At 63.6% G+C, this 225,538-nt stretch carries 215 protein-coding genes, 2 tRNA genes, 1 other RNA gene and 2 pseudogenes (2 of these 220 only partly in view); 97 read left to right on the top strand and 123 right to left on the bottom strand.

All coding sequences use genetic code 11. The annotated features are described in order from the left end of the window. From CAP2UW1_RS03695 to CAP2UW1_RS03650, 10 genes are all read right to left on the bottom strand, one after another. Window positions 1-782: the 5' portion of an NADH-quinone oxidoreductase subunit B family protein gene (locus CAP2UW1_RS03695; protein WP_015765332.1), read on the bottom strand. It extends 217 nt beyond the left edge of the window; the window shows 782 of its 999 coding nt (coding positions 1-782); the start codon lies at window positions 780-782; its stop codon lies off the left edge, out of view. After that, complete coding sequence (locus CAP2UW1_RS03690) at window positions 779-2,239, bottom strand: sigma-54-dependent transcriptional regulator (RefSeq protein WP_015765331.1); 1,461 nt, start codon at window positions 2,237-2,239, stop codon at window positions 779-781. Before CAP2UW1_RS03690 ends, CAP2UW1_RS03695 begins: the two co-directional genes overlap by 4 nt. Then, on the bottom strand, window positions 2,236-3,954 hold the full coding sequence (locus tag CAP2UW1_RS03685; RefSeq protein WP_015765330.1) for a hydrogenase maturation protein: 1,719 nt from the start codon (window positions 3,952-3,954) through the stop codon (window positions 2,236-2,238). The genes CAP2UW1_RS03690 and CAP2UW1_RS03685 overlap by 4 nt, the downstream gene beginning before the upstream one ends. Window positions 3,955-3,965: 11 nt before the next feature. Beyond that, the gene (gene hypE, locus CAP2UW1_RS03680; RefSeq protein ID WP_081444270.1) at window positions 3,966-4,955 is read right to left on the bottom strand and encodes a hydrogenase expression/formation protein HypE; all 990 of its coding nucleotides are present in this window, start codon (window positions 4,953-4,955) and stop codon (window positions 3,966-3,968) included. A 56-nt stretch (window positions 4,956-5,011) separates the two neighbouring features. Further along, the gene (hypD, locus tag CAP2UW1_RS03675; protein WP_015765328.1) at window positions 5,012-6,166 is read right to left on the bottom strand and encodes a hydrogenase formation protein HypD; all 1,155 of its coding nucleotides are present in this window, start codon (window positions 6,164-6,166) and stop codon (window positions 5,012-5,014) included. A 132-nt stretch (window positions 6,167-6,298) separates the two neighbouring features. Next, a complete protein-coding gene (locus CAP2UW1_RS03670) occupies window positions 6,299-6,541 on the bottom strand; it encodes a HypC/HybG/HupF family hydrogenase formation chaperone (RefSeq protein WP_015765327.1) in 243 nt (80 codons plus the stop codon). Next, the gene (gene hypF / locus CAP2UW1_RS03665; RefSeq protein WP_015765326.1) at window positions 6,532-8,856 is read right to left on the bottom strand and encodes a carbamoyltransferase HypF; all 2,325 of its coding nucleotides are present in this window, start codon (window positions 8,854-8,856) and stop codon (window positions 6,532-6,534) included. Before hypF ends, CAP2UW1_RS03670 begins: the two co-directional genes overlap by 10 nt. A 1-nt stretch (window position 8,857) precedes the next feature. Next, a complete protein-coding gene (gene hypB, locus CAP2UW1_RS03660; protein WP_015765325.1) occupies window positions 8,858-9,937 on the bottom strand; it encodes a hydrogenase nickel incorporation protein HypB in 1,080 nt (359 codons plus the stop codon). A gap of 17 nt (window positions 9,938-9,954) precedes the next feature. After that, a complete protein-coding gene (gene hypA, locus CAP2UW1_RS03655; protein ID WP_015765324.1) occupies window positions 9,955-10,296 on the bottom strand; it encodes a hydrogenase maturation nickel metallochaperone HypA in 342 nt (113 codons plus the stop codon). After that, on the bottom strand, window positions 10,289-11,290 hold the full coding sequence (locus CAP2UW1_RS03650) for a nickel-dependent hydrogenase large subunit (RefSeq protein WP_015765323.1): 1,002 nt from the start codon (window positions 11,288-11,290) through the stop codon (window positions 10,289-10,291). The genes hypA and CAP2UW1_RS03650 overlap by 8 nt, the downstream gene beginning before the upstream one ends. A gap of 137 nt (window positions 11,291-11,427) precedes the next feature. Here CAP2UW1_RS03650 and ccmA point away from each other — a divergent pair, with 137 nt between their 5' ends. The 17 genes from ccmA to CAP2UW1_RS03555 all read left to right on the top strand — a co-directional run bounded on the left by ccmA (window position 11,428) and on the right by CAP2UW1_RS03555 (window position 25,792). Beyond that, window positions 11,428-12,084: a cytochrome c biogenesis heme-transporting ATPase CcmA gene (gene ccmA, locus CAP2UW1_RS03645; protein ID WP_015765322.1), complete on the top strand. Its 657-nt coding sequence runs from the start codon at window positions 11,428-11,430 to the stop codon at window positions 12,082-12,084. Continuing rightward, window positions 12,078-12,746 (top strand): heme exporter protein CcmB, encoded by a 669-nt coding sequence (ccmB, locus tag CAP2UW1_RS03640; protein WP_015765321.1) that lies wholly within the window; start codon window positions 12,078-12,080, stop codon window positions 12,744-12,746. The genes ccmA and ccmB overlap by 7 nt, the downstream gene beginning before the upstream one ends. A gap of 16 nt (window positions 12,747-12,762) precedes the next feature. Next, a complete protein-coding gene (gene ccmC, locus CAP2UW1_RS03635; RefSeq protein WP_015765320.1) occupies window positions 12,763-13,512 on the top strand; it encodes a heme ABC transporter permease CcmC in 750 nt (249 codons plus the stop codon). 4 nt (window positions 13,513-13,516) lie between these two features. Further along, window positions 13,517-13,741 carry a heme exporter protein CcmD gene (ccmD, locus tag CAP2UW1_RS03630; RefSeq protein ID WP_015765319.1) on the top strand — a complete coding sequence of 75 codons (225 nt, stop codon included), beginning with the start codon at window positions 13,517-13,519 and terminating at the stop codon, window positions 13,739-13,741. Next, window positions 13,738-14,217, top strand: coding sequence for a cytochrome c maturation protein CcmE (gene ccmE, locus CAP2UW1_RS03625; RefSeq protein WP_015765318.1), 480 nt, complete (start codon window positions 13,738-13,740; stop codon window positions 14,215-14,217). The genes ccmD and ccmE overlap by 4 nt, the downstream gene beginning before the upstream one ends. Before the next feature lie 16 nt (window positions 14,218-14,233). Next, on the top strand, window positions 14,234-16,228 hold the full coding sequence (locus tag CAP2UW1_RS03620) for a heme lyase CcmF/NrfE family subunit (protein ID WP_015765317.1): 1,995 nt from the start codon (window positions 14,234-14,236) through the stop codon (window positions 16,226-16,228). Window positions 16,229-16,238: 10 nt separating this feature from the next. Beyond that, window positions 16,239-16,823 carry a DsbE family thiol:disulfide interchange protein gene (locus CAP2UW1_RS03615; RefSeq protein WP_015765316.1) on the top strand — a complete coding sequence of 195 codons (585 nt, stop codon included), beginning with the start codon at window positions 16,239-16,241 and terminating at the stop codon, window positions 16,821-16,823. After that, window positions 16,820-17,305, top strand: a complete 486-nt coding sequence (locus CAP2UW1_RS03610; RefSeq protein WP_015765315.1) for a cytochrome c-type biogenesis protein — start codon at window positions 16,820-16,822, stop codon at window positions 17,303-17,305. The genes CAP2UW1_RS03615 and CAP2UW1_RS03610 overlap by 4 nt, the downstream gene beginning before the upstream one ends. Further along, on the top strand, window positions 17,302-18,519 hold the full coding sequence (gene ccmI, locus CAP2UW1_RS03605) for a c-type cytochrome biogenesis protein CcmI (RefSeq protein WP_015765314.1): 1,218 nt from the start codon (window positions 17,302-17,304) through the stop codon (window positions 18,517-18,519). The genes CAP2UW1_RS03610 and ccmI overlap by 4 nt, the downstream gene beginning before the upstream one ends. A 34-nt stretch (window positions 18,520-18,553) precedes the next feature. Continuing rightward, window positions 18,554-18,844, top strand: a complete 291-nt coding sequence (locus tag CAP2UW1_RS03600) for a nucleotidyltransferase family protein (protein WP_015765313.1) — start codon at window positions 18,554-18,556, stop codon at window positions 18,842-18,844. After that, complete coding sequence (locus CAP2UW1_RS03595; RefSeq protein ID WP_015765312.1) at window positions 18,837-19,190, top strand: HepT-like ribonuclease domain-containing protein; 354 nt, start codon at window positions 18,837-18,839, stop codon at window positions 19,188-19,190. Before CAP2UW1_RS03600 ends, CAP2UW1_RS03595 begins: the two co-directional genes overlap by 8 nt. Window positions 19,191-19,879: 689 nt before the next feature. Beyond that, window positions 19,880-20,461, top strand: a complete 582-nt coding sequence (locus CAP2UW1_RS03585; protein WP_015765311.1) for a NapC/NirT family cytochrome c — start codon at window positions 19,880-19,882, stop codon at window positions 20,459-20,461. A gap of 115 nt (window positions 20,462-20,576) precedes the next feature. Then, complete coding sequence (locus CAP2UW1_RS03580) at window positions 20,577-21,416, top strand: ethylbenzene dehydrogenase-related protein (RefSeq protein WP_015765310.1); 840 nt, start codon at window positions 20,577-20,579, stop codon at window positions 21,414-21,416. A gap of 203 nt (window positions 21,417-21,619) precedes the next feature. Then, on the top strand, window positions 21,620-24,049 hold the full coding sequence (locus CAP2UW1_RS23515; protein WP_049778512.1) for a sensor histidine kinase: 2,430 nt from the start codon (window positions 21,620-21,622) through the stop codon (window positions 24,047-24,049). Between the two features lie 6 nt (window positions 24,050-24,055). Beyond that, window positions 24,056-24,697, top strand: a complete 642-nt coding sequence (locus CAP2UW1_RS03565; RefSeq protein WP_015765308.1) for a response regulator — start codon at window positions 24,056-24,058, stop codon at window positions 24,695-24,697. Between the two features lie 275 nt (window positions 24,698-24,972). Beyond that, window positions 24,973-25,407: a response regulator gene (locus CAP2UW1_RS25295; protein ID WP_015765307.1), complete on the top strand. Its 435-nt coding sequence runs from the start codon at window positions 24,973-24,975 to the stop codon at window positions 25,405-25,407. Continuing rightward, on the top strand, window positions 25,385-25,792 hold the full coding sequence (locus CAP2UW1_RS03555) for a response regulator (RefSeq protein WP_015765306.1): 408 nt from the start codon (window positions 25,385-25,387) through the stop codon (window positions 25,790-25,792). Before CAP2UW1_RS25295 ends, CAP2UW1_RS03555 begins: the two co-directional genes overlap by 23 nt. Here CAP2UW1_RS03555 and pssA read toward each other — a convergent pair. The 6 genes from pssA to CAP2UW1_RS03525 all read right to left on the bottom strand — a co-directional run bounded on the left by pssA (window position 25,740) and on the right by CAP2UW1_RS03525 (window position 31,813). Further along, complete coding sequence (gene pssA, locus CAP2UW1_RS03550) at window positions 25,740-27,098, bottom strand: CDP-diacylglycerol--serine O-phosphatidyltransferase (protein WP_015765305.1); 1,359 nt, start codon at window positions 27,096-27,098, stop codon at window positions 25,740-25,742. The two genes, CAP2UW1_RS03555 and pssA, sit on opposite strands and share 53 nt — an antisense overlap. Window positions 27,099-27,235: 137 nt before the next feature. Further along, complete coding sequence (locus CAP2UW1_RS03545; RefSeq protein ID WP_015765304.1) at window positions 27,236-27,421, bottom strand: LiaI-LiaF-like domain-containing protein; 186 nt, start codon at window positions 27,419-27,421, stop codon at window positions 27,236-27,238. A gap of 60 nt (window positions 27,422-27,481) precedes the next feature. Beyond that, window positions 27,482-28,945, bottom strand: coding sequence for a bifunctional 2-methylcitrate dehydratase/aconitate hydratase (locus CAP2UW1_RS03540; RefSeq protein ID WP_015765303.1), 1,464 nt, complete (start codon window positions 28,943-28,945; stop codon window positions 27,482-27,484). Window positions 28,946-28,951: 6 nt separating this feature from the next. After that, a complete protein-coding gene (gene prpC / locus CAP2UW1_RS03535) occupies window positions 28,952-30,109 on the bottom strand; it encodes a bifunctional 2-methylcitrate synthase/citrate synthase (protein ID WP_015765302.1) in 1,158 nt (385 codons plus the stop codon). A 342-nt stretch (window positions 30,110-30,451) separates the two neighbouring features. Then, window positions 30,452-30,913, bottom strand: coding sequence for a septal ring lytic transglycosylase RlpA family protein (locus CAP2UW1_RS24325; protein ID WP_015765301.1), 462 nt, complete (start codon window positions 30,911-30,913; stop codon window positions 30,452-30,454). A 207-nt stretch (window positions 30,914-31,120) separates the two neighbouring features. Further along, window positions 31,121-31,813, bottom strand: coding sequence for a DUF4197 domain-containing protein (locus CAP2UW1_RS03525; RefSeq protein WP_015765300.1), 693 nt, complete (start codon window positions 31,811-31,813; stop codon window positions 31,121-31,123). Window positions 31,814-31,984: 171 nt separating this feature from the next. Between CAP2UW1_RS03525 and CAP2UW1_RS03520 the strand changes: the two genes are divergently transcribed. Further along, a complete protein-coding gene (locus tag CAP2UW1_RS03520) occupies window positions 31,985-32,503 on the top strand; it encodes a YqaA family protein (protein WP_015765299.1) in 519 nt (172 codons plus the stop codon). A gap of 17 nt (window positions 32,504-32,520) precedes the next feature. On the opposite strand, the gene lipA is transcribed toward CAP2UW1_RS03520, so the two are convergent. The 4 genes from lipA to CAP2UW1_RS03500 are packed head-to-tail and all read right to left on the bottom strand — an operon-like array spanning window position 32,521 to window position 35,627. After that, window positions 32,521-33,513: a lipoyl synthase gene (lipA, locus tag CAP2UW1_RS03515; protein ID WP_015765298.1), complete on the bottom strand. Its 993-nt coding sequence runs from the start codon at window positions 33,511-33,513 to the stop codon at window positions 32,521-32,523. Next, entirely contained in the window at window positions 33,513-34,214 is a 702-nt protein-coding gene (lipB, locus tag CAP2UW1_RS03510) for a lipoyl(octanoyl) transferase LipB (protein WP_015765297.1), read from the bottom strand. The genes lipA and lipB overlap by 1 nt, the downstream gene beginning before the upstream one ends. After that, window positions 34,211-34,480: an HP0495 family protein gene (locus CAP2UW1_RS03505; protein WP_015765296.1), complete on the bottom strand. Its 270-nt coding sequence runs from the start codon at window positions 34,478-34,480 to the stop codon at window positions 34,211-34,213. Before CAP2UW1_RS03505 ends, lipB begins: the two co-directional genes overlap by 4 nt. 10 nt (window positions 34,481-34,490) lie before the next feature. Further along, on the bottom strand, window positions 34,491-35,627 hold the full coding sequence (locus CAP2UW1_RS03500; RefSeq protein ID WP_015765295.1) for a D-alanyl-D-alanine carboxypeptidase family protein: 1,137 nt from the start codon (window positions 35,625-35,627) through the stop codon (window positions 34,491-34,493). Between the two features lie 92 nt (window positions 35,628-35,719). Between CAP2UW1_RS03500 and CAP2UW1_RS03495 the strand changes: the two genes are divergently transcribed. From CAP2UW1_RS03495 to CAP2UW1_RS03485, 3 genes are all read left to right on the top strand, one after another. Next, on the top strand, window positions 35,720-36,361 hold the full coding sequence (locus CAP2UW1_RS03495) for a GAF domain-containing protein (RefSeq protein ID WP_199931565.1): 642 nt from the start codon (window positions 35,720-35,722) through the stop codon (window positions 36,359-36,361). Between the two features lie 59 nt (window positions 36,362-36,420). Then, complete coding sequence (locus CAP2UW1_RS03490) at window positions 36,421-38,037, top strand: IS1634 family transposase (protein WP_012806955.1); 1,617 nt, start codon at window positions 36,421-36,423, stop codon at window positions 38,035-38,037. A 92-nt stretch (window positions 38,038-38,129) separates the two neighbouring features. Continuing rightward, window positions 38,130-38,588: a PAS domain S-box protein gene (locus CAP2UW1_RS03485; RefSeq protein WP_015765292.1), complete on the top strand. Its 459-nt coding sequence runs from the start codon at window positions 38,130-38,132 to the stop codon at window positions 38,586-38,588. On the opposite strand, the gene CAP2UW1_RS03480 is transcribed toward CAP2UW1_RS03485, so the two are convergent. The 6 genes from CAP2UW1_RS03480 to CAP2UW1_RS03455 all read right to left on the bottom strand — a co-directional run bounded on the left by CAP2UW1_RS03480 (window position 38,589) and on the right by CAP2UW1_RS03455 (window position 45,317). After that, window positions 38,589-39,494, bottom strand: a complete 906-nt coding sequence (locus CAP2UW1_RS03480; RefSeq protein WP_412566853.1) for a septal ring lytic transglycosylase RlpA family protein — start codon at window positions 39,492-39,494, stop codon at window positions 38,589-38,591. It abuts the gene before it with no gap. Window positions 39,495-39,658: 164 nt separating this feature from the next. After that, window positions 39,659-40,765, bottom strand: a complete 1,107-nt coding sequence (gene rodA / locus CAP2UW1_RS03475; protein WP_015765290.1) for a rod shape-determining protein RodA — start codon at window positions 40,763-40,765, stop codon at window positions 39,659-39,661. Window positions 40,766-40,768: 3 nt separating this feature from the next. After that, window positions 40,769-42,664, bottom strand: a complete 1,896-nt coding sequence (gene mrdA / locus CAP2UW1_RS03470) for a penicillin-binding protein 2 (protein ID WP_015765289.1) — start codon at window positions 42,662-42,664, stop codon at window positions 40,769-40,771. 101 nt (window positions 42,665-42,765) lie between these two features. Further along, window positions 42,766-43,287, bottom strand: coding sequence for a rod shape-determining protein MreD (gene mreD, locus CAP2UW1_RS03465; RefSeq protein WP_015765288.1), 522 nt, complete (start codon window positions 43,285-43,287; stop codon window positions 42,766-42,768). A 5-nt stretch (window positions 43,288-43,292) separates the two neighbouring features. After that, the gene (mreC, locus tag CAP2UW1_RS03460) at window positions 43,293-44,225 is read right to left on the bottom strand and encodes a rod shape-determining protein MreC (RefSeq protein ID WP_015765287.1); all 933 of its coding nucleotides are present in this window, start codon (window positions 44,223-44,225) and stop codon (window positions 43,293-43,295) included. Window positions 44,226-44,273: 48 nt separating this feature from the next. Then, a complete protein-coding gene (locus CAP2UW1_RS03455; protein ID WP_015765286.1) occupies window positions 44,274-45,317 on the bottom strand; it encodes a rod shape-determining protein in 1,044 nt (347 codons plus the stop codon). 103 nt (window positions 45,318-45,420) lie between these two features. Between CAP2UW1_RS03455 and gatC the strand changes: the two genes are divergently transcribed. The 3 genes from gatC (at window position 45,421) to gatB (ending at window position 48,745) form a co-directional block, all read left to right on the top strand. Further along, window positions 45,421-45,717 (top strand): Asp-tRNA(Asn)/Glu-tRNA(Gln) amidotransferase subunit GatC, encoded by a 297-nt coding sequence (gene gatC, locus CAP2UW1_RS03450; RefSeq protein WP_015765285.1) that lies wholly within the window; start codon window positions 45,421-45,423, stop codon window positions 45,715-45,717. Beyond that, a complete protein-coding gene (gene gatA / locus CAP2UW1_RS03445) occupies window positions 45,714-47,186 on the top strand; it encodes an Asp-tRNA(Asn)/Glu-tRNA(Gln) amidotransferase subunit GatA (protein ID WP_015765284.1) in 1,473 nt (490 codons plus the stop codon). The genes gatC and gatA overlap by 4 nt, the downstream gene beginning before the upstream one ends. A 107-nt stretch (window positions 47,187-47,293) precedes the next feature. Further along, on the top strand, window positions 47,294-48,745 hold the full coding sequence (gene gatB / locus CAP2UW1_RS03440; protein WP_015765283.1) for an Asp-tRNA(Asn)/Glu-tRNA(Gln) amidotransferase subunit GatB: 1,452 nt from the start codon (window positions 47,294-47,296) through the stop codon (window positions 48,743-48,745). Between the two features lie 72 nt (window positions 48,746-48,817). On the opposite strand, the gene CAP2UW1_RS03435 is transcribed toward gatB, so the two are convergent. Both CAP2UW1_RS03435 and pyrE read right to left on the bottom strand, forming a co-directional pair. Further along, the gene (locus tag CAP2UW1_RS03435; RefSeq protein WP_291933676.1) at window positions 48,818-49,444 is read right to left on the bottom strand and encodes a hypothetical protein; all 627 of its coding nucleotides are present in this window, start codon (window positions 49,442-49,444) and stop codon (window positions 48,818-48,820) included. Continuing rightward, window positions 49,428-50,078 carry an orotate phosphoribosyltransferase gene (gene pyrE, locus CAP2UW1_RS03430; RefSeq protein WP_015765281.1) on the bottom strand — a complete coding sequence of 217 codons (651 nt, stop codon included), beginning with the start codon at window positions 50,076-50,078 and terminating at the stop codon, window positions 49,428-49,430. Before pyrE ends, CAP2UW1_RS03435 begins: the two co-directional genes overlap by 17 nt. Before the next feature lie 44 nt (window positions 50,079-50,122). On the opposite strand from pyrE, the gene CAP2UW1_RS03425 reads away from it, so the two are divergent. From CAP2UW1_RS03425 to CAP2UW1_RS03410, 4 genes are all read left to right on the top strand, one after another. Next, window positions 50,123-50,923 (top strand): exodeoxyribonuclease III, encoded by an 801-nt coding sequence (locus tag CAP2UW1_RS03425; protein ID WP_015765280.1) that lies wholly within the window; start codon window positions 50,123-50,125, stop codon window positions 50,921-50,923. A gap of 139 nt (window positions 50,924-51,062) precedes the next feature. Beyond that, entirely contained in the window at window positions 51,063-51,383 is a 321-nt protein-coding gene (locus tag CAP2UW1_RS03420; RefSeq protein WP_015765279.1) for a DUF883 family protein, read from the top strand. A gap of 15 nt (window positions 51,384-51,398) precedes the next feature. Then, entirely contained in the window at window positions 51,399-51,806 is a 408-nt protein-coding gene (locus tag CAP2UW1_RS03415; RefSeq protein WP_015765278.1) for a phage holin family protein, read from the top strand. Continuing rightward, on the top strand, window positions 51,787-52,107 hold the full coding sequence (locus CAP2UW1_RS03410; protein ID WP_015765277.1) for a YqjK-like family protein: 321 nt from the start codon (window positions 51,787-51,789) through the stop codon (window positions 52,105-52,107). Before CAP2UW1_RS03415 ends, CAP2UW1_RS03410 begins: the two co-directional genes overlap by 20 nt. A 54-nt stretch (window positions 52,108-52,161) precedes the next feature. On the opposite strand, the gene CAP2UW1_RS03405 is transcribed toward CAP2UW1_RS03410, so the two are convergent. From CAP2UW1_RS03405 to CAP2UW1_RS03330, 16 genes are all read right to left on the bottom strand, one after another. Further along, window positions 52,162-52,899 carry a uracil-DNA glycosylase family protein gene (locus CAP2UW1_RS03405; RefSeq protein ID WP_015765276.1) on the bottom strand — a complete coding sequence of 246 codons (738 nt, stop codon included), beginning with the start codon at window positions 52,897-52,899 and terminating at the stop codon, window positions 52,162-52,164. Then, window positions 52,883-54,442: an AmpG family muropeptide MFS transporter gene (locus tag CAP2UW1_RS03400; protein WP_015765275.1), complete on the bottom strand. Its 1,560-nt coding sequence runs from the start codon at window positions 54,440-54,442 to the stop codon at window positions 52,883-52,885. The genes CAP2UW1_RS03405 and CAP2UW1_RS03400 overlap by 17 nt, the downstream gene beginning before the upstream one ends. After that, the gene (metW, locus tag CAP2UW1_RS03395; protein WP_015765274.1) at window positions 54,405-55,025 is read right to left on the bottom strand and encodes a methionine biosynthesis protein MetW; all 621 of its coding nucleotides are present in this window, start codon (window positions 55,023-55,025) and stop codon (window positions 54,405-54,407) included. The genes CAP2UW1_RS03400 and metW overlap by 38 nt, the downstream gene beginning before the upstream one ends. Further along, complete coding sequence (gene metX / locus CAP2UW1_RS03390; protein ID WP_015765273.1) at window positions 55,022-56,149, bottom strand: homoserine O-succinyltransferase MetX; 1,128 nt, start codon at window positions 56,147-56,149, stop codon at window positions 55,022-55,024. The genes metW and metX overlap by 4 nt, the downstream gene beginning before the upstream one ends. Next, window positions 56,149-57,891 carry a phosphoenolpyruvate--protein phosphotransferase gene (ptsP, locus tag CAP2UW1_RS03385; protein WP_015765272.1) on the bottom strand — a complete coding sequence of 581 codons (1,743 nt, stop codon included), beginning with the start codon at window positions 57,889-57,891 and terminating at the stop codon, window positions 56,149-56,151. Before ptsP ends, metX begins: the two co-directional genes overlap by 1 nt. A gap of 10 nt (window positions 57,892-57,901) precedes the next feature. After that, window positions 57,902-58,171 carry an HPr family phosphocarrier protein gene (locus CAP2UW1_RS03380; protein ID WP_015765271.1) on the bottom strand — a complete coding sequence of 90 codons (270 nt, stop codon included), beginning with the start codon at window positions 58,169-58,171 and terminating at the stop codon, window positions 57,902-57,904. A 22-nt stretch (window positions 58,172-58,193) separates the two neighbouring features. After that, entirely contained in the window at window positions 58,194-58,586 is a 393-nt protein-coding gene (locus CAP2UW1_RS03375) for a PTS sugar transporter subunit IIA (protein ID WP_015765270.1), read from the bottom strand. 70 nt (window positions 58,587-58,656) lie between these two features. Further along, entirely contained in the window at window positions 58,657-59,697 is a 1,041-nt protein-coding gene (locus CAP2UW1_RS03370) for an FAD:protein FMN transferase (protein WP_015765269.1), read from the bottom strand. After that, complete coding sequence (gshB, locus tag CAP2UW1_RS03365) at window positions 59,676-60,632, bottom strand: glutathione synthase (RefSeq protein WP_015765268.1); 957 nt, start codon at window positions 60,630-60,632, stop codon at window positions 59,676-59,678. Before gshB ends, CAP2UW1_RS03370 begins: the two co-directional genes overlap by 22 nt. Beyond that, the gene (gshA, locus tag CAP2UW1_RS03360) at window positions 60,623-61,933 is read right to left on the bottom strand and encodes a glutamate--cysteine ligase (protein ID WP_015765267.1); all 1,311 of its coding nucleotides are present in this window, start codon (window positions 61,931-61,933) and stop codon (window positions 60,623-60,625) included. The genes gshB and gshA overlap by 10 nt, the downstream gene beginning before the upstream one ends. 98 nt (window positions 61,934-62,031) lie before the next feature. Beyond that, complete coding sequence (locus CAP2UW1_RS03355; RefSeq protein ID WP_015765266.1) at window positions 62,032-63,294, bottom strand: Eco57I restriction-modification methylase domain-containing protein; 1,263 nt, start codon at window positions 63,292-63,294, stop codon at window positions 62,032-62,034. Between the two features lie 2 nt (window positions 63,295-63,296). Further along, complete coding sequence (locus CAP2UW1_RS03350; protein WP_015765265.1) at window positions 63,297-63,758, bottom strand: CreA family protein; 462 nt, start codon at window positions 63,756-63,758, stop codon at window positions 63,297-63,299. Between the two features lie 105 nt (window positions 63,759-63,863). Continuing rightward, on the bottom strand, window positions 63,864-66,209 hold the full coding sequence (parC, locus tag CAP2UW1_RS03345; protein WP_015765264.1) for a DNA topoisomerase IV subunit A: 2,346 nt from the start codon (window positions 66,207-66,209) through the stop codon (window positions 63,864-63,866). Between the two features lie 2 nt (window positions 66,210-66,211). Beyond that, a complete protein-coding gene (locus CAP2UW1_RS03340) occupies window positions 66,212-68,161 on the bottom strand; it encodes a DNA topoisomerase IV subunit B (protein WP_015765263.1) in 1,950 nt (649 codons plus the stop codon). Window positions 68,162-68,713: 552 nt separating this feature from the next. Continuing rightward, complete coding sequence (locus tag CAP2UW1_RS03335; protein ID WP_015765262.1) at window positions 68,714-69,271, bottom strand: hypothetical protein; 558 nt, start codon at window positions 69,269-69,271, stop codon at window positions 68,714-68,716. A gap of 42 nt (window positions 69,272-69,313) precedes the next feature. Continuing rightward, entirely contained in the window at window positions 69,314-69,874 is a 561-nt protein-coding gene (locus CAP2UW1_RS03330; RefSeq protein ID WP_015765261.1) for a cob(I)yrinic acid a,c-diamide adenosyltransferase, read from the bottom strand. Between the two features lie 49 nt (window positions 69,875-69,923). On the opposite strand from CAP2UW1_RS03330, the gene hyi reads away from it, so the two are divergent. Continuing rightward, entirely contained in the window at window positions 69,924-70,730 is an 807-nt protein-coding gene (gene hyi / locus CAP2UW1_RS03325; RefSeq protein WP_015765260.1) for a hydroxypyruvate isomerase, read from the top strand. Window positions 70,731-70,775: 45 nt separating this feature from the next. Here the strand turns inward: hyi and CAP2UW1_RS03320 are convergent, their stop codons facing one another. Further along, window positions 70,776-71,648, bottom strand: coding sequence for an SdiA-regulated domain-containing protein (locus CAP2UW1_RS03320; RefSeq protein ID WP_291910840.1), 873 nt, complete (start codon window positions 71,646-71,648; stop codon window positions 70,776-70,778). A 50-nt stretch (window positions 71,649-71,698) separates the two neighbouring features. Beyond that, on the bottom strand, window positions 71,699-73,471 hold the full coding sequence (gene aceK / locus CAP2UW1_RS03315) for a bifunctional isocitrate dehydrogenase kinase/phosphatase (RefSeq protein WP_015765258.1): 1,773 nt from the start codon (window positions 73,469-73,471) through the stop codon (window positions 71,699-71,701). 358 nt (window positions 73,472-73,829) lie between these two features. Between aceK and icd the strand changes: the two genes are divergently transcribed. Beyond that, complete coding sequence (icd, locus tag CAP2UW1_RS03310; RefSeq protein WP_015765257.1) at window positions 73,830-75,059, top strand: NADP-dependent isocitrate dehydrogenase; 1,230 nt, start codon at window positions 73,830-73,832, stop codon at window positions 75,057-75,059. 59 nt (window positions 75,060-75,118) lie between these two features. Here icd and CAP2UW1_RS03305 read toward each other — a convergent pair whose 3' ends face one another. From CAP2UW1_RS03305 to CAP2UW1_RS03270, 8 genes are all read right to left on the bottom strand, one after another. Then, window positions 75,119-77,488 (bottom strand): GspE/PulE family protein, encoded by a 2,370-nt coding sequence (locus tag CAP2UW1_RS03305; protein ID WP_015765256.1) that lies wholly within the window; start codon window positions 77,486-77,488, stop codon window positions 75,119-75,121. Between the two features lie 14 nt (window positions 77,489-77,502). Further along, window positions 77,503-78,270: a 3',5'-cyclic-nucleotide phosphodiesterase gene (locus CAP2UW1_RS03300; RefSeq protein WP_015765255.1), complete on the bottom strand. Its 768-nt coding sequence runs from the start codon at window positions 78,268-78,270 to the stop codon at window positions 77,503-77,505. A 94-nt stretch (window positions 78,271-78,364) separates the two neighbouring features. Continuing rightward, window positions 78,365-79,045, bottom strand: coding sequence for an FHA domain-containing protein (locus CAP2UW1_RS03295; protein ID WP_015765254.1), 681 nt, complete (start codon window positions 79,043-79,045; stop codon window positions 78,365-78,367). A gap of 13 nt (window positions 79,046-79,058) precedes the next feature. Continuing rightward, window positions 79,059-79,889: a Stp1/IreP family PP2C-type Ser/Thr phosphatase gene (locus CAP2UW1_RS03290; RefSeq protein WP_015765253.1), complete on the bottom strand. Its 831-nt coding sequence runs from the start codon at window positions 79,887-79,889 to the stop codon at window positions 79,059-79,061. A gap of 100 nt (window positions 79,890-79,989) precedes the next feature. After that, the gene (locus CAP2UW1_RS03285; RefSeq protein WP_015765252.1) at window positions 79,990-80,949 is read right to left on the bottom strand and encodes an ornithine cyclodeaminase family protein; all 960 of its coding nucleotides are present in this window, start codon (window positions 80,947-80,949) and stop codon (window positions 79,990-79,992) included. Window positions 80,950-81,133: 184 nt separating this feature from the next. Then, window positions 81,134-82,027: a succinate--CoA ligase subunit alpha gene (gene sucD, locus CAP2UW1_RS03280; protein ID WP_015765251.1), complete on the bottom strand. Its 894-nt coding sequence runs from the start codon at window positions 82,025-82,027 to the stop codon at window positions 81,134-81,136. A gap of 9 nt (window positions 82,028-82,036) precedes the next feature. Continuing rightward, entirely contained in the window at window positions 82,037-83,197 is a 1,161-nt protein-coding gene (sucC, locus tag CAP2UW1_RS03275) for an ADP-forming succinate--CoA ligase subunit beta (protein ID WP_015765250.1), read from the bottom strand. 57 nt (window positions 83,198-83,254) lie between these two features. Further along, complete coding sequence (locus tag CAP2UW1_RS03270) at window positions 83,255-83,806, bottom strand: DUF2889 domain-containing protein (RefSeq protein ID WP_015765249.1); 552 nt, start codon at window positions 83,804-83,806, stop codon at window positions 83,255-83,257. A 289-nt stretch (window positions 83,807-84,095) separates the two neighbouring features. Here CAP2UW1_RS03270 and CAP2UW1_RS03265 point away from each other — a divergent pair. Next, window positions 84,096-85,078: pseudogene (locus tag CAP2UW1_RS03265) on the top strand (IS91 family transposase); the annotation flags it as partial. A gap of 669 nt (window positions 85,079-85,747) precedes the next feature. Here CAP2UW1_RS03265 and CAP2UW1_RS24320 read toward each other — a convergent pair. The 7 genes from CAP2UW1_RS24320 to CAP2UW1_RS03250 form a co-directional block, all read right to left on the bottom strand. Next, window positions 85,748-86,158, bottom strand: a complete 411-nt coding sequence (locus CAP2UW1_RS24320; protein ID WP_015765247.1) for a GFA family protein — start codon at window positions 86,156-86,158, stop codon at window positions 85,748-85,750. A gap of 89 nt (window positions 86,159-86,247) precedes the next feature. Next, on the bottom strand, window positions 86,248-86,829 hold the full coding sequence (locus CAP2UW1_RS03260) for a hypothetical protein (RefSeq protein ID WP_015765246.1): 582 nt from the start codon (window positions 86,827-86,829) through the stop codon (window positions 86,248-86,250). A gap of 422 nt (window positions 86,830-87,251) precedes the next feature. Then, on the bottom strand, window positions 87,252-88,073 hold the full coding sequence (locus CAP2UW1_RS24315) for an Lcl domain-containing protein (RefSeq protein ID WP_363319291.1): 822 nt from the start codon (window positions 88,071-88,073) through the stop codon (window positions 87,252-87,254). A gap of 580 nt (window positions 88,074-88,653) precedes the next feature. After that, entirely contained in the window at window positions 88,654-89,130 is a 477-nt protein-coding gene (locus CAP2UW1_RS25290) for a hypothetical protein (RefSeq protein ID WP_199931562.1), read from the bottom strand. Window positions 89,131-89,422: 292 nt separating this feature from the next. Next, entirely contained in the window at window positions 89,423-90,184 is a 762-nt protein-coding gene (locus CAP2UW1_RS03255; RefSeq protein ID WP_015765244.1) for a hypothetical protein, read from the bottom strand. Between the two features lie 315 nt (window positions 90,185-90,499). Then, complete coding sequence (locus CAP2UW1_RS25285; protein WP_199931561.1) at window positions 90,500-90,964, bottom strand: hypothetical protein; 465 nt, start codon at window positions 90,962-90,964, stop codon at window positions 90,500-90,502. A 544-nt stretch (window positions 90,965-91,508) separates the two neighbouring features. Then, the gene (locus CAP2UW1_RS03250) at window positions 91,509-92,438 is read right to left on the bottom strand and encodes a hypothetical protein (protein ID WP_015765243.1); all 930 of its coding nucleotides are present in this window, start codon (window positions 92,436-92,438) and stop codon (window positions 91,509-91,511) included. Between the two features lie 420 nt (window positions 92,439-92,858). Between CAP2UW1_RS03250 and CAP2UW1_RS03245 the strand changes: the two are divergent. The 4 genes and pseudogenes from CAP2UW1_RS03245 (at window position 92,859) to CAP2UW1_RS03230 (ending at window position 99,557) form a co-directional block, all read left to right on the top strand. Further along, window positions 92,859-93,853 (top strand): annotated as a pseudogene (locus CAP2UW1_RS03245) (integron integrase). A 219-nt stretch (window positions 93,854-94,072) separates the two neighbouring features. Beyond that, window positions 94,073-98,026, top strand: coding sequence for an ATP-dependent RNA helicase HrpA (gene hrpA / locus CAP2UW1_RS03240; RefSeq protein WP_081444095.1), 3,954 nt, complete (start codon window positions 94,073-94,075; stop codon window positions 98,024-98,026). A 26-nt stretch (window positions 98,027-98,052) separates the two neighbouring features. Beyond that, on the top strand, window positions 98,053-98,805 hold the full coding sequence (locus CAP2UW1_RS03235; protein WP_015765240.1) for an EI24 domain-containing protein: 753 nt from the start codon (window positions 98,053-98,055) through the stop codon (window positions 98,803-98,805). Beyond that, window positions 98,802-99,557: a competence/damage-inducible protein A gene (locus CAP2UW1_RS03230; RefSeq protein ID WP_015765239.1), complete on the top strand. Its 756-nt coding sequence runs from the start codon at window positions 98,802-98,804 to the stop codon at window positions 99,555-99,557. Before CAP2UW1_RS03235 ends, CAP2UW1_RS03230 begins: the two co-directional genes overlap by 4 nt. Before the next feature lie 106 nt (window positions 99,558-99,663). Here CAP2UW1_RS03230 and CAP2UW1_RS03225 read toward each other — a convergent pair whose 3' ends face one another. The 6 genes from CAP2UW1_RS03225 to CAP2UW1_RS03195 all read right to left on the bottom strand — a co-directional run bounded on the left by CAP2UW1_RS03225 (window position 99,664) and on the right by CAP2UW1_RS03195 (window position 104,132). Then, window positions 99,664-100,212, bottom strand: a complete 549-nt coding sequence (locus CAP2UW1_RS03225; protein WP_015765238.1) for a phasin family protein — start codon at window positions 100,210-100,212, stop codon at window positions 99,664-99,666. 228 nt (window positions 100,213-100,440) lie between these two features. Beyond that, entirely contained in the window at window positions 100,441-100,992 is a 552-nt protein-coding gene (locus CAP2UW1_RS03220; RefSeq protein ID WP_015765237.1) for a phasin family protein, read from the bottom strand. 398 nt (window positions 100,993-101,390) lie between these two features. Then, the gene (gene lptA, locus CAP2UW1_RS03210) at window positions 101,391-102,014 is read right to left on the bottom strand and encodes a lipopolysaccharide transport periplasmic protein LptA (RefSeq protein ID WP_015765235.1); all 624 of its coding nucleotides are present in this window, start codon (window positions 102,012-102,014) and stop codon (window positions 101,391-101,393) included. Between the two features lie 2 nt (window positions 102,015-102,016). Next, window positions 102,017-102,604: an LPS export ABC transporter periplasmic protein LptC gene (gene lptC, locus CAP2UW1_RS03205; protein ID WP_015765234.1), complete on the bottom strand. Its 588-nt coding sequence runs from the start codon at window positions 102,602-102,604 to the stop codon at window positions 102,017-102,019. Next, entirely contained in the window at window positions 102,601-103,149 is a 549-nt protein-coding gene (locus CAP2UW1_RS03200) for a KdsC family phosphatase (protein ID WP_015765233.1), read from the bottom strand. Before CAP2UW1_RS03200 ends, lptC begins: the two co-directional genes overlap by 4 nt. Beyond that, a complete protein-coding gene (locus CAP2UW1_RS03195; RefSeq protein ID WP_015765232.1) occupies window positions 103,149-104,132 on the bottom strand; it encodes a KpsF/GutQ family sugar-phosphate isomerase in 984 nt (327 codons plus the stop codon). The genes CAP2UW1_RS03200 and CAP2UW1_RS03195 overlap by 1 nt, the downstream gene beginning before the upstream one ends. A 94-nt stretch (window positions 104,133-104,226) precedes the next feature. On the opposite strand from CAP2UW1_RS03195, the gene CAP2UW1_RS03190 reads away from it, so the two are divergent. Then, the gene (locus CAP2UW1_RS03190; protein ID WP_015765231.1) at window positions 104,227-106,194 is read left to right on the top strand and encodes a monovalent cation:proton antiporter family protein; all 1,968 of its coding nucleotides are present in this window, start codon (window positions 104,227-104,229) and stop codon (window positions 106,192-106,194) included. Between the two features lie 63 nt (window positions 106,195-106,257). Here the strand turns inward: CAP2UW1_RS03190 and CAP2UW1_RS03185 are convergent, their stop codons facing one another. Continuing rightward, a complete protein-coding gene (locus CAP2UW1_RS03185; protein WP_041567677.1) occupies window positions 106,258-106,980 on the bottom strand; it encodes a prepilin-type N-terminal cleavage/methylation domain-containing protein in 723 nt (240 codons plus the stop codon). Window positions 106,981-107,162: 182 nt separating this feature from the next. Here CAP2UW1_RS03185 and CAP2UW1_RS03180 point away from each other — a divergent pair, with 182 nt between their 5' ends. Then, a complete protein-coding gene (locus CAP2UW1_RS03180; protein ID WP_015765229.1) occupies window positions 107,163-108,881 on the top strand; it encodes an ATP-binding protein in 1,719 nt (572 codons plus the stop codon). Here CAP2UW1_RS03180 and CAP2UW1_RS03175 read toward each other — a convergent pair. The 12 genes from CAP2UW1_RS03175 to CAP2UW1_RS03120 all read right to left on the bottom strand — a co-directional run bounded on the left by CAP2UW1_RS03175 (window position 108,878) and on the right by CAP2UW1_RS03120 (window position 123,925). Then, window positions 108,878-110,164, bottom strand: a complete 1,287-nt coding sequence (locus CAP2UW1_RS03175) for an adenylate/guanylate cyclase domain-containing protein (RefSeq protein WP_015765228.1) — start codon at window positions 110,162-110,164, stop codon at window positions 108,878-108,880. The genes CAP2UW1_RS03180 and CAP2UW1_RS03175 overlap by 4 nt on opposite strands. Further along, on the bottom strand, window positions 110,165-110,908 hold the full coding sequence (locus CAP2UW1_RS03170) for a type II secretion system protein (protein ID WP_015765227.1): 744 nt from the start codon (window positions 110,906-110,908) through the stop codon (window positions 110,165-110,167). Beyond that, window positions 110,905-112,146 (bottom strand): hypothetical protein, encoded by a 1,242-nt coding sequence (locus CAP2UW1_RS03165; RefSeq protein ID WP_015765226.1) that lies wholly within the window; start codon window positions 112,144-112,146, stop codon window positions 110,905-110,907. Before CAP2UW1_RS03165 ends, CAP2UW1_RS03170 begins: the two co-directional genes overlap by 4 nt. 64 nt (window positions 112,147-112,210) lie before the next feature. Beyond that, window positions 112,211-112,672, bottom strand: coding sequence for a hypothetical protein (locus CAP2UW1_RS23510; RefSeq protein ID WP_015765225.1), 462 nt, complete (start codon window positions 112,670-112,672; stop codon window positions 112,211-112,213). 33 nt (window positions 112,673-112,705) lie between these two features. After that, complete coding sequence (locus CAP2UW1_RS03155; protein WP_015765224.1) at window positions 112,706-113,308, bottom strand: hypothetical protein; 603 nt, start codon at window positions 113,306-113,308, stop codon at window positions 112,706-112,708. After that, the gene (locus tag CAP2UW1_RS03150) at window positions 113,305-114,846 is read right to left on the bottom strand and encodes a hypothetical protein (protein ID WP_015765223.1); all 1,542 of its coding nucleotides are present in this window, start codon (window positions 114,844-114,846) and stop codon (window positions 113,305-113,307) included. The genes CAP2UW1_RS03155 and CAP2UW1_RS03150 overlap by 4 nt, the downstream gene beginning before the upstream one ends. A gap of 4 nt (window positions 114,847-114,850) precedes the next feature. Then, window positions 114,851-116,053, bottom strand: a complete 1,203-nt coding sequence (locus CAP2UW1_RS03145) for a type II secretion system F family protein (protein WP_015765222.1) — start codon at window positions 116,051-116,053, stop codon at window positions 114,851-114,853. A 5-nt stretch (window positions 116,054-116,058) separates the two neighbouring features. Further along, window positions 116,059-117,771 carry a GspE/PulE family protein gene (locus tag CAP2UW1_RS03140; protein WP_041568085.1) on the bottom strand — a complete coding sequence of 571 codons (1,713 nt, stop codon included), beginning with the start codon at window positions 117,769-117,771 and terminating at the stop codon, window positions 116,059-116,061. A 51-nt stretch (window positions 117,772-117,822) separates the two neighbouring features. Continuing rightward, entirely contained in the window at window positions 117,823-119,073 is a 1,251-nt protein-coding gene (locus tag CAP2UW1_RS23505; RefSeq protein WP_049778511.1) for a tetratricopeptide repeat protein, read from the bottom strand. Continuing rightward, window positions 119,070-120,944, bottom strand: coding sequence for a type II secretion system protein GspD (locus CAP2UW1_RS03130; protein WP_015765219.1), 1,875 nt, complete (start codon window positions 120,942-120,944; stop codon window positions 119,070-119,072). The genes CAP2UW1_RS23505 and CAP2UW1_RS03130 overlap by 4 nt, the downstream gene beginning before the upstream one ends. 71 nt (window positions 120,945-121,015) lie before the next feature. Next, window positions 121,016-122,455 (bottom strand): AAA family ATPase, encoded by a 1,440-nt coding sequence (locus tag CAP2UW1_RS03125; protein WP_015765218.1) that lies wholly within the window; start codon window positions 122,453-122,455, stop codon window positions 121,016-121,018. A gap of 12 nt (window positions 122,456-122,467) precedes the next feature. Next, window positions 122,468-123,925 (bottom strand): sigma-54-dependent transcriptional regulator, encoded by a 1,458-nt coding sequence (locus CAP2UW1_RS03120; RefSeq protein WP_015765217.1) that lies wholly within the window; start codon window positions 123,923-123,925, stop codon window positions 122,468-122,470. A gap of 133 nt (window positions 123,926-124,058) precedes the next feature. On the opposite strand from CAP2UW1_RS03120, the gene CAP2UW1_RS03115 reads away from it, so the two are divergent. The 10 genes from CAP2UW1_RS03115 (at window position 124,059) to murA (ending at window position 131,092) form a co-directional block, all read left to right on the top strand. Continuing rightward, entirely contained in the window at window positions 124,059-124,871 is an 813-nt protein-coding gene (locus CAP2UW1_RS03115) for an ABC transporter ATP-binding protein (RefSeq protein ID WP_015765216.1), read from the top strand. After that, complete coding sequence (gene mlaE / locus CAP2UW1_RS03110; protein WP_015765215.1) at window positions 124,868-125,683, top strand: lipid asymmetry maintenance ABC transporter permease subunit MlaE; 816 nt, start codon at window positions 124,868-124,870, stop codon at window positions 125,681-125,683. The genes CAP2UW1_RS03115 and mlaE overlap by 4 nt, the downstream gene beginning before the upstream one ends. Then, the gene (gene mlaD / locus CAP2UW1_RS03105; protein ID WP_015765214.1) at window positions 125,680-126,153 is read left to right on the top strand and encodes an outer membrane lipid asymmetry maintenance protein MlaD; all 474 of its coding nucleotides are present in this window, start codon (window positions 125,680-125,682) and stop codon (window positions 126,151-126,153) included. Before mlaE ends, mlaD begins: the two co-directional genes overlap by 4 nt. A 15-nt stretch (window positions 126,154-126,168) precedes the next feature. Continuing rightward, the gene (locus CAP2UW1_RS03100) at window positions 126,169-126,879 is read left to right on the top strand and encodes an MlaA family lipoprotein (protein ID WP_015765213.1); all 711 of its coding nucleotides are present in this window, start codon (window positions 126,169-126,171) and stop codon (window positions 126,877-126,879) included. Between the two features lie 88 nt (window positions 126,880-126,967). Next, window positions 126,968-127,582 carry an MlaC/ttg2D family ABC transporter substrate-binding protein gene (locus CAP2UW1_RS03095; RefSeq protein WP_041567674.1) on the top strand — a complete coding sequence of 205 codons (615 nt, stop codon included), beginning with the start codon at window positions 126,968-126,970 and terminating at the stop codon, window positions 127,580-127,582. Further along, window positions 127,579-127,878, top strand: a complete 300-nt coding sequence (locus CAP2UW1_RS03090) for an STAS domain-containing protein (RefSeq protein ID WP_015765211.1) — start codon at window positions 127,579-127,581, stop codon at window positions 127,876-127,878. Before CAP2UW1_RS03095 ends, CAP2UW1_RS03090 begins: the two co-directional genes overlap by 4 nt. A gap of 34 nt (window positions 127,879-127,912) precedes the next feature. After that, on the top strand, window positions 127,913-128,833 hold the full coding sequence (locus tag CAP2UW1_RS03085; protein WP_015765210.1) for an ABC transporter ATP-binding protein: 921 nt from the start codon (window positions 127,913-127,915) through the stop codon (window positions 128,831-128,833). Beyond that, window positions 128,833-129,585 (top strand): ABC transporter permease, encoded by a 753-nt coding sequence (locus tag CAP2UW1_RS03080; RefSeq protein ID WP_015765209.1) that lies wholly within the window; start codon window positions 128,833-128,835, stop codon window positions 129,583-129,585. Before CAP2UW1_RS03085 ends, CAP2UW1_RS03080 begins: the two co-directional genes overlap by 1 nt. 3 nt (window positions 129,586-129,588) lie before the next feature. Next, window positions 129,589-129,834, top strand: a complete 246-nt coding sequence (locus tag CAP2UW1_RS03075) for a BolA family protein (RefSeq protein ID WP_015765208.1) — start codon at window positions 129,589-129,591, stop codon at window positions 129,832-129,834. Beyond that, complete coding sequence (gene murA / locus CAP2UW1_RS03070) at window positions 129,827-131,092, top strand: UDP-N-acetylglucosamine 1-carboxyvinyltransferase (protein ID WP_015765207.1); 1,266 nt, start codon at window positions 129,827-129,829, stop codon at window positions 131,090-131,092. Before CAP2UW1_RS03075 ends, murA begins: the two co-directional genes overlap by 8 nt. 91 nt (window positions 131,093-131,183) lie before the next feature. Here the strand turns inward: murA and CAP2UW1_RS03065 are convergent, their stop codons facing one another. The 10 genes from CAP2UW1_RS03065 to CAP2UW1_RS03025 all read right to left on the bottom strand — a co-directional run bounded on the left by CAP2UW1_RS03065 (window position 131,184) and on the right by CAP2UW1_RS03025 (window position 140,758). Continuing rightward, complete coding sequence (locus CAP2UW1_RS03065) at window positions 131,184-131,504, bottom strand: DUF3579 domain-containing protein (protein WP_015765206.1); 321 nt, start codon at window positions 131,502-131,504, stop codon at window positions 131,184-131,186. Window positions 131,505-131,706: 202 nt separating this feature from the next. Next, a tRNA-Val gene (locus CAP2UW1_RS03060) sits at window positions 131,707-131,781 on the bottom strand. A 272-nt stretch (window positions 131,782-132,053) separates the two neighbouring features. Beyond that, a complete protein-coding gene (locus tag CAP2UW1_RS03055) occupies window positions 132,054-132,788 on the bottom strand; it encodes a proteasome-type protease (RefSeq protein ID WP_041567671.1) in 735 nt (244 codons plus the stop codon). A 78-nt stretch (window positions 132,789-132,866) separates the two neighbouring features. After that, window positions 132,867-133,799: an alpha-E domain-containing protein gene (locus tag CAP2UW1_RS03050; protein WP_015765204.1), complete on the bottom strand. Its 933-nt coding sequence runs from the start codon at window positions 133,797-133,799 to the stop codon at window positions 132,867-132,869. An 18-nt stretch (window positions 133,800-133,817) separates the two neighbouring features. Further along, window positions 133,818-135,233, bottom strand: coding sequence for a circularly permuted type 2 ATP-grasp protein (locus CAP2UW1_RS03045; protein ID WP_015765203.1), 1,416 nt, complete (start codon window positions 135,231-135,233; stop codon window positions 133,818-133,820). A gap of 239 nt (window positions 135,234-135,472) precedes the next feature. Beyond that, on the bottom strand, window positions 135,473-138,565 hold the full coding sequence (locus CAP2UW1_RS03040) for an efflux RND transporter permease subunit (RefSeq protein ID WP_015765202.1): 3,093 nt from the start codon (window positions 138,563-138,565) through the stop codon (window positions 135,473-135,475). 9 nt (window positions 138,566-138,574) lie between these two features. Then, window positions 138,575-139,741: an efflux RND transporter periplasmic adaptor subunit gene (locus CAP2UW1_RS03035; protein ID WP_015765201.1), complete on the bottom strand. Its 1,167-nt coding sequence runs from the start codon at window positions 139,739-139,741 to the stop codon at window positions 138,575-138,577. Window positions 139,742-139,757: 16 nt separating this feature from the next. Further along, entirely contained in the window at window positions 139,758-140,090 is a 333-nt protein-coding gene (locus tag CAP2UW1_RS03030) for a thioredoxin family protein (RefSeq protein ID WP_015765200.1), read from the bottom strand. Between the two features lie 52 nt (window positions 140,091-140,142). Continuing rightward, window positions 140,143-140,277: a hypothetical protein gene (locus CAP2UW1_RS25950; RefSeq protein WP_015765199.1), complete on the bottom strand. Its 135-nt coding sequence runs from the start codon at window positions 140,275-140,277 to the stop codon at window positions 140,143-140,145. A gap of 7 nt (window positions 140,278-140,284) precedes the next feature. After that, window positions 140,285-140,758: a VOC family protein gene (locus tag CAP2UW1_RS03025; RefSeq protein WP_015765198.1), complete on the bottom strand. Its 474-nt coding sequence runs from the start codon at window positions 140,756-140,758 to the stop codon at window positions 140,285-140,287. Between the two features lie 185 nt (window positions 140,759-140,943). On the opposite strand from CAP2UW1_RS03025, the gene CAP2UW1_RS03020 reads away from it, so the two are divergent. From CAP2UW1_RS03020 to CAP2UW1_RS02990, 7 genes are all read left to right on the top strand, one after another. Further along, window positions 140,944-141,447, top strand: coding sequence for an inorganic diphosphatase (locus CAP2UW1_RS03020; RefSeq protein ID WP_015765197.1), 504 nt, complete (start codon window positions 140,944-140,946; stop codon window positions 141,445-141,447). Window positions 141,448-141,608: 161 nt separating this feature from the next. Continuing rightward, the gene (locus CAP2UW1_RS03015) at window positions 141,609-141,968 is read left to right on the top strand and encodes a CidA/LrgA family protein (RefSeq protein ID WP_015765196.1); all 360 of its coding nucleotides are present in this window, start codon (window positions 141,609-141,611) and stop codon (window positions 141,966-141,968) included. Beyond that, window positions 141,965-142,690, top strand: coding sequence for an LrgB family protein (locus CAP2UW1_RS03010; protein ID WP_015765195.1), 726 nt, complete (start codon window positions 141,965-141,967; stop codon window positions 142,688-142,690). The genes CAP2UW1_RS03015 and CAP2UW1_RS03010 overlap by 4 nt, the downstream gene beginning before the upstream one ends. Window positions 142,691-142,966: 276 nt before the next feature. After that, a complete protein-coding gene (locus CAP2UW1_RS03005; protein ID WP_199931559.1) occupies window positions 142,967-143,599 on the top strand; it encodes a bacteriohemerythrin in 633 nt (210 codons plus the stop codon). Between the two features lie 210 nt (window positions 143,600-143,809). After that, window positions 143,810-144,532: a hypothetical protein gene (locus CAP2UW1_RS25945; protein ID WP_041567670.1), complete on the top strand. Its 723-nt coding sequence runs from the start codon at window positions 143,810-143,812 to the stop codon at window positions 144,530-144,532. Further along, the gene (gene tnpC, locus CAP2UW1_RS25940) at window positions 144,453-145,505 is read left to right on the top strand and encodes an IS66 family transposase (protein WP_412566852.1); all 1,053 of its coding nucleotides are present in this window, start codon (window positions 144,453-144,455) and stop codon (window positions 145,503-145,505) included. The genes CAP2UW1_RS25945 and tnpC overlap by 80 nt, the downstream gene beginning before the upstream one ends. Next, on the top strand, window positions 145,502-146,359 hold the full coding sequence (locus CAP2UW1_RS02990) for a Druantia anti-phage system protein DruA (RefSeq protein ID WP_012806919.1): 858 nt from the start codon (window positions 145,502-145,504) through the stop codon (window positions 146,357-146,359). The genes tnpC and CAP2UW1_RS02990 overlap by 4 nt, the downstream gene beginning before the upstream one ends. A 64-nt stretch (window positions 146,360-146,423) precedes the next feature. On the opposite strand, the gene CAP2UW1_RS02985 is transcribed toward CAP2UW1_RS02990, so the two are convergent. The 3 genes from CAP2UW1_RS02985 to CAP2UW1_RS25275 form a co-directional block, all read right to left on the bottom strand. Further along, window positions 146,424-148,502, bottom strand: a complete 2,079-nt coding sequence (locus tag CAP2UW1_RS02985) for a molybdopterin-containing oxidoreductase family protein (RefSeq protein ID WP_015765193.1) — start codon at window positions 148,500-148,502, stop codon at window positions 146,424-146,426. 175 nt (window positions 148,503-148,677) lie between these two features. After that, on the bottom strand, window positions 148,678-149,388 hold the full coding sequence (locus CAP2UW1_RS25935; RefSeq protein ID WP_049778510.1) for an energy transducer TonB: 711 nt from the start codon (window positions 149,386-149,388) through the stop codon (window positions 148,678-148,680). A gap of 84 nt (window positions 149,389-149,472) precedes the next feature. Then, window positions 149,473-149,610 (bottom strand): hypothetical protein, encoded by a 138-nt coding sequence (locus CAP2UW1_RS25275; RefSeq protein WP_199931558.1) that lies wholly within the window; start codon window positions 149,608-149,610, stop codon window positions 149,473-149,475. A 63-nt stretch (window positions 149,611-149,673) separates the two neighbouring features. On the opposite strand from CAP2UW1_RS25275, the gene CAP2UW1_RS02975 reads away from it, so the two are divergent. The 4 genes from CAP2UW1_RS02975 (at window position 149,674) to CAP2UW1_RS02960 (ending at window position 154,532) form a co-directional block, all read left to right on the top strand. Beyond that, on the top strand, window positions 149,674-151,965 hold the full coding sequence (locus tag CAP2UW1_RS02975; RefSeq protein WP_015765192.1) for a TonB-dependent receptor: 2,292 nt from the start codon (window positions 149,674-149,676) through the stop codon (window positions 151,963-151,965). A 73-nt stretch (window positions 151,966-152,038) separates the two neighbouring features. Beyond that, window positions 152,039-152,686, top strand: a complete 648-nt coding sequence (locus CAP2UW1_RS02970) for a Crp/Fnr family transcriptional regulator (protein ID WP_015765191.1) — start codon at window positions 152,039-152,041, stop codon at window positions 152,684-152,686. A gap of 35 nt (window positions 152,687-152,721) precedes the next feature. Continuing rightward, the gene (gene tsaD, locus CAP2UW1_RS02965; RefSeq protein ID WP_015765190.1) at window positions 152,722-153,741 is read left to right on the top strand and encodes a tRNA (adenosine(37)-N6)-threonylcarbamoyltransferase complex transferase subunit TsaD; all 1,020 of its coding nucleotides are present in this window, start codon (window positions 152,722-152,724) and stop codon (window positions 153,739-153,741) included. Between the two features lie 284 nt (window positions 153,742-154,025). After that, on the top strand, window positions 154,026-154,532 hold the full coding sequence (locus tag CAP2UW1_RS02960) for a lysozyme (protein WP_015765189.1): 507 nt from the start codon (window positions 154,026-154,028) through the stop codon (window positions 154,530-154,532). A gap of 13 nt (window positions 154,533-154,545) precedes the next feature. Here the strand turns inward: CAP2UW1_RS02960 and plsY are convergent, their stop codons facing one another. Continuing rightward, on the bottom strand, window positions 154,546-155,163 hold the full coding sequence (plsY, locus tag CAP2UW1_RS02955; protein ID WP_015765188.1) for a glycerol-3-phosphate 1-O-acyltransferase PlsY: 618 nt from the start codon (window positions 155,161-155,163) through the stop codon (window positions 154,546-154,548). A gap of 109 nt (window positions 155,164-155,272) precedes the next feature. On the opposite strand from plsY, the gene CAP2UW1_RS02950 reads away from it, so the two are divergent. Beyond that, window positions 155,273-155,629, top strand: coding sequence for a dihydroneopterin aldolase (locus CAP2UW1_RS02950; RefSeq protein ID WP_015765187.1), 357 nt, complete (start codon window positions 155,273-155,275; stop codon window positions 155,627-155,629). 141 nt (window positions 155,630-155,770) lie between these two features. Here the strand turns inward: CAP2UW1_RS02950 and CAP2UW1_RS02945 are convergent, their stop codons facing one another. The 4 genes from CAP2UW1_RS02945 to CAP2UW1_RS02930 are packed head-to-tail and all read right to left on the bottom strand — an operon-like array spanning window position 155,771 to window position 157,820. After that, window positions 155,771-156,424: a BON domain-containing protein gene (locus CAP2UW1_RS02945; RefSeq protein WP_015765186.1), complete on the bottom strand. Its 654-nt coding sequence runs from the start codon at window positions 156,422-156,424 to the stop codon at window positions 155,771-155,773. Beyond that, window positions 156,421-157,014: a phosphoheptose isomerase gene (locus CAP2UW1_RS02940; protein ID WP_015765185.1), complete on the bottom strand. Its 594-nt coding sequence runs from the start codon at window positions 157,012-157,014 to the stop codon at window positions 156,421-156,423. The genes CAP2UW1_RS02945 and CAP2UW1_RS02940 overlap by 4 nt, the downstream gene beginning before the upstream one ends. Before the next feature lie 40 nt (window positions 157,015-157,054). Then, window positions 157,055-157,432, bottom strand: coding sequence for an HIRAN domain-containing protein (locus CAP2UW1_RS02935; protein WP_015765184.1), 378 nt, complete (start codon window positions 157,430-157,432; stop codon window positions 157,055-157,057). Continuing rightward, window positions 157,419-157,820 carry a YraN family protein gene (locus CAP2UW1_RS02930; RefSeq protein WP_015765183.1) on the bottom strand — a complete coding sequence of 134 codons (402 nt, stop codon included), beginning with the start codon at window positions 157,818-157,820 and terminating at the stop codon, window positions 157,419-157,421. Before CAP2UW1_RS02930 ends, CAP2UW1_RS02935 begins: the two co-directional genes overlap by 14 nt. Here CAP2UW1_RS02930 and rsmI point away from each other — a divergent pair. From rsmI to CAP2UW1_RS02825, 22 genes are all read left to right on the top strand, one after another. Next, complete coding sequence (rsmI, locus tag CAP2UW1_RS02925) at window positions 157,819-158,688, top strand: 16S rRNA (cytidine(1402)-2'-O)-methyltransferase (RefSeq protein ID WP_049778509.1); 870 nt, start codon at window positions 157,819-157,821, stop codon at window positions 158,686-158,688. The genes CAP2UW1_RS02930 and rsmI overlap by 2 nt on opposite strands. A gap of 162 nt (window positions 158,689-158,850) precedes the next feature. Continuing rightward, a complete protein-coding gene (pyrC, locus tag CAP2UW1_RS02920; protein WP_015765181.1) occupies window positions 158,851-159,885 on the top strand; it encodes a dihydroorotase in 1,035 nt (344 codons plus the stop codon). A gap of 35 nt (window positions 159,886-159,920) precedes the next feature. Beyond that, entirely contained in the window at window positions 159,921-160,379 is a 459-nt protein-coding gene (locus CAP2UW1_RS02915; protein ID WP_015765180.1) for a hypothetical protein, read from the top strand. Next, complete coding sequence (locus tag CAP2UW1_RS02910; protein ID WP_015765179.1) at window positions 160,376-161,170, top strand: DUF3025 domain-containing protein; 795 nt, start codon at window positions 160,376-160,378, stop codon at window positions 161,168-161,170. Before CAP2UW1_RS02915 ends, CAP2UW1_RS02910 begins: the two co-directional genes overlap by 4 nt. 9 nt (window positions 161,171-161,179) lie before the next feature. Further along, window positions 161,180-161,552, top strand: an RNA gene (gene rnpB, locus CAP2UW1_RS24225) — RNase P RNA component class A. A 352-nt stretch (window positions 161,553-161,904) separates the two neighbouring features. Continuing rightward, on the top strand, window positions 161,905-162,351 hold the full coding sequence (gene mraZ, locus CAP2UW1_RS02905) for a division/cell wall cluster transcriptional repressor MraZ (protein WP_015765178.1): 447 nt from the start codon (window positions 161,905-161,907) through the stop codon (window positions 162,349-162,351). Further along, window positions 162,348-163,298: a 16S rRNA (cytosine(1402)-N(4))-methyltransferase RsmH gene (gene rsmH / locus CAP2UW1_RS02900; protein ID WP_015765177.1), complete on the top strand. Its 951-nt coding sequence runs from the start codon at window positions 162,348-162,350 to the stop codon at window positions 163,296-163,298. Before mraZ ends, rsmH begins: the two co-directional genes overlap by 4 nt. Window position 163,299: 1 nt before the next feature. Beyond that, entirely contained in the window at window positions 163,300-163,578 is a 279-nt protein-coding gene (gene ftsL, locus CAP2UW1_RS02895; RefSeq protein WP_015765176.1) for a cell division protein FtsL, read from the top strand. Beyond that, window positions 163,575-165,326 carry a peptidoglycan D,D-transpeptidase FtsI family protein gene (locus tag CAP2UW1_RS02890; protein WP_015765175.1) on the top strand — a complete coding sequence of 584 codons (1,752 nt, stop codon included), beginning with the start codon at window positions 163,575-163,577 and terminating at the stop codon, window positions 165,324-165,326. Before ftsL ends, CAP2UW1_RS02890 begins: the two co-directional genes overlap by 4 nt. After that, window positions 165,323-166,831, top strand: coding sequence for a UDP-N-acetylmuramoyl-L-alanyl-D-glutamate--2,6-diaminopimelate ligase (locus CAP2UW1_RS02885; protein ID WP_015765174.1), 1,509 nt, complete (start codon window positions 165,323-165,325; stop codon window positions 166,829-166,831). The genes CAP2UW1_RS02890 and CAP2UW1_RS02885 overlap by 4 nt, the downstream gene beginning before the upstream one ends. Before the next feature lie 5 nt (window positions 166,832-166,836). Continuing rightward, the gene (locus CAP2UW1_RS02880) at window positions 166,837-168,210 is read left to right on the top strand and encodes a UDP-N-acetylmuramoyl-tripeptide--D-alanyl-D-alanine ligase (protein WP_041568077.1); all 1,374 of its coding nucleotides are present in this window, start codon (window positions 166,837-166,839) and stop codon (window positions 168,208-168,210) included. Then, window positions 168,210-169,298: a phospho-N-acetylmuramoyl-pentapeptide-transferase gene (mraY, locus tag CAP2UW1_RS02875; RefSeq protein WP_015765172.1), complete on the top strand. Its 1,089-nt coding sequence runs from the start codon at window positions 168,210-168,212 to the stop codon at window positions 169,296-169,298. Before CAP2UW1_RS02880 ends, mraY begins: the two co-directional genes overlap by 1 nt. A 1-nt stretch (window position 169,299) precedes the next feature. Then, a complete protein-coding gene (gene murD / locus CAP2UW1_RS02870; protein WP_015765171.1) occupies window positions 169,300-170,667 on the top strand; it encodes a UDP-N-acetylmuramoyl-L-alanine--D-glutamate ligase in 1,368 nt (455 codons plus the stop codon). Beyond that, complete coding sequence (gene ftsW, locus CAP2UW1_RS02865; RefSeq protein ID WP_015765170.1) at window positions 170,667-171,827, top strand: putative lipid II flippase FtsW; 1,161 nt, start codon at window positions 170,667-170,669, stop codon at window positions 171,825-171,827. Before murD ends, ftsW begins: the two co-directional genes overlap by 1 nt. 52 nt (window positions 171,828-171,879) lie before the next feature. Next, window positions 171,880-172,938, top strand: coding sequence for an undecaprenyldiphospho-muramoylpentapeptide beta-N-acetylglucosaminyltransferase (murG, locus tag CAP2UW1_RS02860; RefSeq protein ID WP_015765169.1), 1,059 nt, complete (start codon window positions 171,880-171,882; stop codon window positions 172,936-172,938). Continuing rightward, window positions 172,935-174,323, top strand: a complete 1,389-nt coding sequence (gene murC, locus CAP2UW1_RS02855; RefSeq protein WP_015765168.1) for a UDP-N-acetylmuramate--L-alanine ligase — start codon at window positions 172,935-172,937, stop codon at window positions 174,321-174,323. Before murG ends, murC begins: the two co-directional genes overlap by 4 nt. Before the next feature lie 9 nt (window positions 174,324-174,332). After that, window positions 174,333-175,259, top strand: a complete 927-nt coding sequence (locus CAP2UW1_RS02850) for a D-alanine--D-alanine ligase (RefSeq protein ID WP_015765167.1) — start codon at window positions 174,333-174,335, stop codon at window positions 175,257-175,259. 3 nt (window positions 175,260-175,262) lie between these two features. Continuing rightward, entirely contained in the window at window positions 175,263-176,015 is a 753-nt protein-coding gene (locus CAP2UW1_RS02845) for a cell division protein FtsQ/DivIB (RefSeq protein ID WP_015765166.1), read from the top strand. Continuing rightward, window positions 176,012-177,241: a cell division protein FtsA gene (gene ftsA, locus CAP2UW1_RS02840; RefSeq protein ID WP_015765165.1), complete on the top strand. Its 1,230-nt coding sequence runs from the start codon at window positions 176,012-176,014 to the stop codon at window positions 177,239-177,241. Before CAP2UW1_RS02845 ends, ftsA begins: the two co-directional genes overlap by 4 nt. Window positions 177,242-177,309: 68 nt before the next feature. Continuing rightward, window positions 177,310-178,485, top strand: coding sequence for a cell division protein FtsZ (ftsZ, locus tag CAP2UW1_RS02835; RefSeq protein ID WP_015765164.1), 1,176 nt, complete (start codon window positions 177,310-177,312; stop codon window positions 178,483-178,485). Window positions 178,486-178,580: 95 nt separating this feature from the next. Next, the gene (gene lpxC, locus CAP2UW1_RS02830) at window positions 178,581-179,510 is read left to right on the top strand and encodes a UDP-3-O-acyl-N-acetylglucosamine deacetylase (protein WP_015765163.1); all 930 of its coding nucleotides are present in this window, start codon (window positions 178,581-178,583) and stop codon (window positions 179,508-179,510) included. A 4-nt stretch (window positions 179,511-179,514) separates the two neighbouring features. Beyond that, on the top strand, window positions 179,515-179,703 hold the full coding sequence (locus CAP2UW1_RS02825) for a hypothetical protein (RefSeq protein ID WP_015765162.1): 189 nt from the start codon (window positions 179,515-179,517) through the stop codon (window positions 179,701-179,703). Here the strand turns inward: CAP2UW1_RS02825 and CAP2UW1_RS02820 are convergent. From CAP2UW1_RS02820 to CAP2UW1_RS02810, 3 genes are all read right to left on the bottom strand, one after another. Continuing rightward, on the bottom strand, window positions 179,690-180,124 hold the full coding sequence (locus CAP2UW1_RS02820) for a DUF721 domain-containing protein (protein WP_015765161.1): 435 nt from the start codon (window positions 180,122-180,124) through the stop codon (window positions 179,690-179,692). The two genes, CAP2UW1_RS02825 and CAP2UW1_RS02820, sit on opposite strands and share 14 nt — an antisense overlap. A gap of 95 nt (window positions 180,125-180,219) precedes the next feature. Then, a complete protein-coding gene (locus tag CAP2UW1_RS02815) occupies window positions 180,220-180,729 on the bottom strand; it encodes a dihydrofolate reductase (RefSeq protein WP_015765160.1) in 510 nt (169 codons plus the stop codon). 48 nt (window positions 180,730-180,777) lie between these two features. Next, window positions 180,778-181,599, bottom strand: a complete 822-nt coding sequence (locus CAP2UW1_RS02810) for a thymidylate synthase (RefSeq protein WP_015765159.1) — start codon at window positions 181,597-181,599, stop codon at window positions 180,778-180,780. A 170-nt stretch (window positions 181,600-181,769) separates the two neighbouring features. Between CAP2UW1_RS02810 and CAP2UW1_RS02805 the strand changes: the two genes are divergently transcribed. Next, window positions 181,770-183,302 (top strand): hypothetical protein, encoded by a 1,533-nt coding sequence (locus tag CAP2UW1_RS02805; protein ID WP_015765158.1) that lies wholly within the window; start codon window positions 181,770-181,772, stop codon window positions 183,300-183,302. 12 nt (window positions 183,303-183,314) lie between these two features. Here the strand turns inward: CAP2UW1_RS02805 and mog are convergent, their stop codons facing one another. Both mog and yjgA read right to left on the bottom strand, forming a co-directional pair. Beyond that, the gene (mog, locus tag CAP2UW1_RS02800; protein WP_015765157.1) at window positions 183,315-183,914 is read right to left on the bottom strand and encodes a molybdopterin adenylyltransferase; all 600 of its coding nucleotides are present in this window, start codon (window positions 183,912-183,914) and stop codon (window positions 183,315-183,317) included. After that, the gene (gene yjgA, locus CAP2UW1_RS02795) at window positions 183,901-184,440 is read right to left on the bottom strand and encodes a ribosome biogenesis factor YjgA (protein WP_015765156.1); all 540 of its coding nucleotides are present in this window, start codon (window positions 184,438-184,440) and stop codon (window positions 183,901-183,903) included. The genes mog and yjgA overlap by 14 nt, the downstream gene beginning before the upstream one ends. 117 nt (window positions 184,441-184,557) lie before the next feature. Between yjgA and pmbA the strand changes: the two genes are divergently transcribed. Next, window positions 184,558-185,937 (top strand): metalloprotease PmbA, encoded by a 1,380-nt coding sequence (pmbA, locus tag CAP2UW1_RS02790; protein ID WP_015765155.1) that lies wholly within the window; start codon window positions 184,558-184,560, stop codon window positions 185,935-185,937. A 104-nt stretch (window positions 185,938-186,041) separates the two neighbouring features. Continuing rightward, window positions 186,042-187,121: a TRAP transporter substrate-binding protein gene (locus CAP2UW1_RS02785; protein ID WP_015765154.1), complete on the top strand. Its 1,080-nt coding sequence runs from the start codon at window positions 186,042-186,044 to the stop codon at window positions 187,119-187,121. 148 nt (window positions 187,122-187,269) lie between these two features. On the opposite strand, the gene CAP2UW1_RS02780 is transcribed toward CAP2UW1_RS02785, so the two are convergent. Beyond that, entirely contained in the window at window positions 187,270-188,769 is a 1,500-nt protein-coding gene (locus CAP2UW1_RS02780) for a TRAP transporter large permease (RefSeq protein ID WP_015765153.1), read from the bottom strand. After that, window positions 188,769-189,356 carry a TRAP transporter small permease subunit gene (locus CAP2UW1_RS02775; protein ID WP_015765152.1) on the bottom strand — a complete coding sequence of 196 codons (588 nt, stop codon included), beginning with the start codon at window positions 189,354-189,356 and terminating at the stop codon, window positions 188,769-188,771. The genes CAP2UW1_RS02780 and CAP2UW1_RS02775 overlap by 1 nt, the downstream gene beginning before the upstream one ends. A gap of 412 nt (window positions 189,357-189,768) precedes the next feature. Here CAP2UW1_RS02775 and CAP2UW1_RS02770 point away from each other — a divergent pair, with 412 nt between their 5' ends. Both CAP2UW1_RS02770 and CAP2UW1_RS02765 read left to right on the top strand, forming a co-directional pair. Then, window positions 189,769-191,184: a citrate transporter gene (locus CAP2UW1_RS02770; protein WP_015765151.1), complete on the top strand. Its 1,416-nt coding sequence runs from the start codon at window positions 189,769-189,771 to the stop codon at window positions 191,182-191,184. A 30-nt stretch (window positions 191,185-191,214) separates the two neighbouring features. After that, complete coding sequence (locus CAP2UW1_RS02765; protein WP_015765150.1) at window positions 191,215-191,640, top strand: universal stress protein; 426 nt, start codon at window positions 191,215-191,217, stop codon at window positions 191,638-191,640. A 126-nt stretch (window positions 191,641-191,766) separates the two neighbouring features. Here CAP2UW1_RS02765 and CAP2UW1_RS02760 read toward each other — a convergent pair whose 3' ends face one another. The 3 genes from CAP2UW1_RS02760 to CAP2UW1_RS02750 are packed head-to-tail and all read right to left on the bottom strand — an operon-like array spanning window position 191,767 to window position 196,651. Further along, entirely contained in the window at window positions 191,767-194,850 is a 3,084-nt protein-coding gene (locus tag CAP2UW1_RS02760; RefSeq protein WP_015765149.1) for an efflux RND transporter permease subunit, read from the bottom strand. Further along, window positions 194,847-195,950 (bottom strand): efflux RND transporter periplasmic adaptor subunit, encoded by a 1,104-nt coding sequence (locus tag CAP2UW1_RS02755; RefSeq protein ID WP_015765148.1) that lies wholly within the window; start codon window positions 195,948-195,950, stop codon window positions 194,847-194,849. The genes CAP2UW1_RS02760 and CAP2UW1_RS02755 overlap by 4 nt, the downstream gene beginning before the upstream one ends. Beyond that, window positions 195,947-196,651 (bottom strand): TetR/AcrR family transcriptional regulator, encoded by a 705-nt coding sequence (locus CAP2UW1_RS02750; RefSeq protein WP_015765147.1) that lies wholly within the window; start codon window positions 196,649-196,651, stop codon window positions 195,947-195,949. Before CAP2UW1_RS02750 ends, CAP2UW1_RS02755 begins: the two co-directional genes overlap by 4 nt. Before the next feature lie 238 nt (window positions 196,652-196,889). On the opposite strand from CAP2UW1_RS02750, the gene CAP2UW1_RS02745 reads away from it, so the two are divergent. From CAP2UW1_RS02745 to CAP2UW1_RS02735, 3 genes are all read left to right on the top strand, one after another. Further along, window positions 196,890-198,506 carry an IS1634 family transposase gene (locus tag CAP2UW1_RS02745; RefSeq protein WP_081444266.1) on the top strand — a complete coding sequence of 539 codons (1,617 nt, stop codon included), beginning with the start codon at window positions 196,890-196,892 and terminating at the stop codon, window positions 198,504-198,506. A gap of 238 nt (window positions 198,507-198,744) precedes the next feature. After that, window positions 198,745-199,371, top strand: coding sequence for a class I SAM-dependent DNA methyltransferase (locus CAP2UW1_RS02740; RefSeq protein WP_015765145.1), 627 nt, complete (start codon window positions 198,745-198,747; stop codon window positions 199,369-199,371). 34 nt (window positions 199,372-199,405) lie between these two features. Continuing rightward, a complete protein-coding gene (locus tag CAP2UW1_RS02735; protein ID WP_015765144.1) occupies window positions 199,406-200,296 on the top strand; it encodes an alpha/beta fold hydrolase in 891 nt (296 codons plus the stop codon). A 101-nt stretch (window positions 200,297-200,397) separates the two neighbouring features. Here the strand turns inward: CAP2UW1_RS02735 and CAP2UW1_RS02730 are convergent, their stop codons facing one another. The 4 genes from CAP2UW1_RS02730 to CAP2UW1_RS02715 form a co-directional block, all read right to left on the bottom strand. Continuing rightward, complete coding sequence (locus CAP2UW1_RS02730; RefSeq protein WP_015765143.1) at window positions 200,398-200,811, bottom strand: type II toxin-antitoxin system VapC family toxin; 414 nt, start codon at window positions 200,809-200,811, stop codon at window positions 200,398-200,400. Further along, entirely contained in the window at window positions 200,808-201,059 is a 252-nt protein-coding gene (locus tag CAP2UW1_RS02725) for a type II toxin-antitoxin system Phd/YefM family antitoxin (RefSeq protein ID WP_015765142.1), read from the bottom strand. The genes CAP2UW1_RS02730 and CAP2UW1_RS02725 overlap by 4 nt, the downstream gene beginning before the upstream one ends. Before the next feature lie 347 nt (window positions 201,060-201,406). Continuing rightward, window positions 201,407-203,062, bottom strand: coding sequence for an NAD(P)-binding protein (locus CAP2UW1_RS02720; protein WP_015765141.1), 1,656 nt, complete (start codon window positions 203,060-203,062; stop codon window positions 201,407-201,409). A gap of 4 nt (window positions 203,063-203,066) precedes the next feature. Beyond that, window positions 203,067-204,566, bottom strand: coding sequence for a polyamine aminopropyltransferase (locus CAP2UW1_RS02715; protein WP_015765140.1), 1,500 nt, complete (start codon window positions 204,564-204,566; stop codon window positions 203,067-203,069). Window positions 204,567-204,917: 351 nt separating this feature from the next. Here CAP2UW1_RS02715 and ydiK point away from each other — a divergent pair, with 351 nt between their 5' ends. Beyond that, on the top strand, window positions 204,918-206,036 hold the full coding sequence (gene ydiK / locus CAP2UW1_RS02710) for an AI-2E family transporter YdiK (protein ID WP_015765139.1): 1,119 nt from the start codon (window positions 204,918-204,920) through the stop codon (window positions 206,034-206,036). Between the two features lie 59 nt (window positions 206,037-206,095). Beyond that, complete coding sequence (locus CAP2UW1_RS02705; RefSeq protein WP_015765138.1) at window positions 206,096-206,728, top strand: riboflavin synthase; 633 nt, start codon at window positions 206,096-206,098, stop codon at window positions 206,726-206,728. On the opposite strand, the gene CAP2UW1_RS02700 is transcribed toward CAP2UW1_RS02705, so the two are convergent. Further along, window positions 206,725-207,816, bottom strand: coding sequence for a glycosyltransferase family protein (locus CAP2UW1_RS02700; RefSeq protein WP_015765137.1), 1,092 nt, complete (start codon window positions 207,814-207,816; stop codon window positions 206,725-206,727). The genes CAP2UW1_RS02705 and CAP2UW1_RS02700 overlap by 4 nt on opposite strands. Before the next feature lie 15 nt (window positions 207,817-207,831). Then, the gene (gene trhP / locus CAP2UW1_RS02695) at window positions 207,832-209,145 is read right to left on the bottom strand and encodes a prephenate-dependent tRNA uridine(34) hydroxylase TrhP (protein ID WP_015765136.1); all 1,314 of its coding nucleotides are present in this window, start codon (window positions 209,143-209,145) and stop codon (window positions 207,832-207,834) included. Window positions 209,146-209,241: 96 nt separating this feature from the next. On the opposite strand from trhP, the gene rng reads away from it, so the two are divergent. Both rng and CAP2UW1_RS02685 read left to right on the top strand, forming a co-directional pair. Further along, window positions 209,242-210,696 (top strand): ribonuclease G, encoded by a 1,455-nt coding sequence (rng, locus tag CAP2UW1_RS02690; protein ID WP_015765135.1) that lies wholly within the window; start codon window positions 209,242-209,244, stop codon window positions 210,694-210,696. Between the two features lie 141 nt (window positions 210,697-210,837). Continuing rightward, a tRNA-Met gene (locus CAP2UW1_RS02685) sits at window positions 210,838-210,914 on the top strand. Between the two features lie 152 nt (window positions 210,915-211,066). Here the strand turns inward: CAP2UW1_RS02685 and CAP2UW1_RS02680 are convergent. From CAP2UW1_RS02680 to CAP2UW1_RS02660, 5 genes are all read right to left on the bottom strand, one after another. Further along, on the bottom strand, window positions 211,067-211,261 hold the full coding sequence (locus tag CAP2UW1_RS02680; protein ID WP_041567668.1) for a hypothetical protein: 195 nt from the start codon (window positions 211,259-211,261) through the stop codon (window positions 211,067-211,069). Window positions 211,262-211,763: 502 nt separating this feature from the next. After that, a complete protein-coding gene (locus CAP2UW1_RS02675; protein ID WP_015765134.1) occupies window positions 211,764-212,204 on the bottom strand; it encodes a DUF29 domain-containing protein in 441 nt (146 codons plus the stop codon). Between the two features lie 23 nt (window positions 212,205-212,227). Beyond that, entirely contained in the window at window positions 212,228-212,488 is a 261-nt protein-coding gene (locus tag CAP2UW1_RS02670; protein ID WP_015765133.1) for a DUF2442 domain-containing protein, read from the bottom strand. After that, the gene (locus CAP2UW1_RS02665) at window positions 212,485-212,715 is read right to left on the bottom strand and encodes a type II toxin-antitoxin system MqsA family antitoxin (RefSeq protein ID WP_015765132.1); all 231 of its coding nucleotides are present in this window, start codon (window positions 212,713-212,715) and stop codon (window positions 212,485-212,487) included. The genes CAP2UW1_RS02670 and CAP2UW1_RS02665 overlap by 4 nt, the downstream gene beginning before the upstream one ends. Beyond that, entirely contained in the window at window positions 212,712-213,545 is an 834-nt protein-coding gene (locus tag CAP2UW1_RS02660) for a tyrosine-type recombinase/integrase (protein ID WP_291913883.1), read from the bottom strand. The genes CAP2UW1_RS02665 and CAP2UW1_RS02660 overlap by 4 nt, the downstream gene beginning before the upstream one ends. A 138-nt stretch (window positions 213,546-213,683) precedes the next feature. Here CAP2UW1_RS02660 and CAP2UW1_RS02655 point away from each other — a divergent pair, with 138 nt between their 5' ends. Together CAP2UW1_RS02655 and CAP2UW1_RS24305 are read left to right on the top strand one after the other, a co-directional pair. Then, window positions 213,684-214,937, top strand: a complete 1,254-nt coding sequence (locus CAP2UW1_RS02655; protein ID WP_041568072.1) for an ISL3 family transposase — start codon at window positions 213,684-213,686, stop codon at window positions 214,935-214,937. Between the two features lie 269 nt (window positions 214,938-215,206). Continuing rightward, window positions 215,207-216,922 carry a retron Ec67 family RNA-directed DNA polymerase/endonuclease gene (locus CAP2UW1_RS24305; RefSeq protein ID WP_015765129.1) on the top strand — a complete coding sequence of 572 codons (1,716 nt, stop codon included), beginning with the start codon at window positions 215,207-215,209 and terminating at the stop codon, window positions 216,920-216,922. 622 nt (window positions 216,923-217,544) lie between these two features. On the opposite strand, the gene CAP2UW1_RS02645 is transcribed toward CAP2UW1_RS24305, so the two are convergent. Further along, window positions 217,545-217,967 (bottom strand): DUF6398 domain-containing protein, encoded by a 423-nt coding sequence (locus tag CAP2UW1_RS02645; RefSeq protein WP_412566851.1) that lies wholly within the window; start codon window positions 217,965-217,967, stop codon window positions 217,545-217,547. On the opposite strand from CAP2UW1_RS02645, the gene istA reads away from it, so the two are divergent. Together istA and istB are read left to right on the top strand one after the other, a co-directional pair. Continuing rightward, window positions 217,920-219,008: an IS21 family transposase gene (gene istA, locus CAP2UW1_RS02640; RefSeq protein ID WP_012806910.1), complete on the top strand. Its 1,089-nt coding sequence runs from the start codon at window positions 217,920-217,922 to the stop codon at window positions 219,006-219,008. The genes CAP2UW1_RS02645 and istA overlap by 48 nt on opposite strands. After that, window positions 219,005-219,790: an IS21-like element helper ATPase IstB gene (gene istB, locus CAP2UW1_RS02635; RefSeq protein WP_012806911.1), complete on the top strand. Its 786-nt coding sequence runs from the start codon at window positions 219,005-219,007 to the stop codon at window positions 219,788-219,790. The genes istA and istB overlap by 4 nt, the downstream gene beginning before the upstream one ends. A 135-nt stretch (window positions 219,791-219,925) precedes the next feature. Here istB and CAP2UW1_RS02630 read toward each other — a convergent pair whose 3' ends face one another. The 3 genes from CAP2UW1_RS02630 to rarD all read right to left on the bottom strand — a co-directional run. Next, the gene (locus tag CAP2UW1_RS02630; RefSeq protein ID WP_015765128.1) at window positions 219,926-220,174 is read right to left on the bottom strand and encodes a DUF6398 domain-containing protein; all 249 of its coding nucleotides are present in this window, start codon (window positions 220,172-220,174) and stop codon (window positions 219,926-219,928) included. A gap of 266 nt (window positions 220,175-220,440) precedes the next feature. After that, window positions 220,441-225,153: a TIR domain-containing protein gene (locus tag CAP2UW1_RS23490; RefSeq protein ID WP_015765127.1), complete on the bottom strand. Its 4,713-nt coding sequence runs from the start codon at window positions 225,151-225,153 to the stop codon at window positions 220,441-220,443. A gap of 41 nt (window positions 225,154-225,194) precedes the next feature. Then, window positions 225,195-225,538 carry the end of an EamA family transporter RarD gene (rarD, locus tag CAP2UW1_RS02620; RefSeq protein WP_015765126.1) on the bottom strand. The gene runs 544 nt beyond the window's last position, so the window shows 344 of its 888 coding nt (coding positions 545-888); its start codon lies off the right edge, out of view — the gene reads right to left on this strand; it ends in the stop codon at window positions 225,195-225,197.

Raw genomic sequence — 225,538 nt, 5'->3', positions numbered from 1 at the left:
GAAATGCAGGCGAAGCCGCCGCGCACGCACGAGCCGACGCCATGCCACGGCCGCAGGTTGCAATCAGCGTTGGCCTGCGTGCCCTTGCAGCCCATGTTCTCCATCAGGCAGCCGAGGTCGGAGAGTTTCTGCGCGCTCGCCTTGAATTCGTAGAACTCGTTCCTCGGGCAGCCGTGATGGACCAGTTGTTCGGTGTAGAAACGCGGTCGCTGCCAGGCGTCGAGGTCGGCCGCGTTCAGGGCGCCGAGGGCCAGCGAGAGCAGCGTGTCGACGATCCAGCCGGGATGCGTCGGGCAGCCGGCGACGTTGATCACCGGCAGGCCCGCGCCGGAACGAAAATCGGTGCCGAGCAGGCCGCCTTCCTGATCGCCGTCGAACTGCAGTCCGCAGGCGTCGGTGACGTTCTCGCCGCCGGAAACGATTCCGCCATAGGCGCTGCACGTGCCGATGGCGAGCACGTAGGCGGCGCGTGCCGCCAGTTCGCGGACCCACGCGATCAACGGCCGGCCACTGCCCGACAGCATCTGAAAACGCCCGCTTCCGTTCGGCCCGCGCAGCAGCGCGCCTTCGACGCAGAGGATGTCGAAGGACAGGCGTCCGTCGGCCGCCGCGCGCAGGAGATCCAGCGTCTCGTCGCCGGTGCTTTCCGACATGCCGGGATGCAGGACGAGTTCGATGCCGCCGTCGGCGAACTGCGCGAGAACGCCGGCCCGGCTCTCGGCGCCGAGCAGCGATTGCGTGCAGCCGCCGCAACCCGCCGCCTGCAGCCAGATGAGTTTCATGCCCGCTCCAGCCCGTAACGCAACAGCTTGTTGCGCAGGCCGACGCGCGACAAGCCCAGTTCGGTAGCTGCCCGCGACTTGTTCCAGCGATGGCGGATCATCGTCTCCTTGAGCACACGCGCTTCGAGCGCTTCCATGCGCTCCTTGAGCCCGCCATCGACGGCAATGCAGTCGAGGAGGTCGTCCGGCTGTTGATCGACCGCCGGGGTGCGCAGGATGCGCGGCGCCAGCAGCTCGGCACCGAGGCGCGGCGAATCGGCAAGCGCCAGCATGCGCAGGATCTCGTTTTGCAACTCGCGCACGTTGCCCGGCCAGGGGTAGGCGGCGAGGCAGGCGAGCGCTTCGGTGCTGAAGCCGTCGACTGCCTTGCCGAGGACTTTCTGGCTGGCCTCGAGCAGGCGGCCGGCGAGCAGCGGGATGTCCATCGCCCGCTCGCGCAGCGCCGGCACGTGCAGGGTCACGGTGGCCAGCCGGTAGTAGAGATCCTCGCGAAAGGTGCCGGCGCGCACCTCGGCCTCGAGGTCGTGATGCGTCGCCGCGACGACCCGCACATCGACCGACTGCGGCCGCGTCGCGCCGAGCGGCCGGAACTCGCCTTCCTGCAGCACACGCAGGAGCTTGACCTGGAATACCGAGCTGGTGTCGCCGATTTCGTCGAGAAAGATCGTTCCGCCGTCGGCCTGCTGGAAGCGGCCGCTGCGGTCTTCATAGGCGCCGGTGAAGGCGCCGCGCTTGTAGCCGAACAACTCGGCTTCGAGCAACTGGTCGGGCAGCGCGCCGCAGTGCTCGATGACGAAGGCCTTGTCGGCACGCCGGCTGCGGTAATGAATGGCGCGCGCGACCATTTCTTTGCCGGTTCCCGATTCGCCGCTGATCAGCACCGACAGGTCGAAGGGCGCGATCTTCTCGACCAGCCCGCAAACGGCATTGAGCGGGCTAACCGGCGTGCGCACCATGCCGTCGAGTGCGAACTCGCGTTTGACGCGCTCGCTTTTCAGTTCGACGCGCCGGGCGAGAACCGGTTCGGCGGTGCGCAGCTCGAGCGACAGGCGCTGGTTCTCCTGCTGCAGGCGGTAGACCCTGGCCGCGGTCTGCAGCGTCAGCAGCAACTGCTCGGGCTGCCAGGGCTTCATCAGATACTGGTAGATGCCGGCTTCGTTCACGCCGGCGATGATGTCTTCGGCATCGGTATAGCCGGACAGGATGATGCGCAGTGTATCCGGCCACTGACTGCGCACCGTCTTGAGGAACTCGACGCCGGTCATTCCCGGCATGCGCTGGTCGCAGACGACGATCTGCACCCACTCGGTCTCCATGATCCGCTGCGCCTCTTCGCCGGTCGACGCGGTGAATACGTCGAAGTCGTCTTCGAGCGTCCGCCGCAGGGCTTCCTGCGAACGAATCTCGTCGTCGATGACGAGCACCGTCGGCAGTCTGGGCTTCGGGCTGGCGCTCATTGCGGCACCGTCCAGCCGAGATCACGGTGGATCGCCAGATGACGCGGCGTCCACGACGCCGGCGTCTTGTACACGAAATGGTGACGGGCAACGTGATAGCTCGGGTCGAAACCATAGAAATTTCGCTGCAGTTCGACGAGCTCGGCGTGGCGATAGCTCGCCAGCGGCTTCGCCGCTTCATCGGCAAGACGCCCGGCGCGCTTGACCTGCAGCCGGACGGCGAGGTCGGGAGCAGCGGCCAGTTCGGCGGCGCGGCGGGCGACGTCGATGCGGAAAGCGTCGGCGTCGGCGGCCAGGCAGGCGTCGAGAAAACCCGCCGCGACGCCGGCAGCGACGTTCATCGGCAAACGGTTGCGCATGATCGCCTGCGCTGCCGCGGCACCGACCCGCTTCGGCAACAGGTAGGTCCAGTACTCGGAGCCATAGAGGTTGCCCATGTTGCGGTAATGCGGATTGAGCAGCACGCCGGCACGCGCCCAGACGAAATCGGCCGCGCGTGCCAGGAAGCAGCCACCGGCACCGCAATTGCCCTGCAAGGCGGCGATGGTGAGCTGACTGTCGCTGCTGATGATCGCTTCGGCGAGATCGTCGATGGCGTTGATGTTCGCCCACGACTCGTCGGCCGGCGAGTCGGCGGCTTCGATCTGCTGCAGGTGGATGCCGTTCGACCAGAAGTCGCGCCCACCCATCAGGACGATGACGCTGACCGGCCGCTGGCGCGCCCTGTCGTAGGCCGCTTGCAGGCGCCGACACTGACGCGTGCTCATCGCGCCGTTGTAGAAGTCGAAATGCAGGAAACCCACCCCGCCGGCCTCTGCGTAGCGGATGTCCTGCCAGGTCTGACCGGCAGGCGCGAACGCGTCGCCAAGCGGCGCCTCCGGGATCGTCGCCAACGGCGCCGCAAAAACCTGCGCCGCCGGCAGCTTGAGCGAAGGAGTCGAATCGAGACGCCGCACGTGCCCGATCCACACAGCACCGTCGACCGTCGCCCGCAGGATCGCCGTCTCTCGCCAGGCGATCACCTGGCCGGGAACGCCGCCGCGCAGCGTGTCTTCCGGGCAAACGTCATAGAGGTGGCAGGGCTCGCCGAACAGTTCATCGGCGACACCGGGGAAGCCGTCAGCGGCGTTGATCCTGGCAAGAACGTGCGCGGTATCGTCGCGCTGCCAGTCGATGGCGCGCTCGGCCTGTTTGAGCAAAGGCCGCTGGCGGCCGCGCAGCGACGGATCGCCGGCAACGAGCGGCGTCGGCACGAAGCCGCCCACCGCGAAACGCTCGACGGCCTTCAGTACGGCACGCGTCGCGGCTTCGCTCACCTCGTGGCGGTAGAGACTCGATTTCTTCGCCTGACGCATGGGGAAAGTCTCGCTTGCCCAGATCGGCCCGCCATCCATCTCGCCGGTCGCCTGCAGCACAGTGACTCCCCAGGTCGGCTCGCCTTCCTGAATCGCCCAGTCGAGCGCCGACGGACCGCGATCGCCGACGATCCCCGGATGCACGATCAGGCAGGTGTGCTGCTGCCAGATCGCAGCGGGAATCGCCCGCCGCAGATAGGGCGCGATGATCAACTCGGGCCGGAACAAGGCAACGGCTTCTTCGCTCACCGCGTCGGCAATGTCGAACTCGATGGACAGCAGGTGCCCGCGCGCACCGAGTTCGCTGTACAGGCGCTGACTCAAGCTGTTGAAGGCGTGGCACAGGAAGAGAATGCGCATCGTGCCGCGGCTCAGCAGATACGCGGCAACTGCTCGCCGGTCAGCCAGTCGACGATGCGCCGGCCGCCAAAGGCGGTGGTCATCTGCACGAAATGCTGCGCGTCCCGATGGACGGTGCCGATCAGGGCCGCTCGTTGGCCGAGCGGATGCGCGTGCATCGCCGCGAGCAGCGAATCGGCGTCTTCCAGCGCGACGATCGCCAGCAGCTTGCCCTCGTTGGCGACGTACAGTGGGTCGAGGCCAAGGAACTCGCAGGCCGCCGCAACCTCGGCCTGCACCGGCAGTGCGCTTTCCTGCAGCATCATGCCGACGCCCGATTGGCGGGCAATTTCGTTGAGCGTCGTGGCGACGCCGCCGCGCGTCGGGTCGCGCAATGCACGAATCGCCGCTCCGCTCGCGCGCATGGCGGCAATCAGGCCGTGCAGGGCCGCGGTATCGGAGACGATGGGCGCCGCAAAGCCGATACTCTCGCGTTGCGCCATGATCGCCATGCCATGCTCGCCGATGCTGCCGGAGACGATGATGCGGTCACCCGGTCGGGCGCGGTCGCCGGACAGCTCCTGGCCCTCGGCGACGACGCCGACGCCGGTGGTCGTGATGTAGACCCCGTCGCCCATTCCCTTCTGGACGACCTTGGTGTCGCCGGTGACCACCGGCACCGCCGCGTCGCCGGCGGCGGCGGCCATCGACTCGACGATACGCGCCAGATCGCCGAGCGGAAAGCCCTCCTCGAGAATGAAGCTGGCCGCCAGATAGAGCGGCGTCGCGCCCATCACCGCGACATCGTTGATCGTGCCGTGCACGGACAGACAGCCGATGTCGCCGCCGGGAAAGAACAACGGCGAGACGACGTGCGCGTCGGTTGACATCACCAGTCGACCCGGCGGGATCGGTAACACCGCCGCATCGTTGCCCTGCCCCAGATAGGCATTGCCGAGCCGACTGGTAAACAGCTCTTCGATCAGTTGCGCCATGGCCCGACCACCACTGCCATGTGTCATGTCGACACGACCCTGCCGGAGGTCCAGCGGCCGCACATAGCCCTTGCGCACGCCGTTCACGGCGCCTCCGCCAGATCGGTAAAACGGCCGAACGAGTAGTGCGCCGCGCAGGCTCCCTCGGATGACACCATGCACGAGCCGATGGGGTTTTCCGGCGTGCAGACGCTGCCGAAGATGCGGCATTCCTGCGGTCGCTTGACGCCGCGCAGAATCGCGCCGCACTCACAGGCGGGATGATCGGCCACCGCCTCGTAGCCGACGGCGAAGCGGCGCTCGGCGTCGAAGTCGGCAAATTCCCGGCGGATCCGCAAGGCGCTGTAGGGCAGTTCGCCAAGTCCTCGCCAGGCAAACGAGCGGCGCAGTTCGAAGACTTCGGCGACCAGATCCTGCGCCTTGCGGTTGCCGTCGCGCGTCACGGCGCGCGAAAACTCGTTCTCGACGACCGCCCGACCGCTGTTGACCTGCTCTATCAGCATCAGGATGGCCTGCATCACGTCGAGCGGTTCGAAGCCGGCGATGACGACCGGCTTGCGGTATTCCTCGGCGAAGAACTCGTAAGGGCGCGTGCCGATGATCGTCGACACGTGCGCCGGACCGATGAAGCCGTCGAGGGGAACGGTGCCCCATTGACGGACTTCCGGCGATTCGAGGATGCTGGCGATCGCCGATGGCGTCAGCACGTGGCAGCAGAGGACCGAGAAGTTGCCGAGGCCGAGCGCCCGCGCCTGCTTGATGAGCACCGCCGTCGGTGGCGTCGTGGTTTCGAAGCCGATGGCGAAAAAGACTACCTGACGCTGCGGGTTCCGCTGCGCAAGGGTCAGTGCATCAGCGCCCGAGTAGACCATCCGGATGTCGCCGCCAACGCCGGCGCGGCCCAGCGCCGCTTTCGCCTTGAGCAGCGACAAGCCGCCCGACGCCGGTACGCGCATCGGGTCACCGTAACTGCACAAGGTAACGCCGGCTTCGCGAACGAGGCGAATCGCCATGTCTATGCGGCCGATTGGCAGCACGCAAACCGGACAGCCGGGACCGTGAATCATGCGCACGTGACCTGGCAGAAGATCCGTAACGCCGTAGCGCGAGATGGCGTGCGTGTGCCCGCCGCAGAACTCCATGAAATGATAGTCGCGATCGCCGCGCGCGTGCTGCCGAATGGCCGCCGCCAGACCTCTGGCCAATTCGCCGTCCCGGAACTCGTCGATGAACCTCATCTGCCGGCGTGCTCGCTTCTGGGCAATCGCATTTCCTGAGACCCCTCCAATCCCCTGATGCGCGTGGCGCGGTGCCGTGGCCAATCTGAACGTGTCGGTGGTGAGGAACGAACCCCAACCTACGCCACCGCGTCAACCGGCTGTGGTCTCCTGCAGGGCCGCTTCGCCGAGTTCGGCGAAGAGCGCCAGCGTCTTGTCGGCCTCATCGGGATCGAGCCGGGTCAGCGCGTAGCCGACGTGCACGATCACATAGTCTCCGACCACGACATCGTCCACCAGTGCCAGCGAGATCTCCTTGCCGACACCGGCCATGTCGATCACGGCCATGTCGTCAGGCCGCAGTTCGACGACTCGGCAGGGAAGCGCTAGGCACATTCGCCCGCGCTCCCCTGGCGACCTACCAGATGCTGTAGAGCCACCCAGGCCTGCCCGACAGCTAGGCCACCGTCGTTGGGCGGCACCTGGCGGGCTTCGATGAGTTGAATTCCCTGCGCACCCAGCCGGCTGCGCAGGGCACGCACGAGGACTTCGTTGAGGAAACAGCCGCCACTGCCGGCAACCGCTCGCTCACCAGGAGCAACGACCCGCAACCAGTCGACGAGTGCCGCGGCCAGCGTCGCGTGAAAGAGCGCGGCGCCACGTTCGGCATTCCTTTCATCGGCGAGAACCGCGAACAGGGGCAGGAGATCGAGGCGGCCGTCTTCGATTCGCCAGCCCTGATCGAGCGGCAGGATGTCGCCGTAGCTCTGTGCCAGGCCCTCCATCAGCATCGCCGCCTGTCCTTCATAAGCCATCACGGCCTTCACGCCGAGCAGCCCGGCAGCGGCATCGAACATCCGGCCCATGCTGGTCGTCGGCGGGCAGTGGATGTTGCCGATCAGCATTTGCGCGACTGCCGGCGCAGCTTGCTGCCCGGAAAAGCGCTCCGTGATCTCCTGGGTACGGCCAAGTCTGTGCAAGGCCGCCGCTGCCATTCGCCACGGTTCGTTGGCAGCACGGTCGCCACCGGGCAGAGCCAGCGGCACGAGATGGCCGAGACGTTCGAATGCCGCGCCATCGACGCGCAACAGTTCGCCGCCCCAGGCCGCACCGTCGGTGCCCAGCCCGACACCGTCGAGCGACAGCGCCAATGTACTGCCTTCGATGCCGTGCTCGGCCAGCACTGCGGCGGCGTGCGCATGGTGGTGCTGGACACCCAGCAGCGGCAAGCGACGCTGCTGGGCGAAATCAGCGGCAAAGCGTGTCGAGTGAAAGTCCGGGTGCAGGTCGTGGGCGACGATCGCCGGCTCGACGCCAAGAAATTTGACCAGTTGCTCGACACATTCCTCGAGGAAATTGCACACCGAGGCATTGTCGAGATCGCCAACGTGCTGCGAAACGAAAGCCTCGTCGCCGCGAGTGACGCAGATCGTGTTCTTGAACCAGGCACCGACAGCCAGCACCGAGGGACCGGAGACCGGCATCTTGATCGCCCGCGGCGTATACCCACGGGCACGACGGATGAACTGCAGACCGCCGGTGGTGATTCGTGCGACGCTGTCGTCGCAGCGGGTGACGATGTCGCGGTCATGCATCAGGAAAGCGTCGGCGATTCCGTACAGGCGCAGCAAGGCTTCGCTGTTGCCGATCACCAGCGGCTCGCCACCGGGATTGGCGCTGGTCATCACCAGCGCCAAATCCTGCGACCGTTCCAGCCAGCCGAGACCGGCCGGGCGCTTCGCCGCTTCGTGAAAGAGCAGGAACTGCAACGGCGTGTATGGCAGCATGACACCGAGCCAGGCCAGTCCCGGCGCCACCCCGGGCAACGCCTCGTCGCAACTGCCGCGCTTGCGCAGCAGGATCGCCGGGCGCGTCGGCAGCGTCATCAATCCCGGTTCGCCGATTCCCATCTGCACCAGCCGAGCGGCCGATGGAGCGTTGGCCAGCATCACGACAAAAGGCTTCTCGTCGCGCTGCTTGCGCTCGCGCAGGACGGCAACCGCCACCGCGTTGCGTGCGTCGCAAGCCAGATGGAAGCCTCCCAGCCCCTTGATGGCGACGATCTTGCCCTGCTGCAGCAGGGCCAGTGCGCCGGCGATCGGGTCGTCGGCGAGCCGGTGCCCTTCGGCATCGAGAAGGAAAAGCTGCGGGCCGCATTTCGGACAGCAATTGGCCTCGGCGTGGAAGCGCCGGTCTTCGGGTCGCCGATACTCGCACTGACACTTGGGGCACAAGGCGAAGGGCTTGAGGCTGGTACGCACCCGGTCGTAGGGCAGGCCACGGCTGATCGTGTAGCGTGGTCCGCAGTTGGTGCAATTGGTGAAGGCATAGCGCCAGCGCCGGTTGCCCGGGTCGAACATTTCCGTCAGGCAGTCGCGGCAGACGGCCGTGTCGTGCCCGATCATCGTCGCCGCCCGACCACTGCGGCTGTCGATGATCACGAAATCGTCGCCAGGGTAGGCCGGGGCCGTCTCACGGGAGACTACCGAATTGATGCGGGCCAGCGGCGGCGCCTCCTGTTCCAGCCGTTCGGTGAGACTTCTCACCTTGGCGGCCGCGCCGCGCACCTCGATCTCGACCCCGCGCGAGTCGTTGCGAACCCAGCCGGCGAGGCCCAGTTCCCTGGCCAGCCGCCAGACGAAGGGGCGAAAGCCGACTCCCTGAACCACTCCGCTGACGCGGATGTTCTGACAGACGATGGCGTTCGACATGTCAGCCTCGCGCAGCAGCAGGGAGCATGGCTTCGAGTTCGGCGATTCGTCGCCGCAACGAAGCCATGGTCGCTTGTTTTTTCTCCTGTCGGGCGGCGCAACCGGCCATCAGCCACGCCAGCCACTCGGCAAGACCCTCGCCGGTAGTCGCGGACACCTGAATCACCTGTAGCGCCGGGTTGACCTGCCGCGCGTAGCTGATCGCCAGATCGCCGTCGAAGCTCACGTACGGCAGCAGATCGATCTTGTTGACCAGCATCAGCGAGGCGGCATGGAACATGTTCGGGTACTTGAGCGGTTTATCCTCTCCTTCGGTGACCGAAAGGATCACTACCTTGTGCGCCTCACCAAGATCGAAAGCCGCCGGGCAGACGAGATTGCCGACGTTCTCGATCATCAGCAGCGAATCGTCCACCGGCGACAACTGGTGCAGCGCGTGACCCAGCATGTGCGCGTCGAGATGACACCCCTTGCCGGTATTGATCTGAATCGCGGGGACGCCGGTCGCGCGGATTCGCTCGGCGTCGCGGCTGGTCTGTTGATCTCCTTCGACGACGGCGATGGGCACCCTCGCCTTCAGCATTTCGATGGTCCGGCAAAGCAAGGTCGTCTTGCCCGAACCGGGACTCGACACCAGATTGAGGGCGAAGATCCCCTGCTCGTCGAAACGATGACGGTTCTCTGCCGCGTAGGAGTCGTTCTTGGCGAGAATGTCGCGCTCGATCTGCACCATCCGCGACTCTCGCCTCCCCGACACGTCCGTGCCCGCCGGGCCCTGACCGTCGGCAAACGCGGCAAGGTGATCGTGTTCATGGTCGTGGTCGTGGCCGTGCGTATGCTCGTGGACAGCCGTGTGGTGAGCGTGCCTGTGCGGCTTGCCGCCCGCGTGCGGGTGGGAATGGCCAGTGCCGCCATCGACGGCGCTATAGCGCATTGCCGCCGCAGCGACCCCTGCTTCCCCCCCGGCCGGGCCCTCGGGCGGCGCGTGGACCGTACCCTCAGCACGCGTCTCTTCCTTCTCGGACAAAGCCTTGCCGGCGACGCGTGCTTCCCCGGCACCACAACCGCATGTCGTACACATCGTACTGTCTCCTGTTGTTATTCGACCTCCAGCTCCTTGACCCGCATCTCGGTTCCCCCGGTCGGCTGAACCGGGTGACCGCCGCAGGCTGGGCAGGGGTCGTACAATGCCGCGAGCGGCACCGTCTTGTTACAATTAAAGCATAAACCTTGGCCCGCCACAGTTATTACATCCAGTTCGGCGCCGTCGGCCAGCGTGCCGCGGCTGACGGCGTCGAAACAGAAGCGCATCGCCTCGGGTTCGACCGCCGAGAGTTCGCCGATTTCCAGCACAATTGACCGTACGCGCTGGAAACGCTGCGCCCGCGCCGCCTCTTCGACAATCTGCAGGATGCCGACAGCCAGTGACATTTCATGCATCGTCGATGCTCCACGCGTAGGGAACGCAAGGATCGAGCGACAGGGCCAGGCGGCCCGCCGCGAGCAGGGCGTCGGCGTGCGTCGCCACCGGACAGCCGGTGATCTCGCGGACAAAAGCGCCTTGCGGATGAAAGTTCCATTCGGTCGGCGCGACGATCAGATAGCGCCCGACGCGGTCGCCGGCGAGTTCGATCCAGTGCAGCAAGGTTCCACGCGCCGTTTCGACGCGCGCCAGCCCGCAGCCTTCGCCCACCGTCGCCGCGTCCACGAGAGTGCCGACGCGGGTCAGGTCAGCCAGGCCTTGCGCCAGCCAGCGCAGCTCGGCATGGCGCGCCAGCAGCCGCGCGCGTACCCGCCGACCCTTGGCGAGAAAGGCAGCCACCCCGGCCTGGCCAGCGTGCCGGGCAAGCACGCCGGTTTCGGCCGGCTGACCGGCAAAGGTCGGCAAATCGGCAAAGGCCTCACTGTCGACTTGTGGCGCCCACCCGGCGGCCGAGAGCGAAGGCAACAAAGCCACCGCATCAGCGCTGGCGAGGTCATCGAACTGCGGCGAGTGCAGTTCGTCCAGCCAGGTCGTGAGTTCACCTGCCAGGGCCGCGGCGGTCGTCGCGTCGACGGCGCCGTGCAGGCGCCTGCGCCAGAACGCGAGTTCCCGGCCGGGGTTGGACCGGCAAGGCACACCGATCATCTGTGGCCAGGAGATCAGGAGATGGTGGAGGTGCTCGGCAATCGCTTCGAGCGCAACGTTCAGCCCCAGATCCAGCCTGGCGTCGAGTCGCGCTGGTTCAGCACGCGCCGCCTGCAGGGACAGCCGTGCGGCCGCTCCCTGCGCGTGGCGACAGAGGCTGAACAGGCGGGGAACCACTTCCAGAACCCGCGCCGCCGGCAGTCCGCGCAAGGCACGTGCCACCGGCGGCCGGGTCGAAGCGACGCGGGCCGCAACAATCTGCGTCCCGTCCCACGTCAGCGATAGCTGCAGAGACCCCGCTTCCACGCCACACTCCCCGAAAATATCTCAAGAGACTACTAAAAGCCTTTGAATCGATTTTGATTTCGATCAATCCGGGGCTAAACTCCCGCCTTCACAATACGCCCTCGCCGGCCTCGGTCACTTGCGCGATCTACCCCTGCATGCTTGAAGCTTCGAAACTGGAATGCGTACGCGGCGAGCGCCGCCTGTTTGCCGGCGTCAGCTTCCGCCTGGATGGCGGCGAAATGCTTTATCTGCAGGGCAGGAACGGCTCGGGCAAGACAAGCCTGTTGCGCATGCTGTGCGGCATGACGCCAGCAGCGAGCGGCGAGATCCGCTGGCGCGGCAAGCCGATCCGCAAGCTTGGCGAGGAGTTTCGCAGCGAACTGTGCTACCTCGGTCACCAGAACGCGATCAAGGAGGAACTGACGCCACTCGAAAACCTTCTGTCTGCGGCCAGACTGGCGCAGGAGGCGCTCGACGAGGACTCGGCACTCGATGCTCTCGAACAGGTCGGACTGCATGGCCGCGAGGACCTCGCCTGCCGCTATCTGTCGCAGGGGCAGAAACGCCGCGCGGCGCTGGCCCGCCTGGTGCATGAGAAGCGCGCGCTGTGGGTGCTCGATGAACCCTATGTCGCACTCGACACGGCGGCCGTCGACCTCGTCGCCCGACTGATCGGCGCCCATCTGCAGCGCGGCGGACTGACGGTCCTCACCACCCACCAGTCGGTAGCGGTGCCGGCGGGAGCCGTACGCGAGCTCTGGCTTGGCACCGAGGAAGCCGGCGACGCTCGCCACGCGCTGACAGAATGCTAGTATTGATCCGCGCCGTCATCGGCCGCGACTTGCGACTGGCGATGCGGCGACAGGCCGACATCGTCGCGGCGACGTTCTTTTTCATCATCGTCGTCAGTCTCTTCCCGCTCGGCGTCGGGCCGGATGCGGACCAATTGCGCAAGCTGGCGCCGGGAGTCCTGTGGGTCGCTGCACTGCTGGCGACGATGTTGTCGCTGCCGCGGCTGTTTGCCGACGACCATCGCGACGGCACGCTCGAACAACTGGCGCTGGCGCCGCAGCCCCTGGGTCTGATCGTGTTCGGCAAGGTCATCGCGCACTGGCTGGTCGCCGGCCTGCCGCTGGTGCTGCTGGCACCGGTGCTGGGAATCCAGTTCGATCTGGCCAACGACGCGCTGGCGGTACTGACGCTGTCGCTGCTGATCGGCACGCCGGCGCTTTCCGGGATCGGCGCGATAGGCGCAGCACTGACGCTGGGGGTGCGCGGTGGCGGCGTGCTGCTGTCGCTGCTGGTCCTGCCGCTCTACGTTCCGGTGCTGATCTTCGGTGCCGGCGCGGTCGACGCGACGGTCAGCGGGCTTGGCCCGCAGGCCCATTTGTCGCTGCTCGGCGCCCTGGCGCTCGGCGGCGTGTTTTTTGCGCCGTGGCCGACTGCCGCGGCCCTGAGGATCGCCCTGGAATGATTCCCGGCAGCCAACGATGAGTAACCGAGTGATCAACTGGTTCAGATACGCCAGCCCGCAGACCTTCTACCCGCTTGCCGGCAAGCTGATCCCGTGGTTCTGGGCGCTGGCCGCGATTTTCGGCGTCGCCGGACTGAGCATCGGCTTCCTGCTCGCGCCGACCGACGCGCAGCAGGGCGAGGGCTATCGAATCATCTTCCTGCATGTGCCCGCGTCCTGGATGTCGATGTTCATCTACCTGGTGATGGCCTTTTGGGCTGGCACCGGTCTGGCTTTCAACACGCGCCTGTCGGGAATGATGGCCTCCGCGCTGGCGCCGACCGGCGCCCTTTTCGCCTTCCTGTCGCTGTGGACCGGCGCGCTGTGGGGCAAGCCGATGTGGGGCGCCTGGTGGGTCTGGGACGCACGCCTGACATCCGAGCTGATCCTGCTCTTCCTGTATATCGGCTTCATCGCCTTGCAGGCGGCGATAGACGACCCGCGCCGGGCCGACAAGGCCGGCGCGATCCTCGCGCTGGTCGGTGTGGTGAACATTCCGATCATCTATTTTTCGGTCAAGTGGTGGAACACGCTGCACCAGGGGGCTTCGGTCAGCCTGACGAAAGCGCCGAGCATGGCGGCGATGATGCTCTGGGGAATGCTGCTCTGCGCACTCGCCTGCTGGATGTACAGCATCGCGGTCGCCCTGATGCGCGTGCGCACGATCATGCTCGAGCGCGAGCGGCACACCGACTGGGTGCGCGCCCTGCTCGGCGAAAGGGAGTAGGCCCATGCACTGGAACAGCCTTGGCGATTTTCTGGCGATGGGCAACCATGGTCTGTACGTCTGGGGATCGGTCGCGGTCATGGCGCTGCTCATGGTGGCGGAACCGATGCTGCTGCGGCGGGGTCGGAAGAAACTGGTCGCGCGCCTCAAGCGACAACTCCGCGCCGAGAGATCGGAAGCCCGCGCCGCCAGCGAACCCCTCACCACAACGCGCAGGAGTCACGGTTGAAACCTCGTCACAAGCGCCTCGCCCTGATCGCTGGTGGTCTGGCGATTCTGGGCATCGTCGCCACGCTGGTGCTCAATGCCTTCCAGAGCAATCTGGTGTTCTTTTTCTCGCCAACCCAGGTGGCCGCCGGCGAAGCCCCCAGGGGCAAGAACTTCCGCATCGGCGGCATGGTCAAGGAAGGCTCCCTGCAGCGCGAGGCCGACGGAGTGACGCTGCGCTTCGTCGTCACCGACACCGACAAGGACATGACGGTAGCCTACAAGGGGATCCTGCCCGATCTCTTCCGCGAGGGCAAAGGGGTCGTCGCGCAAGGCAGGCTGGGCGAAGATGGCGTCTTCGCCGCCAGCGAGGTCCTGGCCAAACACGACGAGAACTACATGCCGCCGGAGGCCGCCAAGGCCGTCGGCGACGCGCACCAGCGGGCAGCAGCCAACAAGGCGGCTAGCGAAGCCGCCGCCAAGACCATCAAGCAGTAATGCGGACGACACGCTCATGATCCCGGAACTCGGCAACTTTGCGCTCATTCTCGCGCTCTGCGTGGCCCTCGTGCAGGGTACGCTGCCACTGATCGGCGCCCACACCAATCGCCAACCATGGATGGCGCTGGCCCGCCCGGCGGCGGCGGCGCAGGGACTGCTGCTGGCGTTCGCCTTCGGCTGCCTGACCACCGCCTTCATCCAGAACGATTTCTCGGTGGTCTATGTCGCCCAGCATTCGAACACGCTGCTGCCGCTCGAGTACCGCGTTGCCGCCGTCTGGGGCGGCCACGAAGGCTCGCTGCTACTGTGGGTGGTGATGCTGGTGCTGTGGACGCTGGCCGTTGCCGGACTGTCGAGAGCGCTGCCCGCGCCCATGGTCGCGCGCGTGCTCGGCGTTCTCGCGCTGCTTACCGCCGGCTTCCTGCTCTTCATCCTGCTCACCTCGAACCCCTTCGAGCGCGTTCTGCCGGCCGTCGAAGAGGGGCGCGACCTCAACCCGCTGCTGCAGGACCCGGGGCTGATCTTTCACCCACCGATGCTCTACATGGGCTATGTCGGTTTCTCGGTCGCCTTTGCTTTCGCCATCGCCGCACTGCTTTCAGGCCAGCTCGACGCCGCCTGGGCGCGTTGGTCGCGACCGTGGACGACGGCGGCATGGGTTTTCCTGACCCTCGGCATCGCGCTGGGCTCGTGGTGGGCGTACTACGAACTCGGCTGGGGCGGCTGGTGGTTCTGGGATCCGGTCGAGAACGCATCGTTCATGCCCTGGCTGGTCGGCACGGCGCTGGTGCACTCGCTGGCGGTGACCGAGAAGCGCGGCAGTTTCAAGAACTGGACCGTGTTGCTGGCGATCTCGGCGTTCTCGCTTTCCTTGCTCGGCACCTTCCTGGTCCGTTCCGGCGTGTTGACTTCGGTACATGCCTTTGCCACCGACCCGCGCCGCGGCATCTTCATTCTCGTCTTCCTGGTGGCCGTCATCGGCAGCTCGCTGGCGCTGTTTGCCTGGCGTGCGCCGAAGGTGGGGCTGGGTGGCCGCTTCGCGCTGCTCTCGCGCGAGTCGCTGCTGCTCACCAACAACGTGCTGCTGGTCGTCGCCTGCGCATCGGTGCTCCTCGGCACCCTCTATCCGCTGTTGATCGACGCACTCGGCGCCGGCAAGCTGTCGGTCGGCCCACCCTACTTCGACGCCGTCTTCGTACCGCTTATGCTGCCGGCAGCGTTCCTGATCGGCGTCGCGCCCTTTGCCCGCTGGAAACAGGCCAGCGTCGGCGAACTGGCGCGTACCCTGCGCTGGGCTTTCCTGGCGGCGGCGCTGGTCGGCGTCGGTGCACCCTTTGTGTTTGGCGAGTGGAAACCGCTGGTGGCGCTGAGCCTCCTGCTGGCGGCGTGGATCGTTCTCAGCGCGCTGCTCAATTTCGTCGACCGGGTGCGCTCGACACGCGCCGGCCAGTCGTTCTTCACCGCGGCACGCCGGCAGCCGCGCAGTTTCTTCGGCATGCATCTGGCGCACCTTGGTATCGCCGTGTTCATCGTCGGCGTGACGATGGTCGGCGCCTATCAGGCCGAGAAGGACGTCAAGATGGAAATCGGCGATACGGTCAGCGTCGGCGGCTACACCTTCCGCTTCAACGGCGTACGTCCGGCGCAGGGGCCGAACTACCGGGCGCTGGTCGGCGACATCGACCTCGTCAGCGAGGGCCGGACGATCCGCAAGATGTTCCCGGAAAAACGCTTCTACGTCGCTTCGTCGATGCCGATGACCGAAGCAGCGATCGATACCGGCTTACTGCGCGACGTCTATGTCTCGCTTGGCGAACCGATCGACAAGGCCAGGCCGGATGCCGCCTGGGCCGTTCGCGTCTATTACAAACCCTTTGTCGACTGGATCTGGGGCGGCTGCGTACTGATGGCGCTTGGTGGCCTGGTCGCCATGACCGACCGCCGCTACCGGGTCAAGGCAGCCGCCCACTCGCCCGCGCCACCGGTTTCGCTGGCCCAGAACGCCTGAGAAAACACCCATGAACCGCTTCCTCTGGCCACTTATCGGCTTTGTCGTTCTCGTCGCCCTGCTCGCCGTCGGGCTCAACCTCAATCCGCGCGACGTACCCTCGCCGCTGGTCGGCAAACCGGCGCCCGACTTCGCGCTGCCCCAACTGGCAGCGCCGGAGCAGACTTTTTCGCCGAAAGACATGCTCGGCAAGGTCTGGCTGCTCAATGTCTGGGCATCGTGGTGCGTTTCGTGCCGGCAGGAACATCCGGTGCTCGTCGAACTGGCGAAACGCCAGACTGTTCCGCTGATCGGCCTGAACTACAAGGAGGTGCGTGGTGATGGCGCGATCGACATCGACAAGGTCGCCGCCGGAGCGGAAAAACCGTTGGTGATCGAGCGTGCCGCCGCCTGGCTCGCCAAACACGGCAATCCGTATGCGCTGTCGGCACTCGACATCGACGGTCGCGTCGGCATCGACTACGGGGTCTATGGCGTGCCGGAGACCTACGTCATCGACCGGGCCGGCATCATCCGCATGAAGCACACCGGCCCGATCACCCCCGAGGTCTACTCCGGCAAGATCCTGCCGCTGCTGGCGGAGCTGTCGAAATGAGGCGCTGGCTGATCGTTCTGCTGGTCGCCCTGGGAAGCTTCGGCGCGGGCGGCCTGCACGCCGGGGAAGCCCAGCCCCTCGCCGAGGATGAGGTGACCGAGAAGCGGCTGGTCGCCATCTCCACCGAACTGCGCTGCCTCGTCTGCCAGAATGAATCGCTGTCCGGTTCACACGCGGAACTGGCCAACGACCTGCGGCGCGAGATCCGCACGCTGATCAAGGACGGGCGAAGCGACGCCGAGATCATGGAATTCATGGTCAGCCGCTACGGCGACTTCGTCCGTTATCGGCCGCCACTCAAGGGAACGACTCTGCTGCTGTGGTTCGGGCCTGGCGTTCTGTTCGTCGGCGGCCTCGCCGCGCTGGTGCTTTACCTGCGCCGCCGTGACCGGGCCATCAGCGACACGCCGCTGACCGCCGACGAACAGCGTCAGGCAGACACGCTGCTGCAGGACACGGATTCTCGTCAAGGACTCTCATGACCGGCTTCATCATCGTCGCGGCGCTGCTCGTCGTCGCCGTCATCGCACTTCTGTTGCCGCCGCTCTGGCGTGCGCCGCGAGCATCAGGCACCGCCGACCGTCGCGAAGCCAATCTGGCGGTTTTCCGCGACCAGATCAGCGAACTGGAGCGCGAGCGCAACGACGGCCTGCTCGCCGAGGCCGACTTCGTTTCGGCCAGAAACGAGTTGCAGCGCCGCTTGCTCGACGAGGTCCAGCCAGCGACCACAACCCCGGCAGGGAACGACTCGGGTGGCCGCAAGACTGCCCTCGCGCTGCTCGTCATCATCCCGCTGGCCGCCGCTGCCGGCTATACGCTGCTCGGCAGTCCGCGTGCGCTCGACCCGCTGCAGCGGCAGGCACGGCTGGCGCCACAGCAGATCGCGGAAATGGTCGCCGGTCTGGTCGAAAAACTCAGGAAGAATCCCGATGACAGCCAGGGCTGGGTGATGCTCGCCCGTTCCTACAAGGTCATGGAGCGTTTCCCCGAAGCTGCCGAAGCCTACAGCCGTGCCGGTACACTCGTGGACCAGGATGCGGCGCTGCTCGGCGACTATGCTGACGTTCTCAGCCGGAGTCATGGCGGCAGCCTCCAGGGCAAGCCCAGCGAACTGGTCGAACGTGCGCTCAGCATCGACCCGGACGAACCGCAGGCGCTACTGCTCGCCGGCGCGGCGGCGAGCGACCGCCAGCAGTTCGCCGCCGCCGCCACTTACTGGGCACGCTTGCTCGCCCAACTCGAACCCGGATCCGAAGAAGCGCGCGCGCTCGAGGCGGCGATAGCCAAAGCGCGCGAGATCGCCGCGGCCCAGGCGGCCGGCGACAAACCCGGCACGAAACCGAATGCCGGCGCCGGCGCCGTCAGCGGCGAAGTGACCCTGAGCGGCAAGCTTGCCGGTCAGGCCAAACCGAACGACATACTCTTCGTCTTCGCGCGCGCCGAGGACGGTCCGCGCATGCCACTCGCCGCCATGCGGGCCACGGTTGCCGACCTGCCCCTGCGCTTTCGCTTCGACGACTCAATGGCATTGGGCGGCGGCCGGAAGATATCGGACTTCAGGACAGTCAGCGTCGAGGCACGCATCGCCAAGGCGGGCATCGCGCAGAGTTCGAGTGGCGACCTCTTCGGCACACTCAAGGGCGTGAAACCGGGCAGCCAGAATCTGCGCCTGCTCATCGACCAAGTGCAGCCCTGATGACGCTGATTTACCGGATTGCATGGAGACAGAAGTGAATCGGTCACTCGCCATCGAGCTGCTCACGCGTAGCAAACCCATACTGGCTGCTCGCTACGGAGTGACGGAACTTGCGCTGTTCGGATCAACCGCACGCGACGCGGCGCGGAACGACAGTGATGTTGACGTGCTCGTCAGCTTTGATGGTCCGGCTACGTCCGAGCGCTACTTTGGCGTTCAGTTCTACCTCGAAGACCTGTTCGGCGCGCCGATCGATCTGGTGACCGACAAGGCTTTGCGCCCCGAGCTGCGTCCATTCGTCGAGAAAGAAGCCGTCCATGTCTGAGCGGCCAGCGCGCGAATGGCGGTTCTACGTCGACGACATGATCGGCTTTGCAGAGAAGGTGATCGCCTACACCGCCCAACTCGACCAGACGGCGTTCGTCGTCAATGAGTTGAACTACGACGCCACCTTGCGCAATCTGGAACTGATCGGCGAGGCTGCAACTCACATCCCGGACACCGTACGGGCTGCCAATCCACAGGTGCCGTGGCGGCTGATCATCGCCACCCGGAACCGGCTGATTCACGGCTACCTGGGAATCGACAACGATACTTTGTGGAGCATCATCCAGAGCGACATTCCGGTGCTCTTGCCAGGTCTGCGGCACCTCCGGGAACGGTCTTCCTGACGCAACCGGGCGTCGGCATGAAGGCCTTCCTCGCCCGTCCTCATGCATTCCGATCGAACAGAAACATTCGGGATGTTCGGTACGGACCATTGCCTCCGCTCCACGGCGCTTCGTCCCTCTCGGTTGTTGGCGTAGGGGATCCCAAGACAGACGCCTAATGCCGTTACCTGCTGCCACTGAACGAAACGACGCTGCTACTGTGGTTCGGACCGGGCGTTCTGTTCCTCCTTGTCCCGTTGCCCGCCGCTGCCGGCGATGCGCTGCGCGGCAGTCCACGCGCGCTTGCCGCCACAGCAGATCGCGGAGATTGTCGCCGACCTGGTAGAGAAAGCCAGGAAGAATCCCGAGCACAGCCAATGCTGGATAGACTCGCCTGCTCCTGCAAGGCCATGGAGCGTTTCCCCGAAGGTACCGACGCCGGCAACCATGCCGGCTGGCCGGCTTGGCGCAGAGTTCCCGTGGGGACATCCTCGGCACCCTCAAGGGCGTCAAGCCGGGCAGCCAGAATCTGCGCCTGCCCATCGACAACATGCAGCCCTGAGATCCTGACCACCCTGGGCGACAAGCGCCGACGCGACTTTCCCATTTGTTAACCTAGATCAAACCGTCGGCATCGGCTGATCCGCTAGACTCTCGCCAGCCTCGGCGTTTGGCAGAAGGCGTGGAAATCTCAGGGGGAGGGAAGCATCGTGTCCGATAACGGCTCAGGTTTCTGGGCAACACTCAAACGCCCAAGTGCCAAGTACTCGCTATTGGCCCTGCTGTCGGTCGGCTTCATCGCGGGCATCCTGTTCTGGGGTGGCTTCAATACGGCGATGGAAGCAACCAACACTCTCGAGTTCTGCATCGGCTGTCACGAGATGAAGGACAACGTCTATCAGGAGTACAAGACGACCATTCACTACAGCAACCGCACCGGCGTCCGCGCCTATTGCTCCGACTGTCACGTGCCCAGGGACTGGGGCCACAAGATGATGCGCAAGATCCAGGCGAGCCAGGAGGTCTATGGCAAGATCATGGGGACGATCTCGACTCCCGAGAAGTTCGAGGCCAAGCGCCTCGAATTGGCGGGCCACGAATGGGAGCGCATGAAGGGGAGCGATTCGCGCGAATGCCGGAATTCGTTCTCGGCGATGGATATCGAAAAGCAGAAGGCGCGCGCCTCGAAGATGCACAAGATCGGTCAGGACGAGAAAAAGACCTGCATCGATTGCCACAAGGGCATTGCGCACAGGAAGCCAAAGAACATGCCGGAAGAGGAAGACGAGTAGGCCCGCTGAACACGACCGGCGAGATCCCATCCACGGCCAGGCGCTGACCAGAAACCCGGGCCACCCCTGGCCGGCGATGACCGCATCAATACCTACTACTTGAGTGGAGTTTGTCATGAAAAGAACGAGCGTTTCCCTTGCCCTCTTCGGCGCGTTGCTGGTTTCCGGTGCGCAGTTCGCGCAGGCTGCTGCTCCCGACTGGAGCAAGGTTCCGAAACGCGACATTCAGGTGTTCCACGCCGGCGTGACGCCGATCGAGTGGGTGATGAAGAAATCGGACCATAGCGGTCGTACCGGGATCAACAAGGGCGAAACCTGCGTGGGTTGCCACGAGGAAAAGGGTGGCCTCAACTTCGACATGAAGCGCCTTGCCGGCAAGGATCTCGAGCCCAAGGGCGCGCCGAAGACAATGAGTTTCCCGGTCAGCGTGCAGAGCGCCTACGACAAGGATAACGCCTATATCCGCCTGACCTTCAAGGCACCGGCCGGTGGCGTCGATCCGGCCGACAAGGAGAACGATGTCAAGGTCGCCGTCATGTTCCCCAGCGACAAGGTAACGCAAGGCGCGCAGGTTGGTTGTTGGGCGACCTGCCACAGCGACGCACGCACCATGCCGGGGGCGGACGACAAGAAGACGAAGTACACCAAGGACGGCGCCTACGAACTGATGCAGTGGAAGAGCGCCAAGGGTGCCAAGGTGGTCGATGGCTCGGTGACCGACAAGCGCAACATGGAAGGCGGCACCGCCGGCGTCAAGGCGGAAGGCAGCAAGGCCGGCGACACCTATACGGTCACCTTCACGCGCAAGCTCTCCGGCCCTCTCGCCGAGGGCAAGGCGACGCCGTTCGGTGTCGCCATCCATGCCGACCATGCCACCGGTCGCTTCCATCACGTTTCGATGGGCTACACGATGGGCTTCGGTGCCGACGGCGACGTCAAGTCCGCGAAGCAATAGCCTCCTCCTTTGGCCAGGACAACGGGCAGCGTTTCGGCGCTGCCCGTTTTCTTTTCCGGGTTCCGACGCGTTCTGCCCCTTGAAGCCCCCTTCGCAACAGGGCTCGATTGACGACATTTGATCGGCTGCGTATCCTCGTGCCGGTGCCGTCGGATTTCCTGTCCCTTAGCGCCAGCAGACTGCGCAGGTCACGCCTAGGTGGCGTGGCTGCGGTCATCCTGGGCTTGCTGTCAAGCGTGCCTCTGGTCGGCGTGGGTATCTTTTACCTGGAAACCCCGCGTCTCGAGCAGCAGGCCTTTGCCGATCTGGGCGCCATCGCCGACCTGAAGGCGGGCCAGATCGAAGCGTGGCTGGCCGAGCGACGTGGTGATGCGCTGGTCCTCAGCGCCAGCCCCGGTCTCGTCGAAGACGCCGTCCGGGCAACGCGCGAGGTGGACCCCGGTGCGCGCAAGCGCATCCTGGACCGGCTCGAGACGCTCAGGCGGGCCTATGCCTACGACGGCTTCGTGGTGGTTGACGGTAACGCCCGGCAGATCCTAGCCCTCGGCTTGGACGAAACAACTGGCGAAGCACCTGTCCGGAAAGCGCTGCACACCGCCTTCCAGACCAGCCAGGTAGCGACGACAGATCTCTATCGGAGTCAGTCGGGCCGCGCCCACCTCGACTGGGTTGCGCCGCTGACCAAGAAAATGGACGGCAGGCAGCAAGTGGTGGGCGCCGTTATCCTCGACACTCCGGTAGAACGTGTCGTGTTCCCGTTGATTCAGAGCTGGCCAACGCCGAGCCCGAGCGCGGAGACGCTGCTGGTGCGCCAGGAGGGAGATGCCGTCCTGTATTTGAACGAGTTGCGCCATCGCAAGGGAACGGCGCTGCTATTCAGTCAAGCCCTGACCGATCCCGAACTGCCGGCCGCCCGCGCTGTACTGGCCGGCACGGCGCAGGTCATGACGGGAAAGGACTACCGCGGTGTCGGCGTACTGGCCGCCACCCGCCCGGTGGCAGGTACGCCATGGCATCTGGTGGCGAAAGTCGACCGCGACGAAGTACTGTCTCCGCTGCGCAATCTGGTCTTCTGGGTCAGCTTGGTCGCCACCTCGGCGGTGCTGGTCGTCGCCGTTCTCATCGTCCTGCTGTGGCGCCAGCAACTGCGAACACACCAACTGGAGTTGGCTGCCCAGGGTCTTGAAAAGGATCGCCTGCTCAGGTTCTTCTTCGATCTTCCCTTCGTCGGCATGACGATCCTGTCAGCGGACAACATGCGCTGGCTGCGCTTCAACGACTGCCTGTGCGAAATTCTCGGCTACCCGCGCGAGGAACTGGCCGACCTGACCTGGACCGAGCTCACGCATGCTGATGACCGCGCCGCCGAATCGATCCTGTTCGCAGGCGTCTTGAGCGGCGCCAGGGATGGCTTTCAGACGAACAAGCGCTTCGTGCGCCAGGATGGCAGGCTCGTCAACGTGACAGCAGACGTGAAAGCGGTTCGGCATCAAGACGGCAGCGTGGACTTCTTCGTTGCCACGGTCCAGGACATTACCGCGCGCCTGCAGGCCGAGGGTTTCGCCCAGGAGATCCTGGACAATGTCGATCAGGGATTCGTGGTCTATGATCGGGCGCTCAGGGTAGTTGTCTGGAACCGCTTCCTGGAACGTGCCATCGGGCTGCCACGCGAGGCGGCGATCGGCAGGCAGCTTCATGACTTGTTCCCCGACGCGCGACAGCACGGCATCGAAGCGCTGCTCGCGCGCGCGCTGGCGGGGGAAATGGTCGTCGCCGACGAGTTCGTGCCGCGCCTGCGCGGCACGACGGAACTGCTGAGGCCAGAGGCCGCACTGGATCATCGCGACGATCCACGCCTCTTCTGGACCTTGTCCTCCTACGCGCCACATCGGAACGTCAATGGCGACATCGACGGCGTTCTCGTCAACGTGGTTGATATGACCAGGCTCAAACATAGCCAGGATTTGCTGGTGGCGTCCAATGAAGAGTTGCGACAGCTTTCGCAGTATCTGGAGCGAGTTCGGGAGGATGAACGGGTGCGCATCGCGCGCGAACTTCACGATGACCTCGGCAGCACGCTGACGGGCGTCCGATGGGCAATCGCTCTGGCGATCGAGCGTGCGCAACAGGCAACGCCGCCCGGCGACGCCCAACTTCCCCAGGCGTTGCAGTTGGTGGATTCAGCCGTGGATGCGATGCGCCGCATCATCAACGATCTGCGACCGAGTGTCCTCGACCACCTCGGCGTATGGACGGCCATCGAGTGGTATGCTGGGCAGATTGAGGAGCGGACTGGCCTGCAATGCAAGGTCTCGATCGCCACGGAGGTCGCGGCTATCGATGTCGACCCCGACCGTGCCACAGCAATGTTTCGCATCGTCCAGGAAGCGCTGAACAACTTCGTCCGCCATGCCCAGGCGTCGCGCGCCGAGATTTGTGTTCGCCATGCGGCCGGCGCCGTCACGATTGCCGTCGAAGATGACGGTGTGGGGATTGGCGATGATGCCCTGATCAAGGCCAAATCCTGGGGTCTGCTCGGAATGCAGGAACGTGCCGCCCGGTTTGGCGGCAGTATCGCGCTGTCGCGCGGCGTTAGGAAAGGCACCATCCTTGTTCTGCACATGCCGCTTTGAGGCGCAATGAACGAACGCAAGCTTCAGATCCTGCTGGTGGATGATCACGCCGTGGTCCGCGGCGGCTTGCGGCTGCTATTGGCTCAGACGGACGATATGGAGGTCGTAAGCGAGGCGGAGAACGCCGAGCAGGCGATCAGCATGATCCGCCAGAACGAGTTCGATGTCGCGCTGGTCGATATCGGGCTGCCGGGCAAGGGCGGTCTTGACCTGCTGAAACAGATCAAGGCGGAGCGGCCGAGGATTGCCGTGCTGATGCTGAGCATGTACGCCGAGGAGGTCTACGCCGTGCGCGCGCTGAAAGCCGGCGCGTCCGGCTACCTCACCAAGAACAGCCCCCCTGGAACGCTACTCGCAGCGATACGCAAAGTCGCCGGTGGTGGTCGGCATGTGAGCCCCGCGCTCTTGGAGCAATTGGCGGTGGAAGTGGGGCAAGGCAGGAAATCTGCTTCCGATGCGCTGTCCGACCGGGAAATCGAAGTGCTGCGACGGCTTGCCTCCGGGGAAAGCCTGACCCAGATCGCCGAGGCGCTGCATCTCAGTCCGAAGACGGTGACCACGTATCGTGCGCGAATTGTCGAAAAGACGGGGCTGCACAGCAACGCGGAACTCACCCGTTATGCCCTCGATAAGGGCATGCTGTCGTGAACCGGCGCCGCCGGGATAGAGCGGCAAGCCGGTCCTTGTTCGGTTCGTTCGGCGACAGGCCCCGCATGCGCGTCGGCTGCTCCTCCGTCCAGCGCCTTGGCACGCTGTTCGTGTAGGGATTCGCCGACAGCTGCCGTGTCGGCCATCCCCTACGAGAAAATTACACGCGACACCGATAGTGGATACTCGGCGTGTGGGAGATGATGCGGGCTGCCCATGGATTCGCGCACGGAGGAACTCTTTCTTCTGGCGAATCAGTGGCAGCGGAGATAACCATGGCCCCCTGCGCATCGCCCCACCTGCACCACGACCGCACGCGTCTCCTCCTGGTCGACACGGACAACCTGTTCCTGGACGATGTTGGCGGTGCGCTTCGGGCGAACGAAGCAGTTGATCTGGTGGCAACCGCCCGTTCGATTGAAGACGCCTACGACTGTGCCGCGAGGCACACGCCGGATGTGATAGTCATCAGTTGGGGAACAGCATCTCGCGCTTTTGTGCATGCCTTGTTGGCCAGCCGATCCTCTACCTGCACCAGTCCGCTGATCGTGATTGTTCTGCGCCGGGGGGTTACCAGCGTCCCGGGCCTGACCTCACTCAGCCTCCTGCCCAACGTTGCGCTGATGGTGCATGAGCAGGTCGAAAAACTGCTGCTCCGGCATACGCTTTTTCTTGGAACGGGCCGTGATGTCAATCCTGATCGTCGATGATTCAGCCGTTGTCCGGGCGATGCTGCGCGAGATGCTCGCGCGGATCGAAGGGGCGGAGGTGGTGGGCGAGTTCGAAACTCCCGCCGCGGCCATCGCACGCATTCGCAGCAACCCACCCGACATCGTCCTGCTCGATATTCAGCTTGTGAACGGCAGCGGGCTGGAGGTTCTGCGCGCGGTGAGCGCGGAGCAGCCGAGCGTGAAGGTGCTGGTATTCACGAACTTCGCGGAGGACGTCTACCGCAAGCGATGCCTGGAAGCCGGCGCTTATGCCTTCTACGACAAGAAGAGCGACCTGCATGCTCTCCGGCAGACGCTGTCTGGCCTGGCCATCAGAGCACCTGATTCACCAGACGGTCGGCACGCGTACGGGCCAGGCGCTTGAGAAGGCGCTGCACCGGCAACGGGTAGGTGTCGGCGGCCTCGAGCGCCTGGTGATGTTCCAGCCGCCGGGTGTGCGCCAGAATCCGCTCGAGTTCGACCCAGTGTTGCTCGATGAGGCGGCTCTGCGGATCGTGGATCAGCAGGCCGTTCTCGAGGTCCAGCCGCCAGGCCCGCGGATTGATGTTGCTGCCGGTGATCAGCGCGTAGTCGTCGTCCACCAGCAGACCCTTCAGATGAAAACTGTGATTGTCGTGGCGCCACAGGTGCAGGTCGAGCAGTCCCTGGTCAATAGCCTTCTGGTGCGCCTTGCAGAAGCGCCGCAAGTTGCTTTCGTACAGATACGGCAGGGCGCAAATCGCCGTGAACGGCTCCTCGGGAGGCATGTAGAAGTCGTTGGCGGTCTTGTCGCCGAGCACGATGGTCACGTGGCATCGTCGCTTGAGCCGCTCTTCGATCGCCAGGCGAACCGGACCCGGCAAGTTGAAATAGGGCGTGTAGAGAACCAGTCGCCGTTCGGCACGCTGGATCAATTGCAGGATCACCGTGTTGAGCTGATTCCTGCGGGCACCGAAACCGAGTAGCGGGGTGATCCCGACCTCGCCGTTGCCGATCGGCTCCGATGTCACGCCATACGCGCTGCTGGCAAGCGTTCGGCGCAAGCGGCCGATGGCACCACGCAGCGCGCCCGTCTTGGCTCGCACCGCCGAATCCAGGAAACCGACAGCCGGGTTCGGCCGCAGAACCTGACTCATTAGCGCGGCCAGGCTGTCGGCCAGCGGCCGATTCTCGACAAGATGGTAACGATCCAGGCGATAGCGCTGGTGGCGATGCAGGTAGACGTCATTGAGGCTGGCGCCGCTGTAGAGAACGGCGTCGTCGATGACGAAGCCCTTCAGGTGCATGACACCCATCAACTCGCGAGTCTGCACCGGCACGCCATAGATCGGCACGCCGGGACCGAAGCGCTGCGCCATGTCCGCATACAGGGCGGCATTGCCGGCACTCGCACCCTTGCCGATCAGCCCGCGCTGAGCGCGATGCCAATCGACGAAGACCGCGATCTGCAGGCCGGGCCGCGCCGCCTTGGCGGCGTAGAGGGCCGACAGCACTTCGCGGCCCGCATCGTCGTCCTGGAGGTAGAGCGCCGCGATCAGGACTCGCTTCGCGGCCCCGGCGATTCGCGCAAACAGGGTTTCGCGAAACTCGTCGGGGCCGGACAAGGTGCGGACGAGTTCGGCCTGGACGGGAAAGCGGGCGAGACTTTCGAGACCCGTCAGTGGCCGGCTGCGGCCGCGCAGACGCCACACCGCCGCGGCGAAGGCGGAGGCTCGGGGTAGTAGCGCAGCAGGATGTTCCACGACTCGCGATTATACCGACACGCCTGCCGGCCCTGAGCGGGAATCGTCCCAAGACGTCAAGCGACGCGGCCGGCGAACAGAGCGCCTCAGTCAGGCTTGCGCCGGTTGTCGGTCCCCGGCGCCAGAAACATCCCGACACCGAGGACGATCAGCAACACCGGCCACCAGGTACGCAGCAAACGTGCGATATCGATTTCGATTGCCCCAAGATTGATGGCCAGTGCCAGCACACCGACCAGGATCAGCGCGATGGCGCCCAGATTGCCTCTCATTTGCCCTCCTACCAGGCTCGGATGTGCGGCAGCGCAGGCCGGAGCCCGGCTGCCCGCGGGTCAAGACGGAACTGCCGCAGCTCCCGGAACGTACTGGTCGAGATAGTCATTCACCGCCAGGGCTCCAAGGCCCTGCGTGTCGAGCGACGCCTTGACGATACGCTCCTGCTGCTCGCGAGGGAAACGGCGCGCCAGATGGCTCCTGAACTTCTCGACCAGCACCGGAATGCCTTCCAGGCGTCGGCGACGGTGCCCGAGCGGGTACTCGGCGACCACTTCCGCGGTGCGGCTGCCGTCGGCAAAGAACACCTGGAGCGCATTGGCGATCGAGCGCTTGTCGGGATCCAGGTAGTCCACCGAGAAGCGCGCTTCCTCGACGACCTCGATTTTGGCACGCAGAGCGTCCAGGCGCGGGTCCGCCGCCGCGTCGTCCTCGTAGGCTTCGGCGGTCAATCTGCCATGGATCAGGGCAAAGGCGACCATGTACTGCAGGCAATGGTCGCGATCGGCCGGATTGTGCAGCGGCCCCTTCTTGTCGATGATCCGCAGGGCCGATTCGTGTGTGCGAATCATCACTCTGTCGATTGCATCGAGCCGTATGCAGACCTGTGGATGCAGCCTGACCGCACACTCGACTGCCGTCTGGGCATGAAACTCGGCCGGAAAACTGATCTTGAACAACACGTTTTCCATCACGTAGTTGCTGTAGGGTCGCGACAGGCGGAACTCCTGCCCGCGGAACAGCACGTCATAGAAACCCCAGGTCCTGGTCGTCAATACCGACGGATAGCCCATCTCGCCGCGCATCGAAAAGAGCGCCAGGAGCACGCCACGCGCGGTGGCATCACCGCCGGCCCACGACTTGCGCGAACCGGTGTTCGGCGCGTGCCGATAGGTGCGCAGGGGCTGACCATCGACAAAGGCCTGCGAGACGGCGTTGATGATCTGCTGGCGCTCGCCGCCCATCAGCCAGGTGCACACGGCAGCGGTCGCCACCTTGACGAGCACGACATGATCGAGCCCGACGCGATTGAAGCTGTTCTCGAGCGCCAGAACGCCCTGAATCTCATAAGCCTTGATCATCGCTTCGAGCACCTGCTGCATCTGTAGCGGCACTTGCCCGCTGGCCACACGGGTCCGCGACAGCCAGTCGGCCGTGGCGAGAATACCGCCGAGATTGTCCGAGGGATGACCCCATTCGGCCGCCAGCCAGGTGTCGTTGAAGTCGAGCCAGCGAATCAGGGTACCAATGTTGAAGGCCGCCTGAACCGGGTCGAGTTGAAAGCCGGTGCCCGGGACTCGGGCACCGTGCGGCACCACCGTTCCGTCGACGATCGGTCCAATCAGCCGAGTGCACGCCGGAAAGTTGAGCGCTTCCAGCCCGCAGCCGAGGGCATCGATCAGGCAGTAACGCGCGGTCTCGAAGGAGCTTCGCGCCTGGATCCGGAAGTCCAGGACGTAGTCGGCAATGCCGACCAGGATCCGGTCCGGGTCAGGGCGAGTGGCTGGGATGCGTGTCGTCATGGGGTTTCAGTTTCGTTCCGCGATGGCGACGAACTCCTGCGCCTCGGGCCCGACATAGTTGGCCGAAGGGCGAATCAGTTTTCCGTCGATCCGTTGCTCGATCACATGCGCCACCCAGCCGCTGGTCCGGGCGATGACGAACAGGGGCGTGAACATCGGCGTCGGCACGGCCAGCATGTGGTAGACAACCGCCGAGAACCAGTCGACGTTGGGAAAGATGCGCTTTTCTTCCCACATCACCGACTCGATACGGCTGGCGATGTCGAACAGCACCATGTTGTCGCCATCGGTGCACAGTTGTTCGGCAACCGCGCGGATCACCTTGTTGCGCGGATCGGCGATGGTGTAAAGGGGATGTCCGAAGCCGATGATGATCTCGCCGTTCGCCAGCCGCCGGCGAATGTCGTTCTCGGCGTGCGCCCCATCGTTGTAGCGGCTCTGAATCTCGAAAGCGACCTCGTTGGCGCCACCATGCCGGCGGCCACTGAGCGCGCCAATGGCGCCGCTGATCGCCGCGTAGAGGTCGGCACCGGTACCGGTGATGGTCCGCGCGGCAAAGGTCGAGGCGTTGAATTCGTGCTCGGCGTAAAGGACCAGCGACTTGTCGAGGCTCCTCGCCTGCAGAGCCGTCGGTGCCTTGCCGCACAGGAGGTGCAGAAAATGTGCGGCAATCGAATCGTCATCGGTCTCGGTTTCGATGCGCCGGCCATTGTGCGACCAGTGATACCAATAGAGCAGCATCGAGGCAAAGCTGGCGATGAGTCGGTCGGCGATCTCGCGCGCGGCCCCGGGGTTGTGATCCTGCGCTTCCGGCAGGATCGTTCCGAGCGCCGAGCAACCGCTGCGCAAGACGTCCATCGGGTGTGCCGAGGCCGGCAGGTTCTCCAGCATCGGCCGGAGCATCACCGGCAAGCCACGCAGCGTCTTGAGTTTCTTGCGGTACTGCTTGAGCTGCGTGAACGTGGGCAGTCGTCCGTAAAGCAGCAGGTAGGCCACTTCTTCGAATGTGGCATGCTCGGCCAGGGCAATGATATCGAAGCCGCGGTAGTGCAGATCGTTGCCCGCACGGCCCACCGAACAGATCGCCGTGTCGCCGGCCATCACCCCGGAAAGTGCGACCGACTTCTTGCTGCGTGGCGTTTCCACCTCAAGCTTGTCGTCCATCATCTCCTCCCCTGGTCACGAACTATGGCGCGCCTTGCGGCGGCCGCACGCTACCGCCCCGATCGTGGTCGGTGCAAGCCACGGATCGAACAAACCCGTACGCCATGCTCCGCGAGGCATTCACTCACGACGGCTCCCGCAACCCGCAAGCCGCAGCCAGGAACAGGCAGGTGACGAGTATTCCCGAGTTCGGCAAAGGAGGTCAACCCTGGCAGACGTGCCAGCCGTCATGGCCCTGCCCCCGCCACCAGAAATGACCAGGAATCGACAAAGAGCGTCGGCACACCGAAACGTGTTGTTGGCCCCCTTCTGGTCACCACGGAACCCGCCGCGGTGACCCGGCTACGGGTCGGCGTGCAGGTGGACCGGCGGCGCAAAAGCAAGCGCGCAGGCTTGCTCATGGCCCAGGAGGTACGACGGCAGGGGTACGACTTCGACATCGGTAACGCCCGCCTCAATCATGCCGAGACGGACCGCTGCCTCGCGCGACAGATCGATCAGCCGACTCCGATGGCCCATGCGGTCATTGATCTTGACCACGACACAGCGAGCCGACAGCACGCGGCGGACAGCCACGGTCATACCGAGGGGAAAGCGACTGCTGGCCGCGGAGATCGTGTCATGCCGATAGACCTCGCCCGAGGCCGTCTTGCGTCCGTGAAAGGCCGAACTGTAGAAGCTGGCACGGCCAGCGATGATCGGCGGCGGCGCCGACTGGCCGCGCGACATACCAAGCAAGGGGGCAGGATCGCCGACAGCGAGTGAACACAGCAGCGACGCCAGCAGCGCAAACACAAGCTTCACAGGCGGTGGCTCCTCAGGGCGGCCACCGGGGCGAAAGGCAGGGTGCCATGGCGTCTTCGGCAAGCATGGAGCTCTTACGTTCTACACCGAGGGCGAATCCGAAGCCACGACCCGTCGTCGAGGAGTGGCGCAGCGTCGTCCTCCCGGCACATCGCGGCAGGAAGCCATGGGCGGCATTGCACCGGCGCACACGCGCTGCCTCGCCGGCTACTTGCCAACGGCCCCAAATACGGTTTGCAGTAGCTTGGAGCCCGTGCCGACGGGATCCTGGCGGATCGACTTTTCCTGCTCGGCAATCATCACGAACAGGCCGTCGAGCGCCTTCTGCGTCACGTAGCTGTCGAGATTGGCGTCCTTCTCCTCGAGCAGGCCAAGCTTGGCTGCCTGCCCGGCATATTCGTTGTATTGATCGGCAAGCTGCACCTTGGCTGTCGCCTGCTTGACGATTGGCAGAAACTTCTTGCCAAGAGCAGTCGAGGTGGTTCGTCGGAAGTACTGCGTGGCCGCGTCGTCGCCGCCAGCGAGGATGCCTCGCGCATCGTCAATGGTCATCTTCTGCACCGACTCCAGGAGGATCGGCTTGGCCTCGACCACCGCCAGTTCAGCGGCGCGGTTCATCGTCTCGATCAACTCGTCGGCCTGCTTCTTCATTCCCAGTGTGCGCATCATCTTCTCGGCCGCGCGCAGGGATTTTGGCAGCGGGATGCGCACGCGCGCGTCGCCCATGAAACCGTTGGGCTTGCCGAGCTGGCTGACGGCCATGTCTGCTCCCCGCGAGAGCGCTTCCTTGAGACCGGCCGAGGCCTCTTTGCCCGACAGGTCGCCGACACCGACCGCCAGTACCTGAGCGCTGATCAGCAGGGTGCCGAGCAGGCCGATGATTCGTGCAAAATGCAGCATGTTGAAGATACTCCGCGACGATTGAGATTGATCAATGACTTGACCCAGCATAAGCATATCCTGCCCACTATCGCACGGACAAGCGCTTTCCAGGAGTCATGCAGCTCGCCCGAGCCCTTGTACGCAGCGCGCGGAGGCCTGCCGCCGGACTTTCCCGGAACTGTCGCAGACATGAAAACTCACGTTCTTCCCGGCTGGCTACGCGAACTGCTGATGCGCAGCGTCGCCCATCGCCACTATTCGCTGGTGGTCACGGTGATCGCGTTTACCGCTACGATCACCTTCAGTTTCCCGTTCGTCGCCGTGCTCATCCCCGCGGTACTGCTCTCGCCGCGGCGCTGGCGAACACTCGCCCTGCTCAGTGGAATTGCCAGTGGCTGCGGCGCCGCCGTGCTGGTCGAGATCTTCCAGTACCTGGGCTCGGCCTTCGTCATTGCGCACTACCCACAACTGGTCCACAACGAAGCTTGGCAGTTGGCCAGCGAATGGCTGCAACGCTGGGGCCTGCTCGCCATCCTGATCATCGCCGGATCGCCGATGCCGCAGACACCGGCATTGCTCGTTTGCGCGCTGGCCAATGTGTCGACGCCGGGAATCCTGGTCGCCGTGGGGATCGGCAAGACGGTCAAGTACCTCTTTCTCGCCTGGGCCACGGCCCGCTATCCGGCGCGCTTCATCCGCTACAACTGAAGCACAGCCGCGACCCGTCAGGCAACACCCGCACTATGCGCCTGCACATCGGCCCAGTAGCTCGACCGCACCATCGGCCCGCACGCGGCACCGGTAAACCCCAGCGCGATGGCCTGCTGCTCGTAGTTGCGGAACACGTCGGGATGGACGTAACGGGCAACCGGCAGGTGGTGGGGCGAAGGCGCAAGGTATTGACCAATGGTCAGCATTTCAACGCCATTGGCACGCAGGTCGCGCAAGACCGCCAGGATTTCATCGTCGGTTTCGCCGAGTCCGACCATCAGGCCCGACTTGGTCGGCACCTGCGGATAACGCGCCTTGAACGCTTGCATGAAGGCCAGTGAATGCGCGTAGTCGGCGCCCGGACGCGCCTGCCGGTAGAGCCGCGGCACCGTCTCGAGATTGTGGTTGAGAATGTCCGGCAGAGACTGCCCCAGCACCTCGACCGCGATATCCATGCGACCCCGAAAATCGGGCACCAGCGTTTCGATTGTCGTCGCCGGCGATCTCGCACGTACGGCCCTGATGACGTCCACGAAGTGCTGCGCGCCGCCGTCACGCAGGTCGTCGCGGTCCACGCTCGTGATCACCACATAGCGCAGATTGAGACGGGCGACGCTGTCGGCAAGGTGGACAGGCTCGTCGACATCGGGCGGTAGCGGCTTGCCATGGCCGACGTCGCAGAACGGGCAGCGACGCGTGCAGATGTCGCCGAGGATCATGAAGGTCGCGGTGCCGCGGCCAAAACACTCACCGATATTGGGGCAAGCGGCCTCCTCGCAAACGGTGTGCAGCTTCTGCTCGCGCAGCAATTTCCTGATTTCACCGAAACGACCGGCCTCGTTGCCGGCCTTGACGCGAATCCAGTCGGGCTTGCGCTGTGCCGCCTGCGGGACGATCTTGATCGGAATGCGCGCCGTTTTCAGCTCGCCCTTTTCCTTGACGCCAGCGACCCGAGGTGCTGGCCTTGCGGCTGAGTTCCCCGGATGCTCTTCACTCTGACTGCCCATTACTTGCACTCCAGTTGTTCTGCGAGATGCCTGGCCAGCGCCGTCGCGGCTGCCGATGCCGTCAGCGGAATGGCGAGATCGCGGGTCTGCGTCACGCGCAAGCCCGGATAGCCACACGGATTGATCAGCGCAAAAGGCGACAGGTCCATGTCGACGTTGAGACTGACGCCGTGATAGCAGCAGTTCCTGCGCACCCGCAAGCCAAGCGCCGCCACCTTGGCCGCGCCGACATAGACTCCCGGCGCGCCGCCATGTCGCTCGGCGCCGACAGCATGCTCCGCCAGCAGATCGATCACCGCCTGCTCGATGGCCGCTACGAGGTCCCGCACCTTCAGCCTTCTCCTCGCCAGATCCAGCAAGAGGTAGATCACCACCTGACCCGGACCGTGGTAGGTGATCTGACCACCGCGATCGGTGTTTACCAGCGGGATACCGAGATCCGTCAGCAGGTGCTCCGGCTTGCCGGCTTGGCCAAGGGTAAACACCGGCAAATGCTCGCAGCACCACAGTTCGTCAGCGGTCTCACCCGTTCGCGCGGCGGTGAAATCGACCATGTCCTGCCAGGTCTGCCGGTAGTCGGTGCGTCCGAGATGGCGAACCCGCAGCGCTCCATGGCCAGGGCCGAGCAGCCACTGCTCGTCGGGCGGACTCTCCCCGGCAGCCGCCGGGCCAGACTGTCCGGCGCGCGGTGAACCGCTCACAGAACTATCTTGACTAGCGGATGGCTGGTCAGTTCCCGGTAGAGCGCGTCGAGTTGTCCCCTGCTCGTGGCGGTGATGGTGCACGTCAGGCTGACATACTTGCCCCCCGATGATGATCGCATTTCCATGGTCGCCCCGTCGAAACCGGGCGCATGTCGCACGACGACGGCAAGTACGGCCTGCACCAACCGATCGTCGGCCAGGCCCATGATCTTGAGCGGAAATGTGCAGGGAAACTCCAACAGGCTTGCGCCCTCTTCAGCCATCGGACGCCGATCAGTTGAACCACAGACGAACGGTATCGACCATCCGGCCGATGATACCCGCGCTCGGCACGGCGTCGAGCGCCAGCACCGGGTAGTCGGCGAACGGTTTACCGTCGAGGCTGACCTTCAAGGTCCCGAGCACCTGCCCCTGCGCCACCGGCGCGATCAGCGGCTGCTGGGAGACGAGTTCAGTTCTGATTTTCGGTCCGAAGCCCTTGGGCACGGCAATCACCAGATCGTTGACGAAACCGAGCTTGACCGAGCTTGCGGTTCCCTTCCAGACCTTCAGGGTGGAAACCTCCTCGTTCTTCGCATAGACCTGCACCGCGTCGTAGAACTGGAAGCCGTAGTTGAGAAGCTTGAGTGATTCCTGGGCACGCACACTATCCGATGGCGCACCGAGGACCACAGACAACAGGCGACGCGGGCCTCGTTTTGCCGAAGAGACGAGGCAATAGCCAGCGGCCTCGGTATGCCCGGTCTTCAGACCATCGACCGTCGGGTCTATCCACAAGAGCCGGTTACGATTCGGCTGCGTGATATTGTTGTAGCGAAACTCCTTGAGCGAGTAGTACTTGGCGTACTCGTCCGGAAAGTCGCGAATCAGCGCGCCGGCGAGGGTTGCCAGGTCGCGCGCCGTGGTGTAGTGCTGCGGGTCGGGCAAACCGCTCGAATTGCGGAAACTCGACCCCTTCATGCCCAGTCGCTGGGCCTCGCGATTCATCATCTGCGCGAAATTTTCCTCGTCGCCGGCGATTGCTTCGGCCAGCGCGACACACGCGTCGTTCCCCGACTGGACGATCATTCCCTTGAGGAGATCCTCGACCTTCACCTGCGTGCCGACCTGGATGAACATACGCGAACCGCCCGTCTTCCAGGCCTTCTGCGACACCGGCACGGGCTGATCGACCTTGAGCGTGCCCTGCTTTAGCGCGGCGAAACTCAGATAGGCCGTCATCAGCTTGGTCAGGGAGGCCGGATCGAGGCGTTGGTCGGGCGCCTGCGCAGCCAGTTCCTGCCCGGAAGCGGCCTCGATCAGCAGCCACGACTTGGCGGCCAGTGCCGGCGGCGTGGGGAGCTGCTGGGCCGAGGCGACGACAGAAAGGCTGAGGAGAAGGAGAAAAAGCAGGGAGCGAAACTTTTGCATGACTGGATTCTGAACAAAGGGCGGATTATAGCAAGCGCCGTCCACGCCGCCTGTACGCGTTTTGTGACAACGGCGATCACGAGATTCCGACCTTGCGTGACTTACTGCATACCCCGCCGGGCGCACCAGCACTTACGATTAATGCTGTTTATGACCTACGCGCCCACCTCGCGCTGGACGCAGCAGGATTCCCGATGTTGCCCCCGTTTCGACCTCTCTCCAGTTGCCTTGACCTCCAGGGTGCTTTTGCCCAGTTGTCGAGGGAAGGATTCGCCAGTTGCAGCCTGGACGAGACCTTGCGCCAACTCACCGCGACTACGGCACGGATGCTCAACATCGAACGTGTCAGCCTGTGGGGCCTGAGCGCCCGGCGCACCACGCTGGAATGCATCGACCTCTACGAGCTTTCCGGCGACCGGCATAGCCGCGGCATGACCCTGCGCGCGGCACGTTATCCCGAGTACTTCCGGGCACTGACGCGCGGTGAGCCAATCGTCGCTGACGATGCGATGAAACATCCCTCCACGCAGGAGTTCACGGACGACTACCTGTTGATGAACGGGATCAGCGCCGTAATCAACTCGCCGATCCACGTCAATGGCGAACTGCAAGGCGTGCTGTGCATCGAGCGCGTCGGTCCGCACTCGGCCTGGACATCTGTCGGACCTTCCCGGAGTCCTCAAGGTAAGTCTCTGATTAATTGCAATAAATCAGAAAATCGGCAAAACATGTAGGCATGTATATGCAATAATAGTGCTTGACAAACAATGCGCTATTAGGCTTTATTGTCGGCATGTACATCGCCCGCATCCCCAACCGAAAATCCAGGCCCGCCATCCTGCTCCGCGAGTCCTATCGTGAGGGCGGCAAAGTCTGCACGCGGACCATTGCCAACCTGACGAACTGGGCACCGGAGCGAATCGTCGCCATGGAACGTCTGGTGAAGGGCGAATTCGACGACTGGTCGGGAGAGATGACCAGCGGCGAGATTTTTGGAGTGCTGTTTGCGCTCAAGCAGTTGGCGGATCAGGTGGGCATCACGCGGGTATTGGGCAGTGCGGCGGAAAGCAGGCTCAACCTGTTTCTGATTCTCGCACGCATCGCGCATGGCGGGTCGCGGTTGTCGGCGGTGCGCTGGGCGAAACAGCACACGGTGGCCGATGTGTTGGCGCTGGAGGAGTTCGATGAGGACGACCTCTATGCCGCTCTGGACTGGCTGGCGAGCCAGCAGGAGCGTATCGAGCGGGAACTGTACCGGGCCTACGTCAAGGAGCAGGGCCAACCACCGGTCCTGGTGCTCTACGACGTCACCTCCAGCTATTTCGAAGGAGAATGCAACGAACTGGGGCAATACGGCTACAACCGCGACGGCAAGCGAGGCAAGCAGCAAATCGTCATCGGTTTATTGACCGCCGAGGACGGCGAGCCCCTCGCCGTGCGCGTCTTCGAGGGCAACACCGCGGACCCGACGACGGTGGCCAGCCAGATCACGATTCTGAAGGAGCAATTCGGGATTGCCGAGGTGGTGATGGTGGGCGACCGGGGAATGATCAAGGCCAAGGGGAAGGCCGCGCTGTCGGCACAGGGCTTCCGCTATATCACCGCCTTGACTGACGCGCAGGTACGCACCTTCCTCAAGGAGGGCGTGCTGCAGACGGACCTCTTCGATGTGCCTCTGTGCGAAGTCGAACACGACGACAAACGGCTGATCGTGCGCCGTAACGAGATCGTCCGGGTGCGCGAGGAGCGGCGGCGGGAGGACAAGTTGGCTCAGTTGCAGGCGAAGATCGCCGACCGTAACGCCTTCGTCAAGAACTCCAGGCGCGCCAGCGCGGCAACCGGCCTGGCCGCTTTGCAGCGCTGGGCCAAACGCCACAAACTCGCCGCGTTTGTCACCCTCGCGCTGAACGAACGCGTCATTGTCTGCACCATCGACCAGGAGGCTAAAGCGCAGGACGCCCTGCTCGACGGCTGCTATCTCCTGGAAACCGATGTGCCACAAGGCTTGATGGATGCGAAGGCGGTCGATGCGCGTTATCGCGATCTGCAAAAAGTCGAGCGCAACTTCCGCACGGTCAAAACCACCTTCCTGGAAATTCGCCCGATCTTCCTGCGCAAGGCTGAGCGTACCAAGGCACATGTCTTCGTGGCGATGCTCGCCTTGAAGATCACGCGGCGGTTTGAAGCGGCTCTCCACCGGACCTTCGGCAGCACCGTAGACGACCCCGCCACCATCACTCCGGACGACGCCCTGGTGGCCCTCGGACGATTGACCTATCTCTACAGCACCGACCGCAACGGTCAGCGTCACACGCATCTGCCACGCCCGGACGATCAACAGGCCAAAATCCTCGACGCCATCGGCCTTTCCTTCCCGCTCAAGGCCAAAGCCGAAAAGCGCGCCGTGTAGGCAGCCGCCGCTTTTGCGGCGCTGGCTTTTTCTTCAACAAAAACCCATACTTAAAGCGTAGTTGCGTCTACTGGCTAGAGGAAGATCCGTCTGTGCAGCGGCTGTTCGCGCATGCAATCGCCAGCCTCGTCAGCCTGGCGCTGCTGCAATCGCAGCTGGTGCTTATGGAAGAGGAATTGCGTGATGCCAACCACCTGCGACGGGCCTTGTTCACCGGTGCGCGTGATGCGATCCTGATCTCGGACGCCAGTACCGGGCATGTACTCGACGCCAACCCGCAGGCGGAAAAGTTGTTCGGGCGCCAGCTTCAGCAGCTTCTCGGCGTTCTGCAAAGCGAGCTCCATTCAACCGGCGACACACTCGACGTACGCGAACTGTGCAAGCTGCTCGTCAACACGGGGCGCAGCGAAGCCTTCCTCGGCGAGGTCATCAATGGCGACGGCAAACTGATCCCGGTCGAGGTCACCGGCCAGGTCGTCGAACTGGCACAAGGCCGGCGGATCGTTCAGGGCATCTTTCGCCCGCTCGACCCCGCTGCAGCCGACGCGTGATCAGCGCGTCACGAAGGTGGGCTTGTAACCGAGCGCCAGGCGAATCCTCTCGGCAATCTTTTCGGCGTCGACGCGGCTCGTGTAGGGCCCCAGGTGGACGCGATGCATGCCGCCGCCGGCATTGATCTGTACGCCCTCGTTGAGCCAGTCGAGCTCGCGCATCAAATGAGAACGCAGGCTTTCTGCATTCTCGGCGCTGGCAAAAGCTCCCAGTTGCAGAAACACGCCACGCAGGTTGGCCCCAGACGATGTTGCCGGTGCGGCTGCCGGAGCAGCCGGTGGCACCGTGTCCTTTGCCAGTGATGGCGAAGCATCCCTGTCGAGCCCCAACTGCGCCGCCAGCAGGCCGATCTCGTCGCGCTCTGCAGCCGCGCCAGGCGCTCTCGCAGGCCGCGGAGCGGGCATCACCTGTGCGTAGGTCATCGTCGTCGCGCCGTCCGGGACGATCGCTTCGAGTTGCACCAGCGTGCTGCCGTTGTCCACGTAGCCCAGGCGATAAGCGGCTGCATAAGAAAGATCGATGACGCGATCGGCGTGGAAGGGACCGCGATCGGTCACGCGCACGACGACCGACCTGCCGTTGCTGACGTTGGTCACCCGCGCATAGGAGGGAATCGCCAGCGTCGGGTGGGCAGCGGTCATCGAGAACATGTCGTAGGGCTCGCCGATCGACGTCTTCTGCCCATGAAACTTCTTGCCGTACCAACTCGCCACACCGCGCTCCTGATGCGGTCTCAGGCTGGTCTGGGGCTCATAGGCCTTGCCAAGGACGATGTACGGCCGGTTGGCGAAGCGATGCAGCGGCTCGAGTCGGGGCTGCGCATCGGGAATGTCGTCAAGGTTATCCGGAATCTCGTCGCCCGGACCGTCGTCCTTGTAGTAGGCGCCACCGCGCTTCTGCGTCACCGCCGGTTTCCTGACCATCTTGCCCGGCGCTGACCGCCCCTCGGCCGTCCGTGCCGCTGGTTCGGGCGACTTCGCCGGCTGGCCTCCGCAGGCTACCAGGAAGAGGGCCGACAGCCATGCCGTCCAGCGCGGCCCGCATCGCCCAAGAGCTGTCTGCCGCTGCCTCATTGCCTCACCAGCATGCGATGCGTCTGGATGCTCATCAGAATTCCGATGCCGATCGACAGGGTCACCAATGCTGTGCCGCCGTAGCTCATGAACGGCAAGGGAACGCCGACCACGGGCAGAATGCCGCTGACCATGCCCATGTTGACGAAAGCATAGGTAAACAGGCTCAGCGTGATCGATCCGGCCATCACCCGTGCGAAAAGCGTCGAAGCATTGGCAGTGATCATCAGCCCACGACCGATGAGTAGCAGATAGAGCAGCACGAGAACGGAATTGCCGAGCAGACCGCGCTCCTCGGAAAAAACGGCGAAAATGAAATCCGTGTGGCGCTCCGGAATGAACTCGAGGTGTGTCTGTGTGCCAGCCAGCCAGCCTTTGCCGAAGCTGCCGCCCGAACCGATGGCAATCGTTGACTGGATGATGTGATAGCCGGACCCCAGCGGATCGCTGGTCGGGTCGATCAGGGTCAGGATTCGCTTGCGCTGGTAGTCATGCAGCATGGTCCATACGAAAGGTGCTGCGCCGGCACCGGTAGCGGCAAGGCCGATGATCACCTGCCACGGTAGACCGGCAAAGAAGAGGACGTAAAAGCCCGCCGCACCAACGAGAATGGCGGTACCGAGGTCAGGCTGTTTGGCGATCAGTGCAAAGGGCACGAGCAGCAACAGGCCGGCGACGAGGTAATGGCGGAGTTTCAGCACCGCCTCATGCTTGTGGAAGTACCAGGCGAGCATCAACGGCACACCTAGCTTCAGGAGTTCGGACGGCTGAATGCGTATGAAACCGAGCGACAACCAGCGCCTGGCACCATTGACCTTGACGCCGAAAAGAAAAACGAGAACCAGCAGAACCACGCCAACAACATAGAGCGGCACCGCGAAACGCATCAGCTTCTGCGGCGGAAACTGCGCCACCGCCCACATCGCGCAAAGCCCGACCGCCATGTTCAACGCCTGCGCCAGCGCCCGGTTGTTGGCGTCGTAGGTCGCGCTATAAACGGTCGATAACCCGACGGTCATGAGTGCGAGCATGATCAGCAATAGCGGCCCATCGAGGTGCTCGACGAGGCGTAGCCGCAGCCGCTGCAAGAACTGCTGGAACATCGGTCAGTCATCCTCCACATCGTCTTCGGCGGCTGCCCCCTTGGGGAGTTTGCCGAGCAGATAGTAGTCGAAAACCATGCGCGCGATCGGCGCCGCCGACTGGGCACCGAAACCACCGTTCTCCACCAGAACGGCCAAGGCGATCTTCGGTTGATCTGCCGGCGCGAAGGCGATGAACAGGGCATGGTCACGCAGATCCTTCTTCACCCGCGATGCCTTGTAGTCGGCCCCTTTCAGGCTGAACACCTGCGCCGTACCGGTCTTGCCGGCCGACACATAAGCGGCGCCAGCGAAGGCACGCGCGCCGGTTCCCTGCGTGTTGACTCCGATCATCGCCTTCTTGATGACTTCGACATGCTGGCGTTTCCAGGGCAGGATGCGCAGGGGTTCCGGCTCGATCATCGTTTTCTCGCCGGTGCGACTATCGGTAATGTACTTCACGAGGTGCGGCCGGAACATGATCCCGTTATTGGCGACGACCGCGGTCGCCTGCGCCAGCTGGATCGGCGTGTAGGCGTTATAGCCCTGGCCGATGCCGATCGAGATCGTTTCGCCGGCAAACCACTTCTGTTGCTCAGGCCGCTTGAAACGACGTTTCTTCCACTCCGGCGAAGGCAGTACCCCTTCCGACTCCCCTTCGATGTCCACTCCCGTCCGTTGACCGAAGCCCAAGTGGCGCATGAAACGCGCGATGCTGTCGATGCCCATGTCGTTGGCAAGCATGTAGTAATAGGTATCGCAGGAATGAACGATCGACTTGTACATGTCCACCGAACCGTGACCGCCCTTCTTGTCATCGCGGAACTGGTGCCCGCCGAAATTGAAGAAACCAGGGTCGGAGATGGCCTGTCCGGGCGTCCGCTTGCCGGTTTCGAGCGCTGCCAGGGCCATGAACGGCTTGAACGTCGAACCCGGCGGATAAGCACCGTTGAGCGCCCGGTTGAGCAAGGGCTTGTCGGGTGAATTGTTGAGCAAGTCCCAGTCATCGGTGCGAATGCCGTCGATGAAGAGATTCGGATCGAAAGTCGGGGTTGACACCAGCGCCAGGATGCCTCCGGTCGACGGCTCGATCGCCACGAGGGCGCCGCGACGCTCGCCGAAAGCCTTTTCGGCCATCTCCTGCAATTTGGTATCGAGCGTCAGCGTCAGGTTGTTGCCCTGTACGGGCGCCGTCCGCGACAGGTTGCGAATCGCCCGACCGCCGGCGTCGATCTCGACCTGCTCATAGCCCGTCTCACCGTGCAACTGGAATTCGTACTTCTGCTCGATGCCGGTCTTGCCGATATGGTCGGTGCCTTTGTAGTTGGCGGCCTGGTCGCTCTCCTCGATTATCTCCATGTCGCGCTTGTTGATGCGGCTGATGTAGCCGATGGCGTGCGAGGCGATCGGGCCGAGCGGATACTGGCGGAACAGGCGCGCCTTGACCTCGACACCCGGGAAAAGATAGCGATTGGCAGCAAAGCGTGCGACCTCCTCTTCGGTCAGGCGCGAACGAATCGGCAGGCTTTCGAAGGTCTTGCTTTCCTCGAGCAGTCGACGGAAGCGCTTGCGGTCTTTCGGCAGGACCTCGATCACCCGGCTCAGACCGTCGATCGTGGCATCGAGGTCGTCGACCTTCGATGGCGTGATCTCGAGCGTGAAAGCCGAATAATTGCGCGCCAGGACCACCCCCTTGCTATCGACGATGACACCCCGATTGGGAACGATCGGCACCAGAGAGATCCGGTTGTCCTCGGCGCGCGTCGTGTAGTAGGCGTGCTGAACGATCTGCAGGTGGAAGAACCTGGCGACCAGCAGGGCGAAGGCGACGAGCACGGCGACACCGGCGAAAGCCACCCGAAAGCGGAAGCGATCAAGCTCGCGATCCGGGGCAGTCAGTGGTGATTGACGAGCACGCAACCCCGGCTCCTCAACGACGGCACGGAGTCGGTGACGAGCCCCTCGTGGCCGCGGTCCAGTGCGGACGCCCGCGGACGTCCGCCAAAGGCTCGACCACGGGTTCAGAGCGGCCGGTTGGCATCGCGATCGACGGGTTGGTGCTGCGGCAGCAGCAGGACGAAGGTCAGCAATGGCCAGAGCAGCGCCGCCAGACATGGCCCAACGAAATACGCAAGTCCCGGAAAGTCGGCACCAACGATGGTGCGCACACCCAACTGGACCAGTTGCACCAACAGCAGCAGCGGAAACACCTGCAGGGCCTGCTGCCCGAGGGGAAACCACAGGATGCGTCGGGACAGCGACGATGCTCCGTAAGCCACCAGCACGTAGGCTAGCGCGTGCTGGCCCAGCAGGCTGGCATCAGCAACGTCCATCGCCAGACCGAACAGGAAAGCCAGCCCCATGCCAACCCGACGCGGCTCCCGCACGCACCAGAAGACCAGCGCCAGCGCCACCCAGTCGGGTACGCCGGGCCAGTTGGCGGTCGGCAGGAAATTGAACAGCAGGGCGATCAGCAATGTGCTGGCGATGAACCACGGCCGGACCGGCAGCAGGATGCGCGATGATGAGTAACTGGTTTGCATCGCCTCTAGTCCTTTTTCAATCGCTTCTTCTTCCCCGGCCCGGCCTTTGCTCCCGGCTTGACCTCGCGGCGCGCCGCCTCGCTCGCCAGTTGTTCGGGCAAGGAAATCGCCGGCCGCGGGTCGAGGACCATGACTTCACTGAAGTTCTCGACCCCGGCGAGCGGCATGCAGAAGATCCTGGCAAAGGAGTATGAGGTGTCACGTTCGATGTGCACCACCCGGGCCACCGGAAACCCGGGCAGGAAGACGCCGTCCAGGCCCGAGGTGACCAGCACGTCACCATTCTGGACGTCGGCGTTGGCGGGCAGGAAGCGCAGTTCGAGCTGGCCGTTGCCAAGACCGAAAACGACCGAGCGCAGCCCGGTGCGCACAATCTGCACGGGAACCGCCTGTTCCTTGTCGGTGATCAGGGTCACTTCGGCGACGAAAGGGTATACCCGGGTGACCTGACCGACGATGCCTGCATCATCAATGACGGGCTGCCCCGCGACCACCTTGTCCTGCTGCCCCTTGTCGACGACAATGCGCCGCGAATACGGATCGCGCGCCGCGTAGAGAATCTGTGCGACCTGGCCGCTGGCCTGCTGGCGCTGCTTGACGCCAAGCAACTTGCGTAGACGCTCGTTTTCGACTTCGAGTTGCTGAGTCCGCAACAGGATAGCGACGTTGTCGAGACGACTCCTCTTCAACTGCGCATTTTCGTCCTGCAAGCGCGTCAGACTGGCGAAATAACCGCCAGCGTTGTCAAGTACTTGCGCCGGCAGATGCGCAAACTGCTGCACCGGATGGGTAAACATCGATAACGCCTGGCGCAGCACCTCGAGAGTCTGGAGGCGCACATCGACGACAAGCAGAGCAGCCGACAGCGCTACGTAGAACGACAGCAGCGCCACGGGTGCCGGCCCACGCTTGAAGAACGGTGGCGGCTGGTGATCCATCAGTCAGGCATCGAAACGGGCGACGCGCGGCGTTTGCGCCGCTTGTCGTCAATCGGAAGCGAAAATACTGCCGAGATTGTCCATCTTTTCGAGAGCAAGACCGCAGCCTCGGGCAACGCAGGTCAATGGCTCCTCGGCAACGATCACCGGCAAGCCGGTCTCCTCCATCAGCAGGCGATCGATATCCCGCAGCAATGCACCACCGCCGGTGAGGACCATCCCCTTGTCGGCGATGTCGGCACCCAGTTCGGGCGGCGTCTTCTCGAGCGCCGACTTCACCGCCGAAACGACGCTGTTCAGCGGCTCGGTGAGGGCTTCGAGGATTTCGTTCGACGAAATGGTGAACTTGCGCGGAATACCTTCGGCCTTGTTGATCCCCGAGACTTCCATCTCGCGCACTTCGGCGCCGGGAAAAGCCGAACCAATTCGCTTCTTGATGTTTTCCGCGGTGTTTTCGCCGATCAGCATGCCGTAGTTGCGGCTGATGTAGTTCATGATCGCCTCGTCGAGCTTGTCACCACCGACGCGCACCGAACCGGCATAGACCATGCCACCGAGCGAGATGACACCAACTTCGGTCGTCCCGCCACCGATGTCGACAACCATCGAGCCGGTCGGCTCGGCGACCGGCAAGCCTGCGCCAATCGCTGCCGCCATCGGCTCTTCGATGAGAAACACCTGGCTCGCGCCAGCGCCGATTGCCGACTCGCGAATGGCTCGCCGCTCCACCTGCGTGGAACCCGAGGGCACACAGATGATGATCCGCGGTGACGGAGAAAGGAGCTTCGAGTCGTGAACTTTCTTGATGAACTGCTTGAGCATCTGCTCGGTGACCGTGAAGTCGGCAATCACACCATCCTTCATCGGCCGAATGACGGTGATCGCGCCGGGCGCCTTGCCGAGCATCTCCTTGGCCGCCTTGCCGACGGCCTGAATCGTCTTCTTCGAACTCGGACCGCCTTCCGTACGGATGGCGACCACCGACGGCTCGTCGAGAACGATCCCCTTGGAGCGCACATAGATCAGCGTGTTGGCGGTGCCGAGGTCGATCGCGAGATCGTTGGAGAAATAACTGCGCAGGAAACTGAACATGCTTGCCAATTCCGTGTTGGCCCCAAACGCGGGCTGCGGTGGGAAAAACTTTTATGATACCTTATATGGCTCCCTCGTTTAACACCTTAGTGATTCAGTAACCATGTCACTCACCCTAGAACAGGTCCGGCGCGTCGCCCATCTGGCCCGCATCGAAATCAGCGAAGTCGAGGCAGACAGCACACTCGGCCACCTGAACGAGATCTTTGCCCTGATCGAAACGATGCAGGCGGTCGATACCAGCGGCGTCGAACCGATGGCACATGCCCAGGACGTCGCGCAGCGCCTGCGTGCGGACCGCGTCACCGAAAGCGACGAAGTCGCCCAGCGTACCGCCTTCCAGGCCATCGCACCGGAAACCGAAGCGGGCCTCTACCTCGTGCCGAAGGTCATCGAATGATTGAACGTAGTCTCGCGGATCTCGCGCGCGCCCTGGCGACGAAAGAAATCTCCAGTGTCGAATTGACTCGGCTGTATCTCGACCGCATCTCCCGCCACAACCCGCAGCTCAACGCCTTCATCACCGTCGACCCGGCCATTAGCCTGGCACAGGCACGCGCTGCCGACGAGCGACTGGCACGCGGCGAAGGCGGTCCACTGACCGGAATCCCGCTCGCGCACAAGGACATCTTCTGTGCCCAGGGCTGGCTCACGACCTGCGGATCAAGGATGCTGAGCAACTTCGTCAGCCCCTATGATGCGGCGGTGATCGCTCGCTTCAAGGCAGCTGGCGCGGTGCTCCTCGGCAAGACGAACATGGACGAATTCGCCATGGGATCGTCGAACGAAACGTCCTTCTACGGACCGGTCAGGAACCCGTGGGAGCTGAACTGCGTTCCCGGCGGATCTTCCGGCGGCTCCGCGGCTGCGGTCGCGGCGCGTCTGGCTCCGGCGGCCACCGGTACCGATACCGGCGGATCGATCCGCCAACCGGCAGCGCTGTGCAACCTGACCGGGATGAAACCTACCTATGGCGTGGTTTCACGCTACGGCATGATCGCTTTCGCGTCTTCGCTCGATCAGGCAGGTCCGCTGGCTCGTTCGGCCGCCGACTGCGCTGTTCTGCTCAACGCCATGGCCGGCTTTGACGAGCGCGATTCGACGAGCCTCGAGCGTCCGACGGAAGACTACGGCCGCGACATCAACACCGCCACCGCGGACAAGCCGCTGGCCGGACTCAGGATCGGCCTGCCGGCGGAGTTCTTTGGTGATGGCGGTAGCCCGGAGGTCATGCAGCTGGTTGACGCGGCAATCGCCGACTACCGCAGGCTGGGCGCCGAAACGGTCGCTGTCAGCCTGCCGAGCATGAGCCTTTCGGTAGCCGCCTACTATGTCATCGCCCCGGCCGAAGCAAGTTCGAACCTGGCACGCTTTGATGGCGTGCGTTACGGCCACCGGGCGCCGCAGTACCGGGATCTCGATGACATGTACAGCAAGAGCCGTGCCCAGGGCTTCGGTGCCGAGGTCAAGCGTCGCCTACTGATCGGCACCTATGTGCTGTCGCACGGCTACTACGATGCCTATTATCTGCAGGCGCAACGCATTCGCCGCTTGATTGCCAGCGACTTCGCCGCAGCCTTCCGGCAATGCGACGTGATCATCGGGCCAACCAGTCCGAGTACCGCGTTCAGGCTCGGGGAAAAGGCGGCCGATCCCGTGCAGATGTACCTTTCGGACATCTACACGATCGCCGTCAACCTCGCCGGGCTGCCCGGCATTTCGATCCCCTGCGGCTTTGCCGGCGGCCTCCCCGTCGGCCTGCAACTGATCGGCAACTATTTCGACGAAGCCAGGCTGCTTGGCACCGCGCACCGTTACCAGCAGGCGACCACCTGGCATCTGCAGCACCCAGACCAGTTCGATGACTGATCTCGAGTGTCGCCAGACGACGTCTCGCCGCCTTGCGGACCGGTCGTCCGCGCGACCCAGGCACCCCGCGCCGGCGGTCGCTGTCCTTGAAGAGTGAGTAAGCAGTGATGAAACAATGGGAAGTGGTCATCGGCATCGAGACGCACGCGCAGTTGGCGACGCGATCGAAGATTTTCTCGGGCAGTTCCACCGCCTTCGGCGCCGCGCCCAACGTCCAGGCAAACGCCGTCGACATTGCGCTGCCCGGAGTCCTGCCGGTACTCAACAAGGCGGCGGTCGAATGTGCGATCCGCTTCGGCCTCGCCGTCGCTGCCGAGATTTCGTCCCGATCGGTATTTGCGCGCAAGAACTACTTCTACCCGGATCTGCCAAAAGGTTACCAGATCAGCCAGTATGAGTTGCCGGTGGTTGTCGGCGGCGCGCTGACGATTCAGGTGGGAGAAGCCGAGAGGGTCATCCACCTGACCCGCGCGCATCTCGAGGAAGACGCCGGCAAATCGCTTCACGAAGAACTTGGCGCACAGTTTTCCGGCAGGTCGGGAATCGACCTCAACCGCGCGGGGACTCCCCTGCTGGAGATCGTCACCGAACCCGACATGCGCTCGTCTGCGGAAGCCGTCGCCTATGCGCGGGCCTTGCATGCTCTGGTGCGCTGGATCGGCATCTGCGACGGCAACATGCAGGAGGGCTCGTTCCGCTGCGACGCCAACGTTTCGGTACGGCCGGTCGGTCAGGTGGCGTATGGCACTCGACGCGAAATCAAGAACCTCAACTCGTTCCGCTTTCTCCAACAGGCGATCGACTACGAAGTGCAATGGCAGATCGCAACACTGGAAGATGGCGGCACGATCGAGCAGGCGACGGTGCTGTTCGACCCGAGCACGGGCGAGACGCGCAGCATGCGCTCCAAGGAGGACGCGCACGACTACCGCTACTTCCCCGACCCCGACCTGCTGCCGCTGGTCATCGAACCTGAGTGGATCGACCGGATCCGTGCGCAAATGCCCGAGTTGCCGGCCGCCAAGCGTGACCACCTGGTCGCCGAATACGGACTCTCTCCTTATGACGCCCGCGTTCTGACGACATCGATCGAGTTCGCCAACTACTACGAAGCCACCGTTGCCGCGGCGGGCAAGGCGAACGCCAAGATCTGCGCCAACTGGGTGATGGTCGACCTGGCTGCTCGCCTGCACCGGGACGATAGCGAGATCGGCAAGTCGCCGGTCTCGGCCGCACAACTCGGCGGCTTGATCGCCCGTATTGGCGATGGCACGCTCTCCAACAATCTTGCCAAGAAGGTTTTCGATGCCCTCTGGAACGGCGAAGGCGATTCGGCTGACGAAATCATTGCCAGAGAGGGACTGCAGCAGATTACCGACACCGGCGCCCTGGAACGACTGATCGACGAGATCATCACGGCCAACGCCACCATGGTCGCCGAATGCCGAGCAGGCAAGGAGAAGGCGTTCAACGCACTGGTCGGTCAGGCCATGAAGGCGACCCGGGGCAAGGCCAACCCGCAGCGAATCAACGAACTTCTCCGCAGGAAGATCGGCTGATTCCCCGCCGACAGGGCGCCGAGGCCCGCGCACGAGGCAAGCCCGCGCCGCGCTTTGCCGACGTCCAGGGCCTCAGGGCCGCGCCGACGGTCGCTTGGACAGATCGCGAAAGCGGCGCAGATCCTCGTCGTACTTCGCGCGCATCGTCTCCTGGTCACGCTTTTTCGACTCGATCACCGACTCCTGCGCACCGATCTCGTAGTCCGCATCGCGCAGACCCTTGGCCACCTCGGCTGGCAACTGGCGATTGCGATAGAACTCCGCCTCGTCCTCGAACTTCTTGCGCTGCTTGCGTATCTCCGCGATCCGCTCTTCGGCTGCCTTGATCGCCATCGTGAGATCGCGCTCGGCCCGGCTGCGCATGATCTCGATATCCTTCTCGCTGGCGTAGGTGTTGAGCAGCGCCTGATCCATTCGCCTCTGCTCATTGAGCACGCGTTCCTGCTCCTTGCGCCGCTGCTCCTCAGCCGCGCGCTGGGCGCGTTGCTCGACGGTGAGCGGGGCGTCAACCAGGCGTGAGGTGCGGCCGGAGTCGCCGAGCTCGCGATAGGCACGCCCGTAACAAACGGACGGCAAAATGTCGCCGCACACCTGTTTCCCGGAATCGTCGTGGCAACAATAGATGCGCGGGCCAGCGAAGCTCGCACCCGGGCCGACCAACGCCACAAGCAGCCCGCCAAGGCTAGCGAGCGTGCGCAACAACACCATATTCCTGGCGATAGCGGACCACAGCAGCCGCGTTCTCTTGCAAATCGACGCTCTGCCGGAGAAAGGCCAGCAAGTCGTCGAGTGTGGCGACCGCGACCACCGGAATGCCGAAACTCTGCTCCACCTCCTGTACCGCGGATAGCTCGCCCTGGCCCCGCTCCATGCGATCAAGAGCGATCACTACGCCGCACGGCGTCGCTCCAGCCGCGCGAATCAGCTCGACCGACTCACGCACCGAAGTGCCGGCCGAGATCACGTCGTCAACGATCAGCACCTGCCCGGCCAGCGGCGCCCCCACCATGCTGCCCCCTTCGCCGTGATCTTTCGCCTCTTTACGATTGAAGGAGAAGGGAAAGTTGCGGCCTGCCCTGGCCAGGGCAACGGCGATCGCGGCAACCAACGGAATTCCCTTGTAAGCGGGCCCGAACAGGCCGTCGATGGCGATTCCGCTGCCGGCTATCGCCTTGGCGTAGAATTCAGCCAAGCGCCCGAGCGCCGCACCATTGTTGAACAGGCCGGCGTTGAAGAAATAGGGCGACAGGCGTCCGGCCTTGGTCCTGAACTCGCCAAAGCGAAGCACCTCCTGCGCAACCGCAAACTCGATGAATTGCTGACGAAAGTCCATAAAAATCCGCTTCCCGACGCAGGCTCGCCCAACGACAATCCCCTATGTTACGCATCATCACCCTCAACCTCAATGGTATTCGTTCGGCATGGCGCAAGGGCCTTTACTCGTGGTCGGTCGCCCAGAATGCCCACATCATCTGCTTGCAGGAACTCAAGGCCCAGCACGCCGATCTCGGCGATGAGATGCACAAGCCTGACGGCCTGCACACCTACTACCGCTACGCCGAGAACAAAGGCTACAGTGGCGTCGGCCTCTGGTGCCGGAAGAAACCGGACCGGGTGGTGGATGTGCTGGGAAGCCCCGAGTTCGACCGTGAAGGGCGTTACCTGCGCGCCGATTTCGGCGCCCTGTCGGTTGTCTGCCTCTACCAGCCGTCGGGCTCAAGTTCCGAGCAGCGACAGGAGGCCAAGTTCCGGTTCATGGCGCTCATCTACCCGCACCTGCTTGAGCTGGCGGCCAGCGGACGCGACGTCGTCGTCTGTGGTGACTGGAACATCGCCCATCAGGAAATCGACCTCAAAAACTGGCGAAGCAATCGCCGGAACTCGGGTTTTCTGCCTGAAGAACGCGCCTGGGTCAGCCGCCTGCTCAACGAAGGGGGCTGGTGCGATGTGTACCGCAGACTGCATCCGGAAAGCACCGAGGAATCCTACACCTGGTGGTCGAATCGAGGCCAGGCCTGGGCGAAGAACGTGGGCTGGCGGCTCGACTACCAGTTGGCGACTCCAGCCATTGCCGCCACGGCGAGACACGCAGCCGTCTACAAGGAACAGCGCTTCAGTGACCACGCACCACTGACCATCGACTACGAGTACGACCTGGAAACCGACCGCGGCGAGTGAACGTCACTTTGCGACAGGGGCCCTCGTTGTTTGCATTGATCTTGGCTCGGGATTTCTATAATCTGATCATCTCGTCGAAAGCTTCTCTGGTGCTGCACCATTGATCTTCTTGTCATCACCTTCCACTGTGAGGTCCATCATGTCCGAAGTTACCGAACTCTCCAACGCGAACAAGCAAAAACTCGTCTCCGACATGAAGGTCGTCGTCGCAGACGCGGAGGAAATCCTGCGCGCGACCGCCGGTGTTGCCGGCGAAAAAATGGGCGATCTGCGCGAACGCATTGGCGAGCGTTTGCGCGATGCCAAGCTCCGCCTGGCTGATGCCGAAGCCGCACTGGTCGATAGAACCAAAGCCGCGGCGCGCGCCACCGATGATTTCGTGCACGACAATCCGTGGCGCGCGGTCGGCGTTGCCGCCGCCGTCGGTCTGCTGCTTGGCGTCATCATCGGTCGCCGCTAAGCTGCCCGCTACTCGATGAGCGCAGCTTCCGGCAGCAGCAGCGGCCTGTTCGCCGCCGCCAGGAACAGCGCGGCAACGCTGCTGACTGCCGGACGGACTCGGCTTGAACTCCTCGGCAATGAAATCAAGGAGGAGAAGCTGCGGGCCGTCCACCTGCTGCTCGTTTCGCAGCTCCTCGCGTTCTGCCTGGCGCTCGGCACGATCCTGGGCGTCGCCTTGCTGGTCGTCTCGTTCTGGGAGCAACGGGCGGCCGTCCTCGGCGGTTTCTGCGTGCTCTTCTTCGCCGTTGCCGGCGTCGCTTACGTCGGCCTCCAACGTGCCGTACGCCGCCCTGACCGCATGTTCTCGGCGAGCATGGCCGAGTTCGGCGCCGACCTGAGCCAGCTGAAAGCGGCTGCCCGCAATGAATCAAGAACTGATTGATCTGGCCGTCGAGCGCGGCCGCTTGCTCGAGCGCATCAGCATGCAACGCCAACTCCTCGAACAGCAGCTGCAGCCGGTAGGCGACACCCTGCACAGCGTCGACCGCGCCCTCGCCGCCGTGCGCAAGGGACGCGACTATCTCGGACAGCACCCGGAAGTAGTCACCGCCGCGGTGGCCATACTGGTCGTGTTGAAGCCGAGCCGCCTCTGGCGATGGACAAAACGTGGTTTCCTGGCTTGGCGGACTTGGCGCATGCTGCGCCGGGAACTGTTCGCCCTCGGTCTGTCGCCACGCCCATAGCGGCCGCTCTGGCCGTCTGGCGAACAGCCGCGGCGAGGACGTACTGCCGCGACATCACTCCCAAACGTCGAGCGCCCGAAGTTGCCTGGTTGCGGCTTCGGCCCAGCCGCGGTTGGCAATAGGACTCGCCGGACTAGGGTGCAGCACTCGCCCCGTTCTGACCCTTGTTCCGGCCAGGGCAGCGACCGCTCGCGCTTCGGCGAAGCTGCCCACGCCAATCACCCATTCCGGCTGCAAAGCGGCGACGATGGCTCGCAGATGCGCGTCGCAGGCCGCATGCAGCGGCGCCGCCTCGGCTGCCGGCAGCTTGTCCGGGGTCACATTGCGGGCGTGGTTGAAAAAAGCCAGGGGGCAGTAGTTGGCAACGAAATGCTCGACAAAAAAGGCATCGGCGCTGCCGAAACGCTCCTGAAAGAGTCCCCACAAGCGACGCCCGCTGACCTCCGAACGCAAGCAGGCGAAGCCTTCGATCGGCCGCGCGGGATTCTCGACTGCGGGTTGCCGCACCGCACACTCGATCCCCAGCCAGTCACGCACCGCGGCGATCTCACCGAACGGCACGCCGCACTGAACCATTCCGAAGGGGCCGGGATTCATACCGAGAAACAACACTCTCCTGCGGCTTGCCGCGTAACGGCGCAAGTAGGCCTCATGCGCCGCCCAGGCGTAGGTCAGGGGGTTGTACACGTGGCTCACCGGCGGCGAGAAGCGCAGCGTCGCGAGTCTTCCCGAGAGCAACCGCGCGGCGGCAATAAGTTCCGTAACGACCGGAGGGTCAGTCAATTTCAGCATTGGCCGGCCCAACCTCAGCAAGTGCAAGCAAATGCCTGCGCATCCACCAGACCATCAGAACTCCGGGAAGGGCCACCACTACCGAGAACAAATAGAAGGCCTGCCAGCCAATTGTTTCGGTCAGCACGCCAGCTACCGGGCTGACGTAGATACGCCCCACAGCAGCCAACGCCGAAAGGAGCGCGTAGTGCGTCGCGGTAAACCGATGATTGCACAATGCCATTAGCAAAGCAACGAACGCCACGGTGCCCATGCCGCCGCTAATATTTTCCGCCGCCACCACCGCCAGTAGCAGGAAGTCTAGCGAGGCGGCGTGGTCCAGAGAAACGATAACCCAGTCGAATGGCGGTGTCTCAACGCTCCCCCAAGCACCTTTGCCGAGTATGGCTATGAAATAGAAGCCAAAATTCGACAACAACTGGAGAACGCCGAACACGAGCAGGGCTCGATACAGGCGGAGGCGTATCATTAGCACACCGCCGAGGAGTGCACCAAAAATCGTCAGCCAGATCCCAATGATCTTGTTGGCGATACCCACCTCAGCTTGCGTAAACGCTAACCCCTTGATGAGAAAAGCCGTGGTTAGACTGCCGGCAAACGCATCGCCAAGCTTGTAAAGAATGATGAGCAAGAGAAAAAGCGTCGCACCAGGCTGGGAAAAATAACTCGCCAGTGATGCATTGAGAGTTTCAAAACGAACCAACCGAGCAAACCACCAAGCGAGCGGCAGCGCCGCGGCGATCTCGCTCATAACGAAGAATAGCTGAACCCAGTGGTTGCCACTATCCGGTTCAAGACCGAAGACAATGAGTAGGTTGCGCGCCATATAGTAGCCAGCAAAGGCGCCTGCCAGCATAGCAAGAAAGCCGGAGATTTCAGCCCAACCGCTGGATGTCAGTGCCTTTGATGTGCCTCTGACCCGTGGCAAGAAGACAAGTGAAGCAGCAGCTGCGCCGACCATGACGCCGCCCATCACGGCATACACCCGGGCCCAAGATTGCCACTGATCAGCCCAGATTAGCGCTATACCGCCGGAAAGAATCATCGCCAGGCGATAACCAAACACGTGCATGGATGCACCCGGCCCATGCTCGGCCTTGTCGAGCAGAAGATCAGCCCGATAGGCATCGACCACGACGTCCTGCGAGGCGGAAAGGAAAGCCAGTAGCACAGCCCATTGGCCAAAAAGGACAGGCTGTGCGCTCGGCGACAAGGTGGACATAAAGCACAGCGTAGCTGCCAACGACAACTGCGATAGCACCAACCACCCGCGCCGGCGTCCCAGCCACGGCGGCTCGAAGCGATCCATCAGAGGCGCCCAAAGAAACTTGAAGGTGTACGGAATGCCTACCAGTCCGAAAAACCCGATGGTGGCAATGTTAACTCCGTCTATCGTCAGCCAAGCCTGAAGAGCCTGTCCAGTCAGCGCCAGTGGCAAGCCGGAAGCAAAACCCATGAGCAGTACCGCCGCGAGGCGGTGCACCCTACCCAGCGATAACACCGAATTAACCCCGACCCAGACGGTAAAACGCCAAGCTGCCATTCAAATTGGGGTCATCCGACACTTCCTGCCCGGCCTCGTCGAAAGCCAGGCGCTCGCGGATCTCGATCGCGAGGCGGGCACACAGGTTCTCGAAATCGACGATCGTGAAGAAGCGTACGTTCGGCGTATCGAACCAGTCGTAAGGCAGATCCTCCGAGACCGGCATGTGCCCGTTGGCAATCGCCGCGCGATTGGCACGGTAGGCGAAGTTCGGGAAGCTGACCACGGCCTCTTCCGCAACACGCAGCATCTCGGTGAGGATGCGCTCCGTGGCGTGCATGGTCTGCAGCGCCTGCGAGATGATCACATGGTTGAACGACTGATCCTCGAACCCGGAAAGGCCACACTCGATGTCCATCTGGATCACGTCGATACCGTTGCGGATACAACCGAGAATGCTTTCGTGATCGATTTCGACGCCGTAGCCCGAGACGTCCCGCGTCTCGTTCAGGTAGCGCAGGAGGCGACCGTCACCGCAACCAAGATCGAGAACACGCTCGCCGGGTGGAATCCAGCCGGCGATCACGGCGAAATCAAAACGCTCTCGCTGCTCGGCCCTGGCTCGCCTTTCATGCTCGGTCATACGGCAATGTTCTCCAGGTAGGCGCGCAGGAGTGCATGGTAGTGCCGGTCGTCGAGCAGAAAGGAATCGTGGCCGGCGCCGCAGTCGATCTCCGCGTAGACAACGTGCAACCGGTTGTGCAGTAGCGCAAAGACGATCTCCCGCGAGCGCGCCGGCGCGAAGCGCCAGTCGGTCGAAAAGCTGGCGACGAAGAAGCTGGCCCGGGCGCGCACGAACGCCGCCGCCAGATTGCCGTCGTAGTCGTAGGCGGGATCGAAGTAGTCGAGCGCCTTGGTCATCATGAGATAAGTATTGGCGTCGAAGAAGCCGGCAAACTTCTTGCCTTGGTAGCGCAGGTAGGACTCGATTTCGAAATCGACGTCGTAGCTGAACTTGTGCTCGCCATGGCGCAACTGACGACCGAATTTCTCGGCCATCTGGCTGTCGGACAAATAGGTGATGTGGCCGACCATACGCGCGAGACGAAGGCCCCTGGTCGGAACGACGCCATGGTCGGCGTAGTAGCCCCCGTGAAAATCGGGATCGGAGAGAATCGCCTGGCGTGCCACCTCGTTGAAGGCAATGTTCTGAGCCGACAGCTTGGGGGCCGACGCAATCACCATGGCGTGCCGGATGCGATCAGGAAACTGCAGCGACCATTCGATCGCCTGCATGCCTCCGAGACTGCCCCCGATGACCGCCGCCCAGGTCTGGATCCCCAGATGGTCGGCGAGCCTGGCCTGCGCCGCGACCCAGTCTTCGACTGTGACCAGCGGAAAATCGGCACCGTAGCGCTTGCCGGTTTCCGGGTTGGTCGACAGCGGACCGGTCGACCCGTAGCAACCGCCGAGGTTGTTGACACCGACGACGAAGAACTTGCCGGTATCGAGTGGCTTGCCCGGACCAACGAGGTTGTCCCACCAACCGATGTTCTCCGGATCGTCCGCATAGGAGCCGGCCACGTGGTGACTGCCGGAGAGCGCGTGACAGACGAGAACCGCGTTGGAGCGCTGGGCATTGAGCGTGCCGTAGGTTTCGAAGGTCAGGGCGAAGCCGGGCAACACGGCACCGCTCTTGAGCGTCAGCGACTCGTCGAAGTTAACTCTGGATGGCGCAACGACGCCGATGGAAGTCTCTTGCGACATCAGGCGTTCAGCTTCTCGAGCTGTTCACGGATCTTTGCCGGCTCTTCGTGACGCAGCAGGCGGCGAACGATGGGGGCCAGTTCCGCGCAGTTGCTTTGCATGATCTTCTGCTTGACCAGCAGGACTTGCGCCGGGTGCATCGAGAACTGGCGCAGCCCCATGCCCAAAAGCAGGCGTGTCAGCAAAGGGTCGCCGGCCAGTTCGCCACAGATCGACACCGGGATGTTGACTTTTTCTGCACTGGCGATCGTATGCGCCAGCAGCATCAGCACCGCGGGGTGCAGCGGGTCGTAGAGGTGCGCCACCTGCTCGTCGCTGCGATCGATCGCCAGCGTGTACTGAATCAGGTCGTTGGTCCCTATGGACAGGAAATGGACGCGGCGCAGGAACAGCCCGATGGCCAGCGCCGCTGCCGGAATCTCGATCATCGCGCCGACAGGAATCGCCTCGTCGAAGACAACTCGCTCGCCGCGCAGGCTGGACTTGGCGCGCTCGATCGCGGCCAGCGTCTGGTCGATCTCGTGCGCCTGCGAGAGCATCGGAATCAACAGCTTGATCTTGCCGTACTTCGACGCGCGCAGGATCGCCCGCAACTGCGTCTGAAACATCTTCGGCTCGGCCAGCGACAGCCGGATGGCGCGCAGCCCGAGCGCCGGATTGCTCTGCAGGCGATCACCCTGAACCTTCTCCGGATGCAGATCCTTGTCGTAACCGAGGTCGAAGGTGCGGATGGTGACCGGCCGGCCGGCCATCCCCTTGACCACGGTCCGGTAAGCCTCGAACTGCTCGTCCTCAGTCGGCATGTCACCGCGATCGAGAAAAAGGAACTCGGTCCGGAACAGGCCGATGCCTTCGGCACCGCCGTCGAGCGCATTGGCCACATCGCCGGGCAACTCGATGTTGGCGTGCAGATCGATATCGACGCCGTCGAGCGTTGCCGACCTGCCGGACTTGAGACGCCTGAGCTTGCTGCGCTCGAGTTCGATCTGGCTCTTGCGCAGTCGAAACTCCTCGAGCACGCGCACATCGGGGTTGACGATCAACACACCGCGCGTGCCGTCGACGATCAGCACTTCCTTGTCGCGAATCAACTGCCGAGCGTTGAGCAGACCCAGCACGGCCGGAATGCGCAGGCTGCGCGCCAGGATGGCCGTATGCGACGTCGAACCGCCGACATCGGTGACGAAGGCGGCGAAATGGTGCTCCTTGTAGGCAATGACGTCGGCCGGCGAAAGGTCATGCGCGACGACGATCAGATTCTCTTCCTTGATGCCCTTGCCGGTGCGTAGCGACATCCGGCCCGGCTGACCGACGAGTTCCTTGATCACCCGCTCGACGACCTGGCGCACATCGTAGCTGCGCTCGCGCAGGTACTGATCGTCAAAGCGCTCGAACTGCCCGACGAGGAGTTCCATCTGCTGGACCAGGGCCCATTCGGCATTGCAGCGCCGCTCCCGGATCAGCTGCTTGGGCGTCTCTGCCAGCTCCGGGTCGGCCAGGATCATCGTATGCAGATCGATGAAAGCTCCGAACTCGGTAGACGCGTGCTGCATGCGCTCCTTGAGGCTGGCGAACTCCTCGCGCACGCGCGCCAGTGCCGCCTCGAAACGGGCAACCTCCTTGTCCACCAGACGTGGGGCGATGACCAGATGCGACACCTCGAGGGTCGCGTGCGACATGAGGTGTGCCTGACCGATCGCGATACCACCGGAAACCGGTAGCCCGTGCAGCGTGAAGCTCATGATCTTGTACTCACTCCGCCTCGCCGAACTTGTCGGCGATCAGCTCGAGGATCGCCTCGTTGGCTGCCTGCTCGTCTTCCCCGGCGGTTTCGACAACCACCGTCGACCCTTTTCCTGCCGCCAGCATCATCACTCCCATGATGCTCTTCGCGTTGATGCGGCGCTCGCCCTTCTCCATCCAGACCTCGCTGGCGAAGCGGCTGGCAAGCTGCGTCAGCTTGGCCGAGGCACGGGCGTGCAGGCCCAGTTTGTTGAGGATTGGTGTTTCCGCGCGTACCATGCCGACCTCCGTTCATCGTCATCTAGACTGGCGCCGGCAGCTTGACCACCCCATCATGGGCGCCGCTGATCGCCTTCTGCAACATCGTTTCCATCCCTTTTTCGCGATAGGTCAAGGCACGCAGCAACATCGGCAGGCTGAGGCCGGAAACGCCTTCGAAACGCCCCGGTTCCAGCAGCTTCAACGCCAGATTGGCCGGCGTCGCGCCAAAAACGTCGGTCATCACCAAAACGCCCTCGCCACCATCGACTTCCCTCAGCAACAGACGCGCCAGCGGCAGGATATCGAGGGGATCATCCTGTGCCGCCACCCCGAGTTGCGCGATCAGCGGCGGGCGCTTGTTGAGCACGTGGCAGACGTTCTGGATCAGGCTTTCGCCAAACGAACCATGCGTTACCAGCAGAATACCGATCATTGCCTTCACCCATCATTACAGCCCGCCATTCTAAGGGATTCCATGCCCGCCGGCAGCATCGGCAAACGCTTCAAGGAACGATTTCGAGCGCCGGCGGCTGGCCGCCGACATACACCAGCCGGTGGTGCATGGCGGCGCTTACCTGAACGTGGCCTTCGGCATCGACCCTCAGAACGTGCTCGACCTGCAGGCGGCGCGCCAGACGCGGCCAGTCGACACCGGCGATGAACAAGGGTTTCGAGGCGACGTCGGAAAGCGTCCCGGCCGCCGCGCGCGGCGAAATCAGGACGCTGAGCGCCTGCGTGTGCTCCACCGGCTGACCGCTGCGAGGATCGAGCAGGTGGCAGTAGCGGCGCCCGTCGACCTCGAAATAACGCTGGTAGTCCCCCGACGTGCCGATCGCCTCACCGTCGTCGAGTTCGATCGTCGCCAGCGGACCCGGCTGGCGTGGATGCTGGATGCCGACCCGCCAGCGCTGGCCGTTCTTGCTGCCAAGCGCCATGACATTGCCGCCAATGTTGAGCAAGGCGTCGTGCACCCCTTGCGCTGCGAGGATGGCCGCCGCACGATCGAGTGCGACCCCTTTGAGGTAACCGCCGAAATCGAGCGCCACTTCACGCTTGCGGCTGGCGGCAACCTGATCGTCAAGCTGCACATCGGCGATGCCGGGGCGCGCTGCGCGCCAGGCAGCCAGTGCCCCGGCGTCGGGCAGCGCAGCCGGCAGATCGTCGGACTGAAAGCCCCAGAGGCTGACCAGGCGACCGATTCCCGGGTCGAAGAGCTGTTCGCTGGCCAGCGCCAGGCGCTGCGCGTCGGCGATCAGCGTCGCCATTTCCGGCGTCACGGGCTGCCGCCGACCAGCCGCCAGAGCTTCGTTGAGCGCGCTCAGTTCGGAGGGTTTCCAGGCGTGGTACGTACGATGCAGGCGGTCGAACTCGCGTAGCACAGCGGCGGCGGCCGGCCGTGCCTGCGCCTCGGGCAGGCCGGCAATCAGTACCTCGACGCGCGTACCGAAAACGAAGGCTTCCTGATGATGCAACGGCGCCCGGCCGCAAGCGGCCAGGGCGCCGAGGAAAATGAGCAGCAGGCCTAGACGGCTGCTACCGCGCACGCACGCTCCAGCGCCGCGACGAACATCTCGGCAGCATCGAAACCGGTCTGTTCGGCAATCTCGACCATACACGTCGGGCTGGTGACGTTGATCTCGGTGAGCCAGTCGCCGATCACGTCCAGACCGACCAGCAGCAAGCCGCGTGCGGCCAGCACCGGCGCCAGCGCGCTGGCAATCTCGTGGTCGCGTGCGGTCAGTTCGCGAGCCACGCCCGTGCCACCGGCAGCGAGGTTGCCGCGCGTCTCGCCGGCTTTCGGAATGCGCGCCAGACACCACGGGACGACCTGGCCGCCGACGAGCAGGATGCGCTTGTCACCATCGACGATCTCGGGGATATAGCGCTGCGCCATGATCGTGCGGGCGCCGTCGCGGGTCAGCGTTTCGACGATGACGTTGCGGTTCGCGTCATCGTCGCGCACGCGGAAGATCTGGCTGCCGCCCATGCCGTCGAGCGGCTTGAGGATCGTGTCGCGCTCGAGGTCGATGAACGCGTGGATCAGGGCAGCCTCGCGTGCCACCAGCGTCGGCACCGCAAAGCGGGCGAACTCGGCGACCGACAGTTTCTCGGAATGATCGCGCAGTGCCCGCGGTCGATTGAAGACGCGTGCGCCTTCGCCTTCGGCACGCTCGAGCAACCACGTCGTGGTCACGTACTCGATATCGAAAGGCGGATCCTTGCGCATCACGACGGCGCCGAAGTCGCGCAGCGCAACGACGTGCCGATCGATTTCGACGAACCAGTCGTGGTCGTCGGCAAGCATTTCCAGGTGCACCGCTTCGGCGCAGACGCCATGCAGAGGCGAGAGATGGATCGCCTCCTGCTGCACCGCCCAGACCGCATGCCCACGCGCCTGCGCTGCACGCATCATCGCAACGCTGCTGTCCTTGTAGGCCCGGAGCGACCCGAGCGGGTCCACGACGAATGCTATGCGCATGCCAATTCCTCCGCCACCGGCGCCGTCCGTTCGAGCTCCAGCGACGCGGCAAGTTGCGCCAGACGGGCAACCACACCATAGGCATAGAAGCGGTTCGGGGCCGCATCGGGATTCTGGCATTGGTCGGGCAGCGAACAACTGGTCTCAAAAGCCAGTCGCTCGAAGTGCATACCCGGCGCGTTGAGGTTTTCGTCGCGGCCGCGGCCGCTATGCACACGGTAGAAACCGCCGACGACGAAGCGGTCGATCATATAGACGACCGGCTCGGCGACACCTTCCTGCTTGCCGCTGCCGACCACCTCGTAGCTGTGCACACCCTCCTGGATGATCACTTGCGAAACCGCCAGACCCTCCTTGATCACCGACATCTTGTTGCGCTGCCGGCGATTGAGGCCGGTCACCTGCGAGGCGTCCTTGACCGTCATCACGCCCATGCCATAGGTGCCGGCGTCTGCCTTGACGACGACGTACGGGGTCTCGTCGATGCCGTACTGCCGATACTTCTCGCGGATCAATTCGAGCACCGCATCGACATTGGCGGCCAGGCAATCCTCACCCTGGCGCTCGTGAAAGTTGACGCTGTCGCACACCGAAAAGTACGGGTTGATCCGCCACGGGTCGATACCGACCAGCCTGGCGAAATCGCCCGCGACCTGATCATAGGCAGCAAAGTGGTTCGACTTGCGGCGTACGGCCCAGCCGGCATGCAGCGGCGGCAGTACCACCTGCTCGTCGAGATCTTTCAGGATTTCCGGGATGCCGGCCGAGAGATCGTTGTTCAGCAGGATTGCGCAGGGTTCGAACCCGGCGAGGCCGAGCCGGTGGCGGCTGCGCACCAGCGGCTCGAGGAGCAGTGTCGTACCGTCGGGTAGCCCGACGGGAGTCGGCTTGACGATCTCGGGCAACAGCGAGCCGATGCGTACATCGAGCCCGGTCAGGCGCAGGATGGCGGCAATCTGCGCCACATTCTGCAAGTAGAAGAGGTTGCGCGTGTGGTTCTCGGGAATCAGAAGCAGCCGCTTGGCGTCCGGGCAGATGCGGTCGATCAGGGTCACCGCCGCCTGCACGCAAAGCGGCAGGAAGCTCGCGTCGAGGTTGTTGAAGCCGCCCGGGAACAGGTTCATGTCGATCGGCGCCAGCTTGAAACCCGAATTGCGCAGGTCGACCGACCCATAGAAGGGCGCCGTGTGCTCCTGCCACTGCCCACGCAGCCAGCGTTCGATCGCCGGCATGGCATCGAGGAAACAGCGCTCGATCTCGAGCAGGGGACCGCTGAAGGCTGTGGTAAGGCGTGGAACCATGAGCTTGTCTCCTCCCCCCGGCGACAGGGCATGCCAGTGAATGCGCGGTACTGACGCCTGCCAGGACGGCAAAAAACGTGGCTGGTCAGGCAAATCGTCTATTTTACACCGCGTTGCGGCAGGAAGGCACGGAACGACTCGGGCAGCGGCGTCTGCTCGAGACTGCGCTGAGCGAAGAGAAAACGGCCGTCGCAGACGAAACCGAGGTCCTCCCAGTCGACAACATTCAGCGCCTCGGCCAGTGCCCGCACATCGACGGCCGGGTCGCGCGGGAAAATCGCCAGTACCGCTCCGTCATAGTGATTGCAGCAATGCACGAAGAAGGGCCGCGAGCGGCGTGTCTTGTTGTTGACGTAAACCCGTGGCTGCGTCGACTGATGGTAGCCACGTCCCCAGTGCCACCAGTTGGATTCGTCAAACGGCCGGATGCGGCGAGCGATCAGGCGAGTCTTGTGCGGCAGCAAGACGGCCGGCGGCGCTTCGCCAGGCTCGCACCAGAGCATCCGGCGCGTCTTCCCGCTGGCGAGCGTCCCCGAGTAGACGAAACTGCGATTCCCGTACTCCTCGCTGGCGTAAAGATCATCGGCGCCGGACACCGCGCCGACCTTGACGAAAGCGATGTCCGTCAGGTGCAGCGCATAGTCGCCGCGCGTGAACAAGAGGTGACCACCGCTCTCGACGAAGTGGCGCTCCTCCCACTGCAATCGCCCCAGGCCGGCGATGCCGTCGGCAAAGCCCTGGGCGGCATAGTGCGTCAACCGCGAAAAGTTGCCGAGTTCGAACCGCCAGATCGCGCAATTCGGCGTGGCACCGTCAAACAGCCTGGAATCGCCGAGCTCGACGAAATCCGTGATCGTTCCCGCGGCATGCAGCACGCGGTTGAGCGGCACGGCGGAGGTCGCCTTGACGAAATCGCGCGGCGTGATGAAGACGAGTTCGCCGCCCGGTGCCAGATGCCTGAGACACTTCTCGATGAAGAACAGGTAGAGGTTGGCGCGCCCGTCGAGAACGCTGCGCCTGACCCGGCCACGCGAGGCGGCCGGTATGTCCTGGTAGCGCACGTACGGCGGATTGCCGATGATCGTCGCGAAAGACTCGCGCTCCGACAGGTCGAAGAAATCCATCACGCGCGCCCCCGGCGGCGCATGCCGTGGATCGATCTCGATGCCGACCGCAAACGGAAAATGCTGCAGGAAAACGCCGTCGCCGCAAGCCGGCTCGAGCACCCGGCCACGGTTGCGCACCAGCGCAAGCATGCTGTCGACGACCGACGTCGGCGTGAACACCTGTCCGAGGCGGCCGATGTCGTGCGTGGGTGGAGTCGACGGCGGAGACTCGACTGTTTTCGGCGGACGGCTCACCGTCAGCGAGTTCCCCAGGGCATGACCGGCACCGTCGAAATACTGTTCGCCGGCGCGCCATCGATCAGCTTGCGGCTGATCGCCAGGTAGACCAGCGTCTTGTTCGCTTCGTCCCACATCCTGACGACACGCGTCTCCTTGAACAGGATCGAGGTGTCTTCGGCGAAGACCGTGGCTTCTTTCGGCAGCTTCGCCGGCAAGGAGATCGGCCCCGTCTGCCGACAGGCCAGCGAGAACTGCGACGGATCCTGCGCCAGGCCAAACGAACCGCTGACACCGCCGGTTCGCGCCTGACTGACGTGGCAGGTCACTCCCGGCACCTTCGGGTCGGCAAAGCTCTCGACGCAAATCCGGTGATTGGCACCGATCAGCTTCCATTCGGTGGTCACGCAACCCACCTGATCAGCCTGCGCCAGCGTGCTCCACAGGGCAAGCGCGCCACAAACGGTCGCCCGGCTGCCCATGCTCCATTTCCTCTTGGCCATCAATTTTCCCCCTTCGGTCTTGCGCACGCCGGCGCTACGTCCCGGCGAACGGCCCTGTCGATCAGCGCCGTCGGTCGCCACTGCTCACTCCGGATACGCTCCCAGCGTCACGTTGCTGATCTGCCCGACCGGCGAACCCCGGCGCGCCCGCTGGGCCAGATGGCGGTCTTCCGAAACCAGCGTCTTGATCCGGTTGCGGGCCGTTCCCTTGATCGTCACTCGACTACCTTGCACAGCGAGCACCGCGCGCAGCGTTTCCGCATCGCGCAGGCCGATGATCTGCACGCCCTTGCCACTGGCCAGGCGCTTCATCTGGGCGAGCGGAAAAACAAGCAATCGTCCGTCTTCGGATAGCGCGGCGAGATGATCCTTGCCGGCGATGCGCAGCGGCGGCAGGATACCAGCGCCTTCTTCGACGCTCAGGAAGGCCTTGCCGGCCTTCTGCCGCGACAGCAGATCGCCGTAGGTGCAGATGAAGCCATAGCCCGAGGTCTTGGCGAACAGCAGTTCGTCGTCGGCGCGGCCGGTAAGCACGTGTGCAATCTTGCCGCCCCCCAGGTCGACGAACGACGACAGCGGCGCGCCCATGCCGCGACCGTCCGGGAGACTGGCGATGGCCACGGTGAACGCGCGCCCCTCGCTCGAGATGATCACCAGTGAATCGACCGAACGGCACTCCTGCGCCGAACCGGCGCGGTCGCCATCCTTGAAGACGACGCCCGAGAGATCGAGGCCGTGCCCCTGGCGGACTCTGGCCCAGCCCTTCTCGGAGATGATCACGGTCACCGGCTCATCGGCGACGGCGGCGACTTCCGAGCGCGAAGCAGTCGTCGCCGCCAGGATGATGGTGCGCCGTGCGTCGCCGTGCTTCTCGGCGTCGGCCTTGATCTCCCTGATGACCTGCCGGCGCAGCAGCGCGTCGCTGCCAAGGAGCTTCAGCAGCCCCTCGCGCTCGCCGCGCAGCTTGTCGAGTTCCTGCTCGATGCGGATCCCTTCGAGGCGCGCCAACTGGCGCAGGCGGATTTCGAGGATGTCTTCGGCCTGCCGGTCCGACAGTGTGAAGCGGGCGATCAGCGCCGCTTTCGGGTCGTCGGACTCGCGGATGATGCGGATCACTTCGTCGATGTTGAGGAAGACGATGTGGCGGCCTTCCAGGATATGAATCCGGTCGTCGGCCTTCTGCAGGCGAAACTCGGTGCGCCGGTGCACGGTGCGGATACGGAAGGTACACCATTCGCCGATCAGGTCGGTCAGCGACTTTTGGCACGGCCGACCGTCGATGCCGACCGCCACCAGATTGATCGGCGCCGAGGTTTCGAGGCTGGTATGGGCGAGCAAGAGAGCGACGAACTCGTTGCGGTCGATGCGCGAACTGCTCGGCTCGAAGACCAGCCGAACGTCGTCGTCCTTGCCCGATTCGTCGCGCGCCCGGTCGAGTTGCGAGGCCATCAGCGTCTTGAGCTGCGCCGCCGACTGCTCGATCGCTTTCTTCCCGGGTCTGGGTTGCGGGTTGAGCAGCGCGCCGATCTCGGAAAGCACCTTGGCCGACGACACGCCGGGCGGCAATTCCCGGAAGACCAGTTGCCAGGCACCGCGCGCCATCTCTTCGAACTCGTAGCGCGCCCGCACGCGCAGGCTGCCACGACCGCTGGCGTAGGCGGCGGCGATGTCGGCCGCCGACGAGATGATCTGGCCGCCTCCGGGATAGTCGGGGCCCGGGATGTGCTCCATCAACTCGTCGAGGCCGGCTGCCGGGTGCTCGATCTTGTGGATCGCCGCCGCCGCGACCTCGCGCAGATTGTGCGAGGGGATTTCGGTGGCCATGCCGACGGCAATTCCGGAAGCGCCGTTGAGGAGCAGGAAAGGCAGACGCGCCGGCAGGAAAGCCGGCTCGTCGAAGGAACCGTCGTAGTTCGGCTGGAAGTCAACGGTGCCTTCACCGAGTTCGCCGAGCAGCAGTTCGGCGATCGCCGTCAGGCGCGCTTCGGTGTAGCGCATCGCCGCCGCGTTGTCGCCGTCACGCGAGCCGAAATTGCCCTGGCCATCGACCAGCGGGTAGCGCAGCATGAACGGTTGCGCCACGCGCACCATCGCGTCGTAGGCCGACGTGTCGCCGTGCGGGTGATACTTGCCGATGACGTCGCCGACGACGCGCGCCGACTTGACCGGCTTGGCGGTCGCCGACAGTCCCAGTTCGCGCATCGCGAACAGGACGCGTCGCTGTACCGGCTTCAGTCCGTCCTTGACATCCGGCAGCGCCCGCCCCTTGACGACGGCGATCGCGTACTCGAGATAGTCGCGCGCCGCCGAGTCGTGCAGCAGGACGCTGTCGTCGTCTTCGCCAGGCGGTGGTGGCGGTGCGCTGACGACTGGCGGCGCGGGCGGCGGCGGCAGGTCGGCAAACAGGTCTGGCGTCGAGTCTTTCTGCATCGTCAGACCTCCGCGCCGATCATGGCGCCATTTTCTTCCATCCACGCCCGCCGGCCGGCAGATTCACCCTTGGCCATCAACATGTTCATCACCGGCTTGGCCGCTTCGGTACCCGGCATGCGGATGCGCATCAGCCGGCGCGTATCGGGCGACATGGTCGTCTCCCACAATTGTTCGGGGTTCATTTCACCCAGTCCCTTGAAGCGCGAGATCGAAATGGCTTCGGGCTTGACGCCCTCGAGGCGCAGACGATCGATCGACGCGTCGCGCTCGGCGCTGTCGAGCGCATAAATCTTGCGTGGCGGACGATTCTTGCCCTGGCCCGGCACGTCGAGACGATAGAGCGGCGGCTGGGCGAAGTAGAGATGGCCGCGCGCGATCAACTTCGGAAAATGGCGGTAGAAGAGCGTGCACAGCAGGACGCGGATATGCGAGCCATCGACGTCGGCATCGGTCATGATCACCACCTTGCCATAGCGCAGATTGGTCAGCACCGCATCCGGCGCGCTCGGCGGGTGCGGATCGATGCCGAGCGCCACGGCGATATCGTGCACTTCGCGGTTGGCGAACAGGCTGCCGGCCTCGACCTCCCAGGTGTTCAAGACCTTGCCGCGCAGCGGCAGAATCGCCTGCAGTTCCTTGTCGCGCCCCGATTTTGCCGAACCGCCGGCGGAATCGCCCTCGACGAGAAAGATCTCGTTGCGGTTCACGTCCTCGCTCTGGCAATCCGAGAGCTTGCCTGGCAGGATGGCGACGCCCGACTGCTTGCGCTTCTCGACCTTCTGACCGGCACGCGTGCGCGCCTGCGCGGCACGGATCGCCAGATCGGTGATCCGCTTGGCCGCTTCCGGATGCTCGTTGAGCCACAACTCCAGCGGATCGCGCAGCATGCGCGCGACGAGCGCCACGGCGTCACGCGAATTCAGGCGCTCCTTGGTCTGACCCTGAAACGAGGGATCGAGCATGCGCACGGCGAGGACGAAGCTGGCGCGCGAAAAGACATCCTCGGCCGCCAGCTTGACTCCCTTGGGCAGCAGCGCATGGTGCTCGGCAAAGCTCCGGATGGCATCGAGAGCCGCCTGACGCAGGCCGGCTTCGTGCGTGCCACCGGCGGTCGTCGGGATCAGGTTGACGTAGGATTCGCGTGCCAGACCGCCCTCGGCCGTCCAGCAGATCGCCCAGGCGGCGCCGGAGCCGGCCGGAAAATTCTCGTCGCCCTTCGCGGCGTACTTCTCGCTGCTGAAGACCGGTGCCACCGCCTCGCCGTCGATCTGTTCGGCAAGATACTGCAGCATGCCGTTGGCAAAGCACCATTCGCTCGTCGCGCCATCCTCGACACTCAGCGAAACGTGCAGGCCTGGCAGCAACAGCGCCTTGCTGCGCAACAGGCGCTCGAGCTGCGCCAGCGGGATCGCCGGCGTATCGAAGAAGGCCGGGTCCGGCCAGGCGCGCAGCCGCGTACCGGTCGTTTTTTTGGGCGCATCGCCGACCCGCTGCAGCGGCTCGACGACCTCGCCGCCGGCAAAAGCCATCCGATGGCGCGCGCCGTCGCGAACGACCTCGACCTCGAGGCGCGTCGACAGCGCGTTGGTCACCGAAACGCCGACGCCGTGCAGACCGCCCGAGAAGCGGTACGCCGAAGCGCCATCATCCTTGTTGAACTTGCCGCCGGCGTGCAGGCGGGTGAACACCACTTCGAGCGTCGGCACTTTTTCGAGTGGATGCATCTCCACCGGAATGCCGCGGCCGTCATCCTGAACCGTCACCGAATGATCACGATGCAGCGTCACGCTGATCCGCTTGCAGTAGCCGCCGAGTGCTTCATCGGCCGCGTTGTCGATCGCTTCCTGGATGATGTGCAGGGGACAATCGGTACGCGTGTACATGCCGGGACGATGGCGCACGGGCTCCAGTCCCTTGAGGACAGCGATCGATTCTGCGGTGTAACTCATTGAACTGATATCTCCAACCGACTGCCTGAGCCGCGTCGGCCCTGGCCGTCAACGACGATGGTTAAGGGTCGCCCCACACTCCTGGACGGCGGACTCCGTGCCCGGTATCTGTCTGGCCCATCGGTCCGGCACGGTGCCTGGACGCGCCCAAACGCGCAGAGAGCCGGAGCAGAGGCGGGCCCAAGGATGCATCGAGGTGCGGAGTTTACTACCGAACCCTGCCCGATTGGCGCCGATCGCTAGCTGCGGCGCCGTGTCACGGATGCTGTGAGATAGGCAAACCGGAAACGCCATTGGCGCCGGCGACCAGCGCGCCGGCGGTGACGAGGCTCACGACTTCCACGTCGGCCGCCAGCAGATCCGATTCTCCGCCGGAACAGGCTTCCGCAGCTTGCGCGAGAGCCGAGCCACGTCGAGCAGCCCGCCCCGGTGGCGAGCCAGAATCAATCAGAGCAACGGCGGGAGAATCAGCCCAGGTTTCGTGCAGGAAGCGGCTCGATTGCTTTCGTCACCTGTGCAGTGATCGTCCTACCCCCGGCAACGTGCTTCTCTTCAGACCAGATCCGCCAGCCAGGCGTCACGCGGCAGGTCCGCAACGCCGGGAGTGATCACAAAGCGGGTCATGGCATGCGGATTCATCAGCCCGATGCCGCCCTGCGGCAAGCGGTAACTGATCGCCGGACGTTCGAAGAGGCTTGTCAGGTTCATCAGCCGCTCGGCGAGAGCCGCCTTGCGGGTTCCTTCCGCGCTGGTGCGCAGAACATGACCACCCTTGAAGAAGAACTCGATGCGCGCCTTCACGTGCTCGCCCTCGATGCCGCCGGCGAACGGCTGCGCGAGTTCCTCCGGCGTCAGTGCCGTCAGCGTCAGGTTCAGGGAACTCGGCACGAGAACGCTCAGGTCACGACTGGCCTCGATTTCCACACAGGCGATCGCCTGCGGCGAGAAGATCTCGGTCTGACCCGCCGAACCGATGATCAGGGGTTTGCCCGAGAAGATCTGGCCGCTGCGCTTGAGACTCTCGAGCATCTGCTCGACATTGGCGGGATCGGTTTGCAGAAAGCGCCGGGAGCGGCTGGCAGTGGTAATGACCGTAATGCTGATCGCCATGGCGATACTCCATCAAAAACGGTGATTGGGCGCTGGTCGCAGTCACTCGGGACCGCGATTCTTCCCCTGCACCCACAGTACGTCGCCGCGCCCACCGGCGCGGTTCAGCGCACGGCCCAGAACAAACATCAGATCCGAGAGACGATTCAGGTACTTGCGAGCAAACTCGGAAACCGCTTCCGTGCTCGCCAGATGTACGATCTGGCGCTCGGCGCGACGGCAGACCGTGCGCGCCAGATGAGCCAGCGCCGCCGCGCGCGTACCGCCAGGCAGGATGAAATCCTTGAGCGGCGCCAGGTCGGCGTTGAATTCCTCAACCAGATCCTCGAGCCGAAGGACCTGTTTTTCACTGATCATGTTCATTCCGGGAATGCACAGCTCGCCCCCCAGATCGAACAGGTCATGCTGAATGCCGATCAGTGCCTGTCGGATGTCGTCCGGGATCTCCTCGGTCAACAGGAGGCCAAGCGTCGAGTTGAGTTCATCGACCTGACCCATGGTTTCGACGCGCAGGCTGTCCTTGCCCACCCGCGTGCCGTCACCAAGGCCGGTGGTACCGGCATCGCCGGTGCGGGTGACGATTTTCGAGAGACGATTGCCCATGCCGGCCTTCCTGATCACAATAAGGGTAATTATAGCCGAAGGAGGATGCATGCCCGGCCGATCTATGAAGCTCTGCGCCAACCTCAGCTTTCTCTTCACCGACGTGCCGTTCGTCGACCGCTTCGGCCGCGCTGCGCGCGCCGGATTCGCTGGCGTCGAGTACATGTTTCCCTATGGCTACGACGCCGACGAACTCGCCCGCCTGCTGCGCGAACACCGCCTGCTACAGGTCTTGCACAACCTGCCGGCAGGCGACTGGGACGCTGGCGAGCGCGGCATCGCCTGCCTGCCCGGACGCGAGGCCGAGTTCCGGGACGGTGTAGAGCACGGAATCGAGCACGCCCGCCGCCTCGGTTGCACTCAGCTCAACTGCCTGGCCGGCATGGCACCCGCCGGCGTACCGGAAGCGGCGATCCGCGCGACGTTCAAGGCCAACCTCGAACACGCCGCCAAGCGCCTGGCAACGTACGGCATCCGGCTGTTGATCGAACCGATCAACAGCCGGGTGGACATCCCCGGATTCTGGCTGGACACGCCGGCGAAGGCGCTGGCGCTGCTGGCCGAGATGGCTGAACCGAACCTCTGGCTGCAATACGACATCTACCACGCACAGATCATGCAAGGCGACCTGGCGAGAACGATACAGGCCAACATCGGCCGCATCGCCCACTTCCAGCTTGCCGACAATCCGGGACGCCACGAGCCGGGGACCGGTGAAATCAACTACCCGTTTCTTTTCGCCCTGCTCGAGCGGCTGGGCTACAACGGCTGGCTCGGATGTGAATACCAGCCCCTGCTGTCGGGAGCGGGGACCGAGAGCGGCCTGTCGTGGGCGAAGGAGTGGCTCGGCAGGTAGAAGCGGGGGACGCGCACGGGAAACCGCGCAGAATTCCGGGGCTGCTCAGCGGCCCGCGCTGTCCTTGCGGAAAACGTAGAACAGGTTGTGCTCGCTGACCATGTACAGCGTGCCGGCGTCGTCGATAGCCACCCCTTCGGCCTGCGGGATGGTGTGCTCAAGGCCGTGGAGGCCGCGCAACAGGGCGATGAAATTGCGCGGTCGATAGCCTTTGTCGAGTTCCACCAACAGATGCGACTCCTGCGACAACGCCAGGATGTGGCCGCTGTGCGGATCGACGGTGAGCGCGGCCAGATCGGTCATGTGGCCACCCAGCCCAGCGAGTTCCTGCAGCTCACCGGTCACCCGACAGCCATCGGCCGGCAGGCCATAGAGCATCACCGGATACTTTTCCTTGCCCAGGAGCAGCCGCTGGTGGCGCTTGTCCCAGGCCAATCCTTCGAAGCCCTTGTTCGGATCCTCCGCGTGGCCGAGGTCGACCTGTTGAACCACCTGCTCCGCACCTATTTCCCGGGTAGCCGCGTCGAGGCGAAAGATCGACAGCCTGTGCTGGCGTTCGGAGGTGATCGCCATGCAGCCCCCTTCCAGCACCGCCACACCCTCTAGATCGGCCGCACCGATCACCGGAATGCTGCGCAAGACCTTGCCCGCAAGCGACAACTCGATCAACAGGGGTTGCTTGCCGCTGACCGTAAACAGGGTGCCGGTTGCCGGGCTGTAAGCCAGATCGGAAAACTCTTCATTCTCGAAGCCAGGCACGGCGATCTGCAGCACAGCCTTGTGTTCCGGCAACCACAGGCTGGCGGCGCGCTCTTCGGCCGGGCTGCGCGACTCCTCCAGCCAGAGCAGCGCGCGCGCGTCCAGACGTAGCCAATGGACGGCGCCAGCAGCAAGACCCAGCAGGACGAGGCCAGCCAAGCCCCAGAAGCGAGGCCTCCGTAACCGGCTCAGAACGGAGCGACGGTCGCTCACCCGGGGGCAGCGTCGAGGGAAGCCGCGGCAAAGGTGTTACAGAAACGGAGATCTTCAGGATAGGGAAAGAAATCCTCGACGTGGCCGGCACGGATCTTCTCCTGCGCGCCCTGCCAAAACTTGACGCTGAGCAGCGCCCGGTGGTACTTGAGGAAGGCCGAGCGCACTTTCGGCGAGCCGAGCAGGAAGCTGGCAAACTCTTCCGGGAAGACGTCGTGCCGGCCTACCGAGTACCAGGGCTCGCTGGCCATCTCCATCTCCGGATACGGCGGCTCCGGAATGACGCGGAAGTTGGTGTCGGTCATCAGCTCGATCTCGTCGTAGTCGTAGAAGACGACGCGGTTGTAGCGTGTGACGCCGAAGTTCTTCCACAGCATGTCGCCCGGGAAGATGTTGGCACAGGCCAGTTCCTTGATGGCATTGCCGTACTCGAGGACGGCGTGGTCGATCTCCGCCGGCGTTGCCGTGTCGAGATAGAGGTTGAGCGGCGTCAGGCGGCGTTCGATATAGAGGTGCTTGATCACTAGATCGTCGCCCTCCTCCTCGATCAGCGACGGCGCGAGCGTGTTCAGCGCCTCGAGCAGTTCGCCCGAGAAGCGCTTCCTGGGCAGTGCGACCTGTGAGAACTCGAGCGTATCAGCCATGCGGCCGACCCGGTCGACCTGTTTCACGAGCAGGTACTTGCGTTTGACCGTGGCGCGATCCATCTCTTTCGAGGCGCCAAAAACGTCCTTGATCAGTTTGAAGACATAGGGATAGGAAGGCAGCGTGAACACCAGCATGACCAGGCCGGCTATCCCTGGCGCAATGATGAACTGATCCTCGGAATGACGCAGGTGCTGTTTCAGGTCACGGAAGAACATGGTCTTGCCCTGCTTGCCAAGGCCCAACATGGTGTACAGCTCGGAGGTCGGCTTGTTCGGCATGATGCTGCGCAGAAACTGCACGTAAGCCGACGGCACCTCCATATCGACCATGAAATAGGCGCGCGACAGCGAGAACAGAACGCTGATCAGCCCGTTGTCGAGGAGGATCGTGTCGACGACCAGCTTGCCTTCCGGCGAGTGCAGAACCGGGATGGCGAAGGCAAACTCCTGATGACCGTTGATCGCCTTACCGAAAAGGTAGGCACCCTTGTTGCGGTAGAAGGCCGAGTGCAGAACCTGGATCTGGGCGTTGGCTTCCGCCGCGGGCCAGTCGCCGAGGCGCTGGTGTGCGGCGCGCATGATGTAGTCGACATCGCGATCGAGGTCTTCGAAAGGACGCTGCCAGTCGAAGTCGACGATGACCTGCCGGATCGCCTGGCGCAGACCGTGCTGCGCCGGATAGTAGCTCCGGTAAGTCGGCGGGTACGACTGGATGTACTCGGTGGACACCGCCGGACGGGCAAAGATGTAGTCGTTGTGAAAATAGGTGCGGTGCAGGATCTTGGAGCAGACCGAGTTGAAGAAGGTCTCGGCGAGTTCCGGCTGCTTGTGGTTGATCAACTGGCCGATGTAGAACAGTTTGACTTGCTGCCAGGTCGCATCGTCGATCGAAGCGGCACCGAAATTTGCCGACAGCAACTCGGCCGTCTCGCGCACGCGGTCGTCATAGGAACGGATGCGCTCGCGAACGGCATCATGAACGCCCCGCCAGTCGCCAGCCTCGAAAAGCTCCTTGGCTTGCTGTCCATAGCGGCGAATCAGGCGATAGTGCCGGTTGAAGCCATCGATCATCGCCTCGACAATGCGTTGGGCGAGCACGTTCTGAGTGGTCGATATGTCCATTGGATGCGGTCGAGGGGTCGGATTGATAGGATTGTAGCATCCGCACAACGGCGCCACATCACTCGTCGTCGCCGCCTGCGAAGCCTGCCGGTGAGTCCGTCAAGCGGCCGATTGCCGACAGCATCGCGGCGCCGGACGAGTCGGCATGCACCGACACAAGCGCGAGAATTGCTGCAGATCGCCTGAATTTACGACATAATCGCGGGCGGTGCCGCAGGAGAGTTTGGCTTCAGACGAGGATCCTTCGTGCCCAGGTACGCAGCATCGTCCGATCAACGGATCCCGAGCCGGCGCATGGAGCTACAAGGCACCGGCGCTGGCCCCTGCATCGGCGACAACCACACAATTAGGAGTTGGCATGAGCGAAAGTCTGATCAAGGTCCCGCAAGGCGGGCAGAAAATCATCCCCGGGCAGGCAATCCCGGACAACCCCATCATCCCGTACATCGAAGGCGACGGCATCGGCATCGACATCACGCCGGTGATGATCAAGGTCGTTGACGCCGCGGTCGCCAAGGCCTACGGCGGCAGCAAGAAGATTCACTGGATGGAAGTGTACGCCGGCGAGAAATCAACGCAGATGTATGGCTCCGACGTGTGGCTGTCGGCCGAGACGCTCGACACGCTCAAGGAGTACTCGGTGTCGATCAAGGGTCCGATGACCACACCGGTCGGTGGCGGCATCCGTTCCCTGAACGTGGCGCTGCGCCAGGAACTCGATCTGTACCAGTGCGTTCGCCCGATCCAGTACTTCCGTGGCGTTCCGTCGCCGCTCAAGGATCCGTCGAAGACGAACATGGTCATCTTCCGCGAGAACACCGAGGACATCTACGCCGGCATCGAATGGCTGGCCGGTTCCGATGGCTGCAACAAGGTCATCAAGTTCCTGCAGGAAGAGATGGGCGTCACCAAGATCCGCTTCCCGGCAAGCTCCGGTATCGGCATCAAGCCGATCTCCAAGGAGGGGACCGAGCGCCTGGTACGCGCCGCCATCAAGTACGCCATCGCCAACAAGCGCCGCTCGGTGACGATCGTGCACAAGGGCAACATCATGAAGTTCACCGAAGGCGCCTTCCGTGACTGGTCCTACGCGCTGGCCAAGAACGAATTCGGTGGCGTCGAGATCGACGGCGGGCCATGGCTCAAGCTGCCCAACGGCATCGTCATCAAGGACTCGATCGCCGACGCCTTCCTGCAGCAGATCCTGCTGCGCCCGGCGGAATACGACGTGATCTGTACCACCAACCTGAACGGCGATTACATTTCCGACGCACTGGCCGCGCAGGTCGGCGGTATCGGCATCGCCCCGGGTGCCAACATCTCCGATCAGTACGCCTGCTTCGAAGCGACGCATGGCACGGCACCGAAGTACGCCGGCCTGGATAAGGTCAACCCGGGTTCGCTGATCCTCTCGGCCGAAATGATGCTGCGGCATCTCGGCTGGATCGAAGCGGCCGACCTGATCGTCAAGGCGATGGAAGCGGCGATCGGCGACAAGGTCGTGACCTACGACTTCGCGCGCCTGATGGAGGGTGCCCGCGAGGTATCGTGCTCGGAGTTTGGCGATGCGATGATCGAACGGATGTAGGCAATCGCCCTGCACCGCCCGACCGACAAGGCCCCCGCAAGGGGGCTTTGTCATTGCGCTTACTTGATGCAGACGATGCGCACCTGCTTCAGGTCGGTGATCCCCGAGAGCACCTTCTCGATGCCGTCCATCTTGAGCGTGTGCATACCTTCGTTCAGCGCGGTGGCAAGCAACTCGGCAACACGCGCGTGCTCCTGGATTTGCTTCTTGAGAAGATCCGTTCCGGTCAATAGCTCGTGCAGGCCGACGCGCCCCTTGTACCCGCTGCCAGCACAGGCAGCACATCCCCTGGCCCGGTAGAGCGTAAACCGGCCTGCGCTTGCATGGCGCTCCAGCCATTCCTGACGCACCCGCTCGGCAGCGGCCTGCGGGTCCTGCTGCCATCGCGCCGTGCCCCGAAATTCAGCGCAGTACTCGGAAAGCAGTTGGCTGATCTCTTCCGGTGTCGGCTGGTACGCCTCCTTGCACGCGCTGCACAAGCGCTTGGCAAGACGCTGGGCCAGAATGCCAAGCAGCGCGTCGGCGAAGTTGAAGGGGTCCATGCCCATGTCGAGCAGGCGGTTGACCGACTCGGGTGCGCTGTTCGTGTGCAGCGTTGCGAACACCAGGTGGCCGGTCAGCGAGGCTTCGATGCCGATCGACACGGTTTCCTTGTCACGCATCTCGCCGACCATGATCACATCGGGATCCGCACGCAGGAAAGCACGCATCACGGTGGCGAAATCGAGTCCGGCCTTCTTGTTGACCTGCACCTGTCGCAAGCCCTTCTGCGTAATCTCGACAGGATCCTCGGCGGTCCAGATCTTCGTTTCCGGCCGGTTGATGTAGCTCAGGATCGAGTGCAGCGTGGTCGTCTTGCCCGAGCCGGTCGGACCACAGACGAAGAAAAGCCCGTAGGGTTTCGCGATCAGGGCCTGCAGTCGCTCGAGATTGTGCGGCGTAACGCCGAGGCGATCGAGCGGGATCGGCTCGCCAGCGGCGAGAATGCGCAGGACGACGTCCTCCATGCCCCCGGCCGTCGGCAGCGTCGCGACGCGCAGTTCGACGTCCAGCGGCCCCCACTTCTTGAATTGCATCTTGCCGTCCTGCGGCCGGCGCTTCTCCGAGATGTCGAGATCGGACATTATCTTGAGGCGGGCGATCAAGGCATTGCGGTAGGAGGCAGGTACTTCGACATAGGGAGACAGGGAGCCATCGCGGCGGAAACGAATCAGGGTCTTGCCCTTACCCGGCCGCGGCTCGATGTGAATGTCCGAGGCGCCTTGCTGGCAGGCGTCGACGATGATCTTGTTGACCAGCCGCACGAGTTCGTTGTCGGCTGCCGCACTGAGCACCTCGGCATGGCTGCCGGCGGCGTCGCCCGACTCGTCGTCGTCAAGACCAGACAACAGGTCGCCGACCGAATCCATGTTCGACAGGGCACCGAAAAACCTGTCGACCGTGAGCGCGAATTCACGGCGCGTGGTGACGCGATAAGCGATTCGACTCTTCGGAAAAACGTTGTTGACGGTTCGCGAACTCCTGACCCGTTCCGGGTCGATCGCCACCACGACCACCCCATCGGGCGTCTCCTCGACCGGTAGCCACAGATTCGCTTCGACGTAATCACGCTTCAGGTTCTTCAGCAGATCGAGCGGCTTGATTCGATCCGGCAGGAACGGCTCATAAGGCACGGAAAAGAAGGTCGACAGCGCGGCACCGATGGCCGGCAACGGCACCTGAAACTCGGTGCACAGGACGTCTTCGATATCCGCGCTCTTGCGGCGTGCCGAGCGCTGGGCGAGTTCGAACTCGGCTGCCGAAATGATCGCCTCGGCGACCAGCGCATCGTAGCGGGTCCTGCGCACCGCCGCCGGCGTCTTCTGGCGCTGCGCAAACGCGACCGCCAGCGTCTGCGCCAGCGCCTGGACGCCCTCCTCGGCTACTGCCGGAAACGGTGCATCCGAGCGGTTGTTGATGAGTTGCACGACGCCCAGCATTTCGTTGCTCTGAGCATTGAGGATCGGCGCAACCAGCATCTGCTTCGAGCGATAGCCGGTCCGCTCATCGATCTCTTTCAGGAAACGCAGACTGGCACTGTGCCCCGCCAGTTCGCGATGGTCGTAGACGTCGCGGATGTTGACGGTCTTGCCTGTCGCCGCGACATAGCCGGCTATGCTCTGCTCGCTGATCGGCAGCCGGATGTCCTGGCGCGACGCGAGCCCGGTCTTGACCTTCGAGACAATGCTCTGCCGGTCGTCACTGACCAGATAGATGGTCAGCCGATCACAGTGAAACAACTCGCAAATGTCCTCCGACATCTCGAGAATGATTTCGTCGGCGTCACTGGTGGCATGGATCTTGTTGGTAACGCGCTGCAGGTTCTTGAAGAACCCCAGGCGTCGACTCATGTCGCCGAGGTTGGTGTCGATCGGCCAATCGGTTGCCATTTGCTCGTCGGCGCTCAGAACTCGAAGACCTGATTGTGCTGCAGCATGCGTGGCTTGAAGGAACCCGCACAACTCTCGATTTCCGCCATCGTCAGCTCACTCTGGCCCGGCTTCAGGTGACTGACGTAAACCTCGGCGGCGATCGTCAGCTTGGTCAGCTCCGTGGCCAGCATGCTCGGACACAGGTGCTTGGAGACTTCGGCCAGGCGCCGTTCATGATTCGGGAATGCTGTTTCGATCAGCAGGAAGCGAAGGTTGGCAATGCTGTTGACCACTGGCCAGAAAGCATCGTTGATCGTCGTATCGCCCGTAAATACGAGGCTACCGGACCCCGAGTCGAGCTGATAACCCACCGCCGGAACGGTATGTTCGGCGGGCAGTGCCGTGATCGTTCGTCCGCCCAGGCGAACGGACTGGCCGAGAGCAATCGACCGGTAGCGCATGACCGCCTCCTCCGGACTCGGGATGACGCGGAAATCCGGCCAGATCACCCAGTTGAAGATGTGCTTGCCGATGATCGCAAGCGTCTCCGCCGTCGCATAGACCGTCAGGGGCTTGTCGCGCAAATCGCTGACCGAATCGACCAACAAGGGCAAGGAAGCGATATGGTCGAGATGCGAGTGGGTCAGGAAGACATGATCGATGACCGCCAGTTCGGCCAGCGAGAGATCGGCGACACCCGTCCCGGCATCGATGAGCAGGTCGTCGTCGACCAGCATCGAAGTGGTCCGCCGATGGCTCCCACCGATTCCTCCGCTGCAGCCGAGAACCCTGACTTTCATGATCCCCGCCCCACCGGACGCTCCGCCGGCTCCGCGGTGATACGCGAAACACGATCCTGCTGACGAGGCGGTCGCCGGTCCACGTGACGGATCATCAGGTCTTCAGAAAAAATTCCATCTTCACGCCCGCAAGCTCGATCACGTCATGGTCCTCAAGGCGATGTGCCTGGGCGTCAAGAACCTTGCCATTGAGTACCGGGAAGCTGGCTCCCTCGACATGCGTCAGAAAGTACCCCTGTGGTCGCCTCGCGATCACCGCCACCTGCACGCCTGGCTTGCCCAGTGTCGTCAAGGTCTTGGTCAGTTGCAGCTCGCGACCGGCGTTGGAGCCGCTGAGCAGCTGGATGGCCGCGATGGATGGTACCGCCGAAGCGGCGCTGTGACCCAGGCTGGGTCCGATCGGATCACTGGCCTTGACGACCTCAGGAACGGGTATCGACTCGACGAGCATGTTCTTGGCGTACTCCGTCGTTTCCCCCGGTGTTTCCGAAGCGGCAAGATACTTCATCTTGTACTTGCCCATTTCGATGACGTCGCCGTCCTTCAGGAAATGCTTCTTGACCGCCTGGCCGTTGACCAGCGTGCCGTTGGTGCTGTTCAGGTCCTCGAGGAAGGAGTCGTTGAGAATCGTCACCACGGCCGCATGCTCGCCACTGATCGCCATGTTGTCGATCTGGATGTCGTTGTTCGCCTTGCGACCGATGCTCATGCGATCCGTGAGCAGCGGGATCTCCTTGAGTACCAGGCCATCCATGCTGAGTATCAGCTTTGCCATCGCCTTCCCGTCCTTATCTGAGCCATGACCAGAGTTTCGCCCAACTCCCGCTGGCCGCAGGGAATTTGCGCACGACTCTGACCACGATAACCGAAATATTGTCATCCCCACCATGGTCGTTGGCCATCTGGATCAGATACCTTGCCGCCCTCTCAAGGTCGGTGCCGAACATCTCCAGGGCGCGCTGCATGTCCGCCCCGTCGACCATGTCATGGAGACCGTCGGAGCAGAGCAGATAGACGTCGCCAGGCTGCACCGGATGGACGTGAATCTCCGCCTCGACTTCGGGGTCCACGCCGACGGCACGCGTCACCAGGTTGCGGTTGGCCGCGTAACGCGCGTCTTCAGCGGAGATCAAGCCGCTGTCGATCTGCTCCTGCAGCAGCGAGTGATCGCGCGTCAACGCCACGAACTCGCCGGCACGCAGACGATAGAGGCGAGAGTCGCCAACATGGGCGACGATCATCCGGTTGTCGCAGAAAATGGCTGCGACGAGCGTCGTGCCCATGCCGCCGAGTTGCGACTGACTCTCCGACGCCTGGTAGATCGCCGAGTTGACGACCGCGATCTGCTCGACCAAACAACGCACAGCGAATGGCTGCCCGGTCCGCTGGTCCTCCTCGTGTGCCGAGGTCGTCTTCAACGCCGCCACCAGCCCCGCGGACAGGAGCGTCGTCGCCATCTTGCTCGCCACCTCACCGGCGTTGTAGCCGCCCATGCCATCGGCGAGGATCACCAGTCCCTGACCGGCGTCGGCCATGACCGAATCCTCGTTCTGACTCCGCACCAGCCCCGGGTCAGAACAGGCGACGATATCGAGCGCGCCCAAAAGACTGTTTGCCACGTCGTCTCCACATAACTGATCAGCAGACCGAGCCGGCTTCCGTCGCATTGCGTACGGGTCAGCCGGTCACCGACGGCCGACCAACGGGATTGTGCCCACACTAGCCGCCGAAAGGCAATTCGCTGCCGACTCCGCGCTCACGCGCAAGTGCTTCAAGGCGGACCGCGACCGCCAGATCCTGTATGGCCATACCCTGCGACTCGAACAGCGTGATCTCGGCGCTCGCCGACCGCCCGGTCTGGCGACCACAGATCACGTCTCCCAGTTCGAGCAACTGCCGTGCCTGTAGGCGTCCCTTCTCCAGCCAGGGCAGCAGGTCACCCGCCTCACGCAGTGCCGTCTCGATGCTGTCGACGACGATCGGCGAACAGCGCTTGAGGACGTCTTCACCCAGTTCGCGGCGAATCAGTGAATTGGAACCTGCGGCATTGATGTGTGTGCCGGGAGACAGCCAGTCGGCGTCGAAGAGCGGCGTCGCCGAGGTCGTGACGGTGCTGACGATGTCGCTGCCGCGCACGGCGTCCTCGGGTGAAGCGGCAGCGGCGACCTCGATGCCAAGGCGCTCCGACAGCCGCGCACAGAAGGCGAGCAGCCGCTCGCTGCGCCGCGCATACACCTTCACCCGCCGTAGTGGACACACGGCTGCTATCGCTTCGATGTGCCCTTCGGCCTGCCAGCCGGCACCGAAGACTCCCGCCACTTGCGCGTCGGGTCTGGCCAGCCAGCGCGTCGCAACGGCCGATGCCGCACCTGTGCGCATCATGCCGAGACGATCGGCTTCGACGACGGCGCGCAGCCTGCCGGTCGACGCCGAATAGAGGTAAACGAGGAAACGTACGCCCGAGCGGTTACTGGTGTAGGCCTTGTAGCCGATGGCGTCAAGACCCGGCAAGGCCCCCTGCAGGACATGCAGCGTCGTCTGCGGCAAGCGCGTGCGTTGGCGGGGTATGTCGCAGGCCTGCCCCGACGAAAGCTCGCGGTGTGCTGCCTCGACCGCTTCGATAACCAGCGGCATGGTCAGCAGCTCTTCAACGTCTTTTTCACTCAGGAACAGGGCCATTTCTTCCTCGTCGGCGGTATCGAACAAGCGCCGCGGGCCGCTCGGGGCCAACCGTGAGCGACGCCGCGCAACGCCTGGTCAACGATTTTACCGGCAAATGAAATGACACGCGCCGGGGGCAAACAAAAAAGGCAGACCGCGGTCTGCCCTTCTTGCCGAGACGAGAAGCCAGCTCAATCCGGACCTAGATCAGCGCCTTGATCAGCTTGCCCATTTCCGACGGGTCGCGCGTCACCGTAAAGCCGCACTCCTCCATGATCGCGAGTTTGGCATCAGCGGTGTCCGCGCCACCGGAGATCAGCGCACCGGCGTGGCCCATGCGCTTGCCAGCCGGAGCGGTGACGCCGGCAATGAAGCCGACGATCGGCTTCTTCATGTTGGCCTTGCACCATACGGCCGCATCCGCTTCATCCGGACCACCGATTTCACCGATCATGATCACCGCGTCGGTATCCGGGTCGTCGTTGAACAGACGCATGATATCGATGTGCTTGAGACCGTTGATCGGATCGCCACCGGTACCCACGGCCGACGACTGGCCGAGACCGATTTCGGTCAACTGACCGACCGCTTCGTAGGTCAGCGTACCGGAACGCGAGACCACCCCGATGCGACCCTTGCGGTGAATGTGACCCGGCATGATACCGATCTTGACTTCGTCCGGCGTGATCAGGCCGGGGCAGTTCGGACCGAGCAGCAGGGTCTTCTTGCCGCCAGCCGCTTCCTTGCGCAGCATCTTGTTGCGCACGACGAGCATGTCGCGCACGGGGATGCCTTCGGTGATGCAGACGACCAGATCGAGGTCGGCTTCGACCGCTTCCCAGATCGCCGCAGCGGCGCCTGGCGGCGGCACGTAGATGACCGAGACCGTGGCACCGGTCTGGGCAGCAGCGTCCTTGACCGAGCCAAAGATCGGAATGCCGAAAATACTCTCGCCGGCTTTCTTGGGATTCACCCCGGCGACGAAGCAGTTCTTGCCGTTGGCGTACTCCTGGCACTTCTCGGTGTGGAACTGGCCGGTCTTGCCGGTGATCCCCTGGGTGATGATCTTGGTGTCTTTGTTAATCAGAATCGACATGGTGGCTCCTTAACTGACCGCAGCAACGATCTTGGTGGCGGCTTCGGCCATTGAATCCGCAGTGATGATCGGCAGGCCGGAATCGCTGAGGATCTTCTTGCCGATATCTTCGTTGGTCCCCTTCATGCGGACCACCAGCGGCACGGAGAGGTGCGTTTCCCGAGCGGCGGCAACGACACCGGTGGCGATCGTGTCGCAGCGCATGATGCCGCCGAAGATGTTCACCAGAATGCCCTTGACCTTGGGATTCCTGAGCATGATCTGGAAGGCTTCGGTGACCTTCTCGGTGGTCGCGCCACCGCCGACATCGAGGAAGTTGGCCGGCTCGGCACCGAACAGCTTGATCGTGTCCATCGTTGCCATCGCCAGACCGGCGCCGTTCACCAGGCAGCCGATGTTGCCGTCGAGCGAAATGTACGAGAGGTCGAACTTGGACGCTTCGAGTTCGTCGGGGTCCTCCTCGTCGAGATCGCGGTAAGCGACGATCTCCGGCTGCCGATAAAGCGAGTTGGAGTCGAAGTTGAACTTGGCGTCGATGGCCTTGATGTTGCCGTTACCCTCGAGGATCAGCGGGTTGATCTCGGCCAGGGAGGCGTCGGTTTCCATGTAGCACTGGTAGAGCCCCTTGAGCGCTGCCACCGCCTGGCCGACGGACTCCGCCGGCACGCCAATGCCGTTGGCCAGTTCGGCCGCCTGCGCGTCGCTTATCCCGTCGACCGGATCGATGAACACCTTGAGGATCTTTTCCGGAGTGTCGTGGGCAACCTTCTCGATGTCCATGCCACCTTCGGAAGACGCCATCATCACCACCTTCTGCGTCGTGCGATCGGTCAGCGCGGCAACGTAATACTCCTTGCGGATGTCTGCCCCTTCTTCGACGAGCAGCCGCCGCACCTTCTGGCCTGCCGGTCCGGTCTGGTGCGTCACGAGTTGCATGCCCAGGATCTGCCCGGCAAACTGGCGAACTTCGTCCAACGACTTGGCCACCTTGACGCCACCGCCCTTGCCGCGACCACCCGCGTGAATCTGGGCCTTGACCACCCAGACCTTGCCTCCCAGGGTTTCGGCTGCCTTGACCGCATCATCGACGGACGGACAGAACACCCCGCGCGGAACCACGACGCCGAATTTCTTCAGGAGTTCCTTGCCCTGATATTCGTGAATTTTCATGCGCTTTCCTTGCTTGAGTTAAGGTTGCAAAACGTAACGAACCACAGGCAGGAGGTCCTACCTGGGCTTCTGGCCACGGTACCAGCGCGGGTAATAGCGCCGTACTGCGTCCGAATGCGATTCCAGCGCATGGCAACGATCGAGCTGATAGGGCTTGTGGCCGCTATCGTCGTTGTCGAGCACCTCACTGGCGAAGGTCTGCAGTGCCGCGGTCGGCAGGAACATCGCCAGTTCGCTGAGATGCGAGCAGCCGCGCGTGCTGCGGAACAGGGTCTTGACTGCCGTCCGGAAGCCATGGAAGAGATTGAGACCGACCAGTTGCGCGTAATCCGGGGTGATTCGATCGCAATAGTCGACGTAGGGCATGGCATCGGTGCAAGCCACCGCGTCGAGGATGGTCATCCCGTGATCGATGGTCACCCGCATCCACATGTCGTGAACCGCCTCACCCGGCCTCCGCAGACCCGAGGAGAGCGGATAGTCGTGATCCTTAACATCGGTCAAACGAGCCTCGATGTCCCAGCAGCCGTCGCTACGCTTGTAACCGTGCAGATGCACGCTGCGGACGTGCATGCGGGTGCGTTCGGCAGTGGGAGGGGGCAGCGGCATCGGGGATCCTGAGGGGACTTGCGGGGCCTGTCACGGCTTCGCAGCTGGCAAGAAATTCTACACCAAAACGCCTCGCCACTCGGTGCGAAATTCATAATTATGGCGCTCGCCGACCTCCGCGCCGGCCATCCCGAGGACGCCGCCGACGTCACGAGCCAGCCGCCTTCGCCAGCGTGCGAAGCTGCGACAAGTCGAACGGCGTCGTTATGCCAGAACCTGGCGCCTGGAATTTCCGCTCGGTCGAGGAACGCCTGGCCGAGAGATGCGGAGCCCATGGTGACGTCTAATCTGCGGCCATCGCCTTTGCCCGCACTGCCAGCACCACGACAGCCATGGCTGGAGCGTCAGGTGCAGCGTCTGGTTCCGGCCGACTACTTTTTGCTGACCTTCACGCTGCCGGCCGAATTGCGCGGACTCGCCGCGGCGCACGCCGACGTCGTCTTCGATTCGCTGATGCGCTGCGCCTGGGAAACGGTGCTGCGCTTCAGCCAGAACGACCGGCAGTTGCAGGGGACGCCGGGGGCGATCGCTGTCCTGCACACGCACTCACGTCGGCTCGACTTCCACCCGCATGTCCATCTCGTCGTCCCCGCGGCGGCGGTCGATGCGGCGACGCCGCGCTGGCGATGCAAGCGGCGCGGCAAGAACGGCACCTACCTGTTCAACGAGAAGGCGATGGCCAAGGTCTTTCGGGCGAAGATGCTGGCGGCGATCGAGGCGGCCGGGATCGGCCTCCCGGCGTCGGATTCGCGGCAATGGGTGGCGCATTGCCAATCGGTTGGCAGCGGTGAGAAGGCCTTGATCACCCTCGGTCGTTACCTCTACCGCGGCGTCATCCGGGAACAGGATATCGTCGCCTGCGAGGATGGCCAGGTGAGCTTCCGCTATCGCAACGCCCAAACCGGCAGGTCGGAAAGGCGCACGCTTTCCGGAGTCGATTTCCTCTGGTTGATTCTCCAGCACGTGCTACCCAAGGGCTTTCGCCGCGCACGCAACTTCGGCTTCCTGCACGCCAATTGCAAGCGCCTGATCGGCTTGCTGCATCTCTTGCTGAAGTTCGATCCGAACCGCTTCAAGCTACCGCGCAAGGTGCGGCCAGCGATGCTCTGCCCATGCTGTGGCGCCGTGATGGCGATCGTCAGGACGCGGATTCGACCGACGTCGTCCGTAGTGGTCGCTGTCTTGCCGGTCATTGGAGTCGCCCTCTCATCATGTAAGCCGAGCCCTCAGCGCTGCCCGGCCGCACGCGGGACTTCAGTTTCCCCAAGCTGAGCGATGCGGCCGCCCGGAAAGCGGTGGCCGGGACGCGAAAACGGCGGCTTTCGGGAGATCGGCGCCGCGCATGCGCCGGCGCGCCGAAACTTCCCGCTCCCGCCCCACCGGCGTTCATGCCTATGGGGTCATTCCAGAAAAGATGTTTGCAGGGGGGGCGCCCCGCTCTCCGGCCCGGGCTCGTCCAACAAACGGATCAGATCGTGGCTTCGCACGATCTATCCTTACTCGTTATGCGTATGTTTCATGAGCAAACCTAAACAAGTACCAACACGGAAACACCCAGCCGAGTGACAGAAGTTGTGCGAAGCCTAGGCACCCAAGTGTGATCCCGACACACACAAACAACATGGACCAACGGGCGAACCGGGGCAGCATCACGGGTGAAAGCAGCAGGCCTCCACACACAAGAGCAATAAGCAGAGCAATGCATGTAAAACGCACGATGGTGTCAGCTGGAGGTTCGAGCGAAAACAACGCGCTAACTGACCCCAGCTGATTGCCGAGTATAACCAGCACGCCTATCGAGATGATTGAAGGCCAGAGGAACGAAAGCGCGGCTAATGCGCGAGGAGAGTTACTAAGACGCATAACGTAAAGTTGAGGCGCCTGCGCGGCTTTTTGCGTAGGTCGCTTCGAATGCAATGTTAGGCCAACTAGAGTAAATACTCATGGCTTATAGCCCAAAGATGGCGGGCCTTCTGGGTATTGAGGCAGGTTATCTGCAATTATTAGCCACGGTTGCTTTGAAGATATCCAAAAATGCATGTCAGGTTTGAATAGTGACGGTTCGTCGAGACTACCGGCTGTTAAGCCGATGACTCCTGCAGCTACACGCCGCGAGAAAATGCTTGAACCGCAATGCGAACAAAAACCGCGCTCAAGAGTTTCTGAAGAGTGAAATGTGCTGATTGGGCCAGAGATAGCAACATGTTCGATGCGCATGAGCACGCGAGCGTTGAAGGCAGCGCCGATAACTTTTTGACAAGCCCTACAGTGGCATATCCTCTGGTTCAAAGGATCAGAAATCGTTTCGTACCGCACGGCCCCACATAGACAGCCACCACGAAATAAAGTCATTCAGCAAGCTTCTTTCTACAACAGCCTAATGTAGAGGAGAGGGACGGCCTGCAAGCGCAGCTTGCAGGCCGCCCCTCTCGACCGCCATGTTAGAGGCTGGCTTGCGCACGGACTCTCTCAATGAGTTTTGCTTCGAGGTTCTTTAACTTCTGGTAAAGCTCGTCAGCTTTTTGGTTGGCATTGGAGTCGACATCTCCGTCTATAACATCGAACTTTCCGTAGCCAGCATCAGAGGTTGCATCGACTAACAGTGCTCGCTCGTCGTCGGTGAGAACCGCACCATGTTTTGACATAAAGTCGGAAAGTCGCGTTTCGATTCTTCCAAAGTCGTGAGCAATTTCGTCACACGCCTCATACCAGTCCATGAGCGGGTTGTTATAGCCCGGAAGGATGGAGTGAAAGAGTGTGGAAAACGCGGAGGCTGCTTCCAACTCGCGCTGAAAAAATATTTCCGACTTCTTCAACTGAACTTTGTAACTTTCCACGTTTCGAGCCATTTCGTTCTTCAAACGCTCGATCTCGGCGTCAGTCTTTGACTTCAGCTCGGATTCAAAGACTTTGGTGTCGCGGACGATTAGTTTGTCGAGCAGTGATTTCGCTAGCACTGCCAAGATAGCTATTAGCGCCGCATTGCCGCCAAATGCCAAGAGGATTGCTTGCCAGAGTTCCATTGAAGCCTCTAACGTGAAAGCTCAGGCGCGCTACGCGGCTTTATCGCGCAGCGTCGCTTGGAGCGCAGAGTTGGGCTATTGATTTGCACTTAATCCGACCCTGGCCCCTTTGATCTTGACCCCATGTTTTGTTTTGTTGCTTACCTGCCGTCGGTCGGCAGTCGGCCATAGAACCAGACGGTGAAGATTCTTCTCCAAAGCCGACCGGGCGGATCAACCGTAAGCAGTCATGCCGCTGGGGATGTCAATTTCCTCGCCTGGCCGACCGCTACGCGTCGGGAAGCAGTCAGTGGGTGTAGCATGACGTCGGTCGGCTACCGGCCAGGAGCGGCCGGTGAGGTGATCGAAAATTCCATTGTTTGGGCGACTGCTGTTCCACCGGAACCGGACCTGTCCCCGGAGTGGCACCTTGAGCCATTGAGCTAGCCATACCGTGGTCTGTCCCTTGACGACCAGCGACCGTATCGAACAGAGCCATTAGTCCACCATTCCTTCGCTAGGGAGCGCAAAAAGACCTTATCGTCCCTTGCCAAAACATGTTTGGCGTTTTCGAAGCACGTTTCACAGAATAAGAAACACGTCGACGTGTCGTGGCCGAGCGCGATGAGTCCCTCTGGTGGTTGGAGAACACAATCGCATCCGTTGCAGAAAGCGAAAGGACGCTTGCCCACCGGAATTCCCCCCGAGAGAGGATCAGTGGCGGGCGGGGGTTGGCGAGTCGAGGGGGCGCGAGGAGGACTGGTCATGGGATGCTGCAAATTCCGCTGACACGACGGATTGTCTTCCCGAACGGCCCGAACTCTAGCAATATCATCATCTGGCCTTCCTCCCGAGCACTCGCCAGCAAAGTCCCGGAAGGAATGCCGATGGAAGGGATCGCCACTCAATTCTTCGGCCCAATATGCACCTTCCCGCAGATTAGGGGTTCCCGTTAAGGTTTTCAGCTCTTTTGCGGTGGGTAAGCGCCAGTCGTGCTTCCCACCTAACGCCAGCGAGGAACAAAATGATCGAGCCTCGTCTAGGCTCCGCATGCGGCCATCGTCGTCCTCTTGCCATATGCGGCTAGACCGCTCGTCGCTGCTAGTGCCGTCCGCGTTAGGCTTAAGCCGCGCTCTGGGATGTTGCGCAATAGCGTTTGCATAATCCTTTGCGGGACCAGAAGCAGCTGCCCTTATGGCTACCCATGCAGCCTCGCTGTCAATAGAAACAAGCGCTTCAGCAGCGCGCTCGTACAGTCGGAGCATCTCGGCGGTTCTATTGTCCGGCCAATGGAGTACTTCACTGAGGACCTCGACTGCACGATTCGTCCCAATATCTTCAAGAACAACAACCGCTAACATAGCGCTCCGAGGCTCGCCCTGAAAGTCAAATCTGATGACGTTTGCAAGTATAGGGACGGCCCGATCGCCCTTTGAGACTAGCTCCCGCCGCAGCTCCTTCACGCGCTTTTCATGCTCCTCATCATAATATAAGAGTCGCGGACCCCGGCAGAAACTACTCACCAGATCGTCAATCTCTTTATCCGTCGTGTCTTCGCGATGCCCTTGGGGAAAAATGCGAGATTCTGCTGATCTTTTGACCGGGGACGACTCGTGACCAGCCGGTCCACCAAACAACTTGGTCCACCAACTCATGATGCACTCTCCTTTCTCTTGACGCCGTTGGCTCGTAAGCACCCCCTATGGGCACCGACAGATGTCTGTGCCCAACGTGGAAGCTCAGGCGGCGGACGCGGCTTTATGCGGCCGGTCGCCTGGAGCGCAGAGTTGGGCATGGATGCATGATTACAAGACCCCACGCTTTTACCCCACGCTTTGCGATATGTTATGGACAAGAGAGTTTACCTCCTCTTGAATCTGGTTTGAGAAACTCGCATCGCAATTGATCGTCGGTCTTAGTCGCATCAAAGGTGCCTACCTTCTCGAGGTTAAGCGCGTCATTGATGACATAAACCTCACCTGCGTGAGGTTGAACATCCCCCAATTTTTCCTGACGGTCCACACGAAATAGCATGTACCTACCCTTCTCACGTAGGATAATACGAGGAGGAGACGCTGTCATATCGATTTTTTGAGAACCATAGATCGACGCGCCTTCAGTATCAACAATTGCGATGGAGTCAGTCTTTGGGATAGAAACTATATTCTGCTGAACGCCACACCCAAGAACGGCTGGCATTAATACAACCACTACGCTAGCAAATAGACTAGGTAATCGTCTATTGTGAGATAAAATCACCGACGCTGCCGATGCAGCACTTGACGTTGCAAATGCACCTAAAGCTGGATCTGAGCGCTTCATGTTGGATCTCCTTGGCTGGCGCGCCGAGACGTTTTCTTCGCCAAGCCCGCCGAAAGAACTTGAACACTCGATAGCAAGATAAATGTAGCGACAGCGGCTTTGCAGAGTGATTTCATATGACCCCCTTGTCTCAGGTGTGAAGAAGTACTTCCATGACAACGCTGCTTTGACGCCCAACGTGAAAGCTCAGGCGACGGCCGCGGGTTTATGCGGCCGGTCGCCTGGAGCGCAAAGTTGGGCATGAATAGGCGCTCGCTAGATGTGACCCCAAGCTCGGTGTTCGAGTATGGGGCTACCTGCAATGCAATGCTGCAAGCCGCTCGAAAATTTTCAGACTCTGCAGTGTCCTAGCATCGCCACCCTCTTGCCACCATACCCATGCTCGTTCCTTTCCCTCTGTCGGTGAGTACCCGTAACGTGTCCAGCTTTGGTCCCAGCACGAGTCGCATGCGAGATAGGTGTCTTCGACATCATCCGGTATTCCAATAAAGCCCTCCGGTGCGCTAATGTCAACAGAGCAGGTGTCACAAAGCCCGCCTTTTCGGTTTTGGTGCCAAGATATTTGAGGAACTCCGCTTATCGGCTTCACGACACCCAGTGCCTTCAGCTTTGCGGCAAGTGAGAAACGCACAATTCCAGTCTTCTCAGTATCGAGGAGGAAGGACAGGATTTCCTTGTCGTCTAAATTCTTGATAGCACACCACCGCATGACGGCGCTTGGATCCAACCTAGCAATCTGTCCTAACTCAGCTTGGTCTGTTAGCTTTCTTAGGGCCAGCCACTGCACAAGCTCGCCCTCGCCACTTTCACCTCTTGCGAATCTTGCGAGTTCAGTATCGGTTTGACATTTCTCAATGCGCGCGAAGGCATCGTCTGCCTTCACCTTACGGAGCTTCATCTGTGCGGCGCGTAGCACTAGAGGATCTGAGTCTCTGAGGGAAATTTCCCTTAGTAAGTCCTTATCGACAATTTGATTCTTGACCTTGTCGAGCCTGACTTCCCACGAACCTCCGAGGCGAAAGATCAAGCACCTGATAAAAGATGACATGCTCATGTAAAGATCTCCAGAATATCCGCAGGCGCTTGCTCAATCACGCCGGTTTCAGGATGCGCACTGCAGTACGCGCCGCCGCGGCAGCCGCGACGCGGCCACGACCGGCAAGGGCCACGGGAGACGTCGAACCGCCCGCAGCGTAAAGCCGATGGGTGCGACACGCGAAATGCAAAGGACTCTCCCCCTCGGGTGCCCAACGTGAAAGCTCAGGCGCGCTGCGCGGCTTTATCGCGCAGCGTCGCTTGGAGGGCAGAGTTGGGCTATTGATTTGCATTTAATCCGACCCTGGCCCCTTTGATACGGCCCTAAGCTTTCCTACTTGGCAGACGCGCTTGTCGGCGCGCCGGCAACTCGGTGTTTGGATACGTCTATCGCCGCATCGCCATGAATGAATTTGACGGGAACGCTACCGCGAGAGATCGCGAAGGGAATGTCCTGCGTTGTTTTACCGCCGCTTAGCGCATAGGATGATAGTAGTGATTCCGTCGGTGTGCCGTCCGCCATTTCAAGCAGCGGTCTTCCAAATGTTGCTCCCTCGGTCCCTGTGGCGTCGTAGTTTACGCGTAGTACGAGCATTTCGAAGTCTGAACTGCGCGGTCGCATAGTTCCTCGGCCGTCATTCCATTCCGGCATACGCTCTATCGAGTGGACGCTTACGACGACACCCTTGTGCTTGGCTGCCTTGTTTGCGCTACCATCAGAGCACGAAGCCAGGAAGGGAACCAGTACCAAAATCAGGATCAGGATCGACGCAGAGAGCGGTGATCGGTGCATTAACATTGTATTTCTCCAGAGAGGCTTGAACGTGGGTGAAAGGCCGGGCAATTTGGTTGGCCGGCCGCACAAAGGCTATTAGGAACAGAACCGCAGCTCGCTGATATTCGCACTTGCTGCGGGACCGCTGACAAAGTATTCACCCATGCAGGCTGCTACACAACTGGATGGGTGACTTGGATGCGCGGCCCAACGTTGGAGGTGAGCACCTTGACGCCGTAAGGCGGCGAGTGTGCTCCAGCGACGCGTTGAACGGGAAAGGCGGCGGGGAAAGCCGGAAGGTCTCCATGCCCACGGCCGGACAACCCACCACGAGGTACCTGCCTTACTCCGAAGTGTGCGCTGGGCGTGTGTATGAACGCTCGCGTTATACATCCGCTCAGTACACACTTCGCTTATTAGCAGATTCTTCACGCTTTATACAGCCCACGCCAATGTGGTAGCAGTACCCTTGCCCGTTGCGTCCATCAGCGCAGCCGCCTTTCCCGAGCAACGTCGAAGCTCAGGCGACGGCCGCGGCTTTATGCGGCCGGTCGCCTGGAGCGCAGGGTTAGCCACCACCAGCGGTAACCATTTGGTAGTAGCTGAGATAGATTTGGCCTGTTTGGGCAGCATGGCGCTTTTTCCGTAGTAATAGGCTTATGAAGTCGATTCGTTCTTCAAAGACAGCCATTAGATCGCCCCCATCCACAAGCAGTAGTGACGCTCCGCCAGCTTGGTGTGCAGTGACTCCATCTTGTGAAAAACCATTGATCGAGAGAAAGATACCTAGGGTGTTTTCAAGCTTTGTCCTGACTTTGTCGGAGAACACTGCCAGGTCCGCTTTATTGACCAACTCTTTTTGCCACTTGGCTTCAAACAGGTACTCAGTGCCTTCAAGAGAAAATGCCCCATCGATCTGCTCGCCGAGGTTCTTGAATGATGCTTTTGGATCAAGGTCGAATAGCTCAAAGAGTTCGTACATTACGCGCTCCAGTTCAAAACCTCTGCTTTGTGCATTGTCGAAGCCTACCAGCGCCATATACCGAGCTTTGATTGCTTCTAACTTTTGACGAACTGCTGCGTTCTCTCGTAGCTTTTTGGCCGCAAGTTCTTGCCGACGTTTGATGTCGTCTTGTTCTTTCTTGACGTCTTGGTGTGGCTCGACGAGTTGCTTTAGTTGGTTAACCGCGTTCCTAGCCTTTTCGACCTTTTGCGGGCCATCATCAAGAGGCTTTAGATGCGAAAAATCAGTTAGTTTGCAAAGTTCGTAGCAGACCTTCGTTAGATCTCCCAGATGCGCAGCAGGATCGATAACGAGGTAGTCGACGATGTCGGATGCAATCTGACGCTTGTAGTTTTCCCAATTGAATTTGTTCAGTATTCCCGGGTTGGATAAGCACAGTTGCAGAAAGCCTCGAAGCTCGGATTTGTACCAATAGACAGAACAGAGCGCTTCCTTGAGCGCCATAATACCAGCCGGTGATAGTTGCTTTGCCATGTGGCAATCCCTGTTTTGTGGTGGCTAACGCCCGAAGTGAGGCGCGGCCCGCTTGCGGGGCGTCGCGCTCCACTGAAGAGTTAGGGGGCAGAAAGGAAGACATATGCACGGACTGACGGGAATGCGCATAGTGCCGCACTTATTGGCACGAGAGGTTCGCGACGAGTGGAAAGTGGAACGCCACCCGATACCGAAGAAGCGGAAACAGTGGTCCGTGGTGAAACACCACATTGACCGACCGGGTTGCTACCAAATTGGAAACACGTTCTACATGCACCCGGAGCTTGTCGAGAAGTTGAAGCAAGCGACGACGCCCTCTAACGTGAAGTGGACACCAAGAAATGTGTATAAAAGTACAGTACAAGGTGTATACTACGGCTCATCCTCTGTAACCTCTTGATTTCTTGAAAGGTGCTGACGATGAACACACCTGACACGACGCAAAACACACCTTCGGAACCCAAGCTGCTCGATCAGCTTCGCGACCGGATCCGACTGAAGCATTATAGTATCCGAACCGAAGCACAGTATGTTCAATGGGCGAGGCGATTCATCCTCTTCCAACATAAGCGCCATCCACGGGACATGGGGGCGCGCGAAGTCGAGGCCTTTCTCACACACTTGGCCGTGGAAGGCCAAGTGGCCGCGGCGACGCAGAATCAGGCGTTGTCGGCCTTGTTGTTCCTGTACCGGGAGGTCTTGGGCATTGACCTGCCGTGGCTCGACGGCGTGGTGCGAGCCAAGCGGCCAGCGCGCTTGCCGGTGGTGTTGTCGGGCAACGAGGTGCAGCGCGTTCTCGACCGGATGCAGGGAGTCCAGGCCCTGCTCGCGCGTTTGCTTTACGGCAGCGGCATGCGCCTGATGGAATGCGTTCGCTTGCGGGTGAAGGATCTCGATTTCGAGCGGTGCGAGATACTGATTCGCGACGGCAAGGGGGCGAAGGATCGCGTAACGATGTTGCCGGAGACGCTGATAGCGGAGCTGCGCGAGCATCTGGCCCGTCGCAGACGGATCTTCGAGGACGATCTGCGACTTGGGAAAGGCGGCGTCTACTTGCCCTTCGCACTCGAACGCAAATATCCGGCCGCCAACCAAACCTGGAGTTGGCAGTACGTATTCCCATCCGGGAGTTACTCGATCGATCCGCGCAGCGGGCTGGAGCGCCGCCATCATCTTGACGAGAAGCTGCTGCAACGGGCGATGAAGAAGGCCGTGATCGCAGCGGGCATCACCAAGCCGGCCACGCCGCACACCGTTCGCCATTCGTTCGCCACCTCGCTGCTCGATAGCGGCTATGACATCCGCACTGTGCAGGAACTGCTGGGCACGCCGATGTGAGCACGACGATGATCTACACGCACGTGCTCAAGCGCGGCGGGCGAGGTGTTCGGAGTCCGCTCGACGCACTGGTGTAGAATGGGGCGTTGTGACTCTTCACGGCTATGCTCGGCCACCGCAGGTCGGGTTGGCACAGCGTAACCGGACGTTCTTGCCGCGGGATGTTGGGTTACGGCCTGCGGCCTAACCCAACCTACGACGCTACGGCGCCGCGACACCAGGATGCCCGTGGGCGAAGTGCGACGGTGGGTCTTTGCCGTACAGATCTGGCTGCTGTCGCCCGTTTTCCTCGACCGATGATCCTCAATCCCCCCCCTTCTGTGCAGCCGCGAACGCCAAGCCGAGCGGCCGACCCCTTCGCTGACTGCCTGGCAGCCGATCAGCGCCGTCTGCGGTCGATGGCGCGCGACCTGCGACACCTCTTCGGCAGCAAGCGTGATGCGCTGCAGGTCCAGCGCGACGAACTGCTCGGAAGATCGCGGGCAGCCGTCGCGGCCCGGCGTGCGCGCCTGCCGGAACCCGAGTTTGCCGACGACCTGCCGGTCAACGGGCGGCGCGACGAAATCGCCGGTCTGATCGCGAAACATCAGGTGGTGATCGTCTGCGGTGAAACGGGCTCGGGCAAGACGACGCAGATCCCGAAGATATGCCTTGCCCTCGGCCGCGGCGCGACCGGTCTGATCGGCCATACGCAGCCCCGCCGCATCGCTGCGCGGGCAACGGCGATGCGTATCGCCCAGGAGTTGCACAGCGAGTTCGGACGTCTGGTGGGCTACAAGATCCGCTTCAGCGACCGCACGTCGCCGGAAGCCTTCGTCAAGCTGATGACCGACGGCATCCTGCTTGCGGAGACGCAGGGCGACCCGTGGCTCGAACAGTACGACACGCTGATCATCGACGAGGCGCACGAGCGCAGCCTGAACATCGACTTCCTGCTCGGCTACCTCAAGCAGCTCCTACCGAAGCGACGTGACCTCAAGCTGATCATCACCTCGGCGACGATCGATGCCGAGCGCTTTTCGCAGCACTTCGACGCTGCGCCGGTGATCGAGGTCTCGGGCCGCCTGTACCCGGTGGAAGTGCGTTATCGCCCGCTGCAGAGCGCGGATGTTGACGCCGCAGGCAATGCCGCCAGCGACGACGAGCGCGATCTGTACGATGCGATTGCCGACGCCTGCGACGAGTTGCATCGCGTCGGGCCCGGCGACGTGCTGGTCTTCCTGCCCGGCGAGCGCGAGATTCGCGAGGCGGCCGAGGCGCTGCGCAAGCACCACCCACCGCACACCGAAATCCTGCCGCTGTTCGCCCGCCTCTCGGCCGAAGAGCAGGGGCGCATCTTCAAGTCGCATGTCGGCCGCCGTATCGTGCTGGCGACGAACGTCGCCGAGACCTCGCTGACCGTGCCGGGAATCCGCTACGTCGTCGATTCGGGGCTGGCGCGCGTCAAGCGCTATTCCTACCGCAACAAGGTCGAGCAACTGCAGATCGAGAAGATCGCGCAGGCTTCGGCCAACCAGCGTTCCGGGCGCTGCGGCCGGGTGGCGGCGGGCGTCTGCATCCGCCTTTACGACGAACAGGACTTCGCGCTGCGACCGGCGTATGCCGATCCGGAGATCCTGCGCTCGTCGCTGGCCGGCGTGATCCTGCGCATGCGAGCGCTGCGCCTCGGCGACGTGGAGGATTTCCCCTTCCTCGAAGCGCCGCCGCGCAAGGCGATCAGCGACGGCTACCAGTTGCTGATCGAACTCGGCGCGGTGACGGCCGAGCACGCGCTGACACCGGTCGGCCAGGAACTGGCGAAGATGCCGCTCGATCCGCGCCTGGCGCGCATGATCGTCGGCGCCCGTGCTGAAGGCTGCCTGCGCGAGGTGCTGGTGATCGCCGCCGCGCTCTCGGTGCAGGATCCGCGCGAACGTCCGCAGGAGAAGCAGGGAACGGCGGACGCGGCGCACCGCAAGTTTGCCGACGAGAAGTCGGAGTTTCTCTCCTGGCTCAGGCTCTGGGACTGGTATCAGGCCGAGATCGAACACCGCAAGTCGCAGCGCAAGCTGGTCGAGGCCTGCCACGAGAACTTTCTCTCGGCACTGCGCATGCGCGAGTGGCGCGATATTCACAGCCAGCTGCACGCACTCGCCGCCGAGCATCAGTGGCAGGAAAACCAGTTGCCGGCGACCTACGACGCCATCCATCGCGCCCTTCTCGCCGGTCTGCTCGGCAATATCGGCTGCAAGTCGGAGGACTCGGGGTATTACCTTGGCGCCCACGGCATCAAGTTCCTCATCCATCCGGGCTCGCCGCTGCAGAAGAAGGCCGGCAAGTGGGTCGTCGCGGCGGAACTCAGCGAGACGACGCGCTTGTTCGCCCGCTGCGTCGCGCGCGCCGAACCCGAGTGGCTCGAACGCGTCGGCGCACATCTCCTCAAGCGTAGCTGGTTCGACCCGCACTGGGAGCAGAAGGCGATGCAGGCGATCGCCTTCGAGCGCATCACGCTGTACGGGATCGTCGTTGAAGCGCGCCGGCGGGTGAACTTCGGGCCGTTGAACCCGTCGGCGGCGCGCGAGATCTTCCTCCGCCAGGCGTTGGTCGGCGGCGAGGTCAGCGAGGAGTTCGCCCGCCGCTGGGATTTCTTCACGCACAACCAGCAGTTGATGCTCGACATCGAAACGCTCGAACACAAATCGCGTCGACCCGACGTGCTGGTAGACGACGAACTGATCTTCGCCTTCTACGACCGGGTCGTCCCCGAAGGAATCTTCAGCGCCGCCGCTTTCGACAAATGGCGGCGCGAGGTCGAACGCGAACAGCCGCAGTTACTCCACCTGCAGCGCGAAGACCTGATGCGGCACGAGGCCGCCGGCATCACCAGCGAAGCTTTTCCGCATCAACTGCGGCTCGGCGGCGTGGACTTCGAGCTGGCCTACCACTTCGAGCCGGGCAGTGGGCGCGACGGCGTGACACTGAGCGTACCGCTGGCGCAACTCAATCAGCTTCCGGCGGCACGCTGCGAGTGGCTGGTGCCGGGGCTGCTCAAGGAGAAAGTGGTGCAGCTCGTCAAGACGCTGCCGCAGAAGATCCGCGCCAAGCTGGTGCCGGTACCGGACTTCGCTGCCGAGTTCGTCGCCCAGGTGCCCCCTGCCGACAAGCCGCTGGTGAGCGCCCTGGTGAGCTTCATCCTGCAATCGCGCGGCCTCAACGCGCGCGGCTGGGAGATCACTCCCGACGCCTTCCGCCCCGATGTTCTGCCGGCACACCTGTCGTTCAATTTCCGTCTGCTCGATGAAAATGGCCGCCAACTGGCGATGACCCGTAACCTGAGCGAACTGCGCGCCGAGTGGGGACGCGAAGCGAAGCAGGAGTTCACCGAGCTGCATGAAACGCCCGACGAGTACTCGGGAATGACCGACTGGGTATTTGGCGAACTCCCCGAGCTGATGGAAGTCGAGGCCGGCGGCGGCCAGCGCGTTCTCGGCTACCCGGGACTCTCCGACGATGGCGACAGCGTCTCGCTGTGCGTCTTCGATTCGCCGGAAGAGGCGCGGCAGGCGCATGCGGCGGGCCTCCTGCGCTTGTTCATGCTGCAGTTCCGCGAGCAGGTGAAGTACCTGGAGAAGAATCTTCCCGGGCTGACACCAATGGCGATGCAGTTCATGCCTCTCGGCACGCTCGACGAGTTGCGCCGGCAGGTGATCGAAGTCGCCTGCACGCGCGCCTGCCTGGGAGAACCGTGGCCGACTGATGCGGCCGGTTTCCGCGCCCGCTGTCTCGAGGGCAAGGCGAGGATAAACCTGCTGGCGCAGGAAATCTGCCGCCTGGTCGGGCAGATCCTCACCGACTGGCAAGCCTTGCAGAAGAAGCTGCCGGGCTTCAAGGCCTACCCCGGCACGCTGCAGGACATCGAGGCGCAGCTCTCGCGCTTGATCGGCAAGCGCTTCGTCGCGGAAACGCCGTTCGAGCGCCTGCAGCACTACCCGCGCTACCTGAAGGCGATCGGGCTACGTCTCGACAAACTGAAGGCGGCAGGTAGCCTCGGGCTGGCCCGCGACGCGCGCCTGCTTGCCGAGTACGCGCCGCTGTGGGCCCACTACGAGCGACGGGCCAGCGTGCGCGCCAGGCAGGGGGTGCGCGAGCCGCAACTCGAGCAGTTTCGCTGGTTGCTCGAGGAACTTCGCGTGCAGTTGTTCGCGCAGGAACTGCGCACGCCGGTACCGGTATCGAGCAAGCGGCTGCAGAAGATGTGGGAGGGCATGTGAGGCGATGATGACGGGGGAGACGAACTGTGCATGAGGTGATGCTGGCGCTGCTGCGCAGCGTCAAGACGCTCGGCCGCGGCCGGGTCTGGCTGCTGTTGCTGGGACCAGCCGCGGTGGCACTGGTGGTCTGGATCGGGCTCGCGCTCTTCTTCCTCGAGACCCTGATCGGCAGCCTGATCGAGCAGCCGCCCTTGACCTGGCTGGCCGGCTGGGGGGCGCTCTGGCTGGCCAAGTTCGCGGCCGTGCTCGGCGGCTGGCTGCTGGTGCTCGCCGCGGCATTCGTTACCGCGATGCTGCTGGCGGCGCTTTTCGTCATGCCACTCCTGCTCGAACATGTGGCGGCGGCCGACTATCCGGAACTGGCGCGCCTCGGCAAGGACAGCCTGGCGGCAGCGGCATGGAACAGCATTTCGGCGGTACTCCTGTTCATCGTCGGCTGGCTGCTGACGCTGCCACTCTGGCTGATCCCCGGCTTTGCCCTGCTGCTGCCGATTCTCTGGATGGCCTGGCTGACGCGCCGCACTTTTGCTTACGACGCGCTGACCCTGCATGCGACCGACGAGGAATGGCGCGCGCTGCGCCGCCAGAACGGCTTTCCGCTGCTGCTCCTCGGCGTCATCCTGGCGCTGCTCACGCACATCCCGGTCGTCGGCTTGCTGACACCCACGCTGGCGGCACTGGCCTATACTCACTACTGCCTCGAGGCGCTGCGCCGCTGGCGGCAAGGCGCCGTCGTCACGGCCGGCAGGCAGCCACTTACGGAGAAGGAAGCGACATGAGTTTCGGGGCGATCATCCTCGGTGACGAGATCCTGTCGGGAAAACGCGTCGACCGGCACTTTGCGAAGATTGCCGAGTTGCTTGCGCTGCGAGGTCTACGCCTGGCCTGGGTCGAGTACCTCGGCGACGAGCGTTCGCGCATCGCCGCCACGCTCCGGCGCACTCTGGCTGCCGGCGATGTGGTCTTCAGCTTCGGCGGAATCGGCAATACGCCCGACGACCATACCCGGCAGGCAGTAGCGGAGGCGCTGGATGTCGATCTGGTTCTGCATCCGGACGCCGAACGGGAAATCCGGGCCCGTTTCGGCGCCGAGATCACCGACGTTCGCCTGCTGCTCGGCACCTTCCCGCGCGGCGTCGATATCATCCCCAACCCGTTCAACCGGATTCCGGGGTTTCGTGTTCGCGATCACCACTTCCTGCCGGGTTTCCCGCAGATGGCGCACCCGATGGCCGAGTGGGCGCTCGACACCTTCTATGCGCATCTCTTCAACCAGCGTCCAACGGTCGAAAGGGCCTGCCTGCTGACCGGCGCGAATGCCTACGAGAGCGCACTGCTCGATCTGATGGAACGGGTCGTCGCCGATTTTCCGGCGCTGCGCCTCTTCAGCCTGCCGTCGATCTCGGAAGACGGGCAGCGGCGACACCTGGAGCTTGGTGTCGAGGGCGACCCGGCACTGGTCGATCGGGCAATGGCAGCGATCAGGCAGGAGGTCGAGCGGCGCGCCATCCACTGGGAGTGGCGGCCATAGAACGGCGACCGTAGCGCGGCGACCCGGGAAGGCGACCGGTAGACGAGAAAACCCCGGCCAAAACCGGGGTTCGTCAGCGATCAGGCGCGCATCGCGCGCCTGAAGATCACTTCTTCGGGGTCAGAGCCGCTGCTGCCTGGGCGGTAGCGCTGGTGGCCGCCTTGACATTGGAATCGACGATGTCGGTCATCTGCTTGGCCATCTGGGAGATGTTTTCGAAGGCGGTGCTCGACGCGTTCATCATCTGCTTCATCGCCGCGCCGAATACGTCACCGGCGATCGGCGTCGCCACGCCGGTCTTCTCGATCAGTCCCGACGCGTTGTGGCGCATCGTGCTGTACTGGTCTTCCATGACCGACGTGATTTCCCGCTGCATGTTGGCGGCCAGTTCATACAAACTGCGCGAGTATTCCATCAGCTTGTCGACGTTCGGCCGGGCCAGCGAAGCGGCGACATCCTTGAGCTGCTGCGGATCCTTGACACCCATCAGCTGCTGCGCGCCGGAGGTGCCGGTGTTGAACAGTTCGCGGCTCGCCGAAAGGTTGAGTGCGGACAGTTGCTCCAGCCCGTGAAAAGCCGTGCGAACCAGGGTCATCATGACTTGTGCGTTGGCCTTCTGGCTCTGGGCGAGTTGTTCTAGATCGATAGTGCTCATGGATATCTCCGTTTTATGGCAATGGTAATGCGCGTGACGGCTACTCGGGGGCGCGTCGCCGCAGCGACACGCTTTTTCCGCTCCCGCCGGAATACTGATTTCGGACTGTGCTCAGACGAGGACTCGAAACAGGCCTGAGAGCAGGCTCCCGAACCGCAGCGGGAGCCTCTCGCATGCCTTGCTGGTGAGACGGCGGCATCGAGCCCGTCCATCAAGGCCCAGGCAGACCTACTTCTTGACGTTCGCGGCGGTGGCGCCAACTGCCTTGACGGTAGCGTTGGTAGCCGCGGCAACGTTGGCCTCGGCGATGTCGGCAACCTGCTTGGCCGCCTTGTTCATGCTGTCGAAGGCCGAGGTGGCCGAGGCGATTGCCGACTTGACGGCTGACACCGCAACGTCCGAACCCACCGGCGCATTCTTCGTGGCCTTCTCGAGCAGAGCCAGAGTCTGCTTCTGGAAATCGCTGAACTGCGCTTCGAGCAGTTTGGTGATCTCTTCCTTCGACTGAGCCGAGATTTCATAGACGCTGCGGGTATAGGCCACGGCCTTCTCGAGGCTGGGCTGCGCCAGCGAAGCCTGAACCGAGAAGAATTCCTGCGGGTCCTTGGCACCCAGCATCGCCTTGGCGTTGGCAACGCCGTCCTCGAGCATCGAGCGGGCCGTATTCAGGTTCAGCGCGGCAATGCGCTCGGCGCTGGCCAGAGCGGTGTTGGCAAGGGTCAGCATGGCATCAACGGAAGCCTTGTTGGCAGCAGCGAATTGTTCGGGCGTGGTGAACATGGTCAATCTCCTCATTTAAAGTGGGGGCACAACACAACATGTGCAATGGTTAACTCGCTGACCCTTGTGCGTCACCGCACTCCGATCTTTTGTTGCACTGCACCATGGAGCGAATTATAAACCTCTGAACTCGCTTGTCAAGCACTTTATTGTGCGTCGCACAATCTACACAACACGTTGATTTACAGGAAACATCATGAAACCCGTCGACGCCGGGAGCGATTCGACGGGGGCGATTGGTGCGTCGCACCAGAAAGAATCGCGGGATGGTCAGTCGATGGGTGGGCCGCGCCACCGCGAACCAGAGGCCCTGCCGCACGGCGCCGGGCCAAGCGCTGGCGGCGGTGCCTGCGCCGACGGCAATGGTAACTGGCCGACAAACGGAAGCGGCTGGCGATTCAATCCGCTGCCGGCTTGACGTTCGACGCGGGCTTGAGGCTCAGTGCCGGGCCTTTCTGATCAGTCGCCGCTTTCTGGTCAGCCGGCTTCTCGTCCTTGCTCTTCGGCTGAATGATCGCCCGCACTCTTGCCTGCGCTGCGCCAGTGGCCGTCTTCGTGGCGCCGCCGCTATTCACGGCGTATTTCTCGTTCAGCGCGTCGTAGGAGATATAGGGGCCCCTGACCTCGTCCGCTCCACTCTGGACCCAGGCGCGGATGAAGAACTGGGTTACTTCGCTCCGTGCATCGTGCTCGATGCGCTCCGCCTCGCCTTCCATCCATTCGTCGACGCCCTCGCGTTTCTGCCGGAAACGGGCGAGGCCGTTGGCGCCACCAGTGGCCACCCCCTTCTGGAAACCGTCGGCGTCGTCGGTAACGACCAGCCGATTGGTACGCAGCTCCAGGGTCCCCTGGATCATCACGACATTGCCTTCGAGTGTCTTGACCTTCTTGATATCGTCTATGCTCATCCGGTCCGCTTCGAGGTGAATCGGCTTGTCGCGGTCTGCGCGCTCGGCTTGCGCCGGCAGCGACAGGACGATCAGGAGGCTACTCGCGCAGGCGCAACAAAGGGTCGTCTTCATATCTATGGTTTCGTCTTGGCCGGATGGCTGGCAATCTCTCCGGTGACCTGGGATTCCAGCAGGTAAGTCTGCAACTTGTTGTCGATCTGCATGCCGACGCCCTGTACCCACGACTTGCCCTGAGTAATCACTACCCGGCTCTTCGTGAAGGCCTGTTCCTCATCGGTGAGAACCGTCAGGTCGGGAGTTTCGAGTACGAGTTCCGCCTGCCTGTCGGTCGCAGCACGCCGCACCTCGACGCGTTCACTGAGCTCGACGCGCTCACCCTTGGGGCTCACGTGTCCGCGCACGGCGCTTATGGTGACCGTCGGCTTGGTCGGGTCGAAGTACTCAAGTTTGGGATTGGTCAGGTCGGCAGTATCGTCATCGGGGTAATGTCGAATCTCGTCGGCAACCAGCGTGTAGAGCAGCTGGCCTGACTTGTCGAGTTTGTGCGCGGTCGCCGTAGTGACGATGAAATCAGGATCGTGGCGACTCTTGCCGTCGTTGCGCTCGTCCGGCAACTCGGTCGCATAGCGCAACCAGAAGCTCAACACGGCCAGCGCCAGCAGAAGGGTCAACGGCAGGGCCGCGCTGCTCCAGCGTTTCATCGCTCGACCACCGGAAGATACGGCGCCAGCACGGCAGCGAGTTTGTCCTGCGCTTCAAGTATGAACTCACAGACCTCGCGCACGGCACCCCGACCGCCCCAGCGAGTAGCGATCAGCGAAGCATGACTTTGCACCAGCGCATGGCCATCACCTGGGGTCGCGGAAAAACCGCAGGCGCTCATCAGCGGCAGGTCAGGCAGGTCGTCGCCCATGTAGCCGGCAACATCGGCTGTCAAGCCGAGTTCGACGAGCAGCGAATTCATCACGGCGAGCTTGTTGTCGACACCCTGGAACAGGTAGCCGATGCCAAGGTTGCTGGCGCGCAACTCGACGCAGCGCGCACGCCGGCCGGTAATGATCGCGACCTTGACACCTGCCTGTTGCAGCATCTTCAGGCCATGCCCATCGAGGGTGTTGAAGGCCTTGATCTCGACGCCGTCGTCGGTATAGAAGAGCGAGCCATCGGTGAGCACGCCGTCGACGTCGAAAGCCATCAGCTTGAGGCGGCCGGCGCACGCGGTCGCGGATTCGCGGACGACGGGCATCAGATCACCTTGGCCTTGAACAGGTCGTGCATGTTGAGGGCACCGACCAGAACGCCGGTCGCATCGACCACCGGCAACTGGTTGATCTTGTGCTGCTCCATCATCTCTACCGCCTCCACGGCGAGCCGGTCCGGTCCGATCGAACGCGGTTGGCGCCCCATGATGTCGGTGACGAACAGGTGTCGCGGGTCCGCCTCGCGGCCAAAAGCCCGCCGCAGGTCGCCATCGGTGACGACCCCGATGACCCGGCGCTCAGCAGTCACCACCGCGGTCATGCCGATGCCGCCGCGGGAAATCTCGAGAATGGCCGCGGGGACACTGGTCGCTGGATCGACCTCCGGAATGGCCGCACCGACGCGCATGACGTCGCGCACGTGCGTCAGGAGACGGCGACCGAGCGAGCCGCCGGGGTGCGAACGGGCGAAATCCTCGGGGCCGAAACCACGTGCATCGAGCAGGGCAACCGCCAGCGCATCGCCCAGCGCCAGTACAGCAGTCGTGCTGGCGGTGGGCGCCAGATTGAGCGGACACGCTTCCTGGGCCACCGCGGCGTCGAGGTGAACATCGGCTTCGACGGCCAGCGACGAGGACCGGTTGCCGGTCATGCTGATCAGTCTCGCTCCCTGCCGCTTGATACTCGGGACGATGGTGAGCAGTTCGGCGCTTTCGCCGGAATTGGAAATCGCGATCAGCACGTCGTCGCGGGTGATCATTCCGAGGTCGCCGTGGCTGGCCTCGGCCGGATGCACGAAGAAGGCGGGAGTCCCGGTGCTGGCCAGGGTCGAAGCGATCTTGCGCCCGACATGCCCGGACTTGCCCATGCCGCTGACGATGACCCGACCACGGCAATTGAGGACCAAGCGCAGCGCCTGCAGGAAGGCCCCGTCGATACGGTCGGCCAGCGCCAGGACGGCGTCGGCTTCGATGCGGAGAACCTGCCGTGCCAGATCGAGCGCTTGCGCTGAAGGCTGAATTTGGTTCATGAGCAGGCAGCGGTTATCATGGCGCGAGTATAGCAGAAGCCCCTGGTGCGCTGATCTCGCGCCGACGCCACGACCGCAACGAGGGACAGGACTGATGGCAACGCTACCAACCATTCTGCTGCTGCTGGGCGCTTCGGTGGTTTCGGTGATCGTCTTTCGTTCGGTCAGCCTGCCGCCGGTACTCGGTTACCTGCTGGTCGGCACGCTGATCGGCCCGCACGCCTTCAATCTGGTCGAGGGCTTCGCCGGCGTGCAGCATCTGGCCGAGTTCGGCGTCGTCTTCCTGATGTTCTCGATCGGCCTCGAGTTCTCGCTGCCCAAGCTGTACGCGATGAAGCGCATCGTTTTCGGCCTCGGTCTGCTGCAGGTGCTGGCGACCCTGGCAGTCGTCACCGCCGTTCTTGGTGCCGTGGGATTGAGCTGGCAGGCGGGAGTGGCCCTCGGTGGCGCACTGGCGATGTCGTCTACGGCGGTGCTCACCAAGTTGCTGAACGAGCGCCTCGAACTCGATGCTCCGCATGGCCGCGAGGTGATGGGCGTGCTGCTGTTCCAGGACCTGGCGGTCGTGCCGTTGCTGATCGTGATCCCCTCGTTTTCGGAATCACCCGAGCAGATGGCGACGATGATCGGTCTGGCGATGCTCAAGGCCGTGCTGGTGCTGTCGGTGGTGCTGTTCTTCGGCCAGCGGCTGATGAACAGGTGGTTCTACGTCGTGGCGCGTGGCAAGTCGGCCGAATTGTTCATGCTCAACGTGCTGCTGGTCACGCTCGGCCTGGCGCATCTGACCGAACGTGCCGGCCTGTCGCTGGCGCTCGGCGCCTTTGTCGCCGGCATCCTGATTTCCGAAACCCAGTACCGGCACCAGGTCGAGGAAGACATCAAGCCCTTTCGCGATGTTCTGATGGGCCTGTTCTTCGTCACCATCGGCATGATGCTCGACGTTCCGCTGGTCCTCGCCAATGCGCCGCTCGTCCTGGGCGTGCTGGCGGCGCTGCTGGGCGTGAAGTTCGCACTCATGCTGGGGCTGTCACGGCTGTTCGGGTCAAGCGCCGGCAACGCCACGCGCACCGCTCTCTGGCTCTGCGCCGGTGGCGAATTCGGTTTCGTTCTGCTGTCCGAAATGGGCAGACTGCACCTCGTACCGGCGCTGGCTCTGCAGGCCGTTCTCGCGGCGCTGGTCCTCTCGATGCTGCTGGCGCCGGTGATCGTGCAGTACAGCGACCGCATCGTCCTGCGCTTTGCGGCCAGCGAGTGGCTGATGCGCTCGATGCAACTCACCCGCTTGGCGGCGCAGACGATGAACACCGAGCAGCACGTCGTCATCTGCGGTTACGGCCGTAGCGGCCAGCACCTGGCCCGCTTCATGGAGCAGGAATCCGTCGCCTACGTGGCCCTGGATCTGGATCCCGAACGTGTCCGCGAAGCGGCGGCGGCCGGCGAGAACGTGATGTATGGCGACGCCGCACGCCGCGAAACGCTCGTTGCCGCCGGCGTCGCTCGCGCCAGCGTGCTGATGATCTCCTTTGCCGATACGCGCGCCGCCGAGCGCGTCCTCGAACACGTCCACCGGCTCAAACCGGACCTGCCCGTGGTCGTACGTACGCTCGACGAAAAGGACCTCGACCGACTGCAGCGCGCGGGGGCTGCCGAGGTCGTCCCGGAAACACTCGAAGCGAGCATGGTGCTCGCCGCGCACGCGCTGCGTCACGCCGGCGTCCCCACCGCGCACGTCCTCGAACGTTTCCGCCAGACGCGACTGGTCGGCTACCGGGCGCTGCGCGGCTTCTTCCGCGGCGAAGGCGACGCCGACGACGACGCTCTCGACCGCGACGAGGCGCGCCTGCATTCGATCCTGCTCGTCGACGGCGCACACGCGATCGGGCGTACACTCGGTGAGTTGGCGGTGAATGAACTCGGCGTCGAGGTGACAGCCGTTCGCCGACGCAACATCAGGGCCCCGGAGCCGTCGGCGGAAACCCGCTTTCAGGCTGGCGACGTCGTCGTCCTGTTGGGCGCACCCGGTGCGCTGAACGCGGCCGAGGAACGACTCCTGCAACGGTAAACGGAAGAAGCCCGCAGGCGCGGGCTTCTTTGTTTCCGGGCGACAGAGAGTAGCGCCGCGTGCTCAGTTGGCGAGGCAGACCGTGTACTGCTGGCTGTCGACGATCAAGTTTGTAGCCACGGCGGCGGAACCGCGGGCGGCACCGTTGAGCACCGCCTGCACCGATCCGCCGGCGGTATTGCCGTCGTCCATGGTGGTATCGATCTGCTTCGCGTAGCGTCCGAGGATGCCCGCGGAGCAGACGAAAAGCGACCCGCGCATGTTGGCGATATACGGCGCCGGCAAGCCGGTGGCACTGCTGATGCCGCTCTCGATGCCGATGAAACCGCCGTCGGCATTCCTGGGCCGGTAATTGGGGTCTGTGGTGATCGTAGCGGTCGGGCCGGTCGCCAGATTGGCCAGACGAACGTGCTGCCAGAACACCGAGGTTTCGTCGGTGGTCACTCCCGTGCCGCCGGCGCCACCGGCAAACCAGTCGCCATCGATGCGCCCGTTATTGTTGTCGCAGTTGGTTGCCGCAGCCGATGGCGCGCACGGAGTGGCTGCGACCGCTGCCCCGAAAGACTGCGTCAACTGCGCTGCCGTCTGGTCGCCGGGCAGCGCCTTGAAGCGGTCCTGGTACGCATACACCATGCTCGAGACGGCACGCAGGTCACCGATCATGTTCTTGACCTTGGCGCTGTTGATCAGCTCCTGTCCCTTGAGGACCCCGCCAAGCAGCAGGCCGATGATGACGAGTACAATGGCAATCTCCACCAACGTAAACCCTGACTGTTGCTTTCTCATTGCTTCGTTCACTCCGGGTCGAAAATCACAGTGGTCGTAAAGCATTTTGTGTGCCAGGCAAAAGCCGTCGATACGGGCAACAAGGGTCATCGATCTGTCCAGTTTTCGACACCCCTGTCGAGAGCCGGACTATTGGCGGGCCGACAACCCGACTCCCTGCCGCCAACTGACGAAAGCCGGGCATGACCACGCTGCAGCGCCTGGGTAGCGCGCTGCGCCAGCGCCAGCGTTGGCTGTTGATCGCCTTGCTGGCGCTGCTGCATCTGGCTCTGGTCGCGGATCCCGGCACGTCGTTCGGCTTGCTGTGCTGGCTGGTCGATGTCGGCTTGTTCATCCTCTGGCAACCGTTCATCTATGCCGAAAGAACGGTCGACCTGGGCGGCCTGACGGTGATTGCCCTGGTCCTCGGCTGCGGAATCGCCTGGTACGGCTGGTGGCTGCTGATCATCTGGGTGATCCTGCTGGCCGCGCTCGTCGGCGGACGCGTGATGTTCGTCGATCATCGGCCAACGCGCATCTTCTACCTGATCGCCTTCGCTTACCTGCTGGCGGCATTGCTCTTGTGGCTCGTGCCGAAGGTGGTCGCCAATGCGGCGCCGGTCGGCCCTTCGCTGAATCGCGAGTTCGCCTGGGGAATGCCGGCCTTCCTCTGCGTCATGACACTGCTGCCGCTGTCGCGCGACAGCGACCGTCCCGGCGGAGCGATGGTCGATCTGTTCTACAGCCTGCTCATCTTCCTGCTCATCGCCGTCCTCGTCCTGGGCAGCCTGGCGTTCATGGTGCTACGCCAGTCCGGCTACCTGGAAGCACTGCTCAATACGCTGATGCTGATGGCCACGCTGCTGCTGCTCATCGGCTGGACGTGGAATACGCGGCCGGGGTTCACCGGCATCGACGTGTTCTTCTCGCGCTACCTCCTGACCATCGGCCTGCCCTTCGAGAAATGGCTGCATCGCCTGACGACCCTGGCCGGCGACGAGGCCAATCCGGAACGCTTTCTCGCGCAGGCGCTCGACGAAATGCTCGCTCTCCCCTGGGTCGATGGTGGAAGCTGGGTCGCCGGGGCGAGTGGCGGATCTTTCGGCAACGAGTCGCGTTTTCGTCAGGAATTCCCGGGACACCCCCTGCACCTCACCTTGCACACCCGGCACAAGTTGAGCCCGGCACTGGTCTGGCACTTCCACCTGCTGGCGCAACTGGCCAACGAGCATTACGTCGCCAAGTTGCGTGCTCGCGAGTTGCAGCAGGTCAGCTACCTGCGCGCCATTCATGAGACCGGCGCCCGCCTGACGCACGACGTGAAGAATCTTCTCCAGTCACTCAACAATCTCTGTTATCTGGCACAGACCCTGGAAGGTCGGGCCGACGAGCGGCTCGACCTGCTGCAGCGGCAGTTGCCGCAAATCACCCAGCGCCTGCAACAGACGCTCGGCAAGCTGCAGAAGCCGCAAGCCGAGGTCGGTGGCAGGCTGCCCGCCGAGATGTGGTGGAAGATTCAGCAGCGGCGTTACGCCGATTCGGCGGTGGTCTTCCCCGTCACCAACTTCGACCCGGAGGCGCTGGTGCCGACCGCGCTCTTCGACAGCGTCATCGACAATCTGCTGCAGAACGCGCTGCTCAAGCGCCGATCTGAGGAGGGTCTGCAGGTGCGTGTGGCACTCGCGCCCGACGCTTCGCTGCTCAGCGTGTGCGATACGGGAAGCGCGGTCAGCGAGGAAGTGCTCGCCCATTTGCTGCGCACACCGGTGACCTCCGAGAGCGGTCTCGGCATCGGGCTCTACCACGCCGCGCGACAGGCCGAGGGCTGCGGCTACGATCTGTCGCTGACCAGCAATCGGCCGGGCGAGGTGTGCTTCGCGTTGCGCCGGCACGCGGGCACTGCCACAGCGGTAGCGGGCTAGGCGTCGACCGTCGTGGCGGATCGCCGACCGATGAGGCGATGCACCACCATGTTTCCCTTGCCCTTCAGGTAGATCGTCTGTGGTTCCCGAAAATCGAAGCGATCCCGCAAGCGCCGATAGCTGCGCTCGTCGACCTGCACCATACCTGGAACTCCCTCGCTGGTGACCCGGCTGGCGATGTTGACCGTGTCGCCCCACAGGTCGTAGATGAACTTCTTCTTGCCGACGACACCGGCAACGACCGGGCCGGTACCGATGCCGATACGCAGTTCGAGGCGCATCTCGTTGATGCTGAAATCGTCATGCAGCAGCGCGCACATCTCGAGGGCCATATCGGCCAATGCCTCGGCACAGTCGCTGCGTGCATCGTTGAGGCCCGCAGCGACCATGTAGGCATCGCCGATGGTCTTGATCTTTTCAAGACCATACCTTTCAGCGAGTTCGTCGAACGACGAGAAGATCTTGTTCAGCATCGTGAAGACCTGCTGCGGCGTCAGCCCCTCGGCAACCCTGGTGAAGTTCACGATATCGGCGAACATCACCGAAACCTCGGCAAAACCGTCAGCGATCGTCTGGCTGCTGTTCTTCAGGCGCTCGGCAATCGGCCCCGGAAGAACGTTGAGAAGCAACCTCTCGGAGCGCTCCTGTTCGACCTGCAGCAGGCGATGCGCTTCCTGCAGCCGCGCCTGGGCCTGATGCTTTTCCGTGTCGGAGTAGCGAAGCAGCAGGTAGACGATGGTCGATACGGCCGCAAAGTTGAGTGCGAAGAAGAATGCCGCGGTCTGCGGCGATACCTTGTCCCCGGACAAGGGCAGCGAGTCGGCGAGGTAGAAATCAAACACGCCGGAAAGCGTGGTGAGAAAGACGTAGGCGAAAAACCAGGCTCCCGACTGTCGCGGACCAATGAACAGGACGGCGCCGATGGGAGCGAGCAAGGCCCAGATGCTGATGCCGCTGGCGGTGATGAAGCTACCGATGCTCCACTGCGCCACGAAGGGCGTGAACAGGAACAGCGACAACTGGAGGACGCGGAAGGCGTTGAAGTTGAGCGTCTTGAGATAAACGAGCAGATTGCCGACAAGCAGGAGTTGCACGGCAAACGGCAGGTTGGACGAGAAGCGCGGCCCGAGTTGCCAGTAGATCAGCAACCAGACCATCGACGCCAGGCTGATCAAGCCGGTGGCGAAAAACAGGAGGGACTTCTGCAGCCGCAGTTCTTCGTCGTCGCCGGGCGAGATGCCGGCGTTGCGCAACCTGTCGAGGAAGGTCTGATCGGCACCCACCTACGGCAACCTGCCGACGCTGATCATGCGATTGAAGAGAACACCCGGCGAAATCCACATCACCTCGTCGTCGAACGTCGCCGTTGGCGTCTTGCTGACGAAGTCATAGTTGGCCATCGTCACAACACCGGCAGGGTTGATCAACTGGTTGTCCTGCTCGTCGACGTCAGCCCCCGCCGGCAATTGTGTTCCTCCGGGCGTATAGGCCCCGTTGCCGTTCTTGCCGTGGGAAATCACGACAGCCGGAACTTTGCTGGCAATGACGCTGCCCCCGGCAGTGGAGCGTACGTCCAAGCCCCCCAGGGACGCGAGCACAAAGCTGTAGCCCGGCGTGCACGGCGCCCCCACGGCATAGGAAGGTGCCACGCACTGGGCGAAAACCGGAGTGACTCGATACGTGTAGCGGCGCCCCCAGGCGTCGGTTTCCTTGACACCCAGGGTCGCCCAAGGCAGCACACCGGCGAGCGGGGCGCACTGACCGGTGACGGTATTGAACTGTTCGGTCCCGTCACCCGCCGTCGCCGCCGGGCAAGGCAGACGGCCGTTGACCGCGGCATAGCCGAGCAGCGCCTCGCGGATCTCCGCCAGAGATGCGCGCGTATCGCTGGCATTGCGCGCATCCATCTGCGCCGACAGCGGCACCAGCAAACCGCCGATCAGCAGCGACACGATCACCAGCACGACGGCCAGTTCCGTCAAGGTGAATCCGGCGCTCGGCAGGGCCTGCAATGGGCGTCCGCTCACGGCAGACACCTCACCAGATCGGTAGCCGGAGTGCGCCAATTGAAGACCGACGCGCCGGCAAAGTCGCTAGCGCTGGCAGTCGGCACGTTGAACGAGGTCGCGTTGACACCTTCCAGATAGTTCGCCCGGTTCGCTTTATCAGTCGAGGTGCTGCGGCTCTGGCCAGCCGTCCGGCGACCGGCGAAGATCAGAACACGGTTGCAGACATCGGACGACAAGCCGCCATCGATGGTGATCCTGGACGGACTCGGCAACTGCGCGAGAAAAAGCATCTCTTTCCAGTTCTTGCAGAACTCCCGGTTGTCTGCGCCGGTTGCGGACGTGCAGAGGAGGTTGTCGGTTCCTTTGTTGCCGGCTACTACTATAGTCTGCAGATGTGCCCGGAAGGTCGCGTCGTCAAGGAGGTTGCCGATCGCGTCCCTGAAATCGCGACGCCGGATCAAGGGATCGAAGATCTGACCAACGCTCAGGAAGGTGAAGCGATCGTTGTAGTGGGGGTAATTGACGACCATCACGAACTGCTTGTTGTTGCTGTCCGACGCCACCCTGTTGTTGGTGCTGTCCGTGTAGTAGTTGACCTGGCCGGCGAGCGCATTCGTACCATTGAAGGCATCGAGATAATTGCGGGCATCGTAGTTGCCTCCGCATTCCGTATAGGCGGCGTCGGCCAGCGCACGACTCTGACCGTCGAGCGCTGGCCCCGGGGAGACGAGCAAGGCGGCGAGATTGACCGCGAGGAAAGCACCGTTGGCGTTGATGACGTCGATCTGGCCGAGCGTATCCCAGTTGAACACGTCGGTCTTCAGGAGATCGGTATCCTTCTTGAAACGACCTGACACCACGTACCACAGGCATTGCCCCGTGCTGTCACGCAACGGTCCCGTGTCCAGGGTCTTCCAGGGAAACTTGCCGATAACCGAAAGATCCTTGCCGTCCTCGGCAAAGGTTCCTGAAGCGTATCCCTCAGCGGGTGCGCCCACGTTGACGCCCAAGTCCGGCAAGCGCAGGTAGCCGGCATCGTTGATCGACACGCGTGTGACCGCCTCGTCGACCAGCGCCTGCCTGGCCTCGGCCAGCGCCGCCGCGGATTTCTCCTCACGCGCCAGTTGGAACTGGGTGGCACTGAGTTGCCCGACGAAAAGATACAGTCCGAACAAGGACAGCAGCGTCAGCAGCGCCAGCAGCGCCACCCCACGCTGCTGGTACGGACTACCCACGGTATCGTTGCTCTTGCACATGTGTGCCTCCCACGTGCACGGTGGAAACGCGATTAACGGATCTCACCGCCGGTTACCGTTATGCCTATCTTGTCGCCGGTGGCCGAGCCCTGACCAGGACCTGTCCGCCGCTCAGCAAATCACTCGCCTGACCCGTGGTGCGATTGACCGTCTCGCCAACACGCGCCCTGGCGGCCGGCGAATCATTGGCTTCGACCAGAACTTTGCCCGGATCGCCTCGCCGCGGTGTCACGGTCAGACCACTCGCCACGTCATCTTCATTCTGCGGGCTACCGTTCACCCAGGCCGTACGTTTGCCGCTGCTGCGTGTGACGATGCCGTCGATGGTCAGCGTCGGATCGGCGGGGACCTGCTGTTTGTCGAGGACGTTCATCTCGCGTTGGCGGTCGAGTTGCTGGCGACGCTCAGGGGTAAAGAACAGCCGACCCAGGGACTCTTCGGCGCCAGTGGACGCACCCGGCACGAGAACAAACAGCCACGCGCCAATGGCAAGAGAGCGGCGTGCTAACGACGAGCACTTGAGCATGGGCTTTCTTCCTCCTCGCGACTGGCAATCGACCTACTTCCGGCTGACTTCGCGCAAGGTCAGCCAGTCGATTTCGCACTCCGCCGACAGGTTTGCGCGCCGGCCACTACGTTCGTCGGCACTTGCCGGCAGGCGCGCCACGTCACAACTGCGGACGCGAATGAGCGCCTTCGCCCGGCTGCGCAAGTCGCCGATCAAGCGTGTCAGGTCCTCCTCATGCAACAATCGAAACTGCAGCTTCATCGCGCTGGAGTAGAACGCGTAACTGCCGGTCGGGTTGCCGTCGAGCAGACGCTGTGGCGCGATTTCGTATTGCAGGTCGATCAGACGACGTTTGTCGCGAATCTCCTTCAACAACTCCACCCACTCGAGGCGCTGTTCCGGGCCAATGATGCCACGCTCCTGCAGCCGAGTGAACAGGATGGATTTCTGCTTGATTTCGATTTCCTCGTCGCGCACCTGCTTGAGCTTGCCATCCGACTCCTGCCGTTGCGCCATGACGAGATCTCTGGCCAGTTCAGCGCGCGTCTTGGCGCTGTGCGAGAAATAGAGCGCCGCCGCGCCTATGGCGATCATCAGCAGCGCCACCCAGAGGCTGGCCTGAATCTTCCGGTAATCGCTGCGAAGAAACTTCATGAGCCGATCGCCCGGCGGATCTGCACCTTGAACGGGCGTGGCTGGTTCTCTTCCAAATCGGCATCAGCCCCCTTGAGTGCCTTGCCGGACTCGACGTCGAATGGTTGCAGGAGCACCTCCACGGTCAGCTTCGGGTTGCTCTTCAGGGCGTCGACCAGACGGTTGAAGGCCGCCAGGACCTGCCGCGGGTTACTGTCGGGGCCCAGCCGCAGGGTACCGCGCACGATCGCACTCTCCTGGTCGGCGGCAAGCGGCGCGTTGCGTGCGGCATCAGCGTTAACCGGAATCCGCGACAACTCCAACGCCCCGCTCTTCCATTCGATGCCATCGAGTTCCACGGACGCCGCACTGTCCAGGGCTCGGCTGATTTCGCGGTAGAGGTAGGCGGGCGACCCGCTGCTTCTTTCGAGCTCGGCGTAGCGATTGATAACTGCACGCAGGCTCTCGTTGCTTGTCGGAATCGGCGGAAAGGTTCTGACGATTTCATCGTAGCGCTGACGCGCGAGAGCCGTTTCCGCGCCGAGCGCTTCGCTCTCCTGATTGAGCCGGTACGCGTCGAGGAACTGTCGCCCCGACAGCAGCACGCTGCCGAACAAGGCGACTGCCCCCACCGCGCGGAGAACCGAGCGGACGAGCGAGAGATAGTAGTCATGGCGCTGCTCGTCGCTAGCGAACTGAGCGCGTGGAGCAGCCATCGCGAGAAGGTCGAGGAAGATGGACTCGCAACGCGTATCCGCCGGCAGTGTCCTGAGACCGCACTTGCGCGCGCAGTCCTCGATATCGAGAACGACGAACGACAGCGTCTCCGTGTCGGCACAACTGCTCTCGATCGCCACCCTGGCGTTCGCGTGCGCCATGAGATAGGCGGTGATCGGCTGCCGCCGAGCGATCAGGCGCTGACTCACCAGATACTGCTGAAGCTTCAGCGATTCCGTCGAGAAGGTCTGCGCCATGCCGGCAATACTGCTCTGGTGCAGCGGTGTCAGGCGGCTGAAGTGCAGTTCGCCCTTTTCCAGATAGCTCTGGCGAATGCTCTGATCCTGAATGGTCAACAGCAGGCAGCGCTCGTCGGCGATGCCAAGCTTCCTGAGCAGCCTCGGCACAAGCAAGGGCAGCGAGTAGACGCCGGCGAGCGCCACCTCGGCACGTGCCAGTGCGGCCAGCCAGGGGGCAAAGAAATCGTGGTTGGTGAGCGCGGCAAGCAGGATGCGCTCGTCCTTGCGTCGCGATTTTTCGTGCCCAAGCGAGATCGATGTCGTCAGCGGGGCGTTGAAGAAGAATTGCCCGAGCTTGCGCGCGATAATCGCCGCACGATCGGCACCCCGCAGGAAGGGAATCGTTTCGAGGTGGAAACCCTCGTCCGCGACGTTGACCAGGATCGAGAAGATGCTCTTCGCGTTTGCCGCGAGATACCCGGCAAACGCCTGCTGCCCGGCTTCGCTGTTGTCGAACGAGGCCTCGTCGGCCAACACCCCGGCTTGCCAGCGGCAGGCCGTCATCTGATGGGCACTGAGGTAAAGAAGGTGGCGAGAACGCATGGCGCTAGGGCTTTATCTTGCTGATGACGTCGTAGACCGGCCCGAGAACGGAGAGCATGATCCAGCCAAGCAAACCACCCATGGCGACCGTGAGAATCGGCTCGATCAGCTGCTGGATCTTCTGAACCGATTCGCGAACGTCGCGGGTATAGAAGTAACTGACGTTGAGCAGTGCTTCGTCGAGGGCGCCGGTGTTCTCGCCGACGCGCAGCATGCGGATCACCAGCGGCGGGAAGAAGCCCGTGCTCTGAAAAGCGGCCGTGACGTTCTGGCCTTCGCCGATCAGTTGTTCGACGCGTTCCAGACCTTGGCGAACCACCAGATTGCCGACCACATCCTGCGTGGTGCGTATCGACTCGAGGATCGGGATGCCGGACGAGTAGAGCAGGGCAAAGGTGTTGGCGAAGCGGGCGAGGACGATCTTGCGCAGGATACTGCCGAGCAGCGGCACTCGCAGCTTGATGCCGTCGAAGCGGACGCGCGCCAGGGGGTTGTGATGCAACAGAAACCGCAATCCGAAAGCCGCCATGGCGGGCAGCAGGAGAGCGAGGTACCACCAGGCGACCAGCAGATCGGAAACGAAGAACAGAATCTGCGTCTGCAAGGGCAGCACCTGTCCCATGTTCTTCACGAACATCTTGAGCTGCGGAACCATGTAGACCATTAGGAAGAAGGTGGCGCCAACGACGATCGTGCTGACGAATGCCGGATACGCGATCATCTTCTTGGTTTGCGAGGCGAGTTCGTCCTCCCATTTCAGCGACTCGTTGAGGCTATGCAACACCTCCGGCAAGCGGCCGGTCGTTTCGCCAGCGCGGATCAGACTGATGAAGACCCGGTCGAAGACGCGCCGATGACTTTCCATCGCCTGCGAGAGCGTCTGCCCTCCCTCGATCGATTCGATCAGACTGGCGACAACTTCACGAAAGCGCGGGTGCTCGAGACTGTCGCGCAGATCGGTCAGACCCTCGATGATCGGCACGCCGGCGCGCACGAGCTGCTGCAAGTGAAAACAGAAGTGGATGATTTCCCGACGTGGGACACCGCCGCCCATGATCGACCGCCGGTTGTTCAGTGGCTCGCCGGTGATCAGATCAAGTTCCATGCGCCGCAAGCGCATCTCGAGGTCGACGAGGTTGATGGCGTCGATTCGACCGAGAACCATGCGCCCATCGGGGTTGACCGCCTTGTACGTGTAGAGCGCCACGGCGGCTACATCCTGTCGGTCAGGTCGACAACGCGGCCGACTTCCTCGAGAGAGGTTGAACCGTCGAGAACCCGCCGCAGCCCATCATCCGCGAGGGTGGCAAAACCCTGGCGGCTGGCAAGCTGCCGCATCTCGCGGACAGTGCTGCGACGGGCGATCAATTCGTCCATGTCGCCGTTGATGCGCAGCAACTCCATGATCGCCAGGCGGCCCCGATAGCCCTGGAAGTCGCAGCGTTCGCAGCCGGCCGGCCGGTAGATGACCGGGCGAGGCCCCTCGGCGAGGTTGCCGAGCAGGCGAGTCTCGTGCGCCTCGGCCTGGTACGGGCTCTTGCAGTGTACGCACAGGCGCCGCACGAGCCGCTGGGCGATGATGCCGATGATATTGCCGGCCATGATGTCGGGCAGAATGCCGATGTCGAGCAGGCGCGGGATGGCACCGATCGCCGAATTGGTGTGCAGCGTCGAATACACCTGGTGCCCGGTCATCGCCGCGCGCAGAGCCATCTCGGCCGTCTCGGCGTCACGCACTTCGCCGACGAGAATGATGTCGGGGTCCTGGCGCATGATCGAGCGGATGCCGTTGGCGAAATCCAGCTTGACCGATTCGGCGGCGGACGTCTGGCGAACGAGGGTCATCGGGTACTCGACCGGGTCTTCGAGGGTCATGATGTTGACTCCCTCGGAGTTGATGTGGTTGAGCACCGAGTAGAGCGTTGTCGTCTTGCCGCTGCCGGTGGGGCCGGTGACGAAAACGATGCCTTCGGGGCGGGCAATCATCAGTTTGAGCTGGTCCAGCTGCTTCTCGGCGAGACCCAGACCCTCGAGTGGCACGATCCCCTTCTGCCGGTCGAGGATGCGCAGGACGACGTTCTCGCCGTGAATCGTCGGTTGCGCCGAGACCCGGAAATCGACCTGCCGGCCGCGCATGTTGAGCGAGATGCGACCATCCTGGGGAGCGCGCGTCTCGGCGATGTTCATTCCCGAGAGCACCTTGATGCGCACCGCCATGGCCGGCCAGTACGTCTTGTGCAGCGAGCGAATCTGCCGCAGCATGCCGTCAATACGGTAGCGGATGCGCAGAAAGCTCGCTTCCGGCTCGAAATGGATGTCGGAAGCGTCATGCTTGACGGCATCGGTGAGAATCGAGTCGATCAGGCGAACGACCGGCTGGCTGTATTCGTCAGCCGACGACTGCAGGCCGCGAAAATCGATCTCGCCCGTTTCGATCTCGTTCAGGATACCGTCGATCGACAGCTCATGACCATAGTACTGGTCGATTGCCCGATCGATCTCGGTCTCGCCGGCGAGCAGAGTGTCGATCTCGATTTCGTCGCCGGCCAGGCTGCGAATCTTGTCGAGGGCAACGATGTCGTTGATGTCGGCAATGGCCAGCGTCAGACGCTGGTTCTCGGCATCGTAGTCGAGCGCCAGCAAGTGGTGGCGCTTGGCAAGATCGCGCGGAACGAGCTTCAGCGCCAAGGGGTCGATGATGGCATTCGACAGATCGACGCTCTGCTTGCCGAGACTTTCGGAGAGTGCGTCGCGCAGCGTCGCCTCGGACACGAAACCGAGCGTGACCAGGAGTTTCCCGATCGGCCGGTTCGACTTCATCTGCTCGAGCAGGGCGATGCGCAGCTGATCCTCGCTGAGGATGCCCTTGCTGATCAGTATCTGGCCCAGGGGCCGTGAATGCGGATGCGCGTCGGGGGCGTTCATCATCGGCTTGGCAGCCCGCTCACGTCCGCCGATCGCGGCCGGTTCCGGCGATTACTGTTGCAGTTCAAGGAGACGCTTCCCGACCGCATTCTGATCGAAGGCACTGCGCCGCGTTTCGGCGGCGTTCAGCGCCATCCGGTAGTACTGCGCCGCCAGCTTGTTCTGGCGCAGATGGTCGAGGCTTACAGCGATGTTGAACAGGGTGTCGGCGTTGTCGGGCTCGAGCGCATACGCCTGGAAATAGGCCTGTTGCGCTTCACTCCAGCGACCCTGCCGGGCATACAGGTTGCCCAGTGCGAAGTGCAGGCTGGGCGAGTCCGGTTGACTGGCCAGCAGGATCTTCAGGCGGCTTTCGGACTGGCCGGAATCGCTGTGCCCACGCAGGTTGATCAAAGCCGCCTGGGCGGTGACGTTAGCGGGATCGGCTTCGAGCACCCTCAGATAGATCTGCTGCGCCCGCTCGGTCTGTCCCTGGCGGGTGGCGATTACCGCCAGACCCAATAGCGCGTCGGCATTCCGGGGATCGCCGCGGAGAACCTGTTCATAGCCGCTGCGCGCGTCGTCCAGCCGGTTCGCCTGCAAGGCGTCATAGGCATGCTCAATGGCCTGCCCGTGCCTGGGCCGGCTATCGTTCAGACGGAAGACGCCGGCGACTTCCGCTGCCGGAACACTCGCGGGCTCGCGACCGGCGCGCTCGGCACGCCGCGTGGAGGCTACGGCGCCGGACGCTGCCTGCGGCGGTCGCGACGCCTCTGGCGGAACGGTTGGTGGCAGGACCGGCGGCAGCGCCACCTCCGCCGCCGGCAGCGGCGTCAGGTCGGCCTGCGGCGCTGGCGGCGGAGTCGGGCGGGCGGGCGGCAGCGGGGTCGCCGGCTGGGTCAGCGAGCCTCTGCCGACCGCCTGCAACTGCCACCAGAAGTAGCCGACGATGACCAGCGTCGCCAGTGCGAGCAGACCGAGGAACAGCCAGAGAGGGGCGCGTGACGCCGGGACCGGCTTGGCGGCAAAGACGTTTTTCGCGGCACGGCGCTCGGCCGCTTCGCGAGCGCCGTTGTCGGCGGGCGCCCTCGCCGATGACGCTGCGCGCCGCGGCGACGACGGAGCCGTCGCCGCGGCGGTCAGATCGGCGTCGATCGTGTCGAGGTGCCGGGAGAGCGGCGGCAGCGGTGTGCCGGGAGGCGCCGGCGTCGTTTCCAGCGGGTCCAGGCTCAGTTCACCGACGACAGGCTCGGCACGACTGGTCGGGGTCGCCAGTCGCTTGGCCTCCTCCGCCCGCCGCAGGGCATCCATCAACAGGCTCACTGCAGCGGTTCCGGAGTCTGGTCAGGCAACGAGAACGGCCGATAGACCTGATCGGTCCTGAAGAAGTCCTTCTTCGGCAAGAATTCCCTGAAGCTGCTGAAGTCGCCATCGATCGAAGCGTCCCGGATGACCGTCGGGCGCAGCAGGACCACCAGCTCCGACTTGGAGGACGAGTTACCGCGGTTGTTGAAGACCTCGCCAACGAACGGGATGTCGCCGAGACCTGGTAGGCGCCCAACCGTGTTGCCTATTCGGTCTTCCATCAGACCACCGAGGACCGCGATGTCGCCACTTTCAACGCGCAGCATCGACTCGATCTCGCGTGTACGAATCTGTGGCACGAGGTTCGGGATGGTGTTACCAGTCTTGGGATTGACAAGGCCTGGATTGGGATCCTGCTTCAAGTCAGCGATAAAGGAGATCGATGGGCGGACATTGAGGGTAACGGTGCCACTATCACTGATCTGTGCGGTCAGACTCATGAAAAAACCGATCGAGACCGACTGCGGCGTGGTTGTCGTGGGATTTGAGACGGGACCACTGGCTGCGGCAGCCCCACCGACGACTACGCCCACAGCAGAAGCTGCGTCTTGCTTGACGCTGAAATAGACGAAATCCTCCGACACCCTGAGCGTTGCCGTCTGGTTGTTTAGCACCGCTAGCTTCGGGCTGGAAAGCACCTTTACGGTGCCAAAGAGGCGCAGCAGTTCGACGGTCGCCAGCAGACTCGCGGGGTTGATGTTACTGTACTTGATCACATAAGGGGTCACGGCATTTTGCACGTTGGTCGTCAGTGTCGGCTTCGTGACGCTGTACTCGGTACCACTCGTCAGACGATTCCATTGAATCCCCTGCTGGTAGCCATCAGACAGGGTGACTTCAACGATCGTCGCTTCGATGAGCACCTGCCGCCGGGCACTGCTCATGACTCGATCAAGGAACTCTTGCACTTTCTCGTGTTGCCGCGAGGTGGCCCTGACGGTGATGACCCCACCTTCGGGATTAGCGATCACCGATGCGGCCTCACGGTAAGTCATCCGCTTGACGACCGTGGCACCGGTGTTCTGCAGAGTCGCCGGATTCGGACTGCCGGCGATCGTCTGTGCAAGCTGGCTGACCCGCGCCGCCACGCCTGTCGGCGCCGGGGCGCCAGTGCCCGTCGTGCTCTGCGAGCCGCTTTGCTCGGTCACGGTCTCGGTCGAACCCTCCGGGAAGACCTTGTCGGTTTCGCGCAGCAAGTCCGTCAGATTCTTCTCGAGCGACTCCCAGAAATGGTTTTTCGACTTGTTCTCGATCTGGATCCGGGAGGTATTGCCGGTACCCGCGACACCACCGCTGCCGGTTGCCAGCGCGCTGGTCGAGATCTGGGTATTGGTCGAAATCGTGCCCGTGACATCGCGCGCAATGTTGAAGTAATCCACCTTGTAGCTCTTGAGATAAGGTGCGTCAGGCATCACGGCGAGGTTCGGGCCGTCCAGTTCGAAGCGCATGTCCGCCTGTTTGGCGATGCGGGTGAGCAGTTGCGGCAGCGTCTGGTCGATGGCGTTGAGCGTCACCGTGCCGGTAAGGCCCGGATGGATGTCCACGTTGAGCTTGGCGTCGCGGGCCAGCGCAAACAGCAGGTCGTGCAGCTTCACGTTGTTGACCACGACACTATAGGTTTCGGTCTTGGCGCTTGGCCTCGGTCTGGGCAAGGAGACACTTTGCTGCACCACCTGGGGAATCGACCCCTGGCTTCGGACCACGCTCTCGGCCTGCAAATGACCGGCGGACGGCCCGTTGCTGAGCGTCGTCGGGGTGCAGGCACCCAACAGGAGCAGGATGGGGATGGCGCTGAGAATGCTGACAACGCTGACAATTCGCAGGGACACGCTCGGGCTCGATCCAGTCAAGGGTGAAGTTGATGATACCACGCCAGCAGTGCTATTCAAGTGCATGATTTTTATTGCCTTAGGGCCGCGTCGTCAAGACCCTGCGCGAATCGGGGGGCGCGCAGCTTGCGGACCTCGCGGACGTAAGGCCGGCTCGACGGGCTGATGTCGGCAAGCATGGCGAGAGCAGCGTTTGCCTGCTCGCGCGAGGAGTAGTCGCCGTAGATGACGCCCAGCCTGTCGCGTCCGCTCAAGCGCGATCGATAGACCCTGACCTGGCGGGCGTCGAGCACTTGCGCGTTGTTGGCCATGAAATCGAGCACCTCTCGTTGGCTACCGGCGTCGGTGACGAGCAACTGAATGAAGTAATGGCTGTCCGGGGTTCGCTGGAGCCAGTCTTCGGTCGCGGCAATCCGTTCCGCAAGCGAGAGAGGCGGCTCGGCGCCGCTGCTGGCCACCCGCACGCCCGACGGGTCCGGCGCGGCAATGGCGACCGACGTCGGCGCGGAGACCGGCGCCGGGTACGGCGCCACCATTACCGGCACGGCGCCGCCGGCCGGTGCGGCGGCGATCGTCGGCGCTGCCGGCGTTTCGCTGGCGGCGTGGCGGCTGCCGGCCAGGTAGGCGGCGCTGGCGATCGCACCGGCAGCCACCGCTGCCCCACCGATCCACACCCAGCGGGCACCGAAGCGGCGACTCAGGGGCTTGAACTGCGCATCGCGGATCGCAGCTCTGGCCTGGCGGCAATCGATCTGGTGCACGCCGTCGGAGAATGCGGCAAGCAGTGCCTTGTCAGCCAGGATGTTGATGCGTCGCGTCAACCCTTCCGACGTTTCGCTGATCCGCTGGATGGCGCCTTTCGTGAATAGGTCGGGACCGTGGTAACCGGCGGCGCGCAGGCGGAACATCAGGTACACCCCGACGTCGTCGCGACGTAGCGGCTCCAGCCGGAAATGGTGCGTAATGCGGTCGTTGAGTTGCCGCATGGCCGTTTCACCCAGCCGCAGATCGAGTTCCGGCTGACCGAAGAGGACGATCTGCAGGAGCTTGTGGTGGTTGGACTCGAGGTTGGAGAGCAGACGGATCTCTTCGAGCGCTTCCGGCGGCATCGCATGCGCCTCGTCGATCAAGGCGACGACCTGCCGGCCGGTGGCATAGATGCTCAGCAAACGTTCCTGCAAGGCGCGCAGCAGAAGATGGCTACGCTCATCGGGAAGCGGAATATGCAACTCGTCGGCGATGGCGAAAAGTATCTCGTCGCGCGACAGCATCGGGTTGGCCAGGTAGACCGTTTCGACGTTCTCCGGGAGTTTTTCAAGCAGCATCCGGCACAGCATCGTCTTGCCGCTGCCGACCTCGCCGCTGACCTTGACGATCCCCTCGTCGTGCGTGATCGCGTAGATCAGCGCCTCGAGCGTCGCCCCCCGATTGGCGCCGGCAAAGAAGAACTCGGTATGTGGCGTGATGCGAAACGGTGGCTCGCGCAGCCCGAAATGCTCAAGATACATCATCGATCGTGTACATCACTGCTCCCGAAACGAGGCTTCCATGCGGTTGTAGAGCGTCGTGCGATGGATGCCGAGCAGGCGTGCCGCCTGGCTGACATTGCCGTGCGCGAGCTTCAGCGCGGCCTCGATGTAGCCCCGCTCAGTGGCGTCGAGCAGGCGATCGAGACTGAATGGTTCCCGCTGCCGCAAGCGATGGCTTGCCGCAGTAACGATGGCGTCCCCCGAGATTTCGTCGGCCGCCGTCAGCGAACTCGCGCCGGCGGCCAGCGGCTCGTCGGGAAGATCGAGTTCGACTTCGAGCGCCCCGGCGTCCACCGTCTGCCCGGGGTGCTTGGTGGTCAGACGGATGACGACGTTGCGCAGTTCGCGAACGTTGCCGGGAAAGCTGTAAGCAAGCCACAGTGCCGTCGCTTCCGGGGACAGCCGGAAAGGTGATTGCCGGGTCTGCGCCGCGTACATCTGGCGAAAGTGCTCGAGCAGCAGCAAGCGGTCGTCACCCATGTCGCGCAGTGCCGGGGCAGTGATCGCACAGACCGACAGGCGGTGATAAAGATCGGCCCGGAAGTTGCCCGACCTGACCTCCTTGCGCAGGTCCCGGTTGGTGGCCGCGATGATCCGTGCCTGGCTGACGCGCTTCTGGGTTTCACCGACGCGCTGGTACTCGCCATTCTCCAGCACGCGCAGAAGCTTTGCCTGCAGTTCGAGCGCCAGTTCGCCGATCTCGTCGAGGAACAGCGTGCCGTCGCCGGCGTCTTCGAAATAGCCGGTCTTCATCGCGACGGCACCGGTAAACGCACCTTTGGCGTAGCCAAACAGCGTCGGCTCGACCAGATTCGGCGACACGGCAGCGCAATTGAGCGCCAGAAACGGCTTCTGCCGGCGCCGGGTGCCGTAATGGAGGCAACTGGCAGCGATGATCTCCTTGCCGCTGCCCGACTCGCCCTCGATCAGGACCGGAAAAGGCAGGTCAGCATACTGGCGCAGTTGCAGGCGCAGTTTCTCTATTGCCGGGCTGTTGCCGATCAGCGGCGAGGCGCCGTCCCGCCCCATTTCATCGAGCGCGCGAAAGGCCAGTGCGCGCTTCAGGATCTGCTGTAGATCGCCCGGGTTGCAGGGCTTGGCGACGAATTCGGCAGCGCCAAGCGTGCGCGCGTGGCGAGCATTGCCGTCGTCGCTCTGCCCCGAGAGGACGACGATGCGAATGTCCGGCGCAAGCTTCAGCAGATCCGTGATCAGCGCAAAGCCTTCATCGGGACGATGTGGCAGCGGCGGCAGTCCGAGGTCGACGAGGGCCAATTCCGGGAGTCGGCGCAGCTGTCGCAGCATCTGCAGGCAATGTGGACGCGAATGACTGGTGACAACCTCGAAGAGCGGACTCATCGAGAAGCTCAGGGTGTCACAGATCAGCGCATCGTCGTCAACGATGAGGAGAAATGGCTTGTCGCGCAGGATGGCGTCCGGTTCGCTGGGCATGAAGGGCGTGGCGTCGCTCGAGAATGTGCCTGCGCGGCATTATTCCACACTTGTATTGGCGCCAAGCGATTCACATCGACGACGGTGGACAGTCGAGTATAATTCCGGCTCATTTTTGCCCGGGGATACTGCGGTGCCTGCCGATAATCTTGTCGAAATCAAGGATCTCGATTTTGCCTACGACGATCGACCGATCCTTAATGGCATCAGCATGCAGATTCCGCGCGGCAAGGTGGTCGCCATCATGGGCGGCTCCGGTTGCGGCAAGACCACGCTGTTGCGGTTGATTGGCGGACAACTCAAGCCGAGCCGCGGCGACGTGCTGGTCGACGGTCGGTCGGTGCCCCGCCTCAAGGACGACGAACTGTACGCCCTGCGCCGGCGAATGGGCATGCTGTTCCAGTTTGGCGCCTTGTTTACCGATATCTCGGTCTTCGATAATGTCGCCTATCAGATGCGCGAACACACCGATCTGCCCGAGGAACTGATTCGCGACATGGTGCTCATGAAGCTCAATGCCGTTGGCCTGCGCGGAGCGCATCAGCTGATGCCGGCCGAGTTGTCCGGCGGCATGGCCAGACGCGTGGCGCTGGCGCGGGCAATCGCGCTCGACCCGATGCTGATCATGTACGACGAGCCCTTTGCGGGTCTCGATCCGATTTCCCTTGGGGTCATCGGACAATTGATCCGCAAGCTCAACGACGCGCTGGGTGCGACGACGATCATGGTCACCCATGACATCCAGGAATCGCTGTTGATCGTCGACTACATCTATTTCATGTCTGACGGGAAGGTCGTTGCGCTCGGCACGCCCGACGAGATCCGCGCCTCCAGACACCCCTTTGTCCATCAGTTCGTTTTTGCCGAAGCCGACGGACCAGTGCCCTTCCATTATCCGGCGCCGCCGCTGGCCCACGAACTTCTGGGGAAAGGCGCACGCCCATGAGCAAGCGTGAGTCAGGCCCCGGCCCGCTCCTGTCGACCATCGCCAGTATCGGACACCATGTTACTGACGCACTGCAGCGACTGGGTTTTGCCAGCCGCTTTTTCGTCATGCTGCTCCTCTGCTCCGGACAGTCCTTCCGGCGACCCAATCTGACGATTCGCGAGATCTATTATTCGGGGTTTCAGTCGCTGCTGATCATCATGGTTTCCGGACTGTTCATCGGCATGGTGCTCGGCATGCAGGGCTACGAAACGCTGCAGCGCTACGGCTCGGCCGACGCACTCGGCATACTGGTGGCGCTGTCGCTGGTGCGGGAACTCGGCCCGGTCGTCGCCGCCCTGCTCTTCGCGTCGCGCGCCGGTTCGTCGATCACGGCCGAGATCGGCCTGATGAAGGCCACCGAGCAACTCACGGCAATGGACATGATGGCGGTCAACCCGATTGCCCGCGTCGTCGCGCCGCGTTTCTGGGGAGGCGTGATCTCGATGCCCTTGCTGGCGGCGCTGTTCTCCGCGACCGGCGTCTTTGGCGGTTACCTGATCGGGGTGGTCTTCATCGGTGTCGATGACGGCGCTTTCTGGTCGCAGATGCAGGCGTCGGTTGATTTTCGCTACGATATCTGGAGTGGCATCGTCAAGAGCTTCGTCTTCGGCGTCGCGGTTTCCCTGATTGCCGTTTTCGAGGGCTACGACGCGTTGCCAACGGCGGAGGGCGTTTCGAGTTCGATCAAGAGCACGGTCGTCAAGTCGGCCCTGGCCATCCTGGCGCTGGACTTCGTGTTGACTTCTTTCATGTTCCGGGAGGCTGGATGAGTCGCAAGTTGCTCGACCTGTGGGTCGGTTTTTTCGTTGCCCTGGGGCTCGCCGGGGTGCTTTTCCTGGCGCTTAAAGTCGGGAATCTGTCGGCAGCCAACTTTTCCGAGGCGTACCCGTTGACCGCCAAGTTTGCTAATATCGGCGGCTTGAAGGTTCGCGCGCCAGTGAAGAGCGCCGGCGTCGTCGTCGGCAGAGTCGCGGACGTGCGTTTCGACCCGGAAACCTATGAGGCGGTAGTGACCTTCAGCATCGACGGCCGCTACCATTTCCCCAAGGACACCTTCGCCTTGATTCTGACCTCCGGCTTGCTGGGCGAGCAGTACATCGGACTTGACCCCGGTGGCGACGAGAAGATGCTGAAACCGGGTGACGTGATCGCGAAAACGCAGTCGGCGGTGGTACTCGAGAAGCTGATCAGCCAGTTCATGTTCAACAAGGCTTCCGAAGGACCAGCCGCAAACCAATAGAATGGAAGAACATCCATGAAACTTCGGCTTTTGCCGTACCTGTCCTCCGTGGCCTGCGCAGTCGTCGTCGCCAGCGGTTGCGCGACGACGGCCAGCAATCCGAAGGATCCCTTCGAGGGCTTCAACCGGGCGATGTTCGCCGTCAATGAGGGCCTCGACGTCGCCATCGTCAAACCTCTGGCGCAGGGTTACGACACGGTCGCACCACTGCCGGTCAAGGTGGTCGTCGGCAACTTCTTCGGCAATCTCTGGGATGTGTGGACGGCTTTGAACAACCTCCTGCAGGGCAAGCCGGGAGACGCCGCTTCCGATGTCGGTCGGGTGCTGGTCAATAGCACTGTGGGCATCGGCGGCGCCTTTGACGTGGCCGGAGAACTGGGTCTGACCAAACATTCGGAAGAGTTCGGACAGACACTCGCCGTGTGGGGGGTGGGTGACGGCCCGTACTTCTACTGGCCACTCATCGGGCCGCGCACGACTCGTGACACCTTCGGCTGGCTGGTCGACACCTATTACGATCCGGTGTGGCGAGTAGACGACATGGCCCTGCGCAACAGCCTGGTAGCTACGCGCTACATCGACTTGCGGGCTACCCTTCTGCCTTCCGACAAAGTGATCGAGGAAGCGGCTTTCGACAAGTACAACTACATCAGGGACGCCTACCTGCAGCATCGTCGCAATGAGGTGTTCGATGGTGATCCACCGCGCGTCCCCCTGGACGATTAGGAGCGCCCCCTGGACCGAGGATTTCGCCGGCCGCGGTCGCAGCTGGCTGGGCGCTAACAACGTACTCTCACCTGCCTGGATACTGCTCATGAAGTACTTCGTATCACTGCTCTTGGGTTTGTTGGTAATGTTGTCCTCCGCGCTTGCTCAGGAGAGTGCGCCGGATGCGCTGGTCCGCAAGGTGACCGACGACGTCCTGACGATCGTTCGCCAGGACAAGGAGATCCAGAGCGGCAACACCCGCAAGGCGATGGAACTGGTCGACAGCAAGGTGCTACCGTACTTCAACTTCCAGCGCATGACCGCACTGGCGGTTGGTCGCGACTGGAGCAAGGCAACCCCCGAGCAAAAGAAGCGTCTGGCGGAAGAGTTCAAGACCCTGTTGGTGCGCACCTACTCGAATGCGTTGACCTCCTACAAGAACCAGACGATAAGCTACAAGCCAACCAAGATGCAGGCGGCCGACACCGATGTGCTGGTCAGGACGGAAGTCGTTCAGCCGGGCAGCAAACCGGTGCAACTCGATTACGCCCTGGAAAAGCAGGGTGACAGCTGGAAGGTCTACGATGTGATTGTCGCCGGCGTCAGCCTGGTCACCAACTACCGCGACACGTTCAACCAGGAAGTGCGCAACAACGGCATCGACGGCCTGATCCAGATGCTGGGCAATCGCAACAAGCAACTCGAAGCGGGCAAGAAATGATCGAACGCCTGGACGGCACTCTGCGCGTTACCGCGCCGATGATCATCGCCAATGCCCGCGCCCTGCTCGAAGCAGGGCGCCGTTCTTTGACATCGTCTTCCCCGCCGGCAGGCACCGCCATGCTGCTCGACCTGGCGGCCGTCAACGACGTCGATTCGTCGGCCTTGAGCGTCGTTCTTGCCTGGCTGCGTACGGCCGGCGCGCGTGGCCTGACCTTGCGCCTGGCCAACCCACCAGCGAACCTGATCAGCCTGGCAGCGCTCTACGGCGTATCCGAACTTCTCCCGCTCGCCTGAACGGGCGGCGTGGCCCCTCGCCAGCAAACATGCCATGAGCGTCGCCGTTGCCATTGAGGGGGTGGAGAAGCGCTTCGGTTCCGTGCTGGCACTTGCAGGCGTTTCGCTGCAGATCGCCGAGGGCGAGTTCTTCGGTCTGCTCGGCCCCAACGGGGCGGGGAAGACGACGCTGATCTCCTGCCTGGCCGGTCTCGCGCGTCCGGATACCGGTAGCCTGACTGTGCTGGGACACGATGTGGTCACCGACTACCGCGCCGCGCGTCGCCTGCTCGGCGTCGTACCGCAGGAACTGGTCTTCGACCCCTTCTTTTCGGTGCGCGAGAGTCTGCGCATCCAGTCGGGATACTTCGGAATCCGCCACAACGACCAGTGGATCGACGAGATTCTCGCCAACCTCGACCTGACCAGCAAGGCCGACACCAACATGCGCCGTCTGTCCGGGGGAATGAAGCGGCGAGTTCTCGTCGCCCAGGCACTGGTGCACAAGCCACCGGTGATCGTTCTCGACGAGCCGACGGCCGGTGTCGACGTCGAGTTGCGCCAGGGCCTGTGGCAATTCGTCCGGCGGCTCAATCGAGACGGACACACTGTGATCCTGACGACGCATTACCTGGAGGAAGCCGAAGCCCTGTGCGGACGGATCGCCATGCTCAAACAAGGACGCGTGGTCGCCCTCGATACCACCAGCAACCTGCTGGCACGCTTTTCGGGGCAGACTCTGCGTCTACGGGTCGCGCGTTCGACGCCACTACCGCAGACCCTGCGGGCCCGAGCGACAGAGAGCGAGGGCGCCTGGACTTTCCCTCTCGGTGCCCTCGGCGAGATCGAACCCCTGCTCGCGGCGGTCCGGGAGGCAGGTTGCCAGATCGACGACTTGCGCCTCACGCAGACGGACCTCGAGGACGTCTTCCTCGGTGTCATGCAGAGCACCAGCACTCGCCAGGCCACGTCGTGATGAGCGGCTTCCGGACCCTGCTCTACAAGGAAGTGCTGCGCTTCTGGAAAGTGAGCTTTCAGACGGTCGGTGCGCCGGTGCTGACCGCCCTGCTCTACCTGATGATCTTCTCGCATGTGCTCGAGGCACACGTACAGGTGCACGGAGTCCCCTACGCTGCCTTTCTGATCCCCGGCCTGGTGATGATGTCGGCGCTGCAGAACGCCTTTGCGAACAGTTCGTCGAGCCTGATCCAGTCGAAGGTGACCGGCAGCGTCGTGTTTGTGCTGCTACCGCCGATCTCCTATGTCGAATTCTTTCTCGCCTATGTGGTCGCGGCAATGCTGCGCGGTCTGATGGTGGGACTGGGCGTTCTGCTGGTGACCATGTGGTTCGCGCCGCCGTCCTTCATCGCACCGCTGTGGATTCTGGCCTTCATCGTCATCGGCGGCGGCATCATGGGAACCCTGGGCGTCGTCGCCGGCATCTGGGCCGACAAGTTCGACCAGTTGGCGGCTTTCCAGAACTTCCTGATCATGCCGCTGACGATGCTCTCCGGCGTCTTCTACTCGATTCATTCCCTGCCGGAATTCTGGCAGCAGGTGTCGCGTTTCAACCCCGTCTTCTACATGATCGACGGTTTTCGCTTCGGATTCTTCGGCGTCTCCGACGTGGCGCCGGAAACCAGCCTGGCCGTGGTCGCCACGAGTTTCCTGCTGGTGTCGGCGGCGACGCTGGCGCTGCTCAAGAGTGGTTACAAACTGAGGTCCTGAATCATGATGCAGCCAGAACAACTTCACACGATCATCGCCGCAGGCTTGCCCTGCGAACACCTGCAGGTCATCGGCGACGGCCAGCACTTCGAGGCACTGATCGTCAGTGCCGAATTCATCGGCATGAGCCGCGTGCAAAGACAGCAGCGGGTAAACGCCGTGCTGCGCGGACATTTCAACAGCGGCGAACTGCATGCCCTGTCGATGAAGACCCAGACCCCGGAAGAGTGGAGCGCGACACGTGGATAAGCTGCTGATTGAGGGTGGCACACCCCTGGCCGGCGAGATCGCCATCTCCGGCGCAAAAAATGCGGCGCTGCCGATCCTCTGCGCCTGCCTGCTGACGGCAGAACCTCTGCATCTCACCAACGTGCCCCGGCTCAGGGACATCGCAACCATGCTGCGCCTGATCGAGCAAATGGGCGTCGCGGTCACGCACGATGGCGCCAATGGGGTGGTACTGGACAGCAGCGGACTCAGCAACCCGCTGGCGCCTTACGACATGGTCAAGACGATGCGGGCGTCGATCCTGGTCCTCGGCCCCCTCCTGGCACGCCATGGCGAAGCCAGGGTGTCGCTGCCGGGCGGTTGCGCAATCGGCGCGCGGCCGGTCGAACAGCACATTCTCGGACTGCAGGCCATGGGCGCCTCGATTCACGTCGAGCACGGCTATATCCAGGCCGGGGCAGGGACAGGCAAGCGCGGACTACGAGGCGCCTGCATCGTCACCGACATGGTCACGGTGACCGGGACGGAGAACCTGATGATGGCGGCTGCACTGGCCGACGGCGAAACAATCATCGAAAATGCCGCGCGCGAACCGGAGGTTGTCGACCTGGCCAACTGTCTGGTGTCGATGGGGGCACAGATTTCCGGCGCCGGTACCGACAAGATTCGCATCCGCGGTGTCGAACGCCTGCACGGCGCAACACACCGGATCATGGCCGACCGCATCGAAACGGGAACGTACCTTTGCGCTGCTGCCGCCAGTGGTGGCAGCGTTCGCCTGACGGGAACTTCGGCGGCCTACCTCGACGCGGTAGTCGATAAGCTGCTCGACGCCGGCTGCGACATCGTCGCCGAGCGCGATGCGATCAGGCTCAAGGCTCCGCCGCGGCTGAAGGCGGTCAGCATCCGTACCTCACCCTACCCGGCCTTTCCGACCGACATGCAGGCACAGTTCATGGCCATCAACTGTGTCGCCGAGGGATCGGCGGTGATCCGCGAGACGATCTTCGAGAACCGCTTCATGCACGCCGTCGAGCTGATTCGCCTCGGAGCCGACATCCGTATCGACGCCAGCAACGCCATGGTCACCGGCGTCGAGCGTCTTCAGGGCGCGACGGTAATGGCTACCGACCTGCGTGCGTCGGCCAGCCTGGTCATCGCCGGCCTGGTCGCCCAGGGCGAGACTCTGATCGACCGCATTTACCATCTGGACCGGGGTTATGAAGGCATCGAGGAGAAACTCGGCCAGCTTGGGGCGCGCGTCAGGCGGATTCGCTGAACAGCGACTGCCGCCTGGAGGCAGCCCACGAATCAGGCTGGCGCCTGCGTTAGCCTGATTCGCGAACGCCCAGCCGGCAGGGCCGGCGCGCTCAGGAAGCGGGCGACGCGGGCGGCCTCGGACTACCGTCCGAAGCGACATCCTGAATCAGTTGCAGGTCGTTGTCCTGGGCGAAGTGAAGAACAAAGCGATAAGCCATGGGTTCCACCTCGTACAGGCGTCCATCCACGAAAACCGCTTTTTCGCCCTTGTAGTTGCGCGGACCCACGTAGGGTGAGTAGCGCATTCTCTTCTCGGCGCCGAAAGCCGACAGGACGCCGCAGAGTCTCTCGGCCCAGTCGCTGGGGCGGAACTTCTTGCCCGCAGTCGTCAGCCCGACGATGATGAAAGAGGAGTGCGACGAAGTGGTCATATCTCGGTCATGGCGTAGCGAGGTGAGCCGCAAAAATAGTCTCTTGGAGGTCGTTCAGCATCTGCGGACAGGGTCCACGAACGAATTTTACCAGAAAGGTGGGGGCATTGCCGGTTCTGACAGCGCCGTTCGCCGCAGCGTCGCCGACCGCGAACAGCCGGGGGGATGCGTGCACCTACTGGCAGTGCGGAACACGTCGAGATGGTGGGCGATAGTGGGATCGAACCACTGACTTCCACCGTGTGAAGGTGGCACTCTACCGCTGAGTTAATCGCCCTGCGTCCTGATCCACGGACCAACCTGATTCGCCTGCCCGACCAGCCGCCAATTGGCAACCGACAGAACAAGGCGTTCGCGAGACTAGCCTGCGACCTCCTCGACCGTGAAACGCTGGCCAGGAGCAAGCCCGATGACCCGCCGAGCAGAGAGGCGGATTACATCACACCTCGTCAATCCGGTCAATCACGCCGACGAGCACAGTGCGCCCAAGCCCGGCAGACAGCGCCCTTCTCGACCGCGTCCCAACCGCCATTCTTGATCGGACCGCCGTCAGAAATGCGCCCAGTCCGGGTCCGGCAACTCGGTGAATGCCTGCCGCAGGCGGTCGCCCCAGAGTGTCCTGATCTCGTTGAAGTAAGCGTTCTGCGGGCCGATGCTGACGTGGTTGCGCACCTTCAGGGCACCGCTCTCGTAGATCAGAAGATCGAGCGGCATGCCAACCGAGAGATTCGAGCGGATCGTCGAATCCATCGAGATCAGTGCACACTTGGCCGCTTCCTCGAAGCTCGTGCGGCAAGTCACGACGCGATCGATGATCGGTTTCCCGTACTTCGACTCGCCAATCTGGAAATAGGGGGTGTCGGCGCTGGCCTCGATGAAGTTGCCGGCAGCGTAGATGCTGAACAGGCGCGGGGCCTCACCGGCAATCTGGCCACCAAAGATGAGCGACGCGTTGAACTCGATACCGAATTCCTTCAGCGCAGCCGCATCGCGCTGGTAGACCTCGCGGACGATGCCGCCAATGTGGCGCGCGGCGTCGAAAAGGTTCGAGAGGTTGCAGAGGTTCTCCTCATCGCTTCGCTCCAGGCGTTCGCGCAGGATGTTGACCACCGACTGGCTGACCGAGAGGTTGCCCGCCGTCATGAGGACCAGTACGCGGTCGCCCGGTCGCTCAATGACCGTCATCTTGCGAAAGGTGTTTACATGGTCGACACCGGCGTTGGTCCGTGAGTCGGACAGAAACACCAGGCCGGCATCGAGCCGCATGGCGATGCAGTAGGTCACGGCACGGCTGCCGACGACCGCTGACGACGGCCCCGCACCGTCGCCTCGCGCGCAGCCAGACGAAACCGCATCGGCGCCTCAGGCCGGGACCAGGAAGTCGCGACTGATGCCGTCTCCCAGGTCGTAGATGCGATCCATGAAGTCGGTCAGGTATTCGTGCAGACCACTGGTCAGCACATCATCGATGCGCGCGAAATGCAGTCTGGCATGCAGCACGCCGGCCTGGCGTTCGGTTTCCGCCGAAGCGCCGTTGGCAATCAGTTGCAACATGTGGACAATGCCGTCGGCACAGGCATGCAAGGATCTGGGCATGTCCATGCGCAGGATCAGCAACTCCGCAACCCGGCCGGGGGTGATCGCATCGCGATACACCTTGCGATAGACCTGGAAGGCGGAGACCGAGCGCAGCAAGGCACCCCAGCGATAGAAGTCACTTGCCCCCTCATCGCCGTTGCGCAGGATGTGGTACTGCATGTCGAGAATGCGGGCCGTATTGTCTCCGCGTTCGAGGAGTCCGCCGAGGCGGATGAAATGTAGTGAATCGTCCTTGAGCATGGTTCCGAAAGTCACACCGCGGATGACCGCCGATCGCAGCTTCACCCAGTCGAAGAACTCGCTGACGCCGCGCGAGTGAATCTGCTCGAAAGTCTGCTGGCGCAACTCGATCCAGGTCGCGTTGACACTCTCCCACATCTCGGCGGTCAGGGTCCCGCGCACGGCGTGAGCGTTTTCCCGTGCCGCCCGCAAGCACGTATAGATCGACGAAGGATTGGCAGGATCGGCGACCATGAAGCGCAGGACGTTGTCGACGTTGACTTCGTCGTAGACCTCCGCGAAAGCCGCCTCGAGGCTGTTGAGCGCAAGTATGGCGCGCCAGTTTTCATTTTGCGCAGCGACGGACTGCGGCACCAGCGACATCTGGTACGACACGTCGAGAAGACGCGCCAGGTTTTCGGCACGCTCCGTATAGCGCGCCATCCAGTACAGGTGATCAGCGGTGCGGCTCAGCATCTCGGTTCTCCGTGCATCTCAGTTTTCCAATACCCAGGTATCCTTGGTGCCTCCGCCCTGCGACGAATTCACCACCAGTGAACCCTCGCGTAGCGCCACCCGGGTCAGGCCGCCAGGAACCATGCCTATCTGCTTGCCGGAAAGAACGAAAGGACGCAGGTCAAGGTGGCGCGGCGCGATTCCCGACTCGACGAAGGTCGGGCAGTTGGACAGCGCCAAGGTCGGCTGCGCGATGTACTTCTCCGGTGCGGCGATGATGCGGGTGCGGAAGTCCTCGATCTCGGCGGCTGTCGATGCGGGCCCGACCAGCATCCCGTAGCCGCCCGCGCCATGGACTTCCTTGACCACCAGTTCAGATAGGTGTGCGAGGACATACTTGAGGTCGTCCGGCTTGCGCAGCATCCAGGTGGGAACATTGTTCAGCGTCGGTTCCTCGCCGAGATAGAACCGGATCATTTCCGGCACGTAGGGGTAGATCGACTTGTCGTCGGCAACGCCGGCGCCAATGGCGTTGGCCAGGGTGACATGGCCGGCACGATAGGCGGACAGCAAGCCTGGCACGCCGAGCATCGACTCCTTGTTGAAGACCAGGGGATCGAGAAAGTCGTCATCGAGCCGCCGGTAGATGACGTCAACCCGCTGCGGCCCCTGCGTGGTGCGCATGAAAACGGTTTCGTCCTTGACGAAGAGGTCCCGCCCCTCGACAAGCTCGATTCCCATCTGTTGCGCCAGGAAGGTGTGTTCGAAGTAGGCGCTGTTGTAGGCGCCCGGCGTCAGCAGGACAACCGTCGGGTTGGTCACGCCCTTTGGCGCCACGGTGCGCAGATTCTCGAGCAGCATGTCCGGGTAATGCTGCACCGGCGCGATCATGTGCCTCGAGAACAACTCGGGAAAGAGCCGCATCATCATCTTGCGATCTTCGATCATGTACGACACGCCCGACGGCACTCGCAAGTTGTCTTCCAGGACGTAGGACTCACCCGCCCCAGCGCGGACGATGTCCACCCCGGCGATATGGGCATAAATGCCGGAAGGCACGTCCACCCCCATCATCTCGCTGCGGAATTGCGCGTTGTTGAGCACCTGCTCGGCGGGAATTCGTCCGGCGCGAAGGATCTCCTGCTCGTGATAGATGTCGTTCAGAAACGCATTGAGCGCCTTCACGCGCTGCCACAATCCTGCCTGCAGCGCCGTCCACTCGGCCGCCGGGATGATGCGCGGGATGATGTCGAAGGGTATCAGCCGCTCGGTGCCGGCCTCCTCGCCGTACACCGCGAAGGTGATACCGACGCGGTGGAAGGCCGTGTCGGCCTCGACCTGCTTGCGTGCCAGACGCTCGGGCGGCATTGCCGCGAGCCACTCGGCAAAGGCCTGGTAGTGCGGCCGCAGCGTCCCGGCCGCATCGTACATTTCGTTATAGAACTGTGTGCTCATGGTGCTCACCGCCAATGTGGGTTGCCATAGTCAAGCAGAAACCGTGCCACCACCGGACGCCACCAAAACTGCCAAGAAAACAGAAGCGGCAGGCCTCTGGCGATGCGAGCGGATGGTGCGAAAGGACAGCATCATGCACTCCACTGGTGCATCATGCCGGTGGGCCGGCGAACGCTAGCGTGGCACGCACCGGCAAAGGCACGCCTGCGTACTTCCCGTGACAAGTGGCGATGCGCTCATCAACCCGAACCGGCAGCCGCGACGGCGCGGAGTCGCTGGCCAGTGAGGCGATCGAGGTACAGGTAGATCACCGGCGTCAGGTACAGCGTCAGGAACTGCGAAACCAGCAGACCGCCAACGACGGCCAGACCCAGGGGGCGGCGCACCTCGGCGCCGGCACCGAGGCCCAGCGCGATGGGCAGCGTACCGGCCAGCGCCGCCATCGTGGTCATCATGATCGGCCGGAAACGGATCAGGCAGGCCTCGAAGATCGCCGCCTGCGCCGGCATCCGGTCATTGCGTTGCCGATCGAGCGCGAAGTCGATCATCATGATTGCGTTCTTCTTGACGATGCCGATCAGCATGATGACGCCAACGAAGGCGTAGAGGCTCAGATCCACGTTGAAGATCAAGAGCGTCAACAGCGCACCCAGGCCGGCGGCGGGCAAACCGGAAAGGATGGTCAAGGGGTGCACGAAGCTCTCGTAGAGAATACCGAGAACCAGATAGACCACCAGGACGGCGATCAGCAGGAGGACACCCAGCCCCTGCAGGGACGACTGGAAGGCCTGCGCCGTTCCCTGCAGGCTCGTGTTCAGCGATACCGGCAAGCTCAGGTCCCGTTCCAGCGCCTTGATGCGGTCGACCGCCTCGCCGAGCGAGACGCCCGGCAAGAGGTTGAAGGAAATGGTCACCGCTGGCAGCTGCCCCTGGTGATTGACAGTCAGCGCCTGCGTCTTGCGACTGATACGGGCGATCGTGTCGAGCGGCACCAGCTTGCCGGCGGTACCACGAACGTAAAGACGCGAAAGCATCGTCGGATCGGCCTGATACTCGGGAGCAACTTCGAGAATCACCTGGTACTGGTTGGTCGCCCCGTAGATCGTTGAAATCTGGCGCGCGCTGAAGGCACTCTGCAAAGCATCCTCGACCTGGGCGAAAGTCAGGCCCAGCGCGGACAGTTTGTCGCGATCGATATCGAGCGCGACAACGGGGCTCAGGTTGTTGAGATTGCTGGTGACATCGACGAATCCCGGCAACTGGCGAATCCGGCCGAGCAGCGTCTGCGTCCACCGATAGAGTTCGTCGAGGTCCGTGTCCTGCAGGGTGTATTGATATTGTGCCGCCGTGATCTGGCCGCCGATGCGGATCACCGGCGGATTCTGCAGGTAAACCTTGATACCGGGCACAGCGGCGAGCTTGGGTCGCAGTTCCTGGATGATTTCGTCGGGCGTCAGAGCCCGCTCGTCGCGGGGTTTGAGCAGCATGAAGATCGTCCCGGTATTCGACGTTGGCCGGATGCCACCGGCACCTACCGACGACATGAACGATCGGATGTTCGGATCCTTGGCGACGATCTCGGCCAAGGCCCGCTGGTGCTCGACCATGGCCGCAAAGGAAGCATCCTGTGCGCCTTCGGTGAAGGCGATCAGGCGACCACTGTCGCCACTCGGGATGAAGTCCTTCGGCACCATGGCGAACATCGCGACGACCAGTGCCAGGCTGGCGAAGAAGCTGGCCAGGATCAGTCTGGGCCGGGCCATCGCCCAGGCCAGGCTGCGTTCGTAGCCGCCAAGCAGCGCGGCGAAGAAGCTGTCGAAGGCCCGGAACAGGCGCCCATGCTGCGCCGACCCGGCCGGCTTGAGATAACGACTGCAGAGCATCGGCGTCAGCGTCAGAGAGACGAAGCCGGAAACCAGAATGGCGATGCAGATGGTCACCGCGAATTCATGCAGCAAGCGGCCGACGATACCGCCCATGAACAGCACCGGGATGAACACCGCAACCAGCGAAATGGTCATCGAAACGATGGTGAAGCCGATTTCCCGGGCGCCCCGGATCGCCGCCTCGAACGGCGCTTCGCCGGCCTCGAGATGCCGGACGATGTTCTCGAGCATGACTATAGCATCATCGACGACAAACCCGACGGCCAACGTCAGCGCCAGCAGAGACAGGTTGTCGAGACTGTAGCCGAGCACGTGCATGGCGGCGAAGGTGCCGATCACCGAGATTGGCAGGGCCAGGCTGGGAATCAGCGTCGCCGACAGGTTGCGCAGGAACAGCAGGATGACGACGAGGACCAGGAAGCCGGCGAGAAGCAGCGTGAACTGCACGTCGTCGATCGATTCCCGGATCGACAGGCTGCGGTCGTAGAGGATGTTCATGTCGATCGCCGCCGGCAGCTTGGCCTTGAAGCCAGGCAGGATCTTGCGAATCGAATCGACGGTCTCGATCGTGTTGGCGCCCGGCTGGCGCTGGATGGCGAGGACGATGGCGCGCTTGTCCACGTTCCAGCTAGCGATCTTGTTGTTTTCGACGCTGTCGATCGGCGTCGCCACGTCGTCCAGCCGGACCGGCGCACCGTTGCGCCAGGCAACGATCAGCGGCCGATAGGCGGCGGCATCGGCGAGCTGGCCATTGTCCTTGATGGCGAAGGTCTGGCGGCTGCCGTCGAACATCCCCACCGGTTGATTGACGTTGGCCTGCGCAACCGCCTGCTGCAACTCGTCGATGCCGATGCCGCGTGCGGCCAGTTGATCGGGGTTGGCGCGGATACGTACCGCGTACTTCTGGGCGCCGAAGACCTGCACCTGAGCCACCCCGGGGATCGTCGACAGACGCTGCGCGAGCTGGGTTTCCGCATACTCATTGACGATCGGCAGGGGCAGCGTCGCCGATGACATGGCGACGTAGAAGATCGGCTGGTCGGCGGGATTCACTTTCCGAAACGAGGGGGGTGCGGGCAGGTTCGGCGGCAACTTGCGCAGCGCCGCCGAAATGGCCGACTGCACGTCCTGCGCCGCCGCGTCGATGTTGCGGTCGAGCGTAAACTGCAGGGTGATCGCCGTCGAGCCCTGGGCGCTGGTCGAGGTCATCGAATCGAGCCCGGCGATCGTCGAGAACTGGCTTTCGAGCGGCGTCGCCACGGCCGCGGCCATGGTTTCCGGCGACGCGCCGGGCAGGTTGGCGGTGACCGCAATGGTCGGAAAATCTACTGTCGGCAGTTCGGCGACCGGCAAGGCCCGATAGGCAATGATCCCGAAAACGACGACCGCGGCGATCAGCAGTGTCGTCATCACGGGGCGGCGAATGCAGAGCTCGGCAACTTGCATCGGCGGTGCCTATCTTTGCTGTCCGGCGGCCGGTACGCCGGCGCCGGCTTCCTGCGCCTGTACTCTGGCGCCGGCAACGAGCCGCAGCTGGCCGTCGGTGACGACGCTTTCTCCCGACTGAACACCCCTCGACACGGCTGTCAGACCACCGGAACTGGCGGCAACCTCGACCTTGCGCACCTCGACGATGCCCTGCGCGTTGACGACAAAGACCAGCGGTCCTTCGGGGCCTTGCTGAACGGCCGCATCGGGAACGACGACGGAATCGCGCAGGGTATCGAGAGTCAGGCTGACATCGAGAAACTGCCCTGGTGTGAGCGCCTCGTCCCGGTTGTCGACCACGGCTTTCATGCGGATGGTGCCGGTGGCCGGATCGACCGCATTGTCGATGAAACGTGCCTCACCATCGAAACGGCGCGCCTCCTCACCGGGGATGCCGACGCTGACCTTCAGGCAGCCACCCGTCTGGCAGCCGCCGGTCATCGCGCTGCGCAGGCGGCTCAAGTGCTTCTCGGAAACGGCAAAACCGACATGGAGCGGACGCACCCGGTTGATCACCGCCAAGACCGTGTCATTGAGCTTGACCGCTGCGCCGGGGTAGACCAGCCTGGCGCCCATGACGCCGGCAAACGGCGCACGAATGCTGGCATAGGACAGCTGCGCACGCGCCAGGTCGACGGCCGCCTGGTCCGCGCGCAGCGCCGCGCCGGCCACCGCCTCGCCGGTACGCATCTCATTGACCTTTTCTTCAGAAACGAAACCGCGATCACGCAAGGCCAGGTAACGCCTGGTGTCGGCACTCGCCTTGGCCAGTTGCGCCTCGTCCCGCGCCACGATGGCCTCGGCCTGCCGGAGGCGCAGCGTGAAATCAGTGGTATCGAGCCGGATCAGTTCGTCGCCCCGGCTGACATGCTGGCCCTCGGCAAAGACGACGCTGGCGACCTGCCCGTCGACACGCGACTTGAGACTGACAGTTTCATACGCCTCGCCCCGACCAACGACCGCCAGCACGATCGGCATGTCCTTGACGGCGGCCCGCGCCAGCACCACCGGCACCGGCGGCGGCTCCTTGGTCAGCTGCCCGGCGCCCGAATGGCGAGGACCGAGGTACCAGTAGCCAGCGCCGACGCCAAGCAGCGTGAGCGCGAGCACGGCGACCCGCGTGCTCTTCTTCACTCGGAAGCGTCAGACATCACTTGGCGACAGCGATCTGCGCCAGTGCCTCGTCGAGCTCGCCAGGCGCGGCAGGCCGGACAAGGCGCCTCACTTCCCGGCCGCGCTCGAGAAAGATCAGGGTCGGCCAGAGTTTGACGCGAAAGGACCGTCCCAGGCGGCGTCCCGGGCCATCCTCGACGCGGATATGCCGCACCTGCGGATACTGCGCAAGCGCCGCGCCGATCATCGGCTGAGCGCCCTGGCAATAACCGCACCAGTCCGTGCCGAACTCGATCACCGCAGGTTCTTCGAGGGCATCGATCTCGGCGCGCGACGGTTCGACATCGGAAAGGAAGGCAGTTACTGGCATGGTTTCTCCGGGACTGACGGCGATCATCGGCGCCTGAGCAAGCGCCCGACCGTCAAGGATACCGCAGCTTGCCGGCGAAAGTCCTGCCTTGCCGGTGCAAGCCGCCCCGTACCGGCGCGACGGTCGTCGCGCGCGTGGCAATTGCCAGTTCGCTGCCGCCACCGCAATGGCAGCTATAGCATGCCATGGCCTCCTCAGTCCTTGGCGGCGCTACAACCGGCGGTAGCGGCAGCGGCCATTTCCGCCGGACTGACATCGCGCACGTGGGTGGCCACCGACCACTGGTGACCGAAGGGATCCACCAGTCGACCGTAGCGATCGCCCCAGAACATGTCGGCCAGCGGCATCGTCACCGTGGCGCCCGCCGCAACGGCCGCGGCCATGGTCGCATCCGCATCCGCCACATAAAGATGGAGGGTCACCGGCGAAGCATTGACGGCTGAGGGCCCCAGGCATCCCTGCTCGGGAAACTCGTCGACCAGCATCAGCGAAGCGTCGCCGATCCTGATCATGGCGTGCATCAGGCGGCCATCCGGGGCGGGCAGGCGGCCGAGTTCGACGGCGCCGAAGGCCCTGGCGTAGAAGGCTATGGCATCGGCAGCGCTACGGCAGACGAGATGCGGGGTGATCGCGGTCATGCCTGGGGGAATCGGTTGCACGGTGTTCATGGCAGTCTCCTTGGGGTTTTCAAAGGGGCGGCAAAGGCCCGTCCTGGTGTGTACGACGAACCACCAGTCAGCAAATCGACAAGGGTCGCGGCTTTTTGTTCGCCACGCGGCCCTCACCGGGAGGTTTCGCGCGCGCGCGGACGGCAAGGCCGGCGGCCGGCGGCAAGCTGGAGTAGACTTGTGCGATGCCTACGCAACGCCTTGATCCACCCAGCAGCGAAGACGAAGCGCCGGAAGTCGAGGTGGTGATCGAGGTTCCGCGCGGCAGCTTCCTCAAGCGCGGCTCAACGGGGCGCGTCGATTTCGTCTCGCCTCTGCCCTGCCCCTTCAACTACGGCTCCGTTCCCAACTACCTCGGTCTCGAGGGCGATCTGCTCGACGCGCTGGTGCTCGGACCACGCCTGCCCTTCGGTACCCGCCTCCGGGTGCGCGCCTGGGGCGCGGTGACCCTCACCGACCGCGGCATGAGCGACGACAAGCTGATCTGCAGCGCTCACTCGCTGACCCTGGCGGAACGCCGGAACGTCCTGCGTTTCTTCCGCTTCTACGCGCGCTGCAAGGCGCTGCTGAACCTCTGGCGCCGCCGCCCGGGTCGCAATGCCTGCGAGGGCTGGTGCGCGGCGTCGCTGGCGATCGCCCGCGCCGAACCCCTGCGCGAAACGTGGCGAGGGCCAAAGACAGACTTCTGAGCGGCAAGCGCAGCCGCCGGAGGAGTGGCCATTCCTGCACACAATATCCACACCGCGCGGCGCGGTTCGAGCGCTGGCGACGCGGCCACTCGCGTCGCCGCTTCTACTATACTTGCTGGCCAATCACCCTCACCATTTCGGCCACCCCGGCCAGTCGACCCATGATCGGCGCGATCACCCTTCTCCTCGTTTTCCAACTGCTCGGCGAAGTCATCTCGCGCGGCCTGGCCTTGCCCATCCCGGGGCCGGTAATCGGCATTGCCCTGCTCTTCATCGCCCTCACCGTGCGTGGCGGCCCATCCGCCGACCTGCGCAAGACGGCGCAGGCGATGTTGCAGCATCTCTCGCTGCTCTTCATTCCCGCCGGCACCGGCGTCATGCTGCACTTCCAGCGCATGTCCGACGAGTGGCTGCCGTTGCTCATCTCGCTGGTGGCCAGCACGCTGATCACCATCGCCGTGACCGCCCTGGTGCTGCGCTTCCTGAGTCGCCACCGCGACCTCCCGCAGGACACGCCATGACACCGCGCATCAGCGAGATCTGGGTCTACCTGGCGGCGTCGCCCCTGCTTGGTCTGACGCTGACCTTGCTCGCCTACCAGGGCGCCACCTGGGTGCACAAGCGTTGCCACGGGCATCCATTGGCCAACCCGGTTCTGCTCGCGGTCGCTGCGCTGGTCGCCTTGCTGTCGCTGACCGACACGCCCTACAGCACCTACTTCGACGGCGCACAGTTCGTCCATTTCCTGCTCGGCCCGGCCACCGTGGCGCTGGCCATTCCGCTCTACGCCCAGATTGAACGCCTGGTGCGCCTGGCGCTGCCCTTGCTGGTCGCACTGGTCGTCGGTTCCCTGACCGCAGCCCTGTCTGCGGTCGCGATCGGCAGCCTGTTCGGGGCCAGCCGGGCGACGCTGCTCTCGCTGGCACCGAAGTCGGCGACCACGCCGATCGCCATGGGCATCGCCGAGCGTCTCGGCGGCCTGCCCTCGCTTACGGCGGTGCTGGTGATCATTACGGGAATCGTCGGCGCCATCGGCGGGCGCTATGTCTATCGGGCGCTGCACATCGAAGACGACGCCCAGCGCGGCTTCGCCATGGGGATTGCTGCGCACGGCATCGGTACCGCGCGCGCTTTTCAGGAGAACGAGCAGATGGGAGCCTTTGCCGCGCTGGCGATGGGTCTCAATGGCCTGATGACGGCGCTGCTGCTGCCGGTGGTGATACCGTGGTTCCTGGGTCGGTAACGCGGCCAGGCGACGACATCCGCCAATGACAAGTCGCCGGCATTGTGCCGGCCGAACGTCCCGAAAGGAATCGGCGACGGCCGCCGAATCGGCCACTCCGCGCGAGTCTGCGGGCAATCGTGAAAAGCCTCACGTGCTCCCAACGGTTTCGCTGTTCCAATCTACCCGCACACGTGCACACGGTACGCGTGGCGACGCTTCGAACACATGCTGTTGGCGAGGATGCGAATCCCGGTGACGGCAACTTTTCCAAAGGTGTCCTGGGTAGGTGGCAAGGTGAGAAAGTGGCGAATCCCGGCTGGGCTCTACAATGCGCTGCCCTACTTCTACGCGAGCGCCGGCCTGCTGGCCATGATCGCGCTGCGCGACGGGGTGGCGGTCGTCCTCGGCTTGATACTGCTGTCGGCTGGCGGTTTGGTGGGACTGCTTCGCGCGCAGCATCGTCGGGGTCTCTATCAGCTCGAGAAGCCCAGCGACCTGCCGAATGCCGGGAAGGAAGAGGCGCCGGCCGGCGTACTCGTCCAGTTCCTGTGGCGCAATTCATTCGAGTGCGGGCATCCGCTGATCGACGAGCAACGTCGTCGCTTGTGCCGCCTGGGCAGCGAGCTGATCAATTCGGTGTTGATCAGGCAGCCGCCTTCGCAAGTGGAGCTGCTGCTCGATGATCTGATCGAGCACATCATCGACCACTTTTCCACCGAAGAATCGGTGCTGGCCGAAACGCAGCCGCCAATCCTGAGGAAGCATCAGGCGAGCCATCGCGCACTCCTGGCCAAGGCGGCCACTGTCCGCGACCAGTTTCTCAGCGGTCAACTGGCGGCCAGTGATCTCGTCGGTTTCATCTCCTGCGACGTCATCTCGGACCACGTCATCCGGGACAGCCGCGAGCTCGCCGTCGAGGCGGGCTGAAGAGCGGCCGTCCCGGCCGGGCGTCATCGTCGCCGTCGGCCAGTCTGGTCGCCGCCGGAACCACCCACCCGTTCTGCCGAAACGTTCGACGTGGAAGTTGCAAGGTAAGTATTCGGTGAACCCGTAGTCGGAGGTGGCGGCCGATAGTCGGCGACTGAGCAGATGGCGGAGGGCTGGACACAGAAGCCGAGTTTGGGTAGACTTCGACGTATGGGCTCTGGATCGGACATCTCGTACGCAGGACCATCGACAAGCAACGGCAAGCCGACGCCGTTTGCCCAGGTGATGGTGACGCTGAGCAAGGAAGCGGAGATCAAGCTCCGGTCCGAGGCCAATTACTGGAAGAGTCAACATCAACAAGCGCTTGCCCGTTTGGCGCAACGGGAGGCTGATCATCGCCTGGCGATGGCGCAAGCGGCGGCGCGTGAGGCGGCTTTGCGCAGCGAGTTGGAGAAGGCCGAGGGCAAGCTCCGGGATTTGCAAAAGCGCCTGTTTGGCCGCAAGTCCGAGCGTCGTTCGAGGACGGAAAAGGACGCCGCATCGAATGACCAGAAGTCGGCAAGGCCGCGAGGCCAGCGGCCGGGAGTCGCCGGTCACGGACGGAGGCTCGAAAGCCACTTGCCGGCACAGGTCGAAACCATCGAACTCGACTGCCCCCATTGCCCGGAGTGTGGTCTCGGCTATGCCGACTTTCCCGGCACGGAAGACAGTGAAATTCTCGAAATAGACGTCAAGCCGTACCGGCGAGTAATCCGCCGGCGGCGCTACCGGCGGACCTGTCGGTGCCCCGGGACGCCGGGCATCCTGAGCGCACCCCCCCCCGGCGCGGTTGATCACCCGCGGCAAGTACGGGGTGTCGATCTGGGTGCACCTTCTGCTCGCCAAGTTCTCGTACGGCCAGCCGACTCATCGCCTGCTCCGAGACTGGTCTGACCACGATCTGACGCTCTCGCCCGGAACCCTTACTGGCGGACTACGCACCTTGGCCCCGCTGTTCGAGCCGCTGGAAGACGCGCTGCGTTGCCGACTGCAGAGCGAGAATCGCTGGCACGCGGATGAAACCCGCTGGATGGTGTTTGCCGAGACCGAAGGGAAGATCGGTCATCGCTGGTACCTGTGGGTGTTTCACTCCGAATCGGTGATTCACTTTGTGCTTGACCCGACGCGATCGGCGCCGGTGCCGATCGCCGAACTGTCCGCCAGCCAAGGAGGGATCGTCATCTGTGATCGCTACTCGGGCTACAAGAAGCTCGCGAGAATCCTTGGGACGATCCTTCTGGCCTTCTGCTGGGCCCATCAACGGCGTGATTTCATCGAGTTGGCCAACGCCCATCCGGAGCTCTCGGAATGGGCCCTGTCCTGGGTCGAACGGATTGGCGAGCTCTACCTCTTGAACGACGCGCGCCTTGCCGTGCGCGCCGATCCGGTTCAGTGGGCCGCACGTGACGACGGCTTGCGGCAAAGGGTCGCGCAAATGGCGAGCCAACGCGAGGCCGAACGGGCGAACCCGGCGCTCAAGGCCCCGGCCAGGAAGGTGCTGCAGAGCATGCAGAAGCATTGGTCCGGCTTGACGGTGTTTGTCGACCACCCCGAGGTGCCGATGGACAACAACGTCGCCGAGCGGGACCAACGCACGCCCGTCGTCGCGCGCAAGAACTTCTACGGTTCCGGCAGTCCGTGGTCGGGCGCCCTCGCGGCCACGATGTTCAGCTTGCTGATGACGATGCGCCTGTGGGGGATCAATCCCCGCACCTGGCTGACGGCGTATCTGGACGCCTGTGCGGCGAATGGCAGCCAGCCGCCGGCGGACCTGAGTGTCTTTCTGCCCTGGGCGATGGACGCTGACCTGCTGGCACAGAGGCGTCGTGCCGCGATGGACCCGGCCGACCCCATCGACAGCTCATGAAGCCTTATTGCGGGCGTCAGTTCACCCTTGACGAACTGCAGACCCTCCGCCACCTGATCGAGGCCAACCCCAGTGCCAGCCGCGCGCAGCTCTCGCGTCAGGTGTGCGCGCTCCTCGACTGGTTCAAGCCGAATGGCGAGCTGAAGGACATGACCTGCCGAGTCGCCATGCTACGCATGCAAGCGGACGGCCTGCTCACCCTGCCGGCGGCACAACGGTGCGCCCCTCGCCAACCCGAGTATCTCGCCACCGCCGCTACCGATCCCCAATCGCTGCTCGTGCGGCCAGTGCATGAGCTGCCGCCGCTCCACTTGCGCCAAGTCTCCGGTTCGGCCCACTCCCGACTGTGGAACGAGTACATCGCCCGTTACCACTATCTCGGCTACACGCCCATGGCCGGTAGTCAGAGCCGCTACTTCGTCTTCGCCGGTGAGCATCGGGTTGCCTTGTTGAGCTTCGGCGCCAGTGCCTGGAAGCTCGCCGCACGCGAGCGCTTCATCGGCTGGCAGGAGGACGAGCGGCAAAGAAACCTGCCGCTCGTGGTCAACAATGCCCGCTTTCTGATCTTGCCCTGGATCCAGTCCAAGGGCTTGGCCTCGAAGATCCTCGCGATCATCCACAGGCAACTGCCCAACGACTGGCTGGCGCGCTACGGCTACCGCCCCGTGCTCCTCGAAACCTTTGTCGAGACTCCCCGTCATCGCGGCACCTGTTACCAGGCCGCCAACTGGATCAAGGTCGGTCAAACCACCGGACGCGGCAAGAAATGCCCCACGTCCAAGCCTATCCTGCCGATCAAGGATATCTGGCTCCATCCCCTGCACAGGAACTTCCGCTCAATTCTGTGTCGCTAGCGCCGATCGTCAAGGTCAGACTTGGCCCACGGGTTCACCGAATACTTACGTTGCAAGTTCAACGTCAAACGGCTGCCACTTCGACCAGGCAATCGTAGAACGTCGCCCCGCCACCCATGTCGGTGAGCGCCTGACTGGTCACTTCGTTGCAGTTGCGTCCGTCGGGCGACAGCTTGCGCCACCAGATCGACGTCGCCATGGCGACCCCTGGTCGAATGCGCTCGCTGACGATCGCACGGGCGCGGAATTCGCCACGCCGGTTGAAGATACGAACCGGGCTGTCGTTGGCAATACCCCGTGCCGAGGCGTCGGCGGGATGTAGATGCACCGCCGGCGACTTTTCTTGTGCCAGGAAACGCGCCGAGTTGGCAAAACTGGTGTTGAGGAAATTGCGCGCCGGCGGCGTGATCAGCGCGAGCGGGAACTCGGCGGCCAGCGTGCTTTGCCGCCACTCGCGAGGCGCGATGAAGTCGGGCAACGGGTCGAGGCCCTGGGAGAGCATGGACTGACTGTAGAACTCGCATTTGCCGGAAGGCGTCGGGAAGCCTCCGTCGGCGAACGGCGCGGCGCCGCGCGGCAGGTTCAGGCGGGCATGGCCGTCGGCCTTGAGTTTCTCCCATGACAGCCCGGCGAGGCGCGGATCACTCCAGTCGAAAGCCTGGCGGCACAGCGCCTCGTCATCGTCCGCGAAGCACGCGTCGCTGAAGCCCATTTGCCGGGCCAGACGACGGAACAGCTCGGTGTTTGGCAGCGCTTCGCCGAGCGGCGCAATCGCCGGCTGATTGACCTGAATGTGAAGATGCCCGTACGACTTGTGGATGTCGAGCTGTTCCATGTGACTGGTCGCCGGCAACAGGATGTCGGCGTAGTCGGCGGTGTCCGTCTGGAACAGATCGTGGACAACCGTGAACAGATCCTGACGCGCGAAGCCGCGTACCACCTCCGCCGATTGCGGGGCAATCGCAACCGGATTGCTGTTGTACACGAAAAGCGCCTTGATCGCCGGTTGCGCGTGCAGGAGGTCGCGGCCGATGGTGCTCATGTTGATCGTTCGAGGTGCCGAGTTGGGCATCAGGTCCGGACGTTCGAGGGCGGCCGTGTCGACCGGATAGTTGCCCGAAGTCGACAGCAGCACGCCGCCGGCAGGGTACCGCCAGGCGCCGGTGAACGCCGGCAGGCAGGAGATCGCGCGTAGCGCCATGCCGCCGCCGGCCGTGCGGTTGATGCCGTAGTTGGTACGGATTGCCGCCGGGCTGGTACTGGCGTAGTCGTGCGCGAGCTTCTCTATTTCTCCTTCGCTGATGCCGCAGATGGCAGCCACCCGCGCCGGTGCAAACTGCAGCGCGCGCTCCCTGAGGGCGTCGAAACCGAGCGTGTAGCGCGCGATGTAATCCGCATCGAGCAGCTCGTCGCGGATCAATACGTGCATCAGGCCGAGCGCCAGCGCGCTGTCGGTGCCCGGCAGCAGCGCGACGTGCTGGTCACATTTCTCGGCGGTCGCCGTGCGGCACGGATCGATGGCGATCAGGCGCGCGCCGCGCCGCCGCGCTTCCTGCGCCAAGCGCCAGAAGTGGAGGTTGGAGACGACGCTGTTGGTTCCCCAGAGGATGATCAGCCGCGCATCGACGACGCTCTCGGCGTCGAAGCCGACGCTCGCGCCGATCGTTGCCCGATAGCCCATCGCCCCCGCGCTGGCGCAGATCGTCCGGTCGAGTTGCGCGGCGCCGAGGCGGTGGAAGAAGCGGCGATCCATCGAACCGTAGCCGAGCAGGCCGGAATTGCCGGCGTAGCTATAGGGAACGATCGCTTCGGCGCCACTCTCGGCAGCGATGCGGCGGAAGCGCTCGGCGATCGTCGCCAGCGCCACCTCCCAGGTGATCCGTTCGAAGCTGGCGCCCGGACCCTTGGCACCGACGCGACGCAGCGGGTGCAGCAGTCGATCGGGATGGTGGATGCGCTCGGGGTAGAAAGCGACCTTGGTGCACAGCACTCCGGCGGTCGGCGCGTGATCGGCGGCGCCGGCCACCTTGATCACGCGACCGTCGCTGACGGTCACGTCGAGCGCGCAGGTATCCGGGCAATCGTGCGGGCAGGCGCCACGAACGGTGCCGCTCGCACCAGGCATCGGTGAGGTGTTGGCCATCGGGCATCCTCAGGTTCGTTTGGACAGCGAGAAGATAGCAGTTTCGCTGCCTTTGCGGCGTGCTTCGCGTCGCGTTGCGCTGGGGATCTCGACGATCGTCGTCGCATGCGACACCACGTCGACCAGCGCCGAGAAACGCGATCAAGCAATCTCCATTCGCTTTCGCCGGTTCGCTTCAACTTTCCAGTGAGAAGTGCAGCGGCACCAGCACGAAAGCCTCGACGGCTTCCGTCCCCTGCCGGGCCGGGACGAATCGCCACCGCTCGACCGCCGCGCGCGCGGCTTCGTCCAGACGGGAAAAGCCGCTCGACTGCTTGACGTCCACCTCCAGCGGCTGGCCGTGCGCGCTCACCCTGACGCGCAGGAGCACCCTCCCCTCCTCGCCTAGCCGGCGCGAAGCGACCGGATAGACCGGCTTTGGATTGTGCAGATAAGCGGCATCAAAGCGTACCGCAATGCCTGACCCCGGCGTTGGCGTCACGGGTGCTGCCTCGGCCAGCCCGGGAGCAGCTTGTGACGGTACGGCCGAGGGACTCGTGGCGGCAACCGTCGTCGCGGTCGTCATCAGGGGCGGCGCGACCGGCGACGCTTTCTTCGCCGGAACGGCAGCAAACGCAACAGGCCTTGGTCGATCGACCGCTCTCGGCGACTCGCGCCTGCTCGCGCTCGCCTCCTCGACCTTTACAAGCGGCCGCGCCGGTTCGCGCACATCAACCCTCAGCGCTGGCAGAAACGCCGAAGTCGGCGGCGGCACGACCACCCCGAACGCGAGCCAGAGAGCGAAAAGATGCACGCCGGCGGACAACAGCAGGAACAGACCGATCGGCCAGAACGATTGTCGGTACGCGTTGGGAAAGGCGTGGACCCCGCATGCCGTGGCGCTCAAGTCTGTCTCGGAGAGCACTGCAATGTCGCCAAAAAGGGAGCCATTCTATGCTGCCCGACGGGCCTCCAGGTGCGGCATTTTGTCTCATGTCGCGCGCTGGCCGGCCAGGTGGCGCCAGCACCCGACGGCTTGCAGCTGCTGCTCATCGACAGCATGGGCAGTCACGGTCAGCCGAAATTGATCCGCATCAAAAACAATGCCTTGTGCGACGATATGCCACATTCCGCAATGCAACATCACTTCCTAGAATGCCGGGTTGAAGAAGACCACCCCAGGGAGGGAAAGATGAAGTTTGCCAGGAAGCCCATCGCCGTCGCCGTTGCTCTGAGCCTGCCCAGCCTGTGGCAGGGCGCAGTCGCCCAGGAAAGCTCAGCCACGCCGGTCATGAGCGAAGTCGTCGTCAAGGCGTCGAAGATCCAGGACAAGGAGCCGTTTGGCGCCAGCCGTCTCGACGCGGCGAGCACCGCCCCCTATCGCGCAGCCACCAGCGATACCGCCAGCCTCCTCGACCGCCTGCCGGGCGTCAGCCTCTACGGTGCCGGTGGCGTTTCCAGCCTGCCGGTCATTCGCGGCCTGGCCGATGATCGCATCCGGATCAAGGTGGATGGCATGGACCTGATCTCGTCCTGCGCCAATCACATGAACCCGCCACTCTCCTACATCGACCCGACCAACGTCGGCAGCGTCATGCTGTTCGCCGGCATCACGCCGGTCAGCGTCGGTGGCGACAGCATCGCCGGCACGATTCTCGTCAACTCGGCGGCGCCGGAGTTCGCCAAAGCGGGCGAGGGTACCTTGCTCAGGGGTCAGGCTGGCGCTTTCTATCGCAGCAACGGCAATGGCCGGGGAGCGAACCTGTCGGCGACGCTGGCCAACGAGATGTTGAGCGTAAACTACTCCGGTTCGACCGCACAGGCCGACAACTACACCGCCGGCGGCAGCTTCAAGCCTGCCGGACCGTCGCTGGGAACCTCCGAGTGGCTGGCCGGCGACGAAGTGGGCTCGTCACAGTACAAGTCCGAGAACCAGTCGCTCGGCTTCGCGCTGCGCTACGCGGAACATCTCCTCGAGCTCAAGTTCGGCTATCAGCACATCCCGTACCAGGGTTTCCCGAACGAGCGCATGGACATGACGCTCAACGACAGCCATCAGGTCAATCTCCGCTATCTGGGGCAGTACAACTGGGGTTCGCTGGAAGCGCGCGCCTACCACAACAATACCCGCCACAAAATGAACTTCCTCGAGGACAAGCTCACCTTGGCCAACCCCGCCGGTATGCCAATGGATACGGAGGGGAAAACCACCGGCGCGGTACTCAAGGCGGATATCCTCGCCTCCGATCGCGATCTGTTCCGCGTTGGTGGCGAATATCAGAAGTACCGCCTCGACGACTGGTGGCCGGCGATCGGGCCCTATGTACCACCGATGGGTGGCATGGGAGGCATGGGCGGCATGGCTGGTATGAGCATGAACATGATGAACGGTTCGACGTTCTGGAACATCAACGACGGCAAGCGCGACCGCTTCGATGTCTTCGGCGAATGGGAAGCACGCTGGAGTGGGCAATGGCTGTCGCAGCTGGGCGTGCGCAGCAGTACCGTGTGGATGGACACCGGCGATGTACAAGGCTACAACCCGGTGGACTACGGCAATCCGGCGAATCCGAATTCGATCCCGGGTGCGTTCAATGCCGCCGATCGCAGCCGGACCGATCACAACCTCGATCTGACGGCATTGCTCCGCTTCACCCCGGACGCCCAGCAGACCTACGAGGCCGGCTTTGCGCGCAAGACGCGCTCGCCGAACCTGTATGAGCGCTACGCCTGGTCAACCAACAACACCATGACGATGACCATGATCAACTGGTTCGGCGACGGTAACGGTTACGTCGGCAACCTCGACCTGAAGCCGGAAGTCGCCAACACCGTCAGTGCCACCGCGCGTTGGCACGACGCCGCGCGCGAGCAGTGGAGCTTCAACATCACGCCCTACTACACCTACGTCCAGGATTACGTCGACGCACGTCGCTGTTCCGGAGGAGCGATGATGTCGCCCTGCGATCGCAACAACGTGACGGCAACGACAGGCTTCGTCAATCTCCAGTTTGTCAATCAGTCCGCCCGCCTCTACGGCGCCGACGTTTCCGGCTACTTCCCGGTGCTCCAGGGCGGTGCCCTCGGCAATGTGAAAATGACGGGGGTGGTGAGCTACGTCAGAGGCAGGAACCCGGACACGGACGACAACCTTTACCACATCATGCCCTTGAACGCGAAGCTGGCGCTGGTGCAACAATCGGGGCCCTGGACCAACACCCTCGAAGGCGTGTTTGTCGACGCCAAGACCAAGGTTTCGAGCGTTCGCAACGAGCTGGAAACCAGTGGCTATGGCTTGATGAACCTGCGCAGCAGCTACCAGTGGAAGCAGGTTCGCCTTGATGTCGGTGTCGAGAACGTGTTCAACCGACTCTACGATTCGCCGCTCGGCGGAGCCTATCTCGGCCAAAGGCCGATGGTCTACGGAACCGCCGTTCCCGGAATGGGGCGCTCGCTCTATGCCGGTGCCAACCTGCAGTTCTGAGCCCAACCGCAACGACCGGTCGGCGGCAGGGTCAGGGATCGCTACCGCCGACTTCAGAAAGGAGGCAAGAGGATTGCCGAAGGTCGAGACAAGCACTCGCGCTGCCCGTAGGCCGGCGTCGATCACAAAGCGCCAACCCGTACATGTCGTTCGCGGACAACGCATCTACGCCGCCGACACCACCGGCACCGCCTGGCGGGTGCTGGCTGGGTCGGTGCGTCTCGACCGACAGGAGCCAAACGGCGAACAGAGCTTTGCCAACCTCGCCATCATCGGCGACATCCTCGGCGCTGAAACACTGCTTTTCGGTCGCTACACCTTTACGGCCACCGCCCTGTCCGCGTGCGTACTCGCGCCATGGCCTGAAGGTCAGGCGGCACCGGCGGGCGATTCGCTGCTGCGGACGCTGGCGAAAGCCGAACGACGTGCCGCCGAAGTCATCGCTCTGCGCTGCGGACAGGCGGCCGAGCGCGTTCGCCGACTGGTGATGCTGCTCTCGCATGTGCCCATCGAAGACCCCGCAGCAAACGCCGCGGCGCCCTTGCAGGTGGTCCTGCCGTCGCGGCAGGACATGGCCGACATCACCGCATTGAAGCTGGAGACCGTTTCCCGCATGGTGAGTCAGTTGCGGCAGACCGGCATCCTTGATCCATTGTGCCGCGACGGTCACCCGTCGCTGCGCAACTTCGTCGTCCGCGGAGCGGCCGCCGACCCGTACTGAGGCGGGGCAGACGGCGACTGGAGTAGAATGCGCCGATGCTGATTCTCGGAATCGAATCCTCCTGCGACGAAACGGGTGTCGCGCTCTTCAGCACCGATGCCGGCGGCACCCTGCTCGCGCATGCCCTGCACTCGCAGGTGGCCATGCATCAGAACTATGGCGGCGTCGTCCCGGAACTTGCCTCGCGCGATCACATCCGGCGCATCATCCCCCTGCTGCGCACGGTCCTGGCAAGCAGCGGACGCGCGCTGGCCGAGATTGACGCCGTCGCCTACACGCAGGGTCCGGGCTTGGCGGGAGCGCTGCTGGTCGGCGCCGCCTTTGCCGAGGCGCTGGCGACAGCACTGGGAGTGCCGACGGTGCCTGTCCATCACCTGGAAGGCCACCTGCTCTCGCCCTTGCTGTCCGGCAACCCGCCGCGCTTTCCCTTCGTCGCCCTGCTCGTTTCGGGTGGCCATAGCCAGTTGATGCGCGTGACCGGCGTCGGCAACTACGCACTCCTGGGTGAAACGCTCGACGACGCGGCCGGCGAGGCGTTCGACAAGACCGCCAAGCTGCTCGGCCTCGGTTACCCCGGCGGCCCGGCGCTCGCCGAACTGGCAGAACGTGGCCGGCGCGACGAGGTGAAGCTGCCGCGGCCGATGTTGAAATCCGGTGATCTCGATTTCAGCTTCAGTGGCCTGAAGACGGCCGTTCTCACCAAGGTACGTGAGCTGGCGGCGATCACCGACCAGCAGCGCGCGGACATTGCGCGCGGTTTCCAGGACGCCATCGTCGAAGTGCTGGTCAGCAAGGCGATTCGCGCCGTTGCGCTGAGCGGCCTGCAGCAACTCGTCGTGGCGGGAGGCGTCGGCGCCAACCGCGAATTGCGGCGCCAGCTTGATGCCGCCGCCAGCCGGGCGAGAATCGCCGTCTTCTACCCCGAACTCGAATTCTGCACCGATAACGGCGCCATGATCGCCCTGGCCGGGGCCTTGCGCCTGCAAGCGGGACTGGCCGGCAAGGTGGCGGGTGCCTTCGCGGTGCGGCCACGCTGGCCGCTCACCGACAGCTAGCGCGCGCTCGCCTGAACGGCGCGCACTTGTCGCCGCCGTCGCGGACCAGCCTTCTGCCCGCTCGCTGGCCCCCGCTGCCGCCGGTTTTCCTGTGCGGGCAGATCGCCGCGATTGACGGCGGCTGACCCGGCAACTAGACTTTTCCGAGTAAAGTCGCCGCTGGCTGGCGACATGGACGCTCGCCGAGGCCGTAAGCGGGACCGGCGAGTTGCTCCGAGTGTCCTGGCGGCACACGGGAAGCTGCCGACCTTTCGTGCTTCACTGCTTTGCTCAAGGAGAAGACCATGTCCATACGCGCCATCAATCAGCAGGGAATCGACCTGATCAAACGCTTCGAGGGAATCGTCGATGGCAACAAGACGACCCCCAACTACGACCCCTATATCGATCCCGTGGGCATATGGACGATCGGCTACGGGCATGCGATCCGTTTTCAGAACGCGTTTCTCAGAGGCGAGGCCGCGCGGGCGAGAGCTGCGGCGCTGTATCCGAGCGGCCTGACGACCCAGGAGGTCGAGGACCTGTTGCGCGCCGACCTACTGAACACCTGTCGCGACGTGGCTTCTCTGGTAAAGGTGACCATGTCGGACAACCAATTCGCCGCTCTGGTGAGTTTTGCCTTCAATGTGGGCAGTACGGCGCTGAAGAATTCGTCGCTCCTGAAAAAACTCAATGCCAAGGACTACGCCGGGGCCGCCAACGAGTTTGCCAAGTGGAACAAGGGCGGCGGAAAAGTCCTGGCGGGACTTACGCGGCGCCGCGAAGCCGAACGACAGCTCTTCCTGTCCTGACTCAGGTCCTGACTCAGCCCTTGCGCGAGCCGATCTTCGGCTCGCTACCCGCCATCAGGCGTTGCAGGTTTGGCCAGTGCTTGCCAACCAGGGCCATGGCGATGATGCCGACGGTGACCACCATGCCGTTGTTTCCCCATAGCATGAAGGCATAGACCGGGGCTGCCGTGGCGGCGACGAGAGCGGCCAGCGACGAATAGCGCAGCACCAGCGCGATGAACAGCCAGGTGGCCAGCGTCGCCAGGCCCAGCCAGGGGTCGATCGCCAGCAGCACGCCGGCAGCCGTGGCCACGCCCTTGCCCCCTTTGAAGGCGAGGAACACGGGGTACAGGTGGCCGAAAAAGACGGCCAGGGCGACGAGTCCGACCGTGGCGGAAGCCAGACCGTACTCCGGTCCGTAGCGGCTGGCCAAGAAGACGGCCAGCCAGCCCTTGGCCACATCGCCGATCAGGGTGAATATCGCCGCGCCCTTGTGGCCACTGCGCAAAACGTTAGTCGCGCCGGGGTTCTTCGAACCGTAGCTGCGCGGGTCGGCAAGGCCGAAAACGCGGCTGGCGACCAGCGCGAAGGGAATGGAACCCAGGAGGTAGGCCGCGAGAATGGCGGCAAGGGTGATCAGCAACGGTGGCATCCGGTGTAAACGGGTGGTTGATGGGCCTCTGGGTTAGAATGCCAGGATTGTCGTCACTGGGGATTTCGCGCCCGACGGCCCATTCTACACCGACACGACGCCCTCCCGCATGGACATCATTTTCATCGACGACCTTCGCGCCTCCACGCTGATCGGCATCTACCCGCGCGAAAAAGCGATGCCCCAGACGATAGAAATCTCGCTGCGGATCGGCACCTCGACGGCCAGCGCCGGCGCTAGTGACGACATTCGCGATACGATCGACTACGCGGTGGTGGTGGACCGCCTGCGTGCCGAACTCGCCGCCAGACACTTCAATCTCCTCGAACGCCTTGCCGAATACGTGGCCACCTTGCTGCTCGAGGAGTTCGGTGCCACCTGGGTGCGCGTCTCGATTGCCAAGCTCGGCATGATGCGCGGCGTGCAGCGCGTCGGCGTCGTCATCGAGCGCGGCGCGGCAGCGTGATTCGGGGTCCGGTCGTCGCCCCGCGGCATGTCGGTGGGAACTCGCCAGGCAAATGCCCTGGCGCATCCAGACAGGCTCGGAGAACGCGGCGTTGCGGCAGCTCGCGCGCCGCGCGGCCGCTAGCCGCCTACTGCCGCGCTGTCAGCCCCCGCCGCTGGCAGGCGGCGCTGGTGGGCGCTGCTCCGGCATGCGCACATCGAGTTCTCTGGCCTTGGCGTCGGAAATGATTTCGAGCAGGTTGACGACCTTCTTCACGTCACTCGTCGTTCGCGCCACCTGGATCGCCGAGTCCGCTTCGCGCTGGGTCACCAGACCGAGAAGATAGACGACGCTCGCCTCGGTTACCACCTTGACGTGCACCGCGCTGAACTTGCCCGAGTCGACGAAGCGGCTCTTCACGCGCGTCGTGATGTAGGAATCGTTGCTGCGCGTCGAGAATGAGGTCACCGGGGCAACGGCGAGTTCGTTGTACACGCCCTGCACCTGAGGTATGCCGGCAACGATACGTTCGATTTCTCCCTTGACCTCTTCGGACGGCACCTCGCCAGTAACGAGCACCCTGCGGTTGTAGCTGGTGAAGTTCAGATGCACGTTGTCGCTGAACTTCTCGCCGACACGCGAGCTGGCTTTCCATTCGACGGTTTCATCGTCGGTCTGCGTCCCGAGTGATCGACGATCCAGGGTCGCCAAGGCACCACCGCTAACCGCGCTGGCGGCGACGACCGGCAGGCAGCCCTGCAGCATCGGCAGCGCGGTGGCGCCGAGAAGCAGACTGGCGGCAAGAGCTTTTCTCATTCTTCAACTCCCATGAGCAGGCAATCAATTCCATCGCAAAGGCAGTGGATGGTGAGCAGATGCGTCTCCTGAATGCGCGATGTGCGCTCGGCAGGAACGCAGATGTGGACGTCCGTCTCTTGCAGGATATCGGCGATGGCACCGCCGCCCTTGCCGGTCAGCGCGACGACGCGCAGATCGTTGGCGTGCGCGGCAGCGATCGCTTCGATGACGTTTGGCGAGTTCCCCGAAGTCGAGATCGCCAGCAGGACATCTCCGGGCTGGCCGAGTGCGCGCACCTGCTTGGCGAACACCATTCTGTAGCCGTAGTCGTTGGCGATGGCCGAGATGATCGAGGTGTCGGTGGTCAACGCAATCGCCGCCAGTTCGTGGCGCTCCACCTCGAAGCGGCCGACCAGTTCGGCGGCGAGGTGCTGCGCGTCGGCGGCCGAACCGCCATTGCCGCAGGCGAGGATCTTGCCGTTGTTGAGAAGGCTGCCGACCATTGCCTCGATCGCCTGCGCAATCGGCAGAGCCAGTAGTTCGATGGCGTCGAGCTTGGTCTGTGCGCTATCCCGAAAATGCTCGCTGACACGCTTGATCAAGTCCATGGATTGGGGTTCGGGGATGGGAAGTGGCCGGATTCTACCATCAGAGAATCAGGAATACCTCGAACTCGACACGGCGCCAGGGATCGGGATCCTCGCGCAGGCGCGAAACCCGAGCCTCGAGCTTCTCGCCATCGTCGAGCGCTCTGGCGACGGCACGGTTCTCGGCGCGCGGCACATAGCCGAGCTGACGACCCTGCCATTCGACGCGGACCGCCTTGCGGTCATGGCGGTTTTCGGGCTCGCGAATCAGGGTCAGGCGATCGCCGAGCCGGATCTGCGGCCACACCTCCGCTACGGCGTAGAACTGGCTGCCGGCGAGCGGTGAACTTTGTACGAGAATCTTCACCGTCTCGGCGGCAGCCGATGCGCTTATGCCCAGCAGCAACCCGAGAGCCAGGGCAAGCCTAGCAAAACGCATCACGCAACCATTCGACGGCGGCTTCGGACAAGCCATCGAGCAAGATGCAGTCGAAGCGGCAGTCGGCCTCACCAAGCGCGTGCATGGTCAGATAATGCTGCGCGGCGAGGACGATACGACCTTGTTTGCGCGCGGTGATGCTGGCGGCCGCACCGCCATAGCTGGCGTTGCGGCGCAGGCGCACTTCGACGAAAACCAGCACGCGTCGTTCGCGGCAGATCAGATCGACCTCACCGCCCCGGCAGCGATAATTGCGCGCCAACACCCGCAGACCTTGTCGCTCGAGGAAACGCGCAGCCAGGTCCTCAGCGATCATGCCATCACTGACGCGATGTCGGGCTTGCCCGGTCGTGCTATCGTTGCCGCTCATTTGCCAGCTGATCGCCATGACAGAAGAATCCACCGCATTATATGTGGTTGCCACCCCGCTCGGCCATCTCGGCGACATGACGGCGCGGGCGATCGAGGTCCTGCGCCGGGTGCCCTGGGTAGCCGCCGAGGACACGCGCCACAGCGCGCCCCTGCTGAAACATTACGGGTCGCGTGCGCGTCTGCTGGCGGCACACCAGCACAACGAGGAGAGCGCTGCCGAACAGGTCATGGCGCGACTCTCGGCTGGCGAATCCGTGGCGCTGGTCGTCGATGCCGGTACACCGGCGATATCCGATCCGGGTGCGCGCCTGGTGGCGCGCGTGCGCGCCGCTGGCCATCGCGTCGTTCCTCTGCCCGGCGCCTGCGCGGCGATCGTCGCGCTGTCGGCCGCGGGCCTCAGCGAAACCCACTTCCTCTTCTACGGCTTTCTGCCGACCAAGGCGGGGCAACGTGCGCAGGTCCTGCGTGAACTGGCCCCACTGCCCTGGGCACTGGTCTTCTACGAGGCGCCGCATCGCATCCTCGACAGCGTCGCTGCGCTGGCCGCTGCCTTTGGACCGGCGCGAACGGTGGTCCTGGCGCGCGAACTGACCAAACTGTTCGAGAGCATTCATTCGTGTCGGCTCGGCGAAGCACACGACTGGCTGCTGGCGGATGCCGACCGGCAGCGCGGCGAGTTTGTGGTCCTCGTCTCCGGCGCGCCGGCCGCGACGGACAACGCCGAGGGCGAGCGGGTGTTGGCCTTGCTGCTCGACGAGGGGCTGCCTGTCAGTCAGGCGGCGCGACTGGCGCAGGCCATCACCGGTGCGGGGAAGAAGACCCTGTATCAAATGGCGTTGCGGGCGCGCCCCGTGCCCGGCGACGACGAGGAAAGCGCCACCTAGTCGCTACCCATTCGCCATCCCAAACATCACCGGACTCCTTCCACACCGCAAGCCGCGTCTCGCAGACGCCGGGCACGACGCAGCGCGGTGCGGCGCGCGCCGGCGCGCTGACCAGCGTCGAAATCATCTAGAATTCGTCCATCACCTTTGCCGGGCTCGAGCATGCAGATCACGATCACCCGTCCGGACGACTGGCACCTCCATCTACGCGATGGCGAGGCGCTGGCCGCCGTCCTGCCGCATACGGCGCGCCAGTTCGCGCGGGCCATCGTCATGCCCAATCTGCGCCCGCCGGTGACGACCGTCGCCGCCGCCGGTGACTATCGTGCGCGCATCCTGGCCGCTTTGCCGCCGGGAATGGCGTTCGAACCGTTGATGACGCTGTACCTGACCGACAGGACGCCGGTCGACGAGATCCGGTGTGCCGCGGAGTGTGATTTCGTGCACGCGATCAAGCTGTACCCGGCCGGAGCAACGACCAACTCCGACTCGGGAGTCACCGATCTCGACCACTGTTCGGCGGTGCTTGCCGAGATGGAAAAGCTCGGCTTGCCGCTACTCGTGCACGGCGAAGCGACCGACCCGGCGAGCGACGTCTTCGACCGCGAGAAGATTTTCATCGAGCGCGTGCTGCAGCCCCTGCTGGCGCGTCACCCGGCGCTGAAAGTCGTCTTCGAGCACATCACGACCAGCGACGCCGCCGATTTCGTCGCCGCTTGTGGACCCACCGTCGCAGCAACGATCACCGCGCACCACCTGCTCTACAACCGCAACGCGATCTTTGCCGGCGGTATCCAGCCGCATTACTACTGCCTGCCGGTCCTCAAGCGCGAGCAGCATCGACTGGCCCTGCTGCGTGCGGCCACTTCGGGCAGCGAGAAGTACTTCCTCGGCACCGATTCCGCACCGCATGCAAGGACAGCAAAGGAAACCGCGTGCGGCTGTGCCGGCTGCTATACGGCACACGCGGCGCTCGAACTCTACGCCGAAGCCTTCGCGTCGAACGGCGCGCTGGATCGTTTCGAGGCCTTCGCCAGTTTCAATGGCGCCGATTTTTATGGCTTGCCGCGCAATACCGGCAAGGTGACGCTGGAAAGATGCGATTGGCTGACACCGGAAGCCTTTCCCTACCTCGGCGACGACACACTGGTGCCTTTGCGCGCCGGCGAACTGTTGCACTGGAAGATGCTCGGCTGAGATCACGCGTCGGAATTCGTTTGAGGAGACTCGCCGTGCCGCGGAACACCCTGTTGCCCCTGCTTCTGCTGCTCATGTTGCCAATACTGGCGGCCTGTTCCGACCAGCGGGCGGCCCTGGAGTTCGGATCGCCCCAGCATTCGCTGACGCTGATTCGCGTGCAGAATTTCTTCTGGGACAAGACCGCCCGCTACTCGATCGTCGCCGCCCGCATGCCCGAGTGCCAGCGTCGGCACGAACTCGGATCCGCCGGCAGCGAGAGCAAGGTCGAGGTGTATGCACCGGGTAACGACGCCTGGATTCTCAAGCAGGGAAAACGCCTGTTTGTCGTCGAAACGCGCACCTGTGAAGGCTTTGCCAAGCTCGAAGGCGACCCGGAGGGCGGCATGGGCCCGCTGCAGGGAAGTTTCCAGATGCGCAATGGCACCCTGACCTTCGTCGCCGCAGCGCAGGGCGAAACGGCAAACCAAGCGGCCGCGCCTGCGGCACAGTGAGCCAACGAGGCTTTCCTTCGCCGGGCGGCCTGTTCGCCCCACTATCGCCGCTGCTCGAGCGGATTGCATTTGCGCCCGACCTCGCTGCCCTCGCCGTCCTGAGTTCGACGCACCGCGTGCAGACGCGTAGTGGCCGGCGCGTCTCTTTCCTGCCGCCAGCGACCGATGGCCTCGACTACGAAACGCGCATCTGGACACGTGGCGAAGTGGCTACACGCCCCGACAACTGGCACGATTTCTTCAATGCACTCGTCTGGCTGACGTTTCCGCACGCCAAAGCGGTGCTCAACGCGCGTCATGTCGAGGCGCTGGCGGCGGACGCTACCCCAGGCCGCAGCGGCCGCGGTCACGATCGCGACGCGATGACGCACTTCGACGAATGCGGCGTCATCGTCGTCGCTTCCGATCCTTCGCTGCTGGCCCTGCTGCGCGGCTTCCAATGGCAGAAATTGTTCTGGGAGCGCCGGCTTGATCTCGGTCGGTCGCTGCGCTGCTTCGTCTTCGGCCATGCGACCTACGAGCAACTGCTGCAGCCGTTTCGCGGCCTGACGGCCAAGGGCGTGCTCTACGAGGCGACCGAAGACTGGTTCCGCCGGCCGCTGGCAGCACAACTGACCGACCTCGACCAGCGCCTGTCCAGCGAACTGGCTGCCGGTGACCACCGGGATCCGCGCGCCTTTCACCCGCTGCCCTTGCTTGGCCTGCCAGGCGTCACGCCCGATAGCGAGAACCCCGCCTACTACGCCGACCGCTGGCAATTCCGGCCGGGTCGCAGCAGACGGGGCGTATAATCCGCTTGGGAAGTCGGCCAGGCAGCCGCTGGGCAAGAGGTGAAAACCTGGCGCCGAGAGGAAAGTCCGGGCTCCACAGAGCAGGATGCCGGTTAACGACCGGGCACCGCGAGGTGACGGAAAGTGCAACAGAAAACAGACCGCCGATGTCCTGGCTCAGGCAACTGACCAGAGCAGGTAAGGGTGAAACGGCGAGGTAAGAGCTCACCGCGTTCGTGGTAACACGAACGGCACGGCAAACCCCATCTGGAGCAAGGCCAAATAGGGAAGCGTGGGCGTGGCTCGCGCTGCTTCCGGGTAGGCTGCTTGAGCGTGCTGGCAACAGTACGCCTAGAGGAATGGCTGTCCACGACAGAACCCGGCTTATCGGCCGGCTTCCCACCTTCCCCGCCCGTCGGCAGCGATCGCTGCCGACTCTTCACCTCGTTCTCCCGCCAATTCGACTCCGCCCGGGCCGCCAGCCGCCAGCCCATGGCCCTCGCATGCCCCTTGCGCACAGGCCCAGCCGTCAATCATAAGAAGCTACTTTTAACACCGCCTGTTACTCATTGTTTTTTAAACTTAACTTATTTTAGCGGCAGTTCGCGAATCACGCATAAGTGCTTGTCGTCATTGGAAAAATCCGGTGCAGACCTATTGCTTTGCCAGACTCTTTGTCTTAAAGTGGATATTAGTGGTAGAAAGTGGGGGCATTTGCCTTCCTCGCCCAAGAGTGCAAGGGACGATTTGTTGTGATGTTTCAGGGTGCGGCTGCGTTAAGTCTGGATGCCAAAGGCAGGATCGCCGTTCCGGCGCGCCATCGGGAGCCGCTCGTCTCGGCCTCCGAAGGGAGACTGGTGCTTACTGCGCATCCGCATCGCTGCCTGCTGCTCTACCCCGAGACGGCATGGGAACCGATTCGCGACAAGGTCCTGGCGGCCTCGAGCCTCAATCCGCGATCGGCATTGATCAAGCGCTTGCTGGTCGGTCACGCCCGTGAAGAGGAAATGGACGCGACAGGCCGCCTCCTGATCGCACCGGAGTTGCGCCAGTTTGCGCAACTCGATAAACAGGTCTGGCTGGTCGGTCAGGGCAGTCACTTCGAGATCTGGTCAGACGCGGGCTGGCAGCAGCAGCAGGAAGCGGTCTTCGCGCTCGGCGACCAGTTGTTGCCCGCAGACCTCGAGGACCTGGCACTGTGAGCCAGGAGTCGCCGCACCAGACCGTTCTGTTGCAGGAGGCGGTGGAGGCCCTGGCCATCAAACCGGCAGGAACTTACGTGGACGGCACCTTCGGGCGTGGCGGGCATAGTCGGGCCATCCTGCAGCGCCTGGGTACGGGTGGTCGCCTGCTGGCCTTCGACCGTGACCCGCAGGCGGTGGCCATGGCCAGTGGCGAAACGGATGCGCGACTGCTGGTAATGCATGAGCGCTTCGGCGATCTGGCGGACGCACTGCGGCGAGCGGGCTGCGCAGTCGAGCAGGGCATCGACGGCGTGCTGCTCGATATTGGTGTCTCGTCGCCGCAACTCGATGAGCACGCGCGGGGCTTCAGCTTTCGTGGCGACGCGCCGCTCGACATGCGCATGGACACGACGCAGGGCGAGACAGCAGCGCAATGGCTAGGACGAGCCAGCGAGCAGGAGATCACGGAGGTCATTAGGAACTATGGTGAAGAACGGTTTGCTTTCCAGATTGCAAAGAAGATTGTGGCTGCTCGGGGAGAGCGGTCGGTTGCAACCACGGGGGAGCTGGCCGCGCTCGTACGCCAGACCGTGCGGACCCGTGAGCCCGGCCAGGACGCGGCGACGCGTACCTTTCAAGCTCTACGGATTCATATCAATCAAGAACTCGAACAACTCGCGCTAGTGCTGCCGCAGGCCATGACCGTGCTCAAGGCAGGAGGGCGCCTGGTGGTCATCAGCTTCCACTCGCTCGAAGACCGAATCGTCAAACGCTTCCTGCGCGACGAGGCGGCGCCTGACCGTTTGCCGCGAAAGCTGCCTCTGCGCGCGGCGGATCTGCCGCCGCCGCGACTTCGTCTGATCGGCAAGCCGGTCAGAGCGAGCGCCGCCGAGATTGCGGCCAACCCGCGGGCGCGCAGCGCGATCATGCGCGTCGCCGAGAAGCTGGCCAGAAAGGCCGCCTGAGATGGTTCGCCTGAACGTGTTCCTCCTGATTGCTGCCGTCGTCTGTGGCCTCGGCGTGGTGACGTCGCAGCACAAGGCGCGCAAGCTCTTCCAGGCACTCGAGGTGGAGCAGGAGCGGGCGCGCCAGCTCGAGGTCGAGTTCGGGCAGCTGCAGCTCGAGCTTTCGACCTGGGGAACCGCACCGCGGATCGAAAAGATTGCTCGCGAAAAGCTCAAGATGCGTACGCCGGAAACAGAGAAGGTGACCACCTTGACGCCGGCTGGAGGGCTTCCACGATGATGCGCTTCAAGGGAAAGGTGGCACACAAGTTTGCCGAGAGTCCGCTGCTGCAACTCAGCCTGCCGCCCTGGCGGTCGCGACTGATGGCCTTGATGATCCTCGGCTCTTTCGCGGTGTTGATTGGCCGCGCGTTCTATCTGCAGATCCTCAACAACGATTTCCTGCAGGAAAAGGGCGAGTCGCGTTACCGGCGCGACATCGAGATCAGCGCCTCGCGTGGACGGATTGCCGACCGCCATGGCGACGTGCTGGCCATCTCGACGCCGATGAAGTCGATCTGGGCGATTCCGCCCGCCACGACACTGACCAGCGAGCAGAGCAAGCAATTGGCCGCCCTGCTCGAAACGGACCCCAAGCAGCTGTCACGCAAGCTCGACACCGAGAAGACTTTCGTCTTCCTGCGTCGCCAGATACCGCCCCCGGTGGCCGAGCAGGTCGCCGCGCTGAAGCTTCCCGGCATCGGCCAGAACAAGGAGTATCGCCGCTTCTATCCGACCGGAGAAATGACCGCCCACATGGTGGGTTTCACCGGCGTTGACGACAAGGGACTGGAGGGCGTCGAGCTTGCCTTTCACGGCCAATTGCTGGGCGAGCCGGGTAGCCGCAGCGTCATCAAGGACCGCCGCGGGCAAATTGTCGAAGATGTCGGTTCGATCAAGCCGCCGCAGGACGGCAAGGACATTCGTCTGGCGCTCGACTCGAAGATCCAGTATCTGGCCTACAGTCAGTTGAAGCAGGCCATCGCCGACAACAACGCCAAGGCCGGCGGGGTCGTCGTGCTCGACGTCCGGACCGGCGAGATCCTGGCACTGGCCAACTGGCCAACCTATAACCCGAACAATCGCGAGAACCTGTCCGGCAGCCAACTGCGCAATCGTGCGGTCACCGACACCTTCGAGCCAGGCTCGACCCTGAAGCCGTTCACGATCGCCCTGGGGCTGGAGAACGGCAAGGTCCGCTCGGATACCATCATCAACTGCGCACCGGGCCGCCTGACCATCGGCAACGCGACGATCTCCGACGCCCACCCGCACGGCGCGCTGTCGGTCGCCGAGGTGATCCAGAAGTCGTCGAACGTCGGTGCAGCCAAGATCGCCGCCATGCTGCCCTATCAGAAGATGTGGGAGATGTTCGACGACGTCGGCTTCGGACAGCTGCCGCGCCTCGGCTTCCCCGGCGAAGTCAGCGGCCGGCTAAGGCCATGGAAAAACTGGCGTCCGATCGAGCAGGCAACGATGGCCTACGGCCACGGTATTTCGGTTTCGCTGATTCAGTTGGCGCGCGCCTATTCGGTATTTGCGCGCGACGGCGACCTGGTGCCGCTGTCGCTGACGCGGGCAGACTCTTCGCTGCCCCACGGCGCCAGCGTGTTCAGCCCGAAGACGGCACGCGAAGTTCGCGCCATGCTCGAAATGGCCGTCCTGCCCGGCGGCACGGCTCCGAAAGCGCAGATCCCCGGCTACCGTGTTGCCGGCAAGACCGGCACCGCGCACAAACTTGCCGGCGGCCGCTACGCGAACAAGTATGTATCCTCCTTCGTCGGTTTTGCACCAGCCTCGGATCCGCGCCTGATCGTCGCGGTGATGATCGACGAGCCGAGCGCCGGCAAGCACTACGGCGGCGATGTCGCGGCGCCCGTGTTTGCCTCGGTGATGGGCAGTTCCCTGCGCACGCTCGGGATTGCGCCGGACGCGCCGCTGGTCGTCGCGCAAAGCCCGAAGACCCCGACAAGCAAGGCCAGACTGTGAGGGCCGTGGCAAGTCCTGCGCGTAGCGAGGCCGATACGGCCGCCCTGCAGCGGCTGGCAACCCTCGGCGTCGTACCCGGTGGGGTGACCGACGACAGCCGCCAAGTGCGCCCGGGCGACCTCTTCCTGGCCTACCCCGGCGATGTGGCCGACGGTCGCCGCTACATCGCCGAGGCAATTGCCAACGGCGCCGTTGCCGTCTTCTGGGAACCGGCTCCGGCCGGCACGCCTGATTTTGCCTGGAACCGCACATGGCAGGTCGCCAATCTCGCGGTGGCTGGCTTGCGAGAGCTTTGCGGGCCTCTGGCCAACGCCATCTACGGGCGACCGAGCGAGCGCCTGTCGCTGATCGCCGTCACCGGTACCAACGGCAAGACCAGCGTCAGCCAGTGGATTGCCGCCACCCACCCGCGCCGCTGCGCCGTGATTGGCACGCTGGGCGCAGGTATGCCCGGCCAGTTGGTGGAAACCGGTTTCACCACGCCGGCAGCGACGACCCTGATGCGCTATCTGGCCAGCTTTGCCCATGACGATGCCCAGGCATGTGCGCTCGAGGCCAGTTCGATCGGCATTGCCGAGGGGCGCCTCGACGGGGCCCGCGTCGACGTAGCGGTGTTTACCAACCTCACCCGCGATCACCTGGATTACCACGCAACGATGGCCGCCTATGCGCAGGCCAAGGCAAGACTCTTTGCCTGGCCAAGACTGCGCCTGGCGGTGAGCAATCTCGATGATCCCTTCGGGCGTGAACTGGCCGCCCTGAGCACCGCGACCAAGGTCATCGGCTATACGCAGCAGGCAGGCGCCGACGACCGGCAAGGGACGATCCGGGCCGAGAACATCGAGGAAACGATCGACGGGCTGCGTTTTCGTCTCTGCGCGCCCAACGGTCGTGCCCTCGTCGAGAGCGGGCTGCTCGGCCGCTACAACGTCTCCAACCTGCTGGCGGTTGCCGCCGTGCTGATCGACGCCGGCCTGACGCCCAAGGCCGTCGCGGAACGTTTCGCGCAGTTGAGCTCGCCGCCGGGTCGTCTCGAAAAGATCGGCGGCCACAACGAGCCGTTGGTGATCGTCGACTACGCGCATACCCCCGATGCCCTGGAAAGTGCCCTCATGGCGCTGCGCCCGGTGGCCAATGCGCGCGGCGCCGGTCTGGTCGTCATCTTCGGCTGTGGCGGCGATCGGGATCGCGGCAAGCGACCCCTGATGGCAGCGGTTGCCGCCCGCCACGCCGATCGCGTCGTGTTGACCAGCGACAATCCACGCAGCGAAAACGAGCACGCCATCCTCGCGGACATTCTCGCCGGGGCGCCGACGGCGCTGGTCATCGCCGATCGCGGCGAAGCGATTCGTCGCACCTTGCTTGCGGCACATCCCGCCGACGTTGTCCTGATCGCCGGCAAGGGGCACGAGCCGTACCAGGAAATCGCCGGCGTCCGGCGTCCGTTCTCGGACGGCGCGCAGGCGCGCGCCGCGCTGGCCGACCGCCAGGAACCGGCCCAGTGAGCGCGATGATGGATCTTCTTGCTGCCGCCCGCGCCACCGCCGGCAAGGTCCTCGGTGCAAACGCCACCTTCTCCGGGGTATCGACCGACTCCCGCAGCATTGCCGCGGGCGAGTTGTTCGTCGCCCTGCGCGGCGAGAACTTCGATGGTCACGACTACGTCGCAGCGGCCAAAGCCCGTGGCGCCGCCGCAGCGATCGTCGCGACCGACGCCGCAGAGGGTCTGCAGGCGCTGTCGTTGCCACTCGTCCAGGTCGCCGAGACGCGACTGTCGCTGGGCGCCCTGGCCGCCGACTGGCGAGGCCGGTTTGCGCTGCCGCTGCTGGCCGTGACCGGCAGCAACGGCAAGACGACGACCAAGGAGATGATCGCCAGTATCCTGAAGGCCGCCTACGGCGAGGCGGTGCTCGCCACGCAGGGCAACTTCAACAACGACATCGGCCTGCCGCTGACCCTGCTCAGGCTGAACGCGACGCATCGCGCGGCGATCATCGAGTTAGGGATGAATCATCCGGGCGAGATCGCGTATCTGGCCGGCATCGCCCGCCCGACGGTCGCGCTGGTGACCAATGCGCAGCGTGCGCACCTCGCCGGCATGGGCTCACTGGAAGCGATTGCTGCCGAAAAGGGCAGCATCTACACGGGTCTCGATGAAACCGGCGTGGCGGTGTTCAATGCCGATGACCCCTGGGCCAAGCTGTGGCGTAGCCAGTGCCGTGGCCTGAGGATGATGACTTTCGGCTTCGAACAGGCCGCGGACGTCACCGGGAAGTTTCATCTGCACGGACTGGAAAGCCGCCTCAGCCTGTTCGCGCCGGATGGCCAGGCCGACGTCGTGCTGGCGCTGCCGGGGCAGCACAATGCCCGCAATGCCCTGGCCGCGGCGACGGCCGCGCTGGCCGCCGGGATTTCTCTCACCGCGGTACAGGCCGGCCTGAGCGCCTTTCGCGGACTCAAGGGGCGCCTGCAGCGGCGGACCGCCTTGCATGGCGCCGTGCTGCTCGACGACACCTACAACGCCAATCCCGACTCCGTACGCGCGGGAATCGACGTCCTCGCGGCAACGATTGGCAAGAAGATACTGGTACTCGGCGACATGGGTGAAATCGGGGAAATGAGCGCTCAGTTTCATGACGAGATCGGTGGTTACGCCAAGAGCCAGGGAATCGATCTTCTGCTGGCGCTGGGTGAGGCGAGTGCGCTGGCCGCCCACAACTTCGGGAGCGGCGGCGAACATCACCACAGCATCGACCGTCTGGTCGCGAGCCTGACCGCGGAACTGACGCCGGAGACGACCGTCCTCGTCAAGGGATCGCGCTTCATGCGCATGGAACGTGTCGCCGACGCGCTTGCCGTTCCCTCAGCCGCGGAGGGCGAGTGATGTTGCTGCTGCTCGCCCAATGGCTGGCACAGGAAGTGCGCGCCTTCAATGTCTTCAATTACATCACCCTGCGCACGGTGCTCGCGGCGATGACGGCGCTGATCATTTCCTTCATTGCCGGCCCTGGCGTGATCCGCTGGCTGGCCGCCAAGAAGATCGGTCAGGCGGTGCGCAACGACGGCCCGCAAACCCACCTCGTCAAGTCCGGAACGCCGACCATGGGCGGCGCGCTGATCCTGATCGCCATCGCCACCACGACGCTCCTCTGGGGTGACCTCACCAACCGCTACGTGTGGATCGTCCTGATCGTCACGCTTGGCTTCGGCGGCATCGGCTGGTATGACGACTGGCAGAAGGTCGTGCACCGCAACCCACGCGGCTTGCCGGCCCGCTGGAAATACATCTGGCAGTCGGTGATCGGTCTCACGGTAGCGCTCTACCTGGGGCTGACGGCCACCGGCCCGGCACAACTGGAATTGATCGTTCCCTTCTTCAAGACCGTCTCCTATCCGCTCGGAATCTTCGGCTTCATTGTCCTGAGCTATCTGGTCGTCGTCGGCACCAGCAATGCGGTCAACCTCACCGATGGCCTAGATGGTCTGGCGATCATGCCGACGGTCATGATCGCCGCGGCGCTGGCCATTTTCGCCTATGTTGCCGGCAATTCCGTGTATGCCAAGTATCTGCTCCTGCCGTACATCCCGGGCGCCGGCGAACTGGCCATCTTCCTCGGTGCGATCGCGGGTGCCGGCCTCGGCTTTCTCTGGTTCAACGCCTATCCGGCGGAAGTCTTCATGGGCGACGTCGGGGCATTGGCGCTCGGCGCAGCCCTCGGCACGGTCGCGATCATCGTGCGCCAGGAGATCGTGCTGGCGATCATGGGTGGTATCTTCGTCGCCGAAACGCTGTCGGTCGCCGCGCAGGTGCTTTACTACAAGTTCACGGGTGGCCGGCGAATCTTCCGCATGGCACCGCTGCACCACCACTTCGAGCTGGGCGGCTGGAAAGAGACGCAAGTCGTCGTCCGCTTCTGGATCATCACCATCATGCTGGTGCTGGTCGGTCTGTCCACCCTGAAACTGCGCTGAGATGGAACTTGCCGGCAAACTGATCCTCGTCATCGGCCTCGGCGAAAGCGGCCTGGCAATGGCCCGCTGGCTGGCGCGGCAGGACGCGCACGTGCGCGTCGCCGACAGTCGTCCGGCGCCGCCGCAGGCCGACGCGCTGCGTGCCGCGGTACCTGCTGCAGATCTGTGCGTCGGTCCATTCACCGCGGAGGCTTTCGCCGGCGTTGATCTGATCGCGATTTCCCCCGGCGTGCCGGTACAGGAAGCACTCGTTCAGGCGGCGGTGGCCCGTGGCGTGCCGCTGGTCTCCGAGATCGAGCTGTTCGCCTGGGGAATCGGCGGACTGACGCCGCGGGCCAGAGTGATTGCGATCACCGGCAGCAACGGCAAGACGACGACCACCGCCCTGGTCGGCGCCCTGTGCCGGGCGGCCGGCCGCCGGACGGCGGTTGCCGGCAACATCGGCCCGGCGGCACTCGACGCGCTGATGAGCGCCATCGATGGAAGAAGCCTACCCGAGCTTTGGGTCCTCGAACTGTCCAGCTTTCAGCTCGAAACAACGCATTCCCTGGCTGCCGACGCCGCCGCCCTGCTCAATCTCTGCGAGGACCACCTCGACCGCTATCTGGACATGGACGACTACACGGCCAGCAAGGCGCGTATTTTCCAGGGCAACGGCGTCATGGTCCTCAACCGCGACGACGCTCGCAGCCTGGCGGCAGGACGCCCCGGCCGCCGGATGGTGACCTTCGGCCTCAATCCGCCGCCCCGCCCGTGCGACTACGGAGTCGTGGACGGCTGGATCGTGCGCGGCGATGACCGGCTGGTCGCCTGCAGCGAACTTCAACTGGTCGGTAGTCACAACGCCGCCAACGCCATGGCCGCGCTCGCCTTGTGCGAGGCGGCAGGCATTGATCTGGCCAGCGTGCTGCCGGCCCTCGTGGCGTTCAAGGGTCTTGCGCATCGCGTCGAATGGGTTGCCGAGATTGACGGCGTTGCCTACTTCGACGATTCGAAAGGCACCAATGTCGGCGCCACACTGGCCGCGCTGCAGGGCCTGGGCCGGCCAGTGGCGATCATCCTTGGCGGCGATGGCAAGGGGCAGGATTTCGCGCCCCTGCGGCCGGCACTGGACGCGCATGCGCGCGCGGCCGCGCTGATCGGGCGCGACGCGCTGGCGATGGCCGCCATCCTGGAGGGCTGCCAGGTTCCACTGCAGCATTGCGTCGACATGGCCGAAGCCGTACGCTGGTGTGCTGCCCAGGCGCGCGCGGGTGACGCCGTGCTGCTCTCGCCAGCCTGCGCCAGCATGGACATGTATCGCAACTACGAGCACCGCGCCGAAGCATTTGTCGACGCCGTTCGTCGCATCGAAAGGGAGGCCGCCTGATGTTGCGAGCCCTCGACGCACCGCGTCGCCTGCCTGCGGAAATCGACCTGGCACTCCTCTGGAGCACCCTGGCGCTGCTCGTCATCGGCATGGTCATGGTCTACTCGGCATCGATGGCCACGGCCGAAGCGGGACGCCTGACCGGCAATCAGCCTGCCTACTTCCTGGTTCGCCATGCCGTTTTTCTGGCCATCGGCCTGGTGGCCGCCGCCGTGGCTTTCCAGGTGCCCCTGTCAACGTGGCAACAGTGGTCGCCGTGGCTTTTCGTCGGCGGCTCCCTGCTGCTGGCGCTGGTGCTGATTCCGGGTATCGGTCGCGAGGTGAATGGCGCGCGCCGCTGGCTACCCCTGGGCATCGTCAATCTGCAGCCGTCCGAGTTGATGAAGCTGTTTGCCGTTCTCTATGCCGCGGACTACACCAGCCGCAAGATGCCGCACATGCATGACCTGAAGAGAGCGTTCCTGCCACTGGCCAGTGCGATGGTAGCCGTGGGTATCCTGCTGCTCAAGGAACCCGACTTCGGCGCCTTTGTGGTGATCATTGCCATTGCCATGGGCATTCTTTTCCTCGGCGGCATGCGCGCTCGCCTTTTCGTCGTGCTGATTTTCGTGCTGGTGGCTGCTTTCGCCGCGCTGATCATCATTTCCCCCTACCGCCGCGATCGTATCTTCGGCTTCATGGACCCCTGGGCTGACGCTTTCGGTCGTGGCTATCAGCTGTCGCACGCGCTGATCGCGTTCGGCCGGGGCGAGTTGCTCGGCGTCGGTCTCGGCGCGAGCGTCGAAAAGCTCTTCTACCTGCCGGAGGCGCATACCGACTTCCTGCTCGCCGTCATTGCCGAAGAACTGGGCTTTGTCGGTGTTCTGACCGTGATCGTGCTGTTCGGCCTCCTGATCCAGCGCGCCTTCGCGATCGGCCGTCAGGCAGTCGCCCTCGACCGCCTCTACTCGGCCCTGGTGGCGCAAGGGATAGGCGTGTGGATGGGCGTGCAGGGCTTCATCAACATGGGCGTCAACACGGGGCTGCTGCCGACCAAGGGCCTGACACTGCCCCTGATGAGTTTTGGCGGCTCGGGAATTCTCGCCAACTGCGTGGCGGTGGCCGTACTCCTGAGAATCGATTGGGAGAATCGCCAGTTGATGCGGGGAGCCAAGGTATGAGGAGGGTCTGCGCTTGCCGACTGCTGGCGCCGGCGCCCACCGGAGGTGACTCGTGAGCAAGACCCTGCTGGTCATGGCGGGAGGTACCGGCGGCCACGTATTTCCTGGCCTCGCGGTGGCCGACCTGCTCAGGAGCCGCGACTGGAAGGTCGTCTGGATGGGAGCGCCCGACGGTATGGAGGCCAGGCTCGTCCCGGCACGCGGCTACGAAATGGCCTGGGTGCGCTTTGCTGCTTTGCGCGGCAAAGGCCTCTTGCGCAAGCTGCTGCTACCCTTTCACCTGTTCTCGGCATGCTGGCAGGCGCGGCGGGAAATCCGCCGGGTCAGCCCGGATGTCGTCCTCGGCATGGGTGGCTACGTGAGCTTCCCGGGTGGCATGATGGCAGCGCTGCTCGGTTGCCCACTGCTCATCCATGAGCAGAATTCGATTGCCGGCCTGGCCAACCGCGTGCTCGCGCGAGTCGCCGACCGGGTGGCCTGCGGTTTTCCCGATGTCCTCCCGAAAGGCATCTGGGTCGGCAATCCGCTGCGTCCGGAAATGACCCGGCTGCCGCCACCGACAACGCGTCTCGCCGATCGCCAGGGGCCGGTTCGTTTGCTCGTCCTCGGCGGCAGCCAGGGGGCGAGTGCGCTGAACGACGTCGTTCCCCGGGGTCTGGCGCTGATCGATGCCGACGCGCGGCCCCAGGTTGTCCATCAGGCCGGCGAAAAGCACCTGGAGGCACTGCAGCACAACTATGCCGCGGCCGGGGTGCAGGCGCACTGCGCCGCGTTCATCGAAGACATGGCCGGGGCCTACGAATGGGCGGACCTGGTCATCTGCCGGGCCGGGGCTCTGACCGTCGCTGAACTTGCGGCGACCGGTGTGGCGAGCGTATTGGTGCCGTTTCCATACGCCGTCGACGACCATCAGACGGCCAACGCCCGGTTTCTGTCACTGGCTGGCGGAGCCGTCCTGCTGCCGCAGGCGGAATTGACGCCGGAGACGATCAGCCGGCTCTGCCACACCCCTGTCGGTCAGCTGCGCGCAATGGCCGAAAAGGCGCGCGAGATGGCCAGACCGGAAGCCACCGAGGAAGTGGCGCGAATGTGCGAGGAGCTCGCGAAGTGAAACACAAAGTCAAGAACATCCACTTCGTGGGCATAGGCGGTGCCGGGATGAGCGGCATCGCCGAGGTGTTGGCCAACCTGGGCTTCGTGGTCAGCGGTTCGGATCTCGCCGACAACTCCGCTACCCGGCGCCTCGCGGCGCTCGGCGTGCGTACCGTGATCGGACATGCCGCGGCGAACGTCAACGGCGCGGACGCGGTCGTCGTCTCCTCGGCGGTAAGGGCCGACAACCCCGAAGTCATCGCCGCGCGCAGTCGCCAGGTGCCCGTCGTCCCAAGGGCTCAGATGCTGGCCGAGCTGATGCGGCTCAAGCAGGGGATCGCTGTCGCCGGCACGCACGGCAAGACGACGACGACCAGTCTGGTGGCGTCGATTCTCGCCGCCGGCGGCATGGACCCGACTTTCGTCATCGGTGGCCGGCTCAACGCCGCCGGGGCCAATGCCTGCCTCGGCTCCGGCGATTTTCTGGTAGCCGAGGCCGACGAGTCCGACGCCTCTTTCCTTTTTTTGTCGCCAGTGATCTCGGTGGTTACCAATATCGATGCCGACCACATGGAGACCTACGGCCACGATTTCAACCGCCTCAAGCAGGCTTTCGTCGAATTCCTGCAACGACTGCCCTTCTACGGCGTCGCCGTGCTCTGCGCCGATGACGCCAACGTCCGTGAAATCATGCCGCAGGTCAGCAAACAGATCGTCACCTACGGTCTCGACCCGGCAGCCAACTTCTACGCCGAGAATGTGACGGCCGAAGGCGGCCAGATGCGTTTCGATTGTGTGCGGGTCAACGGCTCAGTCAGTCGCCTGCCGGTCACCCTCAACCTGCCCGGACGACACAATGTGCTCAATGCGCTGGCGGCAATCGCCGTCGCCAGTGAGGTAGGCGTCGCCGATGACGCGATCCTGAAGGCGCTGACGGATTTCCGTGGTGTCGGTCGGCGCTTCCAGCGCTACGGAGAGATCGCACTCGCCGATGGTGGTTGCTTCACCCTGGTCGACGACTACGGACATCATCCGGTCGAAATGAGCGCGACCCTCACCGCCGCGCGTGGCGCCTTTCCCGGTCGTCGCCTGTTGCTGGCCTTCCAGCCGCACCGCTATACCCGCACACGCGACCGTTTCGAGGATTTCGTGAAGGTCCTCAGCGGCGTCGACGCACTGGTATTGACCGAAGTCTATGCCGCCAGCGAGCAACCGATCGTTGCCGCCGACGGTCGGGCGCTGGCCCGCGCCTTGCGCGTCGCCGGCAAGGTGGAGCCGGTCTTCGTCGAGAGCATCGGCGACGTGCCGCAGGCAATCCTGGATATCGTCCGTGACGGCGATGTGGTCATCACGATGGGCGCCGGTTCGATCGGCGGTATTCCCGGCAAGCTTCTCGCCTGCTAGGATGAAATGATGAACGTACGCGACTTCGGAAAGGTGGCAGTACTCTTCGGCGGCCGCTCCGCCGAACGCGAGGTGTCGCTGAACAGTGGTTCTCGCGTTCTGGCGGCCTTGCGGCGCCAGGGTGTCGACGCGCACGCGTTCGATCCGGCAGAGCGGCAGCTCGACGACCTGGCGGGCTTCGCGCGGGCCTTCATTGCATTGCATGGACGCTACGGCGAGGACGGCACCATCCAGGGCGCGCTTGAATTGATGGGCATTCCCTACACTGGCAGCGGCGTCATGGCTTCCGCGCTGGGGATGGACAAATGGCGAACGAAGTTGCTCTGGCAGGCCGCCGGCCTGCCGGTTCCACCTTATCTCATGCTCGACGACGCGACCGACCTCGCCGCCGTGGAAGCGGCTCTCGGGCTGCCACTGTTTGTCAAGCCGGCCTGCGAAGGCTCGTCGATCGGTATCACGAAAGTCAAACGCCCGGGAGAACTGGCAGCGGCGCGCGCCGAAGCCGCCCGCCACGACTCGCTGGTGATCGCCGAACGCGCGATCCTGGGCGGCGAATACACCGTCGCCATCCTGGGCAACGCGGCGCTGCCGATCATCAAGATCGAGCCGAGCAACGAATTCTACGACTACGAAGCCAAGTACCTGCGTGACGACACCGCCTACCGCTGCCCTTGTGGCCTCACGGAAACCCGTGAGAGCGAACTTCGCCAACAGGCGCTGGACGCTTTTCGCGTCCTTGGGGGCCGCGGCTGGGGACGCGTCGACTTCCTGCTCGACCAGGCGGCAGCGGCTGGCGGCGGTGCAGCCTACTTTCTCGAAGTGAATACCTCGCCAGGAATGACCGACCACTCGCTGGTGCCCATGGCAGCGCGCGCCGCAGGCATGAGCTACGACGATCTGGTCGTCCGCATACTGGCACTTGCCACGCTGGGATGAGCAATGTGGCACAAACCGCGCTTGATGACAGCCGTTTCCGACCTGCTCTTGCTGGCCGGCGGAGTCGCCTTGCTGGTTGCCGCAGTGATCTGGGGAGCACCGCGCTTGCGGCTCTTTCCGCTGAACGAGGTGCTGGTGACGCACGAGTTGCGCGAGGTTCGGCACAGCGATGTGCAACAAGTGCTGTCGGCGCTGCTGCACGGCAACTTCTTCACGGTCAGTCCGGAAGCGATTCGCCTGTCTCTCGAGCAGTTGCCATGGGTGCGTCGTGCCGAGGTGTGGCGCAAATGGCCGGCACGCATCGAGGTCCGCATCGAGGAACAGCAGGCGGCTGCGCATTGGGGCGATGGACAAGGGGAACTGGTCAACACCTTCGGCGAGGTCTTCTCTGCCCCGCTGACGCGCGAGCAACCGCTACCCCGGCTCAGTGGCCCGACCGGGTCGGCCGGCGAGGTTCTCCGTCGTTACGCGGAGTTTGCGCAGTTGTTGAAGCCAGTCGGTGTCCTGCCGGCGCACGTGGCCTTGTCGCCGCGGCTGGCGTGGCTGTTGAAGATGGAGAATGGAATGCTGGTTGAGTTGGGTCGCGAGCAGGCGAAAGCGCCGATCCGCGTCCGCCTGCAGCGCTTCGTCGAGTACTATCCGAGCCTGTCGGAAACACGCCATGGGCGGCCGATAGCGGTGGACATGCGGTATCCGAACGGTTTCGCGCTGCGCTTTCCGGCCAGTGCGGTTCAAGAAGTCAAAGGAAAGAAATGAGCAGGGATAGCAAGGATCTGATTGTCGGACTCGACATCGGCACATCGAAAATCGTCGCACTGGTCGCCGAGCTCACACCCGAGGGGCGAGTGAATGTGATCGGCATGGGGTCGCAGGAATCCAAGGGACTGAAGAAGGGCGTCGTGGTCAACATCGAGGAGACCGTCGCCACCATCTCGCGCGTGCTGCAGGAAGTGGAACTGATGGCCGACTGCAAGGTTCGTGACGTGTATACCGGCATCGCCGGTAGCCACATCCGCAGTTTCAACTCCAACGGCATGGTCGCCATCAAGGACAAGGAAGTCACGACGATGGACGTCGAGCGGGTGATCGAAACCGCGCGCGCAATGCCGATTCCAGCCGATCAGGAAATCCTGCACATCCTGACCCAGGAATTCATCATCGACGACCAGGACGGCATCCGTGAGCCGATCGGCATGAGCGGCTTTCGCCTCGAGGTGAAGGTACACATCGTCACCGGCGCCGTCTCGGCGGCCCAGAACATCGTCAAGTGCGTACGCCGTTGCGGCCTGGAGGTCAACGACCTCGTGTTGCAGCCGCTCGCCTCGAGCCGGGCCGTCCTTTCGGAGGACGAGAAGGACCTCGGGATCTGCCTGATCGACATCGGCGGTGGCACCACCGACCTGGCGGTCTGGACGCAGGGCGCGATCCGGTACACCTCGGTGATCCCGATCGCCGGCGACCAGATCACCAACGACATCGCGATGGCTCTGCGTACGCCAACGCGCGAGGCGGAAGACATCAAGCGCACCTATGGTTGCGCGGTAGCCCATCTGGCCGACCCGGAAGAGGTGCTCGACGTTGCCGGTGTCGACGATCGCCCGTCGCGCAAGCTATCGCGGCGCGCGCTCGCGGATGTGATCCAGCCGCGCGTCGAGGAACTCTTCGAGCTGATTCAGGCGGAGTTGCGCCGCTCGGGCTTCGAGGACGTACTGTCGTCGGGCATCGTGCTCACCGGCGGGGCCTCGGTGATGCCGGGAATGATCGAACTTGGCGAGGAGATCTTTCACATGCCGGTACGTCTGGGCGTTCCCAAGTATCAGGGCGCCCTGGCCGACGTGGTGCAGAGCCCCCGCTTCGCTACCGCCTGCGGTCTCTTGCTCGAGGCGCAGACACAACGCAAGCGCGGCCTGAAAGTACGCGAGACGCGAGACGTGAAACAGGTATTCGGGCGCATGAAGTCATGGTTTGAAAAGAATTTCTGATCCGATGACAGGTAGCAGTCAACAACTTTCCCCCAGTTATCAACAAGCTTTTTGCAGAGGAGACGACAATGTTTGAAATTATCGACACAGAGCAGGGATCGGGCGATATGGATACGGTGATCAAGGTGATCGGCATCGGCGGCGCCGGTGGCAACGCCGTCGATCACATGATCCGGGAAGGCGTCAACGGCGTGGACTTCATCGCCGCCAATACGGACTCCCAGGCGCTCGGCCGCAGCATTGCCGTTCAGAAACTGCAGTTGGGCAAGACCGGGCTGGGTGCCGGAGCCAAACCCGAAGCCGGCCGCAGCGCAGCAATGGAAGAACGCGAAGCGATCGCCGAATCGCTCAGGGGCGCCCACATGGTCTTCATCACCGCCGGCATGGGCGGCGGCACGGGTACCGGCGCCGCACCGATCGTTGCCGAAGTCGCCCGCGAGCTCGGAGTCCTCACCGTGGCGGTGGTCACCAAACCCTTTGGCTTCGAGGGCAAGCGGTTGAAGGTCGCGGAAGTCGGTATCGGTGAATTGCAGAAACATGTCGATTCACTGATCGTCATCCTCAACGACCGGCTGATGGACGTTCTCGGCGACGACGTGTCGATGGACGAGGCGTTCAAGGCGGCCGACAACGTCTTGCGCAACGCCGTCGGCGGCATTGCCGAGATCATCAACTTCCCGGGCCTGGTGAACGTCGACTTCGAGGACGTGCGTACGGTGATGGGCGAGATGGGCATGGCGATGATGGGTTCGGCAAACGCCGCCGGCGTCGACCGGGCACGGATTGCCGCCGAGCGCGCCGTCGCCTCACCGCTTCTCGAAGGCGTCAACCTGTCTGGCGCCAAGGGCGTGCTGGTCAACATCACCGCCACCCGTTCCCTGAAGATGAAGGAGGTGAATGAAGTGATGAATACCGTCCGCGCCTTCGCGGCTGAGGACGCCCACATCATCTTCGGCGCCGTCTATGATGAAGGAATGGCCGAGGACATTCGGGTGACGGTGGTGGCGACCGGGCTCGGCCAGGCGCAAGCCAAACGCCAGACCTTTGAAGTGATCAACAGCTCGCTGACCCAGGCAACCGGAACGGACAGCCGTTTCGGCCACAGCCAGAACATCGACTACTCGAGCCTCGACCAGGTTCCGGCGATCGTCCGCAAGGGCCGCAGCGCAACGGTCGAAGCGCTCGCCAACAGTGGTGTCGATCGCTATGACATTCCCGCGTTCCTGCGCAAGCAGGCCGACTGAGCCGCACTGCCAGCAACTCTTCGGCTGGAATTGGCGGGTTCCGGGGCAGCTCGAGCTGTGCTAGAATCCGTCGATTCCACAGTTTATTCAGACACATGTTAAAGCAGCGAACACTCAAGGCCGTGGTCCGTGCGGCTGGCGTCGGCCTGCATTCCGGCGTCAAGGTGACGATCAGCCTGCGCCCGGCCGCACCCGACACGGGCATCGTTTTCCGTCGTGTCGATCTTGAAGCGGTGGTTGACGTGCCAGCCAGGGCCCAACTGGTCGGCGACACGCGCATGTGCTCGTGTCTGGAGTATGGCGGCGCCAGAGTGGGCACCGTCGAACACCTGATGTCGGCGTTCGCCGGCCTCGGTATCGACAACGCCTTCGTCGACCTCGATGCCGCCGAATTGCCAATCCTCGACGGTTCGGCTTCGCCCTTCGTCTTCCTCATTCAGTCTGCCGGCATCGAGGAACAGCCGGTGGCGAAGAAATTCATCCGCGTCAAGCGCCCGATCGAAGTCGCCGAGACGGATGCCTCGGGCGACAAATGGGCTCGCCTCGATCCCTACAACGGCTTTCGCCTCGCTTTCTCGATCGGCTTCAATCATCCGGCGATCGACCGCACGGGGCAGTCGGTGACCATCGACTTCGCCGAGCAGTCGTATGTTCGCGAAGTGGCGCGAGCGCGCACCTTCGGCTTCATGCAGGAGGTGGAATGGTTGCGCGAGAACGGCCTCGCGCAGGGCGGCGGTCTCGAAAATGCGGTCGTCCTCGACGAGTACCGCGTCCTCAACGCCGACGGGCTACGTTACAACGATGAGTTCGTCAAGCACAAGGTGCTCGACGCCATCGGCGACCTCTACCTCCTCGGTCACCCGCTACTGGCCTCGTTCGTCGCCCACAAATCGGGACATGCGCTCAACAATCTGCTGGCCCGCGAACTGCTGGCCAGCCCCGATGCCTGGGAGTACGTCACTTTCGAAGACCACGAGCAGGCACCCAAGTCCGTCCTCAGTTGGCTCGCGTTGCCGGTCTTCTGACGAAATGTGGTTGCTGCGCTTGCTGGCGGTCCTCACGGTGATCGCCGTGGGTTGCGGCATCGCGGCCTTCCTCCTGACCCGGGACTCGCGCTATCTGCAGTTCTCCTGGCGACTGTTTCGCTATTCTCTGGTGATCGCGCTACTGGTTTTCGCGCTGATGATCATCGAGCGAGTGGCCATCATTCCTCTCTAGCCGAGCGCGCCAGGAGACCCTCCAGGGCTCGGCGCAACGGCGAGGTGGGCAGCGAACTGCTCAACGCCGTCAACTCCGCGCTGGTTCTCACGCTCAGCGGCTTGTGGGCCGGCGCCCGCGCGGGCTCGCGCTGGTCACGCGCCTGCACCTTGACCTGGACGCCGCTGCATTCGATGCCGCGCTGCGACAGCTGGTCGACCAGCGTCGGCGCCATCTGACGCAACTTGGCAGCGATCGCACCGCTGTCGGCGTGGATGACGACAACCCCCGACTTGAAGTTGGCCACACGGCTTGCCCGCGCGAGATGCGTCGGCGCAATCTCCGCATAGAGACCGGCCAGCCTGATCAACAGTCTGGCGTGCACCAATACCTTGCCGGCGCCCTCGCTGTCTTGCAGGTAGTTCTCGAGCAGATCGGCCATCGTCGAATTCAGGGAGACACAGAGGGGGCATCTTATTCTCGTTGCCAAGCGCAGGGCAAGCGTCGTTCGCCCGGCAGCGGCGCGCCAGGGACTGCTCAGCGGCGCTCGTAGACCACGAAGTCGAAAGCGGGAGCCTGGTCTCGAAGGGCACTGCCCGCGGCGCGACTCCTGCCCACCCGCCGCGAGATTTCCCGCCATTCGCCAGACGCGACATCCGGAAAGAAAGCGTCGCCAGGAGACTCCTCGGCGACTTCGGTGATGTAGAGGCGCGTCGCGAGCGGCATGGTCTGCCGATAAAGCTCCTCACCACCGATGATGAAGACCTCGGCGGCGCCGCCGGCCAGACGCAGCGCGTCTTCGATCGAGCAGGCCAGATCCCCGCCGCGCGGCAGGTAGGCCGGATTGCGGCTCAGCACGATGTTGCGCCGGTTGGGCAGCGGCCGATACGCTGGCGGCAAGGATTCCCAGGTCTTTCTGCCCATGATCACCGTCTTGCCACTGGTCGTCTCGCGAAAGTAGCGCATGTCTTCGGGCAGACGCCACAGCAACTGCTGATTCCGGCCGATGGCTCCGTTGCGCGCCACGGCAGCGATCAGGGAAATCATGCGGCGCAATGCTGACGCTGACGGCACCGGCGATCCATCGTCCACGCCCTAAACAGCCACGGCGGCGGCGATGTGCGGATGCGGGTCGTAGCCTTCGAGAGTGAAGTCCTCAAAACGGAAGGCGAACAGGTCGTCGACCTCGGGGTTGAGGCGCATCGTCGGCAGTGCACGGGTTGCGCGGGTCAACTGCAGCCGCGCCTGGTCGAAGTGATTGCCGTAGAGATGCGCGTCGCCGAAAGTGTGCACGAAGTCCCCCGGTCGATAGTTGCAGACCTGCGCGACCATCATCGTCAACAGTGCGTAGGAGGCGATGTTGAAGGGTACGCCGAGAAAGATGTCGGCGCTGCGCTGGTAGAGCTGGCAGGAAAGCTGTGGGCGCCGATCCGTAGCGGAAGCTGACGCCGGCGCGACGTAGAACTGGCAGAGGGCATGACAGGGGGGCAGCGCCATGCGCTCGACGTCACCCGGATTCCAGGCGGTCAGCAGATGGCGACGCGAATCGGGGTTCTTCTTCAGGTTGTCGACGAGTTGCGCGATCTGATCGATTTCGCGGCCATCGGCCGCTTGCCAGTGGCGCCACTGCCGACCGTAGACCGGGCCGAGGTCGCCGTTCTCGTCGGCCCACTCGTCCCAGATGCGCACGCCGTTTTCTTGCAGGTAGCGGACATTGGTATCGCCGCGCAGGAACCACAACAACTCATGGATGATCGAGCGCAGGTGCAGCTTCTTGGTGGTCAGCAGCGGGAAGCCGGCAGCGAGGTCGAAACGCATCTGCCATCCGAAAACCGAGCGCGTGCCGGTTCCCGTGCGGTCTGCCTTGGACACGCCATGTTCGAGGACATGGTGCATCAGGTCGAGATACTGCTGCATGCCTGCTGCCTGTCGATTTACCAGAGCGAATTGTAGAACAAAGCGGTGGAACAAAGCGGTAGAGCAAAGCGCCACCATCCTGCCGGCTCGCGAGCTTCGATCGTATTCGCCGCGCTCCTGGTTTACAATCCCCTTCTCCCCCCGGCCGCCGGCACCAGGCTTGACTTCCGATGATCCTCCAGCTGTTCCCCAAACGCCCTGACCATCTGCTTGCCGACAGCAAGGAGATGAAGCGAGTCCTCGCCGACCTGCTGGTCGCCAAGGCGGCCAACGCCATCGACGAAATGATGAACTGGTTCGAGTCGCTGAAGGACGCCAAGGATTTCCGCCTTGGCCACTATTTCGACATCATCCGCCAGCTTGACGAAGCCGGCCAGCCTCACCTCATCCGTCTCGCACGCGACTACCTGCCCTCGACAAACCTCCCGTTGGCGGAAGAGCAACGCCTATGGACGAAGATCTCTCGCTATTGGAGTGAGATTGCCGGACTCTACGCCGCGTGCCTCGAGCGCGCCCAGCTTGACCCGAAGGGCAAGGGCGTCGACGCCTTCAAGCCGTCGATGCCGCTAGCTGCCGCGCGTGCTCAGGCGGCACGCCGGATTCAGGTCAAGTGGCTGGCATTTCACTACGGGCCGATTGACGATGGCCTCTGGCGCACGATGGGCCAAGCCTACCTGGCAGCCGAGGCCGCGGGATACGCGCAGAAACTCCTGCAGATCTATCCGGCGCAGCGCGGCCTGACCAGCGTCGCACAGCAGTACCTGCACGCGATCGTCCTCTTCACGTCGTCGATGGACAGCCTCTTGCCCGGCCAGATCGAGATCGTCGACCGCCTGATCACGCACTTCCTGCCGCGCTTCGTCCTGGCCGCCGATTGCCGACCGGACAGCGTCTACTGGGTCGATGCAGCGGCGGGCTCGGTACCGGCCCGGCTGGCGCTGTCGCCGGGTCTGGCGCGGCCTGGCCTGCGCTTCTTCTCGCCGGGAACGGCGCTCGCCAAGCTCGAAGAACTGATTCAACTCGTCGAACACGGCGAAGTGCCAGCCGATATCAATCTTGGTGGCGACTTTCCGCCGAACGTCCTGCTGCCGGTCCTCCGCCATCTGCGCCTTTACTGGACGGTGCAAGCGCCGCAACGAAGGCACCAGCGACACCCCGTAAAGACGAAAATGGCGGTCCTGCACGGCTTCGATGCCAGCTACAGGGTGTTCTCGGGCGCACTGCCGGGCCTGGACGCGAACCGCGAAGACGAGGTCTGGTTGGTCGAGAACGTCAGTCTCGGAGGCTTCCGCGCCTGCCTGCGCCACTCTCCGGGCGACCCTCTCAAGCTCGGCACGCTACTCTGTCTACAACCCGAGGGCGGCGACAACTGGCTTCTCGGTGTGGTGCGGCGCTTCAACCGACTGAGCGGCGAGCATGCCAGCCTGGGTATCCAGTTGCTCTCCCGGCAGGCGCAAAGCATCGAGTTGCGCCCGCGCCGCAGTGGCTTCGCGGCAGTCATCGGCCTCCCCGGGATCTGGTTGCGCGACGGGAGCGGGTCCGGACTGGTTCGCCTCCTGCTGCCACAGGGCGGCTTCAACTTGCGGGAGTCACTCGAGTTCAACAGTGCCGGCCAACGTCACATGCTGGTACCGGCGGAACTTGAGGAGAGTGGCGGCGACTACGAAATCGGCCGCTTCCACAACCCGACGGCGACCGCCTGAGGCTCGCCACCCTCAAGCCGCCGGCTTTGGCCGCTGTGCTGATTTTGGCCTGAAGGCACTGACGATGGTGTCAACAGTCTCGACGTAGGGACCACCGATCAGGTCGAGACAGTACGGTACGGCAGCGAAAATGCCGCTGACGAGCAAGCTGCCGTCGGCGGCTCTTACCCCCTCGAGCGTTTCGCGGATCGACTTCGGCTGCCCGGGGAGGTTGAGGATCAAGGCCTTGCCGCGCACCACGGCAAGCTGACGCGAGAGGATGGCGGTCGGCACGAAATTGAGGCTGATGCGACGCATCTCCTCCCCGAAGCCCGGCAGCACCTTGTCGGCGACCGCAAGGGTGGCTTCCGGAGTGACATCGCGCGGCGCCGGGCCGGTGCCGCCGGTGGTCAGCACGAGATGGCAGCCAAGCTCATCGACGAGTTCGATCAGCGTCCGCTCGATCGACGCCTGGTCATCGGCAATCAGCCGCGTCGCGCTGCACCAGGGGCTGCTCAGCGCGGCCCCGAACCACTGCTGGAGCGCGGGGATTCCCTGGTCTTCATAGACGCCCTGCGCGGCGCGGTCGCTGATCGACAGCAGGCCGATCAGCAGTTCTTCATTGGTCGTCATGTTCATCGTCGGTGGGGGCCGCGTCGTCAGGCGGCTCGAGTTCCTTGAGGATCTGAAAAATGGCCCGGTAGCTGCGCGGCGGCTTCCCCTTCTCCAGTTCGAGCAAGGCGGATCGGCGCAGCGCGCGTAGTTGCTGCAGGTCGACCGACTGGCAACGCTGGGCAATCTCGTACAGAACCCTCTCATCAGCCAGCAGTTCGCTGCGCATACGCTCGATGCGGTGCAGTCTTGCGGTTTCGTCGACCGACTCCCCACGAATCACTGCCAGAGCCGCGCGTATCGGTTCCGCGTCGACGTCACGCATCAGCCTGCCGATGTACTGCATCTGTCGCCGCCGCGCGTCGTCGCGCCGCAGCATGCGTTGCGCTTCGCGAACGGCCGCGCGCAGGTCGTCGGGAAGGTCGATCTTCCTGACCCGATCGGGCGCCAGACCCACCAGTTCCTCGCCGAGTGCCTGGAGTTCCTCCATGGCCCGCTTGCGTTGTGTCTTCGATGGGGGTGCCGGTTCTTCTTCGGGGATGTTCATCGGTCTGGGCGATCGGCCTTTCGCTGCGGCAGGGAAAACGGAGAGGAAAAATGCCGGCGCCAATGCCATCCGGGTGAACTGCTATGATAGCGGCTTTTGCCGCCAACCATCGCCCCCATGCCCCGTCCAGCCACCACTGCCATCCCAGCGCCCGCATCGCGCTTCAGCCACCGCTTCGAGACCCTGCAGGAACTCGCCCGCGACGTTCTCGTTTACGCCGCAAAGCAGGGAGCCAGCGCCTGCGAGGTCGATGTCTCGGACGGCTTCGGGCAATCGGTGACGGTGCGCTGCGGCGAAGTCGAAACCATCGAGTACAACCGCGACAAATCGATCGCGGTCAGCGTCTATCTCGACCAGAGGAAGGGTCAGGCGAGCACCTCGGACTTTTCTCCGACGGCCTTGCGCGAAACGGTCGATGCCGCCTTGAACATCGCCCGCTTCACCGCCGCCGATCCCTGCGCCGGATTGCCCGACGCCAGCCTCCTGGCGACCGACACCGGAAGCCTGCCCGGTCTCGACCTCTACCATCCCTGGCTGCTTTCGGTCGAAGCCGCGGTCGACCTCGCGCGCCGCTGCGAACAGGCGGCTTTCGCGCTCAGCCCGCAGATCAGCAACTCGGAAGGCGCCACGGTTTCGATCCAGGAAGGGCAGTTCGTCTCGGCCAACAGCCTGGGTTTCATGGGCGGCTACCCGACGTCGCGGCATTACCTGTCGTGCTCGGTGATCGCCGGCGAGAACGACGCCATGCAGCGTGACGACTGGTATTCGATCGCCCGCGATCAGGCGGCGATCGCCTCACCCGAATCGATCGGCGAGCGCGCCGCGCAACGCGCCCTGTCGCGGCTCGGCGCCCGCAAGGTGAAGACCTGCCGGGTGCCGGTGCTCTTCGAGGCACCGCTTGCCCCGTCGTTGATCGGCAGTTTCGTCCATGCCGCGAGTGGCGGCAGCCTCTACCGCAAGACATCCTTCCTCGTCGATAGCCTCGGCAAGCGCGTTTTCTCCAAGAAGGTGCAGATCAGCGAGCGACCACACCTGCCGCGCGCATTGGCGAGCACCTATTTCGACAGCGACGGGGTGGCGACACATGACCGTGAAGTGGTCCGCAACGGGCGGCTACAAGGCTATTTCCTGAGCACCTATACCGGGCGGAAGCTGGGAATGCCGACGACCGGCAACGCCGGTGGCAGTCACAACCTCATCATTCATCCCGGCAAGCGTGATTTCCGTGGCCTGCTCAAGAAAATGGGACGCGGCTTGCTGGTCACCGAGTTGCTCGGCCATGGCGTCAACTACGTGACTGGCGACTATTCGCGCGGCGCCGCCGGATTCTGGATCGAAGACGGCGAAATCGCCCACCCGGTCGAAGAGATCACCATTGCCGGCAACCTGCGCGACATGTTCAGGAACGTCGCTGCGGTTGGCAACGACGTCCTCGTTCGCGGTTCGAAACACGTGGGATCCCTGCTCATCGAGCAGATGAAGGTCGCCGGTAACTAGACCACCCGAGCACCCCCGGCGCGAACAAATCGGTGCTCAGCGCGCGCCTGCTTTAGCTATAATCGCGAGGCACTTCCCTTACAAGAACCTACTGGAGACAAATTGTGGAAAGACGTTCGTTTCTGAAGAATGCCGGTGTAGGCCTTGCCGCCGGCAGCGTGGCCATGCCGGCGATCGCCCAGAATGCGCCGACGATCAAATGGCGTCTGGCTTCCAGCTTCCCGAAGAGCCTCGACACCATCTACGGTGGCGCCGAATACATGGCCAAGCGAGTGGCCGAGGCGACCGGCGGCAAATTCCAGATCCAGGTCTTCGCTGGCGGTGAAATCGTTCCCGGACCAGCGGTCTTCGATGCCGTCAAGGACGGCACGGTCGAAATGGGACATACCGTGTCCTATTACTTCTTCGGCAAGGATCCCACCTACGCCCTCGAAACGGCGGTTCCCTTCGGCATGACCAATCGCCAGATGGACGCCTGGATGCGCCACGGCAACGGTACAAAGCTCCTCGGCGAGTTTTTTGCCAAGTCGAACATCATGACCATCCCCTGCGGCAACACGACGACACAAATGGGCGGCTGGTATCGCAAGGAAATCAAGACGGCAGCCGACCTCAAGGGATTGAAGATCCGCATCGGCGGCTTCGCCGGCGCCGTGCTCAGCAAGCTGGGAGCCGTGCCGCAGCAGATTCCCGGTGGCGACATCTATCCGGCGCTCGAGAAGGGTACGATCGATGCGGCCGAGTGGATCGGTCCCTACGATGACCAGAAACTCGGCTTCAACAAGGTCGCCAAGTTCTACTACTACCCGGGCTGGTGGGAGGGTGGGCCGCAGGTATCCGCCTATGTCAGCCTGAAGAAGTACGCCGAACTGCCCAAGGAGTACCAGACCATCCTGCAGTTGGCCTGTGCCGACGCGCACGTCGACATGGTCGCCAAGTACGACGCCAAGAATCCGACCGCGCTCAAGCAACTGGTCGGTTCGGGAACGCAGCTGAAACAGTTCCCGAAGGAAGTCATGGATGCCTGCTACAAGGCGGCGATGGAGCTCTACGCCGAAACCTCGGCGAAGAATGCCGAGTTCAAGAAGGTCTACGACGACTACAAGAAGTTCATGGACGATCAGAACCTCTGGATGCGCATTGCCGAAGGCGCGTATACCAACTACATGTACAGCAAGCGATAGACCGGTCGCGGGCACCGCCGCCATTCGCTGGCGGCGCCTCTGCGGATCGACAGAAAAAGGGAACCGAGGTCAGCCTCGGTTCCCTTTTTCGTTGCCCATCGCCCATTTACGCGACGACGCGCGATCGTCGGGCGGAGAGCCGGGTCGTCTACTTCGCCTGCTCCTGCTTCATCGCATCGCGTATCGCCTTGCTGGCGGAATCTTCCGAGTCGGCAGGCGAATCCTTGGGACTCTCCAGTCCGGGCGATGACCCGGGCGCCCCGTAGTCGGAAGTCGGCATTTCGATCTGCACCGAATCGAGATCGACCTTGGCGTCCTTGGCGAGACCGAAAGTGACCAACTGCGGGAAGAAGATCAGGATCACCACCATGATGATCTGGATGCAGACGAACGGTATCGCTCCCCAGTAGATGTCCGTGGTCTTGACCGACGCCGGCGCCACCGAGCGCAGGTAGAAAAGCGCGAAGCCGAATGGTGGATGCATGAACGAAGTCTGCATGTTGACCGCCAGCAGTACGCCGAACCAGATCAGGTCGATGCCGAGCGCCTGGGCAACCGGACCCAGCAGCGGCACGACGATAAAGGACAACTCGAAGAAATCGAGGAAGAAGGCGAGCAGGAAGACCAGCGCGTTGACGACGATCAGGAAGCCGACCTCGCCGCCCGGCAGCCCGGTCAACAGATGCTCGACCCAGCGGTGGCCGTCGACGCCGTAGAAGGTTAGCGAGAAGACGCGCGCGCCGACCAGGATGAAGACGACGAAGGTGGTCAGCTTGGCGGTCGTTTCCATCGCCTGCCTGAGCAGGCTCCAACTCAGGCGCTGGCGTGCCAGGGCCATGATCAGGGCGCCGGTGGCGCCCATCGCGCCGCCTTCGGTCGGCGTCGCGATACCGAGAAAGATCGTCCCGAGCACCAGGAAGATCAACATCAGCGGCGGCACCAGCGTGGTCAGCACGCGCAGCAGCAGCTTGCCACCACGCAGCGTGCGCGCCTCGAGCGGCAGCGCCGGCGCCCAACGCGGCTTGAAAATCGCCACCAGCACGACATAGCCGACGTAGAACGAGGTGAGCACCATCCCCGGCAGGAAAGCGCCGGCATACATGTCGCCGACCGACTTGCCCAACTGGTCAGCCATGATGATCAGTACCAGCGACGGCGGGATGATCTGCGCCAGCGTTCCGGACGCCGCGATGACGCCGGTAGCCAGTTTGGTGTCGTAACCGTAACGCAGCATGATCGGCAGCGAGATGAGGCCCATCGAGATCACCGAGGCGGCCACGACACCGGTCGTTGCGGCGAGCAGCGCACCGACGAAGATCACCGCGAAGGCCAGTCCACCGCGCAGCGGCCCGAAAAGCTGGCCGATGGTATCGAGCAGATCCTCGGCCATCCCCGACCGCTCGAGTATCAGCCCCATGAAGGTGAAGAACGGGATCGCCAGCAAGGTGTCGTTGTTCATGATGCCGAAGATGCGGTCCGGCAGCGCCTGAAACAGTTGTGGTCCGAGCAGCCCGAGCTCGATGCCGATCAGGCCGAAGAAGATGCCGTTGGCGGCCAGCGCGAAGGCCACCGGGAAACCGACGAGCAGGAAGAGCACCATCGAAGCGAAGATGATCGGTGCCATGTTGGCGATCACGAACTCGGTCATCAGAGCTCTCCCTTCTGCGCCTTGATGGCCAGCGCGAGTTCTTCTTCGGGCGTCGGCTTGTGTCCCTTGGCGGTCGGATCGGGACACAGGCCCTGCAGGAAGCCGAAGCGCTTGATCAACTCCGAAACGCCCTGAATGACCAGCAGGAAGAAACCGATCGGCACCAGCAGGCGCACCGGCCAGACCGCCAGGCCGCCGGCATTGCTCGACTGTTCGTTGTTGTTCAGTGCCAGGAGGAAGATCGGCCACGACAGGTACATCACGGCGACCGCCATCGGCAGCAGGAAAAAGATGATGCCGAAGATGTCGATCCAGGCCTGGCCGCGCCGGGACATCCGGCCGGCAATCAGATCGATGCGCACATGTTCGTTGCGCATCAGCGTGTAACCGGCGCCAAGCAGGAAGATCGCCGAGAACAGGTACCACTGGATCTCGAGAAAGGCGTTGGAACTGTAGTTCAGGGTGTAGCGCATCACCGCATTGCCGGCGGCGATCAGGGTGACGACGAGAACGAGCCAGATGATCGCCTTGCCGACGCGCTCGGTGAGCGCATCGATCAGACTTGAGAGCTTGAGCAATGCTTGCACGGGAAGTCCCTCCGTAGACGACTGGAAATACCACTCCTCCTGAACCCGACTGCTTGCGCTTTGCCTCGTGACGGGCAATTCGTCAGGTCAACATGCCAGGAACGACTCCGGCGCGTAACCCGAAGCCGTCCGCTGAGCGGCTGATTATGGCACATCTTCGTTCTATGCGAGGGCGATTTCGCGATCGCCAAGCGCGCCCGTCGGATACGGCAAATGACCGTCCAATCAATCATATGGAAGCTGCGGACCAGGCATCCGAGAGTTCCGTGAAGGTCGGGGCGGAGAGGGATCGGGAGGCCGCGGGTGACGCTCGTTGCCTCGGTGGTACAATCCGGCATCCGCCGCAGGCTACTCGCGTTCGTTCAAGGAACCATCCCATCTACACTGACCACCAGTTGAGGACTCACTCCCCATGCGCCACAAATTCGCCGGCTGTCTCCGTCCGGGGGCCACCCTGTTGTTGCTGCTTGCTCTTGGCCCCGCCTGGGCCGCCGAAACGGTCCCGGAAGGACCGGTCCTTTTCGGCATCCCGGTCGATTTCATCCTTTTTGCGCTGACGCTTCTGGGCGTTGCGCTGCTGCACCACTACACCCTGCAGGTCGCGCTGACCGGGCTGGCCACGATCACCGTTTACAAACTGCTGTTCACCGGCTTCAAGTTTGGCGCCGGGCTCGGTGGACTGGCGATCCACCTGCAGCATGAATGGGTGATGCTCAGTAATCTGCTCGGCCTGCTGCTCGGCTTCGCGCTGCTGGCACGCCATTTCGAGGAAAGCCGGGTGCCGGACGCCTTGCCGCGCTACCTCCCTGGCGGCTGGCAGGGTGGCTTCGTCCTCCTGGTCATGATCTTCTTCCTCTCGAGCTTTCTCGACAACATCGCCGCCGCCCTGATTGGCGGCACGGTCGCGCGTATCGTCTTTCGCCATCGCCTTCATATCGGCTATCTGGCCGCCATCGTCGCCGCCTCGAACGCCGGTGGCTCGGGAAGCGTCGTCGGCGACACCACCACCACGATGATGTGGATCGATGGCGTCAGCCCGCTCGACGTCACACACGCCTATGTCGCTGCCGGAGTCGCGCTGGTGTTCTGCGGGATTCCGGCGGCGCTACAGCAGCACCGCTACGCGCCAATCGTCGCGCACTCCGGTGAGGCGACGCGTGTCGACTGGGCGCGCGTGGCCATCGTCGGCTTCATCCTGCTCTCCGCCATCGTCACCAACGTGACGGTCAATGTGCTCTTTCCCGAGGTCTCGGACCGCTTCCCCTTCCTGGGTGCGGCGGTCTGGTTGGCGTTGCTGCTCGCGACGCCGTTGCGCCGACCGGAATGGAGCCTGTTGCCGGATGCCTTGAAGGGCAGCATTTTCCTGCTCTCGCTGGTGCTCTGCGCCTCCATGATGCCGGTCGAGAAGCTGCCCGCCGCGTCGTGGCAGACGGCAATGGGGCTCGGCTTCGTCTCAGCGGTGTTCGACAACATCCCGCTGACCGCGCTGGCGCTCGTCCAGGGTGGCTACGACTGGGGCGTTCTCGCCTATGCCGTCGGTTATGGTGGCTCAATGATCTGGTTCGGTTCGTCGGCCGGCGTCGCGCTGGCCAACATGTTTCCCGAGGCCAAGTCGGCGGGACGCTGGCTGCTGCACGGCTGGCACGTCACCCTGGGCTATGTCGTGGGCTTTCTCACGCTGCTCTTCGTCCTCGGCTGGCAGCCGCATCCCAGGCACAAGGCCGAGGGCATCGACGCCGTCCGACCGACCGTGCTCGCTGCCAGCCCGGCTTGGGCAGGCGATCAACCTGTGGCGAACCTCGTTCGCCACCCGGCGCCTGCCGCCTGACCACCAGAACATTCCGTGGGGACCCAGAAAATGCTCAAGGCACTCATTCCATTCGACGGCTCCGACAACGCGCTACGCGCCGTCGATCATCTCATCAGTCTGGTGCAGGCGCGCGAACCGATGGAGGTCCATCTGCTGCATGTGCGCGAGCCCATCGATTCCTGGGAGATTCGGCGCGTACTGACCGCCGACGAGATCGCCGCCTTGCAACTCTCGGAAGGCGAGGACGCGCTGCAGGCGGCCAGGCAGCGCCTCGATGCGGCCGGCATTTCCTATACGGCCACGATCCTGGTCGGCGACGTCGCCCAGACCATCGCCCGGCACGCCACCGAGATCGGTTGCGACAAGATCATCATGGGTAGCAGCGGCGCCTCCGCCATCGCCGGCCTGTTGCTGGGTTCGGTGACGATGAAGGTCATCCACTTGGCGCAGGTGCCGGTCACCGTCGTCAAGTGATCGGCGGCGCGCGCCTGGCTCTGCCCAGAATTCTGCACAGCGGGGGCGTCGTACCATGCCGGACGCCTTCGCCCTGCCGGTCTCCGCGACACTGACGGGCAGTCGCCGCGGCCGCAGGAGCAAGACCTAGATCCTCGCCGGTTGCACCCGATACCACGCCGCATAGAGCGCCGGCAGGAAGAGGAGCGTCAGCAGCGTCGCGACGATCAGGCCGCCCATGATCGCCACGGCCATCGGTCCCCAGAAGACGCTGCGCGTCAGCGGTATCATCGCCAGGATCGCCGCCGCCGCGGTCAGCATGATCGGCCGGAAGCGCCGCACGGTCGAGCCGACGACCGCCTCCCAGGCGGCCTTGCCGGCCTTCTCGTCCTGCTCGATCTGGTCGACGAGAATCACCGCGTTGCGCATGATCATTCCCGACAGCGCGATGACTCCGAGGTTGGCGACGAAGCCGAAGGGCACCCTGAAGATCAGCAGCGCCAGGGAAACGCCGATCAGCCCGAGCGGCGCCGTCAACAGGACCAGCAGTGTGCGGCCGACGTTCTGCAGCTGGATCATCAGCAGGGTGATGACGCTGACCAGCATCAGCGGCATCACCGCCTTGATCGAATTTTCGCCTTTCGCCGATTCCTCGGTGGCGCCCCCGGCCTCGATGCGAAACCCTGGCGGTAGGCGCGCGCGCAGCGGTTCGAACAGGGGCTCGATCTGCGCCGTCGCGGCCGGCGCCTGGATGCCGTCGCGGATGTCGGCGCGAACGGTCACCGTCGGCAGCCGGTTGCGGCTGGCGATCACCGGTTCCTCGAGTTCGTAGCTGATCTTCGCCAGTTGCGCGAGCGGCACGTAACGACCGCTGCCGGTGTGGATGTTGAGATCGGCCAGGGCCGAGATCTGCGCGCGCTCGTCACCAGCGGCACGCGCGACGACATCGATCAACTGGTCGCCTTCGCGCATCTGGGTGATGGCAACGCCGTTGAGCATCGAGTTGAGGAACGCCGAGAGTTCCTGCGAGCTGATGCCGAGCGCGCGCGCACGATCCTGGTCGATGTCGATGCGGATCGTCTTGCCCATCTCGTTCCAGTCGAAGTTCACCTCTTTCAGGTAGGGATGCCCGCGCATCACCGCCGCCACTTCCGCCGCAACGCGCCGCAGTTCGCCGAGATCGTCGCCGGAAACCCGGAAGAGCACCGGAAAGCCGACCGGCGGGCCGTTCTCGAGGCGCAGCACGCGCGTGCGTAGCCCGCTCCACTCACCGCCGGCGTCGGCAAAGCGCTGCTCGAGGCGGCGCTTGAGGTCCTCGCGCGCATCGATATCGTGCGTGGTGATGACGAACTGTGCGAAACCGTCGTTGAACAACTGCTGGTCGAGCGGCAGATAGAAGCGCGGGCTGCCGTTGCCGAGGTAGCTGGCGTAATAGCGGATCGAGCGCGCCATTTCCGGCTCGCCGAGCAGCGCTTCGACCTTCCTCGCCTGCGCTTCCGTCGCTTTCAGCGACGAGCCATTGGCCAGCCACAGATCGACCAGCAACTCGGGCCGGCTGGCCGCCGGGAAGAACTGTTTCTGCACGCCCAGCGTCAGTCCGGCCAGCGACAGGGCAAAAGCGACCAGCGTCGCGGCGATGACCAGCCAGCGATGCCGCAGGCACCACTCGACGCTCGCCCGCACGCGCCGGTAGAACGGCGTGTTGTAGGGGTCCTCGCCATGTTGCTGCGCCTTTTGCTGCAGTTTCTCGGCATCGAGAACCAGATAGCCGAGATAGGGGGTGAACAGCACGGCGACCACCCAGGAAACCAGCAGCGCAATACTCACCACCGCGAAGATCGAAAAGGTGTACTCGCCGGCTCCCGACTTGGCGAGACCGACCGGCATGAAGCCGACGGCGGTGATCAGTGTGCCGGTGAGCATCGGAAAGGCAGTCGAGGTGTAGGCGAAGGTCGCCGCACGGAAGCGGTCCCAGCCCTGCTCCATCTTCACCACCATCATCTCGACGGCGATGATCGCGTCATCGACCAGCAAGCCGAGTGAAATCACCAGCGCCCCCAGCGAGATGCGTTGCAGGTCGATGGCGAAGGCGTACATGACGAGAAAGGTGATCGCCAGCACAAGCGGAATAGACAGCGCCACGACGGCGCCAGTACGCAGGCCGAGACTGATGAACGACACCGCGAGGACGATCACCACCGCCTCGGCGAGCGACGACATGAACAGATTCATCGACTGGCGGACGATCTGCGGCTGGTCGGCAACGACGTGCAGGTCGATTCCCAGCGGCAGTTGCTGCTGTAAGCGCTTCGTCTCGGCCTGCAAGCGATCGCCCAGGCGGATGACGTCGCCGCCCTTGTTCATGGCGATGCCGATGCCGATCGCGTCCTGCCCCTGGACGCGCATGCGCGGCGTCGGTGGGTCGGCGAAACCACGCTCGACCTTGGCGATGTCGCCGAGGCGGAACAGACGCCCGCCCGCCTGGATACCGATCTCGCGGATATGCGCCAGCGATTCGAAGTCGCCCGAGACGCGAATGCGTACACGGTCGGACGGCGTCTCGTAGAAACCTGACGGACTCATCGCGTTCTGCTTCTGCAGGGCGTCGACGATCGCCAGCGGGTTGAGGCCCAGCGTCGCCAGCTTGGCGTGCGACACCTCGATGTAGATCTTCTCGTCCTGGACGCCGAACAGCTCGATCTTCTTGACGTCCGGCAACTGGCGCAGTTCGCGGCCGATACGGTCGGCCTCGTGGCGCAGCCTGGCGAGGTCGAAGCCGTCGCCGGTCAGCGCGTAGATGGTGATGAAAGTGTCGCCGAACTCGTCATTGATGAAGGGGCCAAGCACACCCTGCGGCAGGGTATGCCGCATGTCGCCGATCTTCTTGCGCACCTGATACCAGGTCTCGGGCACCTCCTTTTTCGGCGTGTAATCCTTGAGCAGCACCGTGATCAGCGATTCGCCAGGCCGCGTCTGCGAGCGCAGGACGTCCACCCAGGGAACTTCCTGCAGTCGACGCTCGATCCGCTCGGTCACCTGCAGCTGCACTTCCGGCGCCGTCGCGCCCGACCACAAGGTCCGCACGACCATCGCCTTGAACGTGAAGTCAGGGTCCTCGGCGCGCCCGAGCTTGAAATACGCGAGCACGCCGGCGAGCATCAGCACGACGATCAGGTAGCCGATCAGCGAGCGGTGACGCAGCGCCCAGTCGCTGAGATTGGGTGGCGTCATGGTGCGGACTTGCCCAGGCTCCCGGACACCGGCGACGATGGCGGCTCGGCGGCGCGTGCCGCGTCGATGACGCGCACCCGCTCGCCACCGGTCAGCTTGTGGACACCGGCAACGACGATACGCTCGCCGGCCTTGGCGCCGCCTGCGACTATCGCCGTGTCTTCGCGGTAGCTGGCGAGGTCGACCGGCCGCAGACTGACCGTCTCGTCGCCGCCGACCACCCACAGCGCCGGTCGGCCCTGGTGCTGGAAAACGGCGGTCAGCGGTACGGTCAGGCGCGTGCCGCCGGCTGGACGCAGGAAGCGCACCTTGGCGGTCATGCCGAGCAGGATGCGCGCATCCGGACGATCGATCGATACCCGCGCCGCGTAGGTCCGCGTCAGCGGGTCGGCGACCGGCGACACTTCGCGCAGCGCGCCCGCGTAGCGTGCCTCGCCGTCCGCCCAGAGCGTCACCTCGGCGGTGCCGAGGGCGCGCACGTCGGACATGCGCCCTTCGGGAATGGCGATGGCGACTTCCAGGGTGTCGGGTCGCGCCAGCCGCATCACCGTCTGCCCGGCCGCCACCACCTGTCCGACTTCCGCCGAAATCAGGCCGATGACCCCCGGCTGGTCGGCCTTGAGGACCGTATAGGACGACTGGTTGCGGGCCAGCTCGGCCTGCGCCTTTGCTGCCTTGAAGCTGGTCTCCCGGGAATCCAACGCCGCCTGGCTGACGAAGTTCCTGGCGCGCAGGCTGCGGAAACGCTGCAGGTCGGCGTCGGCCAGTTCGAGTTGCGCGACGGCCGATGCCGCCGACAGCGCCGTGTCGGCCGGATCGATCCGCGCCAGCACCTGGCCCGCCTTGACGACAGCACCGGCATCGACCAGCCGGGCGGTGACCTTGCCGGGAATGCGGAAAGCCAGCGGCATCTCGTAGCGCGAGCGAACCTCTCCCGAATAGGTCAGCGTTTCATCGCCGGCGGTGTCGCCGAGGACGCGCGTCAGTACCCCTCTCGGCGGCTCGGGCGGTGCCGGCTCCTTGCCGCAGGCAGCGAGCAGGGCGAGCACCGACAGCGCCGGCAGCCACCGCCGGAAGAACGCGGCGCGGGTCGCGTTCATCTGCATGCCGTCGTCGCCGTCGACTGCCGGTCGTCGATCGGGTCGGCGCCGCGCAAGCCCTGGAGCAGCAGTTCGAAATGCGTTTCGAGATAGGTCTCCGGCGCCACCTGCGGCCCGCACAGGCGTAGCGAGAAGCGTGAGATCGCCAACATCAGCAGCGGCGCAATGATCACGTCGATGGCCGCTTCGACATTCAGCGGCCGAAACTCGCCGCTGCCGATGCCGCGCTCGAGCGCATGGCGCAGCAGCGCCCGGCCACGCGTGATCACCCGCTCGTGGTAGTACTGAGCCACTTCGGGGAAGTTCCTCGACTCGGAAATGATCAGCTTGGTCACGCCGGCCATTGCCGTGCGGCCGATCTGCCGCCACCAGCCGAGCAACAGCTCGTGCAGCAACTCAGCGGCCGAACCATGAAAGCCGGCCAGGCGCTCCTCGGCGGCCGCCAGTGCCGCTACCATCCCGTCTTCGATCACCGCCTTGAAGAGCGCTTCCTTGCTACTGAAATACAGATAGAGCGTGCCTTTCGAGACCCCGGCGCGGGCGGCAACGTCGTCGAGTCGGGTGGCGGCGAAGCCCTTGTCCACGAACAGCGCGAGCGCCGCCGCTGTCAGTTCGGAAGGTCGGGCGTCCTTGCGACGGCGGCGCGGGACCGGGGCTTCGGCGGGAACGCCGGAGGCGGTTTGGGGAACGAATGAATTCATTGGGCAACACTAATGACTGACTGGTCAGTAATATACGTCTGGCGACGTGCGTCGTCAAGTCCGCCGCGGAGCCAGGGTGGGTCTATGGTAGCGAGCCCGCTTCTGACGGACCTTCCGGCAGCCCTTAAGGTAAGTCTCTGATTAATTGCAAGAAATCAGAAAGTCGGCAAAACATGTAGGCATGTAGATGTAATAATAGTGCTTGACAAACAATGCGCTGTTTGGTTTTATTGTCGGCATGTACATCGCTCGCGTCCCCAACCGAAAATCCAGGCCCGCCATCCTGCTCCGCGAGTCCTATCGTGAGGGCGGCAAAGTCTGCACGCGGACCATTGCCAACCTGACGAACTGGGCACCGGAGCGAATCGTCGCCATGGAACGTCTGGTGAAGGGCGAATTCGACGACTGGTCGGGAGAGATGACCAGCGGCGAGATTTTTGGAGTGCTGTTTGCGCTCAAGCAGTTGGCTGATCAGGTGGGCATCACGCGGGTATTGGGCAGTGCGGCGGAAAGCAGGCTCAACCTGTTTCTGATTCTCGCACGCATTGCGCATGGCGGGTCGCGGTTGTCGGCGGTGCGCTGGGCGAAACAGCACACGGTGGCCGATGTGTTGGCGCTGGAGGAGTTCGATGAGGACGACCTCTATGCCGCTCTGGACTGGCTGGCGAGCCAGCAGGAGCGTATCGAGCGGGAACTGTACCGGGCCTACGTCAAGGCGCAGGGCCAACCACCGGTCCTGGTGCTCTACGACGTCACCTCCAGCTATTTCGAAGGAGAATGCAACGAACTGGGGCAATACGGCTACAACCGCGACGGCAAGCGAGGCAAGCAGCAAATCGTCATCGGTTTATTGACCGCCGAGGACGGCGAGCCCCTCGCCGTGCGCGTCTTCGAGGGCAACACCGCGGACCCGACGACGGTGGCCAGCCAGATCACGATTCTGAAGGAGCAATTCGGGATTGCCGAGGTGGTGATGGTGGGCGACCGGGGAATGATCAAGGCCAAGGGGAAGGCCGCGCTGTCGGCACAGGGTTTCCGCTATATCACCGCCTTGACTGACGCGCAGGTACGCACCTTCCTCAAGGAGGGCGTGCTGCAGACGGACCTCTTCGATGTGCCTCTGTGCGAAGTCGAACACGACGACAAACGGCTGATCGTGCGCCGTAACGAGATCGTCCGGGTGCGCGAGGAGCGGCGGCGGGAGGACAAGTTGGCTCAGTTGCAGGCGAAGATCGCCGACCGTAACGCCTTCGTCAAGAACTCCAGGCGCGCCAGCGCGGCAACCGGCCTGGCCGCTTTGCAGCGCTGGGCCAAACGCCACAAACTCGCCGCGTTTGTCACCCTCGCGCTGAACGAACGCGTCATTGTCTGCACCATCGACCAGGAGGCTAAAGCGCAGGACGCCCTGCTCGACGGCTGCTATCTCCTGGAAACCGATGTGCCACAAGGCTTGATGGATGCGAAGGCGGTCGATGCGCGTTATCGCGATCTGCAAAAAGTCGAGCGCAACTTCCGCACGGTCAAAACCACCTTCCTGGAAATTCGCCCGATCTTCCTGCGCAAGGCTGAGCGTACCAAGGCACATGTCTTCGTGGCGATGCTCGCCTTGAAGATCACGCGGCGGTTTGAAGCGGCTCTCCACCGGACCTTCGGCAGCACCGTAGACGACCCCGCCGCCATCACTCCGGACGACGCCCTGGTGGCCCTCGGACGATTGACCTATCTCTACAGCACCGACCGCAACGGTCAGCGTCACACGCATCTGCCACGCCCGGACGATCAACAGGCCAAAATCCTCGACGCCATCGGCCTTTCCTTCCCGCTCAAGGCCAAAGCCGAAAAGCGCGCCGTGTAGGCAGCCGCCGCTTTTGCGGCACTGGCTTTTTCTTTAACAAAACCCGATACTTAAAGCGTAGTTGCGTCTACTGGCTAGAGGAAGATCCGTCTGAGTCCGCTTCTGAGTCCACTTCTCCTCGTTGAAGGATCCGTCGAATTGGCACAAACTCGTGCCATTTGGGAAGTCACCGAGGGAGCGACACCATGAGCGAAGTCAACTTGATCGATAGCGAAGCACGCGCACAGGAGGCCCGGTCATGAACCCGCACTCAGGCAACCAGTTTGACGATCGCGCCGCCACCTGGGACGCCGACCCTGTGAAGGTGGCGCGCGCGCTGGCCGTCGCCGCGGCGATCCAGGAGCGCGTACCGTTGAGCCTCCAGATGCGGGGGCTGGAATACGGTTGTGGAACGGGGTTGCTGGGCTTTGCCTTGCAGCCGTACCTCGGCCAGATCACCCTGGCTGACAGCTCTGCGGGGATGCTCGCCACCCTGGATGAAAAGATCGCGGCCTCCGGCGCGAGCAACCTGCGCGCGACGAAACTCGACCTCGTCAGCGACCCCTTGCCGGTCGAGCGGTATGATGTCGTCTGTTCCCTGATGACGTTTCACCACATCGAGGACACCGCGCAACTCCTGCGCGATCTCTTTGCGTTGATGGCTGCGCCTGGCTATCTTTGCGTTGCCGACCTCGATGCCGAGGACGGATGCTTTCATGGTCCCGAATTCACCGGGCACCAGGGCTTCGACCGTCAGACGCTTGCGCACATGGCCGAGCGCGCCGGATTTCGCGACGTCGCTTTCTCGACCGTCTTCCACATGTCGAAGCCGGCGAGTCCCGGCCAGACCGAGTTTCCCGTCTTTCTCATGGTGGCCCGGAAATAGTCGGCATCGCCGCCACCATTGCCTGAGCCACGACATGCAGACACTACTGACGCCCTCCCACTGCGAGCAGGTGCCGATCAACGGTCTGGTCTACAACGTCCGCCACTGGGGGCCGGCCGACGCGCCACGACTGCTGATGCTGCACGGCTGGATGGATTCATCGGCCAGCTTCCAGTTCACCGTCGATGCGCTCAGGCACACGTGGCACGTGCTCGCCCCCGACTGGCGAGGCTACGGACGGAGCCAGTGGCTGAACCGCCGCTATTGGTTCGCCGACTACTACGCCGACCTCGACGCACTGCTCGACCGCTACAGCGCCGGCGTGCCGGCACGCATCGTCGGCCACAGCATGGGCGGCGCCGTCGCCAGCATCTACGGCGGCGCCCGGCCCGAGCGAATTGCCGGCCTGCTGATGGTGGATTTCCTCGGCCTCCTGCCCAACGAGGCGCACGAAGCGCCGGCACGCATCCGCGACTGGCTGGACCACACGCGCGCGACGCCGCAACTGCGCGCCTATGCCAGCCGCGAGCAACTGGCCGCGCGACTGCGGCAGTTCAACGCGCGCCTGCTCCCCGAGCGCGCCACGTTTCTGGCGACACACTGCGCCAGCCAACTGCCTGACGGCCGCTTTGCCGTCGCCTGCGACCCCTGGCACAAGGTCCCCTCGCCTCACCTCTACCGGATCGAGGAAGTCATGGCCTGCTGGCGCGCGCTGACGGCACCCGTTCTGCTGGTAACGGCCGACGAGGGTTACGTAATGCAGCGCTTTGCCAAGGATCCCGGCGAACTGCAACGGCGCATGGACTGCTTCGCCAACGCCAGCATCGCGCACATCAGCGATTGCGGACACAACGTGCAGCACGACAGGCCGGAAAAGCTGGCCGAGCTGATCGAGTCGTTTTTCAGCTACCCGGATCCGCCGTGATGAAGCGCGCAGCGAACTCGTACGCGCCTTCGAGGGCGACGAAGCGCCAGCACCCGGTGTGGGCGGCGGAAAACGCTCGGGCGTCCGCTCTCGCGCCCGTCTCACTCGCTCCAGGGGTTGATCACCTCCAGTCCGAGGTCGGCGAAATCGCGTACGTTGCGCGTGACGAGGCGAAGGCTATGCCGCACCGCCGTCGCTCCGATCAGACTATCGATCGCCGGGATTGGGCGGCCTGCCGCGACCATCAGCCGTCCCCAGCAATCCGCGACCTGGCTGTCGATGGGCAGAATGCGGCCGCTGAAGAAGGTCGGCAGTTCGACCTCGAGCCAGTCGAGTAGGGCGGCCCGCCGATCCGAGGCGGTGAGGCTCTCGACGCCCTTGCGCAGTTCGCCCAGCGTCAACACGCTGAGGAACAAGGTGGACGCCGGACGCCGCGAGCACCATTCGACGACGCCGGCATTCGGTGCCTTGCGGCGCAGCTCCGAGAGGATGTTGGTATCGAGCAGGTAGCTCACAGCGTCAGATCCCGCGTAACGCTCCGGTCACGTTCGAAGTCAAGCTCTTCGAGACCATGCAGCGGTGACTGGCGCATGAACTCGACGAGCGATCGTCCGCTGCCCGACAGGCGCTCGAAGGTCGCTCGCGAAACGACGACCGCCACCGACCGCCCGTGCACCGTGATGTCCTGCGGTCCTTCGCTCTCGGCCAGTTTGACCACCTCCGACAGGCGAGCTTTAGCCTCCTGCATTTGCCATGTGTTCATGATGCCGCCCCTATTCTGACCAGACGGACCATATTCTACCGTGGACAGACAGGAGTACGCTCGACGGACGATGCCCGAGTCGGCACTTCGGCTGATGCGTCGCTCAACCCCATGGACGTTGTCGCACCCTGCGGCGACGGTGGGCTGACGACGCGCTGCTCAAGCGGCTGGGTGAGGCACGGAAGCGCTGGGCCTCCCCGGTGTGGGCCAACGCGCGCGACCCGGCGCTCAGCTACAACGCCGCCGCCGAAATCCTTCTGCTCCTCAAACGACTCGCCGCACCAGGCTGACCCGCATCGGATTGCCCGCCCTGGGCGACGACAAATTCCCCCTCCTCCCGCCCCCGCTCACCCCAGCGACGAACTGAAACGCACCCCGAGCCGGCGCAGCGTACGCTCGGCGGCGAGGACGCCGCGGTATTGCGCCTCCTCGAACAACGAGAAGCCGCTGACATCGGCGTGCGCAAAACGCAGGCGCTCGCCGTCCACGGCGAAGCGCTGCCTGGGCTCGCCCCAGATCAGGCCGGGCAACGGGCGAGCCATCGCGTGACCGTTGCGGAAGACGTCCAGGTGGGTCGTCACCTGGCGGATGTTGGCGTGCGGGCGTTCGAGTTCGGCGAGGATCTGCTCGGCCCAGACCGCGCGCGGCGTGTCGCGCAAGGCCGCGCGGCCATCTTGCGGACTCAGCGCGTCGAACGTCCGGTAGAAAGTGAGGACGGTGGCCTGGCGCCACAGGCGCATCTGCTGGTGGGTGGCGACGACGTAGCCAAGACCGGCGCTGTCGTAGAGGACGTTGTCCCAGGCGGGCGGCGCGCCGGCACGTTCGTCGGGGAAGCGCGACAGCGTCAGGTTGGCGACCAGCCACGGCGCGTAGCTGTAGCTGGCCGCGGCGGCCTTGAGCGCGGCGTGGCCGGCGAAGACGTGCGGAACGAGGAAAAGCGGCGCCGCCCAGATCACCTGGTCGGCAAGCAGGCGCAACGTTCGCTGCTCGCTCGCCAGCCACAGATCGACGGCGAGTGGACCGGTTCCAGCGCCGCGCTCGCCGCCGGCGACGCGAAAGGCCAGCGCGCCGCTCAGCAACCGCTCGCCGGCGTGGGCGCTGATCGAGCGCAGCATGCCGCTGACCAGCCAGGCATTGCCCTCGGGCGCGGTCAGCACGGTTTCGTTGCCCGCGTTCTGCGCCTCGCCGGTGCGGCAGGCGAAGTAATGGATGCCGGCCCAGGCGGAGACCGCCGCGCTGGCGGTGCCATAGTCGTCGCGGCAGGCGTAATTGACGTACCAGTGCAGCTGTGGCGAATCGAGGCCCTGCGCGAGCAGCCAGTCGCGCATGCTGATCCGGTCGAGCGCCAGCAGGTCGAGCGCGCGGCTCGACAGGGCCATCGGCAGCGCAAAGGCAGCGCGCCCCGCGTCGTCGCGGCGCCGTTTGAAGCCTTCGATCAGATCGGCAAAACGCTGGTACTGGCCGCGTTCGGCGGTGCTGACGCCGGTCTGCGGCAGCAGGCCTTCCTGCCAGCGGCCGTTGCGATAGAGCCGCTCCTGCGGCGTCGCACAGAGGTAGCGCTCGTCGTAGACCGGCCGCGGCGCGCGCGGGTCGCCCAGCAGCACGCCGAGTTCGGCGAGGAGTTCGCGCACGGCAAGCGCCTCGCGGTTCGGCAGCGGCAGGTAGTGCGCGCCCCAGGGGTAGGCGCTGACGGCATTGCGCCCGGCGCGCGAATTGCCGCCCGCCTCGTTTTCGAGTTCGACCAGCAGGAAGTCGGAAAAGCCCGCGCGCGCGAGTTTCCAGCCGGCGGCGAGGCCGGCGACGCCGGCGCCGACGATGACCACCGGCACCTTGCGACTCTCGCTTGGCGGCGCGAAACCCGCCGACTGCAGGCGGTGGCCGAGAGCGAGCGAAGTCCCGAGCAGTTCCCCCGGCGGCAGCGGTGGCGGTCCGCCGCGGCAGCCGGCGAGCGAGGCAGCGCCGGCTGCCGCGGCCAGGGAAACCAGGAAATCGCGCCGGTCCATGGCGCTAGCGGATCACCTGCCGCCACTCGTGCTCGAAGTAACGCACCAGCACCTGATTGTTCAGTTGATTCACCTCGGCGTCGACGCGCGCCATGTCACCGGGAAAGACGAACAGTCCCGGCGTCGCTTCGGGGGTCAGGAAACGCGTGTCGACGGCGTAGGACGTCGGTGGCCGATAGGCGCGGCGACCGGCCAGGACGAAGCCCCATTCGCCGAAAGACGGCACCAGCGCGTGGTAGGGGGTCGCCACCAAGCCGACGCTCTCGAGCGTCGTGACGACGCACCAGAACGACTGTCGAGCATAGAGCGGCGAGGTCGACTGGATGACTGCCAGCGCCTCGCCGTTGAGGTGCTTGTCGAGCAGGCGGTAGAACGCGGCGCTGTAGAGTTTGCCGAGCGAGAAGTTCGAGGGATCGGGAAAGTCGACGACGACGAAATCGAAGGTCTCGTCGTTTTCCTCCAGCCATTGCAGAGCGTCGGCGTTGACGACCCTGACCTTGGGCGACAGGAGCGCGTCCTGGTTGAGCTTGCGCAGTGGCGGCGCGCTGGCGAACAGGCGGGTCATTGCCGGGTCGAGGTCGACCAGCGTCACCGACTCGATCTGCGGGTACTTGAGAATCTCGCGCACCGCCAGCCCGTCGCCGCCGCCGAGCACCAGCACGCGCCGCGCATTCGGCAGCGTCGCCAGTCCCGGATGCACCAGCGCCTCGTGGTAGCGATACTCGTCGCGCGAACTGAACTGCAGGTTGTTGTTCAGATGCAGACGCAAGTCGTTCTTCCAGCGCGTGACGACGATGCGCTGGTAGGGCGTGCTCTCGGCGTGGACGATCTCGTCGGCGTAGAGCTGCGCCTCGGCCAGCGAGGTCAGCTCGCCGGCAGCGGCGAAGGCCACGAGCAGCGACAGCAGGGCCGCAGCCCCCTGTGCGCGCAGTCGGCCGAATGGCTGCAACTGGGCGCGGAACAACCACCAGGCCCATAGAGCAACGATCACGTTGAGCAAACCGAAAAGCAGGCCGCTACGCACCAGGCCCAGATGCGGCACGAGCAGCAAGGGAAAGAGGATTGAGACGGCGAGCGCGCCGAGGTAGTCGAAGGTCAGCACTTGCGAGACGAGATCCTTGAACGCCAGATCGCGCTTCATGATGCGCATGATCAGCGGGATCTCCAGCCCGACGAGAACGCCGACGCCGGCCACGGCCAGGTAGAGGGCAAGCTTGAAGGGCGCCGGCGACCAGACGAAGATGAAGAACAACGCGGCCGCCGAAAAGCCGCCAAGGACGCCGACCATCAACTCGACCTGGATGAAGCGCGCCACCAGATGGCGTTCGACGTAGCGCGACAACCACGAGCCGATTCCCATCGCGAACAGGTAGGTGCCGATCACGGTCGAGAACTGGGTCACCGAGTCGCCGAGCAGGTAGCTGGCCAGCGCTCCGGCGATCAGCTCGTACGCCAGCCCGCATGAAGCAACGATGAAGACCGAGAACAGGAGTGCGTGGTTCATCGCCAGGCGCGCTCCCGGGTGGACAGCCGGTGCACAGGCCGGCGGCTGCCGGCGACCCCCGACCGGATGATGGTTGGCAAACGCATGCGCGGCATTCTATTCCGAAAAGCCCCGCCCGCCGGTGACTGTCTGGCATGCGTCGCACCGGGCGCCGGGGCTGGGTGGGAGCTGCCGCTCGGCTGATCGACGCGCGCCAGGGAACAGACATCAGGGAGTCGAATTAGGCTACCATGCCATCCGTACGCCACCTGCTTCACTCGCTCCACCTGCTGGCCAGCACGTCCGGTCGACGGCGAAAGACGCCCACCGCGTGCATCGGCCAGCGGCACAGCGAAACTGGATGACCGGACCATGAACCCCGTGGAAAAACCCTTCGAGATGGCCCGCCCGACCCTGGCGGTGCTTTTCCTCTGCGTGCTGATCGCCGCGTCGCTGTGGATCCTGCGCCCCTTCCTGCCGGCCTTGATCTGGGCAACGATGGTCGTCGTCGCCACCTGGCCGTTGATGCTGCGGGCGCAGCGACGCTTCGGCAACCGCCGCTGGCCGGCAGTGATCCTGATGACCTTCCTGGTGCTGCTGATACTGGTGGTGCCGCTGTCGGTGGCCATCGCCACCATCGTCGGCAACGCCGACGAGATTACCGAATGGGCCAAGTCACTGAGCAGCCTGCATGTACAGTCGCCACCCGCCTGGGTTGCCGACGTGCCCTTCGTCGGCTGGCGGCTCGAACAGATTTGGCAGCAGACCGCCACCACGGGCGGCACCGAGCTTGCCGCCAAGGTGGCGCCCTATGCCGCCAATCTGACGCGCTGGTTCGTCAGCGAGATCGGCAGCTTCGGGCTGGTCTTCGTACAGTTCCTGCTCACCGTCGCCCTCTGTGCCGTCCTCTATGCCTCGGGCGAGAAGGCGGCTGCCGGCGTGCGGCGTTTCGGCTATCGGCTGAGCGGCGAACGCGGCGAAGGTGCCGTCATCCTGGCCGGCCAGGCGGCACGCGCCGTGGCGCTCGGCGTCGGCGTGACGGCGCTCGTCCAGTCGATTCTCGGCGGCATTGGTCTGGCCATCGCCGGCGTGCCCTTCGCCCCGGTCCTCACGGCAGTGATGTTCATGTTCTGCATCGCCCAGCTCGGACCGGGGCTGGTGCTGGTCCCGGCGGTCGTCTGGTTGTACTGGGGCGACCACACCGGCTGGGGAACCTTCTTGCTGATCTGGGCCATCTTCGTCGGCACCATGGACAACTTCCTGCGGCCGGTCCTGATCAAGCAGGGAGCCGACCTGCCCCTGCTGCTGATTCTCGCCGGCGTCATCGGCGGCATGCTCGCCTTCGGGCTGGTCGGCCTCTTCGTCGGCCCGGTCATCCTGGCGGTCGGCTATACCCTGCTCGAGGCGTGGATCAACGAGGTTCCCCACGAGATCGACAGCGTCGCGCCGAAAGTCGGCGATGGCGCTGCCGATCGCCAGACACCGGCCTGACGCCGTCGGCCACCGCACACCGAAAGCCGCCCCTCAACCCCTTGCACGAGGCTGTCACCATGTTCTCGGGAATCATCGCCGCTCTTGGCCAGATCACCTGCATCACCGCCCGCGACGACGGCGCGGGCACCGTCCGCCTGACCATCGACGCCGGCAGACTCGCACTCGACGACGTCAACCTGGGCGATTCGATCGCCTGCAACGGCGTCTGCCTGACCGTCGTTGATCGGCGCGACAACAGTTTCTGCGTTGATGTCTCGCCCGAATCGCTGGCCTGCACCGTGGGTCTGGCGACGCCCGGACCGGTCAACCTCGAGAAGGCGCTGCGTCTGGCCGATCGCCTCGGCGGCCACCTCGTCTCCGGACACGTCGACGGTGTCGGCGAGGTACTGCGTTTCGATCCGGTCGGCGACAATCGTCTGCTCGAAATCCGCGCGCCGGCAGCGCTCGCCAGGTATATCGCGCGCAAGGGCTCGATCACCGTCGATGGCGTCAGCCTGACCACCAACTCGGTCGACGGCGCCGCCTTCAGCATCAACCTGATTCCCCATACGCTCGACGCGACGACACTCGGACGGCTGCAACCGGGCAGCCGCGTCAACCTGGAGATCGACCTGATTGCCCGCTACGTCGAGCGCATGCTCGGCGCGCCGAGCGGCGAGCCCGTCGGCAGCACGGCCGCAAGCAGCTAAGCGCCGCGGCCCGCCAACCAGGGTAACAGGGCGGCCGCGGCTTCCTCGGCGCCAGACGGCCGGGGCACCGGCCGAGCCGGCTGCCGCCACAGGGCCTCCAGCGCGGCGTGCAGGCACCCGTCGAGCAGGTCGGCCTCGCTGACCTCCCGACATCGCGCATGGCCATTCAGCCAGTCGAGCAGCGCATCCTGTTCCGGCCAGTCGGACCGCCGCAGATAAAGAACCGGCGTGCCATTACAGGCGGCCTCGGCGAAGGTGCCGTAGCCGGGCTTGGTGATCACCGCGTCAACTGAAGCCAGCAGATCGGTAAAGGGCCGACCAAGCCCTTCGAAGCTGACGACCGACGGGTGCTCGAGCTGCCAGTCCTGCGGGATCAGCCAGCGCACGCCGGCAAGGGGTGGCCAGTCGGCAATCGGCAGCGCCTTGCTGACGCCACCGAATGCGATCAGAACCAGTCGCTCGCCGGTGGCACAGCCCACTTGCCGACGCAAGGCCTCACGACAATCGTTGCCGAGTGCAGCCACCGGGGCGATGCTGCGCAATCGTCGCAGCTCAGGCATCCCCATGCCGGGTGTCAGGCGCAGGAAGCTTTCGACGCTGTGGTAGGCGGCCAGCATCTGCCCGTGAATCTCGGCCGCCCAGCTCTCGCCGGCAAAGAAATGGGCGAACAGATCGGCCCAGTTGAGCGAGCACATCGCCACCGACGGGATGCCCACCAGTGCGGCAGCCGCCAGCGGCAGATAGGCGACATCGCTGAACACCAGATCGGGCCGCAGGCCGGCGATCACACGCGCGTCGCGCTCGACCTGGGCCGGCCAGTCGGCGTGCTGCCGGCGATAGGCCAGCGCCGTCGCCGGCAGGTCGAGGCTGACGGCATCATGCATGACATAGCCGAAATCGCTGCTGCCGATCAGGTGCGTGAAGGCTGCCGCGATGCGCGTCTGCAGCTTGGCGGTCGGCAGCCCGCTGCGGATCGTCAGACGCAGTGCCGGCAGGCGTTCGGTCAAAGCGTTGAGGACTGGCGCCACCTGCGCGAGATGGCCGAAACCATGCGCCGAGATATCAACGAAAAGGTGCGGGCGGCTCATCCTGGCGCGGCCGGATCAGAGGAAGCGTGCCAGCATGGCCCCCGGCAACCCGGCCGGCAGCGGAATCCATACCCGATGGCCGTTGCCGGGAGCGACACGAATGTCGGCCCCGAGCAGACTCTGTATCCGCTCGACGGACAATTCGCGGTTACCCGTGGGATGAATGATCTCCAGCCGATCGCCGACCGAAAAACGGTTCTTGACGTCGATCAGAGCGAGCAGGCGCTCGGCATCCCAGTCGAGCACATCGCCGACGTAGAGGCTGCGCCCCGATTGCGAATGGCCGCGCAGGTAGTTCTGCCTTTCGTGCTCGTGGTGCCGCTGGTAGAAGCCGTCGGTGTAGCCGCGATTGGCCAGGCCTTCGAGTTCGCCAAGCAGACTGGGATCGAAGGGACGCCCGGCGGCCGCGTCATCGATGGCCCGCCGATAGACCTGAACCGTGCGCGCCACGTAGTAGGGCGACTTGGTACGCCCCTCGATCTTCAGTGAATCGACGCCGATCTCGGTCAGGCGCCGGACATGTTCAACGGCGCGCAGATCCTTCGAGTTCATGATGTAGGTGCCGTGTTCATCCTCATCGATGGGCATCAATTCGCCCGGGCGTTCCTTTTCCTCGAGTAACCAAGTACCGTCGGCGGCGCCCGCTGCCGGCGATCGGCAAGCGCCCACGTCACCCGTCGCGTCCGCCACGCCGGCCGTCAGCTTGTAGTCCCAGCGACACGAGTTGGTGCAGGTGCCCTGGTTCGGATCGCGGTGGTTGAAGTAGCCGGAGAGCAGGCAGCGCCCCGAGTAAGCGATGCACAGCGCGCCGTGCACGAAGACCTCGAGTTCGATGTCCGGGCACTCCTGGCGGATTTCGGCGACCTCGTCGAGCGACAGTTCGCGCGACAGGATGATCCGCCGAATGCCCAGCTTGCGCCAGAAACGCACGCCCGCGAAGTTGACGGTGTTGGCCTGGACGGAAAGGTGGACGGGCAGTTCCGGCCACGTCTCGCGAACCAGGTCGATCAGCCCGGGGTCGGCCATGATCAACGCGTCCGGGGCGAGCGCCACCACCGGCGCCATGTCGTCCAGATAGCTGCGAACCTTGCTGTTGTGGGGCAGGACGTTGCTGACCACGTAGAGCTTCCTGCCGGCGCCGTGCGCCTCGTTGATGGCGCTGGCCAGCGCCTGCAGGTTGCCGAAGTCGTTGTTGCGTACGCGCAGGCTGTAACGCGGCTGCCCGGCATAGACCGCGTCGGCACCGAAGGCGAGGGCCGTTCGCAACATGGCCAGCGAACCGGCGGGCGCCAGCAACTCGGGAGGGACCAGCGCGACGGTTTGAGGCATCCGGGGAAAGCGCCTGACAGGGTAGAATGTGGCAACCCTGGATTTTAACCCCATTTCCAACCCCATTCCCAACCCCATTCTCCAGATCGCCCCACCATGTCCGAAGAGATCCTGATCAACTTTACGCCGCAGGAAACGCGCGTCGCCGTCACGCACCAGGGCGTCGTGCAGGAACTGCATATCGAACGCAGCGCCAGTCGAGGCTTCGTCGGCAATGTCTACGTCGGGCGCATCGTCCGCATCCTGCCGGGAATGCAGTCGGCCTTCATCGACATCGGCCTCGACCGTACCGCCTTCCTGCACGTGGCGGACATCCGTGAACCACGCTCGAACGACGAACCCCTGCGGCCGATCGAGCGCCTGCTTTTCGAGGGACAGAGCATTCTCGTGCAGGTGATCAAGGATCCCATGGGCAGCAAGGGCGCGCGGCTGTCAACCCAGGTGTCGATCGCCGGGCGCATGCTCGTCTACCTGCCGCAGGACAATCACATCGGCATCTCGCAGCGCATCGAGCGGGAATCCGAGCGCGAGGCGCTGCGCGAAAAGCTGCACCGCCTGGTACCCAGCGACGAAAAAGGCGGCTTCATCGTGCGCACGATGGCAGAGAATGCGACAGAAGCCGAACTGGCCAAGGACATCGAGTTCCTGCGCAAGATCTGGCGCGATATCCAGGCGCAGTCGACGACTGCCGCACCGCCCTCCCTGCTCTATCAGGAGCTCTCTCTGGCGCAGCGCGTGCTGCGCGACTTCGTCAACCCGGAGACCGCCCGCATCGTCATCGACTCGCGCGAGAACTTCCAGAAGCTGACGGCCTTTGCCGGCGAGTACACGCCGACGGTGGCGCCTCTGCTCGAACACTACATCGGCGAACGGCCTCTCTTCGACCTGCACGGCGTCGAGGACGAGATCCAGAAAGCCCTCGCCCGGCGTGTCGACCTCAAGTCCGGCGGCTACCTGATCATCGATCAGACCGAGGCAATGACGACGATCGACGTCAATACCGGCGGCTTTGTCGGCGTCCGCAACTTCGACGACACGATCTTCAAGACCAACCTCGAGGCCGCACAGACGATCGCCCGCCAGCTGCGCCTGCGCAACCTCGGCGGCATCATCATCATCGACTTCATCGACATGGAGAACGAGGAGCACCGGATGGCAGTGCTCAGCGAGTTCAACAAGGCGCTGGCACGCGACCATACGCGCCTGACCGTCAATGGTTTCACGGCCCTCGGTCTGGTCGAGATGACGCGCAAACGGACGCGCGAATCGCTGGCGCACGTCCTCTGCGAGGAATGCCCGACCTGCGGTGGCCGCGGCGAGGTGCGCACGGCACGCACCGTGTGCTACGAGATCCTGCGCGAGTTGCTGCGCGAAGCACGCCAGTTCGATGCCCGTGAGTATCGCGTGCTCGGCAGCCAGGCAGTCATCGACCGCTTCCTCGACGAGGAATCGCAGGGCCTGGCGATGCTCTCCGACTTCATCGGCAAGCCGATCTCCCTGCAGGCCGAACCGAGCTACTCGCAGGAGCAATACGACATCGTGCTGATGTGAGTTGCCTGTGGCTGCCGCTGGAATCCCCGTCGGCGCCCCTTGCCCGCGGCATGCGCCGCGCGCCGGCGGTCTCGATCAAACGAAGGCCCGGACTCCAGCTTGACCCGAAACGACCGGGAGCCCTATAATCGGCGCCCCAGGGGTGATGTAGCTCAGTTGGTTAGAGCGATGGATTCATAACCCATAGGTCGGTGGTTCAATTCCACCCATCACCACCAAGGAAACAAGTACTTAGCCTCGGTCAAAAGCCGGGGCTTTTTTGCGGGGTTACGCCGGGGTTACATTTGCCGTAGCCAAGTCGGTTGCTTGGCACTCCTCGCCGCCATCGCATCACAGAAAAACCCGGCGCGCGGCCGGGTCTGGGTTGGCCTCAATCGAGCGGCCTTCGATCTGGCGGAAGAATCCCGACCTCCTGCAGCTTGTGCAACATGCTTTCGTGCTGGATTCCGAAGCAGTTCTCCGTGTCGGCAGCGAGGTAAGCCCCAGCAGCAGCGCGCTTGACGACGCGCGGCGAGGCGTTGCCGCCCTCCGCCCCTCGTTTGACGCTGACGAGGATCTCATTCAACCAACCGAAGCTCTCTACGGCGGCCTTGGCGGATGCAAGAACGTCTTCGGGGTGTTCACCGAAAGCTTCCTTGATGGATGCTCACAAGCGTCTCGTGGCTGCTTCTCAAGATGAGATGGGACCGAAGCATGTATCCGTGACATCTGCTTCTCCCTCTGCTGCTCCTCCCTCTTCACCCACGCCGACGGCGACACCATCACCGTCCTCGACGCCAACCGCGAACAGCACAATATTGGCGTCTCTGGCATCGACGCCCCGGAGAAGGCTCAACCCTGCGGCCAGCGCTCGAATAAGAACCTGTCGCGGGCTGGTGTCAACAACGACGTGTAATGGGCGTGATATGCGCCCAGGTGCTCGCGGTCGTTCTTGTTGTACCAAGATTTCATAGCGCCCCTCTCACGCTTTGCCCCTGGTTCAGAATGCCGCGCCAGCCGGGCAAGGTTTCCCGGTTTTCTCTCTCGGGGATCAGCCGTCAGATAGGCGCGGCAAGACTCTGGTTCTCTCAATTGCCTTCGGGCAGAAAATCATCCGCCATCGTTTGCTCTATCGAGTATGGCGATTGCTTAGGGAACGTCGTTTCGTCCATACCTGTTTCGTTCGCCGCCAGCAGCCGCGCCTTGCGATAGGCTTTCTCTAACGCTTGCGGAACTTCCGGCGTCAGGCCCGGCTCGTCGTTGAGCAGATCGGAAATATCCATGCGCTGCACGCGGATGGTCAGCGACCATGCCGCGCCGCGCCTCGCTGGTTGAAATTGCCACTTCAGCAGATGCATCAGCAAAACCGTCAACCTGTTCGTCAGTTCGCGCCGTTCGCTTGCCCCCATTGCTTCTAGCTCCTCAATCAAGTGCGCCGCGTCAAGGTCATCAAAGCGTCCCTCACGCAGCATGTCGGCTTGCTGGCGTGCCCAGGTGTAGTAGTCCGACTGGTATAGCGTCGTTTCCATCGTTCGTTCCTTATGTCAGGTCATCATGCGGCCCGGTTGCCCTGCTGCGTCTTCATCGGTTCGAGCAGGAGTTTAGGGGCAACGTCCGCGCCGTTGGCCCATGCCACCGTGCGCATTACCGGATGCTGGCTTGCCGTAGCGAACAGCGCCGGGGCTCGCAGCGGCTCGAATACTTCGCCATCAAGCTCGTTGGCCAGGCTCTCCTCTCCCGCCGTGCCGTTGTTGAAGCGCAGGAACAGGCGATAGCCCGACAGCGAGGTTACTTCCGTGGCGTGCAGGATCATGCCGCCACCGCGAAGCGCCGCACGTCGATTTCCACGCCGGCCAGCGCCGCCTGTTCGGCCTGCTGCAACAAGGAAGCGGTCACGGCCTCGTCATGGAAGGCTTCGCCGCAGTTCTCGCACACCTGCGCCGGCACTTCCCGGAAAACAATCGTCATGCCGCCGCGTTCGAGTGGAACAGTCACCGCGCCGGATCGGGTTTCGCCGTTTCGGCAGATAAGGCATTTCATGGGCTTTTCCTTGTTGCACCGGCCCGCCTCAACAGTGGCACCACTGCCAGCTTCTGTTTCATGCCGCCAGCTTCCATCATCGCCGCGGTTGCCGTGTTGACGGATGCCCGCACCGGGTCAAGGTCAGGCCGGGCATAGATCGCCATCGCCTGTTGGCTCTTGTGGTTCAGGCTGTTGCCGATTATGGCGAGAGATGCGCCGGTCTTGGCTTGCCAGCTTCCCAGGGTGCGCCGCAGATCGTGCAAGGTTACACCGTCCGGGTCGTTTCGGCCGTAGGGGATACCCGCCCGCGCCATGATGCGAATAACCGCCTTCTTCGGTTCCTCGATATGCCCGCTTGCGCCGGTGCCAGGGAAGACGAACACAGCGCCAAGCTTGGCAGCTTCTTTTCGTGCCTGCAAGATGGTCACGGCTTCAGGCGATAGGGTCACGTTCTGCGGGGTGCCATTCTTGGGGTCGGGAATCCGCCAGACGGAATCAGCCAGGTTGATTTCTGCCCAGCGCATCGCCAGCAGGTTTGACCGTCGTGCGCCGGTCAGCAGCGCCAAGGGGATGTAATCCCGTAGCGTTTCGTTCGGCTCTTCCGCCACCGATTGAAAGAAACGGGGCAATTCATCGGCCTGTAGAAAGCGGTCGCGCTTCACCTTGGCACGTGTTCTGATTCCCGTTACCGGGTTCGTCGTTGCATGGCCCCATTCGATCGCGCGGCCATAGATGGTCGAAACCAGCGCCCGCACGTTTTTGATTGTTGCACCGCCTTTCCCCGGGTCTATGTCGTTTCGTGTGGAATGGGCAGTGGCGTTGCGGGTTTGAGGGGGTGGTGATGTCAAGGGCGGACGCAGTCCGGGCGCAGCCGAACCCTTGATATCACCACCCCCTCGCTTACGCTTCCTCCAGGCCGAGGGAGGCAGTCTGCCGCCCTCGGCATGGAGGACAATAGCGGCCTTTCCTCTCGCGACCGGTTCCTCATGATTGAAACGCTGTTCACCCAGGCTCTGGGCCTTGTTGCTCCTTGGCAAGTAGAGCAAGTCACCTTTCAGCCAGAGGCCGGACGAATCGACTTCCAGGTACGATTTGGCGCCACCATTCATGCCTGTCCGGCCTGTGGTGCGAGCGCGCAGCCGCTGCACGACCGCTTGGCGCGCTCGTGGCGCCATCTGGATTTCTTCCAGTACGAAGCCCACCTGCATACCGAGGTGCCGCGAGTGGCCTGTGCCGGTTGCGGCAAGGTGACGCAAATTCCCGTGCCCTGGGCGCGCGAAGGGAGTCACTTCACGCTGCTGTTTGAGGCCTTGACGCTGATGCTGGCGCCGACCATGTCGGTGCTGGCGGCCGGCCGACTGCTGCGCGTGGGCAGCCGCAGACTGTGGCGCGTGATCGACCATCATGTCGGCCAAGCACGCGCCCAGCAAAGTCATGCCGGGGTTCTCGCGATCGGCGTCGATGAGACCGCTAGTCGGCGCGGCCAGACGTACATCGCTGTTTTTTATGATCTCGACGCACAACGTCTGCTGTTTGCCACGCCGGGTCGGGACAAGGCCACCCTGGGTAAGTTCGCCAGCGACCTTATCGAACATGGTGGCCAACCGACCGCGATCACCCATGTCAGCACGGACATGAGCGCTTCCTTCCAAACGGGCGCCGCCGAGCACTTCCCTCTGGCCGAGGTCTGTTTCGACCGCTTTCACGTGGTCGCCCTCAGCAGCACGGCCCTGGACGAGGTGCGACGTGCCGAGGTCAAAAGCGAACCCGAACTCAAGGGCACTCGCTGGAGCCTGCACAAGAAACCGGCTGACTGGACCGTCAAGCAAACCCAGACCATGCACTGGCTGCAGCGCACCAACCTCAAGACCGCACGGGCCTGGCGGATCAAGCAGGCGTTGCGCGCGATCGACATCGCCGCCAAGACACCTGACCAAGCCAGGCCCTTGCTCAAGCGTTGGCTCAGTTGGGCCAGTCGTTGCCAACTGGAACCCTTCAAGCGCCTCGCCAGAACCATCACCAAGCACCTTCCTGGCGTACTCAACGGCTTCCAGGTCGGTAAACACAACGGCCGTGTCGAAGCGATGAATCGAGCCCTTCAGGAGGCACGCGCTCGCGCCCGCGGCTATCGCCGCGTCGAAAACTTCATCGCCATGGCTTACCTCATCGCCGGGAAACTCACCCATTTGCCCGCCCCTCCCTTCGCCTGCTTCTTGCGCGTTCCACAGGAAACGGACTAAACCCTGAAATTTTCAGCCCGTACGACAGCAATGCAGCGATAGCTGTCATTTCCATCGGAAAACAACGGACATCTCTTCCCCTCTTGGAGTAAAGGTTCATCTTTACGTGTTACACTTAAAGTGGGGCCGTTGGGCAGAGTTTTTGCCGTTGATTCGCGGCATGTGACAACAAAGTCAGGGGCTTTGCCGCCTGATATCCGTTAGATGGCCCGCTGATGTGGTCCATAGTAGTGCTTAAGAGTGCCTAACGCGCCCCATCCTCCAGACCGATGTTTTTCTTAACAAATCTTAAGAGCGCAAAGTCGCTCCATGACGTTGCATGCCTTCTTGGGTATAAGCCCAAGTCCCTCTCGTACGTCATTTATAAGATGCCACTCAACTACACGACATTCACCGTGCCAAAGAAGTCCGGCGGAGTCCGTAGTATTTCCGCGCCGCGTCCCGAACTCAAACTGCTTCAACGCCGATTGTCGGACGGTCTTCAAAGCTGTTGGGACGAGATCAATGATCAAAAGAAGATTACAAAGCCAATATCTCACGGCTTTCGTAGAGACGCATCGATTGTTACGAACGCCTCGGTTCACCGTGGAAGGCGCTTTGTTTTCAACGTCGACATAAAGGACTTCTTCGACTCCATAAACTTCGGGCGCGTGTATGGGTTTTTTGTAAAGAACAAAGATTTTGCCCTGACGGAAAGTGCTGCAAAAGTCCTTGCAGCAATTGCCTGCCATGATGGGAAGCTGCCTCAGGGGAGTCCATGCTCGCCGGTAATCTCGAACTTGATAGGCCAGATACTCGACGTTCGTCTAGCTCAGCTCGCGCATAGACATGGGTGCAGCTACTCGCGCTATGCAGATGATTTGACCTTCTCGACCAACGAACGCATCTTCCCATCCATGATAGCGTTGTCGAATGCTGATCATTCCTGGGTGGCGGGTGCGGTACTCTCCAAAATAATTGAGAAGAGTGGCTTTCAGCTCAATCCTAAGAAAACCCGAATGCAGTACCGCAACTCACGCCAAGAAGTGACGGGACTTGTTGTCAATCGCCGCATAAATACACGTCCGGAATACCGGCGGTTGACTCGGGCAATGACTCACCAATTGGTAACAACGGGAAAATTCCAGCTTACCAAGACGAAGGCTGATGTATTGGGGAAGCTTGTGCCCACGAAAATAGATGGCAGCATCACCCACCTTCAAGGCATGTTCGGCTTTATTGACTGGATCGATTTATGCCACAGAAAAAACCAGGAAGTACCCAATGTACAGCAGTCTGCGATAGGTAAGGTGTACAAGCGATTTCTTATGCACAGAGACTTCTGGGCGAATTCGCTACCTATTATTCTTTGCGAGGGAAAGACCGATAGCGTGTACCTTCGCGGTGCGATTCGACGCCTTGCCACAGCGCATCCAAACTTGGTTTCTACAAACGCTGCGGGCAAATCCGAATTCAAAGTTCGATTCTTCAATTATTCGTACACTTCGCAACGAATCTTGGATTTGTCTGGTGGAGCGCCAGTGGTTAGGCGCTTCATCACTGAGTACATCAAGTCAGTCAAGAAGACTCAAGCGCCTGTGAATCCGAAGCCGCTAATCTTGTTGCTCGATAATGACTCAGGTGGTCAGGTCTTTTATAGTCTGATAAAGCAGTACAACGGAAAAAAAACGACGGTTAACGGGATGGACGATTTTTATCACCTTGCCGAAAATGTCTACGTCGTTTTTACACCAATTGATAAGCCCGGTGACAATAGCTCGATCGAGGATTTTTTCGAGCCGAGCCTGCTCGCAAAGAAGATTGACGGAAAGACGTTCAATGCGGACGATACAACGTTTGATAAAAACAAAGAGTACGGTAAGGCGGACTTCGCAGCAAAGATAGTGCGGCCAAATATCGCTAAAATCAATTTCGAGAAATTCGATCCGATACTGGCTCGTATAGAGGGGGTCATCGAAGCCCACTCAAAGAAGCACTTTCCATAAGCGTCGCGGCGAACCCACATCTCTCGTTGGCACAAAAATTCGCATGGACCCTAATGGACGGGATCGTCATGGAGTCAAAGATGGTTATGTGCGTAGCTTTCTCGGCCAGCTGCGGAATGCGACTGTGGGTGTCGGCAACGAGTTCCGACGGTCAGTCGTGAAAACCGAACGTCAGCAACCAGTCTGAACCGGCCCGATAGGTTTTGCTGTCGAATGGCTCTTGATGGCCGGCTGCCGCCACTCACCATCCACCCCCATCCGACCGACTCCTGCGTCTCGACTAGCGCAATGAGCATTGGCGCTACCGGGTTCGCACTTGCCGTCTAGACCCACCAGCACGCAAGCAAACGCCTGAAAAAGGTACTTCTCGAACCCACTGGACGCCTGGCCAACCTTGTTCGGCTGCCCCAGGTCCGCCACGGCATCCGCACTTGCGTTCCGCAGATGGCCGAGCGAAGCCATGAGCGCCGCTGGCGCGATGAAGACTCGTGAGTCGGCCGAGCCGAACTCGATGATCGGGATCCGGACGGCGGCTGCTCAGCAAGGGCTGATTTCGGGCGCGGAGCGATGCCTCTGGATGGACGCGGGGCAATTTGTCTCCGGGACCGCATCCGTGTTCAGCTCATCCCTCCTGTTCCGGCTGCTCGGCGGGAATGAACGGAATCAGACCTTTCTCGAAGGCCATCCGCTGCAACCCCAACGGCGCACGACGAATGTCCACCAGGAGACCATTGACCTTCAGCATCCACATCAGGGGATTCTTGGTGAGGCGACTCGGCAGCGTCCAATCTGGCGAGAAGGAGCCCATCCCGAGAGCTTCCCGGATTTCCCTGGATTTGCTCTGTCCGGTGCTCTCGGCAATCCCGAAGAAGTCGTAGATCACACGCGGTTTGCAGTGCGGTGTCTGGGATGTCAGCAACGGAAGTAAATTGATACAGCGCAACGATTGAAAGTTGATACACCGAACTGAGAAGATCGGCGATTTTTTTGGGCGCCGATGATTACGAAGGAGGTGTATGTGGAAATTGAAGTATTGAGGAAGCATGGATTCAGTCTGCGCAAGATTGCAGCCGAAGTGGGCTGCGCGGTGAATACGGTTCGCAGCCACTTGGCGCAGGGCAAACAGCCCCGCTACCAGCGTCAGAAGAAGCGGGCCACCAAACTCTCGACCCATGAAACGTACCTGTGCGAGCGACAGGCTGCAGCGCAGCCGCAGTGGATCCCGGCCACGGTTCTGTTCAGGGAGATTAGGGCCCTGGGCTACGCCGGCGGCGTCAGCCAATTGCGCGCCTTCATGCGTACGATCCGGCCGCAGGGGGCTGCTGATCCGGTGGTGCGTTTCGAAACGGCACCGGGCGAACAGTTGCAAATCGACTGGGTCGAGTTTCGTAAAGGTGCTGATCCGCTGTACGCCTTCTGCGCGACCCTTGGGTACAGCCGGGCGAGTTACGTCGAATTCGTCACCGACATGAAAGTCAGTACGCTGATCGACTGCCACCAGCATGCCTTTGAGGCGCTCGGTGGCGTGGCCCGGCGCCTGCTCTACGACAACATGAAGACCGTTGTTCTCGAACGCGACGTCGACGGCCCAGGCGAACACCGCTATCACGCGGGCTTTCTCGACTACGCCAAGCACTGTGGCTTCGTCATCAACCTGTGCCGTCCCTATCGCGCCCGGACCAAAGGCAAGGTCGAGCGCTTCAACGGCTACCTTCGCCGCTCCTTCTACGTTCCCCTGATCAGTCGGCTCAAGCAGGCCGGCCTGCCACTGGACGCCGTGACCGCCAATGCCGAGGTCAGGCGCTGGCTCAAGGAAGTGGCCAACGTGCGTATCCACGCCAGCACGCAAGTACAGCCCGCACAACGCCTGCAGGAAGAGCAGGCGCATCTGCAAGGCATTCCCCCGCCATGGCGCGGCGATATCGCCGCCGCTCGTCCCCTGGACGCCCCGCCGCCGGTCGAGGGGGCCACTGTCCGCCCGACGGTTGCCGAGAGAATCGCCTTGCCCACGCCGGAGCAGCATCCGCTCGCCGTCTACGCGCAACTGCTGACCCAACTGCAGGCCGCTGCAGAGATGCAGCCATGAACCTCCAGTACGAACGAATGCTCGCCTTGTGCGACAGTCTGAACCTGCCGTTCGTGGCGCAGAACTACGTCGGCGCCGCCCAGGAAGCCGCTGCGCAGGAAAGCGCCTACAGCGACTTTCTGGAAGCACTGCTGAAAGCGGAAGTCGCGGGACGCCAGGTGCGCAAGCAAAGCATGTTGACGCGTCTGGCGGGATTCCCGGCGATCAAGACGCTGGAGGAATTCGATTACGCCTTCGCCGCCGGCGTCAAAAGGAGCCAGATCGACGAACTGGCCGGTCTGGCCTTTGTCGAGCGCAACGAAAACGTCGTCCTGGTCGGCCCCTCCGGGGTGGGCAAGACCCATCTCGCGATCGCCCTGGGCTATCGCGCCGCGCAAGCCGGCATCAAGACCCGTTTCACGACCGCCGCCGATCTCTTGCTGACCCTCTCGGCCGCGCACGCACAGAACCAGTTGAAAGCGGTCATGCACCGGGCGATCGCCGCTTACCGTCTGCTGATCATCGACGAAATCGGCTATCTGCCGATGAGCCGCGAGCAGGCCAACCTCTTTTTCCAGGTGATTGCCGCGCGCTACGAGAAGGGCAGCCTGATCGTCACCAGCAACCTGTCGTTTGGCCAATGGGATGCCACCTTTGCGCAGGATGCCACGCTGACGGCGGCATTGCTGGATCGTTTGCTGCACCACGCACAGATCGTACCGATCGCCGGGGAAAGCTACCGGCTCAAACGTCAGCGGCAGACGGGAATGGTTCAGGCCAGGAAGGCGATCGCCGGAGGGTAGGCGCCGCCGCGGTGGTGGGGCCTCCTTCCGGTTGGGCCTACGGCCCGCCCTCCAGGAGGCCCCACCACCGCCATCAAGCAGCATTGGGGGTGTATCAGTTTTCAATCGGTGACAAAGGAAAAACTGTGTCAGTTTTCAATCGGTGTTGACATGGGAAGGGTCATCCAGAAAGTTGATCCGGCCAACCGCGTGCACAGCACCCGCGGCCCAGACCTTCTCCGTACCCCGCAACAGCGGTGATGGTCGCTTCCTGGCAAGAGCGCCGACCACCTGGTGGATCATTTCACGGTATTCGTCGTTGAGCTTTTCGTCGCAGAAGGCATCGGTCAGGGTCGTGATGGCAGCGAATTTCTCTGCCATGGCCTTGGGGATTCGCTGGGGCATGGACGTGACACCGGTGGAAATGTGGGATCAGCATTCTTGCAGATTGTCCCGCCGAAAACCAGGCGGCTGGAATGCCTTTCCTGCCCGTGATTGTCGCTCGGAACCGGGGTGCTACCTGCCTCTTGACGCTACACGGACAGGCATCCGCTCTCCCGGAGCCAGTGCCGCGACCATCTTATCCAGGATGGTCTTGGTCGACAGTTCAGCATTCTTCGTGATCAGTTGGTCGCGGCGTCCGGTGAGTAAAGCTTCCACGACGTCCGGCGTCACCCGATCCGCTGTCCGCCACCCTTGCCGACGATGCTCGCGGCAGCAAGGAAGGCGCCGTCCACAGCTTCCAGCTCGGCAAGCAGCCGCGCGATGGCGGCGGTCCCGTGCAGCGCCCGCAAGGGCGCGGCGACCTGCGGCAGGAATTCCGCCAGCAGCCGCTCGCGCTCGGTGCCCCACTCCTCGACGACCAGTGCCTCGACGAGATAGCCGAGAATGTTGGCGCTGTCGTTCTCCACCTTGACCGAGTGCAGCACCGCGTGCGCCAGTTGCCCGTTGCCGATAGCGACGAAAGCACGCTCGAAATCCGACAACTCGCCGAGGGTCAAGCGTTCGCGCTCCCGCTCGATATCGCTCAGCAGCCGATCCCGCAGATCCGGGTCGCTCGCCTGACGTGCCAGGCGCTCGGCAGCATCCACATCGTCACAGGCGCACATCGCGGCGACGGCAGCCGCGCAAACGTCGACAAACCGTTCGCCGTCGGCGATCTGCGTTCTGGCCAGGACGGAGGCCACCGGTCCCTCGATACGTCGCGACCAGCCGGCTGGCCCGGCCGGCAGTTTGCCGAAGATGTCGATCAGCGCCTGGGCTCGATCGTCTTCCGTGTGGATCGTCAGCGCCTGCTCGAGGCAGTCCGCGATAACGCGGCTTGCTTCGGCCGGGCAAGGGTGAGCGCAGCGGACGACCGCCTCGGCGAGCGCCGCCACCGCCCTGGCCTGCGCTTCGTGGCGGCCGGAACGGCGCCCGACGAGATCGGCGAACATTCGCGTCAGATAGAGCGCGCGCGGCCCGGCCGCGGCGAGGGTGGCGACCGCCGGCAGCAGCGCCTGCAATCCGTCGCGCACGGCGGCGCAGCCCTGGCGCACGTCGAACAGACAGAGAGCACCGCGCACGCTGATGGCGTCGGCGTCGTCGGTGAAGTCGGCGGCGACAGCCCGGACCCTGTCCACCAGCGGGGCGAGGCGGTCGCCGAGTGGCTCGGCGACCGAAGCGAGCTGGACGATGAAGCGGGCGATGGCGGCAGCAGCCATCGCGTAGCCTTGAGCACGCAGCGAGTCGATCCAGTCGAGCAGCCGGCCATACTGCGATGCCCCGCGATCGGCATCCACCAGGCACAGGCCGGCAGCGAGAGTCGCCACGACCTCGATCTGGTCGTCGAGCCGGAGCGCCCCGAGTCCTTGGCTGATCGCCTCCGCGAGAACGCCGGCCAGCGGCGCCTGCTGGCGCGCCAGGCCGACCACCAGCGGCGCCGCCGCGCGCAAGGCGTCGCCGTAGAGCGCCGCTCCGGCGCGTTCCGCCAACTGTTCGATCAATACCTCGACGTAGGCATCACGCCGACCCGGATCGGCCGCCATCGCTTGCGCCAGGAACGTTAGCGTCGCGGCAACGCCGTCCACCCAGGTCATCCCGCTCACCACGCGCAAGGCTTCCGCGCTGGCCCCGTCGGCGTGCAAGGCCACGGCCAGCAAGCGGCGCAGTTCGTCGAGGTCGCCTTCCGGCAAGCGCGCCAGACACAGTGCGGTCGCCTGCGCCAGCAGCGCCTCACCCCGGCTGCCCGCCGCACCGCCCAGCACCTGCGCGGCAACGGCAACCACCCGGGCCATTCCGTCGTTTCTCGCCGCCTCGTCGGCATCCCCGGCGAGAGCGAGGATTTCATCCACCAATGACTCGCGCTGCGTGGCCTCGACCTGACTCGCCGCGCCCAGCCGCCGCAGCAAGCCCACCAGGGCATCCGCTCGCTCACTGCCGCGCAGCGTCGCCGCCAGCTCGAGCGCCCCGTGCCAGTCACCGGTGGCCGCGCGCGCGTTCGCCACCGCGGCGGTGAATAGCTCACGGTTGATCGGCATGTCGTGGTGGGCGGGGTCGGTCAGCGGCGCGGCCGCGACCAGCCACGCGGAGACCTTTTCCGGCAGCAGCTCCTCCAGCGTATCGATTGCATAGGCGACGATACGCGCCCCCTCGACGGCATCGGCAGCCCAGCAGCGTTCGACGAGGTCGCTAGCAAGGTCGACTCGGCCCAGCCAGCAGAGATCGGGAACGATGACCGAGAGGGCGACGCCGGCGTAGTCCGCCACCGTCGTATCGAGATAGAGCGCGGCAAGGCGGCAGAGCAGCGCTATCGTCTCCTGGCGCTGCTCGCCGTCACCGGGACGCCAGCGTTCGAGGAGTCTGATCAAGGGACTCTTCGCCAGGGACCCGTGTTGCAGCAGAGCCTTCCCCTGGTTGACGAGTGCCGTCAGCTCGGGGAGGACGGTCGCCGGCGCCAGGATCTGCAGCGCCGGCAACTGGCTGGCGAAGACGAAGGCGCGATCGGCCGGAAAATCGATACCGGCAAGCGCCGTGCGTGCGCGATCGAGCAGTGGGCGCGCCTGCTCGCGATCGGTGGAGGATGCCGCCAGGGCCGAGGCCAGGCTGCCCAGAGCGGCCGCCCGGAGCACCAGGTCATCGGCCCGCTCGGCGAACTCGACCGCCTGACGCAGCAACTGCAACCGCCGAAGCTCGGGCAGACCGCGTTCGCGCGGCAGCAGCGCCGCCAGCGCCGAGACGATCTGGTGCTGCTCGTTGGTCCGGCGGACGAGCGGCAACTGGTCGATCACCTGCTGGAGAAGTTCGGCCGCCTGCTCGGCATGGTCGTCCGCGCCTTCACGGTGCACTTCGAGGAGCTTGCCGGCAACCGCCAGCAACGGGTTGATCGCGCGCGCGCCTGTCTTGCCGAGGGCGCCGAGACAGGCGAGCGCGCGTTCGCTCTCGCCCTGCGCCGTCCACGCCACGTAGACCTCGTCGGGAAAGCCCAGCATCAACTCGCGAGCGGTCTGGCGCGCGACGACCAAGCCCAGGATGCGCGGGTAATCGGGCGCCGGCAGCGCCAGCAGCGCCTTGGCGACACGCTCGATATCGGCGATCAGCGCGGCCCAGGTGTGGAGGATCGACCATTGCGCCGCCAGCCACTCGCTCGAAAAGAGCCGTGCCAGCTCGTCGAGGTGGCCGGCTTCGGCGAGGTGCGTGCCGAGACAGGTCAGCGCATAGGGGCTGCGGTGCTCCGGCCAGCGCCGGCAGTATTCGAGCACGCGGCCGCGGTAGTCGTTGATCTTGCCGATTCGCCGCGGATCGGCGACGTACTGCCGCAGGCGCGGATGCGCGAGGCCGTAGCGGCCGGCGCCGTCCCGTCGCACCAGGCGACGTACGCGGCTCAGTACCTGCTCGAAGAAATCGCCGGCCCAGTCGTCGCGCAGGCTGGCGTTGATCGCTTCGAGATCGCCGCGCGCGATCGGCCCAAGCGCCGCCGCAAGCGTGCCGAACAGATCGCGCAGCGGGGCGTCGCCGGCGAGTTGGACGATCTGTTTCCACCAGCGATCCAGGTAGGCATCCAGCCCCCTGGGCTGGTCGGCGATCTGCTCCGGCGTGACTTCGGCGGCGGCAACGTCTTCGGCCAGGAAGCGGACGTAGAACGGGTCGGCGCCCAAGCCGGGAGCGTCCGCATAGGCTGCCCGGTCAACGATCTGTTCGAGCAGCACCGGATTGCCGGCGATGCGTGCGCCGGCCGCCCCCAGTCCGGCGAACAACTGCCGGATGTCATCGCGATCGAGGCCGCCGAGCGCCAGCGGCGTGACCTGATCGGCGGGAAATGCGTAGTCGCGGAGCCAGTCCTGGCCGACATCGCGCAGCGTCACGACTAGGTGCAGATGCGCCGGCAGGCGCCGGCCCAGGTAGGGTGCAAGCTGCCAGTGTGCGACTTCGTCGAGACCGTCGAGGACCAGCACCTGATCGTGCTCCAGCGGTGTGTCGACGAAGGTCTGGTAGAGCGCCCGCAGTTCGTTGATCGCCTCGGGCAGTTCGGCGTTGTGTCCGTGCCAGGCGGCCATCTGTTGCAGGACGTTCTGCAGGAAGAACTTCTCGTCGAGAGTCTCCTCACCATAGACCGGGGCGAAGAAATGGTACGCGAAGGCCTCGGGAGTGGCGGCGACGAGGTTGGCCATCAGTGCCGTCTTGCCGAAACCGGGTGGAGCGGTGATGACCAGGTAACCGCCCTCGTCGCGCGAGGTGAATTGCATGATGCGCTCGACTACCTGCCGTCGCCCGGCGAAGAAGCGGGTGCGATCGTCGATCAGCGGTTGAAAGGCGGCACGCAATGGCGCCCGCAAGCGGATTAGCACGTAGGGGGTGCGGCGATAGACATCGAAATCGAGCCCGGCGCCGATCACCACCCCGGCCCCCGCCGGCAGCGGCACCGGCATCCCGGGGACGGCGGCGAGCAGCCGGATCAGTTCCTCCAGTTGCACGTCGTATTCGAAATTCTTGCCGCGCAGCAACAGCGCATCGCAGGCGGCGAGCGGCCACAGAACCTCCGGCAACTGCCCGGCGTCGGGCATCGGCGTATCGTCGAAGAGGACCGGGATCACGTGGCGACCAAGACGCAGCGCGCCAGCGATTTCCTGGCGCACGAAATCGTCTTCGCTGTCGAGGCGGCGTTGACCGGCGGCGTTCTTCGCGTCCAGCCACCCCGGCGCGATCAGGGCAAGCAGGACACGGCAGGCATCGATACCCTCGCGCAAGCGGTCGGGAAAGACCGACCCGGCTTCGATCGATTCGCGGTCGAAGAAAATGCGCTGCTTGTCGAAACGGCGACAGAGATCGCGATACAGCGCCCGCGCGTGTCCGGCCGAGTCGCTGCGGCGGTAGCTGATGAACAGGTCAAATTCGGCGTTTGGCAAGGCGAGTCCTCCTGTGCAATCGTTCTACGGGTTTCACCCGATCAACGTGGCTGGCGATACTTCCCCCAGGCGCTCCAACTGAAGACCAGCAGACCGAGCCAGATCAGCCCGAAACTGAGCAGGCGCGCACTCTGCATCGGCTCGCCGAAAAGCCAGACTGCCGTGACGAACTGGAGCGTCGGATTGATATACATCAGCATGCCGACGCTCGCCAGATCCAGCCGCTGCGTGGCTGCGGCGAAGGCCATCAAGGGCAGCGCGGTGAGCGCGCCGGCGCTGATCAACAAGCCCGTGGTCCGGAGGTCGTGCCCGGTGAACACTGGATGCCCGGCCTGCGCCTGCCAGAACGCGTACAGCCCGCACACCGGCAGCATCGCCAGCGTCT

This window comes from Candidatus Accumulibacter phosphatis (assembly GCF_000024165.1).
In the GTDB taxonomy this organism is placed as follows: Bacteria; Pseudomonadota; Gammaproteobacteria; order Burkholderiales; family Rhodocyclaceae; genus Accumulibacter; species Accumulibacter phosphatis.
The sequence above is the reverse complement of the archived record's forward strand: the minus strand, read 5'-3'. Positions and strand labels throughout refer to the sequence as shown.

Bases quoted from the DNA above. Each gene is read 5' to 3' on its own strand.
- prpC (WP_015765302.1), bottom strand. From the start codon at position 30,109: ATGGACGACAAGCTTGAGGTGGAAACGCCACGCAGCAAGAAGTCGGTC.
- rsmI (WP_049778509.1), top strand. From the start codon at position 157,819: ATGACAGAAGAATCCACCGCATTATATGTGGTTGCCACCCCGCTCGGC.
- CAP2UW1_RS03305 (WP_015765256.1), bottom strand. From the start codon at position 77,488: ATGGCAACCGATTGGCCGATCGACACCAACCTCGGCGACATGAGTCGA.
- mlaD (WP_015765214.1), top strand. From the start codon at position 125,680: ATGAGTCGCAAGTTGCTCGACCTGTGGGTCGGTTTTTTCGTTGCCCTG.
- CAP2UW1_RS24315 (WP_363319291.1), bottom strand. From the start codon at position 88,073: ATGCTCCGACTGTACGAGCGCGCTGCTGAAGCGCTTGTTTCTATTGAC.
- ccmI (WP_015765314.1), top strand. From the start codon at position 17,302: ATGACCGGCTTCATCATCGTCGCGGCGCTGCTCGTCGTCGCCGTCATC.
- CAP2UW1_RS03335 (WP_015765262.1), bottom strand. From the start codon at position 69,271: ATGGCGATCAGCATTACGGTCATTACCACTGCCAGCCGCTCCCGGCGC.
- CAP2UW1_RS02990 (WP_012806919.1), top strand. From the start codon at position 145,502: ATGAAGCCTTATTGCGGGCGTCAGTTCACCCTTGACGAACTGCAGACC.
- CAP2UW1_RS02985 (WP_015765193.1), bottom strand. From the start codon at position 148,502: ATGGCCAACACCTCACCGATGCCTGGTGCGAGCGGCACCGTTCGTGGC.
- CAP2UW1_RS02815 (WP_015765160.1), bottom strand. From the start codon at position 180,729: ATGATTTCCCTGATCGCTGCCGTGGCGCGCAACGGAGCCATCGGCCGG.
- tsaD (WP_015765190.1), top strand. From the start codon at position 152,722: ATGCTGATTCTCGGAATCGAATCCTCCTGCGACGAAACGGGTGTCGCG.
- CAP2UW1_RS02940 (WP_015765185.1), bottom strand. From the start codon at position 157,014: ATGGACTTGATCAAGCGTGTCAGCGAGCATTTTCGGGATAGCGCACAG.
- ptsP (WP_015765272.1), bottom strand. From the start codon at position 57,891: ATGAGCTTCACGCTGCACGGGCTACCGGTTTCCGGTGGTATCGCGATC.
- CAP2UW1_RS23510 (WP_015765225.1), bottom strand. From the start codon at position 112,672: ATGCTCAAGTGCTCGTCGTTAGCACGCCGCTCTCTTGCCATTGGCGCG.
- CAP2UW1_RS03200 (WP_015765233.1), bottom strand. From the start codon at position 103,149: ATGCCCGTCGTCCGCGAATCCGCGACCGCGTGCGCCGGCCGCCTCAAG.
- CAP2UW1_RS25950 (WP_015765199.1), bottom strand. From the start codon at position 140,277: ATGGCATGCTATAGCTGCCATTGCGGTGGCGGCAGCGAACTGGCAATT.
- CAP2UW1_RS02930 (WP_015765183.1), bottom strand. From the start codon at position 157,820: ATGGCGATCAGCTGGCAAATGAGCGGCAACGATAGCACGACCGGGCAA.
- CAP2UW1_RS03285 (WP_015765252.1), bottom strand. From the start codon at position 80,949: ATGGCCCTGTTCCTGAGTGAAAAAGACGTTGAAGAGCTGCTGACCATG.
- CAP2UW1_RS03295 (WP_015765254.1), bottom strand. From the start codon at position 79,045: ATGGCAAAGCTGATACTCAGCATGGATGGCCTGGTACTCAAGGAGATC.
- metX (WP_015765273.1), bottom strand. From the start codon at position 56,149: ATGTCGCAAGAGACTTCCATCGGCGTCGTTGCGCCATCCAGAGTTAAC.
- CAP2UW1_RS03185 (WP_041567677.1), bottom strand. From the start codon at position 106,980: ATGAGAAAGCAACAGTCAGGGTTTACGTTGGTGGAGATTGCCATTGTA.
- CAP2UW1_RS02845 (WP_015765166.1), top strand. From the start codon at position 175,263: ATGTGGCACAAACCGCGCTTGATGACAGCCGTTTCCGACCTGCTCTTG.
- ccmB (WP_015765321.1), top strand. From the start codon at position 12,078: ATGCTAGTATTGATCCGCGCCGTCATCGGCCGCGACTTGCGACTGGCG.
- gatB (WP_015765283.1), top strand. From the start codon at position 47,294: ATGAAACAATGGGAAGTGGTCATCGGCATCGAGACGCACGCGCAGTTG.
- parC (WP_015765264.1), bottom strand. From the start codon at position 66,209: ATGCAGAAAGACTCGACGCCAGACCTGTTTGCCGACCTGCCGCCGCCG.
- CAP2UW1_RS03030 (WP_015765200.1), bottom strand. From the start codon at position 140,090: ATGCCAGTAACTGCCTTCCTTTCCGATGTCGAACCGTCGCGCGCCGAG.
- istA (WP_012806910.1), top strand. From the start codon at position 217,920: ATGATTACGAAGGAGGTGTATGTGGAAATTGAAGTATTGAGGAAGCAT.
- CAP2UW1_RS02945 (WP_015765186.1), bottom strand. From the start codon at position 156,424: ATGAGAAAAGCTCTTGCCGCCAGTCTGCTTCTCGGCGCCACCGCGCTG.
- ftsA (WP_015765165.1), top strand. From the start codon at position 176,012: ATGAGCAGGGATAGCAAGGATCTGATTGTCGGACTCGACATCGGCACA.
- CAP2UW1_RS02670 (WP_015765133.1), bottom strand. From the start codon at position 212,488: ATGATCCTGCACGCCACGGAAGTAACCTCGCTGTCGGGCTATCGCCTG.
- CAP2UW1_RS02780 (WP_015765153.1), bottom strand. From the start codon at position 188,769: ATGACCGAGTTCGTGATCGCCAACATGGCACCGATCATCTTCGCTTCG.
- CAP2UW1_RS03555 (WP_015765306.1), top strand. From the start codon at position 25,385: ATGTCAATCCTGATCGTCGATGATTCAGCCGTTGTCCGGGCGATGCTG.
- CAP2UW1_RS02810 (WP_015765159.1), bottom strand. From the start codon at position 181,599: ATGCAGCAGTATCTCGACCTGATGCACCATGTCCTCGAACATGGCGTG.
- CAP2UW1_RS03670 (WP_015765327.1), bottom strand. From the start codon at position 6,541: ATGTGCCTAGCGCTTCCCTGCCGAGTCGTCGAACTGCGGCCTGACGAC.
- gatC (WP_015765285.1), top strand. From the start codon at position 45,421: ATGTCACTCACCCTAGAACAGGTCCGGCGCGTCGCCCATCTGGCCCGC.
- CAP2UW1_RS02820 (WP_015765161.1), bottom strand. From the start codon at position 180,124: ATGGCCGATCTGCTCGAGAACTACCTGCAAGACAGCGAGGGCGCCGGC.
- lptA (WP_015765235.1), bottom strand. From the start codon at position 102,014: ATGAAGACGACCCTTTGTTGCGCCTGCGCGAGTAGCCTCCTGATCGTC.
- CAP2UW1_RS02725 (WP_015765142.1), bottom strand. From the start codon at position 201,059: ATGAACACATGGCAAATGCAGGAGGCTAAAGCTCGCCTGTCGGAGGTG.
- CAP2UW1_RS03580 (WP_015765310.1), top strand. From the start codon at position 20,577: ATGAAAAGAACGAGCGTTTCCCTTGCCCTCTTCGGCGCGTTGCTGGTT.
- CAP2UW1_RS03520 (WP_015765299.1), top strand. From the start codon at position 31,985: ATGAAAACTCACGTTCTTCCCGGCTGGCTACGCGAACTGCTGATGCGC.
- ccmC (WP_015765320.1), top strand. From the start codon at position 12,763: ATGAGTAACCGAGTGATCAACTGGTTCAGATACGCCAGCCCGCAGACC.
- CAP2UW1_RS25945 (WP_041567670.1), top strand. From the start codon at position 143,810: ATGGGCTCTGGATCGGACATCTCGTACGCAGGACCATCGACAAGCAAC.
- CAP2UW1_RS02745 (WP_081444266.1), top strand. From the start codon at position 196,890: ATGTACATCGCTCGCGTCCCCAACCGAAAATCCAGGCCCGCCATCCTG.
- CAP2UW1_RS02825 (WP_015765162.1), top strand. From the start codon at position 179,515: ATGTGGTTGCTGCGCTTGCTGGCGGTCCTCACGGTGATCGCCGTGGGT.
- CAP2UW1_RS03350 (WP_015765265.1), bottom strand. From the start codon at position 63,758: ATGGGCAGCCGGGCGACCGTTTGTGGCGCGCTTGCCCTGTGGAGCACG.
- CAP2UW1_RS03015 (WP_015765196.1), top strand. From the start codon at position 141,609: ATGATCGGCGCGATCACCCTTCTCCTCGTTTTCCAACTGCTCGGCGAA.
- CAP2UW1_RS02935 (WP_015765184.1), bottom strand. From the start codon at position 157,432: ATGCGTTTTGCTAGGCTTGCCCTGGCTCTCGGGTTGCTGCTGGGCATA.
- CAP2UW1_RS03230 (WP_015765239.1), top strand. From the start codon at position 98,802: ATGAGTTTCGGGGCGATCATCCTCGGTGACGAGATCCTGTCGGGAAAA.
- CAP2UW1_RS02850 (WP_015765167.1), top strand. From the start codon at position 174,333: ATGAACGTACGCGACTTCGGAAAGGTGGCAGTACTCTTCGGCGGCCGC.
- CAP2UW1_RS03340 (WP_015765263.1), bottom strand. From the start codon at position 68,161: ATGAGTTACACCGCAGAATCGATCGCTGTCCTCAAGGGACTGGAGCCC.
- CAP2UW1_RS03405 (WP_015765276.1), bottom strand. From the start codon at position 52,899: ATGCTGAAATTGACTGACCCTCCGGTCGTTACGGAACTTATTGCCGCC.
- CAP2UW1_RS03220 (WP_015765237.1), bottom strand. From the start codon at position 100,992: ATGTTCACCACGCCCGAACAATTCGCTGCTGCCAACAAGGCTTCCGTT.
- ftsL (WP_015765176.1), top strand. From the start codon at position 163,300: ATGGTTCGCCTGAACGTGTTCCTCCTGATTGCTGCCGTCGTCTGTGGC.
- mog (WP_015765157.1), bottom strand. From the start codon at position 183,914: ATGACGACCAATGAAGAACTGCTGATCGGCCTGCTGTCGATCAGCGAC.
- CAP2UW1_RS03270 (WP_015765249.1), bottom strand. From the start codon at position 83,806: ATGCCGCTGCCCCCTCCCACTGCCGAACGCACCCGCATGCACGTCCGC.
- CAP2UW1_RS02950 (WP_015765187.1), top strand. From the start codon at position 155,273: ATGGACATCATTTTCATCGACGACCTTCGCGCCTCCACGCTGATCGGC.
- CAP2UW1_RS03565 (WP_015765308.1), top strand. From the start codon at position 24,056: ATGAACGAACGCAAGCTTCAGATCCTGCTGGTGGATGATCACGCCGTG.
- ccmD (WP_015765319.1), top strand. From the start codon at position 13,517: ATGCACTGGAACAGCCTTGGCGATTTTCTGGCGATGGGCAACCATGGT.
- CAP2UW1_RS02760 (WP_015765149.1), bottom strand. From the start codon at position 194,850: ATGACGCCACCCAATCTCAGCGACTGGGCGCTGCGTCACCGCTCGCTG.
- CAP2UW1_RS03300 (WP_015765255.1), bottom strand. From the start codon at position 78,270: ATGAAAGTCAGGGTTCTCGGCTGCAGCGGAGGAATCGGTGGGAGCCAT.
- CAP2UW1_RS03330 (WP_015765261.1), bottom strand. From the start codon at position 69,874: ATGGGCAATCGTCTCTCGAAAATCGTCACCCGCACCGGCGATGCCGGT.
- CAP2UW1_RS03075 (WP_015765208.1), top strand. From the start codon at position 129,589: ATGATGCAGCCAGAACAACTTCACACGATCATCGCCGCAGGCTTGCCC.
- trhP (WP_015765136.1), bottom strand. From the start codon at position 209,145: ATGCCTCAAACCGTCGCGCTGGTCCCTCCCGAGTTGCTGGCGCCCGCC.
- aceK (WP_015765258.1), bottom strand. From the start codon at position 73,471: ATGGACATATCGACCACTCAGAACGTGCTCGCCCAACGCATTGTCGAG.
- CAP2UW1_RS03085 (WP_015765210.1), top strand. From the start codon at position 127,913: ATGAGCGTCGCCGTTGCCATTGAGGGGGTGGAGAAGCGCTTCGGTTCC.
- rodA (WP_015765290.1), bottom strand. From the start codon at position 40,765: ATGTTCCAGCAGTTCTTGCAGCGGCTGCGGCTACGCCTCGTCGAGCAC.
- CAP2UW1_RS03455 (WP_015765286.1), bottom strand. From the start codon at position 45,317: ATGTTCAGTTTCCTGCGCAGTTATTTCTCCAACGATCTCGCGATCGAC.
- CAP2UW1_RS03010 (WP_015765195.1), top strand. From the start codon at position 141,965: ATGACACCGCGCATCAGCGAGATCTGGGTCTACCTGGCGGCGTCGCCC.
- CAP2UW1_RS03165 (WP_015765226.1), bottom strand. From the start codon at position 112,146: ATGTGCAAGAGCAACGATACCGTGGGTAGTCCGTACCAGCAGCGTGGG.
- CAP2UW1_RS03155 (WP_015765224.1), bottom strand. From the start codon at position 113,308: ATGAAGTTTCTTCGCAGCGATTACCGGAAGATTCAGGCCAGCCTCTGG.
- CAP2UW1_RS02765 (WP_015765150.1), top strand. From the start codon at position 191,215: ATGCTCAAGGCACTCATTCCATTCGACGGCTCCGACAACGCGCTACGC.
- CAP2UW1_RS03420 (WP_015765279.1), top strand. From the start codon at position 51,063: ATGTCCGAAGTTACCGAACTCTCCAACGCGAACAAGCAAAAACTCGTC.
- ftsZ (WP_015765164.1), top strand. From the start codon at position 177,310: ATGTTTGAAATTATCGACACAGAGCAGGGATCGGGCGATATGGATACG.
- CAP2UW1_RS24320 (WP_015765247.1), bottom strand. From the start codon at position 86,158: ATGACTTTATTTCGTGGTGGCTGTCTATGTGGGGCCGTGCGGTACGAA.
- CAP2UW1_RS03375 (WP_015765270.1), bottom strand. From the start codon at position 58,586: ATGATCGGTATTCTGCTGGTAACGCATGGTTCGTTTGGCGAAAGCCTG.
- hrpA (WP_081444095.1), top strand. From the start codon at position 94,073: ATGATCCTCAATCCCCCCCCTTCTGTGCAGCCGCGAACGCCAAGCCGA.
- CAP2UW1_RS03690 (WP_015765331.1), bottom strand. From the start codon at position 2,239: ATGAGCGCCAGCCCGAAGCCCAGACTGCCGACGGTGCTCGTCATCGAC.
- CAP2UW1_RS02805 (WP_015765158.1), top strand. From the start codon at position 181,770: ATGATCCTCCAGCTGTTCCCCAAACGCCCTGACCATCTGCTTGCCGAC.
- CAP2UW1_RS03140 (WP_041568085.1), bottom strand. From the start codon at position 117,771: ATGAACGCCCCCGACGCGCATCCGCATTCACGGCCCCTGGGCCAGATA.
- CAP2UW1_RS02645 (WP_412566851.1), bottom strand. From the start codon at position 217,967: ATGCTTCCTCAATACTTCAATTTCCACATACACCTCCTTCGTAATCAT.
- hypE (WP_081444270.1), bottom strand. From the start codon at position 4,955: ATGACACATGGCAGTGGTGGTCGGGCCATGGCGCAACTGATCGAAGAG.
- CAP2UW1_RS02770 (WP_015765151.1), top strand. From the start codon at position 189,769: ATGCGCCACAAATTCGCCGGCTGTCTCCGTCCGGGGGCCACCCTGTTG.
- CAP2UW1_RS03040 (WP_015765202.1), bottom strand. From the start codon at position 138,565: ATGCAAGTTGCCGAGCTCTGCATTCGCCGCCCCGTGATGACGACACTG.
- mraY (WP_015765172.1), top strand. From the start codon at position 168,210: ATGTTGCTGCTGCTCGCCCAATGGCTGGCACAGGAAGTGCGCGCCTTC.
- CAP2UW1_RS02715 (WP_015765140.1), bottom strand. From the start codon at position 204,566: ATGAACCACGCACTCCTGTTCTCGGTCTTCATCGTTGCTTCATGCGGG.
- CAP2UW1_RS02975 (WP_015765192.1), top strand. From the start codon at position 149,674: ATGAAGTTTGCCAGGAAGCCCATCGCCGTCGCCGTTGCTCTGAGCCTG.
- lpxC (WP_015765163.1), top strand. From the start codon at position 178,581: ATGTTAAAGCAGCGAACACTCAAGGCCGTGGTCCGTGCGGCTGGCGTC.
- CAP2UW1_RS03595 (WP_015765312.1), top strand. From the start codon at position 18,837: ATGTCTGAGCGGCCAGCGCGCGAATGGCGGTTCTACGTCGACGACATG.
- CAP2UW1_RS02700 (WP_015765137.1), bottom strand. From the start codon at position 207,816: ATGAGCCGCCCGCACCTTTTCGTTGATATCTCGGCGCATGGTTTCGGC.
- CAP2UW1_RS03150 (WP_015765223.1), bottom strand. From the start codon at position 114,846: ATGCGTTCTCGCCACCTTCTTTACCTCAGTGCCCATCAGATGACGGCC.
- CAP2UW1_RS03250 (WP_015765243.1), bottom strand. From the start codon at position 92,438: ATGGCAAAGCAACTATCACCGGCTGGTATTATGGCGCTCAAGGAAGCG.
- CAP2UW1_RS03505 (WP_015765296.1), bottom strand. From the start codon at position 34,480: ATGGCTGAAGAGGGCGCAAGCCTGTTGGAGTTTCCCTGCACATTTCCG.
- CAP2UW1_RS02720 (WP_015765141.1), bottom strand. From the start codon at position 203,062: ATGGACCGGCGCGATTTCCTGGTTTCCCTGGCCGCGGCAGCCGGCGCT.
- gshB (WP_015765268.1), bottom strand. From the start codon at position 60,632: ATGCGCATAGCATTCGTCGTGGACCCGCTCGGGTCGCTCCGGGCCTAC.
- hypB (WP_015765325.1), bottom strand. From the start codon at position 9,937: ATGTGTACGACATGCGGTTGTGGTGCCGGGGAAGCACGCGTCGCCGGC.
- CAP2UW1_RS03025 (WP_015765198.1), bottom strand. From the start codon at position 140,758: ATGAACACCGTGCAACCGATTCCCCCAGGCATGACCGCGATCACCCCG.
- CAP2UW1_RS25290 (WP_199931562.1), bottom strand. From the start codon at position 89,130: ATGAAGCGCTCAGATCCAGCTTTAGGTGCATTTGCAACGTCAAGTGCT.
- CAP2UW1_RS02630 (WP_015765128.1), bottom strand. From the start codon at position 220,174: ATGCCCCAGCGAATCCCCAAGGCCATGGCAGAGAAATTCGCTGCCATC.
- CAP2UW1_RS03500 (WP_015765295.1), bottom strand. From the start codon at position 35,627: ATGCAAAAGTTTCGCTCCCTGCTTTTTCTCCTTCTCCTCAGCCTTTCT.
- CAP2UW1_RS02960 (WP_015765189.1), top strand. From the start codon at position 154,026: ATGTCCATACGCGCCATCAATCAGCAGGGAATCGACCTGATCAAACGC.
- gatA (WP_015765284.1), top strand. From the start codon at position 45,714: ATGATTGAACGTAGTCTCGCGGATCTCGCGCGCGCCCTGGCGACGAAA.
- istB (WP_012806911.1), top strand. From the start codon at position 219,005: ATGAACCTCCAGTACGAACGAATGCTCGCCTTGTGCGACAGTCTGAAC.
- CAP2UW1_RS03255 (WP_015765244.1), bottom strand. From the start codon at position 90,184: ATGAGCATGTCATCTTTTATCAGGTGCTTGATCTTTCGCCTCGGAGGT.
- pyrC (WP_015765181.1), top strand. From the start codon at position 158,851: ATGCAGATCACGATCACCCGTCCGGACGACTGGCACCTCCATCTACGC.
- mreD (WP_015765288.1), bottom strand. From the start codon at position 43,287: ATGCAAACCAGTTACTCATCATCGCGCATCCTGCTGCCGGTCCGGCCG.
- CAP2UW1_RS03125 (WP_015765218.1), bottom strand. From the start codon at position 122,455: ATGATGTATCTTGAGCATTTCGGGCTGCGCGAGCCACCGTTTCGCATC.
- CAP2UW1_RS03095 (WP_041567674.1), top strand. From the start codon at position 126,968: ATGAAGTACTTCGTATCACTGCTCTTGGGTTTGTTGGTAATGTTGTCC.
- CAP2UW1_RS03180 (WP_015765229.1), top strand. From the start codon at position 107,163: ATGACCACGCTGCAGCGCCTGGGTAGCGCGCTGCGCCAGCGCCAGCGT.
- CAP2UW1_RS25285 (WP_199931561.1), bottom strand. From the start codon at position 90,964: ATGTTAATGCACCGATCACCGCTCTCTGCGTCGATCCTGATCCTGATT.
- rng (WP_015765135.1), top strand. From the start codon at position 209,242: ATGTCCGAAGAGATCCTGATCAACTTTACGCCGCAGGAAACGCGCGTC.
- CAP2UW1_RS03225 (WP_015765238.1), bottom strand. From the start codon at position 100,212: ATGAGCACTATCGATCTAGAACAACTCGCCCAGAGCCAGAAGGCCAAC.
- hypF (WP_015765326.1), bottom strand. From the start codon at position 8,856: ATGTCGAACGCCATCGTCTGTCAGAACATCCGCGTCAGCGGAGTGGTT.
- CAP2UW1_RS03425 (WP_015765280.1), top strand. From the start codon at position 50,123: ATGTTACGCATCATCACCCTCAACCTCAATGGTATTCGTTCGGCATGG.
- pyrE (WP_015765281.1), bottom strand. From the start codon at position 50,078: ATGGACTTTCGTCAGCAATTCATCGAGTTTGCGGTTGCGCAGGAGGTG.
- CAP2UW1_RS03100 (WP_015765213.1), top strand. From the start codon at position 126,169: ATGAAACTTCGGCTTTTGCCGTACCTGTCCTCCGTGGCCTGCGCAGTC.
- mlaE (WP_015765215.1), top strand. From the start codon at position 124,868: ATGAGCAAGCGTGAGTCAGGCCCCGGCCCGCTCCTGTCGACCATCGCC.
- CAP2UW1_RS03080 (WP_015765209.1), top strand. From the start codon at position 128,833: ATGAGCGGCTTCCGGACCCTGCTCTACAAGGAAGTGCTGCGCTTCTGG.
- CAP2UW1_RS24305 (WP_015765129.1), top strand. From the start codon at position 215,207: ATGTTTTTCTTAACAAATCTTAAGAGCGCAAAGTCGCTCCATGACGTT.
- hypD (WP_015765328.1), bottom strand. From the start codon at position 6,166: ATGAGGTTCATCGACGAGTTCCGGGACGGCGAATTGGCCAGAGGTCTG.
- CAP2UW1_RS03190 (WP_015765231.1), top strand. From the start codon at position 104,227: ATGGCAACGCTACCAACCATTCTGCTGCTGCTGGGCGCTTCGGTGGTT.
- hypA (WP_015765324.1), bottom strand. From the start codon at position 10,296: ATGCATGAAATGTCACTGGCTGTCGGCATCCTGCAGATTGTCGAAGAG.
- CAP2UW1_RS25295 (WP_015765307.1), top strand. From the start codon at position 24,973: ATGGCCCCCTGCGCATCGCCCCACCTGCACCACGACCGCACGCGTCTC.
- CAP2UW1_RS25275 (WP_199931558.1), bottom strand. From the start codon at position 149,610: ATGTGGCATATCGTCGCACAAGGCATTGTTTTTGATGCGGATCAATTT.
- CAP2UW1_RS03065 (WP_015765206.1), bottom strand. From the start codon at position 131,504: ATGACCACTTCGTCGCACTCCTCTTTCATCATCGTCGGGCTGACGACT.
- plsY (WP_015765188.1), bottom strand. From the start codon at position 155,163: ATGCCACCGTTGCTGATCACCCTTGCCGCCATTCTCGCGGCCTACCTC.
- lptC (WP_015765234.1), bottom strand. From the start codon at position 102,604: ATGAAACGCTGGAGCAGCGCGGCCCTGCCGTTGACCCTTCTGCTGGCG.
- CAP2UW1_RS02890 (WP_015765175.1), top strand. From the start codon at position 163,575: ATGATGCGCTTCAAGGGAAAGGTGGCACACAAGTTTGCCGAGAGTCCG.
- murD (WP_015765171.1), top strand. From the start codon at position 169,300: ATGGAACTTGCCGGCAAACTGATCCTCGTCATCGGCCTCGGCGAAAGC.
- CAP2UW1_RS03380 (WP_015765271.1), bottom strand. From the start codon at position 58,171: ATGGTACGCGCGGAAACACCAATCCTCAACAAACTGGGCCTGCACGCC.
- CAP2UW1_RS03540 (WP_015765303.1), bottom strand. From the start codon at position 28,945: ATGACGACACGCATCCCAGCCACTCGCCCTGACCCGGACCGGATCCTG.
- CAP2UW1_RS02705 (WP_015765138.1), top strand. From the start codon at position 206,096: ATGTTCTCGGGAATCATCGCCGCTCTTGGCCAGATCACCTGCATCACC.
- CAP2UW1_RS03410 (WP_015765277.1), top strand. From the start codon at position 51,787: ATGAATCAAGAACTGATTGATCTGGCCGTCGAGCGCGGCCGCTTGCTC.
- CAP2UW1_RS02740 (WP_015765145.1), top strand. From the start codon at position 198,745: ATGAACCCGCACTCAGGCAACCAGTTTGACGATCGCGCCGCCACCTGG.
- metW (WP_015765274.1), bottom strand. From the start codon at position 55,025: ATGACCGAGCATGAAAGGCGAGCCAGGGCCGAGCAGCGAGAGCGTTTT.
- CAP2UW1_RS02675 (WP_015765134.1), bottom strand. From the start codon at position 212,204: ATGGAAACGACGCTATACCAGTCGGACTACTACACCTGGGCACGCCAG.
- CAP2UW1_RS02755 (WP_015765148.1), bottom strand. From the start codon at position 195,950: ATGAACGCGACCCGCGCCGCGTTCTTCCGGCGGTGGCTGCCGGCGCTG.
- CAP2UW1_RS03400 (WP_015765275.1), bottom strand. From the start codon at position 54,442: ATGGCAGCTTGGCGTTTTACCGTCTGGGTCGGGGTTAATTCGGTGTTA.
- icd (WP_015765257.1), top strand. From the start codon at position 73,830: ATGAGCGAAAGTCTGATCAAGGTCCCGCAAGGCGGGCAGAAAATCATC.
- CAP2UW1_RS03120 (WP_015765217.1), bottom strand. From the start codon at position 123,925: ATGCCCAGCGAACCGGACGCCATCCTGCGCGACAAGCCATTTCTCCTC.
- CAP2UW1_RS03090 (WP_015765211.1), top strand. From the start codon at position 127,579: ATGATCGAACGCCTGGACGGCACTCTGCGCGTTACCGCGCCGATGATC.
- CAP2UW1_RS03610 (WP_015765315.1), top strand. From the start codon at position 16,820: ATGAGGCGCTGGCTGATCGTTCTGCTGGTCGCCCTGGGAAGCTTCGGC.
- ftsW (WP_015765170.1), top strand. From the start codon at position 170,667: ATGTTGCGAGCCCTCGACGCACCGCGTCGCCTGCCTGCGGAAATCGAC.
- CAP2UW1_RS03615 (WP_015765316.1), top strand. From the start codon at position 16,239: ATGAACCGCTTCCTCTGGCCACTTATCGGCTTTGTCGTTCTCGTCGCC.
- mreC (WP_015765287.1), bottom strand. From the start codon at position 44,225: ATGGATCACCAGCCGCCACCGTTCTTCAAGCGTGGGCCGGCACCCGTG.
- CAP2UW1_RS02880 (WP_041568077.1), top strand. From the start codon at position 166,837: ATGATGGATCTTCTTGCTGCCGCCCGCGCCACCGCCGGCAAGGTCCTC.
- CAP2UW1_RS02735 (WP_015765144.1), top strand. From the start codon at position 199,406: ATGCAGACACTACTGACGCCCTCCCACTGCGAGCAGGTGCCGATCAAC.
- ccmA (WP_015765322.1), top strand. From the start codon at position 11,428: ATGCTTGAAGCTTCGAAACTGGAATGCGTACGCGGCGAGCGCCGCCTG.
- CAP2UW1_RS03490 (WP_012806955.1), top strand. From the start codon at position 36,421: ATGTACATCGCCCGCATCCCCAACCGAAAATCCAGGCCCGCCATCCTG.
- pmbA (WP_015765155.1), top strand. From the start codon at position 184,558: ATGCCCCGTCCAGCCACCACTGCCATCCCAGCGCCCGCATCGCGCTTC.
- CAP2UW1_RS03620 (WP_015765317.1), top strand. From the start codon at position 14,234: ATGATCCCGGAACTCGGCAACTTTGCGCTCATTCTCGCGCTCTGCGTG.
- ydiK (WP_015765139.1), top strand. From the start codon at position 204,918: ATGAACCCCGTGGAAAAACCCTTCGAGATGGCCCGCCCGACCCTGGCG.
- CAP2UW1_RS03195 (WP_015765232.1), bottom strand. From the start codon at position 104,132: ATGAACCAAATTCAGCCTTCAGCGCAAGCGCTCGATCTGGCACGGCAG.
- hyi (WP_015765260.1), top strand. From the start codon at position 69,924: ATGCCCGGCCGATCTATGAAGCTCTGCGCCAACCTCAGCTTTCTCTTC.
- CAP2UW1_RS03685 (WP_015765330.1), bottom strand. From the start codon at position 3,954: ATGCGCATTCTCTTCCTGTGCCACGCCTTCAACAGCTTGAGTCAGCGC.
- CAP2UW1_RS03525 (WP_015765300.1), bottom strand. From the start codon at position 31,813: ATGCTGCATTTTGCACGAATCATCGGCCTGCTCGGCACCCTGCTGATC.
- CAP2UW1_RS02665 (WP_015765132.1), bottom strand. From the start codon at position 212,715: ATGAAATGCCTTATCTGCCGAAACGGCGAAACCCGATCCGGCGCGGTG.
- mraZ (WP_015765178.1), top strand. From the start codon at position 161,905: ATGTTTCAGGGTGCGGCTGCGTTAAGTCTGGATGCCAAAGGCAGGATC.
- CAP2UW1_RS02750 (WP_015765147.1), bottom strand. From the start codon at position 196,651: ATGAATTCATTCGTTCCCCAAACCGCCTCCGGCGTTCCCGCCGAAGCC.
- lipA (WP_015765298.1), bottom strand. From the start codon at position 33,513: ATGGGCAGTCAGAGTGAAGAGCATCCGGGGAACTCAGCCGCAAGGCCA.
- CAP2UW1_RS03050 (WP_015765204.1), bottom strand. From the start codon at position 133,799: ATGCTGAGCCGCACCGCTGATCACCTGTACTGGATGGCGCGCTATACG.
- CAP2UW1_RS03045 (WP_015765203.1), bottom strand. From the start codon at position 135,233: ATGAGCACACAGTTCTATAACGAAATGTACGATGCGGCCGGGACGCTG.
- gshA (WP_015765267.1), bottom strand. From the start codon at position 61,933: ATGGTTCCACGCCTTACCACAGCCTTCAGCGGTCCCCTGCTCGAGATC.
- CAP2UW1_RS03415 (WP_015765278.1), top strand. From the start codon at position 51,399: ATGAGCGCAGCTTCCGGCAGCAGCAGCGGCCTGTTCGCCGCCGCCAGG.
- CAP2UW1_RS03260 (WP_015765246.1), bottom strand. From the start codon at position 86,829: ATGGAACTCTGGCAAGCAATCCTCTTGGCATTTGGCGGCAATGCGGCG.
- yjgA (WP_015765156.1), bottom strand. From the start codon at position 184,440: ATGAACATCCCCGAAGAAGAACCGGCACCCCCATCGAAGACACAACGC.
- sucD (WP_015765251.1), bottom strand. From the start codon at position 82,027: ATGTCGATTCTGATTAACAAAGACACCAAGATCATCACCCAGGGGATC.
- CAP2UW1_RS03545 (WP_015765304.1), bottom strand. From the start codon at position 27,421: ATGAGAGGCAATCTGGGCGCCATCGCGCTGATCCTGGTCGGTGTGCTG.
- CAP2UW1_RS03020 (WP_015765197.1), top strand. From the start codon at position 140,944: ATGCCTACGCAACGCCTTGATCCACCCAGCAGCGAAGACGAAGCGCCG.
- sucC (WP_015765250.1), bottom strand. From the start codon at position 83,197: ATGAAAATTCACGAATATCAGGGCAAGGAACTCCTGAAGAAATTCGGC.
- CAP2UW1_RS02655 (WP_041568072.1), top strand. From the start codon at position 213,684: ATGATTGAAACGCTGTTCACCCAGGCTCTGGGCCTTGTTGCTCCTTGG.